The organism is Bordetella bronchialis (genome assembly GCF_001676705.1).
GTDB classification, from domain to species: domain Bacteria; phylum Pseudomonadota; class Gammaproteobacteria; order Burkholderiales; family Burkholderiaceae_B; genus Bordetella_C; species Bordetella_C bronchialis.
The window spans coordinates 113460-341675 of sequence record NZ_CP016170.1 but is presented as its reverse complement, the minus strand read 5'-3'; the positions used below and the strand labels follow the sequence as shown (position 1 = coordinate 341675).

Annotated in this window: 203 protein-coding genes, 1 tRNA gene and 1 pseudogene (2 of these 205 running past the window's edge); 107 read left to right on the top strand and 98 right to left on the bottom strand. The window is 67.9% G+C overall.

What is annotated here, in order from left to right:
• The 4 genes from BAU06_RS01510 to BAU06_RS01495 form a co-directional block, all read right to left on the bottom strand.
• A protein-coding gene (locus BAU06_RS01510) for an oxidoreductase (protein ID WP_066343492.1) crosses the window boundary here: on the bottom strand, positions 1–791 show its 5' portion. 61 nt of this gene lie to the left of the window's left edge; only the first 791 of its 852 coding nucleotides appear in the window; it begins with the start codon at positions 789–791; the stop codon falls past the left edge of the window.
• Between the two features lie 112 nt (positions 792–903).
• Positions 904–2616, bottom strand: a complete 1713-nt coding sequence (locus BAU06_RS01505; RefSeq protein WP_066343485.1) for a hydantoinase B/oxoprolinase family protein — start codon at positions 2614–2616, stop codon at positions 904–906.
• A complete protein-coding gene (locus tag BAU06_RS01500) occupies positions 2609–4666 on the bottom strand; it encodes a hydantoinase/oxoprolinase family protein (protein ID WP_066343483.1) in 2058 nt (685 codons plus the stop codon). The genes BAU06_RS01505 and BAU06_RS01500 overlap by 8 nt, the downstream gene beginning before the upstream one ends.
• 65 nt (positions 4667–4731) lie before the next feature.
• Positions 4732–5718 (bottom strand): Bug family tripartite tricarboxylate transporter substrate binding protein, encoded by a 987-nt coding sequence (locus tag BAU06_RS01495; protein WP_066343480.1) that lies wholly within the window; start codon positions 5716–5718, stop codon positions 4732–4734.
• 158 nt (positions 5719–5876) lie between these two features.
• Between BAU06_RS01495 and BAU06_RS01490 the strand changes: the two genes are divergently transcribed.
• Entirely contained in the window at positions 5877–6776 is a 900-nt protein-coding gene (locus BAU06_RS01490; protein WP_197509406.1) for a LysR family transcriptional regulator, read from the top strand.
• Positions 6777–7103: 327 nt separating this feature from the next.
• Positions 7104–9098 carry a hybrid sensor histidine kinase/response regulator gene (locus BAU06_RS01485; protein ID WP_066343476.1) on the top strand — a complete coding sequence of 665 codons (1995 nt, stop codon included), beginning with the start codon at positions 7104–7106 and terminating at the stop codon, positions 9096–9098.
• Between the two features lie 91 nt (positions 9099–9189).
• Here BAU06_RS01485 and BAU06_RS01480 read toward each other — a convergent pair whose 3' ends face one another.
• The 6 genes from BAU06_RS01480 to recC form a co-directional block, all read right to left on the bottom strand.
• Positions 9190–9975, bottom strand: coding sequence for a DeoR/GlpR family DNA-binding transcription regulator (locus BAU06_RS01480; RefSeq protein ID WP_066343468.1), 786 nt, complete (start codon positions 9973–9975; stop codon positions 9190–9192).
• A 74-nt stretch (positions 9976–10049) separates the two neighbouring features.
• Positions 10050–12260, bottom strand: coding sequence for a phosphocholine-specific phospholipase C (locus tag BAU06_RS01475; protein WP_066343465.1), 2211 nt, complete (start codon positions 12258–12260; stop codon positions 10050–10052).
• A 90-nt stretch (positions 12261–12350) separates the two neighbouring features.
• Positions 12351–12551, bottom strand: coding sequence for a hypothetical protein (locus tag BAU06_RS01470; RefSeq protein WP_066343460.1), 201 nt, complete (start codon positions 12549–12551; stop codon positions 12351–12353).
• Between the two features lie 213 nt (positions 12552–12764).
• A complete protein-coding gene (gene recD, locus BAU06_RS01465; RefSeq protein ID WP_066343458.1) occupies positions 12765–14945 on the bottom strand; it encodes an exodeoxyribonuclease V subunit alpha in 2181 nt (726 codons plus the stop codon).
• Positions 14945–18946 (bottom strand): exodeoxyribonuclease V subunit beta, encoded by a 4002-nt coding sequence (recB, locus tag BAU06_RS01460; protein WP_082993470.1) that lies wholly within the window; start codon positions 18944–18946, stop codon positions 14945–14947. Before recB ends, recD begins: the two co-directional genes overlap by 1 nt.
• Positions 18939–22745, bottom strand: a complete 3807-nt coding sequence (recC, locus tag BAU06_RS01455) for an exodeoxyribonuclease V subunit gamma (RefSeq protein ID WP_066343453.1) — start codon at positions 22743–22745, stop codon at positions 18939–18941. The genes recB and recC overlap by 8 nt, the downstream gene beginning before the upstream one ends.
• A 118-nt stretch (positions 22746–22863) precedes the next feature.
• Between recC and BAU06_RS01450 the strand changes: the two genes are divergently transcribed.
• Positions 22864–23781, top strand: a complete 918-nt coding sequence (locus BAU06_RS01450; protein WP_066343443.1) for a LysR family transcriptional regulator — start codon at positions 22864–22866, stop codon at positions 23779–23781.
• A gap of 61 nt (positions 23782–23842) precedes the next feature.
• On the opposite strand, the gene BAU06_RS01445 is transcribed toward BAU06_RS01450, so the two are convergent.
• Both BAU06_RS01445 and BAU06_RS01440 read right to left on the bottom strand, forming a co-directional pair.
• The gene (locus tag BAU06_RS01445) at positions 23843–24634 is read right to left on the bottom strand and encodes a GntR family transcriptional regulator (RefSeq protein ID WP_066343438.1); all 792 of its coding nucleotides are present in this window, start codon (positions 24632–24634) and stop codon (positions 23843–23845) included.
• A gap of 45 nt (positions 24635–24679) precedes the next feature.
• Positions 24680–25597: a polysaccharide deacetylase family protein gene (locus BAU06_RS01440; protein WP_066343435.1), complete on the bottom strand. Its 918-nt coding sequence runs from the start codon at positions 25595–25597 to the stop codon at positions 24680–24682.
• 358 nt (positions 25598–25955) lie between these two features.
• Between BAU06_RS01440 and BAU06_RS01435 the strand changes: the two genes are divergently transcribed.
• Genes BAU06_RS01435 through BAU06_RS01425 form a run of 3 tightly spaced genes read left to right on the top strand, consistent with a single transcriptional unit; the run spans position 25956 to position 30655 of the window.
• Positions 25956–27140 carry an ABC transporter substrate-binding protein gene (locus tag BAU06_RS01435; RefSeq protein ID WP_066343429.1) on the top strand — a complete coding sequence of 395 codons (1185 nt, stop codon included), beginning with the start codon at positions 25956–25958 and terminating at the stop codon, positions 27138–27140.
• 22 nt (positions 27141–27162) lie between these two features.
• Positions 27163–28041, top strand: coding sequence for a branched-chain amino acid ABC transporter permease (locus BAU06_RS01430; RefSeq protein ID WP_066343421.1), 879 nt, complete (start codon positions 27163–27165; stop codon positions 28039–28041).
• A 49-nt stretch (positions 28042–28090) separates the two neighbouring features.
• Positions 28091–30655 (top strand): branched-chain amino acid ABC transporter ATP-binding protein/permease, encoded by a 2565-nt coding sequence (locus BAU06_RS01425; protein WP_082993469.1) that lies wholly within the window; start codon positions 28091–28093, stop codon positions 30653–30655.
• Here BAU06_RS01425 and BAU06_RS27315 read toward each other — a convergent pair.
• A pseudogene (locus BAU06_RS27315) lies at positions 30596–30796 on the bottom strand (hypothetical protein); the annotation flags it as partial. The gene BAU06_RS01425 and the pseudogene BAU06_RS27315 sit on opposite strands and share 60 nt — an antisense overlap.
• Here BAU06_RS27315 and BAU06_RS01420 point away from each other — a divergent pair.
• The 6 genes from BAU06_RS01420 to BAU06_RS01395 all read left to right on the top strand — a co-directional run bounded on the left by BAU06_RS01420 (position 30710) and on the right by BAU06_RS01395 (position 38609).
• Positions 30710–31420, top strand: coding sequence for an SDR family oxidoreductase (locus BAU06_RS01420; protein WP_066343419.1), 711 nt, complete (start codon positions 30710–30712; stop codon positions 31418–31420). The pseudogene BAU06_RS27315 and the gene BAU06_RS01420 sit on opposite strands and share 87 nt — an antisense overlap.
• Before the next feature lie 34 nt (positions 31421–31454).
• Positions 31455–32453: an isopenicillin N synthase family dioxygenase gene (locus BAU06_RS01415; protein WP_066343409.1), complete on the top strand. Its 999-nt coding sequence runs from the start codon at positions 31455–31457 to the stop codon at positions 32451–32453.
• Between the two features lie 204 nt (positions 32454–32657).
• Positions 32658–33668: a Bug family tripartite tricarboxylate transporter substrate binding protein gene (locus BAU06_RS01410; protein WP_066343404.1), complete on the top strand. Its 1011-nt coding sequence runs from the start codon at positions 32658–32660 to the stop codon at positions 33666–33668.
• An 88-nt stretch (positions 33669–33756) separates the two neighbouring features.
• On the top strand, positions 33757–35364 hold the full coding sequence (locus BAU06_RS01405; protein WP_066343403.1) for a gamma-glutamyltransferase family protein: 1608 nt from the start codon (positions 33757–33759) through the stop codon (positions 35362–35364).
• Between the two features lie 131 nt (positions 35365–35495).
• The gene (locus BAU06_RS01400; protein ID WP_066343400.1) at positions 35496–36464 is read left to right on the top strand and encodes a TAXI family TRAP transporter solute-binding subunit; all 969 of its coding nucleotides are present in this window, start codon (positions 35496–35498) and stop codon (positions 36462–36464) included.
• Positions 36465–36542: 78 nt separating this feature from the next.
• Complete coding sequence (locus tag BAU06_RS01395; RefSeq protein ID WP_066343396.1) at positions 36543–38609, top strand: TRAP transporter permease; 2067 nt, start codon at positions 36543–36545, stop codon at positions 38607–38609.
• A 69-nt stretch (positions 38610–38678) separates the two neighbouring features.
• Here BAU06_RS01395 and BAU06_RS01390 read toward each other — a convergent pair whose 3' ends face one another.
• Entirely contained in the window at positions 38679–39881 is a 1203-nt protein-coding gene (locus BAU06_RS01390; protein ID WP_066343392.1) for a cytochrome P450, read from the bottom strand.
• 374 nt (positions 39882–40255) lie between these two features.
• Here BAU06_RS01390 and BAU06_RS01385 point away from each other — a divergent pair, with 374 nt between their 5' ends.
• The 4 genes from BAU06_RS01385 (at position 40256) to BAU06_RS01370 (ending at position 46496) form a co-directional block, all read left to right on the top strand.
• Positions 40256–42487: an NADP-dependent isocitrate dehydrogenase gene (locus BAU06_RS01385; RefSeq protein ID WP_066343390.1), complete on the top strand. Its 2232-nt coding sequence runs from the start codon at positions 40256–40258 to the stop codon at positions 42485–42487.
• Positions 42488–42724: 237 nt separating this feature from the next.
• Entirely contained in the window at positions 42725–45709 is a 2985-nt protein-coding gene (locus BAU06_RS01380) for an autotransporter outer membrane beta-barrel domain-containing protein (RefSeq protein ID WP_156770122.1), read from the top strand.
• A gap of 102 nt (positions 45710–45811) precedes the next feature.
• Positions 45812–46177: a type II toxin-antitoxin system RelE/ParE family toxin gene (locus BAU06_RS01375; RefSeq protein WP_066343386.1), complete on the top strand. Its 366-nt coding sequence runs from the start codon at positions 45812–45814 to the stop codon at positions 46175–46177.
• Positions 46170–46496: an XRE family transcriptional regulator gene (locus tag BAU06_RS01370; protein ID WP_066343383.1), complete on the top strand. Its 327-nt coding sequence runs from the start codon at positions 46170–46172 to the stop codon at positions 46494–46496. Before BAU06_RS01375 ends, BAU06_RS01370 begins: the two co-directional genes overlap by 8 nt.
• Before the next feature lie 54 nt (positions 46497–46550).
• Here BAU06_RS01370 and BAU06_RS01365 read toward each other — a convergent pair whose 3' ends face one another.
• Entirely contained in the window at positions 46551–47324 is a 774-nt protein-coding gene (locus tag BAU06_RS01365; RefSeq protein WP_066343377.1) for an IclR family transcriptional regulator domain-containing protein, read from the bottom strand.
• Between the two features lie 189 nt (positions 47325–47513).
• Here BAU06_RS01365 and BAU06_RS01360 point away from each other — a divergent pair, with 189 nt between their 5' ends.
• The 6 genes from BAU06_RS01360 to BAU06_RS01335 all read left to right on the top strand — a co-directional run bounded on the left by BAU06_RS01360 (position 47514) and on the right by BAU06_RS01335 (position 52400).
• The gene (locus BAU06_RS01360) at positions 47514–47987 is read left to right on the top strand and encodes a MaoC family dehydratase (RefSeq protein ID WP_066343360.1); all 474 of its coding nucleotides are present in this window, start codon (positions 47514–47516) and stop codon (positions 47985–47987) included.
• Positions 47988–47997: 10 nt separating this feature from the next.
• Positions 47998–48432, top strand: coding sequence for a MaoC family dehydratase (locus BAU06_RS01355; RefSeq protein WP_066343358.1), 435 nt, complete (start codon positions 47998–48000; stop codon positions 48430–48432).
• 101 nt (positions 48433–48533) lie between these two features.
• The gene (locus BAU06_RS01350; protein ID WP_066343348.1) at positions 48534–49520 is read left to right on the top strand and encodes a Bug family tripartite tricarboxylate transporter substrate binding protein; all 987 of its coding nucleotides are present in this window, start codon (positions 48534–48536) and stop codon (positions 49518–49520) included.
• 10 nt (positions 49521–49530) lie between these two features.
• Positions 49531–50820 carry a CaiB/BaiF CoA transferase family protein gene (locus BAU06_RS01345; protein ID WP_082987903.1) on the top strand — a complete coding sequence of 430 codons (1290 nt, stop codon included), beginning with the start codon at positions 49531–49533 and terminating at the stop codon, positions 50818–50820.
• Positions 50821–50838: 18 nt separating this feature from the next.
• Complete coding sequence (locus BAU06_RS01340; protein ID WP_066343346.1) at positions 50839–51246, top strand: Zn-ribbon domain-containing OB-fold protein; 408 nt, start codon at positions 50839–50841, stop codon at positions 51244–51246.
• The gene (locus tag BAU06_RS01335; RefSeq protein WP_066343344.1) at positions 51243–52400 is read left to right on the top strand and encodes an acetyl-CoA acetyltransferase; all 1158 of its coding nucleotides are present in this window, start codon (positions 51243–51245) and stop codon (positions 52398–52400) included. The genes BAU06_RS01340 and BAU06_RS01335 overlap by 4 nt, the downstream gene beginning before the upstream one ends.
• A gap of 67 nt (positions 52401–52467) precedes the next feature.
• Here BAU06_RS01335 and BAU06_RS01330 read toward each other — a convergent pair whose 3' ends face one another.
• The 14 genes from BAU06_RS01330 to BAU06_RS01260 all read right to left on the bottom strand — a co-directional run bounded on the left by BAU06_RS01330 (position 52468) and on the right by BAU06_RS01260 (position 69095).
• Positions 52468–53532, bottom strand: a complete 1065-nt coding sequence (locus tag BAU06_RS01330; protein WP_066343342.1) for an ABC transporter substrate-binding protein — start codon at positions 53530–53532, stop codon at positions 52468–52470.
• A gap of 184 nt (positions 53533–53716) precedes the next feature.
• Positions 53717–54799 carry a GTP-binding protein gene (locus BAU06_RS27350; RefSeq protein WP_066343339.1) on the bottom strand — a complete coding sequence of 361 codons (1083 nt, stop codon included), beginning with the start codon at positions 54797–54799 and terminating at the stop codon, positions 53717–53719.
• A complete protein-coding gene (locus BAU06_RS01320) occupies positions 54777–56390 on the bottom strand; it encodes an amidohydrolase family protein (protein WP_066343337.1) in 1614 nt (537 codons plus the stop codon). Before BAU06_RS01320 ends, BAU06_RS27350 begins: the two co-directional genes overlap by 23 nt.
• Before the next feature lie 2 nt (positions 56391–56392).
• The gene (locus BAU06_RS01315; protein WP_066343330.1) at positions 56393–57640 is read right to left on the bottom strand and encodes a metal-dependent hydrolase family protein; all 1248 of its coding nucleotides are present in this window, start codon (positions 57638–57640) and stop codon (positions 56393–56395) included.
• A 30-nt stretch (positions 57641–57670) separates the two neighbouring features.
• A complete protein-coding gene (locus BAU06_RS01310; protein WP_082993468.1) occupies positions 57671–58573 on the bottom strand; it encodes an ABC transporter permease in 903 nt (300 codons plus the stop codon).
• A gap of 4 nt (positions 58574–58577) precedes the next feature.
• Positions 58578–59657, bottom strand: coding sequence for an ABC transporter ATP-binding protein (locus BAU06_RS01305; protein WP_066343327.1), 1080 nt, complete (start codon positions 59655–59657; stop codon positions 58578–58580).
• Positions 59658–59661: 4 nt separating this feature from the next.
• Complete coding sequence (locus BAU06_RS01300) at positions 59662–60501, bottom strand: ABC transporter permease (protein ID WP_066343324.1); 840 nt, start codon at positions 60499–60501, stop codon at positions 59662–59664.
• Positions 60502–61995: 1494 nt separating this feature from the next.
• On the bottom strand, positions 61996–63342 hold the full coding sequence (locus BAU06_RS01290; protein ID WP_066343316.1) for an FAD-binding oxidoreductase: 1347 nt from the start codon (positions 63340–63342) through the stop codon (positions 61996–61998).
• Entirely contained in the window at positions 63332–64549 is a 1218-nt protein-coding gene (locus BAU06_RS01285; RefSeq protein ID WP_066343314.1) for an SAM-dependent methyltransferase, read from the bottom strand. The genes BAU06_RS01290 and BAU06_RS01285 overlap by 11 nt, the downstream gene beginning before the upstream one ends.
• 147 nt (positions 64550–64696) lie before the next feature.
• Entirely contained in the window at positions 64697–66022 is a 1326-nt protein-coding gene (locus BAU06_RS01280; RefSeq protein WP_066343306.1) for an NAD(P)/FAD-dependent oxidoreductase, read from the bottom strand.
• 9 nt (positions 66023–66031) lie between these two features.
• Complete coding sequence (locus BAU06_RS01275; protein WP_066343294.1) at positions 66032–66763, bottom strand: amino acid ABC transporter ATP-binding protein; 732 nt, start codon at positions 66761–66763, stop codon at positions 66032–66034.
• The gene (locus BAU06_RS01270) at positions 66760–67413 is read right to left on the bottom strand and encodes an amino acid ABC transporter permease (RefSeq protein ID WP_066343292.1); all 654 of its coding nucleotides are present in this window, start codon (positions 67411–67413) and stop codon (positions 66760–66762) included. Before BAU06_RS01270 ends, BAU06_RS01275 begins: the two co-directional genes overlap by 4 nt.
• A 94-nt stretch (positions 67414–67507) precedes the next feature.
• Positions 67508–68272 carry an ABC transporter substrate-binding protein gene (locus BAU06_RS01265; RefSeq protein ID WP_066343289.1) on the bottom strand — a complete coding sequence of 255 codons (765 nt, stop codon included), beginning with the start codon at positions 68270–68272 and terminating at the stop codon, positions 67508–67510.
• A 103-nt stretch (positions 68273–68375) separates the two neighbouring features.
• The gene (locus BAU06_RS01260; RefSeq protein WP_066343286.1) at positions 68376–69095 is read right to left on the bottom strand and encodes a helix-turn-helix domain-containing protein; all 720 of its coding nucleotides are present in this window, start codon (positions 69093–69095) and stop codon (positions 68376–68378) included.
• A gap of 128 nt (positions 69096–69223) precedes the next feature.
• On the opposite strand from BAU06_RS01260, the gene BAU06_RS01255 reads away from it, so the two are divergent.
• Both BAU06_RS01255 and BAU06_RS01250 read left to right on the top strand, forming a co-directional pair.
• Positions 69224–69649, top strand: coding sequence for a PsiF family protein (locus BAU06_RS01255; protein ID WP_415834903.1), 426 nt, complete (start codon positions 69224–69226; stop codon positions 69647–69649).
• 232 nt (positions 69650–69881) lie between these two features.
• Entirely contained in the window at positions 69882–70616 is a 735-nt protein-coding gene (locus tag BAU06_RS01250) for a ribonuclease activity regulator RraA (RefSeq protein WP_066343283.1), read from the top strand.
• Positions 70617–70637: 21 nt separating this feature from the next.
• Here the strand turns inward: BAU06_RS01250 and BAU06_RS01245 are convergent, their stop codons facing one another.
• Complete coding sequence (locus tag BAU06_RS01245) at positions 70638–71378, bottom strand: GntR family transcriptional regulator (protein WP_066343272.1); 741 nt, start codon at positions 71376–71378, stop codon at positions 70638–70640.
• A gap of 142 nt (positions 71379–71520) precedes the next feature.
• On the opposite strand from BAU06_RS01245, the gene BAU06_RS01240 reads away from it, so the two are divergent.
• The gene (locus BAU06_RS01240) at positions 71521–71952 is read left to right on the top strand and encodes a VOC family protein (RefSeq protein ID WP_066343266.1); all 432 of its coding nucleotides are present in this window, start codon (positions 71521–71523) and stop codon (positions 71950–71952) included.
• Positions 71953–71974: 22 nt separating this feature from the next.
• On the opposite strand, the gene BAU06_RS01235 is transcribed toward BAU06_RS01240, so the two are convergent.
• From BAU06_RS01235 to BAU06_RS01220, 4 genes are all read right to left on the bottom strand, one after another.
• On the bottom strand, positions 71975–73126 hold the full coding sequence (locus BAU06_RS01235; protein ID WP_066343262.1) for an HPP family protein: 1152 nt from the start codon (positions 73124–73126) through the stop codon (positions 71975–71977).
• A gap of 122 nt (positions 73127–73248) precedes the next feature.
• A complete protein-coding gene (locus BAU06_RS01230) occupies positions 73249–74349 on the bottom strand; it encodes a GlxA family transcriptional regulator (RefSeq protein WP_415834906.1) in 1101 nt (366 codons plus the stop codon).
• 273 nt (positions 74350–74622) lie between these two features.
• The gene (locus tag BAU06_RS01225) at positions 74623–75846 is read right to left on the bottom strand and encodes an MFS transporter (RefSeq protein WP_066343259.1); all 1224 of its coding nucleotides are present in this window, start codon (positions 75844–75846) and stop codon (positions 74623–74625) included.
• Between the two features lie 93 nt (positions 75847–75939).
• Positions 75940–76758: an SDR family NAD(P)-dependent oxidoreductase gene (locus tag BAU06_RS01220; protein ID WP_066343256.1), complete on the bottom strand. Its 819-nt coding sequence runs from the start codon at positions 76756–76758 to the stop codon at positions 75940–75942.
• Positions 76759–77009: 251 nt separating this feature from the next.
• Here BAU06_RS01220 and BAU06_RS01215 point away from each other — a divergent pair, with 251 nt between their 5' ends.
• The 6 genes from BAU06_RS01215 (at position 77010) to BAU06_RS01190 (ending at position 84247) form a co-directional block, all read left to right on the top strand.
• Complete coding sequence (locus BAU06_RS01215) at positions 77010–77954, top strand: GlxA family transcriptional regulator (protein WP_066343254.1); 945 nt, start codon at positions 77010–77012, stop codon at positions 77952–77954.
• Between the two features lie 1600 nt (positions 77955–79554).
• Positions 79555–80523 (top strand): tripartite tricarboxylate transporter substrate binding protein, encoded by a 969-nt coding sequence (locus BAU06_RS01210; RefSeq protein WP_082987901.1) that lies wholly within the window; start codon positions 79555–79557, stop codon positions 80521–80523.
• 49 nt (positions 80524–80572) lie between these two features.
• On the top strand, positions 80573–81346 hold the full coding sequence (locus BAU06_RS01205; protein WP_066343250.1) for a GntR family transcriptional regulator: 774 nt from the start codon (positions 80573–80575) through the stop codon (positions 81344–81346).
• A gap of 95 nt (positions 81347–81441) precedes the next feature.
• Positions 81442–82707 (top strand): 3-isopropylmalate dehydratase large subunit, encoded by a 1266-nt coding sequence (locus BAU06_RS01200; RefSeq protein WP_066343246.1) that lies wholly within the window; start codon positions 81442–81444, stop codon positions 82705–82707.
• 134 nt (positions 82708–82841) lie between these two features.
• A complete protein-coding gene (locus BAU06_RS01195; protein ID WP_066343238.1) occupies positions 82842–83387 on the top strand; it encodes a LeuD/DmdB family oxidoreductase small subunit in 546 nt (181 codons plus the stop codon).
• The gene (locus tag BAU06_RS01190; RefSeq protein WP_066343233.1) at positions 83384–84247 is read left to right on the top strand and encodes an isocitrate lyase/PEP mutase family protein; all 864 of its coding nucleotides are present in this window, start codon (positions 83384–83386) and stop codon (positions 84245–84247) included. The genes BAU06_RS01195 and BAU06_RS01190 overlap by 4 nt, the downstream gene beginning before the upstream one ends.
• An 83-nt stretch (positions 84248–84330) precedes the next feature.
• Here the strand turns inward: BAU06_RS01190 and BAU06_RS01185 are convergent, their stop codons facing one another.
• Both BAU06_RS01185 and BAU06_RS26430 read right to left on the bottom strand, forming a co-directional pair.
• On the bottom strand, positions 84331–84702 hold the full coding sequence (locus BAU06_RS01185) for a DUF427 domain-containing protein (RefSeq protein ID WP_066343230.1): 372 nt from the start codon (positions 84700–84702) through the stop codon (positions 84331–84333).
• On the bottom strand, positions 84699–84989 hold the full coding sequence (locus tag BAU06_RS26430) for a hypothetical protein (protein ID WP_156770121.1): 291 nt from the start codon (positions 84987–84989) through the stop codon (positions 84699–84701). Before BAU06_RS26430 ends, BAU06_RS01185 begins: the two co-directional genes overlap by 4 nt.
• Here BAU06_RS26430 and BAU06_RS01180 point away from each other — a divergent pair.
• On the top strand, positions 84976–86355 hold the full coding sequence (locus tag BAU06_RS01180; RefSeq protein WP_066343225.1) for an MFS transporter: 1380 nt from the start codon (positions 84976–84978) through the stop codon (positions 86353–86355). The genes BAU06_RS26430 and BAU06_RS01180 overlap by 14 nt on opposite strands.
• Before the next feature lie 52 nt (positions 86356–86407).
• Here the strand turns inward: BAU06_RS01180 and BAU06_RS01175 are convergent, their stop codons facing one another.
• The 4 genes from BAU06_RS01175 to BAU06_RS01160 all read right to left on the bottom strand — a co-directional run bounded on the left by BAU06_RS01175 (position 86408) and on the right by BAU06_RS01160 (position 90318).
• A complete protein-coding gene (locus BAU06_RS01175) occupies positions 86408–86803 on the bottom strand; it encodes a VOC family protein (protein WP_066343222.1) in 396 nt (131 codons plus the stop codon).
• A gap of 312 nt (positions 86804–87115) precedes the next feature.
• Entirely contained in the window at positions 87116–87961 is an 846-nt protein-coding gene (locus BAU06_RS01170; RefSeq protein WP_156770120.1) for a DUF2242 domain-containing protein, read from the bottom strand.
• 426 nt (positions 87962–88387) lie between these two features.
• A complete protein-coding gene (locus BAU06_RS01165; RefSeq protein WP_066343221.1) occupies positions 88388–88927 on the bottom strand; it encodes a DUF4142 domain-containing protein in 540 nt (179 codons plus the stop codon).
• 329 nt (positions 88928–89256) lie between these two features.
• Positions 89257–90318 carry an SDR family NAD(P)-dependent oxidoreductase gene (locus tag BAU06_RS01160; protein ID WP_082993466.1) on the bottom strand — a complete coding sequence of 354 codons (1062 nt, stop codon included), beginning with the start codon at positions 90316–90318 and terminating at the stop codon, positions 89257–89259.
• A gap of 115 nt (positions 90319–90433) precedes the next feature.
• Here BAU06_RS01160 and BAU06_RS01155 point away from each other — a divergent pair, with 115 nt between their 5' ends.
• From BAU06_RS01155 to BAU06_RS01145, 3 genes are read left to right on the top strand one after another with little or no spacing between them, the layout of a single operon-like run.
• The gene (locus BAU06_RS01155; RefSeq protein WP_066343218.1) at positions 90434–90718 is read left to right on the top strand and encodes a hypothetical protein; all 285 of its coding nucleotides are present in this window, start codon (positions 90434–90436) and stop codon (positions 90716–90718) included.
• Positions 90703–90903 (top strand): DUF3606 domain-containing protein, encoded by a 201-nt coding sequence (locus tag BAU06_RS01150; RefSeq protein WP_066343217.1) that lies wholly within the window; start codon positions 90703–90705, stop codon positions 90901–90903. Before BAU06_RS01155 ends, BAU06_RS01150 begins: the two co-directional genes overlap by 16 nt.
• Positions 90890–91096, top strand: coding sequence for a hypothetical protein (locus BAU06_RS01145; protein ID WP_066343208.1), 207 nt, complete (start codon positions 90890–90892; stop codon positions 91094–91096). Before BAU06_RS01150 ends, BAU06_RS01145 begins: the two co-directional genes overlap by 14 nt.
• Before the next feature lie 28 nt (positions 91097–91124).
• Here BAU06_RS01145 and BAU06_RS01140 read toward each other — a convergent pair whose 3' ends face one another.
• From BAU06_RS01140 to BAU06_RS01125, 4 genes are read right to left on the bottom strand one after another with little or no spacing between them, the layout of a single operon-like run.
• Entirely contained in the window at positions 91125–91517 is a 393-nt protein-coding gene (locus BAU06_RS01140) for a RidA family protein (RefSeq protein WP_066343205.1), read from the bottom strand.
• Positions 91507–92676, bottom strand: coding sequence for a DSD1 family PLP-dependent enzyme (locus BAU06_RS01135; protein ID WP_415834902.1), 1170 nt, complete (start codon positions 92674–92676; stop codon positions 91507–91509). The genes BAU06_RS01140 and BAU06_RS01135 overlap by 11 nt, the downstream gene beginning before the upstream one ends.
• Positions 92677–92702: 26 nt before the next feature.
• Positions 92703–93704: a tripartite tricarboxylate transporter substrate-binding protein gene (locus BAU06_RS01130; protein WP_066343201.1), complete on the bottom strand. Its 1002-nt coding sequence runs from the start codon at positions 93702–93704 to the stop codon at positions 92703–92705.
• Between the two features lie 14 nt (positions 93705–93718).
• A complete protein-coding gene (locus BAU06_RS01125) occupies positions 93719–94393 on the bottom strand; it encodes an HAD family hydrolase (RefSeq protein ID WP_066357634.1) in 675 nt (224 codons plus the stop codon).
• A gap of 71 nt (positions 94394–94464) precedes the next feature.
• On the opposite strand from BAU06_RS01125, the gene BAU06_RS01120 reads away from it, so the two are divergent.
• The gene (locus BAU06_RS01120) at positions 94465–95448 is read left to right on the top strand and encodes a LysR family transcriptional regulator (protein WP_082987899.1); all 984 of its coding nucleotides are present in this window, start codon (positions 94465–94467) and stop codon (positions 95446–95448) included.
• Between the two features lie 34 nt (positions 95449–95482).
• Here BAU06_RS01120 and BAU06_RS01115 read toward each other — a convergent pair whose 3' ends face one another.
• On the bottom strand, positions 95483–95929 hold the full coding sequence (locus BAU06_RS01115) for a carboxymuconolactone decarboxylase family protein (protein WP_066357631.1): 447 nt from the start codon (positions 95927–95929) through the stop codon (positions 95483–95485).
• 154 nt (positions 95930–96083) lie between these two features.
• Between BAU06_RS01115 and pdxR the strand changes: the two genes are divergently transcribed.
• Together pdxR and BAU06_RS01105 are read left to right on the top strand one after the other, a co-directional pair.
• A complete protein-coding gene (gene pdxR / locus BAU06_RS01110) occupies positions 96084–97502 on the top strand; it encodes a MocR-like pyridoxine biosynthesis transcription factor PdxR (RefSeq protein ID WP_066343197.1) in 1419 nt (472 codons plus the stop codon).
• A 209-nt stretch (positions 97503–97711) separates the two neighbouring features.
• On the top strand, positions 97712–98269 hold the full coding sequence (locus BAU06_RS01105) for a GNAT family N-acetyltransferase (RefSeq protein ID WP_066343195.1): 558 nt from the start codon (positions 97712–97714) through the stop codon (positions 98267–98269).
• Between the two features lie 24 nt (positions 98270–98293).
• Here BAU06_RS01105 and BAU06_RS01100 read toward each other — a convergent pair whose 3' ends face one another.
• Positions 98294–99184 (bottom strand): LysR family transcriptional regulator, encoded by an 891-nt coding sequence (locus BAU06_RS01100; RefSeq protein ID WP_066357629.1) that lies wholly within the window; start codon positions 99182–99184, stop codon positions 98294–98296.
• Positions 99185–99434: 250 nt separating this feature from the next.
• On the opposite strand from BAU06_RS01100, the gene BAU06_RS01095 reads away from it, so the two are divergent.
• Positions 99435–100088 (top strand): hydrolase, encoded by a 654-nt coding sequence (locus BAU06_RS01095; RefSeq protein WP_066343190.1) that lies wholly within the window; start codon positions 99435–99437, stop codon positions 100086–100088.
• 259 nt (positions 100089–100347) lie between these two features.
• On the opposite strand, the gene glmS is transcribed toward BAU06_RS01095, so the two are convergent.
• Positions 100348–102180 (bottom strand): glutamine--fructose-6-phosphate transaminase (isomerizing), encoded by a 1833-nt coding sequence (glmS, locus tag BAU06_RS01090; RefSeq protein WP_066343176.1) that lies wholly within the window; start codon positions 102178–102180, stop codon positions 100348–100350.
• A 175-nt stretch (positions 102181–102355) separates the two neighbouring features.
• On the opposite strand from glmS, the gene BAU06_RS01085 reads away from it, so the two are divergent.
• Positions 102356–102835, top strand: a complete 480-nt coding sequence (locus BAU06_RS01085) for an Lrp/AsnC family transcriptional regulator (RefSeq protein ID WP_066343172.1) — start codon at positions 102356–102358, stop codon at positions 102833–102835.
• Positions 102836–103124: 289 nt separating this feature from the next.
• On the opposite strand, the gene BAU06_RS01080 is transcribed toward BAU06_RS01085, so the two are convergent.
• From BAU06_RS01080 to BAU06_RS01055, 6 genes are all read right to left on the bottom strand, one after another.
• A complete protein-coding gene (locus BAU06_RS01080; protein WP_066343169.1) occupies positions 103125–104213 on the bottom strand; it encodes a glycosyltransferase family 4 protein in 1089 nt (362 codons plus the stop codon).
• The gene (locus BAU06_RS01075; protein WP_066343165.1) at positions 104210–105544 is read right to left on the bottom strand and encodes a UDP-glucose dehydrogenase family protein; all 1335 of its coding nucleotides are present in this window, start codon (positions 105542–105544) and stop codon (positions 104210–104212) included. Before BAU06_RS01075 ends, BAU06_RS01080 begins: the two co-directional genes overlap by 4 nt.
• 114 nt (positions 105545–105658) lie before the next feature.
• A complete protein-coding gene (locus tag BAU06_RS01070; protein WP_066357627.1) occupies positions 105659–107005 on the bottom strand; it encodes an MFS transporter in 1347 nt (448 codons plus the stop codon).
• 80 nt (positions 107006–107085) lie between these two features.
• A complete protein-coding gene (glmU, locus tag BAU06_RS01065; protein WP_066343164.1) occupies positions 107086–108456 on the bottom strand; it encodes a bifunctional UDP-N-acetylglucosamine diphosphorylase/glucosamine-1-phosphate N-acetyltransferase GlmU in 1371 nt (456 codons plus the stop codon).
• Between the two features lie 53 nt (positions 108457–108509).
• Positions 108510–109514 carry a PhaM family polyhydroxyalkanoate granule multifunctional regulatory protein gene (locus BAU06_RS01060; protein ID WP_066343162.1) on the bottom strand — a complete coding sequence of 335 codons (1005 nt, stop codon included), beginning with the start codon at positions 109512–109514 and terminating at the stop codon, positions 108510–108512.
• Positions 109515–109541: 27 nt separating this feature from the next.
• Positions 109542–110264, bottom strand: coding sequence for a glycine zipper 2TM domain-containing protein (locus BAU06_RS01055; protein ID WP_066343158.1), 723 nt, complete (start codon positions 110262–110264; stop codon positions 109542–109544).
• Positions 110265–110440: 176 nt separating this feature from the next.
• On the opposite strand from BAU06_RS01055, the gene BAU06_RS01050 reads away from it, so the two are divergent.
• Positions 110441–110683 carry a DUF3717 domain-containing protein gene (locus tag BAU06_RS01050; protein WP_066343156.1) on the top strand — a complete coding sequence of 81 codons (243 nt, stop codon included), beginning with the start codon at positions 110441–110443 and terminating at the stop codon, positions 110681–110683.
• 61 nt (positions 110684–110744) lie between these two features.
• On the opposite strand, the gene BAU06_RS01045 is transcribed toward BAU06_RS01050, so the two are convergent.
• From BAU06_RS01045 to BAU06_RS01025, 5 genes are all read right to left on the bottom strand, one after another.
• Positions 110745–111350, bottom strand: coding sequence for an SCO family protein (locus tag BAU06_RS01045; protein ID WP_066343154.1), 606 nt, complete (start codon positions 111348–111350; stop codon positions 110745–110747).
• A 17-nt stretch (positions 111351–111367) separates the two neighbouring features.
• A complete protein-coding gene (gene cyoE, locus BAU06_RS01040) occupies positions 111368–112261 on the bottom strand; it encodes a heme o synthase (protein ID WP_066343152.1) in 894 nt (297 codons plus the stop codon).
• A 114-nt stretch (positions 112262–112375) separates the two neighbouring features.
• Positions 112376–113419 carry a COX15/CtaA family protein gene (locus BAU06_RS01035; protein ID WP_066343145.1) on the bottom strand — a complete coding sequence of 348 codons (1044 nt, stop codon included), beginning with the start codon at positions 113417–113419 and terminating at the stop codon, positions 112376–112378.
• A gap of 4 nt (positions 113420–113423) precedes the next feature.
• Complete coding sequence (locus tag BAU06_RS01030; RefSeq protein ID WP_415834905.1) at positions 113424–113969, bottom strand: SCO family protein; 546 nt, start codon at positions 113967–113969, stop codon at positions 113424–113426.
• A gap of 177 nt (positions 113970–114146) precedes the next feature.
• Positions 114147–114926 carry an SURF1 family protein gene (locus BAU06_RS01025; protein WP_066343139.1) on the bottom strand — a complete coding sequence of 260 codons (780 nt, stop codon included), beginning with the start codon at positions 114924–114926 and terminating at the stop codon, positions 114147–114149.
• A 36-nt stretch (positions 114927–114962) separates the two neighbouring features.
• Between BAU06_RS01025 and BAU06_RS01020 the strand changes: the two genes are divergently transcribed.
• Positions 114963–115163 (top strand): twin transmembrane helix small protein, encoded by a 201-nt coding sequence (locus BAU06_RS01020; RefSeq protein ID WP_066343137.1) that lies wholly within the window; start codon positions 114963–114965, stop codon positions 115161–115163.
• Positions 115164–115247: 84 nt separating this feature from the next.
• Here BAU06_RS01020 and BAU06_RS01015 read toward each other — a convergent pair whose 3' ends face one another.
• From BAU06_RS01015 to coxB, 5 genes are all read right to left on the bottom strand, one after another.
• Entirely contained in the window at positions 115248–116123 is an 876-nt protein-coding gene (locus BAU06_RS01015; protein WP_066343129.1) for a cytochrome c oxidase subunit 3, read from the bottom strand.
• A 41-nt stretch (positions 116124–116164) separates the two neighbouring features.
• On the bottom strand, positions 116165–116377 hold the full coding sequence (locus BAU06_RS01010) for a DUF2970 domain-containing protein (protein ID WP_066343124.1): 213 nt from the start codon (positions 116375–116377) through the stop codon (positions 116165–116167).
• Positions 116378–116388: 11 nt separating this feature from the next.
• A complete protein-coding gene (locus tag BAU06_RS27195) occupies positions 116389–116511 on the bottom strand; it encodes a hypothetical protein (RefSeq protein ID WP_257737157.1) in 123 nt (40 codons plus the stop codon).
• Positions 116512–116544: 33 nt separating this feature from the next.
• Positions 116545–118158, bottom strand: coding sequence for a cytochrome c oxidase subunit I (ctaD, locus tag BAU06_RS01005; protein ID WP_066343121.1), 1614 nt, complete (start codon positions 118156–118158; stop codon positions 116545–116547).
• A gap of 107 nt (positions 118159–118265) precedes the next feature.
• Complete coding sequence (gene coxB, locus BAU06_RS01000; protein WP_066343118.1) at positions 118266–119426, bottom strand: cytochrome c oxidase subunit II; 1161 nt, start codon at positions 119424–119426, stop codon at positions 118266–118268.
• 379 nt (positions 119427–119805) lie between these two features.
• Here coxB and BAU06_RS00995 point away from each other — a divergent pair, with 379 nt between their 5' ends.
• On the top strand, positions 119806–120636 hold the full coding sequence (locus tag BAU06_RS00995; protein ID WP_156770118.1) for an NUDIX hydrolase: 831 nt from the start codon (positions 119806–119808) through the stop codon (positions 120634–120636).
• A gap of 105 nt (positions 120637–120741) precedes the next feature.
• On the opposite strand, the gene BAU06_RS00990 is transcribed toward BAU06_RS00995, so the two are convergent.
• The 4 genes from BAU06_RS00990 to BAU06_RS00975 all read right to left on the bottom strand — a co-directional run bounded on the left by BAU06_RS00990 (position 120742) and on the right by BAU06_RS00975 (position 125579).
• Positions 120742–122523 (bottom strand): IlvD/Edd family dehydratase, encoded by a 1782-nt coding sequence (locus tag BAU06_RS00990; RefSeq protein WP_066343113.1) that lies wholly within the window; start codon positions 122521–122523, stop codon positions 120742–120744.
• 105 nt (positions 122524–122628) lie between these two features.
• On the bottom strand, positions 122629–123648 hold the full coding sequence (locus BAU06_RS00985) for a TRAP transporter substrate-binding protein (RefSeq protein WP_066343109.1): 1020 nt from the start codon (positions 123646–123648) through the stop codon (positions 122629–122631).
• A 91-nt stretch (positions 123649–123739) separates the two neighbouring features.
• Positions 123740–125023 carry a TRAP transporter large permease gene (locus tag BAU06_RS00980; RefSeq protein ID WP_066343107.1) on the bottom strand — a complete coding sequence of 428 codons (1284 nt, stop codon included), beginning with the start codon at positions 125021–125023 and terminating at the stop codon, positions 123740–123742.
• Between the two features lie 13 nt (positions 125024–125036).
• On the bottom strand, positions 125037–125579 hold the full coding sequence (locus BAU06_RS00975; RefSeq protein ID WP_066343105.1) for a TRAP transporter small permease: 543 nt from the start codon (positions 125577–125579) through the stop codon (positions 125037–125039).
• Between the two features lie 137 nt (positions 125580–125716).
• On the opposite strand from BAU06_RS00975, the gene gntR reads away from it, so the two are divergent.
• The gene (gene gntR, locus BAU06_RS00970) at positions 125717–126742 is read left to right on the top strand and encodes an HTH-type transcriptional regulator GntR (RefSeq protein WP_066343103.1); all 1026 of its coding nucleotides are present in this window, start codon (positions 125717–125719) and stop codon (positions 126740–126742) included.
• 27 nt (positions 126743–126769) lie between these two features.
• Here the strand turns inward: gntR and BAU06_RS00965 are convergent, their stop codons facing one another.
• Positions 126770–129280: a cation:proton antiporter gene (locus BAU06_RS00965; protein WP_066343098.1), complete on the bottom strand. Its 2511-nt coding sequence runs from the start codon at positions 129278–129280 to the stop codon at positions 126770–126772.
• 345 nt (positions 129281–129625) lie between these two features.
• Between BAU06_RS00965 and BAU06_RS00960 the strand changes: the two genes are divergently transcribed.
• Complete coding sequence (locus BAU06_RS00960; protein WP_231934059.1) at positions 129626–130420, top strand: phosphodiesterase; 795 nt, start codon at positions 129626–129628, stop codon at positions 130418–130420.
• 203 nt (positions 130421–130623) lie between these two features.
• On the opposite strand, the gene rpoH is transcribed toward BAU06_RS00960, so the two are convergent.
• From rpoH to BAU06_RS00940, 4 genes are all read right to left on the bottom strand, one after another.
• Positions 130624–131511, bottom strand: a complete 888-nt coding sequence (rpoH, locus tag BAU06_RS00955) for an RNA polymerase sigma factor RpoH (protein ID WP_066343089.1) — start codon at positions 131509–131511, stop codon at positions 130624–130626.
• 220 nt (positions 131512–131731) lie between these two features.
• Positions 131732–132421, bottom strand: coding sequence for a hypothetical protein (locus tag BAU06_RS00950; protein WP_066343086.1), 690 nt, complete (start codon positions 132419–132421; stop codon positions 131732–131734).
• A gap of 47 nt (positions 132422–132468) precedes the next feature.
• A complete protein-coding gene (gene fghA / locus BAU06_RS00945) occupies positions 132469–133329 on the bottom strand; it encodes an S-formylglutathione hydrolase (protein WP_066343083.1) in 861 nt (286 codons plus the stop codon).
• Complete coding sequence (locus tag BAU06_RS00940) at positions 133329–134435, bottom strand: S-(hydroxymethyl)glutathione dehydrogenase/class III alcohol dehydrogenase (RefSeq protein ID WP_066343080.1); 1107 nt, start codon at positions 134433–134435, stop codon at positions 133329–133331. Before BAU06_RS00940 ends, fghA begins: the two co-directional genes overlap by 1 nt.
• A 156-nt stretch (positions 134436–134591) precedes the next feature.
• Here BAU06_RS00940 and BAU06_RS00935 point away from each other — a divergent pair, with 156 nt between their 5' ends.
• The 29 genes from BAU06_RS00935 (at position 134592) to BAU06_RS00795 (ending at position 162650) form a co-directional block, all read left to right on the top strand.
• The gene (locus tag BAU06_RS00935) at positions 134592–135317 is read left to right on the top strand and encodes a hypothetical protein (protein WP_066343077.1); all 726 of its coding nucleotides are present in this window, start codon (positions 134592–134594) and stop codon (positions 135315–135317) included.
• A 219-nt stretch (positions 135318–135536) separates the two neighbouring features.
• Positions 135537–140276 carry a glutamate synthase-related protein gene (locus BAU06_RS00930; RefSeq protein ID WP_066343076.1) on the top strand — a complete coding sequence of 1580 codons (4740 nt, stop codon included), beginning with the start codon at positions 135537–135539 and terminating at the stop codon, positions 140274–140276.
• A gap of 13 nt (positions 140277–140289) precedes the next feature.
• A complete protein-coding gene (locus tag BAU06_RS00925; protein WP_066343073.1) occupies positions 140290–141756 on the top strand; it encodes a glutamate synthase subunit beta in 1467 nt (488 codons plus the stop codon).
• Positions 141757–143267: 1511 nt separating this feature from the next.
• Positions 143268–143909, top strand: a complete 642-nt coding sequence (locus BAU06_RS00920) for an OmpW/AlkL family protein (protein ID WP_066343069.1) — start codon at positions 143268–143270, stop codon at positions 143907–143909.
• A gap of 134 nt (positions 143910–144043) precedes the next feature.
• Positions 144044–144640, top strand: coding sequence for a chromate transporter (locus BAU06_RS00915; RefSeq protein ID WP_066343067.1), 597 nt, complete (start codon positions 144044–144046; stop codon positions 144638–144640).
• Entirely contained in the window at positions 144637–145167 is a 531-nt protein-coding gene (locus BAU06_RS00910) for a chromate transporter (protein WP_066343065.1), read from the top strand. The genes BAU06_RS00915 and BAU06_RS00910 overlap by 4 nt, the downstream gene beginning before the upstream one ends.
• A 99-nt stretch (positions 145168–145266) precedes the next feature.
• Positions 145267–146103, top strand: a complete 837-nt coding sequence (locus BAU06_RS00905) for an ABC transporter ATP-binding protein (protein ID WP_066343062.1) — start codon at positions 145267–145269, stop codon at positions 146101–146103.
• Positions 146100–146900, top strand: a complete 801-nt coding sequence (gene mlaE / locus BAU06_RS00900; protein ID WP_066343060.1) for a lipid asymmetry maintenance ABC transporter permease subunit MlaE — start codon at positions 146100–146102, stop codon at positions 146898–146900. The genes BAU06_RS00905 and mlaE overlap by 4 nt, the downstream gene beginning before the upstream one ends.
• Before the next feature lie 12 nt (positions 146901–146912).
• Positions 146913–147413 carry an outer membrane lipid asymmetry maintenance protein MlaD gene (gene mlaD, locus BAU06_RS00895; protein WP_066343057.1) on the top strand — a complete coding sequence of 167 codons (501 nt, stop codon included), beginning with the start codon at positions 146913–146915 and terminating at the stop codon, positions 147411–147413.
• A gap of 115 nt (positions 147414–147528) precedes the next feature.
• The gene (locus BAU06_RS00890; RefSeq protein WP_082987897.1) at positions 147529–148431 is read left to right on the top strand and encodes an MlaA family lipoprotein; all 903 of its coding nucleotides are present in this window, start codon (positions 147529–147531) and stop codon (positions 148429–148431) included.
• A 93-nt stretch (positions 148432–148524) separates the two neighbouring features.
• Complete coding sequence (locus BAU06_RS00885) at positions 148525–149151, top strand: MlaC/ttg2D family ABC transporter substrate-binding protein (RefSeq protein ID WP_066343052.1); 627 nt, start codon at positions 148525–148527, stop codon at positions 149149–149151.
• A gap of 114 nt (positions 149152–149265) precedes the next feature.
• Positions 149266–150063 (top strand): ABC transporter ATP-binding protein, encoded by a 798-nt coding sequence (locus BAU06_RS00880; RefSeq protein ID WP_066343045.1) that lies wholly within the window; start codon positions 149266–149268, stop codon positions 150061–150063.
• Positions 150064–150092: 29 nt separating this feature from the next.
• Positions 150093–150872 carry an ABC transporter permease gene (locus tag BAU06_RS00875; protein ID WP_066357622.1) on the top strand — a complete coding sequence of 260 codons (780 nt, stop codon included), beginning with the start codon at positions 150093–150095 and terminating at the stop codon, positions 150870–150872.
• 5 nt (positions 150873–150877) lie between these two features.
• Positions 150878–151120, top strand: a complete 243-nt coding sequence (locus tag BAU06_RS00870; RefSeq protein WP_066343036.1) for a BolA family protein — start codon at positions 150878–150880, stop codon at positions 151118–151120.
• A complete protein-coding gene (gene murA / locus BAU06_RS00865) occupies positions 151120–152388 on the top strand; it encodes a UDP-N-acetylglucosamine 1-carboxyvinyltransferase (RefSeq protein WP_066343035.1) in 1269 nt (422 codons plus the stop codon). Before BAU06_RS00870 ends, murA begins: the two co-directional genes overlap by 1 nt.
• 10 nt (positions 152389–152398) lie before the next feature.
• On the top strand, positions 152399–153094 hold the full coding sequence (hisG, locus tag BAU06_RS00860; protein WP_066343034.1) for an ATP phosphoribosyltransferase: 696 nt from the start codon (positions 152399–152401) through the stop codon (positions 153092–153094).
• Positions 153095–153172: 78 nt separating this feature from the next.
• Positions 153173–154477: a histidinol dehydrogenase gene (hisD, locus tag BAU06_RS00855; protein WP_066357620.1), complete on the top strand. Its 1305-nt coding sequence runs from the start codon at positions 153173–153175 to the stop codon at positions 154475–154477.
• A 56-nt stretch (positions 154478–154533) separates the two neighbouring features.
• Positions 154534–155637 (top strand): histidinol-phosphate transaminase, encoded by a 1104-nt coding sequence (hisC, locus tag BAU06_RS00850; RefSeq protein ID WP_066357617.1) that lies wholly within the window; start codon positions 154534–154536, stop codon positions 155635–155637.
• Between the two features lie 84 nt (positions 155638–155721).
• Complete coding sequence (hisB, locus tag BAU06_RS00845) at positions 155722–156309, top strand: imidazoleglycerol-phosphate dehydratase HisB (protein ID WP_066343033.1); 588 nt, start codon at positions 155722–155724, stop codon at positions 156307–156309.
• A 158-nt stretch (positions 156310–156467) separates the two neighbouring features.
• Positions 156468–157142: an imidazole glycerol phosphate synthase subunit HisH gene (gene hisH, locus BAU06_RS00840; RefSeq protein WP_066343032.1), complete on the top strand. Its 675-nt coding sequence runs from the start codon at positions 156468–156470 to the stop codon at positions 157140–157142.
• A gap of 81 nt (positions 157143–157223) precedes the next feature.
• Positions 157224–157967, top strand: a complete 744-nt coding sequence (hisA, locus tag BAU06_RS00835) for a 1-(5-phosphoribosyl)-5-[(5-phosphoribosylamino)methylideneamino]imidazole-4-carboxamide isomerase (protein ID WP_066343029.1) — start codon at positions 157224–157226, stop codon at positions 157965–157967.
• Positions 157964–158776 (top strand): imidazole glycerol phosphate synthase subunit HisF, encoded by an 813-nt coding sequence (gene hisF / locus BAU06_RS00830; RefSeq protein ID WP_066343028.1) that lies wholly within the window; start codon positions 157964–157966, stop codon positions 158774–158776. Before hisA ends, hisF begins: the two co-directional genes overlap by 4 nt.
• Before the next feature lie 325 nt (positions 158777–159101).
• Complete coding sequence (hisI, locus tag BAU06_RS00825; protein WP_066343024.1) at positions 159102–159506, top strand: phosphoribosyl-AMP cyclohydrolase; 405 nt, start codon at positions 159102–159104, stop codon at positions 159504–159506.
• A complete protein-coding gene (locus tag BAU06_RS00820) occupies positions 159503–159853 on the top strand; it encodes a phosphoribosyl-ATP diphosphatase (RefSeq protein WP_066343021.1) in 351 nt (116 codons plus the stop codon). Before hisI ends, BAU06_RS00820 begins: the two co-directional genes overlap by 4 nt.
• A gap of 30 nt (positions 159854–159883) precedes the next feature.
• Positions 159884–160252 (top strand): histidine triad nucleotide-binding protein, encoded by a 369-nt coding sequence (locus BAU06_RS00815; protein ID WP_066343017.1) that lies wholly within the window; start codon positions 159884–159886, stop codon positions 160250–160252.
• Positions 160253–160267: 15 nt separating this feature from the next.
• Positions 160268–160492: a Sec-independent protein translocase subunit TatA gene (gene tatA, locus BAU06_RS00810; protein ID WP_066343014.1), complete on the top strand. Its 225-nt coding sequence runs from the start codon at positions 160268–160270 to the stop codon at positions 160490–160492.
• 171 nt (positions 160493–160663) lie between these two features.
• On the top strand, positions 160664–161299 hold the full coding sequence (gene tatB, locus BAU06_RS27295; RefSeq protein ID WP_082993465.1) for a Sec-independent protein translocase protein TatB: 636 nt from the start codon (positions 160664–160666) through the stop codon (positions 161297–161299).
• Positions 161296–162111 (top strand): twin-arginine translocase subunit TatC, encoded by an 816-nt coding sequence (tatC, locus tag BAU06_RS00800; protein ID WP_066343011.1) that lies wholly within the window; start codon positions 161296–161298, stop codon positions 162109–162111. Before tatB ends, tatC begins: the two co-directional genes overlap by 4 nt.
• Before the next feature lie 131 nt (positions 162112–162242).
• The gene (locus BAU06_RS00795; protein WP_335617490.1) at positions 162243–162650 is read left to right on the top strand and encodes a helix-turn-helix domain-containing protein; all 408 of its coding nucleotides are present in this window, start codon (positions 162243–162245) and stop codon (positions 162648–162650) included.
• Here the strand turns inward: BAU06_RS00795 and BAU06_RS00790 are convergent.
• Positions 162610–163776, bottom strand: a complete 1167-nt coding sequence (locus tag BAU06_RS00790) for a S1C family serine protease (protein ID WP_066343005.1) — start codon at positions 163774–163776, stop codon at positions 162610–162612. The genes BAU06_RS00795 and BAU06_RS00790 overlap by 41 nt on opposite strands.
• A 20-nt stretch (positions 163777–163796) precedes the next feature.
• Between BAU06_RS00790 and BAU06_RS00785 the strand changes: the two genes are divergently transcribed.
• On the top strand, positions 163797–164573 hold the full coding sequence (locus BAU06_RS00785; RefSeq protein ID WP_066343000.1) for a Nif3-like dinuclear metal center hexameric protein: 777 nt from the start codon (positions 163797–163799) through the stop codon (positions 164571–164573).
• Between the two features lie 26 nt (positions 164574–164599).
• On the opposite strand, the gene mscL is transcribed toward BAU06_RS00785, so the two are convergent.
• Positions 164600–165061, bottom strand: a complete 462-nt coding sequence (gene mscL, locus BAU06_RS00780; RefSeq protein ID WP_066342996.1) for a large conductance mechanosensitive channel protein MscL — start codon at positions 165059–165061, stop codon at positions 164600–164602.
• A 339-nt stretch (positions 165062–165400) separates the two neighbouring features.
• Here mscL and petA point away from each other — a divergent pair, with 339 nt between their 5' ends.
• The 6 genes from petA to BAU06_RS00750 all read left to right on the top strand — a co-directional run bounded on the left by petA (position 165401) and on the right by BAU06_RS00750 (position 169728).
• On the top strand, positions 165401–166021 hold the full coding sequence (gene petA, locus BAU06_RS00775) for a ubiquinol-cytochrome c reductase iron-sulfur subunit (RefSeq protein WP_066342988.1): 621 nt from the start codon (positions 165401–165403) through the stop codon (positions 166019–166021).
• A gap of 61 nt (positions 166022–166082) precedes the next feature.
• Complete coding sequence (locus tag BAU06_RS00770) at positions 166083–167471, top strand: cytochrome b (RefSeq protein WP_066342986.1); 1389 nt, start codon at positions 166083–166085, stop codon at positions 167469–167471.
• Positions 167472–167490: 19 nt separating this feature from the next.
• Positions 167491–168345, top strand: coding sequence for a cytochrome c1 (locus BAU06_RS00765; RefSeq protein ID WP_197509405.1), 855 nt, complete (start codon positions 167491–167493; stop codon positions 168343–168345).
• Between the two features lie 127 nt (positions 168346–168472).
• Positions 168473–169084 (top strand): glutathione S-transferase N-terminal domain-containing protein, encoded by a 612-nt coding sequence (locus BAU06_RS00760; protein WP_066342981.1) that lies wholly within the window; start codon positions 168473–168475, stop codon positions 169082–169084.
• A 10-nt stretch (positions 169085–169094) separates the two neighbouring features.
• The gene (locus tag BAU06_RS00755; RefSeq protein WP_066357614.1) at positions 169095–169556 is read left to right on the top strand and encodes a ClpXP protease specificity-enhancing factor; all 462 of its coding nucleotides are present in this window, start codon (positions 169095–169097) and stop codon (positions 169554–169556) included.
• Between the two features lie 96 nt (positions 169557–169652).
• A tRNA-Thr gene (locus BAU06_RS00750) sits at positions 169653–169728 on the top strand.
• Positions 169729–169757: 29 nt separating this feature from the next.
• Here the strand turns inward: BAU06_RS00750 and BAU06_RS00745 are convergent.
• Both BAU06_RS00745 and BAU06_RS00740 read right to left on the bottom strand, forming a co-directional pair.
• Complete coding sequence (locus BAU06_RS00745) at positions 169758–170987, bottom strand: hypothetical protein (RefSeq protein ID WP_066342976.1); 1230 nt, start codon at positions 170985–170987, stop codon at positions 169758–169760.
• Positions 170988–171241: 254 nt separating this feature from the next.
• Positions 171242–171556, bottom strand: coding sequence for a hypothetical protein (locus tag BAU06_RS00740; protein ID WP_156770116.1), 315 nt, complete (start codon positions 171554–171556; stop codon positions 171242–171244).
• Between the two features lie 798 nt (positions 171557–172354).
• Between BAU06_RS00740 and BAU06_RS00735 the strand changes: the two genes are divergently transcribed.
• From BAU06_RS00735 to BAU06_RS00705, 7 genes are all read left to right on the top strand, one after another.
• Positions 172355–172723 (top strand): YkvA family protein, encoded by a 369-nt coding sequence (locus BAU06_RS00735; RefSeq protein WP_066342964.1) that lies wholly within the window; start codon positions 172355–172357, stop codon positions 172721–172723.
• Positions 172641–174338 (top strand): DUF2868 domain-containing protein, encoded by a 1698-nt coding sequence (locus tag BAU06_RS00730; protein WP_197509403.1) that lies wholly within the window; start codon positions 172641–172643, stop codon positions 174336–174338. Before BAU06_RS00735 ends, BAU06_RS00730 begins: the two co-directional genes overlap by 83 nt.
• The gene (locus tag BAU06_RS00725; RefSeq protein ID WP_066342962.1) at positions 174331–175692 is read left to right on the top strand and encodes a GTPase/DUF3482 domain-containing protein; all 1362 of its coding nucleotides are present in this window, start codon (positions 174331–174333) and stop codon (positions 175690–175692) included. The genes BAU06_RS00730 and BAU06_RS00725 overlap by 8 nt, the downstream gene beginning before the upstream one ends.
• 156 nt (positions 175693–175848) lie before the next feature.
• A complete protein-coding gene (locus tag BAU06_RS00720) occupies positions 175849–177453 on the top strand; it encodes an ABC transporter substrate-binding protein (protein ID WP_066357608.1) in 1605 nt (534 codons plus the stop codon).
• Positions 177454–177474: 21 nt separating this feature from the next.
• The gene (locus BAU06_RS00715; RefSeq protein ID WP_066342960.1) at positions 177475–178446 is read left to right on the top strand and encodes an ABC transporter permease; all 972 of its coding nucleotides are present in this window, start codon (positions 177475–177477) and stop codon (positions 178444–178446) included.
• A gap of 58 nt (positions 178447–178504) precedes the next feature.
• Entirely contained in the window at positions 178505–179458 is a 954-nt protein-coding gene (locus BAU06_RS00710; protein ID WP_066342952.1) for an ABC transporter permease, read from the top strand.
• Between the two features lie 10 nt (positions 179459–179468).
• On the top strand, positions 179469–181217 hold the full coding sequence (locus BAU06_RS00705; protein ID WP_066342950.1) for an ABC transporter ATP-binding protein: 1749 nt from the start codon (positions 179469–179471) through the stop codon (positions 181215–181217).
• Between the two features lie 122 nt (positions 181218–181339).
• On the opposite strand, the gene BAU06_RS00700 is transcribed toward BAU06_RS00705, so the two are convergent.
• Positions 181340–182929 carry a YdgA family protein gene (locus tag BAU06_RS00700; protein WP_082993464.1) on the bottom strand — a complete coding sequence of 530 codons (1590 nt, stop codon included), beginning with the start codon at positions 182927–182929 and terminating at the stop codon, positions 181340–181342.
• Between the two features lie 346 nt (positions 182930–183275).
• Between BAU06_RS00700 and BAU06_RS00695 the strand changes: the two genes are divergently transcribed.
• The 4 genes from BAU06_RS00695 (at position 183276) to BAU06_RS00680 (ending at position 187865) form a co-directional block, all read left to right on the top strand.
• Positions 183276–184775 (top strand): DEAD/DEAH box helicase, encoded by a 1500-nt coding sequence (locus BAU06_RS00695; protein WP_156770345.1) that lies wholly within the window; start codon positions 183276–183278, stop codon positions 184773–184775.
• A gap of 93 nt (positions 184776–184868) precedes the next feature.
• Positions 184869–185498 carry a LysE family transporter gene (locus BAU06_RS00690; RefSeq protein ID WP_066342937.1) on the top strand — a complete coding sequence of 210 codons (630 nt, stop codon included), beginning with the start codon at positions 184869–184871 and terminating at the stop codon, positions 185496–185498.
• A gap of 52 nt (positions 185499–185550) precedes the next feature.
• Positions 185551–187164 carry a peptide chain release factor 3 gene (locus BAU06_RS00685; protein WP_066342932.1) on the top strand — a complete coding sequence of 538 codons (1614 nt, stop codon included), beginning with the start codon at positions 185551–185553 and terminating at the stop codon, positions 187162–187164.
• A gap of 11 nt (positions 187165–187175) precedes the next feature.
• Positions 187176–187865 (top strand): hypothetical protein, encoded by a 690-nt coding sequence (locus tag BAU06_RS00680; protein ID WP_066342929.1) that lies wholly within the window; start codon positions 187176–187178, stop codon positions 187863–187865.
• A 21-nt stretch (positions 187866–187886) separates the two neighbouring features.
• Here the strand turns inward: BAU06_RS00680 and bfr are convergent, their stop codons facing one another.
• Together bfr and BAU06_RS00670 are read right to left on the bottom strand one after the other, a co-directional pair.
• On the bottom strand, positions 187887–188363 hold the full coding sequence (gene bfr / locus BAU06_RS00675; RefSeq protein WP_066357607.1) for a bacterioferritin: 477 nt from the start codon (positions 188361–188363) through the stop codon (positions 187887–187889).
• Positions 188364–188576: 213 nt separating this feature from the next.
• Complete coding sequence (locus tag BAU06_RS00670) at positions 188577–189491, bottom strand: DMT family transporter (protein ID WP_066342927.1); 915 nt, start codon at positions 189489–189491, stop codon at positions 188577–188579.
• 124 nt (positions 189492–189615) lie between these two features.
• On the opposite strand from BAU06_RS00670, the gene BAU06_RS00665 reads away from it, so the two are divergent.
• Positions 189616–190530, top strand: coding sequence for a LysR family transcriptional regulator (locus tag BAU06_RS00665; RefSeq protein WP_066342922.1), 915 nt, complete (start codon positions 189616–189618; stop codon positions 190528–190530).
• On the opposite strand, the gene BAU06_RS25905 is transcribed toward BAU06_RS00665, so the two are convergent.
• From BAU06_RS25905 to rpoN, 3 genes are all read right to left on the bottom strand, one after another.
• Complete coding sequence (locus tag BAU06_RS25905) at positions 190476–190751, bottom strand: (2Fe-2S)-binding protein (protein ID WP_082987893.1); 276 nt, start codon at positions 190749–190751, stop codon at positions 190476–190478. The genes BAU06_RS00665 and BAU06_RS25905 overlap by 55 nt on opposite strands.
• Before the next feature lie 92 nt (positions 190752–190843).
• Positions 190844–191803, bottom strand: coding sequence for an RHS repeat-associated core domain-containing protein (locus BAU06_RS00660; protein WP_231933966.1), 960 nt, complete (start codon positions 191801–191803; stop codon positions 190844–190846).
• Between the two features lie 118 nt (positions 191804–191921).
• Positions 191922–193340, bottom strand: coding sequence for an RNA polymerase factor sigma-54 (rpoN, locus tag BAU06_RS00655; RefSeq protein WP_462935905.1), 1419 nt, complete (start codon positions 193338–193340; stop codon positions 191922–191924).
• Positions 193341–193356: 16 nt separating this feature from the next.
• Here rpoN and BAU06_RS00650 point away from each other — a divergent pair, with 16 nt between their 5' ends.
• From BAU06_RS00650 to leuA, 3 genes are all read left to right on the top strand, one after another.
• Positions 193357–194163 carry a hypothetical protein gene (locus tag BAU06_RS00650; RefSeq protein ID WP_082993463.1) on the top strand — a complete coding sequence of 269 codons (807 nt, stop codon included), beginning with the start codon at positions 193357–193359 and terminating at the stop codon, positions 194161–194163.
• 100 nt (positions 194164–194263) lie between these two features.
• Positions 194264–194488, top strand: coding sequence for a hypothetical protein (locus BAU06_RS00645; protein WP_156770115.1), 225 nt, complete (start codon positions 194264–194266; stop codon positions 194486–194488).
• 205 nt (positions 194489–194693) lie between these two features.
• Positions 194694–196409, top strand: a complete 1716-nt coding sequence (gene leuA, locus BAU06_RS00640; RefSeq protein ID WP_066342884.1) for a 2-isopropylmalate synthase — start codon at positions 194694–194696, stop codon at positions 196407–196409.
• Between the two features lie 77 nt (positions 196410–196486).
• On the opposite strand, the gene BAU06_RS00635 is transcribed toward leuA, so the two are convergent.
• From BAU06_RS00635 to BAU06_RS00585, 11 genes are all read right to left on the bottom strand, one after another.
• Positions 196487–197446 (bottom strand): RHS repeat-associated core domain-containing protein, encoded by a 960-nt coding sequence (locus BAU06_RS00635; protein WP_231933965.1) that lies wholly within the window; start codon positions 197444–197446, stop codon positions 196487–196489.
• 486 nt (positions 197447–197932) lie between these two features.
• On the bottom strand, positions 197933–198733 hold the full coding sequence (locus tag BAU06_RS00630) for a carbohydrate ABC transporter permease (protein ID WP_066342871.1): 801 nt from the start codon (positions 198731–198733) through the stop codon (positions 197933–197935).
• Positions 198734–198819: 86 nt separating this feature from the next.
• Positions 198820–199683: a carbohydrate ABC transporter permease gene (locus BAU06_RS00625; protein WP_066357606.1), complete on the bottom strand. Its 864-nt coding sequence runs from the start codon at positions 199681–199683 to the stop codon at positions 198820–198822.
• 132 nt (positions 199684–199815) lie between these two features.
• Complete coding sequence (locus BAU06_RS00620) at positions 199816–201108, bottom strand: ABC transporter substrate-binding protein (RefSeq protein ID WP_066342870.1); 1293 nt, start codon at positions 201106–201108, stop codon at positions 199816–199818.
• 59 nt (positions 201109–201167) lie between these two features.
• Positions 201168–202217 carry an ABC transporter ATP-binding protein gene (locus BAU06_RS00615; protein ID WP_066357604.1) on the bottom strand — a complete coding sequence of 350 codons (1050 nt, stop codon included), beginning with the start codon at positions 202215–202217 and terminating at the stop codon, positions 201168–201170.
• Between the two features lie 97 nt (positions 202218–202314).
• The gene (locus BAU06_RS00610) at positions 202315–203136 is read right to left on the bottom strand and encodes a phosphodiesterase (protein WP_066342868.1); all 822 of its coding nucleotides are present in this window, start codon (positions 203134–203136) and stop codon (positions 202315–202317) included.
• A gap of 37 nt (positions 203137–203173) precedes the next feature.
• A complete protein-coding gene (locus BAU06_RS00605; protein WP_066342852.1) occupies positions 203174–204163 on the bottom strand; it encodes an ABC transporter ATP-binding protein in 990 nt (329 codons plus the stop codon).
• Positions 204160–205008, bottom strand: coding sequence for an ABC transporter permease (locus tag BAU06_RS00600; protein ID WP_066342844.1), 849 nt, complete (start codon positions 205006–205008; stop codon positions 204160–204162). Before BAU06_RS00600 ends, BAU06_RS00605 begins: the two co-directional genes overlap by 4 nt.
• A gap of 84 nt (positions 205009–205092) precedes the next feature.
• A complete protein-coding gene (locus tag BAU06_RS00595; protein WP_066342838.1) occupies positions 205093–205908 on the bottom strand; it encodes an ABC transporter permease subunit in 816 nt (271 codons plus the stop codon).
• Entirely contained in the window at positions 205908–206933 is a 1026-nt protein-coding gene (locus BAU06_RS00590; protein WP_066342819.1) for an ABC transporter substrate-binding protein, read from the bottom strand. Before BAU06_RS00590 ends, BAU06_RS00595 begins: the two co-directional genes overlap by 1 nt.
• A complete protein-coding gene (locus BAU06_RS00585; RefSeq protein ID WP_066342818.1) occupies positions 206918–207970 on the bottom strand; it encodes a LacI family DNA-binding transcriptional regulator in 1053 nt (350 codons plus the stop codon). The genes BAU06_RS00590 and BAU06_RS00585 overlap by 16 nt, the downstream gene beginning before the upstream one ends.
• A 285-nt stretch (positions 207971–208255) precedes the next feature.
• Between BAU06_RS00585 and BAU06_RS00580 the strand changes: the two genes are divergently transcribed.
• Positions 208256–209545, top strand: a complete 1290-nt coding sequence (locus BAU06_RS00580) for an amidase (protein WP_066342815.1) — start codon at positions 208256–208258, stop codon at positions 209543–209545.
• 111 nt (positions 209546–209656) lie between these two features.
• Here BAU06_RS00580 and BAU06_RS00575 read toward each other — a convergent pair whose 3' ends face one another.
• A complete protein-coding gene (locus BAU06_RS00575; protein WP_066342814.1) occupies positions 209657–209974 on the bottom strand; it encodes a hypothetical protein in 318 nt (105 codons plus the stop codon).
• Between the two features lie 88 nt (positions 209975–210062).
• Entirely contained in the window at positions 210063–210407 is a 345-nt protein-coding gene (locus tag BAU06_RS00570) for a DUF1840 domain-containing protein (protein ID WP_066342805.1), read from the bottom strand.
• A 139-nt stretch (positions 210408–210546) separates the two neighbouring features.
• Between BAU06_RS00570 and BAU06_RS00565 the strand changes: the two genes are divergently transcribed.
• The 4 genes from BAU06_RS00565 to BAU06_RS00550 all read left to right on the top strand — a co-directional run bounded on the left by BAU06_RS00565 (position 210547) and on the right by BAU06_RS00550 (position 217816).
• On the top strand, positions 210547–214548 hold the full coding sequence (locus BAU06_RS00565; RefSeq protein ID WP_066342802.1) for a DUF6531 domain-containing protein: 4002 nt from the start codon (positions 210547–210549) through the stop codon (positions 214546–214548).
• Positions 214549–214598: 50 nt separating this feature from the next.
• Positions 214599–216284: an arginine--tRNA ligase gene (gene argS / locus BAU06_RS00560; protein ID WP_066342799.1), complete on the top strand. Its 1686-nt coding sequence runs from the start codon at positions 214599–214601 to the stop codon at positions 216282–216284.
• A 6-nt stretch (positions 216285–216290) separates the two neighbouring features.
• Complete coding sequence (locus BAU06_RS00555) at positions 216291–217034, top strand: SPOR domain-containing protein (RefSeq protein ID WP_066342796.1); 744 nt, start codon at positions 216291–216293, stop codon at positions 217032–217034.
• Between the two features lie 137 nt (positions 217035–217171).
• Positions 217172–217816 carry a thiol:disulfide interchange protein DsbA/DsbL gene (locus BAU06_RS00550; RefSeq protein WP_066357598.1) on the top strand — a complete coding sequence of 215 codons (645 nt, stop codon included), beginning with the start codon at positions 217172–217174 and terminating at the stop codon, positions 217814–217816.
• A gap of 162 nt (positions 217817–217978) precedes the next feature.
• Here BAU06_RS00550 and metC read toward each other — a convergent pair whose 3' ends face one another.
• A complete protein-coding gene (gene metC, locus BAU06_RS00545) occupies positions 217979–219175 on the bottom strand; it encodes a cystathionine beta-lyase (RefSeq protein WP_066342793.1) in 1197 nt (398 codons plus the stop codon).
• Positions 219176–219238: 63 nt separating this feature from the next.
• On the opposite strand from metC, the gene BAU06_RS00540 reads away from it, so the two are divergent.
• The gene (locus BAU06_RS00540; RefSeq protein WP_066342790.1) at positions 219239–219865 is read left to right on the top strand and encodes a LysE family translocator; all 627 of its coding nucleotides are present in this window, start codon (positions 219239–219241) and stop codon (positions 219863–219865) included.
• Positions 219866–219914: 49 nt separating this feature from the next.
• Here BAU06_RS00540 and BAU06_RS00535 read toward each other — a convergent pair whose 3' ends face one another.
• Positions 219915–220985 (bottom strand): MBL fold metallo-hydrolase, encoded by a 1071-nt coding sequence (locus BAU06_RS00535; protein WP_066357596.1) that lies wholly within the window; start codon positions 220983–220985, stop codon positions 219915–219917.
• Positions 220986–221055: 70 nt separating this feature from the next.
• Here BAU06_RS00535 and BAU06_RS00530 point away from each other — a divergent pair, with 70 nt between their 5' ends.
• From BAU06_RS00530 to BAU06_RS00510, 5 genes are all read left to right on the top strand, one after another.
• Positions 221056–221439: a MerR family transcriptional regulator gene (locus tag BAU06_RS00530; protein ID WP_066342788.1), complete on the top strand. Its 384-nt coding sequence runs from the start codon at positions 221056–221058 to the stop codon at positions 221437–221439.
• A 280-nt stretch (positions 221440–221719) separates the two neighbouring features.
• The gene (locus tag BAU06_RS00525) at positions 221720–222898 is read left to right on the top strand and encodes an isovaleryl-CoA dehydrogenase (RefSeq protein ID WP_066342782.1); all 1179 of its coding nucleotides are present in this window, start codon (positions 221720–221722) and stop codon (positions 222896–222898) included.
• 121 nt (positions 222899–223019) lie between these two features.
• The gene (locus BAU06_RS00520) at positions 223020–224201 is read left to right on the top strand and encodes an acetyl-CoA C-acyltransferase (RefSeq protein ID WP_066342779.1); all 1182 of its coding nucleotides are present in this window, start codon (positions 223020–223022) and stop codon (positions 224199–224201) included.
• 14 nt (positions 224202–224215) lie between these two features.
• Positions 224216–225823, top strand: a complete 1608-nt coding sequence (locus BAU06_RS00515) for a carboxyl transferase domain-containing protein (protein ID WP_066342776.1) — start codon at positions 224216–224218, stop codon at positions 225821–225823.
• 24 nt (positions 225824–225847) lie between these two features.
• A complete protein-coding gene (locus tag BAU06_RS00510) occupies positions 225848–227872 on the top strand; it encodes an acetyl-CoA carboxylase biotin carboxylase subunit (RefSeq protein ID WP_066342773.1) in 2025 nt (674 codons plus the stop codon).
• Between the two features lie 64 nt (positions 227873–227936).
• Here BAU06_RS00510 and BAU06_RS00505 read toward each other — a convergent pair whose 3' ends face one another.
• A protein-coding gene (locus BAU06_RS00505) for an acetylornithine transaminase (RefSeq protein ID WP_066342758.1) crosses the window boundary here: on the bottom strand, positions 227937–228216 show its end. It continues 911 nt past the right edge of the window; the window shows 280 of its 1191 coding nt (coding positions 912–1191); its start codon lies off the right edge, out of view; its stop codon occupies positions 227937–227939.

Below are 228216 nucleotides of genomic sequence, written 5' to 3'. Positions count from 1 at the left end.
TCCTTGAGCTTGTCCGTCACCGCCTTCATGCCGAAGGCGCCCAGGACCAGATGCCGCGGCGCCTGCTCGACCTCGGTGATATGGATCATGGCCTGTGCCGCCCGGTCGGGGTCGCCGATCTGCTTGCCGCTGTTCTCGCGCGTGGCCTGCATGCGCCGCGCGGCGCTTTCCGCATAATCGGCGATGCGGGTCGGCGTCTGCCGCAGCGAACGGCCGGCCCAGTCGGTGCGAAAGGGGCCCGGCTCCACGCAGGTCACCTGTATCCCGAGCGGCGCGGCTTCCGCCGCCAGCGCATCGGAAAAGCCTTCCACCGCATGCTTGGAGGCCGCGTAATACGCCGAGCCCTGGAAGCCCACCAGGCCCGCCACCGACGTGATGTTGATGATGTGCCCGCGCCGCCGTTCCCGCATGCCCGGCAGCACGGCGCGCGTCAGGGCGAACAGGCCGAAGACGTTGGCGTCGAACTGCGCGCGGATCTCGGCCTCCACGCCCTCTTCCACCGTGGCCTGGTAGCCGTAGCCGGCGTTGTTGACCAGCACATCGATGCGGCCGAAGCGCTGCTGGGCGGCCCCCACCGACGCCGCGATGGCCGACGGATCGGTCACATCCAGGGCCAGCGCCAGCACGCGATCGGGCGCCGCGGCCGCCAGGTCCTGGATACGGGCGGGCTCGCGCGCGGTCGCCACGACGCGCCAACCGCGCGCGATGACGGCCTGGGCCAGGGCGCGGCCGAAGCCCGTGGAGCAGCCGGTGATGAACCAGACGGGGGAAGAAGGCGGTGCGGACGACATGGCGGGATCTCCTGGCGGTGCCGCGCGCAGGCGGCGAACCGGTCAAGGCTAGCGCAGGCGCGCGGCCGGTCGCAACCGCGCGCCCCATCCGCCACGCCAGGCCAGCGGAACGTCAGCGAGTCTCCGCCAACTCGCCGTACGCGTCCCGCGCCGCGGCCTCGCTGATCTTGCCGTCCAGCAGGTCGCGCCGCAGGCGTTCCGGGGCGCGCAGCGCGGGCGCGCCGTATCCGCCGCCGCCGGGGGTTTCGATGCGCACGCTTTCGCCGGCGTCCAGCACGATGTTGGCGGTCTTGGAGAACAGCTCTTCCTGCCGCGCCGTGCCGTGGTTGCGCACCAGGCGGGCGCGGCGCCCGTCCAGGCCGCCGTCCACGCCGGTGGCCACGCCCACGGTGTGGCTGTCCGAGCGGGCCGAGAAGACGATGCCGGGCACCAGCGCGCGGATCTGCTTGGCGATCGCCAAGCCGCCGCGCGTGCGGCCGGCGCCGCCCGAATCCGGGATCATGGCGTATTCGTCCATCAGCAGGGGATATTCGTTTTCCAGGGCCTCCACGGGCAGGTTGGAGGTATTCGTCATGTGGACGTGGATGGCGTCCATGCCGTCGCTGTCGTAGCGCGCGCCGGCGCCGCCGCCCAGCGTTTCCAGGTACACGAACTGCCCCGGCCGCGTGGCCCATTTGCCGGAGAACACGATGGCCGGGCAGCAGTCGTTGCCGGACGCCATGATTTTCTCCGGCGGCAACAATCCCCGGAAAGCGCCGAAGATCGCGCCCGCGACCTTCTGTGCCGTGATGGAACGGGCGCCCACCGCCGCGGGGTGTTCGGGGTTGGTGATCGTGCCCAGCGGCGCATGCACTTCGATGGGTTCGAACAGGCCGGCGTTGGGCGCGATGTCCGGATCCAGCAGGGCCTTCACGGCGTAGTACACCGAGGCGCGCAAGGCGTTCACCGGCAGGTTCATCGCCCCGCGCGCCTGCCGTCCGGAGCCCGTGAAATCGAAATGCAGGCGGTCCGGGTGTACCGTCAGCGTCACCTGGATGCGCACCGGGTCGCCGCCCAGCCCATCGTCGTCCAGGTCGGAATGAAAGGTGTAGCTGCCCTGCTTCAGCTCGGCGATGCGGTTCAGCAGGCGGCGGCGAGTGTAGCGGATGACGTCGTCCACCGATTGCAGCACCGCCTCCAGGCCCATCTGGCGGATCAGGCCCTGCATGGCGGCGGCACCGCGGCGGTTGGTGGCCATCTGCACGCGCAGGTCCAGCAGGCGCTCCTCCGGATCGCGGGTGTTGGCGCAGATCAGGTTGAGCAGGTCGTCATCCATGACGCCGGCGCGCGCGATGCGCGTGACCGGGATGCGGATGCCCTCCGCGAAGATGGAATTCAGGCCGCCCGCGATGGAGCCCGGCACCGGCCCGCCGACGTCGGAGTGGTGCGCGATATTGGCCGCGAAAAAGCACAGGCGCCCTTCCCAGAAAACCGGCGTGACGATATTGATATCCGGCAGGTGGCTGCCATTGGCCAGGTAGGGATCGTTGCAGATGAAGATATCGCCCTCGGCGATGCCGTCCACCGGATGGCGTTCCAGGATGGCCTGCATGGCGCCGTCCAGCGAACCCAGGTGCAGGGGAATCTGCGTGCCCTGCGCGACCAGTCGGCCGCGGGCATCGAACAGCGCCACCGAGCAGTCCTTGCGCTCCTTGATGTTCGTGGAGAACGAGGCGCGCACCAGCGTGTTGTTCATGTCTTCCGTAATCGACAGCAGCCGGTTGCAGAAGACTTCCATGCCGATGGGATCGGCCAGGGTGTCGTCCGTGCGGGTGGGTTCAGCCATTTGCGTTGCCTTGCAGGGTGATGATGAGATTGCCGTAATCGTCCACCACGGCATGCTGGCCGACGCCGATCACGGTGGTGGAGCTCATTTCCTCGACCAGGGCCGGGCCCTGGAAGGACACGCCGGTGGGCAGGCGCCCGCGGTCGTAGACCGGCGATTCCAGCCAGCCATGGGCGGCGCCGAAGTAGGCGTCGCGGGCGCCGATGCGGGCTTCCGCCACGCTGCCGCGCACGGTGCGCGGCGACAGCGGCGCCTTGATGACCTGGCCGGTGGCCTGCACGCGGCAATTGATGATCTGGATGGCGCGGTCGTCCACGTCGTAGCCGTATTCGCGCATATGGGCCTGGGCGAAGCGCGACAGGAATTCCTGGAAGCCGCTGGCGCCGGTGTCGTCCAGCGGCACCTGCACCTCGAAGTTCTGGCCTTCATAGCGCGCGTCGATGGCGCAATGCGCGGCGCGCAGCGCGGGCGCCACCCCCTCGGCCGCCAGCCACTCGTCGGCCTGCTGGCGCAGCGCATCGAATATCGCCGCCACGCGGGTCCAGTTGTCCGGCGTGGCCAGCGCGATCTCGCTGCGCACGAAATCGAAGGAGATGTCGCTGAGCAGGATGCCGCGCGCGCACATGGTGCCCGGCTCCTGCGGCACGATGACGCGCGGGATGCCGCATTCCTGCGCCACTTCCACCGCGTGCAGGGGACCCGCGCCGCCGAAGGCGAACAGGGCGAAGCGCGAAAGGTCGTAGCCGCGTTCGGTGGAAACGGCGCGGATGGCGCGGCTCATGTTGGCGGTGGCGATGCGCAGGATGCCTTCGGCGGCGTCCTCGATGCCCAGGCCCAAGGGGCGGGCCACCTTGTCCTGGATGACCTGGCGCGCGGCCTCGGCATGCACCGGCATGCGGCCATTCAGCAGCGATACCGGATTCAGGCGCTGCAGCACGATCTCGGCATCGGTAATGGTAGGCTCCTGGCCGCCGCGGCCGTAGCCGACCGGGCCCGGCACCGCGCCGGCGCTGTGCGGGCCGACCTTCAGCGCGCCGGCATCGTCCATCCAGGCGATGCTGCCGCCGCCCGCGCCGATCACATGGATATCCACCATGGGCGTCTTGACCGGATAGCCGGCCACGTGGCGGTGCGAGGTGAACAGCGGCTTGCCCTCCACGATGAGCGATACGTCGGTGCTGGTGCCGCCCACGTCGAACGTGACGAGGTTGGGACTGCCTATCACACGGCCCACGGCGGCGGCGCCCACCACGCCGGCGGCGGGCCCGGACAGGCAGGTACGCACCGGGAACTGGCGCACGCTGGCGATAGACATCAGGCCGCCGTTGGAATGCACGGTATGCGGTTCGTGCGCGATGCCCAGTTCGCGCACGCGCAGCAGGAAGCGCTCCAGGTAGCCGGCCATGCGCGGACCCACGGCCGCGTTCAGCACGGTGGTGGACAGCCTTTCGTATTCGCGGAACTCGGGCAGCACTTCGCTGGAAAGGCTGATGTAGGCGTCCGGCATTTCCTGCGCGACGATCTCTCGCGCCCGTTGTTCGTGCACCGGATTGCGGTAGGAATGCAGGAAGCAGATGGTGACTGCGCCGATGCCGTGCTGCCTGAAGTAGCGGGCCGCCTCGCGCACCGCCTGTTCGTCCAGCGGCTCGCGGACTTCGCCGGTGGCCTGCACGCGCTCGGCGACTTCGATGCGGAACTGGCGCGGCACGGCCACGGGCGGCTTGCCGACGCCGTAGTCGTACAGATGCGGGCGCGTCTGGCGGCCGATTTCGAGCACGTCCCGAAAGCCGCGCGTGGTGATCAGGCCGACCTGCGCGCCCTTGCGCTCGATGATCAGGTTGGTGGCGACCGTGGTGCCATGCCCGACGTGGGACACCTGCGACGGCGCGACGCCGTGCATCTCCAGCAGCCCGGCGATCCCCGTGGCGATGGCGCGCGAGGGATCGTCCGGCGTGGAGGGCACCTTGTGGAAATGCACCACGCCCGCGCTTTCGTCGATCATGGTGAAGTCGGTAAACGTCCCGCCGACGTCTATGCCGATCCGGTACATATCGTTGTCTTCCTGAAAAGAGTCAAATCCGGCGCGGATGCCGCGCCGCCCATCCCGTACGCGGCCTAGTCGAGCTTGATCTTGGCCTGCTGGACGACCTTGCACCACTTGGCGTTGTCGTCCTTGATCATGGCGGCGAAGGCGTCGCCGCTTACCGAGGAAACCTGCGAGCCCGTGCTTTCCAGGTACTGCTTCATCTCCGGACCGTTCTGCACCGCCACGATGGCCTGGCTCAGGCGCGTGGCGATATCGGCGGGGAGGTGCGCGGGCGCGAACATGCCGAACCAGACGATGGCCTCGAAGCCCGGATAGCCGGATTCGGCCACGGTGGGCACGTCCGGCAGCATGGGGCTGCGCTGGGCCGACGTGACGGCCAGCGCGCGCAGCTTGCCTTCCTTGATGTAGGGGTAGGACGTCATGATGACGTCCATCATCATGTCCACCTGTCCACCCAGCAGGTCGATCAGCGCCGGCCCCGATCCGCGGTAGGGAACGTGGGTCATGGAGATGCCGGCCGCGCTGGTGAAGAAGGCGGACGCCAGGTGGTTGGAGGTCCCCGGCCCGTTGGACGCATAGGTGTAGCGGCCCGGATCCTTCTTGGCCAGGGCCACGAAGGACTGCAGGTCCTGCGCCGGCACCTTGCCGTTGTTGATCACGATGACGTTGGGGATGGTCGCCACCACCGCCAGGGGCGTGAAGTCCTTGGTCGCGTTGTACGGCAGGCTGGGATAGATGCAGGGCGCGCTGCCGTGCGTGCTGACCGAGCCCATCAGGATGGTGTAGCCGTCCGCCGGCTGGCGCGCGACGTAGTCCGTTCCCACCGTGCCGCCGGCGCCCGGCCGGTTCTCGACGATGACATTGGCGCCCAGCTTCTTGCTCAGGCCTTCCGCCAGCTTGCGGGCGATCAGGTCCGTCGACCCGCCCGCCGCGAAGGGCACCACCATGCGCACGATCTTGTCGTTGGGCCAGGCCGCCAGGGCCGACGCGCTGGACAGCGCCATCGCCGTCGCCGCCACGACCCCGCAGAACCTGCCTAGCATGCTCGCTTTCATGTCTTTATTCCCCTTGTCCATGAAGGCCCGGTAGCGGCTCGTGGTCCGCGATGATCCGGGCGGATGTGTGTTGCAGGGGAAATCCTAGGGCGGGCGCGGGTTCGACGGCAGGCGTTTCCATTTATAGTCCCATCAACCACATTGATACTGTCTGCGGCATGAAATACCCGGACCTGAACCTGCTCATCCATTTCGACGCCCTGATGACCCTGCGCAGCGTCTCGCGGGCGGCCGAGCAGGTGGGCGTGAGCCAGCCGGCCATGAGCGCGGCGCTGAGCCGGCTGCGCAAACTGTTCAACGACCCGCTGCTGGTGCGCGAGGGCACGCTGTGGCAGCCCACGCCGCAAGCCCTGGCGCTGCACATGGAATTCCAGCCGCTGCTGGCGCGCTGGCAACACGCCACCGGGCCGCGCGAAGCTTTCGATCCGGCGGCCACGGCGCGCACCTTCACGCTGTACGCCACCGACTACATGCAGTTCACCCTGATGCCCCGCGTGCTGCCGGCCCTGGCCCGGGACGCGCCCCACTTGCACCTGCGCGTCATGCCCGCCCGCCTGCAGCACGGGCTGAGCATGCTGGACACCAATCATGTCGAGCTGCTGGCGGGCTACTTTCCCAACCCCGCCCAGAACCTGCGCGCGCGCTTCCTGTACGAAGAGCCGGCGGTCTGCATCGTGCGCGAACAGCATCCCTGCCTGCGCCGCTGGAACCTGGACGCCTACCTGCGCTATCCCCACGTCGACCTGGCCGCGCATACCGGCCACTTCAGCAGCGCCATCGACCGCACGCTGCTGGCCCTGGGGCGGCGCCGCAGGGTGGCCGCCACCTTGTCCAGCTATCTGGTCGGGCCCCACGTGGTGGCCGGCTCGGACCTGATCTGCACCGTGCCCATGAGCGTCGCCAAGGCGGCCGCGCGGCCCTTGCGGCTGGCCTTGCTGGACGTGCCCCTGAAGCTGCCCACGCTATCGGTCTCGCTGTACTGGCACGAGCGCCACCAGGAAGACGCGGGCCACGGATGGCTGCGGCAATACATCGCCGAACATGCCGCGCTGCCATGACGGCGCGGCGATCGCCGGCCTGGCATGCGCCGGTCTCCACCGGGTGTATCGCCGGCCCGGACCACGGGCGTGGCGGCAGCGGCGGGAACCGCCTGCCCGGGTCGATCCCGCCCGGCGGACAGTCATGCTCATCCATGGTCAAGGCCCCGCCAGCCACCGGGCCGACCCTGGGACTGTAGGCTGCTCAACCGGGTGCCTGCGCTTTCCCGGCATTAAGGATAGACTTGCCCCTGTATCCCTCCCATGCCGGCCGGTCCGGTGCCGCGCAGGCAGGGATGCCCGACGCGGCGCGACCCAGGCCGCACCACGAAGGGCCCAGAGAGCGCCATGGATCCCCAGAATTCGCAGAAACCCCCGACCTCGTCCCTGCAAGCCCTTGCCGCCGACCGCCGTGCCGAACTGATGTTGCGCGCGATCCGCGACTACGCCATCTACCTGCTGGATCGCGACGGCTATATCGTCAGCTGGAATACCGGCGCGGAGCGGTTCAAGGGCTACACGGCCGAGGAAATCATCGGCCAGCATTTTTCCCGCTTCTACACCGAGGAAGACCGCCGCGACGGCCTGCCGGCGCGCGCGCTGCGCATGGCCGCCGAAAACGGCCTGTACGAGGCCGAAGGCTGGCGCGTGCGCAAGGACGGCACCCGCTTCTGGACCAGCGTGGTGATCGATCCCGTCTACGACGACCAGGGCGAACTGGTGGGGTATGCCAAGGTCACGCGCGACATCAGCGACAAAAAGCGCGCGCAGGAGGAACTGTTCGCCGCCGAACAGCGCTTCCGCCTGCTGGTCCAGGGCGTGCGCGACTACGCCATCTTCATGCTGGACGCGCAGGGCCGGATCACCAACTGGAACGCCGGCGCGCAGGCGATCAAGGGCTACACGGCCAACGAGATCATCGGCCAGCATTTCTCGGTCTTCTACACCCCGGAGGACCGCGAACGCGGCGAGCCGGCGCGGTCGCTGGATACCGCCCTGCGCGAGGGCCGCTTCCTGGGCGAAGGCTGGCGCATGCGCAAGGACGGCACGCGATTCTGGGCCAGCGTGGTGCTGGACCCCATCCGCGACGAGCGCGGCAACTTCATCGGTTTCGCCAAGATCACGCGCGACGTGACCGAGCGCCGCGAGGCCCAGCTGGCCCTGGACCGCAGCCGCGATGCCCTGAACCAGGCGCAGAAGATGGAAGCCATCGGCCGCATCACCGGCGGCGTGGCGCACGACTTCAACAATCTGCTGACCATCATCCGTTCTTCCGCCGAGCTGCTGCGCCGCCCGGGCTTGTCGGAGGAAAAGCGCGCCCGCTATATCGGCGCGATCTCCGACACCGCCACCAAGGCCGCGCAGCTGACCCGCCAGCTGCTGGCGTTCGCGCGCAAGCAGCCCCTGATGCCGGAGGTCTTCCACGTGGCCGCCCGGCTGCGCGGCATGGAAGAAATCATCCGCACGTCGCTGGGCTCGCCGGTCAAGCTGCATTTCGATCTGCCGGAAGGCCTGCGCCCCATCGAAGCCGATCCCAACCAGTTCGAAACCGCCATCCTGAACATGGTGATCAACGCCCGCGACGCGATGCCGCGCGGCGGCCACCTGACCATCCGCGCGCGCCAGGCCGACCATATCCCGCCCGTGCGCAGCCATGCCGGCGCCAGCGGCGACTTTGTCGCCGTCTCGGTCACCGACACCGGCACGGGCATCGAACCCGGCACGCTGACCCGCATCTTCGAGCCCTTTTTCACGACCAAGGCCGTCAACAAGGGCACCGGCCTGGGACTCAGCCAGGCCTACGGTTTCGCCAAGCAGTCGGGCGGCGAGATCTCGGTGGAAACGCGCATGGGCGAAGGCTCCACCTTCACGCTCTTCCTGCCCTGCGGCAAGGCCGAGGCCGTACCGGAACAACATCCCGGCGCGCCCATCGCGATCGAATCCAGCCGCCGGCCCATGTCCGTCCTGCTGGTCGAAGACAACGACACCGTCGGCCGCTTCGCGCTGGGGCTGCTGCATGAAATGGGACTGACCGCGCACTGGGCCACCGACGGGCAATCCGCGCTGTCCCTGCTCAATGCGCGCAACGGCCGTTTCGACCTGGTGTTTTCCGACGTCGTCATGCCGGGCATGAGCGGCATCGAGCTGGCCTCCGCGGTGCGCCGCCGCTGGCCGTCGCTGCGCGTGGTGCTGACCAGCGGCTATAGCCACGTGCTGGCGGAACAGGGCACCCACGGCTTCGAGTTCCTGGCCAAGCCGTATTCCGCCGAGGCCCTGGTGAAGATGCTGGGGCTGGACCATCCTTCGGGCACGGCGCCGGACAGGCCCGCTTCCCGGGCCTGAGGCGGGACCCTCCCACGGCGCGGCCTTGTCCGGCCGCATATGGGGGCCGGCCGCCGATGCGATGGCCGGCGCAGGCACAGGCACAGGCGCTTCAGGCCAGCACCAGCTCCACGCCGGCGCGGCGCCAGCGCCGCATTTCGTCCTCGAAACCCGGGTCCGCGTGGGCGTTGGTGACGATACGGTTGACGTCCTCCGGACTGGCATAGCGTACCCGGCTCACCACGCCCACCTTGCTGTAGTCGGCCAGCAGCACGCGCTCTCCGGCCTGGGCGGCCATCGCCTGCGCGACGGCGGCTTCGTCATGGGCATAGCTGGTGGCGCCGTGCGTGGCGCTGAGCCCCACGGGCGACAGCAGCGCCAGGTCCGCGTGGTAGCGGCGGATCTCGTTGATGGTGCCGCTGCCGTAGGTGGCCGGCACATCGCCATGCGGCGTGCCGCCCAGCAGGATGACTTCATGGCGCGGGGATTCCGCGGTGCCGGCGCGCCGCGCCAGCGTCATGGCGATACCCAGCGAATTCGTGATGACCGTCAGGCCGGCCAGGCCGCAAAGCGCTTCGGCCAGGTAGCCGGTGGTCGTGCCGGCATCCAGCATGATGACCTGCCCCGGCGCCAGCATCGGCAACACGGCGCGGGCGATGGCGCGCTTCTCGCGCGCCCGTATGTGCTGGCGTTGCGCGAAGGGCGGCTCGGCATGCGCGGCCGTCGCCACCACGCCGCCATGCACGCGCCGCAGCGCGCCCTGCGCTTCCAGTTCCAGGATGTCGCGACGCACGGTTTCGCGCGAGACGGACAACTCGCGCGCCAGGCGCTCGGTACTCATGCGCACGAAGGCGCCGAGCAAGGCCTGGATACGGGCGATGCGTTCTTCCTGCAGCATGTCGGCTCTGGTTGGTGGTGGATGGCGCGCGCCGGGATCGCGCCACGAGACAGCGTGGCGCGATCCCTGGAACGTCAGAGGTCTTCCATGCCCATCGCGGGATCGCTCAGGCCGTCCTTGCCCGTTTCGACGCGGCCCGCGAAGCGGCGCGACCAGCCGGGCTGTTCGGCGCAGGTGGCGACGAAATCGTACCACCGCGCACTGTCGGCCAGGTCCCAGTGCACGTCCTGGCTGGCGCCCGCCGCGACCGTCAGGTTCCAGGGCCCGTCGTTGCGGTAGGCCTTGGCGCGCACGGTCAGGTGCAGCGCCTTGCCGCCAGTATTGAAGGCGGTGAGATACACGTTGCCATTGGCGACGTCGTAGCAGACGCGGACTTCGGGCACGCCGGCGCCGCTGGCGGCCTGCGCCGACAGGTCGCCCGTAAAGCTCCGGTGGTAGCCGTTGGGTCCCAGCACCCAAAGGTCGTAGCGGCCGTCGTCCACGGACTTGGCATCCCAGCTGTCGTCCAGCTGCTTGCCGGCCTCGACCACATAGCGGCGCGGCACGCGGTCCAGGTGCAGCCGGTCGTACACATGGAAGACGGCGGCGGCGGAACCCGTATTGGCGAAGACCAGGCTTACGGTGCCGCCGGCCGCGTCGGTGCGCGCGCTGGTGTGCAGCTCGTAAGGCAGGGCGCGCGACGGGCGGGCCCCCGTATCCTGGCGCGGCAGGTTCTGCGGCGTGGGCAGCGCGACCTGTCCCAGCGCATCCTGCGACATGCGCAGCGTATCCGCATCGTTGCGCGTGCGCCGGCCGGCCAGCGTGGGCGGCATGTCGTCGTTGGGAGTGGCGAAGTTGAAGGCCGATGTCAGGTCGCCGAAGACGGCGCGGCGATACGGGCTGATCTGCGTTTCGGCCACGCCGAAGCGGGCCTCCAGGAAGCGCAGCACCGACGTGTGGTCGAACTGCTGCGAGTTCACCCAGCCGCCGCGGCTCCAGGGCGAGATCACGTACATGGGCACGCGCGGGCCGGGACCGTAGCAGTCGCCATCCGGCGTGGGCATGGAGGTGTTGGGCACCGCGTTGTGCGTGTAGTACTCATAGGACATGTCGGCGGTGCTCAGCGTCGACTTGCCGGCGATGGTGCCGGTGGCCAGGTCGAGCGACGGCGCGCAGGGCGGCGGCAGGTGGTCGAAGAAGCCGTCGTTTTCGTCGAAGTTGATCAGCAGCACGGTCTTGGACCAGACGTCCGGGTTGGCGGTCAGCGCGTCCAGCACTTCCTGCGTGTACCAGCCGCCCTGTACGGGACTGGAGGGACCGGGATGCTCGGAATACGTTTCCGGCGCGACGATCCACGAGACCTGCGCCAGCTTGCCGTCCAGGATGTCCTGCTTGAAAGTCGCCAGGAAACCGCCGTCCGGCATGGTGTTGGCGATGCCTTTGTACAGTGGGTTGCCCACGTCGTCCGTATTGGGATCGTAGGGCGGGTTCACCGCCACGTCGTGGTACACCGGCTTGCCGGAGCGCAGGTTGGCGTCGCGATATTGCTTGAAGCCGATGAGCGAGTTGTCGGTGAAGTTGTCGGGCATGTTCTGGTAGACCATCCACGACACGCCGGCTTGCGTCAGCCGCTCCGGGTAGGTCATCCAGTCGAACCCGGTGGTGGCCAGGTCGGTGGTGGTGTCCAGTCCGTCCCAGACGTTGTTCACGACCACGCGGCCGGCGGGCGTGGTGGCGCCATTGGTGCCGGTCCAGAAGAACAGGCGGTTGGTATTGGTGCCGCCGTGCAGCGAGCAGAAATACCCGTCGCACAACGTGAAGGCATTGGCCAGGGCGAACTGGAAAGGCGCTTCCTGCTCGGTGAAGTAGCCCATGGATTGCTGCCGCTTGTAGCGCGCCCACTGGTACATGCGGCCCTTGTCCCAGGCATCGCGCGCGTCCGTCCAGCTGTGCGGCGTGCCGCTGACGCGCTGCGCGTTGCCCAGCGTCTGGTCCAGGTGATAGGGCAGGATGGGCTTGCCGTTGGCATCCAGCTGCTGCCACACGTTCAGGGCATTGGGCACCGGGATGGTGAAGCGATCGCCGAAGCCGCGCACGCCGGCCAGCGTGCCGAAGTAGTTGTCGAAGGAGCGGTTCTCCTGCATCAGGATGACGACGTGCTCGACGTCCTTGATGGTGCCCGTGCGATTGTTGGCCGGGATGGCCAGCGCGCGGCGGATGCTGGGCGGGAACATGCCGAGTGCGGTCACGGACGCGGCGGCGCCCAGGCTGTTGCGCAGGAACTTGCGTTTGGCGTTGTTGATCATTGTCGGTTCGCGTATCGGTTGTGGCGCGATGGCCTGCATGGCGGGCGCGGTGCCGCCAGGCTCACTGCCTGTATGACGGGGGATGGCGCGCTACGGCGCGCAGTGCAGCACCGGCGTGGGCGCTTGCGGCGGCGCCGGCTGCGTGGGCGGTTCGGGGTTCTGGGGCGTGTCGTCGTCATCGTGGTCGCCGCCGCAGGCGGTCAACGTGCAAGCGATGGCGACGGTGGCCAGCAACAGGGGCCAGCGCGACGCGGACCGGCGGATAGAGCGTGGGATAGGGGTCGGTTTCATGCGGCTAGGGGGGCGGGTTGCGGAAACGGCCGTCGGGGCGATGGCCGTGCTCGGCGCGGCGGCGCGTCGAAACGCACTCAAACGCACAACTCCAAAAAAGTGCAAGCGCATGATGGGCCAGGGAGGTGACATGGCCGTGACAGGGATTCAGGGAAGCGGGAGGCGCGGGCAGGCCTCGGCGTGCGCCGGCGGCGTCGCCGCGCCGCGGCGCGTCTAGGCCAGCAAGCCGCTGGCGCGCCGCACCTGGCGCGCGATGCCCTGCTCCAGGATGTGTTCGCCGCCGGGACTCAGCAGGGTAAGGAAAGCGCGCGCGCGCGTGATGCCGGTGTAGAGCAGTTCGCGCGTGACGATGGGGCCGATCCGCTCGGGCAGCACCACGGCGGCGTGGTCGAACTCCGAGCCCTGCGACTTGTGCACCGTCAGCGCGAACACGGTTTCCACCGCCTGCAGGCGGCTGGGCAGCACCCATTTGATGCGGCCGCTGCCGTCGGTCATGGGGAAGGCGACGCGCAGCACCGGCGCGCCGTCGCCGGAAGCGGGCAAGGCCAGCGTGATGCCGATATCGCCGTTCATCAGGCCGAGCGCATAATCGTTGCGCGTGACGAGCACCGGACGGCCGGCGTACCAGCCATCGGTGGCGTCGATCAGCGCCTGCTCGCGCAACAGCCGCGCGACGCGCCGGTTCAGTCCTTCGACGCCCCAGGGGCCCTGTCGCAAGGTGGTCAACAGCTGGAAGGCCCCATGCGCGCGCAGGACACGCCGCGCCCAATCGTCCAGGTCCGCCTGCGCGGCGCCCGGCGCCGGACGGCTGGCGCGCATCAGGCGCAGATACCGCGCATAGCCGTGCGGACCGTTATCCCAGGCGTCGTCGCTGCCTGGCGCGCCGGCGGCGGCTTGCGCCGGTGCCAGGCCGGCGGTCATGGCCAGCTCCAGTTCGGTTTGGGGCTGGCCGTCCAGGACCAGCGCGGCGAAGTCGCGCTCGCAGTCGCGTCCCGTCATGCGCGTCACGCCCGCGTGCGACTGCCGCCAGAATCGGGCGACGGCCTGGCGGTTGCCCGCATTGATGGCGGAAGCCAGGCGCCCGATGCCGCTGTCGGCGGCGAAGCGGTGGCTGTGGCGCAGCATGACGATGGCCTGGTCCAGCGCCGTGCCGGCGGGGTCGACCAGGTCGCCGGCTATGCGCTCGCCGCTGACCGCTTCCAGCCAGTCGCGCGTCGCGGGCGTGTAGCGGCCCGCATGCGCCTCGCGGCACAGGTCCGCCAGCACGGCGCCGGCTTCGACGGAAGCCAGCTGGTCCTTGTCGCCCAGCAGGATCAGGCGCGCGCGCGGCGGCAGGGCCTGCAGCAGCGCCGCCATGGTCTCCAGGTCTATCATCGAGGCCTCGTCGACCACCAGCACGTCCAGCGCGAGCGGATTGCCGGCATCGTGGCGGAACTTGCGCGAGCCGGGCCGGCTGCCCAGCAGGCGGTGCAGCGTCGACACGCCGGTAGGAATGGCCTGCCGCACCGCCTCGCCTGCCGGCAGCCGGGCCACCGGCAGGCGCGACACCGCGCCGGCGATGGACTCGCTCAGCCGCGCGGCCGCCTTGCCCGTGGGCGCGGCCAGCCGGATGCGCAAGGGCCGCGGCAGGCCCGTCGCCGTGGCGCCGCCGGCGACGATGCCTTCCAGGGCCAGGGCCTGCAGCACGGCCAAGACCTTTACCACGGTGGTGGTCTTGCCGGTACCCGGACCGCCGGTGATGACGGTAAAGGCGCTGCGCGCGGCCGCGGCGCAGGCAATCTTCTGCCAGTCGGTATCCGCGCCGATGCGCCCGGCGCTTTCCCCCGCGGGGAACAGGACATCGAGCAGGCCGCGCAGGCGGTCGGGCGGCAAGGCCGATTGCAGGGCGGGCTGGCGCGCCAGCCGGGCGGCGATGCCCGCGTTGATGTCCTGCTCGTACTGCCAGCAGCGCCGCAAATACAAGCGGTGTTCGACGAGGACCAGCGGGGTGCCGCCGGGGCCGTCGCCCACCAGCGCCGGCACGTCCAGCGCCGCCAGCCAGCGCGGCAGCGACACCTTGGCCAGCAGTGCCGCAGGCGTACGCAGCGGCGCGCCGGCATCCGCGGGATCCGCGCCTTCCGGCGGCAGCGCCAGCGTCATTTCCGGGTCTTCCAGGGTCGCGCCCAGATCCAGGCAGGCATGCCCGTGCGCCAGCTGGTGGCTGGCCAGCAGCGCGCCCAGGATGGCCAGCGGCGGCGCGTCGGGTACTTCTTCCCACAGGAAGCGGGCGAACACCGCATCCAGCGGGCGTATCCAGGCATGCGCGACCCACAGGTCCATCAAGGCCAGGAGTTCGGCGCGGCCGGCCTGCGTCGCGGCGGCGGCCGTGCGGCGCTTGTCGCCGGAAAGGAACATCAGGCAGCCTCCTCGCGCGCCGGCGCCGCGGCGAACAGCCGGTCCAGCGCCTGCACCATCGCGGCGGGCGGACGGTCGACGAACACGCCGCCTTGCGGCGCCCGCGTGCCGCGCAGGAAAACATAGGCCGCGCCGCCGACGTGGCGGTCATAGTCGTAGTCGGGCAGGCGCGACCGCAGCAGGCGATGCAGGGCGAACAGATACAGCGCGTATTGAAGTTCGTAGCGATGGCCCAGCATGGCCTGGCGCATCGCCGCCTGCGTGTAGGCGCTATCGTCATCGCCCAGCCGGTTGGACTTGTAGTCCAGGACGTAGTAGCGGCCCTGGTGCTCGAACACCAGATCGATGAAGCCCTTGAGCATGCCGTGGATGCGCCCGGGCTCCAGCGCGGGGCGGGGCGCCTGTTCAAGGGTGTGCGCGCGCACGATGCGGTCCAGCCGCGTCACGTCGACGTTGTCGGCACCCAGCCAGAATTCCATTTCCGCGATATACCCGCCCACGCCCGCCAGCGCCACCGGCGGCACCGCCTGGCCGGGCATGCCGGGCAAGGCCATGGGACGCGCGACGGTGTCCAGCAGCCAGGCCGTCAAGGGCTCGGTCCAATCGGACCAGTTGCGCACCTCGCATAGGCGCGCCACGGCCAGGCGCGCCGCCTCCGGCTGGCCGGCGACGGTTGCGAAGCCTTGCGCCGCGGCCCATTCCAGCAGCTCGTGGAAGAAGGTGCCCGCCTGGGCGCCCGCCGGAAAGGCGTGCAGGGCACCCCGGGCGTCGCGCGCCGCGGATGGCACCGTGCCGGGCGGGGATCGCACCGCCATGCCGCGCGTGTCGACGGATCCATCGCCGGCGGCGCTGGCTGGGTTGTCGGATTCGGCCGCTTCCAGGAAGACGTCCTCTCGCGCCGTTTCGGGCTCGGCCTCCATGGCGCCGTCCCGCGCGGTGCGCAGCGACGAATAACTGGCGACCCACCAGGGATCGCGCACCGTACGGCGCATCGTCCGCGCGCCGCCCGCGGGCCCCGGGGCGGCGCGGCCCACCGCATCGGCCCGGTAGCGGATTTCGCCGGGCGCCGGCGCTTCGCGCAGCGCGATGTCGGCATGGCCGTCGCGCCACGCTTCCAGGACATCGGCAAGCGGTTCATCCTGGCCGGCCTGCCCCTTGCCGATGAGATAGCCGAGGGCGCTGGCCTGCAAATCGGCAAGCGGCGCCACGCCTACCCAGGTGGCATAGCGGGCGCGCGTGAGCGCCACGTACAGCTTGCGCAAGTCCTCGCCCAGGCGCTCGCGGTCGGCGCGGGCATGGCCGTGCGCGTCGGGCACCAGCGACACCTTGAGCTCGCCATCTTCGTCGTGCCAGGAAAGCGGCACCGCGTCCGGCCGGACGGGGCGGAACGCGGCGGCGTAGGGCAGGAACACCAGCGGGTACTCCAGGCCCTTGGACTTGTGCACGGTGATGACGCGCACCAGGTCGGCATCGCTTTCCAGGCGTATGGTCAGGGCGTCGTTCTCTTCGCCCTGCGCAGCGGCGTGGCGCATTTCCGCCAGGTGGCGCAGCAGCGCGTGCTCGCCGTCGATCTGCGTACTGGCCTGCTGCAACAGCTCGGCGATGTGCAGGATGTCGGTCATTACGCGTTCGCCATCGCCGGCGGCCTGGCCGGGATCCTCGCCGGCGGACAACTGGCGGGCCGGCACGCCGAAGTCGTCCAGCAGGCGCCGCAGCATGGGCAGCACGCCTTTTTCGCGCCAGCAGCGCGCGTAGCCGCGGAATTGCTGGACCCGCGCCTCCCATTCCAGTTCGTCCTGGCCGACACGGTCCAGCTCCTGCCATGGCACGCCCAGCGTCGGCGTGGCCAGGGCCGCGCGCAGGGCCCGGCCATCGTCGGGCTCCGCGCAGGCGCGCAGCCAGAATTCGATCTCGCCAGCCTGCGGGCTGGCAAAGACGGACTGCCGCTCGGACAGGTACACGCTGCGCACGCCGCGCCGCGACAGCGCGCGCCGCACGGCCCGCGCCTGGCGGCCCGTATCGACCAGCACGGCGATATCGGCGGGACGCAGGGGCGCCAGGATGGCCGTCGATAGCGGCGTTGCCGCGGGCCCGGGCGCTTGCCTGAGGGCCGCCGGCCCTTCGGGCGAGGCCGACGCCGGCACCGCGTCGCGCGGCGCGAATCCCGCGCTTCCTTGCTGGCTCAAGGTCAACAGACGCGCGATTTCACCCGCGCAGGCATCGGCCATGGTCTCGACATAGGCGCCCGCGCCCATGGGCTTGCCGTCTTCCGCCCGCGGCAGCCACCACATCGTCAGGGCCGGCGTGGCGGTGCCGGCGACCACCAGGCGATCGGGACGGTCGTTGGCCTGCACCGGAATGAAGGGGACCGGATTGGCGTCGCGGCGGCGGAACAGGAAGGCCCCTTCGCCCTCCGGCCGGCGCTCGGCCGCCAGGAAGCAATGATTGACGGCGCGCACCATCGGCACGCTGGAACGGAAGTTCCTGCCCAGGACGTACAGGCGGCCGGCCACCGCCGCGCGCGCGCGCAGATAGGTGAAGATGTCCGCGCCGCGGAAACCGTAGATCGCCTGCTTGGGATCGCCGATCAGGATCAGCGCGCTGCCCTTGTCGTTGTCCGCGACACGATAGACGGCGTCGAAGATGCGGTACTGGACGGGATCGGTATCCTGGAATTCGTCGATCAGGGCGACGGGAAATTGCCGGCGCAGCGTCTCGGCCAGCGCGGCGCCGCTGGGACCGGCCAGCGCGGCGTCCAGCTGGTCCAGCAAGGCATCGAAACTCATCTGCGCGCGCTGCGCCTGTTCACCCGCGAAGCGGCGGCTGACCCAGTCCGCCGCATGGCGCAGCACATCGTGGCGGGCCTCCGGCAACGCGCGCGTCTGCTCGCGCAGTTCGGCCAGCGCGGCGAAGGCGGGGTGATCGGGCGGGTCGCCCTTCCATGCCTCGTCCAGGCCGGGGCCCAGCCGCAGCCAGGCCGTTTCGGTCAACTGCGGGATACGGGCGTCGGGGTCCTCGCACCACGCGCGCAGGTTCTCCAGCCAGGACTCGTAATAGCGCGCCTGGATCTGCCGGCCGTTGACGCGCTTGGCCGACACGCCTTCGTCGAACAGGCGCCGCAGTTCCGGCAGCCAGGATAGCCAGGGCGCCTTGAGACGACCCAGTTGCGCCTGCCGCCGCTGCCGCGCGGTGCGCAACAGATCGCAAGGCGCGCGGCCGGCCCCGTCCGCCTCCGCGCCGGCCGCCGCGCCGGCATCGTCCAGCCCGTGGGCCAGGCCGGCCTGGCCGGGGGCCTTCAGCTCCGGAGCGAAGCGCAGCACCGGCAGCAACTGCGCCTGCAATTCTTCCGGACCGGGCCACCAGGCGCGCACTTCCGCCGCCGAGATCGCGTCCAGCGGGGCGATATGGGCGCGCCAGTAATCGCGCACCACCTCGGCCATCAAGGGCGCGGTGTTCTGCTCCAGGGTCTGCTGGAACAGGCTGTTGCTGTCGAAGGCATGCTCGCGCAGCATGCGGTTGCACCAGCCATGGATGGTGGAGACCGCGGCCTCGTCCATCCATTCCACCGCCAGTTGCAGCTTGCGCGCGCAGGCCGCCCAGCTCGCGGGGGGATAGTCGGCGCGCAGGTCGTGCAGGGGATCCTCGCCGGGCGGGCGTTCGACGACGCTGTCCGGATCCGCCAGGAAGCAGGCCGCGGCCTGCGCCAGCCGGGCGCGGATGCGGTCGCGCAGTTCCTGCGTCGCGGCCTCGGTAAAGGTCACGACCAGGATCTGCGGCGGCATCAGCGGGCGATCGTATCCCTGTTCGCCGCCGTGGCCCAGCACCAGCCGCACGTACAGCGTGGCGATGGTAAAGGTCTTGCCGGTGCCGGCGCTCGCTTCGATCAGCCGGCTGCCATGCAGCGGAAAACGCAGCACATCCAGGGGCGTGGCCTGGGGGTCGCGCGGTGCCGCGCCGGTATCGGCGGCAACCGCGACAGGGCGGTGGCGGGTCTCAGGCATGTTCGCCCTCCCGCGACGGGGACGCGGCCTTGCCCTTGGCACGGTCCGCGTAAAGCATGGCCCGCATGGTGCGCAGCCAGGCCTGCGCCAGGGTGAAGAATTCGCCGCCGCGCGCCAGCGCCGCGAAATCGGGATACACCGCCTGCAGATAAGGACTGCCGTCGACCTCGCCGCGCTGTTCGGCCGCGCCCTCGTAGACCTTGCGCGCGGCCTGCGCGGCGGGGGCGGCCAGCAGCGCGCCCAGGCCGCCCTCGTCGGCGCCATCCCAGGGCGCGGGGTCTTCTTCCGCTTCTTCGCCGTCCATGCGGGCATCGTTGGCCGCGCCGCCTTCCGCGGGCCCGGCCGCGATGGCGGCCTCGATCTCGGGCGGCGCGGGATGCCGCGTCAGCCACTCGAACGCCGCGCCCACGGCCAGCGGCAGCGGCCGCGACATGCCGGCTTGCCAGCCGCGCAGCCAGGCCCGCATGCAGCGCATGGCCTCGCGCCGCGACAGGGGCGGGAACACCACGTCGCCGGCCTTGCTGACGATCACCGTGGTAACCGGTTCGCCCGCCAGTTGCGCCGCCACGTGGGCGACCCAGTGCGGCACGACGCGGGCGGCGCGGTACTTGCCCTTGGGAATCAGGCTGCTGCTGTCCACCAGCAGGCGGCAGCGCCGGCCTTCGTCATCGCGGCGGAAAGCGCCCAGGCTGTCCTCCAGGCCGGGCGCGCCGGCGATGCCGCCGACGGCGATGGGAAATTCCTCCTGCATGGCATGCGGCCAGCGCTCCAGCGCCTTGCCGTAGCGCTCCGCCATATCGTCCAGCGGGGCGATCAGATCGCCGGCGGTCAGCGCGCCGAACGCGCCATCGGGCAGCAGGCCGGCGCGGCCGATGCGCGCGGCCTCGGCCTCGCGGCTGGCCAGGTAGTCCTGGCCCGCTTCCAGGGCGCGCGACTGCGCGCGTATCAGGGCGTCCTGCAGTTGCCACTGCTCCAGGGAATCCGGCACGAAGGGCTCGACGTCTTCGGTCGCGGCATCCTCCAGCACGAAGCTGACCTGCAGCCGCTGCTTGAAGAACGCGTCCACCGGCGCGCGCACGAAATCCGCCAGCTCGCGCAGCGTCAGCGGGTCTTCGCGCACGACCGGCGGCAGGGCCTGCATGGCGCCGCCGCCCCGCGCGCCGCCCCGCCATTCGCGCGCATAGGTGAACAGCTCCGGCGACTCGCCGGAGAAGTAGGCGGGGCTGAACGGCTGCAGGCGGTGCTCGGTGGTCAGGGCGGCAAGCAGCGCTTCGTCGGGCTGCGGCATCGCCGCGGTCGTGGCGTCGTGGGCCCTGGCGTCGTGGGCCCTGGCGTCGCCGGCCGCGGTCTGGCTGTCCGCCGCGGCGTCGGCGTCGGCGGCGTCGGCGGCGTCGGGGCCTTGCAGCCGCCAGCCCGCCGCCAGATGGTCGCGCAGCTGGCCCACCAGCACCGACGGCGGCCGCGGCGTGTTGTCGCGCACGCTGCGGCCGATCCAGGAAATTAGCAGGCGGTCGCGCGCCGACAGCAGGGCCTCCAGGAACAGATAGCGGTCGTCCTCGCGCCGCGAGCGGTCGCCGGGGCGGTAGTCGTAGGCCATCAGGTCGAAATCCATGGGCATGCGGATGCGCGGATACTCGCCGTCGTTCATGCCCAGCAGGCAGACGATGCGGAACGGAATCGCGCGCATCGGCATCAGCGTGGCAAAGGTGACCGCCCCGCCGAAAAAACGCTGCGACAGGCCGCCTTCGTCCAGGCGCGACAGCCAGTGCTCCGCCACCACGGACAGCGGCAGGGCTTCCGTCACGCGGCCCTCTTCGCAGACCTCCAGCCATTCGCGCAAGGCGGCGTTCAACTGCTGCACGGTATACGCGTCCGCGCTTTCGCCGGGCTGGAAGAAACGTTCCAGCAGGGCCGCCAGGCGCTCGCCCCACACCCGGGGCGGCGCCGGCTCGGCCAATGCCAGCCAGGTCTGTTCCAGATCGTCGATCACCGCGACCAGGGGACCCAGCAGCGCGGCATCCAGCCCGCCGATATCGTCATACGGCTCGATGCCCTGCCAGTTCGCGGCGCGCGCGCCCACCGCATAGCCCAGCAGCATGCGGCGCAATCCGAACAGCCAGCTGTTCTGCGCGGCCGGCGTACCGCTGGAGGGCAGGCCCAGCGCCTGCCGCTGCGCATCGTGCAGTCCCCAGCGGATGTTGGCGCCGCGTATCCAGGCGTGCAGCAAGGGCAGCTGGTCCTCGGCGACGCCATAGCGTTCGCGTACCGCCGGCACTTCCAGCAGGTCCATGAACTCGCTGACCGCGAAGCGCGCGCGCGGCAGCTGCAGCAGCTGTTCCACCGCGTGCAGCAGCGGATCGGCGTGCCGCTTGACGCGGTCGGCGATGGTGTAGGGAATGGCGCGCGGATCGTCGCGTTCGTGCAGGCCGAACACCGCCTGGATGTGCGGCGCATAGGCTTCGATGTCCGGGACCATCACGATGACGTCACGCGGCCGCAGCGTGGCGTCCTGGTCGAAGGCGGCCAGCAGCTGGTCGTGCAGGATCTCCACTTCGCGCTGGCGGCTGTGCGCCACGTGGAAGCGGATGGACGCATCGCGCGCGGGATCCACGGCGGGCCAGCGCGCGCGCGTTTCCCGCAAGGGGCGCAGGTCGCGGATATCGTCCTGCAGTTGCCGCAGCAGGGTATCGTCGCCGGCCGCCTCGAACAGGTCCAGGCGGCGTGCCTCGCCGCCCAGCGCGGCCGCCAGCCGCGCGCGGGCGCCGGGGTCGTCGTGCTCGTCGAGCAGGCCGATGAAATCGCGGCCCTGCTTGCCCCAGGCCGCCAGCAGGGGATGCGCGTGCAGGTGCAGTTCGTCGTCGCCGATGTGCGCGGGGCTGCCCTGGCGCCGCTGTTGCCGGGCGTGGGCGGCGCGCAGCAAATCCTTGCCTTCGATGATGTCGGCCCAATAGTGTTCGCAGGGGTTGTTCACGCACATCAGCACCTGCGTCCAGCGCGACAGCACGGCCAGGACTTCCAGCGATTGGCGCGGCAGCGTCGAGATCCCGAACACGATGAGCCGGCGCGGCAGGCCCGGCAGCACCGCGTCATCCGGCAGGTCCGCGGCGCGGCGCAGGAAGGCGGCGTGCACGGCGGCGCGGCCATCGGAGGACGGCGCCGCGCCGATGGGCGCGGCCATTTCCTTGACGTCGTCCAGGACCGCGCGCCACAGCGCCGCCTGCCAGCGCTGCGAGGGCGGCAGCGGCAGCTCCGCGCCGCCGTCGCGCGGCAGGGTATCGCGGCCCGCGGCCCAGGCCGCCAGCCAGTCGGCGCGGTACACCTGGTATTGGTCGAAGACGTCGGCCAGCCGCTCGGCCAGCTGATAGCGCTTGCGGCAGTCGGCGTCGTCGCGCAGGAAGCGGCGCAAGGGCGCGTAGACGGGCTGTTCCATGACTTCCGGCAGCAGGCGCAGCAGGCGCCACATCAGGCGCGGCTTATCGAAGGGCGAGACCTCCGGCACCGCCGCCGCGCCCAGCACCGCGCGATAGGCGCGCCACAGGAAGCGCGACGGCAGCAGGAATTCGAAGGCCGCGGCGATGCCGGCCCCGCCGCCCGCGGCGCCGGGCCGCGGGTCGGCCGCCAGCGCCAGCTTCAGCCATTGCGCGATGCCGCTGCTCTGTACCAGCACCACTTCGCGCTCCAGCGGCCCCAGCGGATGGCCGCGCATCCACCCCACCAGCACGTCGCGCAGCGACTCGGACAGGTTGCTGTGGATGACGATCAGGCCGGGCGGCAGGGATGGCGGGGACGAACGGGGCACTGGACGGCTTTCGTGTGGGAATCCAATGCGGAACGATAACCCGGATCGGCGCCGGACATCCCCTGCGGCGCAGGGCAAAACGGGGCACAATGCGCCATCGCCTGCCCCCTTGAAAAAAATGATACGCCTGGACGACCTGAACCTGTTCGTGCGCGCCGCCGCGCTGGGCAGTTTCTCGCACGCGGCGCGCGAGGTCGACCTGCTGCCCGGCCAGGTCAGCGCGGCGATCAAGCGCCTGGAAGCGGAACTGGGAATCCGGCTGTTCGCGCGCTCCACGCGCAGCCTGCGCCTGACGGCGGAAGGCGAGCAATACCTGCCCTTCGCCAAGGGCGCCCTGGACATGCTGCAGGAAGGCACCGAACGCGTCCGGGCGGAAGATGCCGCCCTGCAGGGCACGCTGCAGATCGCCGCGCCCTCGGACATCGGGCGCAATACCATCCTGCCCTGGCTGGGCGAATTCCGCGCCCATCACCCCGGGCTGACCTTGCGGCTCTATCTTTCGGATAACGTCACCGATGTATTCCGCGATCCGGTGGACGTGGCGCTGCGCTACGGCCGCATCGGCGACGCCAGCTTCATCGCCCTGCCCATCGTGCCGGAAAACCGCCGCGTCCTGGTGGCCTCGCCCGGCTACCTGCAACGCCGCGGCCGGCCGCGCTCGCTGGACGACCTGGCGCGCCACGACTGCCTGCTTTACACCATGCATGGCCGCCCCTACGACAAATGGCGCTTCGGCGATGGCGATGGCCGGCGCGTCATCGCGGTATCCGGGCCGCTGCTGACCGACGATGGGGAAGCCGTGCACCGCTGGGCGGCGGCCGGCCAGGGCATCGCCTACAAATCCTGGCTGGACGTGGCGGCCGACATCCGCGCGGGCCGCCTGGAGGTCCTGCTGCCGGAGATCCCCGGCGAGGCCGCGCCCTTCAACCTGATCTGTCCGCACCGCAAGCAGTTCTCGCCGGCCGTGCGCTTGCTGCACGCCGGCCTGCGGGACGTCTGCGGTCCGTTGGCGGTGGACCTGCCCGCCGCCGCCTGAGACCGCGGCGCGCCCGGAAAGCCCAGGGGCAAGCCGTCCAGGCCGCCTTTATCGTAGCCGCTCAGCCCAGGCCCAGCATGTCGGCCAGGCTGGCGGAGCCGGCTTCCTGCACGATGTTGATATGCGCTTCCAGGTCGCGCAGGTGCTGGTCCATCGCGCGCACCGCCGCGGCCGTCTCGCCACGCTCGATCAGGTCGACCACGTGGGCGTGCTCGCCGTGCTCGCAGGTGGCGTTGCCGGGCGGCTGGAAGATGGCCACCACCAGCGCGCAGCGCGAGACGGTTTCCAGCAAATAGCGCTGCAGCAGGGGATTGCGCGACAGCTCGCCCAATCTGGTGTGGAAGGCGCTGGCCAGCAATGCCCACTGGGCCTGTCCGCCATGCAGGGCCTGGTGTTCCTGGCGCAGGTGCCGCCGCAACATGGCGTAGTCGGCGCGCGTGGCGTGCCGCGCCACCAGCGGCACGATGGCCGCCTCCAGCGCGCGCCGGGCCTCGAACAGCTTGCCGACTTCCTCCGGCGTGGGCACCGCCACGATCGCGCCGCGGTTGGGCCGCAGTTCGACCACGTGATCGCGCGCCAGGCGTTGCAGCACCCGCTGCACCAGCGAGCGCCCCACGCCGAACAGCTCGCACAGCGCGGCCTCCGGCAGTTTGGTGCCCGGCTTCAGGCGCTGGCCCAGCACGCTTTGCAGGACGGCCTGGTAGACGCGCTCTTCGGCATCGCCGGCCGACGCCGCGCTGGCGGCGGCGACGCGGCGGGCCGCGCGCGTGCCGGAGACCAGGCGTTCCGGGCGCACCTTGGGGCGTCCGCGGGGACGCGGGGCGGATGGCGTTTTCTTGGCGGCAGGGGTCATGAAGCGCGGCTCATACGGCAAGACCGTAACTATATGCGCGCCCGTTCACCGGCCGGCCGTGTCAGGCGCCAGCGTATCCACATGGCGGCATATCGCGCCCGGCGTGGCGATCCAGATATCGCCGTCGTCGCGCGCCCGCGCGATGTGCTCGAGCGCGCGCCGCAGATGCAGCAGGCGATAAGGCTGCCCCACCAGGTAGGGATGCAGCGCGATCCCCATCACCAGGGGTTGGCGGCGCGCCTGGCGCCGCATCTCGTCGAAGTTGTCGACGATCATTTGCGCGAAATCCTTGGCGTCCATCTGGCGCGCGACGATCATGGGAATGTCGTTCAATTCCTGCGGATACGGGATGGACCAGAAGGGCTGGCCGCCGCGCGTGCGCATGCGCACGGGCTGGTCGTCGTGCGCCCAGTTCAGCGTGTAGCGATACCCCGTTTCCGCCAGCAGGTCCGTCGTCACGCGCGATTCGGCGATCCATGGCGACAGCCAGCCATCCGCCCGTCCCCCCAGCGCCGCGATGCGGTCGCGGCAATGTTCGAGCAGGGCGCGTTCCTGTTCCTCCGGCAGCTTGCTCTGGTGGTCGGAATTGGTGTGCCCATGGCCGATCAATTCATCGCCCCGCCGCACGCAGGCCTCGATCAAGGCCCCGCAATGGTCGAAGACGGAGGTATTGGCGATGATGCCCGCCGGGAAACCGAGCTCGTCGAACAACTCCAGGCAGCGCCAGGCGCCGACCCGGTTGCCGTACTCGCGCCATGAATAATTCAGCACGTCCGGTTCGGCCAGCGCGGCGCCCAGTTTCGCGCCCAAGCCCTCGCCGAAGGCAAAGTGCTCGATATTGAATCCCAGGTACACGGCCAGCCGGGCCTTGCCGGGCCAGTGGTAGTCCGGGCGCTGGTGGATGGGCGAATAGTCGAACCGGTCATGCGTGGCGAGCTTGTCGAAGCGGGAAACCGTCGTCATCGGAAAGACCTCTGGCTTGCGGGGATAGGCATCGCATGGCGCTGCCTTGTGTACGTGTACGGTTGCGCGGGCCGGGACCGTGGCGATGCCACATGGCGGTGCGGGGACGCACGCTTTGCGCCGTTTTCCGCACCGTATTGGCGCATGGTCCGCATGGACCGGAACGCGCGCGCCGCGCGGCGCGTCGACATTATCTCCAATCGGCTATTTTTTGCCGACAAAAATTAGCGCGAATCCGCGACAAAAATCCCGGCGTATCGCCGGCGCGACAGCGCCGCCGGGTTGGCATGGATGTTGCATTGATTCCCAGGCGCCGAGCACGGCGATACGCCCAACGCCACCTGCCACAGGGGACACCATGATCCATTCATCCCGCCGCACCTTCACCGCCTTCGCCGCCGCCATGCTGGGGCTGGGCTGGCTGTCCGCCGTGCACGCCGCCGAGCCCATCAAGATCGGCCTGGTCGCCGCCCTGTCGGGCCAGTCGGCGCTGTCCGGCGAGGCCATCACGCGCGGCCTGCAGACGGCCATCGACGAAATCAATGCGCAGGGCGGCCTGCTGGGCGGCCGCCAGCTGGTACTGGTGCGGCGCGACGACGAATCCAATCCCGCCAAGGGCGTGACCGCCGCGCGCGAACTGATCTACCGCGAGAAGGTCGCCGTGTTCTTCGGCGGCATCGACACGCCCGTCGCGCTGGCCATCGCGCCGCTGGCCAATCAGGCCAAGGTGCCCTTCATGAACCCCTGGGCCGCCGGCACGGCGATCACCCGCAACGGCGCCGATCCCAATTACGTCTTCCGCGTGTCCGCCGTCGACGAACTGGTCGACAAAGGCATGGTGGCCTATGCGCAGAAGACCTTCCACACGGCCCGCTTCGGCCTCTTGATGATCAACAATCCCTGGGGCGAATCGAACCAGAAAGGACTGGTCGCGGCCTTGAAGGAAAAGGGCATGGCGCCCGTGGGCAGCGAAAAGTTCGAGGCCACCGACGTCGACGTGGTGCCGCAGCTGACGCGGCTGAAGGCGGCCGGCGCCGATACCATCGTCCTGGTGGCCAACGTCGGCCCCGCGGCGCAGGTGGTGAAGTCCATGGACCGCATGGGGTGGAAGGTGCCGGTGGTCTCGCACTGGGGCGTGGCCGGCGGCCGCTTCACCGAGCTGGGCGGCCCCAACGCCAGCAATGTGCACTTCGTGCAGACCTACAGTTTCTACGGCAAGCTCTCGCCGGTGGGCGAACAGGTCGTCAAGGAACTGAAGGCCAAGTATCCGGACATCAAGCAGCCCGGCGACATCACGCCGGCGGTGGGCGTGGCCAACGCCTACGACGGCATGCGCCTGACCGCGCTGGCCATCGCCAAGGCCGGCTCCACCGACGGCGACGCCATACGCAAGGGCTATTACGCCATCGACACCTACCAGGGGCTGATCAAGAACTACGTCCACCCCTTCAGCCCCACGCAGCACGACGCCCTGACCGAAAACGACTACGTCTGGGCGCAGTTCATCGACAACCGCATCGTGCCCGTCGGCATGAAGCCCTGACCGATACGGCGGCGGACCGGCGATGCAACTGATATCGGCGCTCATCACCGGGCTCAGCCTGGGCAGCATGTACGGCGTGGTGGCGCTGGGCTTCACCATGACCTATGCGGTATCGGGCACGGTGAACTTCGCGCAGGGCAGCTCGGTCATGCTGGGCGCGGTGCTGTGCTTCGCCTTCTCGCAAACCCTGGGCACGCCCATGTGGCTGGCCGTGCCGCTGGCGCTGGCCGCGTGCGCGGCATACGGCATGGCGGTAGAGGCCCTGGCCGTGCGGCCCTTCGCCAGCCGCGGCTCCAATGCCTGGCTGATGTCCACGGTGGCCCTGGGCATCGTGCTGGACAACCTGGTCATGCACACCTTCGGCAAGGAGCCGCGCAGCCTGCCCTCGCCGCTGGTCGGCCAGCAGATCGCGCTGGGCGGCGTCGGGCTGGGCGTGTACGCGCTGCACCTGGTCATTCCCGCCATCGGGCTGGCGATGGCGGCGGCGCTGCACCTGGTGTCGCGCCGCACGCGCTGGGGCAAGGCCCTGCTGGCGGTGGCGCAGAACCGCGACGCCGCGCGCCTGATGGGTATCCCGATACGCCGCGCCATCGCCGCCTCCTTCGCGCTGTCCACCTGCTTCGCGGGCGTGGCCGGCATCCTGATCGCGCCCTTGTTCAACGTCAGCGCGGAAATGGGCACGCTGTTCGGCATCAAGGCCTTTGCCGTCGCCATCCTGGGCGGCATCGGCAGCGCCTGGGGCGTGATGATCGCCGGGCTGCTGTTCGGTATCGCAGAGGCCCTGATCGTCACGTATATCGGTTCGGGCTACACGCAGATCATCACCTTCGGACTGGTGATCGTGCTGCTCGCCATCCGGCCGGACGGACTGCTGGGGCAGGCGGGAGTACGCAAGGTATGAGCGTCGCCGTCCGCCCCGCCCGCGCCATTCACTGGGGGAGCCTGGTTCAATGAGACACGCGGGTATCCCGGGCGCCGTGCTGGTCGCCGTGCTCTGCATGGTGCTGGCCGCCACGCTGAACAGCTACTACGTGTTCGTGATCGCCAACGTGGCCTTGATCGCCATCGTCGGTATCGGGCTGAACGTGCTGCTCGGGCTGGCCGGCCAGGTCTCCTTCGGCCATGTCGGCTTCTACGCGCTGGGCGCCTACACCGTCGCGGTGCTGACCACCCAGGCGGGATGGAGCTTCTGGCCAGCCTGGGCCGCCGGCGCGCTGCTGTCGGCCGCCGCGGGCGCCGTGCTGGCCTTGCCGGCGCTGCGGGTGAAGGGGCCCTACCTGGCGATGATCACCATCGCCTTCAGTTTCATCGTGCAGCACGCCATTGTCGAAATGCCGGCCCTTACCGGCGGGCAGAACGGCATCATGGGCATTCCGCCGCTGGCGCTGTTCGGCTTCGCGCCGGAGCAGGCCGTGGCGATGGTCGCCATCGTCGCCGCGCTCCTGCTGCTGGGGGCCTATGCGGCGCTGGCCGGCGGCATGTGGGGCGGCGCCATGCGCGCCATCATGGACAGCGAAACCGCGGCGGAGTCCATCGGCCTGAACCCGCTGGTCATCAAGACCGTCGCCTTCGCGATCTCGGCGGCGCTCGCCGGCCTGGCGGGCGGACTGTTCGCCCCCTTGTCGGGCTTCGTCACCCCGGACACCTTCAGCTTCATGCAGTCCATCCTGTTCGTGCTGGTGGTCGTCATCGGCGGCGCCGGCACGGTGGCCGGTCCCATCGCCGGGGCCATCGTCGTGGGGGTGCTGCCGGAGCTGCTGGCTTCGCTGGAATCCTACCGGCTGCTGTTCTTCGGCGCCCTGCTGCTGGTGGTCCTGTGGCTGGCGCCCGAAGGCATCGCCGGCATGGCCGGCCGCTGGCTGCGCACCCGCACGCGCATGGCGCGCGCGCCGGCCGCGGGCGGACAAGAGGCCGTTCCGCTCATGGCGCAACGCGCGCGCCGCGCGCTGAGCGTGCGCGGCCTGGGGATGACCTTCGGCGGCGTGCGCGCCGTCAGCGACCTGGATGTCGACGTCGCGCCCGCGCGCGTCACCTCCCTGATCGGGCCCAACGGCGCCGGCAAGACCACCGCGCTGAATATGTTCAGCGGCTTCTACGCGCCGACCGCCGGGCGCATCGCGCTGGACGGCCAGCCGCTGCAAGGGCTGCCCGCCTTCCGCATCGCCCGCCGCGGCATCGCCCGCACCTACCAGACCTCGCAATTGTTCGGCGGGCTGACCGTGCTGGAGAACGTCACGCTGGCCATGGCGCGCGGCCGCCTGGGCGGCCTGCTTGCCGGCGGCACGCGCACCGCCGCCGCGGCGGCCGAACGCGCGCGCGGCCTGCTGGCCTTCTGCGGCTACCTGGGCGATCCCGACGCCCCGGCCGCCGGCCTGCCCCACGTGGACCGCCGCCTGGTGGAGATCGCGCGGGCCCTGGCCACCGATCCGGACGTGCTGCTGCTGGACGAGCCGGCCGCCGGCCTCAGCCGCGAGGACAAGGAAAAGCTGGCCCTGCTGTTGCGGCGCATCGCCGAAGCCGGTCCCAGCTTGGTCGTGGTCGAACACGACATGGCGCTGGTCATGGGGATTTCCGACCGCATCGTGGTGCTGGACGCCGGCCGCCGGCTGGCGGTGGGCACGCCCGCGCAGATCCAGGCCGACCCGGCGGTGCGCCAGGCCTACCTGGGCGAGCAAGGCCAAGGCCAAGGAAAGACGGCGGCGCAGGCGCCGCGCCAGGGCGGACACGAAGTACTGGGTGTGGGCGAACTCGTGGCCGGCTATGGGGCCGACCCCGTGCTGCACGGCATAGACCTGCAGGTGCGCGAGGGCGAAATGGTGGCGCTGCTGGGCGCCAACGGCGCCGGCAAGTCCACGCTGATGCGCACGCTGGCCGGCCTGCATCGCGCCAGCGCGGGCGGCCTGCATTTCGAAGGGCGACCGCTGAACACGCTGGATGCCGAGGCCATCGTCCGCCTGGGCGTGGTGCTGGTGCCGGAGGGACGGCAGGTCTTCCCGGACCTGTCCGTGCTGGACAACATCCGCCTGGGCGCCTTCCTGTATCCGCGCGACGGCGAAACCCGCGTGCAGGCCATGCTGGACCGCTTCCCGCGCCTGCGCGAACGGCTGCACCAGCGCGCCGGCCTGCTATCGGGCGGCGAACAGCAGATGCTGGCCCTGGCGCGCGGACTGATGGCGCAGCCGCGCCTGCTGCTGCTGGACGAGCCCTCACTGGGCCTGGCGCCCCGCATCATCGCCGAACTGTTCGAATCCCTGGACGCGCTGCGGCGCGAGCGCATGACATTGCTGCTGGTGGACCAGATGGCCGGCCTGGCGCTGGCGCTGGCCGATCGCGCCTATGTGATGGAAGCCGGACACATCGTCGCCCAGGGCACGGCGGCGGATATCGCCGGCAACGAGATGCTGGCTCGCGCATACCTGGGCGCCGTGCAAGCGGGCGCCGTGCAAACGGGCGCCGTGCAAGCGGGCGCCGTGCAAACGGGCGCCGTGCAAGCGGGCGCCCACGGCCCCGCATAACGGCGCGACCGGCCCGTATCCAGGACCCGCAAGGCTCACCAGGAGGAAAGCCGCATGATGGATCTTCAAGGCAAACGCGTCGCCATCCTGGGCGGCAGCAGCGGCATCGGCCTGGCCGCCGCCGCGCTGGCCGGCCCGCACGCGCACGTCCTGATCGCCGGCCGCTCGGCCGATAAACTGGCGGCGGCCCGCGCCGCCCATCCCGCCATCGCCGCGAGCGCCGCGCTGGACATGATGGACGACGAGGCGGTGCGCGGCTTCTTCGCCGGGCAGGACGAATGGGACCACGTCGTCGTGTGCGGATCGCGGACGCGCACGGGCCCGGTGCGCGGCCTGGACCTGCAAGACGCCTACGAGGCCATGCAAAGCAAGTTCTGGAGCGCCTACCACGTCGCCCGCTCCTGCCGCATCCGCGCCGGTGGGTCGCTCACCCTGGTGTCCGGCGTATTCAGCGTCCGCCCCGACCGCAACGCCGTCCTGCAAGGCGCCATCAATGCCGCCCTGGAGGGCCTGATGCGCGGCCTGGCGCTGGAGCTGGCGCCGGTGCGGGTCAACGCGATCTCGCCCAGCGTCACCGACACCCCGTTGTGGGACAAGCTGGACCCGGACCAGCGAAAGCGCAAATTCGAGTCCTATGCCGCCCGCGTTCCGGTCGGCCGCATCGCCGCGCCCGACGACGTCGCGCGCGCCATTTTCGCCGTCGCCACCAACCCCTGCATTACCGGCTCCACCCTGCTGGTGGACTGCGGCGACGCCGTCTCGTGAGAACCGCCACGCATCCCCTACGGAGCACCGCGCCATGAAGCTATTGCACGTTCCCGTCATCGACATCTCGCGCTTCGCGTCCGGCAGCGACGCGGACAAACAGGCGATCGCGCGTTCGGTGGACCAGGCCTGCCGCGATATCGGCTTCCTGATCATATCCGGCCACGGCATCGATCCCGCGCTCATGGCGCGCATGCGCGACGTCTCGCGCCGTTTCTTCGACCTGCCTCTGGCCGACAAGATGCGCGTGGCGCGGCCCGGCATCGACGTGGCGCGGGGCTATATCGGCATGGAGGACGAGTCGGTGGGCCGCTCGCGCGATGCCACCGCCATGGCCGGCGACCTGAACGAAAGCCTGATGATCGGGCCGGTGGACCAGCCTGACCCCGCCTACGCGCAGACGCCGGCGGCCGGCCGGCATTTCGCGCCGAACATCTGGCCCGAGGAGCCGGCCGACCTGCGCGCCACCTGGACCGACTATTACCGCGCCATGGGGGACCTGGCCCGCACGCTGATGCGCATCTTCGCCCTGGCGCTGGACCTGGACGAGCACTACTTCGACGACAAGGTGGACCGCCACATCAGCCGCCTGCGGCTGCGCAACTACCCCGCGCAGGACAAGCCGCCGCAACCCGGGCAGATCCGCGCCGGCGCGCATTCGGACTACGGCAGCCTGACCATCCTGGCCACGGAGGACCGCCCCGGCGGCCTGCAGGTGTTCAATGCCGAGGGCCAATGGGTGGACGTCCCCATCGTGCCCGATTGCTTCATCATCAATATCGGCGACCTGATGGCGCGCTGGACCAACGACCGCTGGGTATCCACGCTGCACCGCGTCGTCAACCCGCCGCTGGAGGCAAAGGCGGAAAGCCGGCGCCAGTCCATCGTGTTCTTCCACAATCCCAATTACGACGCGCGCATCGAGTGCCTGCCGAGTTGCCGGCGGAAGGACGTGCCGGCCAAGTACCCGCCCACCACCTCGGGCGAGCATTTGCGCGCCATGTTCGTGGCGACGCAGAATGCGACCATGTAGCCGGCGGGATCGCGCGGGGCCGCCAAGCCGTTCCCGCGCGGGAACGCTGTCCACCCACGGCCAAGGCGCTGACCCCATGGCCATGACCTGGACCACAGCAAAAAAATGGCACGGGTATTGCTTATATCCGGTGCCTGTCCGAATGCACGACTCCGTGCCCATGCGCCGCCCAGGCCGGCGCGTTTTCTACCTGGAAAGACCCGCATGCGATCCGACTCCTCATCCTTCCCGCCCCGCCGACTGACCCTGCGCCTGCTGGGCACGCTGGCGCTTACCCTCGGGCTGGCCACCGCCCATATCGGCGCCGCCCGGGCCGCTTATCCCGACCATGCCATCCAGGTGATCATCTCCTTCCCGCCCGCCGGCGCGACCGACGTGCTCGCCCGCGCCATCGGGCAGAAGCTTTCCGTGGAGCTCAAGCAATCCGTCGTCGTCGAAAACCGCCCCGGCGCGGGCGGCGCCATCGGCATCCAGGCGGCGGCCAAGGCACCGGCCGACGGCTACACGCTGTACTTCGCCGCCGTCACGAATGTGGCCGTCGCCGCCGCGCTGTATCCGAACTGGCCCGCGGACCTGAACAAGGACTTCACGCCCATCGCCGGCGTGGGCATCGTGCCGCACATCCTGGTGGTGCCGGAAACCCTGCCGGTCAAGAATGTCGGCGAACTGGTCTCCTACCTGAAGGCCAAGCCCGGCCAGTACAACTTTGCCTCGCAGGGCACGGGCACCCTTTCCCACCTGGAATCCGAGCTGTTCGCGCTGAAGACCGGCGTCAAGGCCACGCACATCCCCTACAAGGGCAGCGGCCAGGCCCTGCCCGAACTGGTCTCCGGCTCGTCCAGCTTCATGTTCGACAGCATCCCCGGCTCCATGCCGCTGATCCAGGCCAGGAAGCTGAAAGTCCTGGCCGTCGCTTCCGGCTCGCGCGTCGGCCTGCTGCCGGACGTGCCGACGATGCAGGAAGCCGGCATCGCCGGCGTGCAGGCGGACAACCTGTTCGGCTTCGTCGCGCCCAAGGGCACGCCGCAGGCCGCCATCGACACGATCTCGCAGGCGCTGCGGAAAGTACTGGCCATGCCCGAGCTGAAGGCCGCCATGGTGGCGCAGGGCGCGGAACTGGTCTACACGCCGGCCGCGCCTTTCGGCGAGGCGATCGCCAAGGAACACAAGACCTGGGCCGACGTGGTCAAGGAAGCGCATATTTCCATCCAATAGGCCCCGCGCGGCCGCGCGGCGGCCGGTTTGCCCCGGCGCCGATCGGCGCTATAAGACAAGCTCCCTACCCGCAGCCCGAGGCCGTCAGATGTTCCCCCTCAAGCCCGAATTCTGGTCCTTCCCCTACACCTCGCAACGCATGCCCGTGCTGGCCGACAACGTCGTCAGCACCTCGCAGCCCCTGGCCGCCAGCGCCGGGCTGTCCATGCTGATGCGCGGCGGCAATGCCATGGACGCCGCGCTGGCCACCGCCATCGCGCTGACGGTGGTGGAGCCCTGCATGAACGGCATCGGCGGCGACGCCTTCGCCATTGTCTGGGACGGCCGGTCGCTGCACGGCCTGAACGCCAGCGGCCGCGCGCCGGCGGCATGGACGCCCGAACGCTACGCGCACCTGGACAGCATGCCCTTCCGCGGCTGGGATGCGGTCACGGTACCGGGCGCGGTATCGGCCTGGCGCGCCGCCAGCGAGCGCTTCGGCTCCCTGCCGTTCGAGGACCTGTTCGAACCGGCCATCCGCCTGGCGCGCGACGGCTATCCGGTCTCGCCCACCGTGCAGCGACAATGGCAGGCCCAGGTGCCGGGGCTGATCGGGCAGCCCGGCTATGCGGAGGCCTTCGCCCCGCACGGCCGCGCGCCGCTGCCCGGCGAACGCTTCGTCTGCCCCGGCCAGGCCGACACCCTGGAAAAGATCGCCCGCAGCAAGGGCGAAAGCTTCTATCGAGGCGAACTGGCCGCCGCCATCGCCGCCCACGCGCGCAACACCGGCGGCAGCATCACCGAAGCGGACCTGGCCGCCCATCGGGCCGATTGGGTCGAACCCATCCGCATGAAATACCGCGACGTCGAGCTGGTGGAAATCGGCCCCAACGGGCAGGGCATCGGCGCGCTGATGGCGCTGGGCATGCTGGACACGCTGGAGCTGGGCGCGCTGCCGGTCGATTCCGCGGCCAGCCTGCACCTGCAGCTGGAGGCCATGAAGCTGGCCTTCGCCGACATGTATGCCTACGTCGGCGATCCGGCCGCCATGACCGACGTGACCGCCAGCCACCTGCTGGACCGCGACTACCTGGCGCGCCGCGCCCGCCTGATCGATCCGCGCCGCGCCGCCTATCCGGGGCCGGGCAATCCGCACGGCGGCGGCACGGTGTACCTGACGGCGGCCGACAGCAAGGGCATGATGGTGTCCTTCATCCAATCCAACTTCAAGGGCTTCGGCTCCGGCGTGGTGGTGCCCGGCACCGGTATCGCGCTGCACAACCGCGGCTGGGGCTTCAGCACGCGCGCCGGCCATCCCAACCAGGTGGGACCGGGCAAGCGGCCCTTCCACACCATCATTCCGGGCTTCGTCATGCGCGATGGGCAGCCGCTGATGACACTGGGGCTGATGGGCGGCTCCATGCAGGCGCAGGGCCATGCGCAGGTGCTTTGCCGCCTGGCCGACCATGGGCAGAATCCGCAGGCCGCCAGCGATGCGCCGCGCTGGCGCATCAAGGACGACAACCGCGGCGTCGCGATGGAGTGGAACATGCCCGCGGAAACCCTGCAGGGCCTGAAGGACCTGGGCCACGACGTCACGCAGTCGCCGCGCTTCGACACGGAATTCGGCTGCGCGCAGATGGCGCTGCGGCTGGAATCGGGCGGCTATCTGGCCGCGTCCGACCATCGCAAGGATGGCTACGCCGTGGGCTGCTGAGCCCCGCGCCCGGCGGAATACCCGATTGACGCCCGCCGGCCCGGCGGGTAAACCTGCGCCTGCGGCACCCCTCATTACTACAAATGGCAGCCCCGCCCCACGGGGATCCATGCCTGCCCAGGAGACAGACAATGAAAACCCCGTTCGTGCGGTTTGCCTTGCTGCTGTGCCTTGTCGTCGGTTCGCTCGCGCTCGCCCCAGTCCACGCCCAGAACATTTCCATCGCCACCGGCGGCACGGGCGGCGTGTATTACCCCATCGGCGGCGGCATCGCGGCGCTGCTGTCCAAGAAAGTGCCCGGCATGGAGGCCACCGCGGAGGTCACCGGCGGCTCGGTGGACAACCTCAAGCTGATCGACGGCGATGCCTCCTACATCGGGATGAGCATGTCCGACGCGGCGCTGGACGCCTACCGCGGCCAGGACAAGTTCAAGAGCGGCAAGGTGCCGCTGCGCACGCTGATGATCATGTATCCCAACCGCATGCACGTGGTCACGGTGCAGGGCAAGGGCATCGAGACCATGGCGGACCTGAAGGGCAAGCGGGTCTCCACGGGCGCGCCCGGCAGCGCCACGGAAGTCATGGCCTTTCGCCTGCTGGAGGCCGCCGGCCTGGACAAGGACAAGGACGTCAAGCGCGAACGGCTGAGCGTGGCCGAATCGGTCAACGCCATCAAGGACAACAAGATCGACGCCTTCTTCTGGGTGGGCGGCCTGCCCACCGCCGCCGTCACCGACCTGGCCAACACGCCGGGCACCACGCTGAAAATGATAGACAACGCGGACCTGGTCCCGGCGATGAACAAGAAGTACGGCAACCTGTATGTCGCCGACACCATCCCCAAGGCCACGTATCGCGGCATGGACAAGGACAACAAGCAGGCGACGGTCATGAACATCCTGGTCGCCAGCGAGAAACTGCCCGACCAGGTCGCCTACAACATCGTCAAGGTCATCTTCGAAAGCCGCGACGAGCTGATCGCCGTGCACAAGGACACGGCGGACTTCAAGCTGGAGAACCAGAAGTCCGCCGCCACGCCGGTTCCCTTCCATCCCGGCGCCGTGAAGTACTACAAGGAACGCGGCGTCAGCGTGGACTGACCGATACCGCCGCCAGCCCGGGGCGGCGGCCGTCGCGCGACGGCCGCCGCCTTCGTCCGTACCTGCCTGGGAGTCCGCATGACCGATGCAGCACGCCTGGATCCGCCCGCCGCCGTCGACGACGAGGCGCTGCGCAAGGCCGAGGAATATATCGAGCAGGAAGAGGGCGCCACGCATCGCCTGGGCGGCGCGCTGGGCGCCTTCCTGGCCGCGGTCGCGGTGGCGATGTCGCTCTTCCACCTGTACGCCGCCTACGCCATCGTGCCCACGCAGATCCTGCGCCCCGTGCATGTGGCCTTCGTACTGGTGCTGAGCTTCCTGATGTTTCCGGTGGCGCGGCGCTTCCGCCACCGCATCATGCCCTGGGACTGGGCACTGGCCCTGCTGGCCGTCGCCGTCGTGGTGTACCTGATCCTGGGCGGGGACGACTTCACCGACCGCAACACCCGCCCCTTGCCCTGGGACATCTTCTTCGGCGCGGCGCTGATCCTGCTGGTGATGGAAGCCATGCGCCGCACCATAGGCTGGATCCTGCCGGTCATCTGCATCTGCTTCCTGCTCTATGCCTTCCTGGGGCCCTATCTGCCGCACCCCTGGACGCACCGCGGCTACAGCATCGCTCGGCTGGTGGGCTTCATGTACATGACACTGGAGGGCATCTTCGGCGTGGCGGTGGACGTGTCGTCCTCGCTCATCATCCTGTTCACGATCTTCGGCGCCTTCCTGCAGCTATCGGGCGCGGGGCGCTTCTACATCGATTTTTCCTTCGCCGCCATGGGCGGCAAGCCTGCCGGGGCAGGACGCACGGTCGTGCTGGCGTCCTTCCTGCTGGGCGGGCCGTCCGGCTCGGGCGTGGCCACCACCGTCACGCTGGGGACCGTGGCCTGGCCCATGCTGGCCAAGGTCGGCTATGCGCGCGACGCGGCCGGCGGCCTGCTGGCGGCCGGCGGGCTGGGCGCCATCATTTCGCCGCCGGTCATGGGCGCGGCCGCCTTCATCATCGCCGAGTTCCTGAAGATCTCCTACCTGGACGTGGTGCTGATGGCGGTGATCCCCACGCTGCTGTTCTACCTGGCGCTGTTCCTGATGGTGGAGATCGACGTGCGCAAGTACGGCATGAGCCAGACCGTATTCGCCCGCGTGGACACGGTCTGGAACCTGACGCGCCGCTACGGCTTCCACTTCCTCTCGCTGGTGTCCATCGTCGTCTTCATGCTGCTGGGCTTTTCGCCGGTACTGTCGGTGTTCTGGGCCATCGTGGTGGCCTTCCTGGCCAGTTTCCTGCGCGCGGACACGGCCATGATCTCCTACGATCTGTTCCGCGGCCGCGGCTCGCCCCCGCGGCACCTGCTACGCTCGCCGCTGGTGGAGGCCCTGCGCCTGGGCTCGGTCGGCATGCTGGGCGTGGGCGCCACCTGCGCCGGCGCGGGCATTATCGTCGGCGTCGTCACCCTGACCGGCCTGGGGCTGAAGTTCAGCGGCATCGTGATCGACTACGCCGCCGGCTCGTTGTTGCTGACCGCCGTCTACACCGCCCTGGTGGTATGGGTGATCGGCCTGGCCGTGCCGGTGACGGCCTCGTACATCATCTGCGCGGTCATCGCCGCGCCCGCGCTGATCAAGCTGGGCGTGCCGGACTACGCGGCGCATATGTTCATCTTCTACTACGCCGTGCTGTCGGAGGTCTCGCCGCCGACCGCGCTGTCGCCCTTCGCGGCGGCCGCCATCACGGGCGCCGACCCCTACCGCACGACCATGCAATGCTGGAAGTACACCATCCCGGCCTTCCTGGTGCCCTTCATCTTCGTGCTGGCGCCCAGCGGGCAGAGCCTGCTGCTGATGGGATCGGCCAAGGCCCTGGCATCGGCCAGCGCCTGGGAAATCGCGGAGGTCGCCTTCACCGCCGCGGCGGGGATCTTCGCCCTGGCGGCGGGCTTCCAGGGCTGGCTGCTCGTCAAGGCGACGGCCCTGCAAAGGACGATGTTCATCGTGGCCGGCTTCGCGCTGGTCTATCCCGGCCCCGTGTCCAACGGCGTCGGATTCGCCCTGGTATTGATCGCGCTGGCCCTGCAATGGCGCGGACTGCGGCGGGACCGGCATGCCGGCGGCGCCGGCGCCAAGCGGGACGGGGCGCCGGCGGGGTGACCCTTTCCGCCACGCCGCCCCGTGCCGGCCGGACCGCCATGGCGCCCGGTATGTGGCGCCGGATGGGGCTCAGGCCGTCACGACCAGCGCCTCCACGCCCCGCACCGTATTGCGCTTGCGCCATTGCAAGGCGTCCAGGTCCACCAGCCGCATGCCGGGCAGGCGCGCGAGCAGGGTGCCCAGGCCCACTTGCAGCTCCATCGCCGCCAGCCGGGCGCCCAGGCAATAATGGATGCCGCCGCCGAAGGCGATCAGCCGATTGCCGCTTTCCGCCCGTTCGATCAGCAGACGGTCGGGATCGGCGAAGCGCCCCGGGTCGCGATTCGCCGCCCCCAGGAGCATGAAGACGATGGAGCCCTTGGGCAGCGCGATGCCGCCCGCCTCGGTATCTTCCAGCGCCATCCGCGTGATGAACTGCACCGAACTGTCATAGCGCATGCATTCGTTGATGGCCTTGGGCAGCAGCGCCGGCTGTTGTGCCAGCAGCCGCAACTGGTCCGGATGGCGATGCAGCGAGATCAGGGCATTGCCTATCATGTTGGCCGTCGTTTCGTGCCCGGCGACGAACAGCAGGATGACGTTCGACACGATCTCGTCTTCCGTCAGCCCCTGGCCGTCCTCTTCCACGGACAGCAGCACGGAAATGAGGTCCGCCCCGGGCCGCGCGCGCCGCGCGTCCACCACCCGGCGGAAGTAGTCCTCGACGTTGCGCATCGCCGCGTTGATTTTCTCCAGCGCCTCGGCGGCCAGCGGCGCGGCTTCCAGGGCCTGCACCAATTGGCTGACGTCGCGCTCCAGCATGTCCGCGTCTTCCACGGGGATATCCAGCAGCCGGCAAATGATGCGCACCGGCAGGGGCTGGCTGTACGCCGGCACCAGGTCGAAGGCCTGGCCCTGGGGAAAGGCATCGATCAATTCGTCGGCCACTTCCTGGCAGACCTGGCGCAGGCCGTCCACGCGGCGCGCATCGAAGGCCTTCATCAGCAGGGACCGCAGGCGGGTATGGGCCGGCGGATTCATCATCAGGAACATCCGCGCCAGGCCCTGGAAGATGGGCTGGGCGGTACCCTCCTGGCCGTAACGGGCGCGGATGCTTTCCATATAGCCCTTGCCCATGCGGCGGTCCACCAGGATGGCGTCGATCATGTCGTAATGACCGGTCATCAGGATGTTGGGCGCGACATTGAACAGCTTGCCGCGCGCGCGGATCTTTTCGTACAGCGGATAGGGATCCCGGTAGAACTCGGGGGTAGAGAGGTCCTGCAGATTCATGGAGACTCCAGCTTCGTGTCGCAAGCACCGGCGCCGCGGACGGCATGCCGGTGGCCGTAAGTCATAACACGGCCTGCCTTGCGCCTATTCCATCGTTTTCTCCATACGGAGAGCTGAAAGGAAATCGGCGGTAACCGGAAACGGGGCCGGGCCGGGGAGCGCGATGCGCCGGTGCTAAACTCTGTAACGACCCCCCGCCCGTACGCGACGCGGCCGCCCCGCGCGGGCCTGTATGCGACTACAGCGCCCACGCCATGGCCACGAAGCGCCGCGGCGTCCCCGTGTCCGCCCTTGCGGCCGGCCGGACATGTCGCAGGGACCGGAACATATCCAGACTTTCCGCTATTCCACCGTTCAGTGAGGTTCACGAGCAAATGTCTACCACGTCGAAGATCATCTACACGCTGACCGACGAAGCCCCGGCCCTGGCCACCTATTCGCTGCTGCCCATCGTGCAGGCCTACACCCGCTCGTCGGGCGTCGCCGTCGAAACCCGCGACATCTCGCTGTCCGGCCGCATCATCGCCGCCTTTCCCGAATTCCTGACCGACGCCCAGAAGATCTCCGACGACCTGGCGGAACTCGGCCAGCTGGCGACCACGCCGGAAGCCAACATCATCAAGCTGCCGAACATCAGCGCCTCCATCCCGCAGATGAAGGCCGCCATCAAGGAACTGCAGCAGCAGGGCTACAAGTTGCCCGACTATCCGGACGAGCCCGCCAACGACAAGGAAAAGGACGTCAAGGCCCGCTACGACAAGATCAAGGGCAGCGCCGTGAACCCCGTGCTGCGCGAAGGCAACTCCGACCGCCGCGCGCCGCTGTCGGTCAAGAACTATGCGCGCAAGCACCCGCACAAGATGGGCGCCTGGAGCGCCGACTCGAAGACGCACGTGTCCCATATGGACAGCGGCGACTTCTACGGCAGCGAAAAGTCCGCACTGATCGCCAACGCCGGCACGGTGCGCATCGAACTGGCCACCGCCGACGGCGCCACCAAGGTGCTGAAGGAAAAGACCAATGTGAAGGCCGGCGAGATCATCGACGCCGCCGTCCTCAGCAAGAACAAGCTGCGCGCCTTCCTGGAAGCGCAGGTGGAAGACGCCAAGAAGCAGGACGTGCTCTTCTCGATCCACGTCAAGGCAACGATGATGAAGGTCTCCGACCCGATCATCTTCGGCCACGTGGTGTCGGTCTTCTATAAGGACGTGCTCGCCAAGCACGCCGATACGCTGAAGCAGATCGGTTTCGATCCCAACAACGGTATCGGCGACCTGTACGCCAAGATGGCCGGCCTGCCCGCGGACAAGCGCGCGGAGATCGAAGCCGACCTGAAGGCCGAATACGAAAAGCGTCCGCGCCTGGCGATGGTCAACTCCGACAAGGGCATCACCAACCTGCATGTGCCCAGCGACGTGATCGTCGACGCGTCCATGCCGGCCATGATCCGCGAAGGCGGCAAAATGTGGGGTCCGGACGGCAAGGCCTACGACGCCAAGGCGGTGATCCCCGATCGCAGCTACGCCGACGTGTACCAGGTGGTGATCGAGGACTGCAAGAAGAACGGCCCCTACGATCCCGTCACCATGGGCACGGTGCCCAACGTCGGCTTGATGGCCCAGGCCGCCGAAGAATACGGTTCGCACGACAAGACCTTCCAGATCCCCGCCAACGGCACGGTGCGCGTGGTCGACGAGTCCGGCAAGGTGCTGCTGGAGCAGCCGGTGGAAGCCGGCGACATCTGGCGCATGTGCCAGACCAAGGACGCCCCCGTTCAGGACTGGGTGAAACTGGCCGTGAACCGCGCCCGCGCCACGAACACGCCCGCCGTGTTCTGGCTGGACAAGGACCGCGCGCATGACGCCCAGATCATCGCCAAGGTCGAGCGCTACCTGAAGGACCACGACACCAACGGCCTGGACCTGCGCATCATGAAGCCCACCGATGCATGCAAGTTCTCCGTGGAGCGCATCCGCCAGGGCAAGGACACCATCTCCGTGACCGGCAACGTGCTGCGCGACTACCTGACCGACCTGTTCCCCATCATGGAACTGGGCACCAGCGCCAAGATGCTGTCCATCGTGCCGCTGATGGCGGGCGGCGGCCTGTTCGAGACGGGCGCCGGCGGTTCGGCCCCCAAGCACGTGCAGCAGTTCGTGGAAGAAGGCTTCCTGCGCTGGGATTCGCTGGGTGAATTCCTGGCCCTGGCGGCGTCGCTGGAACACCTGGCCGATGTGCACAACAACACGGCGGCCCGTGTGCTGGCCAAGACGCTGGACGAAGCCACCGGCAAGTTCCTGGACAACGACAAGTCGCCCGCCCGCAAGGTCGGTGGCCTGGACAACCGCGGCAGCCACTTCTACCTGGCCCTGTACTGGGCCCAGGCACTGGCCGCGCAAACCGAGGACAAGGCCCTGCAGGCCAAGTTCACGGGCCTGGCCAAGGCGCTGACCGACAACGAAACCAAGATCGTGCAGGAACTGGCCGCCGCGCAAGGCAAGCCGCAGGACATCGGCGGCTACTACCGCCCGAACGCGGACAAGACCAGCCAGGCCATGCGGCCCAGCGCCACGCTGAACCAGGCATTGAAGCAGCTGGAAGCGTAAGGTCCTCGTGCCGCTCGCAATGAAGGCCGGCCTCGGGTAGCACCGAGGCCGGTTTTTTTTTGCGGGGCCACGAGCGGCCGCGGGTGCGGACAGTGTCCGGGAGCGGCGGCCCTGACGTGGCGGGGTCCTGGCGCCCGGGCTTGCGATTCAACAGGCATTCAGCTTTTCACCGCTCCGTCATAATCGTCACGTAGCGTTGCAGCCCTTTGATCCTACCCATGGAAAGGGGCTGTGAACATGCAGAAGTCGAAGCAAGCGCTGGCGCCCGCCACCCTGGCCGCGGCCATCGCGTCCGTCATGGCGTCCTTTTCCGCGCAGGCGGTGTCGCCGCCCGTGGTCATCGGCAGCGGCGTGACCGACACGACGCGCCGGACCATCCAGGGCACCGACAGCGTCATCGTGGAAAGCGGCGGCACCATCGATACCTCGGGCACGACGCTGACCGTCAATTCGGCCGTCCCGGCACCGGGCGTATCGATCACCAACTCGGGCACGATCAAATCCGGCAACCGCGGCATCGACACCAGCGGCAGCACCGCGGGGTCGCCCTTCAACTTCACGCTGACCAACAATGCCGGCGGCATCGTCACGACCAGTGACGACGGCATCCGCGTCAACAACGACGTCCCGGTCGGCCGCATCGTCGTCGAAAACGCCGGCACGATTACCTCGCAAAGCGGCCAGGCCATCGACTTCGACAAGATCAATACCGCCGGCAATGTCATCATCAACAACCGCGCGGGCGGCCTGATCCAGGCCAAGGACGCCGATGCGGTGCGTCCGGGCGAGGGCGGGCAGGTCAACAACTGGGGCGCGATCGTCTCGTCCGCGCCCGCCAATACCTCCGGCGATCCGGATGACGACCCGTCCAATGACGGCGTCGATATGCAGGGCCACGCCGCCGCCGTCCACAACTACGCCGGTGGCCTGATCTCCGGCGCGCGCCACGGCATTACCAGCGACGTCAATGTCGACGTCATCAACGAAGCCGGCGGCGCCATCGTCGGCCGCAATGGCTCCGGCGTCGGATCGGACGGCGACGGCACCGTCGTGAACCACGGCACCATCACCGGCGCCATCGACAGTACGTCGGTGAACGGCGATGGCGATGGCGTGGATATCGACGGCAAGGCCGATATCGCGAACACCGGCACCATCCAGGGCGTCGGCGCCAAGGGAGAAAAGGACGGATCGCCCAACAACAGCGAGGGCATCGCGGCCGGCGGCGGCAGCATACGCAACCTGACCGCGCGGTCCCTGATCAGCGGCCAGGCCAACGGCATCCTGATCGACGACAGCGCGGAAGGCGCCGCGCCGCATGCGACCACCCTGGTCAACGAAGGCACGATACGCGGCGTCACCGGTTTCGGTGTCAAGATCGTCGGCAACCAGGCCGACACGGTGACCAACGCCGGCCTGATCGAAGGCGGCAACGGCCTGGCCCTGGACCTGGGCGGCGGCAATGACACGCTGAACCTCCTGACCGGCTCGCGGATTGTCGGGCTGGTGGACGGCGGCGCCGGCAACGATACGGTCAACCTGATAGGCAGCGGCACCTTCGCCGGCGGCGTCAACTTCGAAAACCTGACCGTCAGCGGCGGCAGCTGGGTGCTGACCGGCAACCAGCAATACGCCAACGGCGTTACCGTGGGCCAGGGCGGCAGCCTGGATGTGCAAGGCACGCTGGCCGGCACGCTGACCATCGGGCAGGGCGCGCTGTTGAACGGCAATGGCACGCTGGGCAGCGTCAATGTGGCCGGCACCATCGCGCCGGGGCACTCCATCGGCACCCTGACCTTCACCGGCAACTACGCCCAGTCGGCCGGCTCGACCTACCAGGCCGAGATCGCCAGCGGCGGCGTATCCGACCTGATCAAGGTATCGGGCAGCGCATCGCTGGCGGGCAATGTGATCGTCACGCCGCTGCCCGGCACGCAGATTACGCCCGGCCTGCGCTACACCATCCTGTCCGCCGGCCAAGGCGTCAACGGCACCTACGGGTCGGTATCCAGCGCGACACAGATGCTATTCCTGCAACCGGCGCTGTCCTACGACCCCAACAATGTGTATCTGGCCTTCGACCGCAATGCCACGCGCTACGCCGACGTCGCGCGGACCGGCAACCAGCGCGCGGCGGCGCGCGGGGCCGACAGCCAGCCCTCTGGACAGCTGGTGCACGACACCATCGCACTGATGAACGACCCGCGTGACGTTCGCACCGCCTTCGACAGCCTGTCCGGCGAGATCCACGCCAGCCTGAAGACTTCCTTGCTGGAAGACAGCCACTTCGCCCGCGATGCGATCAACGATCGCCTGCGCGCGTCCTTCGCGGACAACGCGGCCGAGCCGCCCCGCGTGGCCGGCGCGGACGGCGCCGCCACGCCACTGCCCGCATCGGGCCGCCCGGCCATGTGGGCCCAGGTCCATGGCGCCTGGGGCGATATCGACGGCAACGGCAACGCCGCCAAACTGGAGCGCAGCATCGGCGGCTTCATGGTCGGCGCGGACTTCCCGCTGGCTTCCCGCTGGCGCGCCGGCGTGGCCGCCGGCTACGACCGCACCGACCTGAGCATCGATGGCCGCTCCAGCAGCGCCGACGTCGACAGCTATACGCTGGCGGCCTACGCCGGCACGCGATTCGGCGCGCTGGGTCTGCGCTTCGGCGCCGCCAATACCTGGCATCGCATCGACACGCAGCGCGACGTGGCTTTCGCCGGCTTCGCGGGCGCCACGAACGAGGCCTCCTACGACGGCAACACGGCGCAGATATTCGGCGAAGCCGGCTACACCTTGCAGTACGGCGCAGCCACCTTCGAACCCTACGCCGGCCTGGCCTACGCCCACCTGCACACGCAGGGCTTCGATGAAGGCGGCGACACCGGCTTGTCCGGCCGTCGCGACAATACCGGCGTCACCTACACCACGCTGGGCCTGCGCGCCACCAAGGCCGTGGAAGCCGGCGGCACCACCGCGCTCCTGCACGCCATGCTGGGCTGGCGCCACGCCTTCGGCGACACCACGCCCACCGCCACGCAATCCCTGCCGGGCGGATCGCCGTTCACCGTTTCCGGCGTCCCCATCGCCAAGGACGCCGCCATCCTGCAAGCCGGCCTCAACGTCCAGGTCGCCAAGAACGTTCGCGTGGACCTGTCGTACCAGGGGCAACTCGGCGACGGCGTCCGCCAGAACGGCGTAATGGCGAATGTCAAGGTGCGGTTCTGAACAGCAAAGCGGTCGGCAGCAGCCACGTCAGGCAAGGAACCATGCTTGGCGCATCGCCACCCATATTCCCTTGACAGAATATTCCACCAAGGGAATAATTTTATGAACTGGGATGTTGAGTACACCGATGAATTCGCGTCATGGTGGTCTTCCCTGGACGACAGTGAACGAGAATCACTGGATGCCAGTGTTGAACTGCTCATGGTCAACGGGCCCTCGTTGGGATTTCCACATAGCAGCGGCATAAGCAGCTCGAAACATCGCCACATGCGGGAGCTTCGGACCCAGCACGATGGCCGCCCGCTGCGGACGCTCTACGCATTCGATCCCAGGCGGTGTGCGATCTTGCTTATCGGCGGCGACAAGACCGGGGACAACCGGTGGTACACGACCCACGTCCCTGTCGCTGACCTTCTATACGATGATCACCTCATGCAGCTGGCTAAAGAAGGGCTTATCGATGGCTAAGAAATATTCCGAACTGCGCGCAACGTTGTCGCCCGAATCGCAGGCGCGCGCCAAAGCCAAGGCGCAGGCGATGATGGCCGAAATGCCCTTGCAAGAGCTCCGTCAGGCACGCGGCCTATCGCAGAAGATGCTTGCCGAACTACTTCACGTGCAGCAGCCGTCCATCGCAAAGCTGGAGAAGCGCGCCGATATGTACATCTCCACGCTGCGTAGCCATATCGAGGCCATGGGGGGCGAGCTGGATGTGATCGCGCGTTTTCCCGATGGCTCGGTGAAGATAAGCAATTTCTCGGAAATCGACGAGAACGCAGCAGCCTGAACCGGCAGCCGCCAGCGGGCATGGGCAGCACGCGGCGGCGCCCCTGCGCAACGGCTACCGCAATCCCACCATCGTCGACCGCAGCTGCGATGCGGTCTGGCGCAGCGGCTGCAGGAATTCCGCCACGGCGGTGTCTTCCTGGTAGGCGCCGGCCGGCAGGCTGACGTTGATGGCGGCGACGATGGTGCCGTCCTGGTCGCGCACGGGCACGGCCATGCCGGCGATGGAATCGTCCAGCTCGCCGTCCACCCAGGCGTAGCCGCGCTCGCGGGCCTGCAGGATGGCCTCGCGCAGGCGATCGCGGTCGACCACGGTGACCGTGGTCAGCTTCTTCAGCCTGGCGCTTTGCAGATAAGCCTCCAGCGCGTCGTCCTCCAGCCCGGATAGCAGCACCCGCCCCATCGACACGGCATGGGCGGGCAGCCGGCTGCCCAGCGAGGGGCTCATGGACAGGATGCGCTTGGTGTGCAGGCGCTGCACGTAGACGATGTCTTCCTCGTCCAGTACCGACACGGCGCAGGATTGCCCGATGCGCGCGCCCAGTTCTTCCAGCGCCAGCTGCGACTGCCGCCAGAACGGCAGCGTGTACAGATACGACAGGCCCAGCCGCAGCACCTTGGGCGTCAGCCAATAGTGCTTGCCGTCCGTCTTCACGAAGGACAGTTCGATCAGCGTCATCAGGAAACGCCGCACAGCCGTGCGCGGCAGCTCCACCGCCGCCGCGACGTCGGCCAGCGTCTGGCGCGCGTCTCCCTGCCCCATTGTTTCGATGATCCTGAGCCCGCGCGCGAAGGTGCGGACAAAGGATTCGCTTTCCGGCGTTGCCATGGATGCTCCAGCGTGCGAACGGGCACGCGTGTGCTTGACACCCGTGCCCCGACTGCCCACAATGACCGTATAGCGGATGGATATGTCCGCTTAGCGGTCATTATAAGCAGCTCGACCGCATCGCGCAAGTCCGTGCGGCGGCCGACGTCCGGACGTGCGGCCCCTCCCAACACCCGCCCTGGAAAGGCCATGACACAAACCACATTCGAGACAGATTTCTGGAAAGACGCCGCGGCGCGGAAGATCTGGGATGACATCGTCCCCGGCGAGCCCCGCAAAACCATCCCCTACACGCTGACGCTGGAAGCCATCCAGAAGTACTGCAGGGTCGTGGGCGACATGCACCCCCTGTACTTCGACGAAGACTACGCCAAGAAGTCGCCCTACAAAGGCCTGATCGCGCCGCCCGCCATCCACATCCTGCTGATGTTCGCCTGCACGCCCACCGACGACTGGATGCGCAGCCCCGGCACCGTCAACGCCGGCCAGTCCTGGAGCTACAACAAGCCGGCGCGGCCGGGCGACGTCATCCGGCTGGACGCCCGCGCCCTGGACAAGTTCATCCGCAAGGACCGCCTGTTCGTCGTGCACGACAACGTCTTCTTCAACCAGAACAACGAAGTGATCTGCTCCGGCCGTGGCTGGACGATCCGCCCCATGTAAGGAGACAACGATGACACAAGCATTCGACACGCTCGCGCCCGGCCACAAGATCGAGGGCCAGCCCTTCACGCCCACGCGCGAGTCCATCCGCGCCTTCTGCGAGGCCTCGCTGGACTACAACCCGCTGCATTGGGACGATAACTACATGCAGGGCAACTTCGGCAAGACCAATTTCGGCGGCATCATCATGCACGGCATGAACAACTTCGGCGTCATCACGCGCATGCTGACCGACTGGCTGTACGAACACGGCGGCGTGCAACGCCGGCTGGAAACGCGCTGGAAGGCGCCCGTCAAGCCCGGCGACACCATCACGCCGCACGGCGTGGTGACCGCCACCCGCAAGACCGAAAAAAGCCGCTGGGCGACGCTGGACGTGCAGGTGCTGAACCAGCGCGGCGAAACCGTGGCCGTGGGCGAAGCCATGGTGGAATTCCCCCACTGAACACAGCCCGCACCACTTGCACCGCTTGCATCGCGTGTGCGACGTGCCCACGAGCACGCCCTGCACGGCGTGCAAGCAGAGGACCAACGAGGAGACAAAAAATGAAGACATGGTTGCGCAACGCGGCCGCCCTGTTCCTGGGCGCCCTGTGCGTGGGGCCACTGCCGGCCGCCGCGCAGACTTTCCCCGATCGCGCGGTACGCATCGTCGTGCCCTTCCCGCCGGGCGGCACGACCGACATCCTGGCGCGCATGCTGGGCAACGCGCTGGGCGCGGAATGGAAACAGCCCGTGGTCATCGAAAACAAGCCCGGCGCCAGCGGCACCATCTTTTCCGAGCAGTTGGCCCGCACGCCGGCCGACGGCTACACCCTGATGGTCACCGCCACGCATCACGTCATCAACCCCGCGCTGTACAAGAACCTGCGCTACGACAGCAAGACCGACTTCACGCCCATCGCGCAGGTGGCGGCCGTCCCCAACGTGCTGGTCGTCAACACGGAATTCGCCGAACGCAACCGGATCGACACCGCGGCGGACCTGGTCGCCTACGCCAGGGCCAATCCGGGCAAAGTCAATTTCGGCTCGGCCGGCACGGGCGGCGCCAACCATCTGTCGGGCGAACTGTTCAAGTCCATGACGGGCGTCAGCATGGTCCATATCCCCTACAAGGGCGCGGCGCCGGCGCTGAACGACCTGCTGGGCGGGCAGATTCCCGTGATGTTCGACTCGGTTCCCGGCGTACTGCAGCACATCAAGGCCGGCAAGCTGCGCGCGCTGGGCGTCACGTCGCTGACGCGCTCCGCCGCGCTGCCCGACGTCCCGACGCTGGACGAGGCCGGCATCAAGGGCTTCGAAGCGACCGCATGGTTCGGCCTGTACGCACCCGGCAATATGGACCCGAAGCTGACCGCCAAGCTGTCGCATGACGTCCTGGCGGCCTTGAACACGCCGGCGGTCAAGGAACAGTTCGCGCAGCAGGGCGCGGTGCCTGGCACGATGACGCAGCCGGAATTCGCCCGCTTCGTCGGCGCCGAAATGGACAAGTGGGCCAAGGTCATCAACGACGCCCACATCACCATCCAGTAGGGACAGCGGTATGACGGCAACGAGCAACATCCCCGCGGGCGGCCAGGCCCCCGCGGGCCCGCAGGCCAGGAAGGCCCTGTCCCACATCCGCGTACTGGACCTGTCGCGCATCCTGGCCGGCCCCTGGTGCACGCAGAACCTGGCCGATCTGGGCGCGGACGTCATCAAGGTCGAGCGCCCCGGCACCGGCGACGATACGCGCGGCTGGGGACCGCCGTGGATCCGCGACGGCGCCGGCCAGGACACGCGCGACTCCACGTACTACGCGGCGGCCAACCGCGGCAAGAAATCGCTGACGCTGGATATCTCCACGCCGGAAGGCCAGCGCATCGCGCGCGACCTGGCGGCCCAGAGCGACGTGGTCATCGAGAACTACAAGATCGGCGACCTGAAGCGCTACGGCCTGGATTACGACAGCCTGCGCGCCATCAATCCGCGCCTGGTGTATTGCTCCATCACCGGCTACGGCCAGGACGGACCCAGCGCCAGCAAGCCGGGCTACGACTTCGTCTTCCAGGCCATCGGCGGCCTGATGAGCATTACCGGCGAACGCGACGACCTGCCCGGCGGCGGCCCGCAGAAAGCCGGCATCGCCATCGCCGACGTCATCACCGGCATGTACGCCACCATCGCCATCCTGGCCGCGCTCAACCATCGCGACGTATCGGGACTGGGCCAGTACATCGACATGGCCTTGCTGGACTGCATCGTCGCGCTGGGCGGCAACCAGGTCACCGGCTACTTCGCCACCGGCAAGGCGCCGCGCCGCTACGGCAACGCGCATGCCAGCCTGGTGCCCTACCAGGTGTTCGCCGTGGCCGACGGCGAGATCGTGGTGGCGGTGGGCAACGACGATCAATGGCAGCGCTATTGCGCGGCCATCGACCGGCCCGACCTGGCCGCCGACCCGCGCTGGCGCAAGGTCACCGGCCGCATCCAGGGCCGCGACACGCTGGTGCCCGCGCTGGCGCGCACCATGCTGGACCGGACCGCGAGCGAGTGGCTGCAACGCCTGGAAGCCCATGGCGTACCTTGCGGCCGCATCAATGACTACGAACAGGTATTCCAGGATCCGCAGGTGATACACCGCGGCCTGCGGGTCGACATCCCGCGTCCGCCGGCCGCCGACATCGACGGCGTGGTTTCGACCATCGCCAGCCCGCTGCGGCTGCGCGATACGCCGCCGCGCTATGACCTGCCGCCGCCACGGCTGGGCGACAACACCGAAGCGGTGCTGAGCACCTTGCTCGGCTATACCGCTCAGCAGATCGCCGAACTGCGCGAGCGGCGCATCGTTTGAAACGGAGCAGTGCGGACCATGCATGAATCACCATTGGCCATCTATCGCGGCCATCTGGCGGCGGGCCGGCTCGCCTACCAATATGACCCGGCCACGGCCCGCGCGGTGTTTCCGCCGCGCGTGCTGGGCCCCGGCTCCGGCACCGGCGCCGCGCAACTCGAATGGCGCATCAGCGCCGGCCTGGGCACCATCCACGCCGTGACCATCGTGCATCCGCGCGACCAGGACGCCTACAACGTGGTGCTGGTCGATATGGACGAAGGCTTTCGCCTGATGAGCCGGGTGGAAGGCGACGCCGCCCAAGCCACGCCGGCGCCGGCCATCGGCATGCGGGTGCGCGTGCGCGCCTTTTCTCCCCCGGACGGCGGCGAACCCTATCCCGTGTTCGACCTGCAAGACTCATTGGACTCGCCGGAGGCAGCATGAACCAGCCATTGCGACGCGGCAGCGTGGCCATCGTCGGCGCCGCCGAATCCGACCTGGGCAAGGTCGCGCCGGGCCTGGGTCCCATCGACCTCATGGCGCAGGCCACGGCGCGCGCGCTCGACGACTGCGGGCTGTCCCTGCGCGACGTGGACGCCGTATTCGCCACCACATCGCAAAGCCGCATGCCCACCCTGGCGCTATGCGAATACCTGGGCATCCAGCCGCGCTATCACGACGCCACCAATATGGGCGGCGCCTCGTTCATGACGATGGTCGGACGCGCGCAGGCCGCCATCGAAGCCGGCCTGTGCGAAGTCGCGCTGATCGCCTACGGCAGCACCCAGCGCAGCATGGGCCGCGCCAATGTCGCCGCGCCCGACCTCAATCCGCACGAAACGCCCTACCGCCCGCTGTACACGGCCAGCTCCTATGCGCTGGCGGCCTCCCGCCACATGCATGAATACGGCACCACGCGGCGGCAACTGGCGGAAATCGCCGTGGCGGCGCGGCAGTGGGCCTTGCGCAATCCCGCGGCGTGGGAGAAAAAGCCCTTGACGGTCGATGAGGTGCTGGCATCGCCCATGATCAGCGAGCCGCTGACGCTGCGCGACTGCTGCCTGGTCACGGACGGGGGCGGGGCGCTGATCGTGACAAGCGCCGCACGCGCCCGCGACCTGCGCCGCCCGCCGGCCTATATGCTCGGCGTGGGCGAGGCCATCAGCCACTACTCGATTTCCGCGATGCCCGACCTGACCGCCACCGCGGCCGCGCAATCCGGCGCCCTGGCCTACCGCATGGCGGGCCTGGCGCCCGGCGACATGGACGTGGCGCAGCTGTACGACGCCTTCACCATCACCACGCTGCTATTCCTGGAAGACCTGGGCTTCTGCCCCAAGGGCGAGGGCGGACGCTATGTGGAAAACGGCCGCATCGCGCCCGGTGGGGAAATGCCGGTGAATACCAGCGGCGGCGGCCTGTCCTACTGCCATCCCGGCATGTATGGCATCTTTGCCCTGATCGAGGCGGTGCGCCAGCTGCGCGGCGATTGCGGCGAGCGGCAGATCGCCGGCTGCCAGACCGCATTGGCGCATGGCAATGGCGGAACGCTGTCGAGCCAGAGCACGGTGATCCTGGGCAGCGCGGCGGTGCTTTGAATCGGTCCGGCCCCGCGCGAATGCGCGGGCCTTTCGCCGCCCGCCGCGCCGCCCATGGGCAAGGCGGCTACAGCGCGCCCTTGAACGACTTGGTCCAGTAGTCCAGGAACTCGGCCTTGGTGGCCACCAGCTTTTCCAGCTCGTACGGATAGATGCGCTTCAGCTCTGCGTCGGTAAAGCCGACGCGCTGCTGCAGGTCCGGGGGCAGCGGCGCGTTACGCACGGTGGGCGCATAGCCCATGGCTCGCGCGAAGTGGACCTGTCCCTCCGGCTCCAGCAGCGCGTTCATATACGTCCAGGCCGCGTCCGGATTGCGGGCGTTTTTGGGAACGGCGCCTTCGAAAGTTACCGGTATCGTGCCTTCCTTCGGAATGGTGAACGCCAGCGGCAGGCCGGCGTCGCGCCATTGCAGCGCGCGCGCCTTCCACATGCAGGCCATCCAGATCTCGCCGGACTTGAAGGCCGTCGCCACCGCTTCATTGGAGGGATAGACGCGCGGCTTGTTCTTGGCCAGTTGCTCCAGGAATTTCTTGCCGGGCTCGAAACTTTCGAAGCGGCCGCCGCTCTGGCCGGCGCCCAGGAACAGGCCGTTGTACAGATAGAGGATGTCGGAGAACCCGACGCGGCCCTTGTACTTGGGGTCCAGCATGATCTGCACCGAATCCGGCGGCGATGAGAACTGCTGCGTGTTGTAGACCAGCGTCATCGCGCTGAAGATATGCGGAATGGAGTACGGCGTCTTGAACTGGTCGTATACGTTCGCCAGATTGGGCAGGGCGGACTGGTGTTCCTGGATGGGCGACAGGGCGCCGGACCGCGAGCCGTCGTACATGTCGACCTCGCCCAGCAGCGCGACGTCCATGCTGCCGCGGCGGGAATTGCGTTCGGACCGCAGCTTGGTCAGGCGCGGCACCGCGTTGCCGGTGTCGAAGACCACGTTGATGTCCTGCTTGGCCACCAAAGGCGAGATGTATTGCTGCAGCAGGTTCTGGTAATCGCCGCCCCAGGTTCCGACGATCACTTCCTTGCCGGCCGCCCGGGCCATGCCAGGCAGCAGCGGCAGCGCGGGCGCCAGCGCCAGTCCGCCGGCGGTTCTCAAAAAGCGGCGACGCCGCGGGTTCTCGTGGTTCATGAACGACCCCCATCCAGAAAATGAATTGACGACAAGGACAGCGATAAATCAGCAGAAACAGGCGCGCGAGGCCGTTGCCGGTCTGGCCGGAAGTACAGCGCCCCGCATGAGCCGTGCGAACCGCGGCGGCGCGGCCCCGCAAGGCGTGCCGGCCCTGTTGCCGCCGGCGCGGCGGGATGCGCCATCATGCCAGCGCCTGCAACGAGACGGGCGCATCGGCAGGCAGGTCCCGCATGGCATGGCCATCCAGGTCACGCGTGATGACGATCAATACATCCTGGTCCGGCGACACGGTCGCCATGCGGCGCGGCATGCCGAAGGTCGTGCCCACGCTCTGTACCAGCACCGGCTCGGGGCAATCGCTTACCCGCAGCAAGGCTTTCAACCGCAACAGGCGGTCCCCGCACAGGCCCGCCAGGTCGTCGAGCCACGTTGAAAAAGCCGACCATGCGACGGGCTGGCGCACCGTGCCGCGCCATACGCGTATCCGCGGATGATCGATAAGGGCGTCCCGCCCCGCGATGGCGGCGGCGCCTGCCGCGTTCAACGCGGCCAACGCCATATCCGTGGCCGCGGCCGCCGCCAAGGGCGCGAACGCCCGCGCCACGGCCAGCGCGCGGTCGGTTTCGGCGACAATCTCCGCCAGCGGATTCAAGGCCCTGGCGCGCGCCGCATGCAGGCCCAGCACGCCGTCTTCGCCGGGCGACGCTACGCCGGGCGACGTTTCGCCGGGCGACGTTTCGCCGGGCGACGCTTCGCCGGGCGACGCCAGATCGGTCTTGGTCAGCACGATCCGCTGGGCGGCGGCGAACTGGGCCGCGGCTTCCTCGAACTGCTCGTCGCCCAGCGGGCCGCGCGCGCAGTCGTAGGTCGTCACCACGCACAGCCGCAAACCACGTCCCACAAGCTCGGGGTCCGCCAGGGACGCGATGATAGGCCCCGGGCGCGACAAGCCGCTGGTTTCCAGGATGATCCGGGCAAGCGGCCTGCCATCGGGGCGCGGCGCATTCAGCAGCGCGTGCACCGTATCGACCAGGCCGCTACGCAGGGAGCAGCAGACGCAACCGTTGGCCAGCAAGGTCATGGGCACGCCGCTGCCGCCATCGGCCACGATGGCGCCATCGACGCCGATTTCGCCGGCCTCATTGACGATTACAGCGGTATCGCCGGCGTCCTCCGCGCGCAGGAAATCGACCAGCAGGCTGGTCTTGCCACTGCCCAGGAAGCCGCACAGGACGATCAGTTCAACGGGCGTGGGGCGGTCCATCGGGGTCTCCTTCCCAGCTGCCCTTGACCAGCTCCCGCACGTCGGCAAGCAGCTGTTCGGTGTCGAACACCACGCCGCCCTTCACGGTGTAGCGCAACGAGCGTTTCCATTCCACCTTGCCGCTGTCGTCGTTCAGGCGCATGGCGCCGGTGCCGTATAGCAGCTTGAAGTCTTCCAGCGGGTTCTGGTCATGCACCAGCAGGTCCGCGCGCTTGCCCACGTCCACCGATCCCGTGTCCTCGCCCACGCCCAGCAGGTCCGCGCCCAGCGACGTGGCGGCGCGCAAGACTTCCAGCGGATGGAAGCCGGCCTCCTGCAGCAATTCCAGTTCGCGCACGAAACCGAAGCCGTAGATCTGGAAGATGAAACCCGAGTCGCTGCCCGCGCAGACCCGCCCGCCCAGGTTCTTGTACTCGTTGATGAACTGCATCCACAGGCGGTAGTTCTGCTTCCACTCGATCTCGTTGGTGGTGCTCCAGCGGTACCAATAGGCGCCATGCCCGCCACGCTGGGGCTGGAAGTACTTCCAGATGGCGTTCCAGGTGTAGTCGTCGTGCCAATCGGCGCGGCGTGCCCGCATCAGGTCGCGGTTGGCGTCGTAGATGTTGAAGGTGGGCACGAAGGTGTGGTCCAGCTCCAGGAAACGGTCCATCACCTCGCGCCACTTGGCGCTGCCGGGCTGCGCCGCCTGCATGAAGGTCTGCCCGGCCAGCGCGAAGCGGAAATATTCGTCGCCGTAGTTGTAGTCCGTGGGGAAATCCTGCACGACACGGTTCTCGAACAGGGCCTCGGGCAGGCCGTAATAGTGTTCGGAGCTTGTCAGCCCCCATTGCGCCGATTTCAGGGCGTTCACGCGCGTGACCGCCATCTGCGCGTGGTGGCAGCCGGACCGCAGGCCTACCTTGCGGGCCTCGTCCAGCGCCGCCTGCATGATGGCGGGCGGCGCGCCGAAAAACTTGATGCCGTCCGCGCCGCGCGCCTTGATCCTGCGCACCCATTCCCGTCCCTGTTCCGGCGTGTGGATGGTCTTGACGCGATCGTTCACCGCGGGAAAGACCACGTGCGCCAGGATGCGCGGCGCCGCGATCTCGTTGTGTTCGGACTTTTCTTTCTGGTCCAGGTTCCAGCCCAGGCCGTTCATCGAACCCATTTCGCGAACGGTGGTCACGCCATGCGCCAGCCACAGCTTGTAGATGTAGTCGGCCGGCGGCGCCACGCCGCTCATGGTGTGGTAAGGCGTACCGATGTGCGCGTGCGAGTCCACGAAACCGGGCGTCACGAACTTGCCGTGGCAGTCCAGCTCGCGGTCGCCCGCGGCCGGACGGCGGTCGGGGTGGATGGGCTTGTGCGGCGTGCCCACCAGGACCAGAGCGGCGATCCGGTCGTTCTCCACCACGATATCCACGGGTCCCCAGGGCGGCGCGCCGGTACCGTCGATCACGGTCGCGCCGCGCAGCACCAGGCGATTGAACGGCCCCTCGCCGCGGTCGCGATGCGTGGCCGCGGAGGGCGGGTGCCAGCCCTTGGCGGCGTTCAATGCGCGCGATTCCTCGCCGACGTCCACATTCGCATAGGGATTATCGATGGCCATGGTCAGGCCTCCAGTGCGTCGTGGAAGATCTTGCCGTCCTTCATTACCAGCGGGATATGGTCGCCCTGGCCCAGCAGGCAGGACACATCCTTGTAGGGGTTGCCGTCCACCACCAGGACGTCCGCGATCGCGCCGGGCACGATGCGGCCCAGACGGTCCCGCATGTTCAGGACCTCCGCCGCGATACTGGTGGCGCTCTGGATGACTTCGTGCGGGCTCAGCACCTGCGCGCGCAGGCGGAATTCATCGCTCTGCAGGCGCTGCGACGGTCCCAGCAGGTCCGAGCCATAGCCCATCTTTACGCCGGCGCGCTTGTAGATCTCCAGCGACTTCAGCCCCGCCGTGCGCACGGTGGCGATCTTGGCCACGCTGTCGGGCGGCAGGCCGTATTCCGCGCCTTCGTTGGCCAGGGCCTCGTAGGTCACCAGCGTGGGCACCACAAAGGCGCCGTGCGTGGCCATTACCGCGGCCGCGTCGTCGTCGATCAGGTTGCCGTGCTCGATGGTGCGCACGCCGCATTTGACGGCGCGGCTGATCGCTTCCGCGGTATAGGCGTGCGCCAGCACATAGGTTTGCCGGCCGCGGGCCTCCGCGACGATGGCGCGGATCTCGTCTTCCGAGTAACCGAAGGACGCGATCGGATCGGTCGGGGACGCCACCCCGCCGGACGCCATGATCTTGATCTGGTCCGCGCCCATCTGCAATTCCTGGCGCACCGCCTTGCGCACGTCGTCGACGCCATCGGCCACGCGGCCGATATCGCCGGCGCGGAAGCAGCAGCCGCAGAAACTCATGGGGCGCAGGTGATCCGAACGCGGACGCGAGTCGCCATGGCCGCCGGTCTGGCTGATGGCGCGGCCGGAGATGAACAGGCGCGGTCCGACCACCGTGCCTTCCTCCACGGCGCACTTCAAGCCCCAGCCGGCGCCGCCAGCGTCGCGCACCGTGGTGAACCCGCGCCGCAGCATGGCGGCCATGATGGGCACCGAACGCATCATGACCAGGGCGTCGGGCAGCATGCCCTGCGTGCTCAGGTTCAGCTGCGTCGCCATCACGTGCACGTGCAGGTCGATCAGGCCCGGCATCAGCGTGCGGCCTCGCACGTCGATCTGCCGCGCGGATTGCGCGACGATGGGACGGTCCGAGACCTCCTTGATCGCACCGTCTTCGACCAGCACGTGCATGCCTTCGCGCAGTTCGGGCGATTCCGGGTCCAGCAGGTTGGCGTTCTTGAACAGGATGGCGGTCATACAGGGGCTCCGTACGGCGGATAGGGTGGATCAGGACGCCATGGTCCTGACGTAGCGGCGATGGATCAGCCAGTTGGACAGCAGGGCCATGACGAGGGTGGCGCACACCAGGACCAGCGCCATGGCGGATCCGAAGGGCCAGTTGGACGCGCGCGTGATCTGGTCGTACAGCGCCGGCGCCATCATCGTCAGCCCGGTGCCGCCCAGCAGCACCGGCGTGGCATAGGCGTTCATGCACAGGATGAACACCAGCATGGTTCCGGCGGCAACCCCCGGCGCGGCAATCGGCAGGACGACGCGGCGGAAGGTGGTGAAGAAGCCTGCTCCCAGGTTGCGGGCCGCTTCCTCCACGGCGAAGTCCATGCCTTCCAGCACGCTCTGCAAGGTCAGGATCAGGTAGGGCATGACCACCGCGGTGGTGCCGACGATGACGGCCGTGGGCGTGTACATGAGCTGCAGGGAATGCTCGATCAGGCCCAGCCCCTTCAGGACGGCGTTGACGATGCCGGCATTGCCCAGTATCACCATCCAGCCCGCGGCCCGCACGACGCTGCCGACCATCAAGGGAAAGACCAGCAGGATGACGAAAAGGCTCTTGTAGCGGCTTTCCGTGCGCGCCAGGAAGTAGGCCACCGGAAAGCCCAGCCCCAGGGCAAGCACGGTGCACAGGGCGGCCACGCCTATCGTGGTCAGGAATACGTCGCGATAGTAGGGATCGGCAAAGAAGCGCACATAGTTTTCGGCCGTGAAGGCCTGCTGCATCATCTCGTTGGGATCGAAATGATTGAAGCTGTAGCGCACCAGCTGCAGCAGCGGAACCATGATGATCAGCAGTACCGCCAGCGAGGCCGGAAAGGCCAGGCCGGCGCCCAGGCGCACCGGCCTGCCATTGGGGCGCGTGGCGACAGCCGGGACGGACGATGTGGCGGCCATGGCGTCACTCCGCGAACATCACGCAGTCCACGGGCTCGAAGCAGGCCCACACGCGTGTCCCGGCCTGGGTCGGCGCGCCCCGCCTGTCGCTTGCCACGGCATCGTTGGCGCCATTGGCGCCGTTGGGCAGTTGGCTCAGGATCGTTTCGCCGCTTTCCAGCCTGACCCGCACTTCCAGCAGCGAACCCAGGTACACCGTGGATTCCACCACGCCGGGCAGCGCATTGCCGCCACCCGCTTCGGCGGACAGGCGCACGCGTTCGGGGCGCACGCCCACGTGGCGCGCGCCGGCCGGCCCGCCCTGGACGCGGATGCGCGTGCCTTTCTCGGTACCGAATACGCCGCCGTCCGCCAGCCCGCCGCGGAAGAAATTCATCTTGCCCAGGAAATCCGCCACGAACAGATTGGCGGGCTTTTCGTACAGGGCCTCCGGCGTGCCGACCTGCTGCACCTTGCCGTCGTGCATGATCGCCATGCGGTCGGCCATGGCCAGGGCTTCCTCCTGGTCATGCGTGACGAACACCGTGGTCAGGCCCAGCCGCTGCTGCAGCGCGCGGATTTCCTCGCGCACTTCGACACGCAGCTTGGCATCCAGGTTGGACAGCGGTTCGTCCAGCAGGAACACCTTGGGCTGGATGGCCAGCGCCCGGGCGATCGCCACCCGCTGCTGCTGCCCACCCGAGAGTTGCCGCGGATAGCGGTCGCGCAGCGCGGCCATGCGCACCATGTCCAGCACGTCGCGGATGCGCGCATCGCGCTCGGCGCCGGGGACTTTATGCATTTCGAGTCCGAAGGCGACGTTCTGCGCCACGGTCATGTGGGGAAACAAGGCATAGCGCTGGAAGACCATGCCGGTATCGCGCTTGTGCACGGGGAGGTCGGTGACGTCCTTGCCGCCGATGCGTATGCTGCCCGCCGAAGGCGCGAGGAAGCCCGCGATCATGCGCAGCGTGGTGGTCTTGCCGCAGCCGCTGGGCCCCAGGAAGGCGACCAGTTCGCCATCGGCGATTTCCAGCGAGAAGTCGGCGACCGCGACGGATGCGCCGAATTGCTTATGCAGGTTCTCCAGGGACACCTTGGCCATGTGCTTACACTACCTGGCTGAGTTTGACGAAGCGGTCGGTCGCCAGCATGATCAGGCCCAGCAGCAGGATCTGTACGGACGAGACGGCGGCGATGGTCGGGTCGAGGTTGAATTCCAGGTATTGCATGATCGCGATGGGCAGGGTGGTACGCCCGGGGCCCACCAGCGACAGCGATAACTCCAGGTTCTCGAACGAGACGATGAAGCTGAACAGGGCGGCCGCGACGATGGCCGGCCGCAGCATGGGCAGCGTGATCCGCATGAAGGCGACGCGCCCGCTGGCGCCCAGGTTGCGGGCGGCCTCTTCGATGGACGGATCCAGGCCGGCCATGCTGGCGCTGACCAGTCGCACGGTCCACGGTATCGTCAGGCAGACGTGCGCGATGACCAGGCCGCCATAGGTCCCGACGATGTCACGATCCAGGAAGTTTTCTGCGCGCAGGTAGAACAGGTAGATCGCGATGCCGGCGACGATGCCGGGCACGAGCAGGGGCGACAGCAGCATGGTGTTGACCCACGACGCGCCCGCGAAGCGGTAGCGCATCATCCCCAACGACGCCATCACGCCCAGGGCGACGCCACATACCGCGGCCAGGAGCGCGACCTGCAAACTGAAAACGAAGCCGTTGGCGAAGGCTTCGTTGGCCCAGGCCTTGACGTACCACTGCACGGTGTAGCCGGAGGGCGGGAAGTACAGGATGGCGTCTTTGAAAAAGCTGAGCCACACCACGACGATCAGCGGGCAAAGCATGAACAGGTACATCAACGCGACGAAGGCCCGGTGCAGGAACCTGGCCCAGGGAAAGCGGCCTCGGCGCCTGACCACGGTGTGCTCCGCGTCCATGGCGGAAGTTGCTGTCGTAGCCAAGAAGCGTGTCCTCGGTGCATGTCGCGCCGGTGGCGGGAAGGTGCCCGCTAAAAAACATCGGCGGCGGTGGTGGAACCCGCATCTTAGGAAGCCAGCCGGTTCACTGGAATAATGGTTAACCTGAATAGCGGTGGCGTAGTACCCGCGGTGCATCAGGGTGTTACCGTTGGGGATTATTTGGGGTTTTCCCGGTTGATGCGGGGTTGGATGGCGTCGCTGACTGGCGGCGGTTGCCGGGGGCACGCGGGCGATGGCGTCGGGGTGCGGGGGCGGTGAACGACGATCGACACGTGGCACTTGACCCGTGGCACGTGCCAGGTGCCGGATGCCAGGTGGCTGTGCTTGGGCCGTCCGCAGGGGGTGAAGCCTGTCGGGGCCGGCCCGCTCGGCCGGTCCGGGGCCCAGGCCCCGGACACCGCTACGCTAATCTCGTCCGGCGGGCGTTTGGCGCCGGGTTCTTTGCGCACGGCATCCGCGCCACGCCTCCCTTCGATTCCGCTCGCTCGGCCTCGGACGGGCCGTCCCCGACAGGCTTCACCCCCTGCGTACTTCGCTGTCTCTCAGTTACGGGCGCTGGGGCGGGTGGGTTTCTTGCGCTTCGTGGATATGTCCGGCGCCGATGAAAGGCGTTGCATGCCCGCCACTTCCTGGCCGCCCTGCGCGGCCAGGAAGTGGCTACGCGATTTCGCATGCATGGGATGCGGGATGATGGCGGGCTCCGCAGATATCGCGATACCGATCATGCGATCGAGCGCTAGGGCGTCTCATGGTGACGGTCGGCTTCCTTGCGCTTCGTGGATGCGCCTGCCACCGATGGAAGGCATTGCACGCCCGGGCTTCGTGACCGCCCAGCGCGGCCACGAAGTCCATACGCGATTCCGCATGCATGGGATGCCGCTTCAAGACGAACCGAGCCCATATCCGTTGCGTCGCGGGTGGAGTGGGGAGAGCGCAGAGCCATGCAGGCAAACGCCACCGCGTAAGTTTTTTCCGGCCCCGCAGGGGGGCCGGAAAAATCGGCACCGCAAGATGCTCCAACCCACCCCAGGTCGCGAGAAAAAGGCCAAGCACCCAGCCCGCCCCAGCGACCGCGAATGAGAGACATTGGAGTACGCAGGGGGTGAAGCCTGTCGGGGACGGCCCGTCCGAGGCCGAGCGAGCGGAATCGAAGGAAGGCGTGGCGCGGACGCCGTACGCAAAGAACCGAGCGCCTAACGCCCGCCGGACGAGATTAGCGTAGCGGTGTCCGGGGCCCGGGCCCCGGACCGGCCGAGCGGGCCGGCCACGACAGGCTTCACCCCCTGCGGACGGCCCAAGCACAGCATCGAATCGCAAGCATGCAAACGGCGCAAGCACAACACCGATCACAAGCACGCAAACGACCCAAGCACAACACCGATCACAAGTATGCAAGCGGCATAAGCACACCCACCCATCTCAGGCATACCGGACCCGCCCAAAGAACCCCACCTACCTCCGCCCCACGCACTTCTCATAAAGCCCCAACATCGCCCGCCCAGGATCGTACTTGTCCTTCAAGGCCTCATACGCCTCCATCCCGTACGCCTTATCGAACCCATCCCGACTGAGATAAACATCCGAATACAGCGACTTGATCCCCCCACACCGCAAAACCTCCTGCTCGATCAGCCGATTGAAATACCCCGGCTCGCGCGGCGTGCGGCTCCGCACCACATCCCAGAACCCGAAGTTCACATAAAGCTCCCCCGGCCGCACCGGATAAAGCGTGAACGCCGCACTGGAAGCCGGCACCCGGATCGGACAGATCCAGATCGGCAACACCCCGATCTCCCGCAGCAGGAACTCCAGAAACCCCGCCGCATGCGCGATCGGAATATCGACATCCTGGATCACCGACTCAGGATGCAGCCCCCGCCACCGCGCCAGCCGCCGCGTCAATCCCCAACGCGAATTGAAGCGCATCAACCGGGTATAAGTACGGGAATTCAATCGCGATCGCCCGTACAGGCGTCGAAGCAGCGGATGCTGCGCGCCCAGGTTCTTCGAGCACCAGAACCAATCCGTATCCCACCGCCAAAGATAGCCATAGGTACTCAGATAATCGACCGGCCGCTCCAGCAAGGACCGGTAGTAGATATGTTCGTAGGTATAGTCGCCGACCCATTCGGCGTCCGCCACGAAGCGCCCCGTGCTCAGCACCATGGTATGGCCGTCGAACACCACCCCGTCGACGAAATCCGCATCGCTATCGCAGGCCATCGCCAACGCATCGAAGAACTCCCGGGGCGACCCGCTACGGACGTGCGCCACTTTGACATAAGGCCGCACCGGCAACGTCCGCATCACCAGGCGCAAGGCGTAGCCCAGCGTGCCGTAGGAATTGGGAAAGCCATGGAACAGATCGCGATGCGCGTTGTCCGGCGTGCAGGTCACGATATCCCCACCCGGCAGCAGAACGTCCAGCGACAGCATCGTGTCGTGCGCCAGGCCATGGCGGAAAGAGGTCGCCTCGATCCCCACCCCCGCCACCGCGCCGCCCACGGTGATCGTCTTGAGCTGCGGCACTACCGCCGGCATGACGCCGTGCGGCAGCGTGGCGTCCACCAGGGCCTCGTAGGTCGCCAGGCCTTCGACCTCCACCGTGCCGGCGGCCGCGTCCACGGCATTGACGTGATGGAAGGCGCTCAGGTCCAGGCGCCGCTTGGCGCCTTCCTCGCGGTCGCGGAACAGGTTCGACGTACGCTTGGCCAGTCCCAGCGGCGCGCCATCGGCGGACTGGCGCCGCAAGGCGGCGCGCAGCGCGTCGACGCGTTGCGCATAGGCGTCAGCGGTCATAGAGGTGCGCGCGCGACATCGGATAGTTCGCGCGGGTAATGTTGCCCTTGCTGAATACGATCTGGAACAAATGTGTATAGCCGGTGGGCAGCCGGAACATCTCCGCGCAGCCGATCAGGTAGGTTCTCCATATCCGCCGGAAGCGTTCGTCGAAACGGCGGGGATCGATCGCATGGATGGTCTCCCAATGGCTCTCGAAGCGGCTGGCCCAGGCATCCAGCGTCGGCGCATAGTGGCGGCGCAGGTTCTCGATATCGACGACCTCCAGGCCCGCGCGCTCCATCTCCACGATGACCTCGGCCAGGCTCGGGATCCAGCCACCCGGAAAAACGTGCTTGCGGATGAAGAGCTCCGTCTCGAACCGGCCCACGTGGCCGATGAAGTGCAGCATCCCCAGCCCGCCCGGCTTCAGGAAATCCGCATGCGCGCGCACGACTTCGCCCAGCTGGTCGCGGCCGGCGTGTTCCAGTACGCCGATGGACACCACCTTGTCGTACTGGCCGTCCACGTCGCGGAAATCCGCCTCGCGCACCGCCAGCCGGTCCGCCAGGCCGCGCCGGCCGATCTCGTCGCGCAGCCAGTCCACCTGCTCCGTGGTGTTGTTCAGCCCCACGCCAGAGGCCTGGTGCCGTTCGGCGGCATGGAACATGAACCCGCCGAAGCCGCAGCCGATGTCGATGAAGCGGTCGCCCGGCGACAGCAGGATTTTGCGGCAGACGTGCTCCACCTTGTTGCGCTGGGCTTCTTCCAGCGTGCGGGTATGTTCGTCCCAATACCCGCAGGTGTACATCATCAGGGCCTCGTCCAGCCACGGCTTGTAGAACGAAGTCCCCAGGCCGTAATGGAAGCGGGCATTGGCCTTGGCGCGTGCGTGGTCGCGGTTGGAATGGCGCAGCTCGTGCAGGCCGTTCTCCGCCCGGTTGATCAGGTTGGTGCGTTTCTCGAAGCCGCCGGACATGGCCGCGGTCAAGGCGGCGCCCAGGTCGTCGACATCGACCTGCTGGTCGAAGTAGGCCTCCAGCAGTCCCATGTGTCCGCGTAGCGCGGTCGCGGCCAGCGCCCGGCGCGTGTGGAAAGTCAGGGTGAACGCGGGGTCTCCGCTGCCCATGGCGTGCCGGGCGCCGCCAGGCAGTTGCACCGCGAAGGGCATGCCCGAAAGCATGCTGAGGTTTTCCAATGCACCGTTGATAGCAAGAGACAGCGCCATCCGGAAATCCTTTACCGTAAGGGCCCCCTTGGGGCCGCAATGGGTTCTGTAAGGGTCACCGCTGACAACTCTAACTGCCCTGCGCACCGGGGGCCAACATCCGGGCCTTGCGCTTATGTACCGGCTCGATACAAAATACTACAGCGTTTATACACCCCCGTCCGTCAGGCGGTACCACGTGACGACGGCGTTCACATACACGCGCCGCAGCCCGTAAAGCGGGAAGGGCTTGATGGGCGAGGGGGGCACCGGCAGTGCGGCGCGGTCGCCGGTCGCGACGTATTCCGCCATCGCCTTGCCCATCGCCGTCTGCAGGCCGACACCGCGGCCCAGGCAGCCGATGTCTATCAGCAGGCCGGGCGCGGGCTCGTGCAGATGCGGCAGGTAGTCGCGCGTGATGGCGACGCGGCCGCACCAGCGGAATTCGAAGGGAATGCCGGCCACGCGCGGGAACATCTTCGCCATCACGCGCTCCAGGTGCCGCCAGTCCGCCGCGCCGCGCGGCTCGCGGAACGGTCCGCGCCCGCCCATCAGCAGGCGGCCCTGGTGATCGAGCCGGAAATACAGCAGCAGGTTGCGGGTGTCCGAACACACCTGCCCTTGCGGCAGGATGGCGGCGCGCACGTCCTCCGGCAAGGGGCGGGTGGCCACCTGGAAGGTGTTGGCGTCGATGATGGTGGGCTTGAGCCCGGGCCACAACTCGGCGCCGTAGGCATTGGTGCACATCACCACGCGGTCGGCGGCGACGCTGGAACCGGACGCCGTGGTGGCGACCCAGCGCGTGCCATCGCGCTTCAGCTCCGTGACGGGGCTGGCCGTATGGACGCGCGCACCGGCGTTCATGGCCGCGCGCGCCAGGCCGCGCACATAGCTCAATGGCTGTATGGTGCCGGCGCGGCCGTCGATCCAGCCGCCCAGGTATTTGTCGGTTCCCAGCAAGGCGCCGACTTGCGACCGGTCCAGCGGGCGTGCGTCGACCCCCCGGCTGGCCCATTGCGCCGCCCGGCGATGCGCCAGGTCCAGGGCCTGCGGGGTATGCGCGCCCTGTATCCATCCCGCCCGACGGCGCGGCACGTCCATGCCATGGCGTTCGATCAGGTCGAAGACGATGTCCGCCGTGCGGCCGGCGAAGTCGATGACCCGCTCGCCACGTTCGGCGCCATAGTGGGCCAGCAGTTCGTCGGGGTCGTATTTCAGGCCGGGAATCACCTGGCCGCCGTTGCGGCCCGATCCGCCGAAGCCGATCTCGCGGGCCTCCAGCACGACCACATCGATGCCGCGCTCGGCCAGGTGCAGGGCCGTGCTCAGCCCCGCGTATCCGCCGCCTATCACCAGCACATCGGCCTGCACCGGTCCCGCCAGCGCCTCGGTCGGCGGCGGCGGCGATGCCGTGGCGGCCCACAGGGAAGGCGAGAGCGGAAAGGGACCTTTGCCGCTATACAGCGCGGTATCGGGCGGAACATCGGGCGACATGGGCAATCCTTACATGGGATGCAGGACGCGCCGCAGGAAATCCTGCGTGCGGGGGTGGATGGGATGGTTCAACACTTCCCGCGCGGGGCCTTGCTCCACCACCACGCCGCCGTCGAAGAACAGCACGCGGTCGGCCACTTCGCGGGCGAAGCTCATTTCGTGGGTGACGACCACCATCGTCATGCCGTCGTCGGCCAGCTTGCGCATGACGCCCAGCACGTCACCCACCAGCTCCGGGTCCAGCGCCGATGTCGGTTCATCGAACAGGATGGCCTTGGGCTGCATGGCCAGGGCCCGCGCGATGGCCACGCGCTGCTGCTGGCCCCCGGACAATTGCGGGGGATGGGCGTTTTCCTTGTCGGCCAGGCCCACGCTGGCCAGCAGCTCGCGGCCGCGCTCCAGGGCCTGCCGGCGCGGCTCGCCCTTTACGTAGATCGGGCCTTCGACGACGTTTTCCAGCGCCGTGCGGTGCGGGAACAGATTGAAGCGCTGGAACACCATGGCGACCTGGGTACGGATCGACACGATGGACGCCGCGTCGCAGTCCACCCGCTGCCCGTCGACGGAGATCTCGCCCTCGTCGTAGCGCTCCAGTCCGTTGATACAGCGCAGGATGGTGGACTTGCCGGACCCCGAAGGCCCGATCACGCACACCACCTCGCCCTTGCTGATTTCGGCATCGATGCCCTTGAGCACCTCCAGCGCGCCGAAACGCTTGTGCACGCCTCGCATCAGGATCATTTGGCGGCATTCCTTTTTTCCAGATGCCGCACCAGCAGGATCAGCGGCACGCACATCACCAGGTACATCAGCGCCACCAGCGTGAAGACCGTCGCATTCTTGAAGGTGGACACCGCGATCAGCTTGCCTTGCAGCGCCAGCTCCGCCACCGTGATGGTGGATGCCTGCGAGGAGTCCTTCAGCATCATGATCATGATGTTGCCGTAGGGCGGCAGCACGATGCGCACCGCCTGGGGCAGCACAACGCGCCGCATCGTCAGGCTCCAGCTCATGCCCATGGCCATGGCCGCCTCGACCTGTCCGCGGTCGATCGCCTCGATGCCGGCGCGGAAGTTCTCGGCCTGGTAGGCCGAATAGGCGATGCCCAGCCCGATGATGGCCGCCTGCACCGCCGTCAGCGAAATCCCGGCGTCCGGCATGACGAAGTAGATGTAGAACAGCAGCACGATGATGGGAATGCCGCGCAGCACATTGATCAGCCCCGCGCTGAACTTGGCCAGCGGCTTGATGCCGGACACGCGCATCAGCGCCCAGACCAGCCCCAGCACCGTCGACAAGGCCAGCGATCCCACCGTGACCAGGATGGTCAGTTTGGCACCCTGCAACAGGATGGGCAGGTATTCCCGCGCATCCTGGAAAAACTCCATCATCGTTTTATCCCCCGCGTGGGCAATCGCGCGCGGCCGCGACGTACACGGGCCGCGGCGCCGTCATGCAGTCCATCGACTGTCGGCCTTGCCGGCATCAGCTCAGGCCCCACTTCTTCAGGATGCCGTCTATGGTGCCGTCGGCCTTCAGCTTCTTCAGCGAGGCATTGATCTTGTTAAGCAGCTCGGTGTCTTCCTTGCGCGTGGCGATCCCCACGCTGCCGGTCACCGCGGGCTTGTAGCTCTTGACCATGCGCAGGTTGCCGAAGGCGCCGCCGGGGTTCTGGTTGATGGTGTAGGCCGCGATCGGATAGTCCATGAAGCCGCCCTGGATGCGGCCCGCGTTGACGTCGCGCATCATGTCGGGGGGATTGTCGTACAGCTTCACTTCCTTGAACATGCCGCTGTCCTGGATGGGTTTGACGAAGGCGGTACCCACCTGCACGCCCACGGTCATGCCCTTCATATCGGCGAATCCGGTGTACTCCTTGGCATCGCTCTTGGGCACCATCAGGCCTTCGCCGTAGGTGTAGACGGGATCGGAGAACGCCACCACCTTCTGGCGTTCGGGCGTGATGAACATCGCGGCGGAGATCACGTCGATGCGCTTGGACTGCAGCGAGCCGATCAGCGCCGAGAACGCCATCGGTTCGATCTGCACCTGGAAGCCGGCATCCTTGCCCACCGCTTTCATGATGTCGACCATCACGCCCTCGATGGTGTTGGTCTTGGTGTCCAGGAAGGTGAAGGGACTGCCCGTCGGCGTGGAGCCGACCTTCACGACAGTCTGCGCGCCGGCGACGGCGGCGGCGGCCAGGGACAGCGCGGCGAACGCGGATACGGCGATGGATCTCAGCTTCATGGGTCGTCCTTTTGTAAGTGGAGTGGAATCGCGTGACGTCGATACCGCGGCAACGGCGGGCCAGGCCTGTCGACGCTGCCGGAAGCCCGGCCGCCGACAGGCCCTAGGCCCGCCGGCGTCGTCCTTCCCGCGGGCGGGGCGGCGGTGCCTCGGCGTCGCCGCCGGCATCAGCCGCGATATTGCTGATGGCCCAGATCACTTCCGTGCGGGTATCGCCCGGATTGCGCCAGCGCCGCGGCATGCGGCTGGCATAGCAAAAGCTGTCGCCGGCGCGCAGCAGCATGACGCGGTCCTCGATGCGCAGTTCCAGCAGGCCGCTCAAGACCACGCCTACCTGCTCGCCTTTGTCGGTCACGAACATGCCATCGCCCGTCGAGCCGCCGGGCGCGATGGAGATGCGGCACAGGTCCATCGTGCGCGCGGCCGGCGGCGTCACGACTTCCTTGGCGATGCCCTTTTCGTCCAGGCGCAGGATGCGGTGGGACCCGGCGCGCGCGACGTTCTCGCCGGCCGCGGTGTCGTCGCATTCCGCGTTGCGCAGCAACGCATCGGCCGACACCCGCAGTTCGCGCGCCAGCGCGCGCAAGGTCTTCACGGAAATCGAGCTCAGGCCCCGTTCGATCTGGCTTAACAGTCCCAGCGACATTCCGCACGCGCCCGCCACGTCGGCCAGCGACCGGCCCTGCTCCTTGCGCAGTTGCCGCAATTGCTCGCCCAGCCACAGATCCACCAGCGAATGCGCCTGGCGCACGGCGCGCGGCTTGGCCGCGGCACGCTTGTCCCGCGGGGAGGCTGGTTTGCGCGTGGCGATCGACAGGACCATGGAAATGAAAATTTCACGTTCTTGTAATTTTCAATGCTAGAGGGACGCCATTCCCCGCGGCAACCTAGGGACTTCCCGCGCCCGGCGCCCAGCCTTGCCGGCCCTTGCGGATGTGGCGGCTTTGGAACATGATCGCGGCACCGGCGGAGCGCGCCGGCGTGTGCAGGGGCGGCAAGGCGGTCGCGCGAGCATGCAAGACGGCACGCAGCCAGCCCTCTTATCGGGAGGACACCATGCTTTTTCGACATCGCACGTTGATCGCCGCCGCCGCGGCCCTGACCCTGGGCGCATCCGCCGCCCTGGCCCAGACCGGCGGCCAGTCCAAACCCCTCACCCCGCAGCAGGAACGGATGGCGAAATGCAGCGCCGCCAACAAGGGCAAGACGGGTGACGCCTACAAGTCGGGCATGAGCGCCTGCCTGAAAGGCGAAGAGGCCGCATCGACGGTCACGCCGCAGCAGCAGAAAATGAAGGACTGCAACGCCGAAGCCAACAAGAAAGCGTTGAAGGGCGATCAGCGCAAGACTTTCATGAGCACCTGCCTGAAGGGTTGATGCAGCCCCTGCGGGGTTGATGCCCCCTCGTGGCACGGCCCCGGGGCGGCGCACGCAGCCCACGGCGAACGCCGCCAGGACAGCGCACCGCGATATGGCGCGTTGCAGCACGCGATAGCCGGCGCGCCACGCACGACAAAAACGATGGCCGGGGCTTGCCTGCGGGGGCGAGCGCGGCCTATCGTGGGGACCCGCGCCGTGCCGGCGCCCGCTGACTTATCCGGGAACCCACATGACCACAGAAGCCCTTCCGCTGGATCCCCACATCGTCCAGGCCCTGTCGCAAGTCACCACCGCCACGCTGACCACGGTGCTGCTGAAGAAAGGCCTGCGCAACGTCTGGATCCGTGGCGCGGCGCCGCTGCGTACCGACAGCCCGCGCATCGTCGGCCGCGCCTTTACCCTGCGCTTCGTGCCGGCGCGGGAAGACCTGGCCACGCCGGCATCCTGGGCCTCGCCCATCTCGACCCGCGCCGCCATCGAGGCCATGCCGGCCGATTGCATCGCGGTGGTCGACGCACTGGGCGTCACCGACGCCGGCATCTTCGGCGATATCCTGTGCGCCCGCATGCGCAAGCGCGGCGTGGCCGCCCTGGTGACCGACGGCGTGGTGCGCGACGTCGCGGGCGTGCTGGGCACACAGCTGCCGGTGTGGTGCCGCGGCGCGGCCGCGCCGCCGTCGGTGGCCGGCCTGACCTTCGTCGGCTGGCAGGAGGCGATCAGTTGCGGCGGCGTGGCCGTCTTTCCCAATGACGTCATCGTCCTGGACGCGGATGGCGCGGTCCTGATTCCGCAGGCCCTGCTGGCGGAAGTCGTGGACGCCGCCGTGGAACAGGAACAGCAGGAAGCGTGGATCATGGAACAAGTGGAAAGCGGCGCCCAATTGCCCGGCCTGTATCCGCCCAACGCGGACAACCAGGCGCGCTACCAGGCGTGGCGGGCCCAGCGCCAAGGCGGCAAGCGCTGAGGCGACGCGACCGCGCCTGCCTCAATCCTGCAAGCCGCGCACGTTGCGGTATGCGCAATGGCGCGTGTCCACGTAGCGCCGGCGGAATTCCACGGGACGGTCCTGGAAGGTAAATGCCGTGCGCTCCACCTGCAGTACCGCGGCGCCCGGCTTCAGGCCCAGCGCCTGGGCCACGCCGGCATCTGCCTCGGCGGCCGTGACGTCCTCCGACACGCGCACCACCGACACGCCATAGCGTTCCTGGTAGAAGCCGTAGATGGAGCCGCGCCGGGCCGCGAAGTCCTGCGCCGACAGGTTGGCGAAAACGCTCATCGGAATCCACAGGCGGTCCAGCATCACCGGCCGCCCGTCCATCTTGCGCAGGTTTTCCACGCGCGCGACGGAGCCGCCCCGCTCCATGCCGAACAGGGCGGCGAAGCGGGCGGTCGCCCGCTCCTTGGCGAAGGACAGCAATTCCGCCGTGACCTTGACCGCCGTTCCGGCGGGATCGACATAGTTGAAATACAGATCGAAGGCGTGATCGTCGGTGAAGCGCGCCACCTCGGTCCCACGGCCGGCGCGCCGCGTCAGCAGCCGTTCGGCCACCAGCGATTCCACCGCGCGGCGGATGGTCCCTATGCCCACGCCGAACAGCCGGGCCAGCTCCGGTTCCGGCGGCAGGCGATCGCCCGCCGCCCAGACGCCCGTGCGCAGGCGTTCGACGATGCCGGCGCGGACGATTTCGTAAAGCGGTTGTTCGAAGGAAGACGCGCTGGCTGGCATCGGGGCGGATGGAATGGGGAGGCAAGGCATGCCATTGTATCAATTCGAATCATTCGAATGATTCGATTGACGACGCGCTGGGCTCGGGCCTACACTCGCCGCTGGCCATGCCGGCCGGCATGCGCCCCAAGGAGGACTGGAAATGCCAAATCCCATCAAACACATCGCCTTCCGGGTCGAGGATCTGGACAGGGAAAGCGCGTTCTACGAGAACGTCTTCGGCTACAAGCATGTGAATACGGTGCGCCGCAAGGGCAAGCGCGGCGACCATATCTCCCGCCACATGACCGACGGCTACATGGACCTGACGCTGATCCACTACGAATCCGCCGACGCGGACGAAGCGGATTTCGCCGGCCCGGCGCCCTGCATTCATCACATCGGCATGGAAGTGGACGATCTGGATGCCTTCATCAAGGCCATCAACGAGAACGGCGGCGAGATCCTGACCGAACCGGGGCACCTGCCGGTCAAGTTCCGGTCACCCGGCGGCCCCGTGGCGGAAGTCGTGCCGCGCAAGCGCTGGGAAAGCGAAACGCTCGCCGCCGGCGTGCACGGAGAAGTGCTGAGCTAGGAACGTTCGGGCGGCGCCGCTCTCAAGCGGCCACACCCAGCACGGGCCTGTCGGCCGGTTCGGCCGCCGCCAGCGTCAACTGGTACAGGGCATCGATAAGATGCGCCGGGTAGATGGCGCCCACCAGCACCCGCGCGTCGTCCACCACCGGAATGCAGGCGATGCCGGAGGCCATGGGCCGGGCCAGTTCGATGGCGGCCATGGCGGGCGTGGCAAAGGCGATTTCCGAGCGCATGCAGTCGCGCACCATCAGGGCAGGCGCGGCGACCCCGGGCTGCGGCGCGAGTTCCGGCCGCAGCTTGCGGGCCATGGCATCCCCGTGCGATAGCAGCCCCAGCAGGCGCCCCTGCGCGTCCACCACCGGCAACGCGGCCAGGCGAAGGCGGTCCAGCAGGCGTATCGCCTGGTCCAGGGGCTCGTCGTCGCGGACCGCCAGCGGGTCGTTCGCCATGACCTGCCCGCAGTCCAGGCCGCCAAAGCGCCGCAGGCTGGCGCGACGTTCCGCTTCCAGCACGATGTCGGCCAGGTCGTCCTTGCTGATGTCCAGCAATTGATCGTGACTGCGCAGCGCTTCGTCCAGGTCGGCGCTGGTGAAGCCCAGCCGCGCAGCACCCACGCCGTCGGCGACGCCCGGCGCCGCATCGACGTGGCGGCGTGGATAGTTGCGCTTGAACACGCCATTGAAGGCCACCGCGATGCCCAGCAAGACGGCGGAATTCAGGGCAACGGGATAGAGGGCATAGCCATAGCCAAGCTGCGCGATGGACGGGCCGCCCAGCACGGCGGTCAGGGCCACGGCGCCGCTGGGCGGATGCAGGCAGCGCAGCGAGAACATCACGGCGATCGCGGCGGCCGCGGCGCAGGCGGCGGCCAGGCCCGGCTCCGGGATCAGCTGGGCAAAGAAAACCCCTACCAGCGCGGCGCTGACGTTGCCGGCCATCAGGGGCCAGGGCTGGGCCAGGGGGCTGGCCGGCGCGGCAAAGGCCAGCACCGCCGATGCCCCCATGGGCGCGATGAACCAGGGATTGGCCTCGCCCAGGACATGGCGGGCGATCCACTCGGTGCATAGCAGACCCAGCAAGGCGCCCAGGGCGCCATGGAATCTGTCGCGTACGCTCGCCCCGACGGGTGCGGGCGCGAACGCGCTCAAGGCATGCTTCAGCCAGCTCGACACGCTGCTTCTCCAGGCCGGCGCCGAGGTGACAAAAGGGGGATGGGGCGCGGGCGGCCGGCAAATTTAGCACGATGCCTTATGCGTTCGAGGCATACCGTTATGCCCCGAGGCGCCGTGGCCTGTCATGCCGTCAGCCGCCGGTCCGGCAAGGGCGGATGCGCGCGCTCCGGAACCTGCCCGGCGCCGCGCCGCATTGCATGGGTGGGCGCGAAGCGTGCCCGGTATTGCTGTGGCGTGATACGGAGCCGCCGGAGAAACACGCGGCGCAGGTTCTGCTCCGTGCCATGGCCGGTGTCCACCGCGATGCGCTTGAGCGGCGCCTGGCTGGTTTCCAGGGCCCGGCAGGCGGCCTCGAAGCGCATGCACTCCACGGTCTTGGCGGGCGTGCGCCCCACCGCGGCCGCGTAGGCACGCGCGAACGTACGCGGCGCCATCCCGGCCCGTTCGGCCAGCCTTTCGACACGCAGTTCCTCGTGCAAATGCGCCGCCATCCAGGCGTGCAGCTCGGCGAACAGTCCCTGCCCATTGCCCTGCTGCGCCAGCAAGGGCACGCTGAACTGCGACTGCCCGCCGGGCCGCTTCACGAACATCACCATGTCCCGGGCGGCCGCCAGCGAGATGCGATGGCCCAGGTCATCCTCGACCAGGGCCAGCGCCAGATCGATGCCGGCCGTCACGCCGGCGGAGGTCCATATCCTGCCCTGCTGGATGAAGATCGGTTCCGCATCCACGCACACGCCCGGATACATGGCCTGCAGGCGCTGGGCCCAGCGCCAATGCGTGGTCACGCGCAGGCCCTCCAGCAGGCCGGCGCCCGCCAGCAGGAAGGTGCCGGTGCAGACCGAGCACACCCGCCGCGCACGCGCGGCATGCGCGGCGATCCATTGCGTCAGGCCCGGCTGGACCGTCAACTGGCCTTCCGGGCTGCCGCCAGGGGCGATCAGCGTATCGATGGCGAGGGCATCCAGCGTCGCCACGGGCACCGTCGCGATGGCCACCCCCGCGCCCGTGAGCACCGGACCGCCCGTTTCAGAGGCAACCAGAATCTCGTAGGGCGGCGTCGCGCAGTCGCCGGACGGTGCGGTCCGCTCCGGGGACCGTGTGGTTCGCGCGCCGGACGCCATGGCGCAGCCAGCGGCCGCCATGGCCTGGCGGTTGGCAGTCTCGAAGGCCTGCACCGGACCGCTGACGTCCAGCAGATTGACGCCGGGATAGCTCAGCATCACGACAAGGCGTCGGCCCTGCGGCCGTTCCGGCTGCCATGCCTCGCCTGCGTTTCGCCCATCGCCCATCGTCCGATCTCCGCTGTCCCAGGGGCCATCCCTTGTTTCAACATCTCCATCCGGCATCGACCCGCCGCCGCGGACCGTCGACGGCGCGCCGCGCACAGCCCCGGCAGGTCCCGGCAAGCGCCTCATCCGTTTACCACTTATCGCCAGCCCGAATTCATTGGCACACCCCCATCTGCGCACTGAAACCCCAAGTGTCCGCGCCGCTTACGCGACGGCAGCCGCCGGCGCCCGCCGGGCCGCCAGATGCCACCATAGCGTCATCGCGGCCGCGAGCGCGATGACGGGCAGCATAGCGGCATTCAGGGCGAACCACCCGAACCGCTCCAGCGCGGGGCCCGCCGCCAGCGTGGCGCAGGCCGTGGCGACATAGCGCAGCAACTCGGCGCAACCCTGCGTGGCGGCCCGTTCGCCGGGACGATAGGAGCGCGCCAGCAGCGTCGTGCCGCCGACGAACATGAAATTCCAGCCCACGCCCAGCGAGAAAAGAGAAACATGAAAACCCGCCAGGCTGGTCGACGCCATGGCCGCCAATGCGCTCACGACGTTGAGCGCCATGCCTGCATAGAGCACGTTCGCCAGGCCGAAGCGAGCGATCAGCGCGGCCGCGAAGAACGACGGCGCGTACATGCCGACCAGATGCCACTGGATAATGGTGGCGCCCTGGTCCATGGTGTGCGAACACGCCACGGCGGCCAGCGGCGCCGCGGTCATCACCGCCATCATGGATACCGAGCCCACCACATTGTTGGCCACCGCGGCAACGAACACCGGCTGGCGCGCGATGCGCCATAGCGGGCGAGCCGGCTCGGCGGAGACCGGAGCCTGGGCCGCAGCATGGCGGTCGGCCGGCCCCTCCCGGTATCCCACGAGCAGGATGGCGGCGGACGCCAGTCCCAGCAGCGCCACCATCAAATAGGCGCCCGCGAACATCACGGCCGGGAACAGGTCCTTGGCCCACGCGGCCAGCGCCGGACCCAGAATCGCCGCCACGACGCCGCCCGCCAGCACCAGCGAGATCGCTCGGCTCTTGTCGGCATCGCCCACGGCATCCGCCGCGGCCAGCCGGTAGTATTGCGCGAAGGCCTGGAACACGCCCACCGCCGCCGTGCCGCAGCAGAACACCCAGAAATCGGCATGGAACACGGCCCAGACGGACACCAGCCCGCCGGCCGCCCCGACCAGCGCGCCCAGCACGAAGGCAGCGCGCCTTCCCCAGCCCTGCAACAGGAATGACGCGAACCACGTCGTCAGCGCGCCGGCCACCGTGATCAGCGCGAAGGGCAGCGTCGCCAGCGCCTTGTCTGGCGCCAGCTGGTAGCCGGTCAGGCCGGTCAATGTCAGGTCGATGGAGATCGCGCAGGTATACAGGCCCTGGCAAAGCGCCAGGACGCGGGCATTGCGCCCGCGGTCGGGTGCCGTAAGGGACATCGTGCAGGTCGTTCCGTTAGCGCGGGCGCCGGCATGGCGCCCGTCACGAAACAGCCTATCGGACCCGGTCCGCGCGCGGACGACAACAAACCTTCAATTCCTGCCAGATGCCCCGCCCACCCCATATCGCGGCCCGGGCTTGCTCGCCGCCAGCTGCTGCGACAGCTCGCGCCGTTGGGCATCGAAACGCAGCCACGCCTCGCCATCCTGCAAGGGCGGGATGGTGACGACCTCGCCCTGGTCCAGGCCGGCCAGCGAGGCGTCCACCATATCTTCGGCGCTCATTACCCAGCCTTCGGGCAGCTGGGCATGGTCCATCCCCGCCACGCCCCAGAACTCGGTGGCCGTCGGGCCGGGCAGCACGGCCTGCACGCGCACGCCCTTGCCCGCCACTTCGTTGTGCAGCGCCTGGGTCAGCGCCAAGACATAGGCCTTGCTGCCGCTGTAGACGCCGTTCAAAACCTCCGTGCCGATGGCGACGATGGACGAGATATTGACCAGCGTCCCCTTGCCACGCGCCACAAAGGCCGCCACCGCGGCGTGCGCCAGGCGGGTCAGGGCAGTGACGTTAAGGTCGATCATGGCTTGCATGCGGTCGATGTCCACCTGCAGGAAAGGCGCGACCAGCCCGAAGCCGGCATTGTTCACCAGCACGTCGATCCCGGCGTCATCGCGCAGAATGGCCTCGACGCGCCGCAGTCCGCCCCCGTCGCCCAGGTCGGCAGCCACCACCCGGACCTTGCGTCCGTGTTCCTTCTCGATGCGCGCCGCCAGCTGGCGCAGCCGTTCCTCATTGCGGGCGACCAGGATCAGGTCGTGCCCGCGGCGCGCCAGGCGATCCGCATAGATGGCGCCGATGCCGGACGAGGCGCCGGTAATCAGGGCGGTGCCCCGTGAAGTCGATGTGGTCATGATCTCGGTCCCGATGCGAGTTTCGATGGGTGCATTGTGGGACGTCGAACCAAAGTCTCAAATGACATAAAACCAACTTTTTCGGACATCCGGTCTATCAACGCCGGACGCATGCCGGACGCCTCCGGCCACCTTCGTGGAAGTCATTCCCCACGCTGACGAAGTCGCCGGAATCCGGCGAAGACCCCGGACCGATATGCGGGGTGCGCGCGTAAAATCCGGATCTCGATTCCGCTTGGACGCAAGGCATCATGGCTGCGCGCATCGCCCTCGTCGTATTCCCCGGCTTTCAGATACTGGACCTGGCCGCCCTGACCGTATTCGAACTGGCCAACCTGGAGCTGACGCAAGGCAAGGCGCCCTGGTACGCGATGGACGTCGTGTCCGAGGAGGGCGGCCTGGTCGCCTCGTCTTCAGGCGTGGGCGTGCAGACGCGAGCCCTCGGACGGCGGCAATACGACACGCTGATGATCGGCGGCGCGGTCGAAATCCCCGCCAGCACGCCGGCGCTGGTCGCCGCGCTCCGGCGCACGGCACCCCGCGCGCGCCGGGTGGCCAGCATTTGCACCGGCGCCTTCCTGCTTGCGGAAACCGGCTTGCTGGATGGGCGGCGCGTGACCACGCATTGGGCCCTGGCGCACGAACTTCAACGCCGGCATCCCGCGATCCGCCTGGACGAAGACAAGATCTTCGTCAACGATGGCACATACTGGACTTCGGCCGGCATGACGGCCTGCATAGACTTGGCGCTGGGACTGCTGGCCGAGGACCACGGCCCCGAGCTTGCCCGCACCGTGTCCCGCAAGATGGTGATCCATTACCGCCGCACGGGCGGGCAGTCGCAGTTCTCCACGCTGGCCGAGCTGGAACCGGATTCCGACCGCATCCGCGCGGCACTGAACTACGCGCGCGAGAACCTGCGCGAGCCGCTCAGCGTCGAGCAACTGGCAGAACAGGTCCACTGGAGCCCGCGCCACTTCAGCCGGGCCTTCCAGGCACAGACCGGCATGTCACCGGCCAAGGCCGTGGAAAAGCTGCGCCTGGAAGCCGCGCGCGCCCTGATCGACGAAGGCGAAAGCTCCATCGCGCGCGTCGCCACCCTGACCGGCTTCGGCGACGAGGAACGCATGCGGCGGGCGTTTCTGCGCACGCTGGGGCGTCCGCCACGGGACCTCTTGCGTGACGCTCGCCGTTGATGTGCGCGGGCAGGGCGGATGCGTGCGACATCTTCCTATTGCCGGCCATTGATAAGCTGCTGCCGGTCGTCATCGTGCTTATGCCGGCGTTGATAAGCTGCTGCCGGGTGTCAGCTTGCTTATGCCGGTGGTTGTTGAGCTGCTGTCGGGCGTCATGTTGCTTATGCCGTCCGGCGGGGGAGATGCCTGTCGGGGCCGGCCCGCTCGGGCGGTCCAGGGCGTTCGCCCTGGACTTCCGCTTCGTCTTCCTCCTTCGGCGGCCGAACGGGCGTTGGGGTTCTTGCCGCTTTTTTGCCCGGCCGTCCTACGTACGGAAGCCCTCGCGCGCCCTCGGACGGGCCGGCCCCGACAGGCATCTCCCCCGCCGGACTCACGGATTGCCTTAGCGCCGGTCGCTGGGACGGGCGGCGTGCTTGGCCCTTCGTGGGGCGCTTGTCGCTTGATAAGAAGAATCTTGAGGTGCCCGCCGATTCGGAGCCGCCCTGCGCGGCTCCGAATCGGCTACGCGATAGTGGCGTGCGGCGGGTGCGGGCTTGCGACGGTCGTCGCCCGAAGTGAAAGCGTTGCCTGCGCAGATTGGGGGAGAAACAAGTCGGTGTGGCGGGCCGCCAACCGGCCCGCCACACCGTAGGCACCGCGGCATGCCACGGATGCTGGCGTAGGTGCCGCGCGCCGCTAGCGCGATCGGGCACACGGTTTCCTATCGAATCGCGGCGGCGCCGTCCCCAACGCCCGTCGCAAAGCACGGTGCTACGGTGTGGCGGGTGCCACGCGCCGCTAGCGCGATCGGGCACACGGCTTCCTATCGAATCGCGGCGGCGCCATCCTCAACGCCCGTCGCAAGGCACGGTGCTACGGTGTGGCGGGCCGGCGGGCGGCCCGCCACACCGCCTTGTTTCCCCCCACCCTGCGCGGCCAAGATTCCACTTTGATTCCCCGGCCTACGCATTTCCAGCAACCGTGGCATTACCTGCAGCCGTTGCATTACCAGCGACCGTGGCGCTACCGGCAACCACCGCATGCCCCGACCGCGTAGGCGTTTTTGGGCCGCGCAGGGCGGCCCAAAAACGACGGGCAACAGAACCTCTTTCTTAACCCGAACACGCAACCCACGAAGGGCCAAGAAAACCGACCGCCCCAGCGACCGGCGCTAAGGCACCCCGTGAGTCCGGCGGGGGAGATGCCTGTCGGGGCCGGCCCGTCCGAGGGCGCGCGAGGGCTTCCGTACGTAGGACGGCCGGGCAAAAAAGCCGCAAGAACTCCAACGCCCGTTCGGCCGCCGAAGGAGGAAGACGAAGCGGTAGTCCAGGGCGAAGGCCCTGGACCGCCCGAGCGGGCCGGACACGACAGGCATCTCCCCCGCCGGACGGCATGAGCAAAATGACACGCGACAGAAGCTCACCAACGACCGGCATAAGCACGATGACGATCGACAGCAGCTTATCAATGGACGACATAAGCATCCCCATCGAAGGCATCGCCCGACACACCGCCCGAGCATCCCTCGATCAACGCACTAACCCGGCAGTCTCGACAACCCCGGTCCGTCCGCTGTATCCTACTTGTATTGTTATCAATACAACCATACAGGAGACAAATCATGCCGACATCCCGCCGAGCCTTCGCCATCGCGCTCGCCGCCATCGCCGCCGCAGCGTCAGCCGCCCCCGTCCTGGCCCAGCAAAACCCGCCGATCAAACTGGTCGTCGGCGCGCCCCCCGGCGGCACCACCGACACGGTCGCACGCAGCATCGGCGCCACCATGGCCAAGGAAATGGGCCGTACTGTCATCGTGGAAAACCGCCCCGGCGCCGGCGGCAATATCGCCGCCGACTACGTCGCCAAGAGCGCGGCCGACGGCAACACCCTCCTGGTCAGCTTCAACAGCTTCTCCATCAACGCCAGCCTCTACAAGAACCTGCCCTTCGACCCCCGCAAGGACTTCACCCCGATCAGCATGCTGGCCAGCGTCCCCAGCGTACTCGTCACCCGCAAGGACTTTCCCGCCAACGACATGGCCGAGCTCATCAAGCTTGCCAAGACCAACCCTGGCAAGTACACCATGGCGCTCGGCGGCATCGGCTCCTCGCTGCACATGGCCGGCGAACGCATGAAGATGATGGCCGGCCTGGATATCGTCAACGTCCCCTACAAAGGCACCACGCCCGCCGTCACCGACCTGCTCGGCGGCCAGGTCGACATGATGTTCGGCAGCACCCTCAACGTCATTCCCCACGTCAAAAGCGGCGCGCTGAAAGCGATGGGTGTCAGCAGCGCCAAGCCGCTCGCCTCGCTGCCCGGCGTCCCGCCCATCGGCGACACCATCAAGGGCTTCGAATCCAATGCATGGTTTGCGCTCTTCGGACCGGCCAAGCTCCCCGCCAACACATTGGCCAGCCTGAACGACGCCGCTCGCAAGGCGGTCGCCGCCCCGGATTTCCGTCGCCTGCTCGAACAGGAATCGGCGTCGGCGGTCAGCAGCTCGCCGGAAGAACTGAAGAAATTCGTCAACGAGGACATCGACCGCTACGCCGAAGTCGTAAAGTTCACCGGCGCCACCGTCGAATAAGCCGCCGTCCGGCAAGCATGCGACGCCGGCGGCAACCCCGGAATCCGCGATGAACAGCCCGCTACCGCTCTATCACCAGGTCTACCTGCTGCTGCGCCAGCAACTGCTGGACGGCACCTACGCACCCGACGCGCCCTTACCCGGCGAAAACGCGCTCGCGCAGGATTATGGCGTCTCCCGCCTGACCGTCCGCCGCGCGCTGGACGCCCTGGCCGCCGAAGGACTGGTATCCCGGCGCCAGGGCCGCGGCACCTTCGCCCAGCCGCCCTCGCAACTCTCGGCCCCCCAGCAGGGCGCCACCGTGGACGCCTTGATGGCGCATCTTGCCCGCATGGGCATGAGCACCCAGGTCCGGCTGCTGGAACTGGCGGTCGAACCCGCAACGCCCGCCGTCGCCGCACGGCTGGAAGTGGAGCCCGGCTCGCCCGTGCACCGCTCCCTGCGCGTGCGCAGCCACCACGGCGAAGCGTTTTCTTATCTGCAAACCCATGTTCCCGACGCCATCGGCCGGCGCATATCGCGCAAGGCGCTGGGCAGCAAACCCCTGCTGCAGATTTTCGGCGAACTGGGCATCCGCGTCTCGGGCGCCGAGCAGGCCGTCACTGCCGTCCTGGCCGACGCCGCGGCAGCGGAAGCGCTGGGCGTGCCCGTCGCTTCCGCGCTGTTGAACATCCGCCGGCTGGTGCGCGATGTGGACGGACGGCCCATCGAATACCTGGACGCGCGCTATCGCCCGGACCGCTTCGAGTATCGGCTGGACATGGCCGCCCACGAAACCGCGGGCGCCCCCGTCTGGCTGCCGGCCGGGCCGGGCGCCGCATGAACCACGGGAGCGCACCGCTGCCGCATCGCCATCGCCATCGCGCGACGCCCTCGGTCGCCCTCTTCATACTCCACTGACATCGCAAAAGGCCGCCCATGCCCGCCCAAACCCTGGCCCAGAAGCTGCTTGCCGCCGCCAGCGGACGCGACGCCGTCGCGCCCGGCGATATCGTCACGTGCCGTGTCGACCTGGCCATGTTCCACGACTCCAGCGGGCCGCGTCGCCTCAAACCCATGCTGGAGGCCCTGGGCACCGGCATCTGGGACCGTGACAAGGTCGTGCTGGTCATGGACCACTACGTTCCGGAGGCCGACGACGAATCCCGCAAGATCGTGCGCATCGCCCGCGACTGGGCCGCCGAACAGGCGCTGCCCCACGTCTACGACTCGCAGGGCATCTGCCACGTGGTCGTACCGGAACACGGCCATATCCGACCCGGCATGCTGTGCGTCGGCGGCGACTCGCACTCGCCGACGGGCGGCGCCTTCGGCGCGTATATGTTTGGCGTCGGCAGCACCGAAATGCTGGGCGTGGTGGCCAGCGGCGAGATCTGGATCCAGGTGCCGCGCACGCTGATGATGGAGTGGGACGGCCGCCTGCCGCCCGGCGTCACCGCCAAGGACATGATGCTGCACATGATCGGCCGCTTCGGCATGAACGGCGGGCGCTACCAGGCCGTCGAGTTCCGCGGCGAGGCGGTGCGCGCCCTGTCCATGCAGGAACGCATGACGCTGTCGAACATGTCGGCGGAGATCGGTTCGCAGGTCGGCCTGGTGGCGCCGGATGACAAGACCGCCGCCTACCTGCGCGACGCCGGCGTCACGCAGGCGCTGGACCTCGAACGCTGGCAGTCCGATCCCGGTGCGGATGCCGAGCGCTACCGTTTCGATGCCTCCACGCTGGCCCCGCACATCGCCGCGCCGCACAGTCCGGCCAATTCGCGGCCCATCGGCGAGTACGGCGCCACGCCCATGCATGTCGCCTATATCGGAGCCTGTACGGGCGCCAAGCTGGAAGACCTGCGCGCCGCCGCCAGCGTGCTGCGGCATCGCCACGTCGCGCCCGGCGTCGCCCTGATGGTCGCGCCGGCCAGCGCGCGCGACCAGCGGCAGGCGGAAAGCGAAGGCGTCATGGCGACGCTGGTAGAGGCCGGCGCGACCGTGCTGCCCAATTCCTGCGGCGCCTGCTCCGGCTACGGCGGCTCCATTCCGGAAGGCGCCAACGTCATCGCCACCACCGCGCGCAACTTCCAGGGACGCATGGGCGCGCGCACGGCGCAGGTCTATCTGGCCTCGCCGTACACCGTGGCCGCGTCTGCCGTGGCCGGACACATCGCCGATCCCCGGGAGATGCTGCAATGACCTCGTCCAGAATCGCCGATACCCTCTCCACCCGGGCCGGCGCCGATGCGCGAACGGGTGCGGCCGGCTCAGGCGCGGCCGGCGCAGGGGCGGCCGGCTCAGGCCGGGCCGACCCGCGGGCCGGTCAGGGTGGAATGCCGTCCGCCGCTTCGCCCACGCCCAGGACGCGGGAGACCCACCGTGTCTGGCGGCTGGGCGCCGACATCGACACCGACCAGCTGGCCCCCGGTGCCTATATGAAGTTCTCCCTGGACGAGATCGCGCGGCATTGCCTCGAACGTGTGCGTCCGGAATTCGCCGCCTCGGTCCAGCCCGGCGACGTCATCGTGGCCGGACCGAATTTCGGCATCGGTTCTTCCCGCGAGCAGGCGGCATCGGCCCTGGTCGCGCTGGGCCTGCGCGCCGTCATCGCGCCCAGCTTCAGCGGCCTGTACTTTCGCAACGCCTTCAACGTCGGCCTGCTGCTGCTGACGTGCCGCGACGCCGAAGCCATCCAGGAAGGCGAGGCCATCGCCATCGATCTGGATGCCTGCCGCATCGTACGGGCCGACGGCAGCGTCCTGTCCTGCGAGCCGATTCCCGGTTTCCTGCGCGACATGGTGCAAGCGGGCGGGCTGCTCAACCTGTTGAAACGCCGCCTGGCCGACGGCACGCTCAAACACTATCCCATGAGGGCATGATGCCGCATACGCTGAAACAGAAACTCGCCGACGGCCACGCCATCCTGGCGCCCGGCATCTACGACGCCCTATCGGCGCTGATCGCCGAGCAGGCCGGCTTCGACGCCCTGTACCTGTCGGGCGCGTCGATCGCCTACACGCGGCTGGGGCGCTCCGACGTGGGCCTGACCACCTATACCGAGGTCGAGCAGACCCTGGCCCGCATCACCGAACGCGTCGCCTGCCCGGTCATCGTCGATGGCGACACCGGCTTCGGCAATGCGCTGAACGTGCAGCGCACGGTGCGCGGCTTCGAGCGCGCGGGGGCCGCGATGATACAGCTGGAGGACCAGGGTTTCCCCAAGCGCTGCGGGCACCTGAACGGCAAAAGCGTCGTCCCGGCCGCCGAGATGCGCGGCAAGCTGCGCGCGGCGCTGGATGCGCGCCACAGCGACCGGACGCTGATCCTGGCGCGCACCGACGCGCTGGCCATCGAAGGACTGGAGGCCGCCCTGGATCGCGCCGAGCAATACCTGGAATGCGGCGTGGACGCGATCTTCGTCGAGGCCCTGCGCACGGATGAACAGATGGACGCCGCCTGCCGGCGTTTCGCCAGGCGCATTCCACTGCTGGCCAATATGGTCGAAGGCGGCATGACGCCGGTAAAGAGCGCGGCCGAACTGGCGGCCAAGGGCTTTTCCATCGTCATCTTCCCGGGCGGCACGGCACGCGCCGTGTCGCACATGCTGCAGCGCTATTACGGCAGCCTGCGCGAGCACGGCACCACCGCGCCCTGGCGCGAAGCCATGCTGGACTTCGACCAGTTGAATGCGCTGATCGGCACGCCCGAACTCCTTGCGCTAGGCAAGAAGTACGAATGAACACGGCGCCGCGCGCCATGCGCGGCACCGAAAGCGCCGGGGGCGGTCCCAGGATCGGCAGCCGCGCCGCGCATCGGCAAACCTTACTCTTGCTCGTCGATGGCATCGACCCGATCGGGGTAAAAGGCCAGGTGTCCGGCGATGCTGGCCACCGCGGGATGCGGATTCTCGTAGGTCCACACCGCATTTGCCGATCGCGCACCGCCGTGCGAGATGCTGAAGTACGAGCAATCGCCCTTGTAGGGGCAATACGTGGCGTGGTCCGTCCGCTGCAGCATCGCCATGTCGGCGTCCTTGCGTGGGATGTAGTGCACGGGCGGATAGTCGGCCTCGCGCAGCGTCAGCGCGTCGCGCGTGTCCGCCACGACGCGGCCGCCCAGCGATACGACGACGCGCCTGGGGTTGTGCTCGATGATGATGGGATGATCGGGTCCAGGCGTCTTGATGGGCTTCATAACGGTCTTTCCCTTTGCGCGTTGCGCTGGAAGCGTAAAAATTCTTGTGGGCGAGCGGCGCGCGCATGCGGCCTGCGCCCCTCGGCACGGCGATTGCGTTGCGACGATGGCTCGAAACATGCGCTTTCATTTTTGCCGCCACGCGCTTGTTCCGCCTCTTCCACCTCTATACCCTGTTGGTCGCGAGCAGGGCGGCGGGCTTGCCAGTCCCTTCCATCGTAAGGCCTGACCAGGCCATCCTGCGGCAATTCCACGATAACAACAGGAGAATCGATGGCGATATCCATGGCCTCACAACATCCCCCCAAACGCTTATTGAATCGCGCGATCGCCGCGTCCGCCATCGGCAACGCCACGGAATGGTTCGATTACGGGATCTATGCCTATGGCGTGTCGTACATCTCGGCGGCCTTCTTCCCGGGCAACACACAAGAGGCCACGCTGTTCGCGCTGGCCACCTTCGCGATCTCCTTCCTGGTGCGCCCCTTCGGCGGCCTGTTCTGGGGCCCGCTGGGCGACCGGCTGGGCCGCAAGGCCGTGCTCGCACTGACCATCCTGATGATGTCCGGCGCCACGGTCTGCATCGGGCTGATTCCTTCCCATCAGACCATTGGTCTGTGGGCGCCGACTTTGCTGATCCTGCTGCGCATGGTCCAGGGTTTCTCCACCGGCGGCGAATACGGCGGCGCGGCCACCTTCATGGCGGAATACGCGCCGGACAAGCGGCGCGGCTTCTGCGGCAGCTTCCTGGAATTGGGCACGCTGGGCGGTTTCTCGCTGGGCGCCCTGCTGATGCTGGGCTTCTCCGTCCTGCTGGACGATGCCGCCATGCACGCATGGGGCTGGCGCATTCCCTTCTTCCTGGCCCTGCCCATGGGCATGATAGGCATGTACCTGCGCTCGCGCATGAAGGAAACGCCGGTGTTCCGCGAGGCCGAGGAAGTGCTGAACGAGAACCAGGAACAGGAACTGAAAGGCAGCGTGAAGGAAGTCTGCACCGACTACAAGGGCCAGGTGCTGGCCTTGGGCGGGCTGGTGGTCGCGCTGAACGTGGTCAACTACACGCTGCTCAGCTTCGCGCCTACATACTTCGCCAACCAGTTGGGCCTGAGCACGCAGGAATCGCTGATCGTCCCCATCATCGGCATGCTGTTCATGATGCTATTCCTGCCCTTCATCGGCTGGCTGTCCGACCGGGTGGGCCGCAAGCCCATGTGGTGGGCCTCGCTGATCGGCCTGTTCGCGCTGGCGATCCCCATGTTCCACCTGATGGCCACCGGGCTGACGGGTGCGATCGTCGGCTACGCGATACTGGGACTGCTGTACACGCCGCAGCTGGCGACCATATCGGCCACCTTCCCGGCCATGTTCCCCACGCACGTACGCTTCGCCGGCTTCGCCATCGCGTACAACGTATCGACCTCGCTGTTCGGCGGCACGGCGCCGGCCATCAACGATTGGCTGATCGGCAAGACGGGCAGCAACATGGTGCCGGCCTACTACATGATGGGCGCCTGCGTGGTCGGCGCCTGGGCCCTGATGCACGTGGTGGAAACCGCCGGCCATTCGCTGCGCGGCTCCCATATCCCCGGCACGCGCGCCTCGGTCCAGGAAGTGCGCAAGCTCGATACGCAGGGCGTGGGCGGCGGCTAGCGCGGCATCCAGACCTGGGCGCCGCCCGCCTGGATCGATGGGGCCGGACCCGCTAAGGCAGGTTCAATTGCCACGACACGCCGAAGCGGTCGTTGGTCCAGGCAAAGCGGCGGCTGAAACCGTAGTTATCCGGCTCCATCAGCATCATGCCGTCTTGCGACAGCGCCGCCAGCAGGCGCTCGAATTCCTCTTGGGATCCGCATTCGACGAACAGCGAGAAGGCCGGCGTGAAGGTGAATGCATGCCGCACGGGGCTGTCCAGGCACATCAGCGTCTGGCCCAGGATGCGGATGGTGGCGCGCATCACCGAACCCTGGGCGGACGGCTGGCCGGCTTCGTAGCGTTCCAGCTTCAGGACTTCGCTGTCGGGGAACAGGCCGGTATAGAAATCGACCGCCGCTTGCGCATTGCCCTGGAACATCAGAAACGGTGTAACCGTGGTAGCCATGAAGCCTCCTTGCGAGTGGTCCGCCAGTGAGTGATGGGGCGGATTCAGCGATACCACCGCGATGCCAGCTTCCCCGCGACAGCAAGCGTGGAATCCTCGGTGTAAGCGCGCCGGTTTCCTCGGCCCGGAATCCGTCCGGATAAGTGTATGTGCGATCCGCTGCCCACGGAAGGCCGCCCTATGGCCTCGGTCCCGAGCACGTCGGCGGTAATGCCGCCGCGTGTCAACGCGGCAGGGGCGTACGGACGCCACGCCTTGTGGCGTCCGCCATCCCGGCGGCTTACCGCGGTCCGCCCGCGATGAGCGACATGGCTATGGCGTGGCGGGCGATGCGCCCTCGACATCGGCGGGGGCGGATGTTGCGGGTTTCCCGGCATCCACCGGCGGGCTAGATCCCGCAGTGCCGGCTCCTGCCTCGGGCGCGGTCGCCTTCGCGGCGTCGGGCGCCGCCGAGGAAGCCGCGGGTACGGGCGCCGCTCCGCTTGCCGGGCCTGCGGACGCCGGAGACCCGGCGGGGCCGGAAGACTTGTCGTCCCCGGCCGCCTTGGGCGCGACCTGTCCTTGCGACTGGCCGGCCGACTGGCCGGCCGACTGGGATTGGGACCGCGGCTGGGGTTGGGGCTGGGCCTGCGCCTGCGGCAGATAGCGCCGCAGCAGATCGAAGAAGCCCTCGTAGAACCCCGGCGAAGAGATCGTCTCGCTACTGACCTTCGCGAGCGAATCGTCATTGGACGAGAAAGGCATGGACACCGATCCCAGCACGCTCAGGCCGACGCCCGCGGAACTGCTGGTCTTCTTGATGATGTAGCGGTCCTGCACGGCGTTGACGAACACGGTCGTCTGCGGCGATGCCCCGTGGTCCGAGGTACACACCACATGGAAAGAGATCACCTGGTGCTGCTGGTCCTCATCGCGCACCTGGAAGTTCTTGTGCCCCTCGACCCCGTCCGCCTGCGCCTTGCCTATCGTATAGCCCTGGCTCAGCAGCGCGCGCCGCGCCGCCTCGCAGGTGGCGGCATCCGAGGCGGGAAAAGCGCGCGAGTAGGTGTTGGTGTCCTTGAAGGTCTCTGGATAGACCTGCTTGGGCGCGCTGGAACAACCTGCCAGCACCAGGCCGATCGCCGTGACGGCGCACGCGACCATGGCGCGGGAAGCCATTGCGCCAGGCATCTCCAGGCCTGGGTCGCGCAGGACGCGACCGGCCGTGCGCGGTGGGACGGCTGCCCCGCCAGCGTCGCGCGGCGCGGTCGGGAACAGGGCGGTTTCGGGAAGCTGCTTGCGTGCCATCGGCGTTTACCTTCCAGGAGCAGGGTCCCTTCCGCGCATGCGGCCGGATGTCGGCGTGGGGCGGCGGCGGGGACGATGCCCAAGGGTAGCGTCGGCCCGGCGCGGACCGGCGCTCTGGACGGTTTCACATGTTTCGCGCCGTAAGGCAGGGCAATCGCGGCAAAACGCCTCCGCGCAATTGCTTACATGTTCGGCGCCCGGCCGGGACCGGCGCATCCGCCGCCCATACCGCATTGAGCGCGAGCGTCGCGCCCAATCGATAGCGAAGGGCAGGAAAGGTGGCCGCGCCCCCCGCCGCTACTGGGACTTTTGCTGCTGGTTCAGCAGCTGCGCCATTTCCAGGTGGTGCCGCAGCGAGGGCAGCATGCCCTGCGCGAAGCGCCGGATATCGGCATCGTCGGCGCTTTGGGCGGCCGTCTCGTACTGCTTGATGGTGGCCTCATGCGCGGCCACGCCGATGCGGTCGACGTAGGCCTTGTCGAAGGCATTGCCCGAGAACAGGTTCAGGCCCTTGAGCTCCGTCGCCTGCATCATCGAGGGCGCGGTGGGAATGTTGTACCCCTTGCGGCTGGCAAGCGCGGACAGCTTCTCGTTGGCGGCGGTGTGGTCCTTGATCATCGCCTGGGCGAAGCTGCGTACTTCCTGGCTGTTGCTCTTCTCCAGCGCCATCCGGCTACCCTGGATCTCGGCCTGGTTGCCTTGCGCCGCGTTCTCCAGGAAGGTCTGGTCGCTGCTGGAGAGCATGGAGCGGCTGCCGTCGTCGTGACGGCTGGCGCAGCCGGCAAGGCCGATGAAGGCACTGAAGGAGCACAGCAAAACGGCACGTTGGATGTTCATGGTTCGTCCTTGCGTTGGTGTCGGGCAGGCGGTCGCACAGGCCCGATGGGCCCCGCGCACGGGACCGGGGGAGTGCCCCCGTCGCGGCCCTGCCATGGCGATACGGCCAGGCTCGCGCGGGGACGGCAAGCAGGGTCAGCACAGTCCATGCCCAACCTCGAGCGATCATCCGGCGGCCGCGATGCGCCGCGGGCGTCGTGCCCGTGCAGTGCTGGGCATCGCCCCGGCGACCACGCGCGAGCACCGCCGTCACGGTACCGGCGATCCTGCTGGCATGCGCCGCCGCGCCGGCGCCGCGCATCGATGCCGGGCAGGCCGGGCAGGCTTGCTCAGGAGCCGCCGCCCGTTTGCGCGTCCTCCATGCGCTGGCGCGCGCGATTGCCGCCGTCCACTCCCGTGCCCGCCGGCAGGGGTCGATACAGGGCGCCGCCGGTGGCGGGCGCGGGCGGCGCCTTCTCCATCTGCTCCCTGTGCGCCATATCGGCCGCGATGCTTTCGGTGGTGCCCGGCAACAGGTGGTGCATCACATAGACCCCGCGTGCCTTCCACCCGACGGGCAGCGTGTCCTGCGGATGGATAGACACCCACACGATGGCGTCCACCACGGTTTGCGGATCGTCCATGGATATCAGCCGGGGCGTGCGCCCGCTGTAGTTGGCGGCATGCTCGGACACCGGCGTATCGGCCGCCCAGGGCAGCACCGTCGCCACATGGATATCGCGCTCGCCGCCAAGCCGTATCTCCTGGTCCAGTGCCCGGCCCAGGCCCAGCACCGCCGCCTTGCTGGCCGAATACGAGGCGTGATACGCCAGCGGCACGACGCTCTCGGCGGAGCCCACGTTCACCAGCACACCGCGCCCTTGCGCGCGGAACAGGCGCATGGCGGCGTGGCTGCCGTAGATGACGCCCATCACGTTGGTCTGCACCAGCCGCGCATGGTCCTCCACGGGGATGTCCTCGAAGCGGCCGATGGCCAGCACCCCGGCGTTATTGATCCATACATCGATGGCGCCGAAGCGCGAGACGGCGGCATCCGCCAGGCGGCGCACGTCCTCCTGCCGACCCACATCGGTCGCCACCACCAGCGGCACGCCGCCACGGGTGCGGACTTCCTCGGCCACCTCTTCCAGCACTGTCACGCGGCGCGCGGCCAGCACCACGTTGGCCCCCTGGCTCGCCAGCTCCAGCGCCACGCCACGGCCGAATCCGCTGGACGCGCCGGTCACCACGAAGGTCTTGCCGGCGATGTGTTGGCGATCGTCAGCGCCGATGCGCGGCGATATGGCGCAGGCGCCCAGCATCAGCAGGACGATCAGGGCGCCCAGGGCTCTTAGCGGGCCGAGGGCTCCGCCAGGCGAGACAGGTCGAGGAAAGCAGGCAGGATGGCGCATGGGATTTCCCGCTGGGCTGGGATGCCGCGGAACGCGCATCCGCTGTGCCAGTGTATCGGGGCATAGCGATTGCTGCCCGCAGCGCTCCTGCAGATTCCGATGTTGGGAGCCCGACATGGCCAGCGATCCCCGCAATACGCCCGCGCACGACGAGACGGACCCGGAGCCGGTGCAGCAGCCACCGGGCCGCGCCAACCTGCCCGAAGACCCCGACGACGTGCCCGACCCCAGCGACGGTCCGCCCGCGCGCAAGCCCGTGGACGAACCGCGTAGTTTCGATCTGGCCGGCGGCCGGCGCGAGGGCCGTCCGTCGCGGCGTTCCGCCCGGGCGGTGCGTTTGTCCCGCGCGCACCGGCGCACCGAAAAACCCGATGGAGACCGAACATGCCCGAGCAAGTGACATTGCGCGAACCTGCGGACCGCACGCGCATCGACCTGGAGAAACCCCGCGAATTCAGCTACTGGTGCGCGGCGCTGAACGTCGTGCCGGATCAACTGCGCGCCGCCGTCGCGGCCGTGGGTGCGAATGCCGACGACGTACGCCGATACCTGGGCCTGGAGGAGTTGAACGATGGGCACGACTGACCCGGACAAGACCCGCATTCCCGGCGCGCCGGACATCCCCGCGCCGTCGCCGTCCTCCACGCCTTCGCACGGCACCCCGCCGGCGGCGCCGCATACCGTCACGCCGGCCGATCCCTATCCGCCCGGCTCGCCACGCCCCGATGAAAGCCAGGACGCGCCCGCGCCACGGCCCGCGGTGCCGGACGACAGTTGAGGACTGTGCCAATGACGGCCGAAACCCATCAAATCACGGCGACCGCCTCGACCTCTACCTTCAAGCCGAAGTGCAGCGGCCCGGTCGGAACGACGGCCCGCGCCGGCCTGGCGTCGCCCGCCCAGTCCGCGTAGATCGTATTGAAGGCCGGCCAGTTCTCCATCGCGTCGATATACACGCGCACCTGTGCCAGGCTGCGCACAGCTGCGCCGCACGCTTCCAGCGCCGCCCGTACATTCGCCAGCACCTGGATGGCCTGTTCTTCGAACGGCGCATCGACCAGCCGCACGCCCTGCGCCGTGATGGGCAGTTGCCCGGACACGAACACCAGCCCATTGGCGATGACGGCATGGCTGTAGTGGCCGCCGGGCGCGGCCAACCCATCGACGCGGACGGGTAGCACGGTCTTCTCACCAGCCATGGAAGCGGCTCCATTCCCGCAGGGAGCCGTCGGCCGACAGCGCCTGGTATTTCTCGAACTGCGCTCCGGTGGCGCAAGCATGGTTGGGCAGGATACGAAGACGCGTTCCGATGGGAAAGCGGGCCACGATATCCGTGTCCGCGTCACCTTCGCGCACCACGATGCCGTGCTCCTGATTGGCGCCGCCCAGCAGATAGCCGGCCATGGGCGCCCCGTCCACCCCGCAGACCTGCCCGTACTTGTAGTCGCGCTGCTGCTTCGCGGTCCCGGCATCCCGGCTCATCGCCATCCAGCCGGCGTCCACGATGGCCCAGCCTTTCTCGCGCTGGTGCCCGATCACCGTGGTCAGGACGCCCAGGGCGATGTCGTGCATGGCGCACACCCCCACGTTATGCATGACCAGGTCGAAGAACACATATACGCCCGCGCGCACCTCGGTAACGCCCCGCAGCTCCCGCGCGCTGAGGGCCGTCGGCGTCGAGCCCACGCTGACAACGGGACAGGGAAGCCCGGCGGCGCGCAGGCGCTCCGCCGCCGCCACGCATCCCGCGCGCTCCTGTTCCGCCAGGGCGCTCAAGGCCTCCGGCGTATTCAGTTCATAGCTGGAACCCGCATGGGTCATCACGCCCTTGAGCTCCATGCCGCCTTCGTGCAGCACCGAAGCCACCTTGAGCAGTTCGTCGCCGTAAGGATCCAAGCCGGAACGATGGCCGTCGGTATCGACTTCGACCAGTACCGGCAAACGCTCGCCGTGACTGCGCCCGAACCCGGCGATTTCCATCGCCGACCCCACGCTATCGGTGATGATCGTCAGCGCACAGCCGCGGCGGCGCAGCGCCAGCGCCTGCGGCAGCCGATGCGGGGCCATCCCCACCGCGTACAGGATGTCGGTAATCCCGCTCGCGAAAAAGCGCTCCGCCTCTTTCAAAGTGGAAACAGTGATGCCTTGCGCGCCCGCGTCGAGCTGCGCCCGCACGACCTGTTCGCACTTGCTCGTTTTGACGTGGGGCCGAAAGGCGACGCCCAGCGCGTTCATGCGGTCTTGCATGCGCGCAATGTTCTTCATCGCGCGCGGCAGGTCTATCACGGCGGCGGGCGTATCGATGGTGTACAGGGTCGATGTCATGTCGTATTGGTCCAGCGTATAGGGTGTTGCCATGCGGCCGCCGTGGCGAGGCAGGCACGTCAATCCAGCATATCGACCTTGGCCTTCAGCGCCGGCACATCGTCGCGCAAGCCACGGGTGATCAGGTCGGTGACGACCTGCGGCGCGGCACCGCTGCCAGTGGGCAGGGTCACGCCCACGGCGTCCATCTGCTTGCGGAACCCGGGATCGGCTGCCGCCTCGGCCAGGGCGGCCGTCAGCTTCGCCATCACGGGCGCCGGCGTGCCGCGCGGCGCGAACACCGCGTTCCAGGCCTGCATGTTCAGCGGATAACCGGCCTCCGCCACCGTGCCTACATCCGGCAGCTGCGGCAAGCGCGTGGCCGACAACACCGCCAGCGCCTTGATCCTGCCGCCCGCGATCTGCGGCAGCGCCGTCGTGGTCTGATCGCACATGAAATCCGTCTGCCCGCCCATCAGGTCGTTCATCGCCGGCGCGACGCCCTTGTACGGCACATGGGTCACGTTGGACTTCAGCGCCGCGAGCAAAAGCACGCAACCGTAGTGCGAAATCGAGCCGACGCCGGCACTGCCGTAGGAAGCCTGATCCTTGTTCGCCGCGAGCCAGCCCAGGAACTCCCGAAGATTATTGGCGGGCAGGTTCGCACGCCCCAACAGCAGCATAGGCGCAGAACCGGCCAGGCCCACCGGCTGGAAATCCGCCAAGGGGTCGTAGGGCAGCTTCCTGTACAACGCCACATTCGCCACATGCGTGCCTATCGTGCCGAAGCCCAGCGTGTAGCCATCCGGGGCCGACCGGACCACCTTGGTCAAGCCTATCGTGCCGCCCGCGCCCGCCAGGTTCTCCACCACGACGGCCTGGCCGAGTCGCTTGCCCATCTGCTGCGCGAAGCCGCGCGCCAGCGCATCGCTGGGGCCACCCGCGGGAAATGGCACGATCAGCGTCACCGCGCGCCGGGGATAGGCTTCGTCCTGCGCATGGACCGGCATGGGCGCCGTCGCCAGCGTGACGATGGCCAGGAAGGCGGCGGACAAGACGGGGAAGAATCGGCGAGCACGCATAGTCAGCACTCCGGTTATCGTGACGCCGCGGCGCCCGCGTTGAAGGATTGCAGCCAGGGCAGGGCCGGTTCCAGCGTCGCCGCCTGTGCTTCCGGCGCGGTGGCGCCTTGGGGCAGCGCCAGGCCGACGCGGTTGTGCCAGAAGGTGCGCAGCCCCACCGCGGCCGTCCCGAACATGTCGTAGCCCGACCCCGCGACGAACGCCGCGTCGCGCGCCTGGACCCCCAGGCGTTCGAGGGCCATGCGGTAAGGCCGAGGGTCGGGCTTGTAGAAGCCCGCTTCCTCCGAGGTCACGACGACATCCCAGTCGATACCCATGAGTGCGGCCGCGCGCGTCCCCAGGCGGCGGGAGCAGTTCGTCACCACGGCCAGCTTGCAATGCGGGCGCAAGGCGCCCAGCAGCTCGCGCGCGCCGTCCCAAGGGGGCAGCCGGTTCCAGTTGTCTTCCAGCGCTACCGGCGCGGAGGCGGGCAGGCCGGTATCCCGGGCAGCCCGCCGCACCAGCTCTTCATAAGGCTCGTAAGCGCCGCAGCCATACGTCAATTGAAGGTAGCGGGCACGCCAGGCGCGGCCCTGCTCTTCCGAGCCGGCAGCGGCGTTCCAGACAGTCCAGGAGTCCAGCAACGCGGTCAACAGGTCGAACAAGACCGCGCGCGGATAGGCGGGGGCAGAGGTAGATGTCGGTTCCATGGCCTGCACTCTACCGGCCCGATACCGCGCTGTGTTTTAATGACTCGACAACAATCGTTAAACAAAATTTAATGGTCCAGATCGACGATCTTCAGCTGGCCGCGACTTTGCTGCGCGAGGAATCGCTCAGCGCCGCGGCGCGTGCGCTGGATGTGACGCCCTCCGCGCTGTCCATCCGGCTGCGGAAACTGGAGACCCGCCTGGGCGTGACGCTGGCCACCCGCACCGCGCGGCGGCTCAGCCTGACAGCGGAGGGCGAGCGCTTCGCGCGCGATGCGACAGCACTGCTGGGCCAGCTGGACAGCCTGTGCGAATCCCTGCAAAGCGACGCACGCCAGCTCACCGGCTTGCTGCGCGTCTCGGCGCCGTTCGGCTATGGCCGGCGCCATGTCTCGCCGCTGATCGCCGAGTTCGCGCGCGCCCATCCCGGCCTGCGCGTGCAGCTGGATCTGTACGAAACGCCGTGGCCGGACAGGCACGATGCGGATGCCATCATCCATATCGGGGCCGTGCGGGATTCTTCCTGGATCGCGCGTACGCTTGCCTCCAACGAGCGCTGGCTATGCGCCAGCCCGATGTATCTGCATGCGCATGGCGTCCCGCGTACGCCCCGCGATGTAGCGAAGCACAGCTGCATCTGCATACGCGAGAACAACGAGGATGTGACGCTGTGGCGCGTTCGTCCGCGCGGCCGGTCACCCGGCAAGGCGGTGGGTCAGCCGGAGACCATCCGCATCTCGCCCGCGTATTCCACGAACGACGGCGCGGTTGCGCGGCAATGGGCAGAGGAAGGACTGGGGCTGGTGCTGCGGTCGGAGTGGGATGCGGCGGAAGCGGTCGCGCAAGGCAAGCTGGTACGCATCATGGCGGATTGGCAGTTCGACAACGCGCCGATCACGCTGCTGGTGCCCACGCGCAACGGCCGTACCGCGCGGGTCCAGGCGCTGATCGAGTTCTTTGAGCGGCGCGTGGGCCGGCATGCGGCACCGCCGCGCGAGCAGGACGCACCCGCACGGGCGAAGCGTACGGCCGCCAAGCGTAATAGTGATCGCTAAGTACATCACTTTCTATGTGCGTGTTGCAAGCCGATCACGGCTTGGCGGCAACAGGGACCCGGAACGGCGCGCCCAGTCGATTGAACGCATTCATTGCGGCGATCGTGATGGTGAGGTCAACAAGGTCTTTGGGCGTGAACGCTGCCGCGGCTGCGGCATACGCTTCATCCGAGGCATGCGTTTCGCTCACACGGGTCACCTCTTCCGCCCAGGCCAGCGCTGCGCGTTCCTGGTCGGAAAACAGGTGATGCACCTCTTCCCAAACCGGTACCAACGTGATTTTGTCGATCGACATGGTTTTCCTGAGGTCGCGGCTGTGCATGTCGATGCAGTGGGCGCAGCCGTTGATCTGCGAAACGCGAAGGAACACCAGATGGACGAGTTCCTCGGGCAGGTTCGTCTTCTTCATGACGTAGTGGTAGATAACAGAAAGTGCCTTCGCGCCGTCAGGTGCGATATCTTGCCAGTTCAAGCGGGTCATCTCAGTCCTTACCTGTGGTTGATGGTGAATAGAGCCGCGATCGGCGCAGCCGGGCCGCCTATCGACTTCGACCGCGATCCATGTCATAACGCCACGGTACTCCGCCGGTTGCTGGAGAAACAGGCCCAAAAACTGCCCAAACGATTGGTCCAAAATGACTGACCCGATCACGCCTGCCGCGCTTTCCATCCGCCTGGACCGTGCCACGGCCGTGCCTATCGGTGACCAGATCCATGCAAGCCTGCGACAGGCAATCCTCGACGGCCGGCTGGCACCCGGGCAGCGCTTACCTTCCGGCCGGGACCTTGCCGCGCAGCTCGGCGTCGCGCGCGGCACGATCCGCGTGGCCTACGATCGGCTGACGGCCGAGAATCTGGTTTTCGGTGCCGGGCCGGCGGGCACACGCATATGCGCGCGGCTGCCTGCCAGCCCGGCGGACGATCAGGCGCCACTCGACAGGCCTTTGGCGGGTTTCACCCGTCCATATTCGAGTGCCCCGCTGCCGTTCCAAATGGGCGTGCCCGCTCACGACGCGTTTCCCGCGAAGCTCTGGGCCCGCATGCGGACGCGTTCCGTACGCGCTGACGCTATCACTTACACGACCTACGCCGACCCGCGCGGGGAACCCGCGTTGCGGGCGCTGATCGCGAGCCACTTGGCCGTCAGCCGTCGAATGCAATGTCATCCCGATCAAGTCATCGTCACCAGCGGATACCGGCATGGCCTGATGCTTGCGCTGACGGCACTGCGCGCGCACGGGCGCAAGGCGTGGATCGAGGAGCCAGGTTATCCGCTGGGAAGACGCGCGCTGGAACTGACTGGAGCCGAGATCGAGCCCGTGCCCGTCGATGCCCAGGGGCTGCGCGTGGAAGTCGGCATCGCCAGAGCGCCGGACGCCCTGCTGGCGCTGGTGACCCCGGGCCAGCACGCCCCGCTGGGCGTGTCCCTGTCGCCGGCACGAAGACACGCGCTGCTCGGGTGGGCTGAGGAAAGAAACGCCTGGATCATCGAAGACGACTATCTCGGAGAACTACAGCTCGACGGCCGGGCCGCACCGGCCCTTGCCGCGGGCGATGGCGCCGAGCGCGTGATCCACATCGGCGCCTTCAGCAAGACGATCAGCCCGGCGCTGGGCCTCGGCTTTGTCGTCGCCCCACGCTCGTTGGCGGAACGTCTGGTCGAGGTCGCCGCCGTATTGGCCCCGGCTCCGAACCGGACCACCCAATTGGCGGTCACGGAATTTCTGGCGGATGGGCACTTCCTGCGGCACCTGCGCCAGATGAAGATCCTTTATGCCGAGCGCCGCGGCATGGCGCTCGCGCGTGTCAGCGCCTTCCTGCCGGGCACGCTGCCGGCTGGCCTGGGCGTGATCGCACCGCTCCCACGGAACGCCGACGACAGCGCCGTTGTCGCCATTGCCCGCACCCGTGGTCTCGCGCCCGCTGCCCTCTCCGCCTGGTACCTTCGCCGCACTCAAACGCAACGTGGCTTGCTACTCAGCGCGACGAACCTGCGCCCGGACAATATCGATGCCGCCTGCGAGACGCTTGCGAGAATCGTTGCATCTCATTGAGTCTTGGCCCGCATGCACCCACAGGTTGCCAACGCTGTGTCGATACGTCCGCTTCTCGGAAATACTAATGACCGCGAAGCGTCGAAAGCGGTCGGGTCGATTCCCGCGGTCGGTCATTACCAGTCCGCTGGCACCCACCAGCCAAGATAGGGCCGATTCCCCACTGGCAAAGTTTTGCTATCGTTACGCGGACTCATTGGCGCCATCAAATGCAACGATCTCCCAGAACTCCGTGCGTCCTGGAGACGCAGCGGCTCCGCTTACGTCTATGGAACGATGAAGATCTCAGTCCGTACGTCCTGCTGAATGCAGACTCGCGGGTCACCGAGTTCCTGCCGGGGCCAGTCACGCCGGAAATGGCGAGGCATTTTTTCAAGACCCAGAATGAGCAATATGCCCGCGACGGGTGCTGTTACTTCGCCGCGGAACTGGAATCCACGGGCGAACTCGCAGGCTTCATTGGACTGAAGTACCAGGATTTTGCCGCGCCTTTTGCCCCCTGCTTCGAAATAGGGTGGCGACTCGGGAGCCGGTTCTGGGGGCAAGGTCTGGCAACCGAAGGTGCGCTCTCCGTCATCTCCTATGGGTTCAATGAACTGGGACTGCGAGAAATCGTTTCGTTCACGGTACCCGCAAACCGCAGGTCGCGTCGCGTGATGGAGCGCATCGGTATGACGCACGACAGCAGCGCTGACTTCGCACATCCAGGGCTGCCCAGGGACCATGCGCTTTCCCTGCATGTGTTGTATCGCATATCGAAGCCCTGAATGGCGGCAACGGGCCGGAACCGCTCATCCCCGCCCCGCAAAATGCGGCGACTGCCCGAAGTGCTCGATCAACAGCTCCGTCAGCACCCGTATCTTCCGTGCCGGATGCTGGCCAGGGGGGCGGACGACATAGGCGCCGGCGGGCGGGGGCGGATAGCGGGTCATGATGGGCACCAGGGCGCCGGCAAGGACATGCTCGTGGGTAAGGCAATCGGGCAGATACGCGACCCCTAGTCCGGCCGTTGCGGCAGCGATCAAGGCCGCGCCGTTGTCGGCCTTGAAGCGCCCTTGCGGACGCACCGCGGTGATTTTGTCGCCGTCCATGAACTGCCAGGTTTCGGTTCCCTGCATCAAGGCTTCATGTGCGACGAGCTGCTCTGGCGATTCGGGCGCCCCATGTGCCTTGATGTAGTCCGGGCTGGCGAGCAGCTTCCCATAGATGGGCCCAACGCATCTGGCGATCAGGTTGGAGTCCTGAAGGTAGCCCACCCGTATCGCGCAGTCGTAGCCCTCCGCGATGAGGTCGACGAAGCGATCGCTATAGCAGGTCTGCACATGCAGCCGTGGATGGCGCCGCGCCAATTCCGCGACCACGGGCGCGAAATGGGTCAGGCCAAACGACACGGGCACGGACACTCGCAAGCGGCCACGCATTTCGCCGGAGGGCATGATCGTCTCCCGGGCCGTGTCGATCTCCGCGCAGGCTCTGGCCGCGTGGTCCCGGAAAATTGCCCCGGCTTCGGTAAGCGCCGCCCCGCGTGTGGTACGCGCAAGCAACTGGACGCCAAGCTCCGATTCCAACCGCAGCAACCGACGGCTGACGATGGACTTGGACACGCCCAGCCGAACCGCGGCGGGCGACACGCCGCCTGCATCGGCGACTTCGATGAATGTCTGAAGTTCTTCTATATCCACTTGCATGGCCCCCGTTTCGCGATGCGGTTCGCCGCAGGATAGCACTGCCGAATAATGCCTATGCGCCCGCCGGCGGCGTTGCCGATAGTGCGACACAGCTCGCCTTGGAACGGAACTACCGCGTCGATGCCGACGAAAACATAATGCTGGATCCGGGTGGCGCCGCCACAAGCACGCGCTGTCCAGGAAAACGATTTGCGCCGCAACGTGCGACGCGGATATCGCACACCACAGCAAACCAGGGATCACTATGACTTTTCGAAATGGCCTCGATTCGCTTCTACGTCCTGAGGATTCGCTACTCGTCCTGATCGACCACCAGCCCTATCAATTGACCAACCTGAATAGCCACGACCCGCATGCCGTCGTCAATAATTCGACGGCGCTGGCGAAGGCGGCAAAGGTCTTCGGCGTCCCCACGATATTGACGAGTGTGATTGCGGACCGTGGCGGCCGGATCTTCCCCCAGATCACCGATGTATTCCCCGGCCAGGAAGTCATAGACCGCACGTTCATCAACACCTGGGAAGACAAAAAAGTGGTCGACGCGGCCAAGTCGACGGGCCGCAAGCAGTTGGTCATTGCCGGGCTGTGGACCGAAGTCTGCGTCGCCATGCCGGCGATCCAGGCCGCGGGCGAAGGCTGGGATGTGACGGTCATCACCGACGCGTCGGGTGGTGTGTCAGTCGAATCGCACGAAGTCGCCCTGCAGCGCATGGCGGCGGCGGGCGTGAACCTCATGACTTGGATGGCGCTGGCTGCCGAATGGCAACGCGACTGGGCTCGCGCGGACACCGCAGCCGGGTTGACCGACATCCTCGTTCAACACGCCGCGGGTAGCGGCGTCGCCTACCTGTGGGAACAGCAATTGTTGAATACGCCGGCGCCCGCGGCGGCAGCCTGATCTGGCGGCGTAAGCGCCCCGGCCGAATAGACAGCGGCCGCTAGCGACTCGGAGCGTGGGCTGGCGGCCCTCCAAGATCGTCAAGATGGATCCTTGTCCGGGCAATGCGCGATCCGTCAATTACAAGGGCCGCCAAGGCGGCCCTTATCTGCTGCATAACGGATCTCCACGACGCTGAGCTGCAGGGTCGCCAGAGGACAAGCGGGAACCGGAGCGCTGCCGGTTTTCCCCGTTTTCACCCCGTATCGTCGCCCGCCCGCTACTCCACCGTCACACTCTTCGCCAGATTGCGCGGCTTATCCACGTCCGTGCCACGCGCGCACGCGGTGTGATATGCCAGCAACTGCAAGGGAATCGTATGCAGGATCGGCGAGAGCTTCCCGTAATGCTCCGGCATCCGGATCACATGCGTCCCGTTCCCGCTGGTGATATGGCTGTCGGCATCGGCGAACACATACAACTCTCCACCCCGGGCCCGCACCTCCTGCATATTGGACTTCAACTTCTCCAACAGCGTGTCATTCGGCGCGATGGTCACCACGGGCATCTGCTCCGTTACCAGCGCCAGCGGCCCATGCTTGAGTTCCCCCGCCGGATAGGCCTCGGCATGGATATAGCTGATCTCTTTGAGCTTCAGCGCCCCTTCCAGCGCGATGGGATAGTGCAGCCCACGCCCCAGGAACAGCGCATTCTCCTTGCTGGCGAAGCGTTCCGCCCAGCTGATGATCTGCGGCTCCAGCGCCAATACCGACGTGATCGCCACGGGCAAATGCCGCAGCGCCTTGATGTGATCGGCTTCCTGCTCGTCCGTCAGCCTTCCATGGGTCTGCGCCAGCGCCAGCGTCAGCATGAACAGCGCCGTCAGCTGCGTCGTGAACGCCTTGGTGGAGGCCACGCCGATCTCTACCCCGGCCCGCGTGATGAAAGCCAGCTTGCATTCCCGCACCATCGCGCTGGTGGCGACGTTGCAGATGGTCAGCGTGTTCTCCATGCCCAGGCTGCGCGCATGCTTCAGCGCGGCCAGCGTGTCGGCCGTCTCGCCGGATTGCGAGATGGTTACCACCAGCGTGCGGGGATTCGGCACGCTATCCCGGTAACGGTACTCGCTGGCGATCTCCACCGCGACAGGAATCTTGGCCAGCGATTCGATCCAGTACTTCGACGTCAGCCCCGCGTAGTAGCTCGTGCCGCAAGCCAGTATCAATACCGATTCAACGTCCTTGAAGATGCGATACGCGCCATCGCCGAACAGCTCCGGCGTGATGCTTTCGATGTCCTGCAAAGTGTCGCCCACCGCGCGCGGCTGTTCGAAGATTTCCTTCTGCATGAAGTGGCGATACGGGCCCAGCTCGGCCTCGCCGGTATGCACCTGCACGGTGTGCGCCTTGCGCTCGACGGCGCGGCCCTGCTCGTCGACGATCCACACGCGCGTCAGTTGCAGGTCCACGACATCGCCATCTTCCAGGTAGATGATGCGGTCCGTGGTGCCGGCCAGCGCCAGCGCGTCGGAGGCCAGGAAATTCTCGTTATTGCCCAGGCCGACGACCAGCGGCGAACCCTGGCGCGCGCCCACGACACGATGCGGCTCGTCCCGGCAGAACACGGCGATGGCATAGGCGCCATGCAAGCGGCGCACGGCCTGTTGCACGGCATCGAACAGGTCGCCGGCATACAGGTGATTCACCAGGTGCGCGATGACCTCGGTGTCGGTCTGGCTCTCGAAGACATAGCCCGCGGCCTGCAGTTCGGCGCGCAGCTCGTCGTGGTTCTCGATGATGCCGTTGTGCACCAGCGCGATACGGGGCGCGTCCTTGCCGAAGCTGGAGAAATGCGGGTGCGCGTTGTGGGTGGCGGGGGCACCGTGCGTGGCCCAGCGCGTATGCGAGATCCCGGTGAAACCGGACACGTGGTCGCGGCGGATCTGCTCGCATAGCTCCGCGACGCGCTCGGTGCTGCGCGTGCGGCGCAGCTCACCGTCCGCATACACGGCCACGCCGCAGGAGTCGTAGCCGCGATATTCCAGGCGACGCAGACCTTCGACCAGGACAGGGGTGATGTCGCGCTGGGCGACGGCGCCGACGATTCCGCACATGGCTAGCTCCAGGAAAGTTCAACTCGAAGCGGATTGTGCGGCGCGCGATAAGAAATCGGATTTCTTAATTCGGCCAATAATGAAATAAACGGGCCACTAACATTTTGTACGAATTATTATTTCATCTCGGATTGTATATTGACATCTGCATTTCACTTTTCCGTGCGGGAGCCACATGTCTACCCCCGAAACCCTAGCCGATCTGGACGACCTGGACCGCCGAATCCTGGACCAGCTGCAGACGGATGCCTCCCTGACCAACCAGGACCTGGCGGCGCGCGTGCATGCCTCCGCACCGACCTGCCTGCGCCGGGTACGCCGGCTCACGGAAATCGGCGTGATCCAGAAGCAGGTCGCCATCCTCGACGCCACCAAGCTGGGCAGCACGCTGACCGCGCTGGTCGAAGTGACGCTCGACATCCAGGCCGCCGAACGCATGGACGAATTCGAAGCCCGCATGCGCGAAGAGCCCGCCGTACTCCAGTGCTATCGCGTATCGCCCGGCCCGGACTTCCTGCTGATCGCCCAAGTGAAGGACATGCCGGCCTATCACGCACTGGTACACCGCGCCTTCACGGCGCAGGCCAATGTGCGCAACGTCCGCACCTTCTTCTCCGTCCACCGCGCCAAGTTCGAAACGCGGATAACGATATAGCGCGCGGACCCAAGGCGCGCACCAAGGCCGCAAGGCGCAACGCAAACGCCACCCCAAACCGTCCCGGCACCCGTGAATAAGAGCCACCGTAATCCGTCGGGGGCGATGCCTGTCGGGGCCGGCACGTTGGAGGCGGCGCGAGGGCTTCCGAACGAAGGACGGCCCGGCGAAAAAGCCGCACGGACGGCACCAGCAAGACGCTATCCAACGGCAACCGGCAACGCCCTACGCCACCGTACAAGCTCGACCGGACCGGCTCCACGACCCGCACCGGCCACCCGCGCCATCCTCAGGAAGCCTCGACCCGCCGCGCTTCGCCACGCTCACGCAGCACCCGTTCAAACTGCGCCAGATACCGATCCCCCATCCCGCGCACATCATGCTCGGCACGCACATAGTCATACGCGCGCTGCACGATCGCCTGCCGCAACGGCGTATCGTCCAGCAACTGCCCCATCCCCTGCGCCAGCGCCTGGTAGTCTTCCACGGGACACAGGATCCCCCGCCCATCCGCCAGGCTTTCCTTCAACCCGCCCGCGTCCGTCGACACCACCGGCACGCGATGCAGGAAAGCGTCGAACACGCTGCTGCCCAGCGCCTCTTCCCGCGAGCTCATGGCGAACACATCCATCGCCGCGTAGAAATCCTCCACGCCTTTGCGGAAACCGGCGAACAGATAGGTCGATTGCAAGCCCAGCTCCGCCACCAGCGCGCGCGCCTGTTCTTCATTGTTCCCGCCCGCGCCGAAATGCACGAACACGAAGTCCAGCCGGGTCTTGGCCAGTTCGCCCACGGCACGGATCATCGTCAGCGGATCCTTGTCGTGGATCAGCGCGGCCGAGGTCGCGATAATTTTTTTGCCGGGCAGCTTGAACTCCGCCGACAGCCGGCCCAGGTTCTCCGTATCGACACGCGCCGGCAGCACCGCGCTGCGGATGATCACCGGCTCTATCCCCAGGCGGCGCGGCTCCACGGCCGCCATATCGCTGATCGCCACGAAGAGATCCACGCGGCGCCATTTGCCGCCGGTCTTCCATTCCTCTCCCGGCTTGACCACGAAGGACGTGCGCCGCGAAAAAGCCACCGGCCGGCCGTGCAGCGACTTGGTCAGGACGGCCCAGGTCACCGTATTGGCCGTCTGCGCGTGGATGATGTCATAGCGCCGCCCGCGGGTGGCCAGGAAGGCGATCTGCGCCGGTACGTGCTTGACGGCATGGACGGCAAACCCCTGCTCGGCGGCGCGCTGCGCCAGCGGCGCGCCCGCCCGGGCCAGCAGTTCGACCTCGTGCCCAGCGTCGCGAAAAGCCATCATGCAGTACAGGGTTTGCCGTTCCCCGCCGCGCCAGCCCTTCTCGAAATTGAGCTGCAGGATCTTCATGCGCGGCCGATGCCCTCGTAGTCGAAGCCCATGGCCCGCAGTTCGGCGGCGTTGTACTGATTGCGGCCGTCCAGGATCAGGGGCGACTTCAGCAGCCCCAGGATGCGTTCGAAGTCCGGCGCGCGGAAGGCTTTCCATTCCGTCACCAGCAGCAGGCCGTCGGCGCCGTCCAGCGCCTGGTACATATCGGCGACGAATTCGACCTTGTCCCGCAGGTCGCCGCTGGCGGCGATCACGCGGCGGGCCTCGTCCATCGCCACCGGATCGTAGGCGCGCACGCGCGCGCCGCGCCGGGTCAATTCCTGGATGACGGTAAGGCTGGGCGCCTCGCGCATATCGTCGGTGTTCGGCTTGAACGACAGGCCCCACAGCGCGAACACCCGGCCGGACAGGTCTTCGCCGAAGCGGCGAACGATCTTTTGCGACAGGCGGAATTTCTGCCCGTCGTTGGCCTCTTCCACGGCCTGGATCACGCGCATGGGCAGGCCATGCTGTTGCGCGGTACGTACCAGCGCCTGCACATCCTTGGGAAAGCAGGAACCGCCGTAGCCCGGACCGGGGTACAGGAACTGATAGCCGATGCGCGGGTCCGCGCCGATGCCGCGCCGCACCTGTTCGATATCGGCGTTCAGGACCTCGGCCAGATTCGCCATTTCGTTCATGAACGAGATACGTGTGGCCAGCATGGCATTGGCGGCGTATTTGGTCAGCTCCGCCGATCGCACGTCCATCACCATGAGCCGGTCGTGCGTGCGCTGGAAGGGCTCGTAGATGCGGCGCATGACGCCGATGGTGTAGTCGTCGTCGGCGCCCACGATGACGCGGTCCGGGCTCATGAAGTCCTGGATCGCCGCGCCTTCCTTCAGGAACTCCGGATTGGAGGCCACGCTGAACGGGAAATCCACGCCCCGTTCCGCCAGCACGGCGGCCACGGCCTGGCGCACCTTGTCGGCCGTGCCGACCGGCACGGTGGACTTGTCCACGATGATCTTGCGGCCGGTCATGTGGCGCGCAATGTTGCGGGCGGCCGCCAGCACGTATTGCAGGTCGGCGGAGCCGTCCTCTCCGGGCGGGGTGCCCACGGCGATGAACTGCACGTCGCCATGGCGCACGCTTTCCGCGATATCGGTAGTGAAATGCAGCCGGCCGCCCTTGGCATTGCGCCGCACCAGCTCTTCCAGGCCCGGCTCGTAGATGGGGATGTCGTTCTGCCGCAGCCGCTCTACCTTGGTGGCGTCGACATCCAGGCACATGACGTCATTGCCCATTTCCGCCAGGCAAGCGCCGGACACCAGGCCGACATAGCCCGTACCCACCACGGTAATCTTCATTGATGATCGCCCTTCATTGATTCATCCGCCGCGCAACGCGCGACCATGCCGCATTATAGGAGCGGCCCATGAAAAACCCGTGCCACAAGGCGTGGAGGCAGCCCGGCCGGCGCGCTAGCCCTTGCGCGGCGCGCCGCCCGGTACTTTTGAAAACCGCACGGTATTGACCAGTACGGCCATGCCCGCGCACACCGCGCCCAGGATAAGGGCCACCAGCGGTCCGCGCGTCGGCGCCAGGCCGAAAGCCGTGGCCACCAGGGCGGTGCCGAAGCTCTGGCCGAAGACGCGCGTGGTGGCCTGGACGCCGCCGATGGCGCCGCTGCGGTTGCGCGGGGCCGAAGAGATCATCGAGCGGTTGTTCGGCGTCTGGAAAATCCCGAAGCCCACGCCGCAGATGAACATGCCGGCGATGATCCACGGGTTGGACGCGCTGTGCGGCAGCACGGCCAGCCAGACCAGGCCGAAGGTCATGCAGGCCGCGCCCACGCCGCTGAGCGAGGCCGCGGAATAGCGGTCGGACAAGCGGCCCGCCAGCGGCGCGACCAGGGCGGTGCCCACCGGCCACGCGGCCAGCAGCATGCCTACCTGCAGATGCGGGCGGCCGAGCACGGACTGGAAATAGAAAGGCAGCGACACGTAGGCGCTCATCTGCGCGGCGAAGGTGCACCCCGAGGCCGCCACGGCGTAGGCGATAGGCTGGATGCGCAGCAGGTCCACCGGGACCAGCGGCGCGGTCTGGCGGCTGGCCCGCCGCACCAGCAGGATGCCCGCCAGGATGGAAATCGCCACCATGCCCAGCCCGCGGATCGGGTCCTGGTGCATGTTATCGACGCCGGTGATGAACACGCCCAGCACCACCATGCACAGCACGGCGCTGACCACGTCGAAGGGCGTGGTATTGCGCGGCGGGTCGGGCAGGAAACGCACCAGGAACAGCGCGAAAATCCCGATCGGCACGTTGACCGCGAATATCCACGGCCAGTCCGCGATGGACAGGATGACCGAGCCCAGCGTGGGCCCCAGCACGGACATCACCGCCACCAGCGTGGCGTTCAGGCTGATGCCCCGGCCCAGCTTGGCCAGGGGGTAGATATTGCGCACCAGGCCGCCGAACATGCACATCAGCGACGCGGCGCCCACGCCCTGGAACATGCGCGCCAGGATCAGCGTCGTAAGCGAACTGGCCATCGCGCAACCCAGCGAGGCCAGCGTAAACAAGCCCAGGCCCAGGCCGAACATGCGGCGGAAACCCACCCGTTCGGCCAGCGCGGACAAAGGCAGCAGCATGACCACCACGGACACGCTGTACGCGTTGACGATCCATACCGCGCTGGCGGGATCGATATTCAGGTCCAGCGAAATAGTGGGCAGGGCGACGTTGGCGATGGTGGCGTCCAGCACGGCCAGCGTCATGCCCAGCATGACCACGCCGGCGGCCCAATAGCGGCGCGGCGTGGGCAGCCCCTCGAAAACGGGCTTGGGCGCCTCCGGGCCCTGCGAGGGGCCGGATTGTTCGTTCGCGGGGCGGCTGCTTTGATCCTTCACGATTTCTTGACCGGGCGTTGCCAGTTCTCCACAGTGGTTTGCCGCGCGCGCGACACCGTCAACTTGCCGGCCGGCGCATCGCGCGTCAGCGTCGTACCTGCGCCCAGCGTGGCGCCCCGGCCCACGCGCACCGGCGCCACCAGCTGGGTATCCGAGCCGATGAAAGCGTCGTCCTCGATCGTGGTGCGGTGCTTGTTGACGCCGTCGTAGTTGCAGGTGATGGTGCCGGCGCCCACGTTGACGCGCGCGCCGACGTCGGCATCGCCGATGTAGGCAAGGTGGTTGGCCTTGCTGCCCGGCCCGACATTGCTGTTCTTGACCTCGACGAAGTTGCCGATATGGGCGCCGTCCGCCAGCGCCGTGCCCGGACGCAGCCGGGCGTAGGGACCGATGCGCGCGTCCGCGCCTATCGTCGCGCCATGCAAATGGCTGAAGGCCTCTACGACGACACCGGCGCCGACACGCACGTCGCGCAGCACGCAATGCGGGCCGACACGCGCGCCGTCGGCCAGTTCGACCTGGCCCTCGAAGACGCAGCCCACGTCGATGAAGACGTCGCGCCCGACGCGCAGCGTGCCGCGCAGGTCGAAGCGGGCCGGGTCCGCGATGGTGGCGCCCGCCTCCAGCAGGCGGCGCGCCTGTTCGCGCTGCCAGGTGCGTTCGAGTTCCGCCTGCTGCACGCGGCTATTGACGCCCAGGGTTTCCCAGGCGGCCGCCGGCTGCGCGCTGCCGACGGGGACGTCGTCCTTGACGGCCAGCCCGACGACGTCGGTCAGGTAGTACTCGCCCTGCGCGTTGCGGTTATCGATGTGGGACAGCCAGTCCTTCAGGCGCGCGGTGGGCGCGGCCAGGATGCCGGTGTTCACTTCGGCGATGGCGCGCTCGGCCTCGCTTGCGTCCTTGTGCTCGACGATGCGGCGGATGGCGCCTTGCCCGTCACGGACGATGCGGCCATAGCCCGTGGGATCGGCCAGGGTTTCCGTCAGCACCGCCATGCCCTTGCCGCGCGCCTCCAGCAGGCGCCGCAGCGTATCGGGCTGCACCAGCGGCACGTCGCCGTACAGGACCAGCGTGACATCGTCGTTTCCGCCTTCGCGCAACAGGGGGACGGCTTGCGCCACGGCGTGCCCGGTTCCCTGCTGCGGCTGCTGCAGCGCGAAGGACACATCGGACCGGTGCTCGAAGGCGGCCCGGACGCGGTCGGCGCCATGGCCCACCACCACCACGATGCGGTCGGGCTCCAGTGCCCGCGCGCTGTCCAGCACGTGTTCCAGCATGGGCCGGCCGGCAAGCGTGTGCAGTACCTTGGGCAAATCGGATTGCATGCGCTTGCCGAGACCGGCAGCGAGAATGACGACGTTGAGCATGGAATCTCTACAAGAATGCGCCGCCTCGTGGGCGGCGCATGGCTAGAAGGGAATCAGGACTGGTCAGGGTCCGATTGTATTTTGTTTTTCCTGGCGGCCGCCTTGCGGGGCTTGGCGGTGCCGGTCGCGCTGGTCTTGCGCGCGGCGCCGCGCCTGGCCCCCGCGGGGGCGCCGGCCGCGGATGCCGCGGGCGTCGATTTGCCGGAAGGCGCGGTCCCCGCCGCGGTGCCGCCTTGGCCCGGCGCGGCCGCGCCCGGCTTGGGCGCCGATCCCCGATCCGGCGCGCCGCCCGTCATGCCGGGCATGGTGGCGGCGGTTGCCGCGGCCAATTGGTTGAACTGCTGCTGCAGCATGCCCCACCAGGCTTCGGAGGCCGACTGCGCCGCCTGGCTGATGGCCTGCGCCGAGCCGGCGGAGGAAGCCGCGGCGCCCGACGACGTGTCCGCGTCCGGACGCGGCGTGCCGCCCGACGAAGCGGATGAAGCGCTGGCGGTGCCGGCCGCACGCCCGCCACCCGCCACGCCCGGCGCTGCCGCGCCCGGGCTACCGGTATCCGCTTGCGAACCGGCCTGGGCGCCGCCGCGCGCACCGGCATCCGGCGCACGCGCTTCCGTATCGGTCCGGCCCTCGCGTCCCGCCGGCGGCTTCGCGGCGGACTGTCCTGGCGCCGGCTTCAGGCCCAGCACGATCTCCAGCGGCGAGGCCCCGCCCCAGTTGCCGGCATCCTGCGCCTGCGCCCCCATGTTGTCCACGAAGGACCGCAGGGTGGCGATGGTGGAGCGCTGGACCTCCAGGCCCTGGATGGTGCTGCTCAGCATGGACAGGTTCAGGCGCAGCCAGCTTTCCACCGCGCGCAATTCGGCGATGCGCTGTTCCAGGTCCTGCAGGTTCATGGGGGGCGTCATGGGCATGACCTGCGCCAGGCCGCCGGGGCCGGTCAGGCCCGCCCAGGCCTGGCGCATCATCTCCATGCTGGCCAGCAGCGGATTGCCCGCCGTATCGGCGGAGCCCTGGCCCATGCCGGGCAGAACGAAAGGGTTGGTGTTTTGGTTCGTCATTTCGTCCTCTTGCCCCCGCTGCGCGGCTCAACCCGGCAGCAGCTGATTGTTTTCGACACGGATGGCCTGTCCGGGCGCGTATTGGAAAGGCGTCGCGCTGTGGAAGGTATGCGTGCGGCCGTCGTTGGTGCGCGCCACCAGTTGATAGCGTGTCACGGTCTGTTGCTGCTTGATATTACGCTCGATTTCACGGCCTGCCAAAGCGCCGCCGACCGCGCCCAGCACGGTCAGCGCGGTCTTGCCGTGCCCCCCGCCGAACTGGTTGCCGACCACGCCGCCCACCACCCCGCCGGCGACGGTGCCGACGATGGGTTCGCTCTGGTTCTGCACCGGCACTTGCACGGTATTGACCGACACCACCACGCCGCATTGCGGACACGCCGCGGCGGCGGACTGCTGGGGCGCGGGCGCCGGGTTCTGCGGGCGGGGCGCGGTCGTCTGGGCCGGCGCCTGCGCGACGCGCGGCGGCGTGCCGGCCGCGGATGGCGCGGCGGCGGCCTGGGGCGTGGCGGCGGCGCCGGCCTGGGGCTGCGTGGCGGGCAGCGGCGCCAGGTTGGCGTCCTCCGGGCCGGCCGCGCTGGCGGCCTGGGCGTGCGCGCCTTCCTGTTGCGCGTTCGGCGTGGGCAGCCAGCCCATGATGGCGGCGATGGCAACGGCGCACAACGCGATCACGCAGACGGACGCGGCGGCGACCAGGGGATGCAGGCCGCGGCGCCCGACGGGGCCGTGCAAGGGCGCTGGAGCATTCATGAGGGTCTCCTTTGGAAAAAGACGGCCCGATGTATAGCACCCGGTCCTATTTTCAGCGTATTGCCAAAGTGACCGTTTGAAAGTTTTGCAAGCCGCGCGCGGCTTTCCCCGCTACCGTTGAAGGCCTCCTCCGCATTGCCGCGCGCCACCAGGCGCGGTTCTGGGACAATGGCCCGATGGACACCGTCATTCCGATCACCCGGCTCGAAGACGCGATCAATTTCTGGCGCAACCGCTTTCCCGCCATAGGCGAGGAAGCCCGCCTGTGCGCGCAGGCCTCGGCGCTGGCCACGCCCTATGCCTTGATGATCCTGAGCGGTCGCCGGGATGTCGCCGTGGCCGAACTCGATGAACCGGCGCGGGAAGCCCTGGCCGAATGGCAAGCCGCCATGAATGCGGGGAAGTCCACGGGCGGCTGAACACGGACGGGCGCGGGAAGCCTCACAAGAGCCCCGCACCCAGGCACGAATCGACGGGAAATCAGGCCAGCAGGGCCTTGATATCGTGCGTCAGCGAAGCCACGTCCGAGCCGTTGCCCGCCAGCACCCGCGCTTCGCCCTTGGTGTCCAGCAGGTAGAAGGCGGCGCTGTGATCCATGCTGTAGTCCTTGCCGTTCTTGGCCGGCACCTTGGCGTAATACACCTTGAAGGACGTGGCCGCCTGCTTGACCTGTTCGGGCGTGCCGGTCAGCCCGGCGAAGGCGGGATTGAAGGTCTGCACGTATTGCTTCAGCACTTCCGGCGTGTCGCGCTCCGGGTCCACGGTGATCATGACCACTTGCACGCGCGCGGCGTCGCTGCCCAGGGCTTCCATGACCTGCGCCAGTTCCGCCAGGGATGTCGGGCACACGTCGGGGCACTGCGTATAGCCGAAGAACACCACCAGCACCTTGCCGGCATAGTCGGCCAGCGTGCGCGGCCGGCCGTCCTGGTCGACCATGGACAGGTCCTTGCCCAGATGGGTGCCGGTAATGTCGCTGCCCTTGAAGGACGGCGTATCCTGGCCGCAGGCCGCCAGCAGGGCGGCGATGGGCGCGGCGGCGAAGGCGCGCAACAGGGCGCGGCGCGGGACAACGGTAACGGGCATGGAAGGTCTCGCGGCGGTCAGGCCAGCAGCTGGGCCCAGTGGTCGATCAGCAAGGCGCCGAACAGCAGCGCCAGGTACACGATGGAATAGCGGAACAGCTTGCGCGCCAGGGCATCGGAATAGGCTCGGTACAGCCGCCAGGCATAGCCGACGAACACCGCCCCCAACACCAGCGCGCAAGCCAGGTAGATGACCCCGCTCATGCGGATGGCGTAGGGGAGCAGGGTCGTCGCCAGCAGCGCGACGCTGTAAAGCAGGATATGCAGGCGCGTGAACTTCTGGCCGTGCGTGACGGGCAGCATGGGCAGGCCGGCCTTGACGTAGTCGTTCGTGCGATAGAGCGCCAGCGCCCAGAAATGCGGCGGCGTCCAGATGAAGATGATGAGCACCAGCACCCAGGCCTGCGCCGGGGTGGCGTTGGCGATGGCGGCCCAGCCCAGCGCGGGCGGCATGGCGCCCGACAGGCCGCCGATGACGATGTTCTGCGGCGTGCGCGGCTTGAGGATCACCGTGTAGATGACGGCGTAGCCCACGAAGGTGGCGAAGGTCAGCCACATCGTCAGCGGATTCACCAGGTTGTACAGCACCAGCATGCCGGCGCCGCCCAGCAGGCCGGACAGGGCGATCACCTGCTGCGGCATGATGGTGCCGCGCGCCGTGGGGCGCCGCGCGGTGCGCAGCATGCGGGCGTCCACTTCCTGTTCGATCAGGCAATTGATGGCGAAAGCGGCCGCCGCCAGCAGCCAGATGCCCAGCGTGGCGAACGCCACGCGCTTGAGGTCCGGCATGCCGGGCGCGGCCAGGAACATTCCGATGACGGCGCAGAAGACGGCAAGCTGCGTGACACGCGGCTTGGTCAGCACCAGATACTGGCGTAGTAGTCCGGAATCCGAGGCGGCGAAACTGGTCATGATAGGCGCTATTCTAAACCGGCTCGCGGGCCGGGCCCGCCGGCCGGGGAGATCCGGGGCCATGGCGGGGACCGGACGGCCAGTCCCTGCCCGGCGCACGCCGGGGCGGCGGCCTCATGCGGGGCTGCCCTCGGGCCGGACGGCGCCCAGCGTGCGCAGCGCCGGGCGTCCGGCGGTGGACAGCCGCACCAGCAGCGTCACCGTCGCCAGGACCAGCCCGGCGGCGCCGCCGTTGTGCAGGACGGCGATCAGCAGGGGCCATTCGAAGAAAATCGTGGTCAGGCCGGTCAGCAGCTGGGCCAGCAGCAACCCGAGCATCAGGTTGGCCGGCCCCCGCAGCCCGGGCTCGGTGCGCAAGCGAAAGCCCAAGATGCCCAGGTAGACGAACACCAGGAAGGCGAAATTGCGGTGCACCCAGTGGATCGCCGTCAGCGCGTACTGGGAAATCATCTCGCCGGAGGGCAGTTCGCCCAGCGCCCGGATGATGGAATAGCCGCCGGCGAAGTCCATGGGCGGCACCCATTGCCCCTGGCAGGTGGGGAAATCCATGCAGGCCAGGGCCGCATAGTTGGTGCTGACCCAGCCACCCAGCGCGATCTGCACCACCAGCAGGGCCGTCCCCCCCACCATCCAGCCGCGCCAGCGCGCGGCCTGCGGGCCCAGCGCCTGGTAGGGCCGCTCGCGGGCCGCCAGCCACGTCATGACGGCCAGGGTCAGCATGCCGAACAGCAAGTGCGCCGTCACGACCACCGGCATCAGCTGGTGGGTGACGGTCCAGGCGCCGAAGGCGCCCTGCACGCAGACGATTACCAAAGCCGCCGTCGCCAGGGCCGGCGACCGCCCCAGCCGGCCGCGATAGCGCCATGCCATGTAGACGATGGCGATGATCAGCATGCCCAGGATGGAGCCGGCATAGCGGTGGATCATTTCGATCCAGGCCTTGGACAGCGACACGGGCCCGAAGGGCATGGCGCTGTTGGCCGCGTGGATGTCATGCAACGAACCCAGCGGCGTCACGCTGCCGTAGCAGCCCGGCCAGTCCGGGCAGCCCAGCCCGGAATCGGTCAGGCGCACGAAGGCGCCGAACATGATCAGGTCCAGCGTCAGGAACCAGGTGAAGAAAACCAGTTTGCGATAGCGAAGGATGATGCGGTCCATGGCCTTAGCCGATGCGGGAGTTGTAGACGAGCTTGCTGACATCCTTGCGCACCTTCACCGGATCGGCGTCGGCGGGGAACTGCAGCATCAGGTGGCCCAGCGGATCGACCATCCACATCGGCCCGGCCAGCGCGTCGGCGGCGTTTGCCGCGCCCTGCCCGGCGGCGGGAGCCGGCGCGCCCAGCAGGAAGGGCGCCAGCTGCTCCGGCCGCGCCCGCACCATGACCGTACCACGATAGGCATCCAGCACCTTCTGCGGCACCGGCGCGTCGTCGGTGATGAACCACACGCGGGCCAGCCGGTCGACGTTCTTGCCCTGGCTGGCGTGGGTATTGCGGATGATGAACAGCTTGCGGGCGCAGGATTCCGGGCAGGCGCCGCCGTCGGCGGCCATCAGCAGCCACTTTCCCTTGAGGCCGGCCAGGTCGAAGGGTTGCCCGTCCAGCGTGGCCAGCGGCAAGGCGGCGGGGCCGGGAAGGTCGCGCTGCGGCTGCACGAGCGTGCCGTAGTTGCTGCCTTCCTCGGGCCACCATTGGGGGTTCATGTACATGATCACCGCGCCCAATATCGGCGCGAGCGTGATCAGGAAGATCGCGATGATGATGTGCCTGGCGCGGCGCCGTGCGGCAGGCGGGGCGCTGCGCGCGGTGGTCGGGGCGGGTATGGCCAAGGTAAGGATTCCTGCGTGGGTGATACGGAAAGGGGCGATGCGCGACGCGGCGCCGGGCTAGGGCCCACGCCCGCGCCGCGTGGCGCGGGCCCCACGCAGCGCGCGCACGGCCACCACGACGAACGCAATGGCGGCGATGCTGGCGAAGCTGAACCATTGCATCGCATAGCCCAGGTTCTGGTTGTAGTCGACGGAGGGCTGCGGCCACTCGCGCACCAGGCCGTCGCCGGACGGCCCCAGCTGCTCCACCACCGTGGGAAGCAGGTGCAGCCCGGTCGCCCTGGCATACACGTCCAGATCCAGATTCTGCACCGTCGGCGGCCCGCCCGGCGATGGCCAGGCGGCGGGCAAGGCATCGCTGGACGGGCCGCCCGGATTCCATAGCTCGAACAGCCGCGGCACGCGCTGGACGAGCTCTCCGCTGATGGTGCGCATGCCGTCCGCCAGGGCGGGCACGGGCGCCGCGGGCTGGCCGGGCAGCGTGCGAGGCAGCCATCCCCGCAGCACGAGCACGGCGGTACGCGAACCTTCTTCCAGGACCAGCGGCGTGGCGATCCAGTAACCGGGACGGCCGTCCTGGTTGCGGTTGTCCAGCCGTACGGTCAGGTCCTCCCGCCACTTGCCCTGCACCGACACCGGGCGCCAGGGACGCAGATCGTCGCTGGAGGTCGCCGCCGTCAGCAGCAGGGGCGGTTGCCGGCGGCCTGCCTCGATGGCCGCCAGGATGGCGCGCCGCTCGTCGGCGCGGCGCAGCTGCCAGCGCCCCAAGGATCCCAGCAGCACCGCCATGATGCCCAGCAGCACCAACGCGATCAGAGTGCGATGCGCACGAGCCATGTCTGCAATAATTCTGATTTACACCCGGAGGCCGCCATGCGCTTCTTCGTTGTCCTGGCCTTTGTCGGCATCCTGGCCAGCCTGGGCTCGGCCCTGGTCTACCTGATGAAGGACAAAGGCACCACCAACAGGACGGTCAACGCCTTGACCGTGCGCATCGGGCTGTCCGTCGCCCTGTTCCTGTTCGTGCTGCTCGCGCACCATTTCGGCTGGATCGAGAGCACCGGGCTTAGATAGCCGCGCGGGGCCGGGGTTCCCCTGTGCCGCGCGGCGCGGGTGCCGGTCCGCGCCCGCGGTGGGCGGCGGATCCGGCGATGGGCGTCAGAACCAGTAGACGAACAGATACAGGCCCAGCCAGACGACGTCCACGAAGTGCCAGTACCAGGCCGCGCCTTCGAAGCCGAAATGATGGCTGGGCGTGAAGTGCCCGCGGATCAGGCGGAACAGGATCACGGTCAGCATGGTCGCCCCCATGATGACGTGGAAGCCGTGGAAGCCCGTCAGCATGAAGAACAGCGAACCATAGGCGCCGGAGCTGAATTTCAGGTTCAGCTCGGTGTACGCATGGTGGTACTCGAAAGCCTGGCAAGCCACGAATATGGCGCCCAGCACCACGGTCAGCGCCAGCCAGAAGATGGCCTTGCCGCGATGGTCGGCGCGCAGGGCGTGGTGCGAGATCGTCAGCGTGACGCCCGAACTCAACAGCAGCGCGGTGTTGATGGTGGGCAGCCAGAACGGACCGACGGTGGAAAAGTGCTCCACCACGCCGGCCGGCCCGAAATTCGGCCACACGGCGTTGAAGTCCGGCCACAGCAGCAGCCGGTGGTCCAGGTCGCCCAGCCAGGGCGTGGTGATCGTGCGCACGTACCACAGCGCCCCGAAGAAGCCGCCGAAGAACATGACCTCGGAAAAAATGAACCAGCTCATGCCCCAGCGGTACGAGACATCGACCCGCTTGCTGTTCATGCCCCGCTCCGATTCGCCGATGGCATCGGCGAACCAGCGGAACAGCACGGCCACCAGGCAGAGCACGCCCAGCAGCACCAGCCATTTGCCTACCGGCACGCTGTTGACCCAGCAGGCCGCGCCAGCCGCGATGATCAACAAGGAAACCGCGCTGCGCACGGGATGGCCCGAGTCGGCGGGCACGTAGTAGTAGGGCGCCTCTTTCGCTTGAACCGAGTGTCCTGCACTCATGGTCTTCTCCCTGGTACTTATTCGTCGAATAGTGTTTTAGTTCACTTCGCCACGACCCAGCGCACGATGCTGACCAGGACCACGACGAAGATCACGCCGGCCAGCACGCCGGCCACGATAAGGTGCACCGGATTCAGCCGTGCATCTTCCTGGTAGCCCGAGCGCTTGCGGATGCCCAGCATGCCCCAGCCCACGGCCTTCAGCGTCTGCAGGAAGCTGGATTTGGGCGGCTGGGAGTCCGGGGTCTGCGCCATGTGCGGTGTCCTCAGGCCACGCCGCCGGTAAACAGGCCGCCACCCTTGAACATCGCCCAGGCGAAAACGGCCAGGACGAAGATCACCAGCACCACGGCGGCGATACGGTTGCGACGGCGTTGTTCGGGGGTCATGGCCGGTTGTGCCTGCATCGTTTGCCCTGGGGCCTACTTGACCTCGGGCGGCGTTTCGAAGGTATGGAAGGGCGCCGGCGAAGGCACGGTCCATTCCAGGCCCTCTGCGCCATCCCACGGCTTGGCCGGCGCCGGTTCTCCCTTGCCCATGTAGCAACGCACCATGGCATACAGGAAGATCAGCTGGGACAGGCCGAACCAGAACGCGCCGATGGTGGCGATCTGGTGGAAGGTCGTGAACTGGGCGGCGTAGTCCGCATAGCGGCGCGGCATGCCAGCCAGGCCCAGGAAGTGCATCGGGAAGAAGGTCAGGTTGAACGACAGCATGGACGACCAGAAGTGCAGCTTGCCCAGCTTTTCGCTGTACATGCGGCCGCTCCACTTCGGCACCCAGTAGTAGGCGCCCGCGAACAGGCCGAACAGCGAGCCGGCCACCAGCACGTAGTGGAAGTGCGCCACCACGTAGTAGGTGTCGTGCACCTGGATATCGATGGGGGCCACCGACAGGATCAGCCCGGTGAAGCCGCCGATGGTGAACACGAAGATGAAGCCGATGGCGAACAGCATGGGCGTTTCGAAGGTCATCGAACCGCGCCACATCGTGGCCACCCAGTTGAACACCTTCACGCCCGTGGGGATGGAGATCAGCATGGTCGCGTACATGAAGTACAGCTGCCCCGTCACCGGCATGCCGGTCGTGAACATGTGGTGCGCCCACACGATGAAGGACAGCACCGCGATGGCGGCCGTGGCGTACACCATGGAGGCGTAGCCGAACAGCGGCTTGCGGGCGAAGGCGGGCACGACGGCGGACACGATGCCGAAGGCCGGCAGGATCATGATGTAGACCTCCGGGTGCCCGAAGAACCAGAACACGTGCTGGTAGAGCACCGGGTCGCCGCCCGCGGCCGCGTTGAAGAAATCCGTGCCGAAATGGCGGTCGGTCAGCACCATGGTGATGGCGGCGGCCAGCACGGGCATCACGGCGATGAGCAGGAAGGCGGTGATCAGCCAGGTCCAGCAGAACAGCGGCATCTTCATCAGCGTCATGCCGGGCGCGCGCATGTTCAGGATGGTCACGATCACGTTGATCGCGCCCATGATGGACGACGCGCCCATGATATGCATGGCGAAGATGGCCAGGTCCATGCCTGGGCCCATCTGCAGGGACAGCGGGGCGTACAGCGTCCAGCCGGCCGCGGTGGCGCCGCCCGGCACGAAGAAGGACGCCGTCAGCAGGATCGCCGCCATGGGCAGGATCCAGAAGCTGAAGTTGTTCATCCGCGCGAAGGCCATGTCCGAGGCGCCGATCTGCATCGGGATCATCCAGTTCGCGAAGCCCACGAAGGCCGGCATGATGGCGCCGAACACCATCACCAGGCCGTGCATGGTGGTGAACTGGTTGAACAGCTCCGGACGGAAGAACTGCAGGCCCGGCTCGAACAATTCCGTACGCAACAGCAGGGCCAGCGTGCCGCCTTCCAGCAACATCAGGAACGAGAAGATGAGATACATCGTCCCGATATCCTTGTGGTTGGTGGCGAACAGCCAGCGCCGCCAGCCGGTCGGCGTGGCGTGGTGGTGGTCATCGTGACCGTGGCCGTGCCCATGGCCCGGCTCGACGTGGTCTACAGTGACGCTGCTCATAGTCTCAACTCCTTCCTGCATGTTGCCCGGCCGATCCACGGCCGGGCTGAGGTATTCGGTATCTGACGAAAGCGTTCAGGTCCGGGCGGCTGCCCGGACCGCGTGCGCTAGTGCGGCGCCGCCTTGACGGTAGAGGGCTGGACCGTGGGATCCTGGCCCTTGCCCGCATTGCTCCAGGCGTGGCGGGTGTAGGTGATGACCGCCGCGATTTCCACGTCGTTGAGCTGGTTCTTGAAGGCCGGCATGGCCGTGCCGGGATGTCCATGCAGGACGGTCTTGATCTGCTCGGCCTGGGGGCCCAGCACGATCTTGTCGCCGTCCAGCGCGGGGAAGGAGCCCGGAACGCCCTTGCCGTTGGCCTGGTGGCAGACCACGCAATTGGCGCCGTAGACTTTTTCGCCGCGCGCGACGAGCTCGGCCTCGGTCCATTGCTTGTTGGGATCGTCGGCGGCGGCGGCCAGTTTTTTCTTCTGGTCGTCGGCCCACTTGGCGAAGTCTTCCTTGGATTTGACTTCCACCACGATGGGCATGAAGGCGTGATCCTTGCCGCACAGTTCCGCGCATTGGCCGCGATAGGTGCCGACCTTCTCGGCGCGGAACCAGGTGTCGCGCAGGAAGCCGGGGATGGCGTCCTGCTTGATGCCGAAGTCCGGCACCATCCAGGAGTGGATCACGTCGCCGGCCGTCAGCACCACGCGCACCTTCTGGTCCACCGGCACCACCAGCGGGTTGTCGACTTCCATCAGGTAGAACTCGCCCTTGGGCTCGCGGCCCTCGATCTGGGCGCGCGGGGTGGCCAGCGTGGACAGGAACTTGACGCCGGTGGCCGGGCCGTCGACGTATTCGTAGCCCCACTTCCACTGGTAGCCGGTGACCTTGACGGTCAGGTCCGGGCTGGAGGTGTCCTTCATGGCGACCACCGCCTTGGTGGCGGGCAGGGCCATCGCGATAACGATGAAGAAGGGAATGACCGTCCACGCGACTTCCACGCCGACATGCTCGTGGAACGTGGCCGGCTGGTGCCCGCGCGACTTGCGGTGGGCCCAGATCGAATAAAACATCACGCCGAAGACGCCGATGAAGATCACCAGACAGATGCTGAGCATCATCCAGTGCAGCCACATCACGTCACGCGCGATCTGGGTAACGCCTTCGTGCAGGTTTAGCTGGTCGACCCTGGGGCCGCCGGGCATATCCTTCACCTGGGCACAGGCAATGCCGCTTGCCAGCAATGCGCACGCGCCCAGTATCCCTCTCCACTTCTTCATGCTGACCCTCTATCATGACGCGTTCAGGGCCGTGCCGATGTGGCAGGGTGCTGCCGGTACCTACACGGAGAGACGCGCGATTATTGGACGGCAGATTACGAGACGGGCATAAAACCACTGCCAACCCGCATCGGTTCTGCTCGAATCACAAAGAAACCGCCGGATTATAGCGGAGCCCGCCTGCCCCCGTGGGAAAGCGCCAGGCGGACGGCCCGTCCGGCGCGTCCGCGCAACGGCCGCTGCCGTGGCGCAAGGCCGATATCGCATGCGCAAACGCGGATCGCGACGCACGCCGCCCCACGCAAGCGCCCTGCCCGCCGGCCGCGCGGCGCGTCCGGCCCATCGACCCCAGCCCATGAATAAGCCCTAAAATCCGCGCATGGAGCAAACGTCGCTTATCCCGCCCTTGCCGCTCGCGTCCGACGACTTGTATGCCGCCTTGCGCGCGCGCGCCCAGGAGCCCGATCCCCCCTTGTCCCGCGCGCTCTATATCGCCGGCCACCGCTGCGGCCAGGCCACCCTGGCGGCCTGCGACGCGCTGCGCGGACGGCCCGGCGTCGACATCCAGGCCGATGCGCTGCGGCTGGGCGACGGCATGCGTCCGGGCCCGGCCCTGGACGCCCTGCTGGCCGGCGTCGCCCGCACCTTGCGGGAAGCTGACTGCCTGCGGGGATGGCGCGACGAACTGCTGGACGTCCATGACGCCACCGGCCTGCGCCTGGGGGCCATGGAGCGCGCCGCCGTGCGGCCGCTGGGCATCCTGACCCGGGCCGTGCACCTGAACGCCTGGACGCCGGACGGCCGGCTGTGGGTGGCGCGGCGCGCGCTGAACAAGGCCACCGATCCCGGTATGTGGGACACCCTGGTGGGCGGCCTGGTCGCCAGCGGCGAATCGCCGGACCTGGCGCTGATCCGGGAATGCGAGGAAGAAGCCGGCCTGTCGGCGGAACATGTGCGCGGGCGCGAGCCCCTGCGTACCGTGCTGCGCATGCATCGCCGCCTGCCGGAGGGCTATCAGGTGGAAGACCTGCTGGTCAGCCGCTGCGTGCTGGACGCCGGCGTGCAGCCCGCCAACCGCGACGGCGAAGTCATGGAGTTCGCCACCGTGACGCCGGGGCACGCACGCGCCATGGCCGCCAACGGCGAATTCACGCTGGAAGCCGCGATCGTGGTGATCAGCGATATCGCCACGCACGGCGCCGGCGGCTGAACGGCACTGCAAGCACTCACGGCGCCGGAGGCAACCGGGGACCCCTGCGCGCCATGCCGGGCCGCCACGGGCCGGGCCCATGGCGGCGCCTGTACCGGCCGCGTCTCAGTGCGAATGCCGCGGGTCGCCGCGCTGCTCCACCACCTTCAGATACAGCGTGGCGGGTTCCAGGCACATGCCGGTCGACAATTGCCCGACCATGCCGCGGAAAATCTCCTGCCACGGCGTCTGCGGCGGCGGAATCTCGAACGCCGGCTCGCCGCGGCGGGCTTCCAGTTCCGCCGGATCGACCGCCAGCGTGACCGTGCGGGCGTTCAAGTCCACGCGTATGCGGTCGCCGGTGCGCAGCAGGGCCAGGCCCCCGCCGGCGGCGGCTTCCGGCGACATGTTCAGGATGGACGGACTGGCGGAAGTCCCGCTCTGCCGGCCGTCGCCCATGCAGGGCAGGGAATCGATGCCCTGCTGGATCAGGCGCGCGGGCGGCGCCATGTTGACCACTTCCGCCCCGCCCGGATAGGCAATGGGGCCGGCGCCGCGTATGACCAGTATGCAATGCTCGTCGATGCCCAGGTCGGGATCGTCGATGCGGGCGTGATAGTCCTCGGGCCCGTCGAAGACAATGGCGCGCGCCTCGAAGGCGTTCTCGTCTCCCGGCTTGGACAGATAGGCTTTGCGGAAGTCATCGCCCACGACCGACATCTTCATGATGGCGCTGTCGAAGAAATTGCCCGACAGGACGATAAAGCCGGCGCGCTGCTTGAGCGGCGCGTCGCAGCTGCGGATGACGTCGCGGTCGGTGGTGGCCGCGTTGCCCGCGATGTCGGCCACGGTCCTGCCGGACACGGTCAGGCAATCGCCATGCAGGCGACCTGCCGCCAACAGCTCGTGCTGCACCGCAGGGACGCCGCCGGCGCGGTGGAAATTCTCGCCCAGGTATTCGCCCGCCGGCACGCAATTGACTAGTAGCGGCACGTCCTCGCCGAAGCGCTGCCAGTCATCCAGGGTGAGTTCGATGCCCATATGCCGCGCGATGGCGATCAGGTGCGGCGGGCAATTGCTGGAAGCGCCCAGGGCCGACGCCACGACAATGGCGTTCTCGAAGGCCCGGCGCGTCAGGATGCGGGAGGGCCGCAGGTCTTCGCGCACCATCTCGACGATGCGCAGGCCGGTGGCGTAGGCCATCTGCCCGCGTTCGCGATAGGGCGCCGGAATGCTGGCGCATCCGGGCAGCGACATGCCCAGGGCCTCGGCCAGGGAATTCATCGACAGGGCCGTGCCCATGGTGTTGCAGTGGCCCACCGACGGCGACGAAGCGGTCGCCAGCGTCATGAAGCCTTCGTAATCGATCTTGCCCGCCGCCATCAGGTTGCGGGCATGCCAGATCACCGTGCCGGAGCCGACGCGCTTGCCTTCGTGCCAGCCGTCCAGCATGGGGCCGCCGGACAGCACGATGGCGGGGATGTCGACCGTGGCGGCGGCCATCAGGCAGGCAGGCGTGGTCTTGTCGCAGCCGGTGGTCAGCACCACGCCGTCCAGCGGGTAGCCGTGCAGGATTTCCACCAGGCCCAGGTAGGCCAGGTTGCGGTCCAGCGCCGCCGTGGGGCGGCGGCCCTGTTCGGCCAGCGGATGGACGGGGAACTCCATCGGGATGCCGCCGGCGTCGCGGATCGCCGCCTTGGTGCGCTGGGACAATTCCAGATGGTGCCGGTTGCACGGCGCCAGGTCGCTGCCCGTCTGCGCGATGCCGATGATGGGCCGTCCGGACTGCAATTCGGCGCGCGTCAGGCCGTAGTTCAGATAACGCTCGACATAGATGGCCGTCATGTCGGCGTGGGAAGGATCGTCAAACCATTTCTGGCTGCGCAGGCGGCGTGGAGCGTCGGACATGGTGCTTCTCGTATCGGTGTTTCCGGGCCGGCAGCGCGGGGCGGCCCGCCCATGCCGCCGGACGGAAGGATGCGTCCGGCGGCAAGGTGTGGAGCGCGCCGGGTGTCAGCCCTTGCGCACCTTGTTGATCTCGTCCTGCAATTGCTTGACCAGATCGGGTCCCAGGTCCTGGGTGTACTTGTCCACCACCGGCTGGGCTTTCTGGCGCAGGCGCTGCAGTTCCTCCGGCGAGACGGTGTTGATCTTCATGCCGGCATCCTTCAGGACGTTCATCGCCTTGGTGGAGTCGGCGCGGCTGTCCTTGCGCTCGAAGTCGCGCGACGACGCGGCCGCCTGGCGGATCAGTTTCTGCTCGTCCGGCGACAGCGTGTCCCACCACTTCTTGGAGGCCAGCAGCACCCACGGGGTATAGACGTGGCGCGTCAGGCTCAGATAGGGCTGCACTTCGTAGAACTTGCTGCTCTGGATGGTCGTGACGGGATTTTCCTGGCCGTCGACGGTGCGCGTTTCCAGGGCCGTGAACAGTTCCGAGAACGGCATGGGCACGGCATTGGCGCCGAGCGCGCCGAATACGCCCAGGGCGATCTGGTTCTGCATGACGCGCAGCTTGATGCCTTGCATGTCCTCCGCCTTGGCGATGGGATGCTTGGAGTTGGTCACGTTGCGGAAGCCGTTTTCCCAATACACCAGGCCGACCAGGCCCTTGGCCTCCAGCATCTTCAGCAGCTTCTCGCCGAAGGGACCGTCCAGCACGGCATCGGCCTCTTTCTCGTCATTGAACAGGAAAGGCAGGTCGAACACGCCGAACTCCTTGACCATGGTGGCCAGGGGCGCGGTGGATCCCACCATCATTTCCTGCGAGCCGCCGACCAGGGCGGCCTGCATCTGCTCGTCCGAGCCGAGGTTGGCCGAGCCGTAGGTGCGCATCTTCAGCTTGCCGCCGCTGATCTTGCCCAGTTCCTCGGCCAGGTAGCGCGCGGCGCGGCCCTGCACGCTTTCGTCGTTCAGACCGTAGCCGAAGCGGATGATACGGGTCTTGACTTCCTGCGCGTGGGCCGCGCCCGCCACGGCGCAGGCCGAAACGGCGGCCAGCGCGATGGCCAGTTTCTTCATGGTGGTAAGCATGTGCAGTCTCCTCGGGTTTATGGCTTCTTGGGTTCCGGATGCCGGCGCTGCGCGCGCAGCGCCGCGGGCCGGTTGCCGGTATCGGTGCGACTCAATGGATCCACTTCGCCGGCACGGTGATCAGTTCGGGGAAAATCACCATCACCACGAGCAGCACGGTGTAGGCGACGACGTAGCGCCAGGCGCCGCGGATGATGGTTTCCATGCGGATGCGGGCGACACCGGCCACGACGTTCAGCACGGTGCCCACGGGCGGCGTCAGCAGACCGACGCAGCCGACCATGACGAACATCACGCCGAAGTACACCGGGTCGATGCCGGCCTTGGTGACGACGGGCATCAGCACCGGCGCCAGGATCAGGATGGTGGGCGTCAGGTCCATGGCCGTGCCGACCAGCGTCAGCACCACCAGCAGGGCGAACATCAGCCACTTGGGATGATCGAGCAGCGGCTCCAGCAGGGCCACCAGGTCCTGCGGCATGTCGGCCAGCGTGATCATGTAGGACGACACCATGGCCGCCGCGACCAGGAACATGACGATGGCGGTGGTGCTTGCGGCGCGCACGAAAAGCGGCCCCAGGTCCTTGAAGCGGATCTCGCGATAGACGAACAGGCTGATCAGCAGGGCGTAGACCGCGGCCACCACGGCGGCCTCGGTGGGCGTGAAGATGCCGCCGCGCAGGCCGCCGATGATGATCACCGGCAGGAACAGCGCCCACAGCGACTCGCGCAGGGCACGCAGGCGCGCGCTCCAGGGCTGGCGCGGCGTGGGCGCCACGCGGGCGCCGCTGCGGCGCGCCGTCCAGGTCCACACCGCCACCAGCGTCAAGGCCATCAGCAGCCCCGGCGCGATCCCGGCGAAGAACAGCTTGGTGATCGACACATTGGTGGCGACGCCGTAGATGATGAACGATATCGAAGGCGGAATGATGGGCGCGATGATGCCGCCGGAGGCGATCAGGCCCGCCGAGTCGCCGGCGTCGTAGCCTTTTTCGCGCAGCATGGGAATCAGCAGCGAGCCCAGCGCGGCGGCGTCGGCCACGGCCGAGCCGGACAAGGCCGCCAGCAGCACGCTGGCGAAAATCGCCACGTAGCCCAGGCCGCCGCGGATATGCCCGACGAACATCGTGGCCAGATTGACGATGCGGCGCGAGATCCCGCCCTCGTTCATCAGCTCGCCCGCCAGCATGAACAGCGGCACGGCCATCAGCGTGAAGCTGTTGGCGCCGCCCAGCATGTTCTGGTCGATGATCTGCGGATCGACGAAGTCCAGCTGGAACATCATCGGCACGGCGCTGATCATCAGCGCGAAGGCGATCGGCATGCCCAGCGCGAGCAGGCCCAGCAACACAATAAGAAAGACGGAAAGAATCATGGCGCGGCGGATATCAGCTCAAGGGATCGACGGCGCTGGCATCCAGCGGCGGCTCGGCGCCGCCCAGCGTCAGGACGATGTCGGCCAGCGTCAGCAGGGCCATGACGATCGCCGCGTACAGACAGGCAAGGTTGAAAACGCCGGAAGGAAGGCCGGTGACAGGCAGCCTGGTGCCCATGCCGATCGCCGTCTGGTCCCAGCTGCCCTTGATCCACATGCATAGCACCGCCAGGATCAGCACCTGGCAGAACAGGTGGGTGGCCCGCCGCGCGCCGGGGCCGAAGCGCTCCACCAGCATGGTGACGCCCATGTGGGTGTGATTGCGCACCGCCAGCACGGAACCGATGAAGATCAGCCAGACGAAGGCCAGGCGCGACAGTTCGTCGGAGGCATTGATGCCCGAGTTGAACAGATAGCGCAGGGCCACATTGCCGAACAGCAGTACGACCATGACGACCAGGCAGGCCACCATGAGCCAGCGCTGGATGCGAAACACCAGGTCCAGCGCGCGGCTCATGGCGCCGCGGCCGGTTCCCGGCGTGGAAACCGTTTGCATCGTTGTCTCCTGATTCTTGGTTGCGATCGATGCGAAACGCGATGTTAGCGCTATCATGTCTAGCTTGCCAACCCCTGCCCGGGTTTGTCCCAAGGCGTCGATTGGGTCAGACTACGGACTTTTTCCCACGCCCAGCCATGACGGTCCGCAAGTCCCGCAGCTCGAGTCACAACGGCGTCACCATGGCCGACGTCGCGCGTCTCGCGGGCGTCAGCGCCATTACGGTCTCGCGCGCCTTGCGCACGCCGGAGAAAGTCCAGGCGGCGCTGCGGACCCGCATCCAGGACGCCTGCGACCGACTGGGCTACGTACCGAACCATGCCGCCAGCGCGCTGGCCTCGGCGCGATCGCGCACGGTGGTGGTGCTGATTCCCTCGCTGAGCAATATCGTTTTCGTCGATATCCTGGCGGGCATCAAGGAAGTCCTGGACGCGCACGCCCACCACATGCACATCGGGCTGACGGGCTACTCCGCCGAAGCGGAAGAAACGCTGCTGCGCACCTATCTGCAGCATTCGCCGGACGGGCTGATCCTGACCGGTATCGACCACAGCCCGGGGGTATGGAAGCTGCTGGACGCGCGCAAGATTCCCACGGTCCACACCATCGAAACGCTGGACGAGCCGGGCGGCCTGAGCGTGGGTTTCTCGCAATTCGATTCCGGCTATGCGGCCGGCCGCCACTTGGTGGAGCGCGGCTACCGCCACATCGGCATCATTGGCGCCCAGCTAGACCCGCGTTCGCTACGCCGCTGCGAAGGCTGCCGGCAAGCCCTGCGGGACGCCGGTCTCCATGACCCCGCCCTGGAAATCATGACGCCCGCGAAGTCTTCGTTGAGCCTGGGCGCGGAGTTGTTGGAAACCATGCTGCGCGACCATCCGGAATGCGACGCGCTGTTCTTCTGCAACGACGACCTGGCGCAGGGCGCGGTGTTCCAGTGCGGACGCCTGGGTATCCCCGTGCCCCAGCGCATGGGCCTGGTGGGCTTCCACGACCTGAACGGCACGGCATGGACCACCCCGCCGCTTTCCACCATCGCCACGCCGCGCTATGAAATCGGCCGTTCCGCGGCCACGCTGCTGATGAACGCCCTGGAAGGCCGGCCTAATCCGCAGCGACATCTGGACCTGGGGTTTCGGCTGGTAAGGCGGGAGACGACCTAGCGGCGGGACGACGCGCCAACGAGTGCATCACGAGGCGGCTGTCGGCGGCGTCGCCGAAAACTGCTTCCAGACCTCGATCGCCCGCAATCGCTGCCGCGCCACTTTTTCGATCCGTTCGCGCAGGTCGGCGTCGTGGGCCAGCAGGGCGCGGAAGTCCCGCGCCGACATCATCAGCAGTTTGCTGTAGCCCAGCGAAGTCACGTCCGGCACCAGCGCCTGTTCGCCCAGCAAGGCGAGCTCGCCGAAGAATTCGCCACTGCCCAGTTCGACGGTCGTGTTGTCCGGCAGGTGCACCGCCACCGCGCCGGAGGCGACGAAGCACATCTCTTCGCCGGCCCGGTCCTTCAGGACATGCTGGTCCGGCAGCGCCAGGCGCGGCTTGAGCAGCCTGGAAATGGCGCGCAAGGAATCGGCGCTCAGGTTTTCGAACAGGGGCACGCGCTTGATCAGCTCGGCCGCGCCCAGCTCGATATCCAAGGGCGGGTGCCGGTCGATATGGGCCCAGCGCCGCTCCAGCTGGTGGGTCAGGTCGGCGTAGACCTCGCCGCTGATCAGGAACTGGTCCAGCATATCGCGGTAGCGCATGCGCTCCAGCTGCCGCGCCACCCGCCCCAGATAGCTTTCCTGCAGCCATAGCGCGTAGCTGGGGTATTGCAGGTTCAGCGCCTGCAGCGCGTTCTCGATGGCATCCAGGCGCCGCTGGTGGGCGGCGACGATGCGCTGCGTGGCTTCCTCCCCCAGCATGACTTTCAACTGCTGGCCGGCGAACAGGATCACCCGCTGGGCCACCGAGCGTTTGCACATCAAGGCCGCGAAACGCTGCGCCAGTTCGCGCGCCAGCCAGCGCTGGAAGCCGAAAAGATAGTGCAGGCGCAGCGCCAGTTTGAAGGAACGGGAATACCGCACGTCGGCGGCGATGGCGTTCTCGAAGCCGGTCACGCCCCCGGCGCGCACGGCGTCCTCCAGGCGTTCGGCCCGCGCCAGCAGGGATTCGGCCATGCGCCAATCGACGATCTGCGCCTTCAGGATGTCGAAGAACATTTCTTCCTCGCGCCGCGCCAGCGTCGCCAGGCCGATGTCCACCCGTTCCGGCACGCTCATGTGGCGCACCTCCGCGTCGCGCAGCTGGCTCAGCGTGCGATCGAACACCGCATGGATGCGTTCGCGCACTTCCGGCCCGATGTGCTCGGTCGCGGCCACTTCGTCGGTCTTTTCCTGCAGGTCGCCCAGGGCCACGGCCAGCGCCTGGTCGCGCAGCGTGGCCTCGTGCCGCGACAGCTCGTTCAGCCGCAGCATGCGGATCAGCGGGCGCAGGCTGATGCCGTTGATGAAGAGCGTCATCAGGACGAAGCCGGTGGTTGCCACGGCGACGAACTGGCGCGCTTCGTAGGGCACGTCGTCGCGCTCGGTGACCGCCAAGGCGAGGGCCAGCGATACGGCGCCACGCAGGCCGCCCCACAGCATGACGGTCTTGTAGGCGCGATTGACCCGCGTGCCCAGCCGCGTCAGGCCCAGCAGGGGCAGCAGGCCGAACACCGCCACCGCGCGCGCCGCCAGCGCGGCCACGAACAAAACCAGGATGAGCGCCACGTCGCCCAGCGTAGCATCGGCCATCAGCCGCGGAATCAGCATGGCCGCGAACAGGAAGATGAGCGAGTTCGCCCAGAAGCCGAACTGCTCCCACGCGCTGGTCAGGTGCTCGAACGTGGTCGGCGCCATGCGGGTACGGCCGGTGGAGCCCACCACCAGGCCGGCGATCACGGTAGCCACCACCCCGGACACATGCAGGTAGTGGTCGCACACGAAGAAGGTCAGGTAGGCCACGGTCAGCGTCAGCGTGATCTCCGCGGTGGGAAAGCCGCGCAGCACCGCGAACAGCATGCACGCCAGCCGCCCCATGGCATACCCGGCCAGGCCGCCGCCCAGGAAACTGACCACGAAATCCACCAGGACGTTGCCGGCGGACATTTCGGCATGGCCCGCCAGCACGCCCACCAGCACGGAATACAAGGCAATGGATGCGGCGTCGTTGAACAGGCTTTCGCCCTCTACCAGGGTGGTCAGCCGCTTGGGCGCGCCGACTTCGCGGAAGATGCCCACGACGGCGGCAGGATCGGTGGTGGCGACGATGGCGCCTAGCAGCAGGCAGACCACCAGCCCGTACGAGGACAGGCCGTTCAGGGTGACGCCCACCACCACGGTGGACAGGAACACCGCCACGATGGCCATCATCAGGATGGGCCCGATGTCGTCCATCAGGCGCCGCACGTTCATGGACAGGGCGGTTTCAAAAAGCAGGACCGGAAGGAAAACGGTAAGGAAAGTTTCCGAGGAGATCTCGAACTTCTCCAGCGAATCCAGCATGCCGGCCAGCACCGGCGGCGCCCACCCATGGACGTGGATGACGATGCCCAGCAAACAGCCCACGATCGCCAGCAGCACCGAGTAGGGCAGCTTCAGGCGCCCGGCCAGCGGCGGCATGAAACACACCAGCGTCAGCAAGGTCGCCAAGCCGAAAACGATCAGACCCACGTCCATCTATTTCTTATCCCCGTCGATGCTCCATTTAGCGGAGAGGATAGCTGGTTTTACGCGACGCACGTTTCGTTACGGCCCGCACGATTTGGTGGATCCCTGCCGCGGCGGATTTTCGCTAACGTTCCGAGGGTTCGCATCGCCGTCGCGTCCCCCACCGATCCCGCGGGCCCACCTCGGCGGCGTCGGATGCGCACTTACCCGGAGCCGCCGTTGCATACCATCCCCAAGCTTTCCATTCCATCGCCGGCCGGCGCCGGAAGCGGCGCGCGCGCGGAAGACGCCGACGACCGTCCCATCCTGGCCGTACAGCTTACCGATCCCCATCTATTCGCGACACCCGCCGTCATGCTGGGCGTGGACACGGATGCGAGCCTGCGCGCCGTGGTCGCCGCCATACGCCGCGGCCACGGCCATGCCGACCTGCTGCTGGCCACGGGCGACCTGTCCCATGACGGCACCGAGACCTCCTACCATCGCTTCGCCGACGCCGTCGCGCCGCTCGGCATGCCGGTGCGTTGCGTGCCGGGCAATCACGACGCGCCGGCCGCGCTCAAGGGCACCCTGGGAGACTGGACGCAGCCGATCACCGATATCGATCCCTGGCGCATCATCCTGCTGGATTCGCGTGCCGATGGGTCCAATGCCGGACACCTGGAACGCGACCAGTTCGAGTTGCTGGACCACGGATTGGCGACGGCGCAAGGGCGCCCCGCGCTGGTCGCCATGCATCACAACGCGGTACAGGTCAGCGCGGACTGGCGCGATCCCATGATGCTGGACAACGCGGCCGAGCTGTTTCGCCACCTGGCGCGCTGGGGCAATGCCCGCATCCTGCTGTGGGGCCACGTGCACCAGGATTTCGACCGGCGCCGCGGCAATGTCCGCATGCTGGCCACGCCGTCCACGTGCTTCCAGTTCACGATACGCGATGGACGGCACCGGCTGGATCCGCAAGCGCCCGGCTACCGCTGGCTGAAGCTTTACCCGGACGGCTCGGTGGCCACTGGGGTGCGCCGGCTCGATACGGCGCTGTGGCGGGCCCTGGTCCAGGAATGGAACGAACCCGAAGAGGCGCCGCTGGCCGCCGCAATAAAAAACGGGGCACCGCTTGGGGTGCCCCGCCAAACACCTGTCTCATAGGGGAGGGGAAAGAGGAGAAGCCGAGACAGGTGAGAAGACGGCGGGCCTGGAGGGCTCCAGGCGCACGGTCTACGTAGGGTTAGGCTGGGGGGCCGCCAGAAAGTTTCGGCCGTTCCACGGATTTATCCTGGCGAGATGTATCAAAATTTAACTCTCGCCGGATCCCGGCAGCGGACCGGGACGACCCGGCCCGGCGGTTCCCGTCAGGCGGGCTGCAGCGTGCCGCGCATCTTCTTCAGGGCGGCGGCCTCGATCTGGCGGACGCGCTCGGCGGATATGCCGTATTCCTGCGCCAGCTCGTGCAGCGTGGCGCCGCCGTCGTCCTGCAGCCAACGGGCCTGGACGATATGGCGCGAGCGCGGGTCCAGGGCCTCGAGCGCGTCGTGCAGGCCGGTGCTCTGCAGCTCGTCGTGGGCCTTGCGCTCCAGCACGCGGGTCGGCTCCTGGCGCCCTTCGTCGGACAGGTAGGCGATGGGCGCGTAGCCCTCGTCGTCATCGTCCTGCGACTCCAGCGCCATGTCGCGCCCGGAAAGGCGCACTTCCATTTCGCTGACGTCCTCGGGGCGGACATTCAGTTCGCGGGCGATCTCGTCGACCTGCTCGGAATCCAGGGTCTTGCCGTCCGGCCGCATGCTGCGCAGGTTGAAGAACAGTTTGCGCTGCGCCTTGGTCGTGGCGACCTTGACCAGCCGCCAGTTGCGGACGATGTATTCGTGTATCTCGGCCTTGATCCAGTGGACCGCGAAGGACACCAGGCGCACGCCACGCTCCGGATCGAAACGCTTGACGGCCTTCATCAGGCCGACGTTGCCTTCCTGGATCAGGTCGGCATGCGGCAGGCCGTAGCCCAGGTATTGGCGTGCGATGGACACCACCAGGCGCAGATGCGACAGCACCAGTTCGCGCGCGGCATCCAGGTCGCCGGTGTCGCGCAGGCGGCGACCCAGGGCGGTTTCCTGATCCGCGGTCAGAACCGGCAGCCGGTTCACGGCCGAGATATATGCGTCGATCGTCCCCAGCGCGCCAGGATTGGCGATGGCCAGCGTAAGGGCGTTGCCGGGTACGGCCAACGGGGATCTCGTTTGTTTCATGGTGTTTTGCTCCAGGAAACGGCTAGTGGTAGAACGCATTCGGTGATGTTAGCACTCTAAAAGAGGGAGTGCTAATTCGACTCCCGAAGGCGTGCGAAGTTCAGTTTTACGGGCGGAAAAGCGGTCGCCGACGTCACCGGGGCACAAGCCGAAAAAAAGGGGCCGCATTACCAGGCACGGCCCGCCCGGGCCGGCGTGTACTGTGCCATTGCAAGGCCTGCTACCACCCGCGCTGCTTCAGCGCATCGGCCGTGGCGGCGTTATCGGGGCGGATGAACAACGCCCCGCGCGGATCCACGAAGACCCGATAGCGGGCGCCGTCGAACATCGGCATATACGCCGCGCTGCCATATACGACATCCACGAAGGGCAGCCAGTTCGGGAACCGCTGCTTCAGCTTTACCAGATCGGGCAGCCCCGATGGAGCGAGCGCATAAACCGTGCGCGGCTCGGACTGATCCGCCGCCGCGTCGGTGTAGCGGCCCGACAGGCGCTCCAGCCGATATAGCGGCGGCACGCCCGCCAGCAGCGCGGGCAGCCGCCAACGCACCATGCGCGCGTCGATCTGCCATTCGTCGCCACGCAGCGTGAAATCCTCGGCAGCCTTGCCCGGCAGCTCCGCCGCCGCCACGAATTGCCTCGGCCCCTGCTCGCGCAGCTCGACCACGGCGACGGGCTCGTCGGAAGTCAGCCGGAAGAACTGGTAAAGCGTCGCCGCGAATAGGCCCGTGACACAGGCCAGCGCCAGCAGAAGCAGGCCGAACAGCCGCCGGACCGGCCGCAGGCGGAAGCGCCGGCGGCCCCGCGCATCGCGCGGGCCGCCCTTGCCCAGGACCAGGCCGAATCCGATCAGCAGGACGGCCAACGTCACCAACGCGATCCATATGGACGGAGCGATGCCTTCGATCAATACGTTCCCCGCGGGTAGCCGGACACCTTTTCAGTATATAGAGGCCGTCAATCCCCGGCCGGGCCCAGCCGGTCCGCATGGAAGCGGATATGGTCTTCCATGAAGGTGGAGATGAAGTAATAGCCGTGGTCGTAGTCGGCGTGCCGGCGCAGCTGCAGGGCTTGCCCGACCTGGGCGCAAGCCGCCTCGAACGCGTCCGGATACAGTTGCTGCGCCAGGAAGCGGTCGCCCAGCCCCTGGTCCACCAGGATGCCGGCCGGATAGGGCGCCTTCGACGACGCCATGAGGGCGCTGGCGTCGTAGGCCGCCCAGGCCTGCTGGTCGGCGCCCAGGTAATGGGCGAAGGCCTTCTGCCCCCAAGGGCAGCGGCTGGGCGCGGCAATGGGGGCGAAGGCCGACACCGAGCGGAACAGGCCGGGATGACGCAGGGCCAGCACCAGCGCGCCATGGCCCCCCATGGAGTGGCCGAAGATGCCGATGCGGCCGGACGCCGCCCCCAATTGGGCCGTGGCCAGGCCGTGCAGCTCCTGGGTAATGTAGCTTTCCATGCGGTAATGGCGGCGCCAGGGTTCCTGGGTGGCATCGACATAGAAGCCGGCGCCCGTGCCCAGGTCCCAATCCTGGTCCTCGCCCGGCACGCCCGCGCCGCGCGGGCTGGTGTCCGGCGCGACCAGCATCACCCCATGCCGGGCCGCCCAGCGCTGGGCACCGGCCTTGATCATGAAGGTTTCCTCGTTGCACTCCAACCCGGCCAGGTAAAACAGGGCCGGCACGGGACCGTGCTGGGCCTGCGGCGGCGTATAGACGGAAAAGCGCATGGGCAGGCCGATCGCCGCGGAGTCGTGGCGGTAGATGCGCTGCCAACCGTCGAAGCAGCGGTGCTGGGCCAGGATTTCCAGGTCCGCCATCAGTAGAGCACCACGGAACGGATGGACTCGCCGCGCTTCATCAGGTCGAAGCCCTCGTTGATCTGGTCCAGCGGCAGGGTATGGGTGATGAGATCGTCGATATTGAGCTTGCCTTCCATATACCAGTCGACGATCCTGGGCACGTCGGTACGGCCGCGCGCGCCGCCAAAGGCCGAGCCCTTCCATTCCCGGCCGGTGACCAGCTGGAAGGGGCGGGTGGCGATTTCCTCTCCAGCGGCGGCCACGCCGATGATGATGGATTTGCCCCAGCCCTTGTGGCAGCACTCCAGCGCCTGGCGCATCAGCTTGGTGTTGCCGACGCATTCGAAGGAGTAATCGGCGCCGCCGTCGGTCAGCTGGATCAGGTGATCCACGACATTTTCGACCTCGGAGGGATTGACGAAGTGCGTCATCCCGAACTTGCGGGCCAGGGCCTCCCGGCGCGGGTTGATGTCCACGCCGATGATCTTGTCCGCGCCGACCATTTTGGCGCCCTGGATGACGTTCAGCCCGATGCCGCCCAGGCCGAAGACGACCACGTTGGCGCCGGCTTCCACCTTGGCGGTGTACACGACCGCCCCCACCCCGGTGGTCACGCCGCAGCCGATATAGCAGACCTTGTCGAAAGGCGCGTCATCGCGGATCCTGGCCAGCGCGATTTCCGGCACCACGATATGGTTGGCGAAAGTCGACGTACCCATATAGTGATGGATGGCCTTGCCGCCCAGCGAAAACCGCGACGTGCCATCCGGCATCAGCCCCTTGCCCTGGGTGGCGCGGATCGCCTGGCACAGGTTGGTCTTGCGGGACAGGCAGAACTTGCACTGCCGGCACTCCGGGGTATACAGCGGGATGACGTGATCGCCGGGCTTCAGGCTGGTCACGCCCGCGCCGGTTTCCAGGACGACGCCGGCGCCCTCATGGCCCAGGATGGCGGGAAACAGGCCTTCCGGATCGGCGCCGGACAAGGTGTAGTAATCGGTGTGGCAGATGCCTGTCGCCTTGACTTCGACCAGGACCTCGCCGGCCCGGGGGCCTTCCAGATCGACTTCCTCGATGGTCAGGGGGGCCCCGGCTTTCCAGGCAATGGCGGCTTTGGTTTTCATGCGTGCTCCAGGCTTGCGTATCGGTCGGGGAATATTAACGCGCGGGGGGGTAACGTTACCGGGGTAACCTCACTGTTGCGCCGGGCCGTTTACGCGGTACCATTTATTTTCCTGCGCGAACGTCCCGTTCCCTGCATGTCTCGGTCCTGACACCCTATGGCTCGCCTGCCCCGACTGTACGCTCCCGGACTGCCGCAACTCGTGCAGGCCAACTTCATCAATCCGCTGGCGGCGCCATCGCAGCCGGCACCCGCCGATACACTGAACCAGGTCGCGGCATGGCTGGGCGAAACCGCCACCCGCAATCGCGTGGCCCTGCACGGCTGGGTGCTGGCCACGGACCGTATCCTGCTGCTGGCCACGCCGGTGGACGGCGAGGGCCTGCCCCGCCTGATGCAAACCCTGGGACGCAACCTGGCGGCGCGGCTGCGCGGCGGGCGGGTGTTCGCGGGGCGCTACCGTTCGGCGCTGGTGGAACCGGGCGCCTGGGTGTTGCCGGCGCTGGTCTGGCTGGAGACCTATCCCGTGCGTAGCGGGGCCACCCACGATGCCGAGCTCTGGCCCTGGTCCTCTGCGTCCGGCCATACCGGCTCGGGGCAGCCGCAGGCGGCCTGGATGTCCGACCACGCCGACTACTGGTCTTGCGGCAATACGCCCTTCGACCGCCAGGCCAATTACCGCAAGCGCCTGCAGGAAGGGCTGACCCGCGAGCAGATCCAGCGCATAGACCAGGCCGTACAGGGGCAATGGGCGCTGGGCGGTGCGGATTTCATCGCCATGCTGGCGCACACCGCCAGCCGCCGCGTCACCCCGGGCCAGCGGGGCCGGCCCCGCAAAAAGCCGGCGCCGCCGCCGGCGGAAGCGGAATCCACGGGCTCCTGACTTACTGATCGGCCGCGGCCGCCCCACGCTGGCACAACCGCGCTCCGCATTGATATGTCACTAATTAATTAGCTCCCATCAGGACGCCGGAATTTATGGGGGACGCACCCCTTTTGTTTTTCTTGCGACCCGGACCTCTCCCCTGTATCGTCGCGGTTTGCGCCGCAACAAATTGTGGCAGTCCCTAGTTTCCCAGCCGCCCCGGCCCTGGAGCGCCCCATGACCGTACCGACCCATTCCGACGCCTGTCGCCCCGCGCCGGCGCGTCCCATCGACGCCACGCGCATCGGCCTGCCCGCCGCCCAAGGTCTTTACGACCCCCGCAACGAGCATGACGCCTGCGGCGTGGGCTTCGTGGCCCACATCAAGGGGCGTAAAAGCCACGCCATCATCCAGCAAGGCCTGAAGATCCTGGAAAACCTGGATCACCGGGGCGCGGTGGGCGCGGACAAGCTGATGGGCGACGGCGCCGGCATCCTGATCCAGATTCCCGATGCCCTGTACCGCGAGGAAATGGCGCAAAGCGGCGTGACCCTGCCGCCGCCCGGCGAATACGGCGTGGCCATGGTCTTCCTGCCCAAGGAAACGGCGTCCCGCCTGGCCTGTGAGCAGGAACTGGAACGCGCGGTGCGCGCCGAAGGCCAGGTCGTCCTGGGCTGGCGCGACGTGCCGGTGGACGTGGAAATGCCCATGTCGCCCGCCGTGCGCGACCTGGAACCGGTGATCCGCCAGCTGTTCATCGGCCGCGGCGCCGACGTCATGGTGCCCGACGCGCTCGAACGCAAGCTGTACGTCATCCGCAAGACGGCCAGCCACGCCATCCAGAACATGCGCCTGGCCCACGGCAAGGAATACTTCGTGCCGTCGGCCTCGGTGCGGACCGTGGTGTACAAGGGCCTGCTGCTGGCCGACCAGGTCGGCCGCTACTACCGCGACCTGGCGGACACCCGCACCATCTCGGCCCTGGCCCTGGTGCACCAGCGCTTCTCCACCAACACTTTCCCCGCCTGGCCCCTGGCCCACCCCTACCGCATGATCGCGCACAACGGCGAGATCAATACGGTCAAGGGCAACTTCAACTGGCTGCGCGCGCGCGAAGGCATGATGCAGTCCGCCGTGCTGGGCGAGGACCTGCCCAAGCTGTATCCCATCGTGTACGAAGGCCAGTCGGACACGGCCACCTTCGACAACTGCCTGGAACTGCTGGTGAATTCCGGCTATTCCCTGGCCCACGCCATGATGATGATGATCCCGGAGGCGTGGGAACAGCATACGCAGATGGACGAAAGCCGCCGCGCCTTCTACGAATACCACGCCGCCATGATGGAGCCGTGGGACGGCCCGGCCGCCGTCGCATTCACCGATGGCCGCCAGATCGGCGCCACCCTGGACCGCAACGGCCTGCGCCCCGCCCGCTACCTGGTCACGGATGACGACATGGTCATCATGGCGTCGGAAGCCGGCACGCTGCCCATCCCGGAAAACCGCATCGTCAAGAAATGGCGCCTGCAGCCGGGCAAGATGTTCCTGATCGACCTGGAACAGGGCCGCATCATCGACGACGTGGAAATCAAGTCGCAGCTGGCCAACTCGCGTCCCTACCGCCAGTGGATCGAGCGCCTGCGCGTCAAGCTGGAATCCTTGCCGGCGCCCAAGCAGCCCGCCGACGCGACGGCGCCGGCCGCCTCGCTGCTGGACCGCCAGCAGGCCTTCGGCTGGACGCAGGAAGACTACAAGTTCATCCTGGAACCCATGGCCACTTCCGGCGAAGAGGCCGTGGGCTCCATGGGCAACGACGCGCCGCTGGCGGTGCTGTCCAACCGCCCCAAGCCCTTCTACAACTATTTCCGCCAGCTGTTCGCCCAGGTCACGAACCCGCCGATCGACCCGATCCGCGAACAGCTGGTGATGTCGCTGGTGTCCTTCATCGGGCCCAAGCCCAACCTGCTGGACATCAATAACGTCAACCCGCCGCTGCGGCTGGAAGTCTCGCAGCCGGTGCTGGACTTCGCCGCCATGGCGCAGATCCGCGACATCGAGCAGGTAACGGGGCACAAGTTCCGCAGCCTGGAACTGGACATCACCTATCCCGCCGCCTGGGGCCGCGAAGGCATCGAGGCCCGCGTGGCGGCGCTGTGCGCGCGCGCCGTGGACGCGGTGCGCAGCGGCTACAACATCCTGATCGTGTCGGACCGCCGCGTCGACGCCGAGCGCGTGGCCATCCCCGCGCTGCTGGCCACCTCGGCCATCCACCAGCACCTGATCCGCGCCGGCCTGCGCACCAGCACGGGCCTGGTGGTGGAAACCGGTTCCGCGCGCGAAGTGCACCACTTCGCCCTGCTGGGCGGCTACGGCGCCGAGGCCATCCACCCCTATCTGGCGCTGGAATCGCTGGAAAAGATGGCGGACCCGGAAAAGGCCGTCAAGAACTACATCAAGGCCATCGGCAAGGGCCTGAACAAGGTCATGTCCAAGATGGGCATCTCGACCTACATGTCCTATACCGGCGCGCAGATTTTCGAAGCCGTCGGCCTGCAGAGCGCGCTGGTGGAGAAATACTTCACCGGCACGGCGAGCACGGTGGAAGGTATCGGCATCTTCGAAGTCGCCGAGGAAGCCCTGCGCCTGCATCGCGCGGCCTTCAGCCAGGATCCGGTGCTGGCCAACGACCTGGACGCGGGCGGTGAATACGCCTACCGCGTGCGCGGCGAAGAGCACATGTGGACGCCCGACTCCATCGCCAAGCTGCAGCATGCGACGCGCGCCAACAACTACCGCACCTATAAGGAATACGCGCAGATCATCAACGACCAGAGCCGCCGCCACATGACGCTGCGCGGCCTGTTCGAGTTCCGCTTCGACCCGACCCGCGCGATTCCGCTGGAAGAAGTCGAACCCGCCAAGGAAATCGTCAAGCGCTTCGCCACCGGGGCGATGTCGCTGGGATCCATCTCCACCGAAGCGCACTCGGTGCTGGCGGTGGCGATGAACCGCATCGGCGGCAAGTCCAACACGGGCGAGGGCGGCGAAGACGAACTGCGCTACCGCGCGGAACTGCGCGACGGCAAGAGCGGCATCAAGGATGGCGATACCCTGGCGTCCGTGCTGGGCAGCGACCGCGTCGAAGCCGACGTGGCGCTGAAGGCCGGCGATTCCCTGCGCTCCAAGATCAAGCAGGTGGCTTCCGGCCGCTTTGGCGTCAGCGCCGAGTACCTGAGCAGCGCCGACCAGATCCAGATCAAGATGGCGCAGGGCGCCAAGCCGGGCGAAGGCGGCCAGTTGCCGGGACACAAGGTGTCCGAGTACATCGCCAAGCTGCGCTATTCGGTGCCCGGCGTGGGCCTGATTTCGCCGCCGCCGCACCACGATATCTATTCCATCGAAGACCTGGCCCAGCTGATCCACGACCTGAAGAACGTCAATTCGCGCTCGTCGATCTCGGTCAAGCTGGTGTCGGAAGTCGGCGTGGGCACGGTGGCGGCCGGCGTGGCCAAGGCCAAGGCCGACCACGTGGTGATCGCCGGCCATGACGGCGGCACGGGCGCCTCGCCGGTGTCCTCGATCAAGCAGGTGGGCACGCCATGGGAATTGGGCCTGGCGGAAACGCAGCAGACCCTGGTGCTGAACCGCCTGCGCAGCCGCATCCGCGTGCAGGCCGACGGCCAGATGAAGACCGGCCGCGACGTTGTCATCGGCGCGCTGCTGGGCGCCGATGAATTCGGCTTCGCCACGGCGCCGCTGGTGGTGGAAGGCTGCATCATGATGCGCAAGTGCCACCTGAACACCTGCCCGGTGGGTGTCGCCACGCAGGATCCCGTGCTGCGCAAGAAGTTCCAGGGCAAACCCGAACACGTCGTGAACTATTTCTTCTTCGTCGCCGAGGAAGTGCGCGAGATCATGGCCCAGCTGGGCATCCGCAAGTTCGACGAACTGATCGGCCGCAGCGACCTGCTCGATACGCGTGTCGGCATCGAGCACTGGAAGGCGCGCGGCCTGGACTTCACCCGCGTGTTCTACCAGGCGCCGTCCGACGGCCCGGTGCGCCAGACGGAAACCCAGGACCACGGCCTGTCCGGCGCGCTGGACCACCAGTTGATCGAACGCTGCAAGCCGGCGCTGGAGCGGGGCGAGAAAGTCTCCTTCATCGTGCCGGTGCGCAACCGCAACCGCACCATCGGCGCCATGCTGTCCGGCGCCGTGGCGTCGCGCTACGGCCATGAAGGCCTGCCCGACGACACCATCCACATCCAGTGCAACGGCACGGCCGGCCAGAGCTTCGGCGCCTTCCTGGCGCACGGCATTACGCTGGACCTGGTGGGCGAGGCCAACGACTACGTCGGCAAGGGCCTGTCCGGCGGCCGCATCGTGGTGCGCTCGCCCAACGACTTCCGCGGCTTCGGTCCGGACCACATCATCGCCGGCAATACGGTGATGTACGGGGCGCTGGCCGGCGAAGCCTACTTCAACGGCGTGGCGGGCGAACGCTTCGCGGTGCGCAATTCCGGCGCCGCGGCGGTCGTGGAAGGCACGGGCGACCATGGCTGCGAATACATGACGGGCGGCACGGTTGTGGTGCTGGGCGCGACCGGACGCAACTTCGCCGCCGGCATGTCGGGCGGGGTGGCCTACGTCTGGGACCCGGACAACAGCTTCCGCGGCCGCTGCAACCTGGCCATGGTGGAACTGGAATCCGTGCTGCCGCATGCCGAGCAGCAAAGCCTGAACAACATCGAAACCTGGCACAGCGCGCAGCGCGGCGGCGAACGGGAGACCGACGAAGCCATCCTGCGCCGCCTGATCGAAGACCACTTCCGCTATACCGGCAGCTTCCAGGCGCGCGACATCCTGGGCAACTGGGAAACCGCGCGCGGCAAGTTCGTCAAGGTCATGCCGACCGATTACCGCCGCGCTCTGGGCGAAATGTGGCGTGCGGCCAACCCGCAGAAAATGGCCGCTTAAGGATAGACCGACCATGGGAAAAATCACCGGATTCCTCGAATACCAGCGCCTGCAGGAGGCCCACGAGGCCCCGTCCGCGCGCCTGAAGACGTGGCGCGAGTTCGTGCTGCGCCTGGACGACCAGGCCGCCAAGGTGCAGGCCGCGCGCTGCATGGACTGCGGCATTCCGTTCTGCAATAACGGCTGCCCGGTCAACAACATCATCCCCGACTGGAACGACCTGGTGTACCGGCAGGATTGGCGCAAGGCGCTGGACGTGCTGCACTCCACCAACAACTTCCCGGAGTTCACGGGCCGCATCTGCCCCGCGCCCTGCGAGGCCGCCTGTACCCTCAACATCAACAACGATGCGGTGGGTATCAAGTCGATCGAGCACGCCATCATCGACAAGGGCTGGGAAGAGGGCTGGGTGCTGCCGCAACCGCCTTCGCGCAAGACGGGCAAGAAGGTCGCCGTGGTGGGCTCGGGTCCCGCCGGCCTGGCCTGCGCCCAGCAGCTGGCACGCGCCGGCCACGCCGTGACGGTGTTCGAGAAGAGCGACCGCATCGGCGGGCTGCTGCGCTACGGCATCCCCGACTTCAAACTGGAAAAATCGCAGATCGACCGCCGCATCGCGCAGATGGAGGCGGAAGGCGTGGAGTTCTGCCCGTCCACCTATATCGGCAACCCCGCCGACCCGGCCGCCGACGGGCTGAGCGCCCGCACGCCGGAGTCGCTGCGCGATGAATTCGACGCGGTTGTGATGGCCGGCGGCGCGGAAACGCCGCGCGACCTGCCGGTGCCCGGACGCGAACTGAAGGGCGTGTACTTCGCGATGGACTTCCTGCGCCAGCAGAACAAGGCCGTGGCGGGCGATCGCCTGACCGACCAGACGCTGGCCAAGGGCAAGCATGTGGTGGTGATCGGCGGCGGCGATACCGGCTCCGATTGCGTGGGCACCAGCAACCGCCACGGCGCGGCGTCGGTGACGCAGTTCGAACTGATGCCCCAGCCGCCGGAGTCGGAAAACAAGCCCCTGACCTGGCCGTACTGGCCGGCCAAGCTGCGCACCTCGTCCTCGCACGAAGAAGGCTGCGACCGCGACTGGGCGGTAACCACCAAGTCGCTGGTCGGCGAAAAAGGCGTGGTCCGCAAACTGATCGCCGCGCGCGTCGAATGGGTCAAGGACGAGGCCACCGGCCAAATGAAAATGCGCGAGGTGGAAGGCTCCGAATTCGAAGTGAAGGCCGACCTGGTACTCCTGGCCATGGGGTTCGTATCCCCGCGCCAGCAGGTCCTGGACGCGTTCGGGGTGGACCGCGATACGCGGGGCAACGTACGCGCCAACACCGACGACTACCGGACCAGCATGGAGAAGGTCTTCGCCGCGGGCGATATGCGGCGCGGACAGTCGCTGGTGGTATGGGCGATCCGGGAAGGGCGGCAGTGCGCGCGCGCAGTGGATGCTTTCCTGATGGGGGAAAGCGACCTGCCTCGTTAAGCCCGGCCAGTAGTGCCATAAAGCCCGCGCGAGGGATCGTGCGGGCTTTGTGTTTCTGCGCGGGGTGGGCCGATGAGGGTCGTCTTGCTATTGGCGTCGTTGGATGATGGCTGCGACGGGCGTTTCGATCATGCCGGTCTTTCGGTGGTGCCTGCGTCGGGCGTTTCGATCATGCCGTCCGTCGGGGGAGATGCCTGTCGTGTCCGGCCCGCTCGGGCGGTCCAGGGCCTTCGCCCTGGACTTCCGCTTCGTCTTCCTCGTCCGGCGGCCGAAGGGGCGGTGGGGTTTTTGCGACTTTTTTGCCCGGCCGACCTCCCTACGGAAGCCCTCGCGCGCCCTCGGACGGGCCGGCCCCGACAGGCATCTCCCCCGCCGGACTCACGGATTGCCTTAGAGCCGGTCGCTGGGGCGGTCTTTGTTCTTGGCCCTTCGTAGGTCGCGTGTTCGGGGTAAGAAAGAGCTTCTGTTGCCCGTCGTTTTCGGGCCGCCCTGCGCGGCCCTAAAACGCCTACGCGGTCAGGGCGTGCGGTGGTTGCCGGTAACGCCACGGTCGCAGGTAATGCGACGGTTGTCGGTAATGGACGGTTGCTGGTGATGCCACGGTTGTTGGTAATGCCACGGTTGCTGGTAATGCGTAGGTCGGGGAATCAAAGTGGAATCTCGGCCCGCGCAGGGGTGGGGGAGACAAAGCGGTGTGGCGGGCCGCCCGCCGGCCCGCCACACCGTAGCACCGTGCCTTGCCACGGGCATTGGGGATGGCCCGGCCGCGATTCGATAGGAAACGGTGCGTGCAATCGCGCTAGCGGCGCGTGGCACCTACGCCAGCATCCGTGGCATGCCACGGTGCCTACGGTGTGGCGGGCCGGCTGGCGGCCCGCCACACCGACTTGTTTCTCCCCCAATCTGCGCAGGTAACGCTTCCACTCCGGACGCAGAACCCTCGCAGGGGTGCACCCGCCGCACGCCACCACCGCGTAGCCGGTTCGGAGCCGCGCAGGGCGGCTCCGAATCGGCGGGCACCCCAAGATTCTTCTTATCGAGCGACAAGCGCCCCACGAAGGGCCAAGCACACGGACCGCCCCAGCGACCGGCTCTAAAGCAGATCGTGAGTCCGGCGGGGGAGATGCCTGTCGGGGCCGGCCCGTCCGAGGGCGCGCGAGGGCTTCCGTACGTAGGACGGCCGGGCAAAAAAGCCGCAAGAAAAACACCGCCACTTCGGCCGCCGAAGGAGGAAGACGAAGCGGCAGTCCAGGGCGAAGGCCCTGGACCGCCCGAGCGGGCCGGCCCCGACAGGCATCTCCTCCGACGGACGGCACGAGCAAGACGCCAAGAAACGCCAGCATCACCCACCGACCGCACCAGCAAAGACACCCAAAAACAGCAGCCCCGGCTTGTGGCGTCCATCCCACGCCCCCGGGGCCTGCTCATCCAGCAATTGACCCATATCAATTCGGCAGACCGGCCCATCGGAGACCCTCTGGATTCCCCTACTGATGACATGGAGAATCAGAATGTCAGCCCTCATCGCGCGCCCGCGCGCCGTCCTCCTTGCCGCCGTGCTCGCCGCCGGCGCCGCCGCGATTCCGGCCCAGGCGCACGAAGCTGGCGACGTGTTGTTCAAGGTGGGCGCGACGCAGGTGCGTCCCAAGTCCGACAACGGCAGCGTGCTCGATGGCAGCGTGGACCTGGACGTCAGCAGCAGCGTCCGTCCCAGCTTCGCGCTGACATATATGGCCACCCGCAACGTCGGCATCGAACTCCTGGGCGCATGGCCTTTCCAGCACGATATCCGCGGCAGCGGCGGCCTGGGCAAGATCGGCAGTACCAGGCAGCTGCCGCCCACCCTTAGCCTGCAATGGCACTTCCTGCCCGACAGCACCGTCCAGCCGTACGTCGGCGTCGGGGTGAATTACACCCATTTCTTCGACACCCGGAGCGAGGGCGCCATCAGCGGCTCGGACCTCAAGCTGCAGGATTCCTGGGGCGTCGCCGCGCAACTGGGCGTGGACGTCAAGATCAGCGAACGCTGGTTCATGACCGCCGACATCCGCTACATCGACATCTCGTCCAAGGTGAAGTTGGACGGCGAACGCATCGGCACCGCGCGCATCGATCCCTGGGTCGCCACGGTCGGGGTGGGCTACCGCTTCTAGCCGGCCGCGGGGCGCGCGCAAGCGCATCCACCATGGCTGGGCGCTGACCGCGTTGCTTCCGGCGTTTCCCGCCGTTAAGTCGGAAGACAACTCGTCGCGGGTAAGATTGCGGCTATTCTTCCATCGAATGCGTCATCGTGCGCCCCTCCGCAACGTCCCCCGACTCGCCTCCGCTCGTCCCGGCGCCGACACTCGGCCAGATCTTCGCGGCCTTCGCCAAGATCGGCCTGACCAGCTTCGGAGGCGGCCTCAGCGGCTGGATGCTGCGGGAATTCGTACAGGCACGCCGCTGGTTGTCCGAGGCGGAGTTCCTTAGCGGCCTGGCGCTGGCGCAAGCCTTTCCCGGCGTCAATGTGGTCAACCTGTCCATCTGGATCGGCTTTCGCCTGCGCGGCGGCCCGGGGGCATTCTTCGCGGCATTGGGCATGATCGTGCCGCCGATGACGGCGGCCATCGTCCTGGCCGCCCTGTTCGCCGAGCTGTCCCATTCTCCCACCGTGCACATCGTGCTGGCCGGCATCGCGGCCGCCGCCGTGGGGCTTTCCTTGCAAATGGGGCTGCGCGCCGCCTACCGCGCCGCCACCGGCACCGTGCCCATCGTCATCATGGTGGCCACCTTCGGCGCGATCTTCATCGCCGGCCTGCCCCTGCTGTGGGTCGTGGGCGCCATGGCGCCGCTCTCCATCCTGCTGGCCTATCTGCGCCTGCGCCGGGGCGGGGACCAGCCATGAGCAGCGGTTCCAGCCTGCTGGACCTGTTTACCGTCTTCGCGCCCTTGTCCTTCCTGACCGTGGGCGGCGGCCAGAGCGTGGTCGCCGACATCCACCGCCAGGCCGTCGATGCCTATGGCTGGATGAACGACGCCCAGTTCCTGGACCTGTTCGCCCTGTCGCGAATCACCCCCGGCCCGGGGTCCCTGCTGGTCACCCTGGTCGGCTGGCAGGTGCGGGGCATCCTGGGCGCGCTCGTGGCCTCCTTTGCCATCTTCGTTCCCAGCACCGTCCTGATCTACGCGCTGGCTCGCGTCTGGCAGCGCTACAACGGCCGCCTGTGGATCCGCGCCATCGAAGCCGGCCTGGCGCCGGTCGCCGCCGGCATGATCCTGGCCGCCTCGTGCACCATCCTGCGGGCCGCCGAGGGCGGGGCGTGGGCCTGGGCCGTGGCCATCGCCTCCACCGTGCTGCTGTTGCGCACCCGCATCAGCCCCTTCCTGCTGCTGGGCGGCGGCGCGCTCGCCTTTTTCCTGGCCTTGCGTTGATCGTTCCCCCGGCTGTTACGGTTCAGGGAAAACGCGATTACCGTCGAGCTACAATGCGGGGCCGCGGGGACGGACCGTCCCCGCCCGACCCCCGACCGTATGCCGACTGACTCAGACGCCCGTACCGTTCCCGCCCTGCAGTTCACCGACGTTTCCCTGGGATACGGGGACTTCACGGTGTTGCGCGGCATTTCCATGACGGTGGCCCCCGGCCAGGTCGTCGCGGTCATGGGTGGATCGGGGTCCGGCAAGACCACCATGCTGCGCGCGGCCACCGGCCAGCTGCGCGCCCGCGCGGGCACTGTGCGGGTATTCGGCCAGGACATGGGCCAGGTATCGCCGGCCGGGCTCGAAGCGCTGCGCAAGCGCATGGGCGTACTCTTCCAGCAAGGCGCCCTGTTCACCGACCTGGACGTCTTCGAGAACGTCGCCTTCCCGCTGCGCGAGCACACCCGCTACACAGAGCCCGAGATCCTCGACCGCGTGCTGGACAAGCTGCACGCCGTGGGGCTGCGGGCCGCCGCGCACCTGAAGGTATCCGAGATCTCCGGCGGCATGGCGCGGCGGGTGGCGCTGGCGCGGGCGGTGGTCCTGGAGCCGGAACTGATCCTGTACGACGAGCCCTTCGCCGGGCTGGATCCTATCTCCATGGGCATCACGGCGCGGCTCATCCGCGACCTGTCCGACCGCCTGAAGTGCGCCTCCGTGCTCATCACGCACGACGTGCAGGAATCGTTCGCCATCGCCGACCAGGTCTACCTGGTGGGGCAGGGCCGGCTGGTGGCGTCGGGCAGCCCCGACACGCTGTCGGCCTCGGCGGACCCTTATGTGCGCCAGTTCCTGGGCGGCGAACCGGACGGTCCGGTGGCCTTCCATTATCCCGATACGCCGGCTTTCGACCGCTGGCTCGCCCAACAACAAGGACGCAGGCCATGAGCGATTCCAGCTCCAGTTCCGTGGGCCCGATCGGCCGCCTGGGCGGCTGGGTCATCGATACCATCGGCGGCATCGGCTATTTCACGCGCTTTTTCTTCGCCCTGCTGGCCAAAAGCGGCACGGCGCTGCGCCGCCCGCGGCTGGTGTCCCAGCAGGTGCACTTCATCGGCAACTATTCGCTGATTATCATCGCCGTATCGGGCATGTTCGTCGGCTTTGTCCTGGGGTTGCAGGGCTACTACACCCTGCGCCGCTATGGCTCCGAGGAATCGCTGGGCCTGCTGGTGGCCCTATCGCTGGTGCGGGAGCTCGGGCCCGTCGTCACGGCGTTGCTGTTCGCCGGCCGCGCCGGCACGTCCCTGACGGCCGAGATCGGCCTGATGAAGGCGGGCGAGCAACTGGCGGCCATGGAAGTCATGGCCGTCGACCCCATGCGGCGCGTGCTGGTGCCGCGCTTGTGGGGGGGCATCATCGCCATGCCCATTCTGGCCGCGGTCTTCTCCATGGTGGGAATCATGGGCGGCTGGCTGGTGGGCGTGGTCCTTATCGGCGTGGATTCCGGCGCGTTCTGGTCGCAGATGCAAAGCGGCGTGGACGTCTGGGACGACGTCGCCAACGGCGTTTTGAAAAGCCTCGTCTTCGGCATCGGCGTCACCCTCGTCGCGCTGTACGAGGGCTGGCAGGCCCGCCCCACGCCCGAAGGCGTGGCCCGCGCCACCACCCGCACCGTCGTCGTCGGCTCCCTGGCGGTGCTGGCGCTGGATTTCCTGCTGACCGCTCTGATGTTTGGCAACTGATACGGATTCTTCATGTCACGTCAAAAAACCGATTTCTGGGTAGGCCTGTTCGTGCTGCTCGGCGCCGCGGCCCTGGTATTCCTGGCCTTGCGCGCCGGCAATCTCAGCGCCTTTTCCTTCGCCCCCACCTATGACCTGACCGCGCAGTTCGACAACATCGGCGGCCTGAAGGAACGCGCCGCGGTCAAGAGCGCGGGCGTCGTCGTCGGCCGCGTCAGCCGCATCCGCTTCGACGACAAGAGCTTCCAGGCCGTCGTCACCCTCAGCATGGACGCCGACTTCCAGTTTCCCAAGGATTCGTCGGCGGCCATCCTGACGGCCGGCCTGCTGGGCGAGCAATACATCGGCCTGACGGCCGGCGGCGACGAAGACAACTTTGCGAACGGCGACAAAATCCGGTATACCCAAAGCGCCGTCGTCCTGGAGAACCTGATCAGCCAGTTCCTTTACGGCACGGCGGAAAAGCAGGGATCGGCTCCGGCCGGCGCCGCGCCGGCGCCGCAAACGCACTGAGGGCATTATCCTTATACCGACGAGATCGCCCGGCACGCGCCCAGGGGAAGAGGGCAGGCGCGGCTTGCAGCGAGCCCGATCGGCCGACAGGCTGTCACCCAAGAAACACGACCCAATGAAAAAGAACACCCTGACTCGAATTTTCGCCATCGCGGCCGCGGGCGCCGGGCTGGCCGGCTGCGCCACCGTGCAGAACCCGGATCCGCGCGATCCCTGGGAAGGTTTCAATCGCGGCGTCTACACGTTCAACGACAAGGTCGACCGCGCCGTGCTGCGGCCGATCGCCGTCGGCTACACGAAGGTCACGCCGCAGCCGGTGCAAAGCTGCATCCACAACATTTTCAATAACGTCGCCGACATCTGGGCGGCGGCGAACAGCATGCTGCAAGGCCGTGGCGTCGATGCCATCAATACCTTCGGCCGCTTCCTGTTCAATACCACCATGGGCGTGGGCGGCTGCTTCGACGTGGCCACCGCCAATGGCGCGAACCGCATCCCCAACGACTTCGGCACCACGCTGGGCGTCTGGGGCGTCGGCCAGGGCCCCTACCTGGTGCTGCCTTTCTGGGGCTCCAGCACCATACGCGACACCGCCGGCCTGGCGGGCGACTTCGTCGGCAACCAGTGGACCAGCGTCGGCGCCATCGAAAACGTGCCCGTGCGCAACTCGCTGTACGGCCTGTGGGTGGTGGACCGCCGCGCCAGCCTGCTGGACGCCACCGACACGGTGGACCGCGTGGCCCTGGATCCGTACAGCTTCGTGCGCGACGCGTATCTGCAGCGGCGCGCCGCGATGGTCCTGGGGCGCAAGGCGGGCGACGCCAGCAACCTGCCGGACTACGACGACGACAGCGATGAAAACGGCAACGGTGCCGCCAGCGGCAAGCCGGCCGGCGCCGGTGGCGCCACCGGCGCTACTGGTGCGGGTGCCAGCCCGGCGGCCCCTGCGGGCCCGGGCATAGGCGGTGCGGGCGCTGGCAGCGCGCCCGCCGGATCGAAAGCGCCGGCGCGCCAGTAACCCAGCCCGCCGCGGAAGGGGGCGGGATTTCCCGCCCGGCAGGCCCCGGGGCCTGCCCCGGCCTTCCTTACCAGGAATTCAGAAGGAGCAAGCATGCGGTTCTACCCCCTTTCCCTGTTGCAACGTCTTGGCATGAGCGCGCTGTTGGGCCTGGCCCTGGCGTGGTCGGCCCATGCCGCGCCCAATCCCAAGGACTCGCCGGACAAGCTCGTCCAGCAAACCGCCGACCAGGCCCTGCAAGTGCTCAAGACCGACGGCGGCGTCAGGAATGGCGACTTGCGCCGGGTCAACGAAGTCGTCAACCAATACATCCTGCCCTATGTGGACTTCGAAAAGACCACCCGCCTGGCCGCCGGCCGGTATTGGCGGCAGGCCACGCCCGAACAGCGCACGGCCCTGGCCGACGCCTTCAAGGGCACGCTGGTGCGCACCTACAGCGGCGCGCTGACCCGCGTGGACAACGGCACCAATATCAAAGTGACGGGATCCAACGTGGACGGCAACGATGCCGTGGTCCGCAGCACGATCAACCAGTCCAACGGCCAGTCGGTGGGCGTGGACTACCGACTGGAGCAGACCGCCGCCGGCTGGAAGATCTACGACCTGAATGTCGAAGGTATCTGGCTGATCCAGAACTACCGCAACCAGTTCGCGCAAGAGATCAATCAAAACGGCATCGACGGCCTGATCAAGGCGCTGAACCAGCGCAACGCCCAGTAAAAGGGCACGCCGGCCGCGCGGGGCAACCCTGCGCGGCCCAAGGCCATGCCCGGGAAAACCCGGGCGTCGTCTTATAATGGCGTATTGGCTCTTTCCGGGCTGTGTCCCCGCATCATGTCCGCCGTCCGTCTCGAGAACGTCTCCAAAACCTATGCCCCGCGCCAGCCCGCCTGGAAGAAGTGGCTAGGCCGCCCCTCCGCGCCGGGGTTCCAGGCGCTCAAGAACGTCAGCCTGGACATCCAGCCTGGCGAATTCTTCGGACTGCTGGGGCCCAACGGCGCGGGCAAGACCACCCTGATCTCCGTCCTGGCCGGGCTGGTCAAGCCCAATGCGGGCAGCGCCAGCGTCTGTGGACACGACGTGCAGGGGGACTACCGCCTGGCGCGCCGCGCACTGGGCGTGGTGCCGCAGGAACTGGTCTACGACCCTTTTTTCACGGTCCGCGAGACGCTGCGCATCCAGTCGGGCTATTTCGGCCTGCGCAACAACGATGACTGGATAGACGAAATCCTGTCCAACCTGGGCCTGTCCGACAAGGCCGACGCCAATATGCGCGCGCTGTCGGGCGGCATGAAGCGGCGCGTGCTGGTCGCGCAGGCGCTGGTCCATCGCCCGCCGGTCATCGTGCTGGACGAGCCCACGGCGGGCGTGGACGTGGACCTGCGCCGCACCTTGTGGGAATTCATCTCGCGCCTGAACAAGGCCGGCCACACCATCATGCTGACCACCCATTACCTGGAAGAAGCCGAAGCCCTGTGCGGCCGCATCGCCATGCTCAAGGGCGGGCGCATCGTGGCGCTGGACACCACGCAGGCGCTGCTGGCGCGCGTGGGCGGCGTGGACCTGGAAGACGCTTTCGTGCGCATCATGCACCGCGAGGACGATACGCAGCTGACGGAGGTCGTCTCGTGAACGCACCGCTCGACGCCGCCCGCACACCCATGCTGGACGCGGTCCAGCCCGCCGGCTCGGGTTTTCCCACGCTGCTGCGCAAGGAGCTCATGCGCTTCTGGAAGGTCAGCTTCCAGACCATCGCCGCGCCGGTCATCACCGCCCTGCTTTACCTGCTGGTCTTCGCACAGGTACTGCAGGACCGCGTGCAGGTCTACGGCACCGTGCCCTACACATCCTTCCTGATTCCCGGGCTGATGATGATGAGCATGCTGCAGAACGGCTTCGCGAATCCCTCGTCGTCGCTCATCCAGAGCCGCATCACGGGCAACCTGGTGTTCATCCTGCTGCCGCCGCTGTCGCATCGGGATATCTATTTCGCGTACGTCATCGCGGCCATCGCGCGCGGCATCGCCGTGGGGCTGTGCGTGTGGATCGTGGCGCTGTTCTTCATACCGCTGACGCCGGCCCATCCGCTGTGGGTGCTGATCTTCGGCATACTGGCCTGCGGCATCATGGGCAGCCTGGGCATCGTCGCCGGCCTGTTCTCCGAGAAATTCGACCAGCTGGCCGCTTTCCAGAACTTCCTGATCATGCCCGCGACCTTCCTGTCCGGCGTGTTCTATTCCATCCACACCCTGCCGGCCTTCTGGCAGGGCGTGTCGCATTGGAATCCCATCTTCTATACCATCGACGGCTTCCGCTACGGCTTCTTCTCGGTTTCCGATGTCTCGCCCTGGCGCAGCCTGGCGGTGGTCAGCTGTGTTTTCCTGGCGCTGGCCGCCTATGCCTTGAGACTGCTGGCCAGCGGCTACAAATTGAGGAACTGACGAACATGTTGCCGACGCCCGAGCAGGTCCGCCAATACATCGCCGACGGACTGCCCTGTGAACATATCGATGTGCAGGGCGACGGGTCCCATTTCGACGCCGTCATCGTCAGCAGCGCCTTCGAGGGCAAGCGCCCCATCGCCCGGCACCAGCTGGTCTACGCCGCGCTGGGCGACCGCATGAAGGCCGAGATCCACGCCCTGTCCATGCGCACCCTGACGCCGGACGAATACAAGGCGGGTCGGTAATGGACAAGCTGCGCATCACCGGCGGCTTGCCGCTGCATGGCGAAGTCGTCGTCTCCGGCGCGAAGAACGCCGCGCTGCCCATCCTGTGCGCGGGCCTGCTGACGGCCGATACGCTGGCGCTGCGGAACGTTCCCGACCTGAACGATATCTCCACCATGCTGCGCCTGCTGGGCCGCGTCGGCGCGCGCGCCGAACGCCAGCCCGACGGCCAGGTCGACATCCGGGCCGACCAGGTCGACAACCTGGAAGCGCCCTATGAACTGGTCAAGACCATGCGCGCCTCCATCCTGGTGCTGGGACCGCTGCTGGCGCGATTCGGCGAGGCGCGCGTCAGCCTCCCGGGCGGCTGCTCCATCGGCCAGCGTCCGGTGGACCAGCACATCAAGGGACTGGCGGCGCTGGGCGCCGACATCAAGCTCGAGCACGGCTTCGTCATCGCGCGGGCCAGGCGGCTGAAGGGCGCGTCCATCCGCACCGACATGGTCACGGTGACCGGCACGGAAAACCTGTTGATGGCCGCCACGCTGGCCGAGGGCCGCACCGTGCTGGAAAACGCCGCCCGCGAACCGGAAGTCGTCGACCTGGCCGAACTGCTCATCAAGATGGGCGCGCGCATCCAGGGCCATGGCACCGACCGCATCGTCATCGACGGCGTGGAGCGCCTGCACGGGGCCTCGCACCGCGTCATTCCGGACCGCATCGAGGCCGGCACCTTCCTGTGCGCGGTCGCCGCGGCGGGCGGCGATATCACGCTGCGCGCCACGCAGGCGGCCCACATGGGCGCCACCCTGGACAAACTGGCCGAAGCCGGCCTGGCGCTGGAAACCGGGGATGACTGGATCCGCGCGCGCATGGCCGGACGGCCCCGCGCGGTCGGCGTGCGCACGCACGAATATCCGGGCTTTCCCACCGATATGCAGGCGCAGTTCATGGCGCTGGACGCCGTGGCCGAAGGCACCGGCGTCATCGTCGAGAACATCTTCGAAAACCGCTACATGCACGTGCAGGAACTCATACGCATGGGCGCCGACATCGATATCGACGGCCACACCGCCGTGGTCCGCGGCGTGCCGCGCCTGTCCGGCGCCGCCGTCATGGCCACCGACCTGCGGGCCTCGGCCAGCCTGGTCATCGGCGGGCTGGTCGCGGACGGCGAAACCCTGGTCGACCGCATCTACCACCTGGACCGCGGCTACCAGCAGATGGAGCGCAAGCTGCGCGCGCTGGGGGCGCGCATCGAACGCGTATCCGAACGCGCCCCGGCATAAGGACGCCGCCATGAATCAAGCAGATACCCGATCGCCCGCCGACCCCGCGCCGCTCACGCTGGCGCTGTCCAAGGGCCGCATCTTCGAGGAAACCCTGCCCCTGCTGGCGGAAGCCGGCATCGAGGTCGCGGAAAATCCCGAACACTCGCGCAAGCTGATCATCCCCACCAGCGATCCGGGCCTGCGCCTGATCATCGTGCGGGCTTCCGACGTCCCCACCTATGTGCAGTACGGCGCGGCCGACCTGGGCATCGCCGGCAAGGACGTGCTGCTGGAACATGCCGCCGCGCATCCTGGCGGGCTGTACCAGCCCATCGACCTGAACATCGCCAAGTGCCGGCTGTGCGTCGCCGTGCCGGCCGGTTTCGACTACCAGACCGCCGTGCGCCAGGGCGCGCGCCTGCGCGTGGCCACCAAATACGTGCAGGCGGCCCGCGAGCATTTCGCCGCCAAGGGCGTGTACGTGGACCTGATCAAGCTGTACGGCTCCATGGAGCTGGCCCCGCTGGTCGGCCTGGCCGACGCCATCGTGGACCTGGTCTCCTCCGGCGGCACGCTGCGCGCCAACAACCTGGTGGCCGTGGAAGACATCATGCCGATCTCCTCGCGGCTGATCGTCAACCAGGCAGCGCTGAAGACGCGCGGCGCGCGCCTGCAGCCGCTGCTGGACGCCTTCGACCGGGCCAGCGCCGCCCGTGTGGCATGATAGGCGCTTGAAATCCGCACACAGCCGCGCGCCCGTTCCGCCGGGATGCGCGGCCATTACGCCCCGAAGGGGTACGCCATGACCACCATCAATCGCCTCGACTCCCGCGATCCCGGCTTCGCTTCCGCCCTGTCTTCCCTGCTGGCCTTCGAGGCCGCGCAGGATGAATCCATCGACCGCGCCGCGGCCGATATCCTGGCGGACGTGCGACATCGGGGCGATGCCGCGCTGCTGGAATACACCCGCCGCTTCGACCGCGTGCAGGCCGATACCGTGCAAGCGCTGGAAATCCCGCGCGACAGCTGGGACGCCGCGCTGGCGTCCTTGCCGGCCGCGCAGCGCCAGGGGCTGGAGGCCGCCGCGCGCCGCGTGCGCGCCTACCACGAAAAACAGCGCGGACAGACCTGGACGTATACCGAGCCCGACGGCACGATGCTGGGCCAGAAAATCACGCCGCTGGATCGCGTGGGCCTGTATGTGCCGGGCGGCAAGGCCGCCTACCCGTCATCGGTGCTGATGAACGCGATACCCGCCAAGGTGGCGGACGTGCCGGAGCTCATCATGGTCACGCCCACCCCGGACGGCGTGCGCAATCCCATGGTGCTGGCCGCGGCGGCCATCGCGGGCGTGGATCGCGCCTTCGCCGTCGGCGGGGCGCAGGCCGTCGGCGCGCTGGCCTACGGCACGGCGACCATCCCGGCCGTGGACAAAATCGTCGGCCCGGGCAACGCCTATGTCGCCGCCGCCAAGCGTCGCGTCTTCGGCACGGTGGGCATCGACATGATCGCCGGTCCCAGCGAGATCCTTATCATCTGCGACGGCCGCACGCCCGCCGACTGGATCGCCATGGACCTGTTTTCCCAGGCGGAACACGACGAACTGGCGCAGGCCATCCTGCTGTGCCCGGATGCCGCCTACGTGGACGAAGTCGCGGCCTCCATCGACCGCCAGCTGCCGGGCATGCCGCGCGCCGATATCCTGCGCGAAAGCCTGGGCAAGCGCGGCGCGCTCATCCTGGTGCGCGACCTGGAAGAAGCCTGCGACATCGCCAACGACATCGCCCCCGAACACCTGGAAATCTCCACGGAGTCGCCCGAACGCTGGGTGGAGCGCATCCGCCACGCGGGCGCCATCTTCATGGGGCCCTATGCGTCCGAATCGCTGGGCGACTACTGCGCCGGCCCCAACCACGTGCTGCCCACCTCGCGCACCGCGCGCTTCTCGTCGCCGCTGGGGGTCTACGATTTCCAGAAGCGCTCCAGCCTGATCCAGGTTTCGCGACAGGGCGCCCAGGCGCTGGGCCGCATCGCCGCCGATCTGGCCTATGGCGAAGGGCTGCAGGCCCACGCCGCCAGCGCCGAATACCGGCTCGACAAGGCATGAATGCCGCCGAGCCCGCCGGCGGGCGGGCGGACCCGCGCCCCGATGCCGCGCGCCCCATGGATGCCGCGGCCGCCGCGTCCGTGGCCCGGCGCGTCGCCGCCACCGTCCGGCCCGATATCCGGGCGCTGTCCGCCTACGCCGTGGGCCATGCGGACGACGGCATCAAGCTGGATGCGATGGAAAATCCCTACGGCCTGCCGGACCAGGTGCGCGAAGCCATCGCGGCGGCGGCTCGCGCCACGCCGCTGAATCGCTATCCGGCTGCCCGCCACGACGCCCTGGAGACCGCGGTGCGGGCCGCTTTCGGCGTGCCGGATGCCGCGGCGCTACTGTTCGGCAACGGTTCGGACGAACTGATCAGCCTGGTCATCCAGGCCTGCTGCGCCCCGGGCGACGTCGTGCTTTCGCCGGTGCCGTCCTTCGTCATGTTCGACCTGTCGGCGCGCTTCCACCATGCCCGCTTCATCGGCGTTCCGCTGACGCCCGACTTCGGGTTCGACCTGCCGGCCATGCTGGCCGCGATCCGCACGCATCGTCCCAAGGTCGTCTTCCTGGCGGTGCCCAACAACCCCACGGGCGGGCGCTGGCCCGACGAGGCCATCGAAGCCGTCCTGGCCGCCGCGCCCGGGCTGGTCGTGATCGACGAGGCCTACCAGCCCTTCGCCGACGGCACCTGGATGCCGCGCGCGGCCACGCTGGAAAACGCCGTGGTCCTGCGCACGCTCTCCAAGATCGGCCTGGCCGGCCTGCGCTTCGGCTACCTGGCGGGCGCGCCTGCCTGGATCGCCGAGATCGACAAACTGCGGCCGCCCTACAATGTGGACGTGCTGACCGAAGCCGTCATGCTGGCCGTGCTGCGGCACAAGGACGTATTGGATGAGCAGGCCCGCCGCCTGCGGGCCTCGCGGGACGATCTGGCCCGCGACCTGGCGGCCTTGCCCGGCGTGACCGTGTATCCTTCGTCCGCCAACTTCCTTCTTGCCCGCTTTTCCGGCAAGATGGGCGGCAACGCCGTGCATCAGGCCCTGAAAACGCGCAAAATACGGGTGCGCAATTTCCCCGGCGGCGAAGCGGCACTGGCCGATTGCCTGCGCATATCGCTGGGCACCCCCGATGAACATGCCGCGTTGATCGCGGCCCTGCGCGACATCCTTGCCTGACGCCGTCCCTTTCGAAAGCATCCATACCAACCGCGCCGGACCTTACCGCCCTACCGGAAACCGCCGACGCAACAGACCACCACCATGCGTACCGCAGACATTACCCGCAACACGAACGAAACCCGCATCCGCGTGGCGGTCAACCTGGATGGCACCGGGCGCCAGACCATCGACACCGGCGTTCCGTTTCTGGACCATATGCTGGACCAGATCGCCCGCCACGGCCTGATCGACCTGGACATCAAGGCCGAGGGCGATCTGCATATCGATGCGCACCACACCGTGGAAGACGTCGGCATCACGCTGGGACAGGCCATTGCCGCGGCGATCGGCGACAAGAAAGGCATCATGCGCTACGGCCACGCCTATGTCCCGCTGGACGAAGCGCTCTCGCGCGTCGTGGTCGACTTCTCCGGCCGTCCGGGCCTGGAATTCAATGTGCCCTTCACGCGCGCGCGCATCGGCGACTTCGACGTCGACCTGACACGCGAATTCTTCCAGGGCCTGGTCAACCATGCGCTGATCACCCTGCACATCGACAATCTGTGCGGCAGGAACGCCCACCACCAGTGCGAAACCGTGTTCAAGGCCTGTGGCCGCGCGCTGCGCATGGCGATGGAGCGCGATCCGCGCAACCAGGGCGTGGTGCCCTCCACCAAGGGCGTGCTGTGACCGGCCTGCACGCCTCCCGCGCGGCTGGCCGCGGCGCGGCCGAATACGGTCAGGGGCGGCCCGGCCTGACGCGGCGCGATCCAGGGCGGCCTCGCCGGCTCGCCGTCCGATAGCCCGGCGCGGCCCATCCTTCTTACGAACACGCAGGCAGAAATCTCGTGACTTCCATCGCTATCGTCGACTACGGCATGGGCAACTTCCACTCCGTGGCACGTGCCCTGGCCGCCGCCGCCCCGGACGCCGATATCCGCATTTCCAACACCGTGGCGGATATCGACGCCGCGGACCGGGTCGTGTTTCCGGGACAGGGCGCCATGGCCGATTGCATGCGCACGCTCAACGAATCCGGCCTGCGCGAAGCCGTCGTACGCGCGGCGCGCAGTAAACCGCTGCTGGGCGTATGCGTGGGCGAACAAATGCTGTTCGACACCAGCGAAGAAGGCCCGACCATCTGCCTGGGCATTTTCCCCGGCGTCGTGCACCGGTTCAGCGGCCCGCAGTACGCCTCGCCCATCGGCGCCTACGAAGACCCGGCCACCGCGGCACCGCCCGGCGAGCGCCTGAAGGTCCCGCACATGGGCTGGAACAAAGTGCGGCAAACGCGCTCTCATCCTATCTGGGCCGGCATTCCGGACGGCACCCATTTCTACTTCGTGCATAGTTATTACGCCGTGCCGGCGGACCCCGCCCTGACCGTTGGGGAAACCGATTACGGCGGTTCCTTTACCTGCGCGGTGGCGGCGGCTAACATTTTCGCGGTGCAGTTCCACCCAGAGAAAAGCGCCGAGCATGGCCTGCGCCTGTACAGGAACTTTGTAGACTGGCGCCCCTGATATCCGCCGACGCGACGGCTCCATCGCGCCGGCCCCCCATCCGTTTCCAGTAAACCGACTTTCCAACGCGCCTTATTCACTATGCTTCTGATCCCCGCCATCGACCTCAAAGACGGGCGTTGCGTCCGCCTGCGCCAGGGTGACCTGGACGATGCAACGGTGTTCTCCGAAGACCCAGTCGCCATGGCCACGCACTGGCTCGAACAAGGCGCGCGGCGTCTGCACCTGGTCGACCTGAACGGCGCCGTCGCCGGCAAGCCGCGCAACGAGGCCAGCATCCGCGCCATCGTGGACGCCGTCGGCGACGAAATCCCGGTCCAGATCGGCGGCGGTATCCGCGACCTGGACACCATCGAGCGCTATCTCGACAACGGCATCTCCTACGTGATCATCGGCACCGCCGCGGTCAAGAACCCGGGCTTTCTTCACGACGCCTGCGGCGCCTTCCCGGGCAGCATCATCGTCGGCCTGGACGCCCGCGACGGCAAGGTCGCCACCGACGGATGGAGCAAGCTCACCCGCCACGACGTGCTCGACCTTGCCAGCAAGTTCGAGGACTACGGCTGCGAGGCCATCATCTACACGGACATCGGCCGCGACGGCATGCTGTCCGGCGTCAACGTCGACGCGACGGTGCGCCTGGCCAAGCATGTGCGCATCCCGATCTTCGCTTCCGGCGGCATCGCGGGCATCCAGGACATCGAGGCCCTGTGCGCGGTGGAAGAAGAAGGCGTCGAAGGCGCCATCCTGGGCCGCAGCATCTACGAAGGCGCCTTGAATTTCCAGGCCGCCCAGACCCGCGCGGACGAATTGGCCAAGTCATGAACAGTATTGCCTCGCCCGGCGCCAGCGCCGGGCCCAACGCCCTGACGCGGCGCATCATTCCCTGCCTGGACGTCACCGCCGGCCGTGTGGTCAAGGGCGTGAACTTCGTCAACCTGATCGACGCGGGCGACCCCGTCGAGATCGCGCGCCGCTACAACGAACAGGGCGCCGACGAGCTCACCTTCCTGGACATCACGGCCACCAGCGACGGCCGCGACCTGATCCTGCCCATCATCGAACAAGTCGCCTCGCAGGTCTTCATCCCCCTGACGGTCGGCGGCGGCGTACGGCAGGTGTCGGACATCCAGCGCCTGCTGAACGCCGGCGCGGACAAGATCAGCATCAACAGCGCGGCGGTCGCCAACCCTGAACTGGTACGGGCGGCTGCGGACTACCATGGTTCCCAATGCATCGTGGTGGCCATCGACGCACGCCGCGCCACGGCCGCCGATGGCGGCGAACACTGGGAAGTCTTCACCCACGGTGGCCGCAAGCCCACGGGCCTGGACGCCGTCGAATGGGCCCGCCGCATGGCGGAATACGGCGCCGGCGAGATCCTCCTGACCAGCATGGACAAGGACGGCACCAAGTCCGGCTTCGACCTGGCGCTGACGCGCGCGGTGTCCGACGCCGTGCCGGTGCCCGTCATCGCCTCCGGTGGGGTGGGCAGCCTGCAGCACCTGGCCGACGGCGTCACCATCGGCCGCGCCAGCGCGGTGCTGGCCGCCAGCATCTTCCACTACGGCGAACACACCGTGGAGGAATGCAAGCACTACATGGCCGAACGGGGCATTGAAGTAAGATTGTAGGCCCACCCCCCGAAGCGCTGCGCGCTTCCCCCCTCAAGGGGGGCGACGCCGACGGACCGGCGGAGCCGGATCCGTGGCGTCCCCGATCGGGCCGCACCTGTTTCTTTTGGGTATTGTGGACGGGATGGGACGTGGTTCAGTGGCGAACCGGCGGAGCCGGATCCGTGGCGTCCCCGATCGGGCCGCACCTGTTTCTTTTGGGTATTGTGGACGGGATGGGACGTGGTTCAGTGGCGAACCGGCAGAGCCGGATCCGTGGCGTCGGTTGTGGGGCTGGAGTGTTTTTGTGCGGCTTGGGTGACGCGAAGGGCGATGGATGACTGAGATGGACAACGATGCCGCCTGGCTGGGCGAGGTGGTTTTCGACGCGCAGGGCCTGATCCCCGCTATCGCGCAGGATGCGCACACGGGCCAGATTCTCATGGTGGCGTGGATGAACCGCGAGGCGTTGGCCGAAACCGCCGCCACCGGCCGCGCGGTGTACTGGTCGCGCTCGCGCCAGCGCCTGTGGCGCAAGGGCGAGGAATCCGGCCACGCCCAGCAGGTCAAGGAATTGCGCCTGGACTGCGACGGCGATGTGGTGCTGCTCAAGGTGGACCAGCAGGGCGGCATCGCCTGCCACACCGGACGCGCCAGCTGCTTCTTCCGGCGCCTGGACGGGCAGGGCGGCGAACGCCGCTGGGAAACCACCGACCCGGTCCTGAAGGATCCGGAACTGATCTACAAATGAGCGACATCGATCCCCGCAGCGCCGCCGTCCTGGGACGCGTGGCCGACACCCTGGCCACGCGCCGCCCCGATCGCGGCGGCGACCCGGGCACCTCCTACGCCGCCAAACTGCTGGCCAAGGGCCCCGACGCCTTCCTGAAAAAGATCGGCGAGGAAGCAACCGAACTGGTCATGGCCGCCAAGGACGGCGTGCCCGACCGCATCGTCAGCGAAACGGCCGACCTCTGGTTTCATTGCCTTGTCGCGCTGACTCATTACAATCTGCGGCCGGAGGATGTCCTGGCGGAACTCGCGCGACGCGAAGGCCTGTCGGGACTGGCCGAAAAGGCGGCCCGGCCCGCCGACTGACGGCGACGCAAGGCCCACGGAGCGAGATACATGAGCGATAACTGCATCTTCTGCAAAATCAGCCGCGGCGAGATCCCGTCGAAAAAGGTCTACGAGGACGAGGAATTCCTGGCCTTCCACGACATCAATCCCGCCGCGCCGGTCCACCTGCTGCTCATCCCGCGCCGGCATATCGACTCCATGCAGGACGTGACCGCGGGCGACGCCGGCTGGTTGGGTAGAATGATGGCGTTGGCCCCTCGTTTGGCGGCGGAAAACGGCTGCAACCCGGGGCCCCAAGGCGGGTTCCGCGTTCTGGTCAATTCCGGCGCGGAAGGCGGGCAGGAAGTCCCGCACCTGCATTTCCACATTATTGGCGGTTCGCGTCCCTGGAAAGGCCGCGTAGCCCCGAACGCATGAACACGGAGAACCGTCATGGGCAGTTTTAGCATTTGGCATTGGCTGATCGTTCTGGTCATCGTCGCTCTGATCTTCGGCACCAAGAAGCTGCGCAACTTCGGCAGCGACCTGGGTGGCGCCGTGAAGGGCTTCAAGGAAGGCATGCGGGACGCCAATGGCGACCCGGTCGAGCCCTCGCAGCAGCAACGTGTTTCCGGCGAAACCATCGACGTCCAGGCGAAGGAAAAAACGCATTCCTGAACCCGGCCCGCGGCGTAACGGCGGTTATCGGCCCGCGCGGCCGCACCGCCCGGCGCCCGACGCGCACCTTTCCCCGCGCGGGCACTGCCCCGGACATCCCGTCCGGGACATCCCGTCCGGGACGACCTATCCGGGACGAAAGGGGCATCCTCTCTTTTTCATGGCCGTCGTATGTTTGATGTCAGTTTCTCAGAACTGATGGTGATCGGCGTCATCGCCTTGATCGTCATCGGACCGGAACGCCTTCCCAAGGTCGCTCGCACGGTAGGACATCTGCTGGGCCGCGCGCAGCGCTACGTCAACGACGTGAAAAGCGACATCCGGCGCGAAATCGAGCTGGACGAACTGCGCAAGTTCAAGACCGACATGGAAACCGCCGCGCAGTCCGTGCAGACCTCGCTGCGCGACGCGGAGTCCTCGCTGCGCGAGCCCGCCCAGGCCCTGCGCCAGGAGCTGGACGAAGCCGCCAAGGCTGCAACCAGCGCGGTTTCCATGCAGGCTGCGGCGACCCCCGCGCTGTCCGAACCGCCCACGGACGGCCAGCCCCTCCAGGCTGGCCCGGTGGCAGACGGCACACCGCCGGCAGCGCCCGCCGCGGCATCTCCTACGGCAGCAGCACCTGCGGCGGCGCCGCCGCTTGCGCCGGCCACCGCGCCCGCTACCCATCCCGGATCCGATGCCTCAACGGCCGCCGCGCCATCGGCGGCGCCCGCATCGCCGCCCGCGACATCCCAAGCGCCCGCGGCCGGCGCCGTGGACGGCGCGACGCCCAAACCCCAGACAACGCCCACCGGTAGCACAACGTGAGCCAGGAAACGCCACAAGAAGAAGAGCTCCAGGAAGACAGCTTCATGTCCCACCTGGTGGAGCTGCGCACGCGCCTGCTGCGGGCCGTCGCGGTAATCGGTGTCATTTTCGTCGTGCTGTTCTTTTTCCCCGGCGCGGCCAAGATCTACGATCTGCTCGCCCGGCCCATGCTGGCCGCGCTGCCCGAAGGCACCCGCATGATCGCCACCGGCGTCATCACGCCATTCATGGTGCCCGTCAAGGTCACGCTGATGGCCGCCTTCGTCCTGTCACTGCCCGTGGTGCTGTGGCAGGCCTGGGCCTTCGTCGCCCCGGGCCTGTACCGCCACGAAAAACGCCTGGCGCTGCCGCTGATCATTTCCAGCACCTTCCTGTTCCTGGCCGGCATGGCCTTCTGCTATTTCGTCGTCTTCCGCACCGTCTTCCATTTCATCGCCACCTTCGCGCCGCAGTCCATCACCCCGGCGCCCGACATCGAAGCCTATCTGAGCTTCGTCATGACGATGTTCCTGGCCTTCGGGATCACTTTCGAAGTCCCCGTCGCCGTGGTCCTGCTGGTAAAGGCCGGCATCGTGGATGTCAAGAAATTGAGCAGCGCGCGCGGCTATGTCGTGGTGGGGGCTTTCATCATTGCGGCGGTCGTCACGCCGCCCGATGTGGTCAGCCAATTCATGCTGGCCGTGCCCTTGTGCCTGCTGTTCGAGCTAGGCCTGATCTGCGCCCGCTTCGTCAGCAAGAGCAGCGTCGCGGACCCGGAAAGCGAGAACGCCCTGGCAGAGCGCCCTGGCAGCGAGACCGCGCCCCGGCAGTAGGTCTGGCGTGCGCCCTGTGGGCTTGCGATCCCATGCCTGGGGCCGCCCAGGCTTCGCCATAAACGAGACTGTTTTACCTTGAGCCATCAGAACTGCAATCGTACATTGCAGGGATGACCATGGCGGACCGCTTGCGAACCCTCATGCGCTGGCGGGGCATCCGTAGCCAGCGGCAACTGGCGCGTTTGTCCGGGGTGCCCCAGACTTCCATCCACCGCATCCTGACGCGCGACCTCGGCTATATGCCCGCGCTCAGCACCCTGGCACGCCTGGCCCGGGCCCTGGACACCACGACGGCCTGGCTCTGCGATGGCGACGAAAGCCTGCAGCCGGCCGCGCGTGGCGGCACGGTGCAGCAAGTCCGCGAGCCGGGCGCCGCCCATCATTACCACCCCGAATGCGGCGGCGATGCCGCCGAACTGCACATGCTGATGGCCAGGCTTTCCGAAGCCGAGCGGCGCCACATCGTGGCGCTGGTGCGCATGCTGGCCGACCGGCCTACCTGGGCCGCTGGGGACGCACGCCGATCTTCACCTTGAGATCCATCTGCCGGCCGCCGCGCAGCACGGCCAGCGTCACCTCCTGCCCCGGCGGCAGCAGCGCGATCATCGCCAGCATGGAAGACGTATTGCGCACGTCATTGCCGTCGATGCTCAACACGATATCGCCCACCCGCAGCCCGCCGCGTCCCGCGGGGCCGTCGCGCATCACGCCGGCGATGATCACCCCGCGCTGGCTACCCAGCTTGAACGCACGCGCCAGATCGGGCGTCAGGTCCTGCGGCTCCACGCCCAGCCAGCCGCGCCGCACGTAGCCCGTGCGTATGATGTCTTCCATCACCGAGCGGGCGGTATCGATGGGCACGGCGAAGCCTATCCCCAGGGACCCGCCCGACTGGGAATAGATGGCCGTATTGATGCCGACGACGCGGCCCTGCTGGTCGATCAGCGCCCCACCGGAATTCCCGGGATTGATGGCGGCGTCGGTCTGGATGAAGTTTTCATAGGTATTCAGGCCCAGGCTGCTGCGGCCCAGCGCGGATACGATGCCCTGGGTGGTCGTCTGGCCGACGCCGAAGGGATTCCCTATGGCCAGCACCACATCGCCGACCTTCAGCGTGCCGTCGCTTCCGAGCGCGGCGACCGGTACGGCGCCGATGTCCTCCGGCATTTTCAGCACGGCCAGGTCGGTCTCGGGATCCGCGCCCACGACCTGGGCCCGCGTCTCGCGGCCATCCGCCAGCGCCACTTCGATGGCGTCGGCCGCCTCGACCACGTGATAGTTGGTCAGTACGTAGCGATCCTGCACGATCACGCCGGACCCCAGGCTGGTGGATTCATGGCGCCGGCTGACGCCCGGCACCTGTCCCAGCAATTCGCGGATGATGGGATCGTCCGGCAGCGGGATCAGGGGCACGTCGACGTGCTTGGCGGTGTAGACGTTCACCACGGCGGGAGCCGCCCGCGCCACCGCCGGCGCGAAGGTCAGGTCGGCCACGGATGCCGGGGCCGGCGCCACCGCGGTCCCCGGGGACGCCGGCCGGGAGGTCGGCGGCGTGCCCGGACCCGACAGGCGCAGCCAGTCGGGTCGCAGGGTGCTGACCACGAATAGAATGGCAAGACTGACCGTGACGGCCTGGGCGAATATCAGCCAGAGTCGACGCATGATCCTTATCAGGTAAAGCAATGAAGAGTATCGATACCCGCGAACTGGCCGACTGGCTGGACCAGACCCTGCAACCGGGCCGGTTCCGCGACTACAGTCCCAATGGGCTGCAAGTGGAAGGCAAGGCGTCGATCGCCCATATTATCGCCGGGGTGACGGCCTCCGAGGCCTTGTTGCGCGCGGCCATCGAGCGCGGCGCGGATACCGTGCTGGTGCATCACGGCTGGTTCTGGAAGAACGAGGACCCGCGCGTACGCGGCCCGCGCCGCCAGCGCCTGGCGCTGGCCCTGGGCCATGACCTGAACCTGTTCGCCTACCACCTGCCGCTGGACGCCCATCCACGACTGGGCAACAACGCGCAGCTGGCCCGGGTCCTGGGACTTTCGCCGGAGCTGGACGCCGCCGGCCTGCCCCGCACCTGCGGGCCGGACAACCTCGTCTGGGTAGGCAGCGCGCCCGGCATCGGGAACTTCGGCCAGTTGGCGGCGCGCGCCGCGGAGCGGCTGGGACGCGCGCCGCAAGCCATCGGCGATCCACAGCGTCCGGTCCGCCGGGTCGCGTGGTGCACGGGCGGCGCCCAGGGCATGCTGGCGGACGCCGTGGACGCCGGCGCCGACGCCTACATCACCGGGGAGATCTCCGAGCCGACCGTGCATTTGTCGCGCGAGACCGGCGTCGCCTTCCTGGCCGCCGGCCACCACGCCACGGAACGCTACGGCGTGCAGGCCCTGGGACAGGCGATCGCCGACCAGTTCGGCATCCGCGTGGACTTCGTCGACATCGACAACCCCGTCTGAGCCGCGCGCCGGGCGGCGGCCGGCCTTCAGGCGACGGGGCCGCGCTGCTGCTTCAGCAGGTCGCGGATTTCCTGCAACAGCTGCACGTCGGCGGGCGGGGCGGCCGGCGTGCCGGGCTCGTCGTGCTTGGTTTCCATCGTGGCACGCGCCCGCGCCACGGCCTTCACCATCCAGAAGATGATGAAAGCCAGCAGGATGAAGTTGATCACGATGGTGACGAAATTGCCCCAGGCGAATACGTTGGCGCCCGCCTTGGTCAAGTCCGCGTAGGTCATGGGCCCGTTGTAATTGGCCGGCATCGAAAGGACGATGAATTTATTGGAAAAGTCCACCGCCCCGCCCAGGATGAAATTGATGACCGGCATGACGACGTCTTTCACCAGGGAATCGACGATTCTTCCGAAGGCCGCCCCGATGATGACACCGACGGCCAGATCCACGGCATTGCCCTTGACGGCGAAAGCACGGAATTCTTTCAGAAAACTCATACAGGCTCCTCTGCGATGTGCCCGTTATTGGGCTAAGGCTATAATACGCGGTTGCGAAGACGTTACGTCTCATCAAGTAGTAGTAAAGACGACAAGCGGTCAAGGCGTCCAGGCATGGGCGGTACGGAAACGACAAGCCGTACGGCCCACCGGGCGCCGCCGTATTCAGGCGCGGCGGCCTGCTTTTTGCGGCCGATGCGTCGGTTTGTTTACCGTTTCCGGCTCGCCGGGGCGGCAAGAAAGGCCAGGTACAGGGCCAACTGCTATTCCACATCCCCTGGAGGGGAACGCTACACGGCCCAGGCATGATCCGCAGTAGCCGCATAACAAGGATGGAAGATGAGTCAGACTACGATGTATCCCGATGATGAAGGCGCAGCACCTGTCAACCTGCCTCCTGATCCATCGCGGCGCTTCTGGGTAACGACGGCCTGTGCCCTCGGTGGCGTGGCCGGTGTAGCAACCGCCGTACCGTTTGTCGGCACATTCGCCCCTTCCGCCAAGGCCCGCGCCGCCGGCGCGCCCGTGGAAGTGGACATCAGCCAGCTGCAGCCCGGCCAGATGATGACCGTGGAATGGCGCGGCAAGCCCGTCTGGATCCTGCGCCGCACCCAGGAACAGCTGGCGGAACTCAAAAAAGACACCTCCCTGCTTGCGGACCCGGATTCGAAGCGCCCCGGCTACACCCCGTCATTCGCGGAAAACCCCTATCGGTCCCGCAAGGAAGACCTGTTCGTCTGCGTCGGCATCTGCACCCACCTGGGGTGCTCGCCGAATCGCCAGAATGACGTCGCGCCCGGCGTCGATGGCTTTCTCTGCCCCTGCCACGGCTCGGTCTTCGACCTGGCCGGCCGCGTGTTCAAGAACGTTCCCGCGCCGGACAACCTGGAAGTGCCGCCTTACCAATACCAGTCGGACACCCGCATCATCGTCGGTGTCGACGAAAACAACAAGGCCTGACAGGGCGCCGCTATACGCGCGCATTAGACAGATACGCCACGACTAGCAAAGGAGCTGCTTCATGGATGGCGACAAGACCGTCGAATCGACAGGTTTCATGGGATGGCTGGATCGGCGCTTTCCGGCTACCTCGACATGGAAAGCCCATGTCTCGGAATACTACGCGCCCAAGAATTTCAACTTCTGGTACTTCTTCGGATCGCTGGCCCTGCTGGTGCTGGTCCTGCAGATCGTCACCGGCATATTCCTGGTCATGCACTACAAGCCCGACGCGGAGCGCGCCTTCCAGTCGGTCGAATACATCATGCGCGAAGTGCCGGGCGGATGGCTGATCCGCTACATGCACTCCACCGGCGCGTCGATGTTCTTCGTGGTGGTCTACCTGCACATGCTGCGCGGGCTGCTGTACGGCTCGTACCGCAAGCCGCGCGAACTGGTGTGGATCTTCGGCGTTGCCATCTTCCTCTGTCTGATGGGCGAAGCCTTCTTCGGCTACCTGCTGCCCTGGGGCCAGATGTCCTACTGGGGCGCGCAGGTCATCGTGAACCTGTTCTCCGCCATTCCCTTCATCGGGCCGGACCTGGCCATCTGGATCCGCGGCGACTACGTCGTGTCCGACGCCACGCTGAACCGCTTCTTCGCCTTCCATGTGATCGCCATCCCGCTGGTCCTAATCGGCCTGGTGGCGGCGCACCTGGTGGCGCTGCATGAAGTCGGGTCCAACAACCCGGACGGCGTGGAGATCAAGCAAGGTCCGAAGGACCGCTACGGCCGTCCGCTGGATGGCGTGCCTTTCCACCCGTACTACACGGTGCACGACATCGTCGGCGTTGCCGGTTTCCTGATCGTTTTCGCGGCCATCGTCTTCTTCGGCCCGGAAATGGGCGGGTTCTTCCTGGAATACAACAACTTCATCCCGGCCGACTCCCTGAAGACCCCGCCGCATATCGCGCCGGTCTGGTACTTCACGCCCTTCTATTCCATGCTGCGCGCCACCACGGACGACTTCACCTGGGTGCTGTCCGGCGCCTCGGTGCTGGGTGCCCTGGCGCTGCTGCTCAAGGGCAAGGGGCGCGGTATCGCCCGCATCGTGCTGCCGGTCCTGCTGATTGTCGTGGCGGTGCTGCTGCGCGTGCTGGATGCCAAGTTCTGGGGCGTCGTCACCATGGGCGGTACGGTGGTGATCCTGTTCTTCCTGCCCTGGCTGGACCAGTCCCCCGTCAAATCCATCCGTTACCGGCCTGACTGGCACAAGGTGGTCTATGGCATCTTCATGGTCAACTTCCTGGTGCTGGGGTATATCGGCACGCAGCCGCCCAATCCGGCGCTGAACCTGACGTCACAGATCGGCACGCTGTACTACCTGGCGTTCTTCTTCCTGATGCCCGTCTGGAGCCGCCTGGGCACCTTCAAGCCCGTGCCCGAACGTGTCGTCTATCACGCCCACTGAGCCCTGCACACATAACGGAATGACCATGATCAAGAAGCTGATGGGTGCCGTGGCGTTGATGCTCACGTGCGCCACCGCCTTGGCCGCCGAAGGTGGATACCCCCTGGAAACCGCGCCGAACCGGGTCGCCGACGTGGCGTCGTTGCAGAATGGCGCCAAGCTGTTCGTCAACTATTGCCTGAACTGCCACGCCGCCGGGTCCATGCGCTACAACAAGCTGACGGAAATCGGCCTGACCGATGAGCAGATCAAGAAGAACCTGCTGTTCACGGGCCAGAAGGTCGGCGACCTGATGACGGTGGCGATGACGCCCAAGGACGCCAAGAAATGGTTCGGCGTGGCCCCGCCCGACCTGTCCGTGATCGCCCGCGCCAAGTCCCAGACTGCAGGCGCGCCCGGAATCGACTACATTTACACCTACCTGCGTTCGTTCTACCGCGACACCAGCCGGCCCACGGGCTGGAACAACCTGGTATTTCCCAATGTCGGCATGCCCCATGTCCTTTGGGAACGCCAGGGGCCGCGCGAGCTGACCACCGTCGCCATGCACCGCGCCGAAGGCAAGGGCGAAGAAGGCGGGTGGGAACGCGTAACCACCGTGTACGACCCCCAGGGCTACGCGACGGTCAAGAAAGATGCGGTCGCCAGCTATCACGGCAGCGAAAGCGTCACGGCCACCTTCAAGGCTGCGAATGCGGCGCAATCCGCCCAATTCGACAATGACGTCGCCGACCTGACCGCCTTCCTGGGGTGGATGTCGGAGCCGGTGGCCCAGTTCCGCAAGGAGCTCGGCGTCTGGGTGCTGCTCTTCCTGGGCCTGTTCCTGGTCGTCGCCCTGCGGCTGAACGCTTCCTACTGGAAACACGTGAGGTAATCGGCCCAACCAAACAGGGGCCGGGGTCGTGCATGCCCCCGGCATAACGCCCCCCCTGGCAATTGGGGCCAGCGCCTGCTAGATTGGCGGCGCTGGCCTTTCGCTTTTCATACAAGGACTTACCGCCATGATGGTGCTTTATTCCGGAACCACGTGCCCGTTTTCGCAACGCTGCCGCTTTGTATTGTTCGAAAAGGGCATGGATTTTGAAATCCGGGACATCGACCTGTACAACAAGCCGGAAGACATTTCGGTCATGAATCCGTACGGCCAAGTGCCCATACTCGTCGAACGCGACCTGGTGTTGTACGAGTCGAACATCATCAACGAATACATCGACGAACGCTTCCCGCATCCGCAGCTGATGCCGGCCGACCCCGTCATGCGCGCGCGCACGCGCCTGTTCCTGTACAACTTCGAAAAGGAACTGTTCGTGCACGTGTCGGTGCTGGAAGACCGCAACGCCAAGCCCGACGAAAAGCGCCTGGACCGCGCGCGGCAGAACATCCGCGACCGCCTGGCCCAACTGGCGCCCATGCTGTTGAAGAACAAGTACATGCTGGGCGACGAGTTCTCCATGCTGGACGTCGCGGTGGCCCCGCTGCTGTGGCGCCTGGACCATTACGGCATCGAACTGCCGAAAAACGCCGCGCCGCTGCAGAAGTATGCGGAACGCATCTTCTCGCGTCCGGCCTATATCGAAGCGCTCACGCCTTCCGAAAAGGTGATGCGTCGCTAGGATGGCATCCATGGGTGAATCATCGACCAAACCGTACCTGATCCGCGCGCTGCACGAGTGGTGCACGGATAACGGCTACACCCCTTACGTGGTGGTGCAGGTGAACGACCGCACCATGGTGCCGCCCGCGCATGTGCGCGACGGACAGATCACGCTCAATATCGGCAACCTGGCGACGAACAAGCTCCTCCTGGGCAACGAGTACATCGAATTCCAGGCCCGCTTCAACGGCGTGATCGAGATGGTGTCCGTTCCCGTGGGGGCGGTCAGTGCCATCTACGCCCGCGAAACGGGCGCCGGCATGGGGTTCGAGGTACAGGACGAAGACGACGACACGGCCTCGCGTCCCGCGCGCGAAGGCGCCGCGGCGGCGGGCGATGGCGTCTCCGCCCAGGGCGCGCAGGGTGACAAGGCCGACGGCGGCAAGGATGACGACCCGCCGCCACGCCCGCGCCTGACCATCGTGAAATAAGGCCGCCCGGCCGCGGCGAACAGCCATGCCGCCGCGTATACAATGCACGTCTTTCGCGGTTTCGCCGCGCCGCCCGGCGCCTTGGCATACCGCCTGGCCGGCTTAGCTCAGTTGGTAGAGCAGCGCACTTGTAATGCGAAGGTCGGGGGTTCGATTCCTCTAGCCGGCACCACTCCCCATCGACCAGACGCATCCGCGCCGTTACGGGCTTTGCCGTTCCGTCGGCCCGCGCTCGTCGCGCGTCGGATGGTGGTGGGAACCCGGCGTACCAGGCGGGATGCCGGTCCGCGCTTCGACGATATCCAGCAGTTCGTCCAGGAAAGCCTGGTGCACGCCGCCGCATTGCTGCCGGGACAGTACCGTGTGCAGACGTCCCAGCGTCCGGTAAGGCAAGCGCCCCACCGTGGTGTCCAGCCACTGCTGGCGCTGGACTGCGCCCGCCGCGGCCTCTCGCGCGGAGACGGTGTCCAGGATTCCGTTGATGGTTTCGCACAGGCCATCGTGGTCGACGTCCAGCGCGGCCAGGCAGCGCAATGCATCGCCATAGAGCGCGATGCCGATGACCATGCGCGATTCCAGCGCCAGCAGAATGCCATCCGCACGACGGAAATCGCCCAAGCTCAACGCGCCATGCAGCAGTTCTTCGCGGGGAAAAGACAGGATCTTGTCCTTGACCTGGTGGCGTGCGCAGGCCGTGCGATCGGCGGCCTCGCGCAGCACCTGCGCGCTGTCGGTGCTGATGCCGGCCTGCATGCCCACGCGCTTGTCCAGGCGCCGGACCTGCCTTTGCAGTTCGGCAAAGTGCCTGGCTAGCGGCTCATCGGCCAGTATGGCGTTCAGGAATACATAAGTGGAGCCGATCACCTTGTCGCGCGAATAGGTCATGCGCAGCGCCTTGCGGTGTTCTCCCGGCGCGGTCCAATAGCGGATCCGGTGCTTCATGGAAGACAGCAGGCGATGCGGCCAGGACGACGCCCGCGCGCCGGGCCTGGGATCGTGCCGGGGCGCCGCGCCCTCCGTCGCGCCTTGCATGGCGGGCGCATCGGGCGCCCACGCGGGTGCGCAGCCGCCGCCAGCAACCAGGGGCACGAAGCGCAGGGGTACCGGCTCTTTACAGGTCACGCCGGTGTCGCTGGCCGACCTTGCCATGGAAAGGCTTTCCACCGTGCCGCCCGCGTGGCGTACGGCGCTGCGGGCGATGCGCTGGCCGCGCAAGCGCCAGCGGAAACCGAACAGATTCCAGCTGTCGCGGCGGGCCAGCGTGGCGCGCGCACGGGGCTGCGCCGCGCCGCCACAGCCGTCAGGCGGCACGGCCGACTGGGTCGTGAAGGTGTGCCCGCGCTGGGTGATGCCGACGTTGGCGTCCGGCGCCGGCGCCGGCTGAGCCACGTACTGGGAGGAATGTGCGTCCGGTTTGCCGGCGATGTTCACGTCTGTCTCCTGATCTTGATGGGCGCAGCGTCACGACGCGATGGCAAACCCGTATGGCGCCGCGGCGAACCGGGCGACCCGGGACGCGGGGGCAGACTGCGCCACGCACGCAAGTCCCTTCGGTCTCGGGCACCCGGGGCCGGTTCCGGCGCTAAAGGAGAAACGGACGAACTAACCGAACATAGCCGACGTGGTCGGCGCAGGCCGCGCGGCCGGCGAAAGCCGTGGCGTATCGACGGCTGGCCAGAGCGCTATCAGCGCGCCGATACGCGTACGGAGGAGACCTGCGGCGCGACATGGGGCCGGCCGCGCACCGGCTCGATGCCGTGCACATGTTCGTGGCGGAAGCGGAACCGCAGCTTGAGCGTACGGCCGTTTTCCGCGGGGCGAGTCACCAGATCGGTAGTGTAGGTCGTGGCGCCATTGAGGGGCGCGTTGTAGATGACGCGGGCCTTGATGACGGGACCGTCGGCGGGGCGCAGATGCACGATGTCGCCGACATGGATGGGCGTGCCGTCCAGCGCGTGATCGGCGCGGGGCACGAGGACAGGTTGATGCGTATTCGTCATTGTCATTATTTTCCAAAGCTAATAAGGCACGCCGCCAAGGACGGAGCAGGAGCTTGCGGCCCTGTACGGACATGCTGGCACACAGCGGGGACCCGGCCATGGCACGCGATAACGACATCGTGGCCGAATGTGATGACCGAATCATTGCTGCATTTGGTTCAGGCGTCCTCCGTCATAAGGACGAGGGCGCCAGGGCCGTGGCCGATAGCAAGAAGCGGACCGCGCGAAAGCGGAAAGGCCACGGTTCGTGTACGCCATGGCCAAGGCCGAAGCGGTGCACGCGGTAGGAGAGTGTCAAGCCCGCCCTGGACTACGTCTTGGACTATTTCTGTCCAAAGGCGGGAACGTATCGGGCCGGCCCGGCGAAAACGCCGTTTGAAGGCAGAACCCGTGGATGGAACGCGTAAACATCGTGGCCCGACTCGCCGACCTGCCCTTGCAGCGCCCAGGCTGGGCCGAGGGCAGATGTGGGATGCGGGGCCGAAAATTCAGGGCGCGCGGGATAACAAGGAGACGGGATACAGCAGAATTTCGGTTCCGTTCTTGGGTTCCCGCTGTTCGGGTTCCGTTGTTGGATGCCCACTCACCATACCCGGCCCGCCATTTATTTGTAACGGATAGGTCTACGCGAACAACAAATGATTATGCGCCATCTTCCGCCAAAAAGCAATATCTTCGGCAACTCATCCTGGAGACGCCGTCCCGGTCGATAGCGGCGGGGAGCCGCCGGCTACAATGACGGGTCCGCACGCGCTGCCTCGTGGCAACGCGGCGCCTTGCCAAGGACATCAGGTGGACATGCATCCCGCTTACGAAGCCGCGTACAGCCCGTCCGGATTCTGGCGCAAGCTCGCGCGCCACGCGAAGGGCGCCGGCCGCCAGGCCGTGGAAAAAGCCTTGTGGCTGTTCTATGCGCTGCAAGCGCCCGACACGCCGAAATGGGCCAGGCGCGTGATCTACGGGGCCCTCGGCTATTTCGTCCTTCCCCTGGACGCCATTCCCGACCTGGCCCCGCTGGCCGGCTATACGGACGACCTGACCGTCATGGCCGCGGCGCTCGCCACCGTGGCGGTGTACATCACCGATGACGTCAAGCGACAGGCCCGGGACAAGCTGCAAGCGTGGTTCGGCCTCGAGGACCCGGCGACCGGTGCGATCCAGGAGTGACGTCGCGGCATCGGCCCGCGTGACCTTCCACGATCTGTGGCTGGCCGAAACCGTCCGCCTTCGTGAAGAACATTGGGGCCCCCTGGAAGACCAGGATGCCGTGCGCCAGGCGCGCCGCGCCGATGGCCCCGTCGAAGACCGCATCCTGCTGCGCGCGCGCCTGATCGCGCGCCGTGAAGGCCTGGACGAACGGCTCGCACAATGGCGCCAGGGGGCCGGCATCGCGGCAGCCGTGCTGGTGATCCTGGCGCTGCTGGCCGGCGCCGGCACGGCGTGGAGCGCGCTGGGCGATGGCACGCGCGTGGTCAACATTGCCTGGGCCGCCGTGGCCTTGCTGGGCCTGCATGCGCTCACTTTCCTTTTCTGGCTGGCCAGCTTTGCCGTGCGGGCCGGCGGTCGCCCCACGGGGGGCGGCCTGGGCGGCGCCTGGCTGTGGCTGGCGCGCAAGCTTGCCCGCGGACCGGACGCTGCCCTGCCGCCGCAAGCCCTGATGACGCTGTTGGCGCGCGCGGGCGCCGCCCGCTGGCTGTTCGGCGCCATCAGCCACCTGCTATGGCTGGCGGCCTTGGGCGCGGCCGTGGCGACCGCGCTGGCCGTGCTGTCGACCGCCCGCTATCGCTTCGCCTGGGCCACCACGCTGTTGCCGCCCGATGCCTTCGTCGGTTTGACGCACGTGCTGGGATGGCTGCCCGCGCTGCTGGGTTTCGCCGCGCCGGACGCGGACATCGTGCGCCTGAGCGACGGTACGCACACGCTGCCGCCCGCGGCGCAGGCGCAATGGGCCTGGTGGCTGATCGGGCTGCTGATCGTCTATGGCGTCCTGCCCAGGCTATTGGCCTGGGTGCTCAGCGTCGCCCGGCTGCGGGCGGCGCGGCGGCGGCTGCGCGTGGACATGGCGCTGCCGGGCTTCGCCGCCTTGCGTACGCGGCTGCAGCCGCCCGCCGAAACACTGGACCAGGAAGGCGCCTCGCCCGTGCTTCATGCGCCGCGCATCGCGGCCGCCCCCATGCCCGCGACCGGCGGGCAGTCCGTGCTGGCCGGCGTGGAACTCGCGGACGACATGCCGTGGCCGCCCCCCGGCCTGCCCGCGCACATCCGCGTTGCCGGCAACCTGGATAGCCGGGAACAGCGGCATGCCTTGCAGGATGCCTTGTCGCAGGCGCCGGCACGGCGGCTCCTGCTGGCCTGCGACGCGCGGCAAACGCCGGATCGCGGCACGCTGGCGCTGATCGCGGAACTGGCCGGCAAGGCGGACGAAACGCGCGTCTGGCTGATGACCGGCCAGGATACGGCTGGCGTGGATACGTGCGGCGTGCATACGTGCGGCGTGCATACGTCCGGTGGCGACATGCCGCGAGCGGATGCGCCCCCCGCGGCGGCGTCCGATGTGGTGCAGGTCCGCGCCGATATGCCCGGCGCCGATATGCCCGGCGCGGGTATGCCCCCCGCGAAGGCCCCCGGTGTGGACGCGCCCCGTGGCGATGCATCCGCTGGCGCCCTGGCCAACCGTGCGGCCGCCTGGCGCGGCCGCTTGCTGGAAGCGGGCATGTCGCCCGCGGCCATCATGCGGGCCGCGGACCAGCCGCTGCGCTGGCTGGGGGAAGATCATGGCTGAGATGCTGCAAATCGCCGTGGTCGGCCACACCAACACCGGCAAGACCTCTTTGCTGCGCACGCTGACACGCGACCCGGCATTCGGCGAGGTGGCCGACAGCCCCGGCACCACACGCCAGGTCCAGGGCGCGCGCCTGCGACTGGAAGGGCAGGCCGTGCTGGCCTGGTTCGATACGCCCGGCATGGAAGACAGCATCGCGCTGCTGGAGTACATCGAATACTTGTGCGGCGATCGCCGCCTGGACGGCCCGGACCGCATCCGCCTGTTCCTGGAATCGCCGGAGGCACGCCGCCGCTTCGAACAGGAAGCCCGCGTGCTGGAGAAGATGCTGGAATGCGACGCGGCCCTGTACGTCATCGATGCGCGCGATCCGGTGCTGGGCAAGCATCGCGACGAATTGGCGCTGCTCGCGGCCTGCGGCAAGCCGCTGCTTCCCGTCCTGAATTTCGTCCATGCGCCTTCGCACCGCGCGATGCAATGGCGTGACGCGATGGCACGGCTGGGACTGCATGCCCTGCTGGAATTCGATACCGTGGCGCCGCCGCTGGATGGCGAGAAGCAACTGTATGAGCGCCTGGCCATACTGCTGGACCGCCATGCCGGCCTGCTGACGCGCCTGTCCGATGCCTTGTCGCGCGAACGCCGCGAACGGCACGAGGCCGCGCTGCGGCTCATCGCGGAACTGCTGGTGGATGTCGCCGCCTTGCGTCTTTCATCCGCGCCCGACGATGAGGCCTTGCGCGGGGCCACGCAGCAGTTGCGCGATCGCGCGCGGCGCCGCGAGCAGGCCTGCGTCGATGCGCTGCTCGCGCTCTATCACTTCCGCCAGGACGACTATGCCGGCGCGCCCTTGCCGCTGGAAGGCGAACGTTGGGGCATGGATCTTTTCCATCCCCGCGCCCTCAAGGACGCGGGCGTGGAAGTGGGCATCGGCATGGCGACCGGCGCGATGGCGGGCGCCGCGGTGGACCTGGTGCTGGCCGGCCTGAGCCTGGGTACGGCGGCCCTGATCGGCGCGGCGGCGGGCGGGATGTGGCAAGGCATCGAGCGCTTCGGCAAGCGCCTGGGCGGCAAGCTGAGCGGCCGGCGTGAACTGAGCGTGGACGATCCCGTGCTGCGCCTGCTGGCCGTGCGCCAGCGCGCCTTGTTGCGGGCGCTGGAGGGACGCGGCCATGCCGCGCGCGAACCCGTGCGACTGGAGGGCGCGGACAAGGATCCGTGGCGCGACGCGCCCCTGCCCGACGAATTGAAAGAAGCGCGCAGCCGTCCGGAATGGTGCGGCATCGCCGACGGTTACCAGGACAGTGCACGGCGCACGGCCGCGGTGCACTCGCTCGCCCAACGCCTTGCGTGAAGCGGCCCCATGGCGCAAGCCATCCCATCATGCAAGCGCGTGAATACCCCAAGGTAAAACGCAACGGGTTACGGTAGGATCGCCCCTGCTGTATCGATGCTGTCTCTCTCAACGATGTCCGCCGCGCTCGATCAGCGCCCGCAGGAGCAAGAGAACATGGGACTTGTCACGTACACCAGACAAACCGTCTTGGCTGCATTGCTCGCGTTCGCCGCGGGCACATCCGTCGCGCAGGCGCGCACTTTGCATTGGGCCTATCAGGGCGATGCGCAATCGCTCGACCCCATGGCGCTGAACGAAACGTTCACGCTGGGCTTCCAGGCCAATTTCTATGAACCCCTGGTGGGGTATGACGGCAACCTGAAGCTCGTGCCCATGCTGGCCGAAAGCTGGCAGAACCCTGAGCCGACGAAGTGGGTGTTCAAGCTGCGCAAGGGCGTCAAGTTCCATAACGGCGAGGAATTCACCGCCGAGGACGTGATCTTCTCCTGGAAGCGCAGCCTGACGCCGGGCTCCGACATGAAGGGCTACGGCGCCAAGGCCAGCGACATCCGCAAGATCGACGACTACACCGTTGAAGTGACCACGCCCACGCCCAATCCCATCCTGCCGCGGGAATGGACGCAGCTGTACATGATGAGCAAGTCCTGGGCGGAGCAGAACAAGACCACCGAAGCCACCAACGTCAAGGGCGACAACCAGGGCAACTATGCCAACATGCACGAGAACGGCACGGGCCCGTTCATGGTGGTGACACGCCAGCCCGACGTCCGCACGCAGCTCAAACGCTACGCCGGCTATTGGAACAAGCAGATTCCCACCAATATCGACGAGGTCGAGTTCCGTCCCATCACGCAGGAGTCCACGCGTGTCGCCGCGCTGATCTCCGGGGAAATGGACATCGTGCAGCCGGTGCCCGTGCAGGACTGGCAGCGCCTGGACGATTCCAAGGGCGTCAAGCCGCTGACGGGCGCGGAGGCGCGCGCCATCTTCATCGGCATGGACCAGTCGCGCGACGAGCTGCTGTTTTCCGACGTCAAGGGCAAGAACCCGTTCAAGGATGCCCGCGTGCGCGAAGCCGTGGTGCTGGCCGTGGACACCGACGCGATCAACCAGAAGATCATGCGCGGCGCGGCAAAGCCGCTGGGTTCCCTGATCGCCACCGCGATCAACGGCTACGACGACAGCTTCGGCGCACCCATCAAGCCCGATCCCGCGCGCGCGAAAAAGCTGCTCGCCGAGGCGGGCTATCCCAACGGCTTCCGCACCACGCTGGACTGCCCCAACGACCGCTATGTCAACGACGAGAAAGTGTGCCAGGCCGTGGCCGGCATGCTGGCGCGCGTGGGCATCAAGATCGACCTGCTGGCGCAGACCAAGTCCAAGTACTTCGGCAAGATCCTGCTGCAGGCGGGCAACCAGACCAGCATGTACATGCTGGGGTGGACGCCCACTTCCATCGATGCGCACAACGCGCTGCTGAACCTGGTGGGGTGCCGGGACGCCAAGACGGCGTCGGGCCAGTTCAACCTGGGCGGCTATTGCAACAAGGAGGTGGACGCCCTGATCGCGAAGATCGGCTCGGAAACCGACCAGGCCCAGCGCAATGCCATGATCAAGCAGGCATTCGAGATCGTGCGCAAGGAGTGGGGCTATCTGCCGCTGCACCAGCAACCCATGTCCTGGGGCGTGAAGGAAGACATCAAGGTGGTGCAGCGCGCCGATGACGTGCTGGACCTGCGCAACGTAGTCATGCCCTGACGGCCGGGCCGCGTCGACGCCATGCCGGCCTTTATCGCGCGCCGCCTGCTGCAATCGCTGTTCGTCATGCTGGCGGTGGCGCTGATCGCATTCTCCATGTTCCGCTATGTGGGCGATCCGATCGCCAACCTGGTCGGACAGGACACGACGCCGGCGCAGCGCGCGGCCCTGCGCGCCAGCCTGGGGCTGGACGACCCCTTCGTCGTACAGTACGCGCGTTTCGTGGCCCATGCGGCGCGCGGGGACTTCGGCGTGTCCTACCGCCAGCGGCGGCCGGTGAGCGAACTGCTGGAAGAACGGCTGCCCGCAACGCTGGAACTGTCCTTCGTCTCGGCGCTGATGGCGCTGGCCTTCGGCATACCCATGGGTATCTATACCGCCCTGCGCCGCCATGGCCTGCTGTCGCGCGCGTTCATGGCCATCTCGCTGGCCGGCATCTCGCTGCCCACCTTCCTGATCGGCATGCTGCTGATCCTGTTCTTTGGCGTGCAATTGCGCTGGCTGCCGAGCTTCGGCCGCGGCGACGTGGTGGCCATCGGCGGATGGACCACGGGGCTGCTGACGCGCAGCGGCCTGGCGGCGCTGGTCATGCCCGCCATTACGCTGGCGCTATTCCAGATGACGCTGATCATGCGGCTCGTGCGCGCCGAGATGCTGGAAGTGCTGCAAGCCGACTTCATCAAGTTCGCCCGGGCGCGCGGGCTGCCCGACCGGCTGATCCATTTCCGCCATGCCTTGAAGAACACCCTGGTTCCGGTCATCACCATCACCGGACTGCAGCTGGGCTCCATCATCGCGTTCTCCATCATCACCGAGACGGTTTTCCAATGGCCCGGCATGGGACTGCTGTTCATCCAGGCCGTCGGCATGGTGGACATTCCGGTGATGGCGGCCTACCTGGTGCTGATCGCGCTGGTATTCGTACTGATCAACCTGGTCGTGGACCTGCTGTATTTCGCGGTCGACCCGCGGCTGCGCGTGCAGCGCGCCTGACCGCGCTTTGCATGGGCCATGCCGCGAAATGCAGGACTATCCTGGAAGGACGCACAGCATGAACGGACAGACCGGAACGGCGCACGGCAGGTCGCGCATCGCGTCGCTGTGGACGCGCGCCCTGGACAGCGACCTCTGGTACAGCTTCCGGCATTCGCCCGCGGCCATGGTGTCCGCCGCCGTGACGCTGGCCATCGTCGGCGCGGCGCTGCTGGCGCCGCTGATCGCGCCGCACGATCCCTTCGACCTGGCCGCGCTGGACATCATGGACGCCAACACACCGCCGATGTGGCAGGACGGCGGCAGCGCGGCCTTCGTGCTGGGCACCGACGACCAGGGCCGCGACATCCTGTCGGCCATCTTCTATGGCGCGCGCGTGTCGCTGCTGGTCGGCTTCGCGTCGGTGCTGTTCTCGATGGTGCTGGGCGTGTCGCTGGGCCTGGTCAGCGGCTACGCGGGCGGCCGCGTGGACAGCGCGATCATGCGCATCGCCGATATCCAGTTGTCCTTTCCCGCCATCCTGATCGCGCTGCTGGTCGACGGCGTGGCGCGCGGCCTGCTGCCGCGCGATATGCACGACGAGCTGGCGCTGTACGTGCTGGTATTCTCGATCGGCATCTCGGGATGGGTGCAGTATGCGCGCACCGTGCGCGGCGCGACGCTGGTGGAACGCAACAAGGAATATGTGCAGGCGGCGCGCCTGATCGGCATCGGCGCCGTGACCATCCTGCGCCGCCATATCCTGCCCAATGTGCTCGGGCCGGTCCTGGTCATCGCCACCATACACCTGGCCGTGGCCATCATTACCGAAGCGACCTTGTCTTTCCTGGGTGTCGGCATTCCGCCGACCGCGCCCTCGCTGGGCACGCTGATACGCATCGGCAACAGCTACCTGTTTTCCGGCATGTGGTGGATCTCGATCTTCCCGGGCATCGCGCTGGTCGCGCTGGTGCTGTCCGTGAACCTGCTGGGCGATTGGCTGCGCGACGCGCTCAACCCCAGGCTGCGCTAAGGAAGCCGCCATGGCCTTGCTGGAGATCGAAGACCTGCGCATCGAGTTCGCGGGACGCAAACAGACCCGGGTGGCGGTGCAGGACGTCACGCTGCGGCTGGAAAAGGGCGAGATCCTGGGCGTGGTCGGCGAATCGGGCGCCGGGAAATCCACCATAGGCAATGCCGTCATCGGGCTGCTGGAGCCGCCCGGACGCATGGCGGGCGGCCGGATCCTGCTACGGGGCGAACGCATCGACCATCTTCCGGAGGCGGCGCGCCGCAAGCTGCGCGGGCGGCGCATCGGCATGATATTCCAGGACCCCCTGACGTCCCTGGACCCCTTGCAGACCATCGAAACGCAGCTGGTCGAAACCATGCAGGTGCACCTGGGCCTTGGCGCCGCCGCCGCGCGCGAGCGCGCCGTGGACCTGCTGCGCCAGGTCGGCATCCCCCAGCCCGAGATGCGGCTGCGCCAGTATCCGCACCAGTTCTCCGGCGGCATGCGGCAACGCGTGGTCATCGCGCTGGCCTTGTGCTGCGAGCCGGAAGTCATCGTGGCCGACGAACCGACGACCGCGCTGGACGTGTCGATCCAGGCCCAGATACTCGATCTGCTGCGCCGCCTGTGCGCCGAGAAGCAGGTGGGCATGATCCTGATCACGCACGACATGGGCGTCATCGCCGATGTCACGGACCGCGTCGCCGTGCTGTATCGCGGCAGGCTGGTCGAACAGGGACCCACGGGCAAGGTGCTGGGCGATCCCGACCACCCCTATACCCGCAGCCTGGTCGCGGCCGTACCCCGGCCCGACATCAAGCTGCGCCGTTTCCCGCAGGTCAGCTATCGCGACGGCGCGCCCGCGGCGGCCCCGTCGCTGGACATCGATACCCATTGGCTGGGCCAGCAGCGCGATTTCGGCGAGCGCGGCATGCACCCGCTGGTGGAAACCCGCGCGCTGGGCATGCGTTTCGTGCTGAAGCCGGCCTTCCTGGCCCGCCATCGCCGCACGCTGGATGCCGTGCGGGACGTTTCGCTGTCGATACGCGAAGGCGAAGTGTTCGGCCTGGTCGGGGAATCGGGCTCCGGCAAATCGACGGTGGCGCGCCTGATCGCGGGCCTGTACACGCCCACCTCGGGCGGCGTGCGCTTCGCGGGCGTCGAACTGGGCAGCCTGCGCGGCGAGAAAGCCCTGAACCCTTTCCGCCGCCAGATCCAGATGGTGTTCCAGGATCCGTATTCCTCGCTGAATCCGCGCATGCGCGTCCTGGACGCCGTCGCCGAGCCGATCCGCTTCCACCGGCTGGCGGCCGACGAGACGCAGGTCCGCCGCATCGTGCTGGACCTGCTCGACGTGGTGGGCTTGGGCGCGGACGCGGCGGGCCGCTTCCCGCATGAGTTCTCCGGCGGGCAGCGCCAGCGCATCTGTATCGCCCGCGCCCTGGCCACGCGGCCCCGCTTCCTGATCTGCGATGAACCCACATCGGCGCTGGATGTTTCCATCCAGGCCCAGATACTGAACCTGCTGAAGGACCTGCAGGAAAAACTCGGGTTGACGATGCTGTTCATCAGCCATGACCTTCCGGTCATCCGGCAGATGTGCGACCGGGTCGGCGTGATGCGGCACGGCGAACTGCTGGAAGTCGCCGAAACCGGCAGCCTGTTCGATGCGCCGCGGCACCCGTATACCCGTCAGTTGCTGGAACTGATGCCACACCTGCGCGGGCTGGAGGAGCCGGTAAACGCCTGGCGATCCCCCGTGGCGGCTGCCCGCGGCTAGGGCATGGCCGGATGGGCGCTGCCCGCGCGACGCGGCGCTGTGGCGTCCATCGCGCAAGGATGGCGCGGGGCAGGCGCGAAGATCGCATGCCGCCCCGATATGGCGGCATGCGACGCCCCCACCTAGCGGCGTCCGGCCGCCGGAGCCTGGTCCTGCTGCTGGCTGTCCGGGTCGGCGTCCTCGGGCTGGTCCTCGTCCGGTTCGTCCTCGTCCGGTTCATCCATGTCGGGCTGCGCCATCATTCCCATGACGCCCTGGAGCACCATCCCGGCGAACTGGTCCAGCGGCATCTTGTTGCCATTCAGGTCGACCACGCGGTCGGCGTAGTGCAGCGTGGACACGATGTCGGTGCCCTGTACCGTGGCGTAGCCCGACGATGCGGCGGCCTTGCCCATGACGGCGGCCAGCGCCTGGGCCTGGGCCGACGCGGCGGCCGCGTCCATGCCGTCGCGCTGCATGTTGCCGGCCAGCAGATCGGCCAGCAGCGGCTGGGCGAGGGACGCGCGGGCGTCCAGCTTGCGCAGGGTTTGCGCGATGCGCTCGTCCAGGGGCAGGTCGGCCTTCTCCGGCTTGGCCAGATCCAGGTTGAGCGTGAACCGCGCTTCGCCGTGGGCGGTCTTCAGCAGGATGGGGTCGATGTACAGATTGGGGTTGGCCGCCAGCAGCGCATCGCGCGCCGACAGGGCCAGGGCTTGCTCTTCCGGCGTCAGCGCCGGCTCGGCGGGCACACCGTCCTTGGCCTGCGTCTGGTCCATGGCGCGCGACCACAGGCGCCCATACAGGCTGGCCAGCGACTTGATGGCTTCCGGCGCCAGGTTCTTCGCGCCCAAGGCGAGCTGCGCCGTACCGATATCCCTGCCGCCGATGTTGACCATGGCGACGTCGTAGGCCGCGTGCACGCCCAGCAGTCCTTTGTCCTCGCCGACCTCGGTGCGCTGCCGGTAGTCGGACAGCGTGACCGGCGCGCCGCCGGCCAGCGACAAGGCGACACGCTTGGCGCCGAGCGCCGTGGTGCCGATCTGCAGATCGGCCGGCCCCGGCCGCATGTCCGAGGCCAGCGTCACGCCGGTGATTTCGACCTGGCCGGGCGCCTCGCCCTTCAGCGTCTTGAACACCACGCTATCGATCGCGCCATCCGCGCGGGCATGCTTGTCGGCGTCCTGCGAGTAGTCCATCGACAGCCCGGAGAAATCCAGCGCCGCGTCGTCGCGCGCGACCTTGACCGGTTCGATGCGCAGGTGGCCGGCCACCGCCTGCGTGTAGGACACCACGGCGGTACCGGAAACCGGGGGCACGCCCTGGGTCAAGGCGAACCACGGGCGCACGGTGTCGTTTTCCTGCAACTGGAAGGTCCCGGCCGCCATCATCGGCGCCAGTTGCCCCTTGCGCAACCGCTGCAGGGGGAAGGGGCCATGTCCGACGTGGGACGCGATGTCGATGACGTCCTCGTCGCCAGCCGGCGGTTTCGCCCCCGGGCCACCGTGAATCCGTATGCGAGTGACGATATCGGTGGAAAAGACGTGGCGTTCCAGCGTATCCAGCGCCAGGGTGACCTCGCCGCCGGGGAACAGCTTCTGCAGCCTGGCGTTGCCGTCGGCAACCTGTTGCCGCACGATGTCTTCCAGGCGTTTGCCGGTATACCAGGCGCCCGCCGTCCAGGCCGCGCCCACCACCACGACAACGCCCACGACCACGCCAATTGCTTTTTTCATGATGCCGGTGCTTCCCGCTGGACAAAGGCGGGATTATAGGTAGCGGCCCTCGCTTTGCCCCCGCGCGCCGCGCTGTCCCGGGGTGGAAAAAGCGTTACAGGACTATACCGACCCTGTTTTCCGGGTAGGCTACAATGCGTTCCGTGTGCAGTGCCAATCCGCACACCGCGCCATGCGGCATTCGCCGTCATGCTCCGCCCCTGGGATCGTCCCGCGGGCCGCTCCTTTCCCTCCCTATCGTCCGCCTTGATTGGAGTCACTCAACAACTTGAGCGACAGGCTGCCGCTGGAGTTGTACTTGACTGTCAAACCCACCTTCGCCGACCTCGGGTTGGCCGATTCCCTGTTGCGCGCCATCGCCGAAACCGGCTACAGCGCCCCGACGCCCATCCAGGCCCAGGCCATTCCCCTGGTCCTGCAAGGCGGCGACCTGCTGGCCGCCGCCCAGACCGGCACCGGCAAGACCGCCGGCTTTACCTTGCCCATCCTGCATCGACTGATGCACACCAAGCCCGCGCTGCGCAAGCCCGGCCGGCCGCGCTGCCTGATCCTGACCCCCACGCGCGAACTTACCGCGCAGGTCGAGGAATCGGTGCAGACCTACGGCAAGCACACGCCGCTGACCTCCATGGTCATGTTCGGCGGCGTGAACATCAATCCGCAGATCGGCGCGCTGAAGAAGCCCATCGACATCCTGGTCGCGACGCCGGGCCGCCTGCTCGACCACGCGGGCCAGAAGACCGTCGACCTGTCCGGCGTGGAGATCCTGGTCCTGGACGAAGCGGACCGGATGCTGGACATGGGCTTCATCCGCGACATCCGCAAAGTGCTCGCGTTGTTGCCGGCCCAGCGGCAGAACCTGCTGTTCTCCGCGACGTTCTCCGACGAGATCCGCACGCTGGCGCGCGGCGTCCTGAACAATCCCGGCGAAGTGTCCGTGACGCCCCGCAATACGGCCACCGAACTGGTCGCGCAGACCGTGCATATGGTCGAGCAACACCACAAGCGCGACCTGATCAGCCATATCATCCGCGAAAGCGGCTGGCACCAGGTACTGGTCTTCACGCGCACCAAGCATGGCGCCAACCGCCTGGCGGAAAAGCTGGTCAAGGACGGCCTGAGCGCGGCCGCCATCCATGGCAACAAGAGCCAGGCGGCACGCACGCGCGCGCTGGCCGGCTTCAAGGCCGGCACCGTCAGCGTCCTGGTCGCCACCGACATCGCGGCGCGCGGGCTGGATATCGACCAGTTGCCGCAGGTCGTCAATTTCGAACTGCCCAACGTGCCGGAGGACTACGTCCACCGCATCGGCCGCACGGGCCGCGCGGGCGCCACCGGTGCCGCGATCTCGCTGGTGGACCCCAGCGAGGTCAAGCTGCTGAAGGCCATCGAGAAACTGATCCGCAAGCCCATCGACCGCATCGAGGTTCAGGGCTGGACGCCCTCGCCCAACGCCGTGCGAGAGCGCGATGACGAGGACGACGAACGCGACTTCCGCGGCCCCCGCGGCGGCGGCCGGGGCCAAGGATCGGCGCGCGCGGGCAATGGCGGCCGCGGTGCCGGCGCCAATGGTGGCGCGCGCCGCGCGCCGGCGGCCCAGGGCCATGCGGGCGGGACCGGACGCGACGGCTCGCGCGGCGGGGGTGACCGCGCCAACGGCAGCCGTCCCGCCGGCGCCGGCAACGGTGCCTCGCAGACGTCCCGCGGCAATGGCAGCGCCGCGACGGGGGACCGCCCCGCCGCAGGCAATGGCCATCGGGGCACGCACGCGGGACGGCCCGGCGCGGCACCTCGCGCCGCGGCCAGCCAGGGCGCCGCGCGCCGTCCGGCGCTGCTGTCCAAGTAAACCCGCAACGGGGGCCGCGCCGCGCTGTGCCGCGGCCGGCCGCCCCCGCCGCGTGCGCGGGCGCGCGGCGCCATTTTCGACAAGGAAAACCCCGTGCTGCTTTCCACCTGGCTGACCTTCATGCTGGCGTCGTGGGCGATTTCGTTCTCGCCGGGCGCCGGCGCGCTTTCGGCGATGACCTCCGGGCTGCGCCATGGCTTCGCGCGGGGCTACTGGAACACCGCCGGACTCATCCTGGGCATCATGTTCCAGCTGGCCGTGGTCGGCATCGGACTGGGCACACTGCTGGCCGCATCGGAAACGGCATTCGCGGCGGTGAAGTACGCGGGCGTGGCGTACCTGGTCTACCTGGGCTGGCGCCAATTCCGCGCGGAAGCGGCACCGGTCTCGCTGGAAGGCGGCGCGCCCGCTCGCGAATCGCGACGCGCCCTGGTGTTGCGCGGCTTCCTGATCAACGCCAGCAATCCCAAGGGCACGGTTTTCCTGCTTGCGGTCGTCCCCCAATTCATCGATGCCACGCGGCCGCTGGCCGCGCAGTACCTGGCCATCGCCGGCACCATGGCGCTGACCGACACGGTGGCGATGGCCTTCTACACCTTGCTCGCGGCCAAGGTGCTCAGGCTGATGCGCAGCCCCGTCCATATCCGCTGGATGAACCGCGCGTTCGGCATGCTGTTCATGGCGGCGGGCGTGTTGCTTGCTTGTTTTCGCCGCGGGCACTAGTCCCGCCCCGGCACCGGAACCAGACAGGGCCCGCCTGTAAAATCCCACCCCTATGAATATCGCTCAAGAAGTCGCGCGTCGACGCACGTTCGCCATCATTTCGCACCCCGACGCGGGCAAGACCACGCTGACCGAAAAACTGCTGCTGTTCGCGGGCGCCATCCAGATCGCCGGCAGCGTGAAGGCGCGCAAGGCCAGCCGGCACGCGTCCTCGGACTGGATGGAGATCGAAAAGCAGCGCGGCATCTCGGTGGCCTCGTCCGTGATGCAGATGGAGTACCGCGACAGCGTCATCAACCTGCTGGACACCCCGGGCCACCAGGATTTCTCCGAAGACACCTACCGGGTGCTGACGGCCGTCGACGCCGCGCTGATGGTGATCGATGCGGCCAACGGCGTGGAACCGCAGACCAAGCGCCTGCTGCAGGTGTGCCGTGCCCGCAACACGCCCATCATCACCTTCATCAACAAGATGGACCGCGAGGTCCGCGAGCCGCTGGACCTGCTGGCCGAGATCGAGTCCCACCTTGGCATGGACGCGGTGCCTTTCTCCTGGCCGGTCGGCATGGGCAAGACCTTCGGCGGCGTGTTCGACATCCGCCAGGACCGCATGCGCATCTTCCGCGCCGGCCAGGAACGGCGTGGCGACGACGACGAATTCATCCAGGGCCTGGACAATCCGGCCATCGCCACGCGCTTCGGCAGCGCGTTCGAGAAAGCGCACGAGGAAATCGGCCTGATCACAGAGGCCGCGCCATCTTTCGATGCGCAGGCATTCCTGGACGGCCGCCAGACGCCGGTGTTCTTCGGATCGGCCATCAATAACTTCGGCGTGCAGGAAGTGCTGGACGCCCTGGTCGAACTCGCGCCCCGCCCCGGGCCGCGCCCGGCGCTGCAGCGCGTCGTGCGGCCGGACGAGCCGCGCTTTACCGGCGTGGTGTTCAAGGTACAGGCCAATATGGATCCGGCGCATCGCGACCGCGTGGCCTTCGTGCGCGTCAGCTCGGGCCGCTTCGAGCGCGGCATGCGCCTGAAGGTCTGCCGTACCAACAAGGAGATGCGGCCCAACAACGTGGTGTCCTTTCTGTCGCAGCGGCGCGAGCTCCTGGACGAAGCCTATGCGGGCGATGTGATCGGCATTCCCAACCACGGCGTGCTGCAGTTGGGCGATGTGTTGACCGAAGGCGAAATCCTGCAATTCACCGGTTTGCCTTTCTTCGCGCCCGAACTCTTCCAGGCGGTCGAAGTCAAGGATCCGCTGCGCACCAAGCAGCTGCGTACCGGCCTGGCCCAGCTGGGCGAAGAAGGCGCGATCCAGGTGTTCCGCCCGGTGGCGGCAGGCGGCGCCATGCTGCTCGGCGCGGTCGGCCAGCTGCAGTTCGAAGTGGTGCAGCATCGCCTGAAAACGGAGTATGGCGTGGACGCGCGGCTGATGCCTTCGCGTTACACCATGGCACGATGGATTACGTCGGACGATCCACGCGCCTTGCGCAAGTTCATGGATGCCAACGCTGCCCATATCGCCTATGATGTGGTGGACGCGGCCGCGTTTTTGATCGGCTCGCCAGCGCAGTTGCGCGTCGCCGAAGAACTGTATCCAGATGTGAAGTTCCACGCGATGCGCGAACACGGCGGCCGAGTGTTCAGCGACAAGGCCCAGGCTTAAGAGGTTCAGGAATGTCTTGGCGAGTACTGTTCGCAACACTGCTGGTGGCGCTGGCCGCCTCGGCGTGGGGCGGCATCCAGTTTGGCGATTGGCTGGTGGCGCACGCGCCCACCGCCACCCGCGCGCCCAATGAAACCGATACCAACCAGGAACCGATACTGGATGCGGACGGCCGCCCCTACACGGCCCAGCCGCCGCAGCCGCGCATCGATGGAACCCTGGGCGTGCCCGACCGGCCCGCGGGCACGAACTGGACGGTCGCGACCGTGTCGCTGTTCGACACGGTAAAAGACCCTTCCGTCATGATCTCGCGCGACAGCATTTCCATGGACCAGGCGCGGCAGATCGCGGCGGCCACGCAGTCCGCCCTGCCTTCCGGTCCCAGCGATGTCTCCACGCTGGACCTCGCGACCCAGCAGGCGCAGACGGCCCAGTCCGCGCAGCAGTACGCGCAGATCCAGGCCTCGCGCAACGTCAGCCAGCAACCGATCATTCAATCCGTGGATATGCCGCCGCCGCAACAGCAGGCGTCGGCCAGCGCCGGCCAGAAAGGCTGGCAGGATGCGCTGCGGCGCGAGCTCGCGCAATGCGCGGATGCCGGGTTCTTCCAGCGGCCTACGTGCGCATGGAATGCGCGCAACAAGTACTGCGAACCCAATCGGGCATGGGGCACCATCGCCGAGTGCCCGCATCGCCCTTGACGGCTTGGTCGCCTTGACGGCTTAGTCGGAGACTTCCATCTGGCTTTGCAGATAGTTCTGCAAGCCTACCTGGTCCACCAGGCCGATCTGCGTTTCCAGATAGTCGATGTGTTCCTCGGTATCGTCCAGGATGTCCTGGAACAGATCGCGGGACACATAATCGCGTACCGATTCGCAGTGGGCGATGGCGTCCTTCAAGGTGGCCTGCGCGGCTTGTTCCAGCTTCAGGTCACAGGACAGGATTTCCGGTACGTCCTCGCCGATCAACAGCTTGTGCAGGTCCTGCAGGTTAGGCAGACCATCCAGCATGAATATGCGTTCGATAAGGCGATCGGCATGCTTCATCTCGCCGATGGACTCTTCGTATTCATGTTTGCCCAGTTTGTTCAGCCCCCAATGGCGCAGCATGCGCGCGTGAAGGAAGTACTGGTTGATGGCCGTCAACTCATTCGTCAATTGCGCGTTCAGAAACTGGATGACGGTTTTATCGCCTTGCATGATGGACTCCTTGCTGAATCCCGGCAGACTACCATCCATGACCTCGCCATGCATACCCCTGGCGCGCATGTGGTAAATCGCTTTGCAAGCCTTATCTGAAAGCGTAAGCAGCAAGGCAATGAGAATGAGTCGGCATACAAGGCCGCTTATTCCGGGCCTGGCGAAGGGCATCGTCGCGCGGGCGACGGGTGGCTAGCGCCCGCGCGGGCTTCGTCAGGCTGTCCGCGCGGGGCGCGTCGCCATCCAGATTCCCACGGCAATCGGCACTATGCCGACCAGGTCCATGACGGCCACCGGCTCGGCCAGGACGATCCAACCGAACAGCAGGCCCAGCGGCGGCATCAGGAAATGCAGGGCGCTGGCCGCGGTGGCGCTGGAGCGCGCCAGGATCAGGAACCACAGGCCGAAGCCGCCGATGGAGACCGCGATGACCATGTACGCCATGCTCCAGAACAGGGAGGCGGTGTAGCTGACGGGCAGATGGGCTTCGTAGAACCATGCGAACGGCAGCAAGGCCAGGCCGCCCGCCAGCGACTGTATGCCGGTGGCCAACCAGATATTGCTGTCCGGGGTGTGCCGCTTGTAGAGCAGGGTGCCGGCGACCAGCGCCCCAAGCGATGCCACGACCAGCAAAGTGCCTTGCAAGTCTTCGTGGCCGCCCGCCAGGCGGGAGCGCAGCACGACCGCGACACCGACGACGCCCAGGCACAGGCCGGCCACTTTGCGCCAACCGACGCGTTCGCCCAGCAGCGGACCCGCCAAGGCGCCGATCAGCAAGGGATTGGTGCTGACGATCACGGCCGCGAAGGCCGAGGACACCGTCATCATGCCGGTCCAGCTCAGGCCGAGGTACACGGCGTTGTTCAACACCCCCAGCGCCGCCAGCATGCCCCATTGCCGCCAGCCCAGGCGCCGCAGCCCACCGAACAGCCAGGCCAGGCCGACCATGAGCACGGCGGCGATGAAGAAACGCACCGTCAGCAAGGTGAGCGGCGGACAGTCGCGCAAGGCAATCTTGGCGGCGGCGAAGGCGGAACTCCACAGCAGGCAGAACAGGGCGATCGGACCCCAGGCCACCGGCGGGGCCGAGGATGTGGACATCGGGGGAACAGCGTGCAGGGTTTTCATTGGAACAGGGGGAAATCGGACACTGGTCTTCGGAACGTCGGGAACGATTCTGTTGCCACCCCAATCCATTGACAAATTCTTTATTCACATCGAAAGTATTCGAAAAATCGATGGGAGACTTCCGATGCCGGACCTCGACCTGCTGCACAGCTTCGTATCGGTGGTGGAGGCGGGCGGATTTACCCGCGCCGGCGAGCGTGTACACCGCACGCAATCCACGGTCAGCCAGCAGATCCGCAAGCTCGAAGAACGACTGGGATGTGTCCTGTTCCGGCGTGAAGGGCGCAAGGCCCTGTTGACGGAAGACGGCGAACGGCTGCTGGGCTACGCCCGTCGCATCCTGGCGCTGTCCAGCGAATTGCATGACACGGTGGGCAAGGCCGCCCGCACGGAAGTCGTGCGCCTGGGGCTGCCGGATGATTTCGCCGTGCCGGCATTGACCGGCATCGTCGGCAGCTTCGCGCGGTCACACCCGGAAGTCAGGCTGTCGGTCTGCTGCGACCTTAGCTGCCGGCTGAGCCTGGCCCTGGCGCAGGGCGAGCTGGACGTGGCGCTCTTCAAGCGGGAACCCGGTAGCGGGTCCTGCATCGCCGCCTGGCCCGAACGGCTGCATTGGACGGGGACCCTGGACGCCGTGCCCCATGACGGGGAAGCCGTGCGCCTGGTCATGCGGCCGCCGGGCTGCCTGTACCGCGAGCGCGCCATCCATGCCCTGGAACGCGCCGGACGCCGCTGGCGGATCGTGTACGAAAGCCCGAACCTGCCCGGCATCCAGGCCGCGTTGCGCGGCGGACTCGGGGTATCGCTATTGGACGAACAGGGATTGGAAACGGATTCCGTCCTGCTGGACGAGGCATTTCCAGCGGTGAGCCCGACGGAATTGGCCTTGATGGCACGGCCGGGCGCGCCGGAAAGCGCGCAGGAACTGGCGAGCATGCTGCGCCGCTTCTGCGACGCGCACCGCTCGCGCGCGGATGCGCCGCCTCAGGCAGCGGCGACGACCGGGATGGGGAAGCCGTTGGCGGCGGAGCCGCTCTGATCGCTGATGGGCACCGCCGCGGGTTGCGCCGTAATCGTACGCACCTCGCAAACGCTGGAGCAGCGTCCGCCCGGCAGGTATTCAACGGCGGTGGCCGCGCAGGTGCCGCAGCAGGTTGCCACACCCAGCTCGAACTGCAGATCGTCGAGCGTGGCGGCGCCTCCGTCGACGGCGGCGCGGACCTGGCGTTCAGTGATGGCGTTGCAGACACAAACGTACATGCGAATTATTATCGATACTTGTTCGCATTCACGCAACTGGAAAAAGCGGGGACGGCAAGCTCGCGGGCGCCCTCCGCGGTCGGGGGGCATGCTCATGTGGCCCCGGACCCCCAGCCCGCAAAAGGAAGCGGCGGGTATACCGCTACGCTACGCTGGTACGGGGGCCACTGCTCGCCCCGCGGTTTCAGCGTGCTGATATCGACTGACAAATCGACAGGGCGCCCGCTGTACCTGCCCACTGGACTCCACCGTGCCGGGCCCCGGGTTTCTATCCAGGTCCGCTTTGCCCGCTCGGTTTCGTGTATGGCCTTGATGTACGGCACCCGGGCCGCAAGCGCGAACTCGTTCCGGTCGACCTCGTAGGTCAGATCCGGATCCACCAGGTCTATGACGAGTCGGACCCTCAGCAGTTCTTTCCTGACGTCGCCCTGGAACACGTCGAACAGCAGATCGGGATAGCTCGCTATCTGAAGCGTGCCTGCGTCCTTAATGGTCCCCGTGACATATACGGGTGGCAGGGTGATCGCGGCTCCTTCCACCAGGGTGTTGCCGCCCCGTCCCAAACGAGCCATCTCCGCGATGTCGAAGGGAACTTCGCCGTGGCCGCCGATGGGCGAATAGCCCCGCACCACCAGCGAGGTTGCGTCGTCCAGGGCGTTTTTCTCCAGGCGTATGGAAAGGGACACGGGGAATACGTCCCCAGCGCCGATCCGGTTGGCCCAGTCTTCCCTGGCGGCGTCCATGCGGAATGCCGCCTCTTCCATGGCGTGCGCGGCGGGCCCTGCGATCCTGGCCATGGTTTGCCTGGTCTTGCCCAACAAGTCGGCAAACAGGCGCTCGCCGATGTGGCCGGACAGGTCCGTGACGTTTACCGGATCCGCCGCGCAGTAAGTGTAGGGATGGATACCCGCGGCGCCGAACGGGCTTGCGTCGTCGGGTTTATTGAAGCGCATCAGGGCCGGGAGATACCAGCGGTAGGCATTACCCAGCGGATAGCCCCGCATGACAGGATCCCGATATGCGCCGGTATATCGAAGGGCAATATCCCGCACGGCAAAGACTCCTCGAACCAGTTCCGCCAAATTACCGGAACTGTGCCCTTACCGCGGGTCCCGTCCGCAAGATATTACGGGGCAGCCGCGCCTATTACGGGGCAGGCGCGCCCGTTCCTTAACGCAGCGCCGCCTGCGCCTTGCGCACCGAGGCCGGGGCGATGCGCATCGATTCCCGGTATTTGGCCACGGTGCGGCGGGCGATCACGATGCCCTGCTCGGCCAGCTTTTGCATAAGCTGGTTGTCCGACAGCGGCTTGGCGCGGTTTTCTTCCGCCACCAGGCGCTTGATGTGGGCCTGCACGGCCGTCGCGGACGCGGCGTCGCCGCTATCGGTGGCCACACCGGCGCCGAAGAAGTCCTTCAGCTCCATCGTGCCGAACGGAGTAAGCATGTACTTCTGGGTCGTGGCCCGGGATATCGTGGACTCGTGCAGCCCCAGCTCTCCGGCGATATCCTTGAGAATCAAGGGACGCATGGCGGAGGGGCCCTGGCTGAAGAAGGCCGACTGGTGGTCGACGATGGCCTGCGCCACGCGCAGGATGGTGTCGAAGCGCTGCTCCACGTTTCGGATCATCCAGCGCGCCTGCTGCAGTTGCGCGTGCAGGGCGGAATGGCTGCCCTCGCGCTGGTTGCCCAGCATCTGCGCGTAGACCCCGTTGATGCGCAGGCGCGGCATGGCGGCGCTGTTCAGCACCACGCGCCACCCCTTGCGGCCCTTGCGCACGATGACGTCCGGAATGGCATAGTCCGCCACGGGAACCGTCCAGCGGCGGCCGGGCCGCGGATCGAGCTTGAGGATCAGGGCGCGCGCCCGGCGCACCATGGCGTCATCGCACTGCAAGGCCTCGCGCAAGCGCGCCGGGTTGCTGACGGCAAGCAGCGGCAGGTGCTCGGCGCAGACGCGGCGCGCGCACGCCAGCACCGCGGGATCGGCGGCTTCCGGGAGTGTGGCGGGGTCGGGATTGCGCAATTGCAGGGCCAGGCACTCCGCCATGTCGCGCGCGCCGATGCCCGGCGGGTCGAAGGATTGCAGCAGGCGCAGGGCGGCCCGCAGCTCGTCGATGTCGGCCTCTACTTCGGGCGGCAACCATCCCAGGATTTCTTCCAGCGGCGAGCCCAGGTAGCCGTTGTCGTCCAGTTCGTCGATAAGCAGCGCGACCAGCGCCGCGTCGCGGCGGCTGGCGCGGGTAAGCGCCAGCTGCGCCAGCAGGTGTTCGCGCAGGGTTTCGCCGCGCGCGGCCTCGGGCATGTCGTGATCGTCATCCCCATGGACGCCCTTGGCGCCGGGCATTTCGTCCACGGCGGCTTCGCGTTCCGGGGCCGGATCGTCGTGCGCCGTATCCTCGCGGTCGGGATCGATGTCGTCCGGGGCGTGGTCCTCGTCGCGCTCCAGCAGGGGATTCTCGTCCAGCGCCTGGGAGATCTCGGCCTCCAGGGCGAGCGTCGACAGCTGCAGCATCCGGATGGACTGCTGCAGCTGCGGGGTCAGGGCCAGATGTTGCCCGGGCCGGAGTTCAAGGGCGTGACGAGTCATAGGTACAATATTTTGCATGATGAACCCGACTTCGCCCGAACGCGTACGCCAGGATAGCCGTCTGATCCGCCAGACACTGCTGAAACTGTCGTCTCCCCGCCTTGTCGCCCGGGCGATCGTCATCGCCATCGCGCTGGTGATCTGGCTGCTGGTGGCGCAACGTATCCTGGCTTTCGGCGCCACGCTGGACTATCAATTCCTGCATCCGCTGGGCGCTTCCACCATCGAACTCCTGAACCGCATCAATCCCTACCTCTGGTGGGCGGTGGCCGCCATCTGGTCCCTGATCGTGTTCTTCAGCGTAAGGGCGTGGCTGCGCGGAAACATGGAAGCCGCCCGCCTGCGCCCTGTCCCCGCCGATACCTTCGCCGACCTGGCCGGGGAACTCAGCGACGAAGTCATCGCCGTCATGCGATGGAGCTGGGGCAGCCGCGACGAGCCCTTTACTGTTGGCGATCTGCAACGGACCCTTTGGGAGATCCGCCACGGTCGCATCGCCAAGATCGGCATGGTACGCGAACAAGAGGCCCTGCTAGGCATACCCGCCTCGGTTCCCGGCCGGATGGACCGCGGCGAGCGCACCGAGCGCCTGGATCGCCGCCCGGGCGAGCCGCTGGCCGGCGGGCGGGACTTGCCGGGCGAACGCCGCCGCGCCGTGCGGGCGGGCATCCCAGCGGATGAACCAGGCCTGTACCGGCCCGGCGCGGCCCAGCCCGGCGCGGCCCAGCCTGGCGCGGCCCGGCCTGGCGCGGCCCGGCCTGGAACAGGCGATCCAGAGGACCCGCCGCGGCATATCGAGCCGCGGATCGGGCCCATCAAGTAGGCCGCGATCCCTGCCGCGGCATGGGCTTGCCGTTGAACGCGCGCCCCGCGCCAGCCCTCGACCATTTGCATCATCCACTGAAATGTGGTTGACTTATGGCTTGCCCATCATCACACCCATGGCCGCACACCGCACCTTCCTCGCGATGACCACCGGACGCCTCGACGCGCCGATGGGCGGCTTGCGTCTCGCGCAACGCGGGCATGCAGCGGTGTCCGCTCACGCCGACGTGGCGCTCGCCATGCCGGCCGCACTGTCCCCCGCTGGCTCCGCCGCCGGCGCGCTGGCGCTATCGCTACAACTACCGATCGGTTGCCGGGCCTAGCGTCCCGTGGCAGTTCGGCAGCCGTTGCGCCACAACGACTTCTCCTTTTAAAACACGAATCCCCGGCGGGTCCGGCCAGCAAGCGCTGAACAGGCCGCCAACGCGAAGGTCCGCGGCAGCGCGCCGTGGGCCCCGGCCCGACGGCGACATTGCCCCGCGCGCCGCCGCATACCGGGATTCATGCTCCATGCCCGAGGTAACCCTGATGATGCTCGCCAACCCCGCACAGAAATACCGCCCCTTCGTCCCGTTCAAGCAGGACTATGCCGAACGCACCTGGCCCAGCCGGCGCATCACCCAGCCGCCGATCTGGATGAGCACGGACCTGCGCGACGGCAACCAGTCCCTGATCGAGCCGATGAGCGTAGAGCGCAAGCTGCGGTTCTTCGAGCAACTGGTGAAGATCGGCTTCAAGGAGATCGAAGTCGGCTTTCCTTCCGCATCGCAGACGGACTTCGACTTCGTGCGCAAGCTCATCGAGGAAAAGCGCATCCCGCAGGACGTCGTCATCATCGTGCTGACGCAATCGCGCGAAGACCTGATCCTGCGCACGGTGGAAGCGGCGGCGGGCGCGCACCGGGCCATCGTGCACCTGTACAACGCGGTGGCGCCGGCTTTCCGCAAGATCGTCTTCAACATGAGCAAGGACGAGATCAAGAAGATCGCCACCACCGGCACCGAAATGGTCAAGGCCGCCGTGGCGCGTCATCCGGAAACCCGATGGGGCTACCAATACTCGCCCGAGGTCTTCAGCACGACGGAGCCGGAATTCGCGCTGGACGTCGTCAATGCGGTAACGGCGGTATGGCAGCCCACGCCGGACGCCAAGATGATCGTGAACCTGCCGGCCACCATCGAAGCGACCTCGCCCAACCTGTATGCCGACCAGATCGAATGGATGCATCGCAACCTGGCGCGCCGCGACAGCATCGTGCTGAGCGTGCATCCGCACAATGACCGCGGCACCGCCGTGGCGGCCGCGGAATTCGCGGTGATGGCGGGCGCCGACCGCATCGAAGGCTGCCTGTTCGGCAGCGGCGAACGCACGGGCAACGTCGATCTGGTCACGCTGGCCCTGAACCTGTACACCCAGGGCGTGCACCCGGGCCTGGATTTCTCGGACATCGATGAAGTCCGGCGCTGCGCGGAATACTGCAACCAGCTGCCGGTGCATCCGCGCCACCCCTATGCGGGCGACCTGGTCTTTACCGCGTTTTCCGGCTCGCACCAGGATGCCATCAAGAAAGGCTTCGCGCAGCAGCAGGCCGATGCGCCCTGGGAAGTGCCCTACCTGCCCATCGACCCGGCCGACCTGGGCCGCAGCTACGACGCCGTCATCCGCGTCAACAGCCAGTCTGGCAAGGGCGGCGTGTCCTATCTGCTGGAACAGGAGCACGGCCTGGTCCTGCCGCGCCGCCTGCAGATCGAATTCAGCCGCGCCATCCAGCGCGTCACCGACGAAACCGGCCGCGAAGTCAGCGCCACGGACGTCTACGACATCTTCAAGAAGGAATACCTGGACCAGAAGGCGCCCTGGAAGCTGATCGGGCATCGCATCGTGGGCGATCCTTCCGCGGCCGAGTCCAAGCATTTCCGCGTGGAGGCCGATGTCGAGGTCGACGGCCAGCGGCGCACCATCAGCGGCGAAGGCAACGGCGCGATTTCGGCCTTCGTGGCCGCGCTGGGCATGCCGGCACGCGTGATGGACTATCACGAGCATGCGATCGGCGCGGGCTCGGACACGCGGGCGGCCAGCTATATCGAAGTGCGCGTCGGCGACTCCGCCACCGGCTTCGGCGTGGGCGTGGATCGCGACATCGTCACGGCATCGTTCCAGGCCGTTCTGTGCGCGGTGAACCGCCACCTGAAGGCCGCCGAGGCCGCGCAGGAAGCGCCGGCGGCCGAGGCCGTCGCGGTATAAGCCCGTGCCGGTCGGGCAGGCAGCTCGGCCTGCCCGGCCGGTGTGGCCATCCTGCGCCGGCGCCCTGCCGCCGGCGCCTATTGAAAGAACTCCAGGTATTGCCGGTATCGGTCCGGAGAGAACAACACCCCGCCGCCGGGCGCGCGCATTTCGGGCCAGTAGGCGCGGACGCGTACCCGCGTGTATCGGCCGGGCGAGGCGCCCATCGCCCTGGCGAAGTCATCCAGCGCCATGTATTGCGATACATGGAAAGTCCGGCCGCTGCGCGCGACCTCGGCGCGGGCCTCCAGGTAGAAGGCAAACTCGTTCACGACGAAATCCTTCTGGGGCGCCCATCCCACTACCGGCTGCACGAACGCCGACACGTTGTAGCCGAACAACTCCGCGACCGCCAGGTCCGGACTCAACATTCGCAAGGTGGATTCCAGCTCAGCCCGCCGGGTCCGCGCCGTGTTCAAGGCGCGATCCAGCAACGCTCGGAAATCGAGAGGCGGGGGGACGGGCCCCACGCTGGGCGGGGCCGGCATCGGCGCCAAGGTGGCAAGCGCGCGGGGAGACGGACCCAGGCGCGGCCGCTTGGGAGACGGCGCATCGGGATGATCGCGTCCCGGGACGAAGTTACGCTGTGCATCCAGGGCTTGCTGCAGAAGATCCTGCTTGCGCTGCGCGATATCGCGTTGCAGCGTACCCGAGGAAGTGCCCGGGGCATCCATGTCGCCGGATGCGGCCCGCGCCGCGTCGGAGGCCACATCGACGCCTATGGGTGCGTCCGCGGGCCGGATGCTGTGGAAATCGAGACCTGCCTCCCGCACGGCCGTTTCCCAGGAATGTCCGGACGGGTCGAAGCGGTTGATCGGGTCGCCGTCGCAATAGCTGTAGCAATGCAGGCCGCCGTGGCCGAACGGACTGCCATCGTCCGGCGCGTTGAAGCGCATCAGCGCGGGCATGAACCAACGATACCCATGTCCTAGGGGGTAGGCGCCGGTGGCTGCATCGGTGGGGCTACCGGCGTAACGCAGGCATGACCTCAAGCTCATCGCGATTCTCCGCGCGGACGATATTGCCAGCATGCCCCGCGCGGAGCCGGAGGACCACTGCGCGAGGTCCGTATTGTTTTGAATCGCCGACCGGACGGTGGGTAGGCGCGCGAAACGGCCGCCTTGCCTGGCCCGGCCGGGCCGCCGCCGCCCGGCTCGCGGGCACGGCCCGCGCACGTCCCCGCGGCTAGGCCGGCCGCCGATCCTGGAGCCGCGCCAGGCCCGCCCAGGCGCTTCGGAAGCAGAAGCGCGACGCTGCGTGCCGCCATGGGTTCCTGACTCTCGATGTTGTTATGACGTAGCCTCAGGGCGCGCCCCGCGCGCGCAGCAAAATCATACAACGGCGCATCCGCGGCTTCGCGCGCCGGGATGGCGATGGCGGCGGCAGCCAGGTCGCCGTTTCCGGTATGCCTGGATGACGAAACCGATGCCGTTCCCGCCCCCGGTTGCGGATCCCGGATGCCGCGCCGCCCGGTGGCGGCCGGCCTAGCGGATCCCGGCGCGCAGGAAGGATTGCACGAACTGCCGCTGGAAGAGCAGGAAGGCGATCAACAGGGGAGCGGCCGACAACAGGGTTGCCGCGGTGATGACGGACCAGTCTATGCCCTGGTCGGTGGAGGAAAACACCTGAAGGCCCACCGTCAGCGGCCGTGTATTGACCGAATTGGTGATGATCAGCGGCCACAGGAAGTTATTCCAGTGATAACTGACCGACACCAGGCCGTAGGCGATATAGGTGGGACGGGCCAGCGGCACATACACCTTCATCAGGATCTGCCAGCCGTTGGCGCCTTCCACGCGCGCGGCCTCTTCCAGTTCGCGCGGGATGGTCTTGAAGGTCTGGCGCAGCAGGAAGATGCCGAAGGCGGAGGCGAAATACGGCAGGCCGATGGCGAAGACGGTGTCGCGGATGCCCAGCCACGTCATGGTGCGGTAGTTTTCCACGATCAGCACGTCCGGCATCACCATCAGCTGCAACAGCACCAGCAGGAACAGGGTATCGCGGCCGCGGAACTCGAAGCGCGCGAAGGCATAGCCCGCCAGCGTGGACAGCACCAGTTGCGCGGCCAGCACCATGGTGACCAGGAAGAAAGTATTCAGGAAATAGCGCGGGAAAGGCGCCGCGTCCCAGGCGCGCGCGAAGTTCTCCAGCGTGAGCGGCGCGAACAGGTCGAAGCGGGTGGCGTAGGCGGGCGGATGGATGGCGGCCCAGACGGCATAGAGCAGCGGCAGGATCCACAGGATGCCCAGCAGCCATGCGCCGGCGGTATCCAGCGTGGTGCCCACGCCGGGGAATGCGAAGCCGGCGCGGGCCGGTGTCGCCGGGCTGGAGGCCGCCGCGCGGGCTGCATGGAGAAGAGCCGGGGCGCGCTTCATTGGTAATGCGTCCTTTTGTCCAGCCAGCGGAACTTCAGCAGTGCCGCCAGGCCCAGGACCGCCAGCAGCACCACCGTCAGCGTGGCCGCATAGGCGGTATCCCAGAAACTGAAGCCGACTTGGTAGATGTAGAAAAGCAGCAGGTTGCTGGCGTTGTCCGGACCGCCGCGCGTCATCACCACCACATGGTCGACCAGGCGGAAGGCATTGATCAACGCGTTGATGACGACGAACAGCGTAGTGGGCATGAGCAAGGGCCACAGCACGCGCCAGAAGTACTGCCAGCGCGAAGCGCCCTCCAGCATGGCGGCCTCGCGCAGGGAAGGCGACACGCCTTGCAGTGCCGCCAGATAGAACACCATGAAGAAGCCGGCTTCCTTCCACACGGACACCAGCATCAGCGCCGGCAAGGCGGTTTCGCGCGAACCCAGCCAGTTCACGCCGGGCAAGCCGAAGACCTGCATGACCTGCGCGATCAGGCCGTATTGCGGCGTATAGAAGAACAACCAGATGTTGGCCACGGCCACCATGGGCAGCACCGTGGGCGTGAAATACGACAGGCGCAGGAAGCCCCGCCCCGCCAGCTTGCGGTTGACCCACAAGGCCATGACCAGGGCCAGGGCGACGGACGCCGGCACCGTGCCGAGCGCGAACCACAGGTTGTTCCACAAGGCCTGCCAGAACACCGGGTCGTCGCGCATGGCCTGGTAGTTGTCCAGGCCGACGAATACCGCGGGCCGGCGGCCCTTGGGCGTGGAAAAGAAGCTGTGCCAAAGGGTGGCGACGGCCGGATAGTGCGTGAAAGCCGCCAGCAGCGTCACCGCCGGCAGCAACAGCAGCCAGGCATGCACCGCTTTCATCGTCCGCGCGGACGTGGCGGACGCACGTCGGACCTTGCCGGGGTTGCCGGCCGCGACTGCCTTCATGCCGTCCGCCTTCATGGCATCTCCTTCATGCGCCTGGTCTTCGGTTACCGCCGACCGGCTTGGGGTTTAGCGGTAAGGACGCAGGATACGGTCCGCCTCGCGCTGCGCATCCGTCAAGGCCTGCTGCGCGGGCTTCGCGCCGGTCAGGATGGCCTGCAGCGCATCGTTCAGCACCTTGGTGACGCGCTGGTTCTCGTGCGTGGAGAACTCCGCCACGCTGACCGCCAGCTGGTCGCGCGCCACCGTGGCGGCCGGCACCTCCTGCGCGTACTGCTTCATCTTGGGCGTCTCCCACGCGGCGGGGGTGACGGCCACATAGCCGGTGGCGATGCTCCAGTCGGCGGCACGCTCGGGCGAGGTGGCCCATTGCGCGAATTTCAGCGCGGCCTGCTGCTGCGCCGGCGTGCCGCTCTTGAAGATATAGAAGTTGCCGCCGCCGGTGGGGCTGCCGCCGCGTACCTTCTTGGGCATCATCGCCACGCCGAAGGGGAAGGAGGCGTTGGCGCGGATGTTGGTCAGATTGCCGGTGGTGGTCCAGACGATGGCGGCCTTCTTCTCCAGGAAATCCTTGGGCGTGGTGCCCCAGTCTATGGTGCCGGTGGGCATCACGCCGTGCTTGGCCGCAAGGTCGCGCCAGAACTGCGCGGCCTCGACGACCGCGGGCTTGTCCAGCATGACCTGGTTGCCGGCCTCGTTCATCAGGATGGCGCCATTGGGCGTGGTCAGCGCCTGGAACAGCCAATATGCGAAAGCGCCGCCGGAGGGGATTTCCAGGCCCCACTGCGTCACGTTGCCGGAGGTGTCTTTCCGGGTCAGCCTGGTGGCGGCGTCGACCAGTTCCTGCCACGTGGCGGGCGGGCGCTCGGGATCCAGGCCCGCGGCCTTGAACAGATCCTTGTTGTAGTACATGACGATGGTGGAGCGCTGGAAGGGCACGCCCCATACGTGGCCGCCCGTGCGGCTGTTCTGCATGAAGGCGTCATAGAAACCGCCCAGCCACTGCTTGCCGGCCGCATCGCCGGCCAGACCGTCGATGGGCACGATGGCGTCCTCGTCGATCAGCGTGTACATGTCGGTGGACAGCAGCACGGCCAGTTGCGGCGGCTGGCCGCCCTTCATGGCCGTCAAGACCTTGGCGATGGAGTCCTGGTAGGTACCGGCATAGACGGGCTTGATGTTGATGTCGGGGTTTTCCTTGTGGAAGTCCGCCACCATCGTGTCGATGATCTTGGTGATGGGGCCGCCCACCGCCACGGGGTAATAGAACTCCACGTCCACGGCCGGTGCGGCGTGAACGGGCAGGGAAAACAGCGCGCCGGCCATGACGGCGGCAAGGCTCTTCAATACGGTGCGTCGCATAGTGGCTTCCTGGATGGGGAAAGAGAACGGCGTGGAGCAAGCAGCATGGTGCCGCGGGATCATGACGGCGGCAGGGCACCGCCCTGGGCGTCGAAGAAATGCTGGCGTTCCGGGGCCCAGTCCAGGCACACCCGGTCGCCCGCGGCGACCGTGGCATGGCCCGTCAGGCGCACGGCGATGCCCGCGCTGGCCCCCACCGCGCAGGTGACGATGGAGTCGGCGCCGAAGTACTCGACGCCTTGCACGATCGCGGGACGCCCTTGCGGCGCCAGGCGGATGTGCTCCGGCCGCACGCCCAGCCGCGCCGCGCCCGCCGGCGCGCCCGCCACCGGCGGCTCGCCCGTGCCGGCCAGCACGCGGACGCCGCCCACGGTATCCAGCAGCAGCAGGTTCATGGGCGGCGTGCCGATGAAGCGCGCGGCGAATTCCGTCGCGGGCCGGGCGTACAGCCCATCCGGCGTATCGCGCTGCTCCACCGCGCCGTTGCGCAGCAGCACGATCTGGTCCGCCATGCTCATGGCCTCGGTCTGGTCATGCGTGACGTACACCATGGTCATGCCCAGCTGGCGCTGCAGCGCCCGGATCTCGCGGCGCATGTCGTGCCGCAGCTGTGCGTCCAGATTGGACAGCGGTTCGTCCATCAGGCAGACCGGCGCCTCGGAGATCACGGCGCGGCCCAGCGCGACCCGCTGCTGCTGGCCGCCGGACAGCTGCGCCGGCTTGCGATCCAGCAGTTTTTGCAAGCCCAGCAATTCGGCCACCCGCGCCAGCCGCTGCTCGTAGGCGGCGCGGGGTTCCTTGCGTACCTTCAGGCCGAACAGGATGTTCTCGCGCACGTTCAGGTGCGGGAACAGCGCATACGACTGGAACACCATGGCGATGCGGCGCTGCGCCGGCGGCAGGTGCGTGACGTCGCGGTCGCCGATCAGGATGCGTCCGGACGTCGGCGTATCCAGGCCGGCGATCATGCGCAAGGTGGTCGACTTGCCGCACCCGGACGGTCCCAGCAGGACGGTAAAGCTGCCCGCGGGCACGACCACGCTGACCTCGCGGATCGCGGCGGTGTCGGCATACTGCTTGGTCAATTGTTCGAGAACGATGGCTGCCATGTCCCCTCGGTCCTTGTATGCGGCCGGGCTATTGTGACTGCAAATGAAATCCTTTTCATTGTGCAGTGCGAACATGACGGGACGATGGCATCGGCGCTCATTCGTCGATCAGCGCGCCGCCCTCGTGGAAAGGGTAGGGCCCGGGATAGGCATCGACGTAGGCCAGATGGCTCACCAAGCCGCCGTCGCGCCATTCGTGCAGCATGTAGGCGGGCGGCTCCATCACAAAGGCAGAGGGCGCGTCCTGGCGCAGGTCCAGCGCGACCTGGTGCGCCGGGCTGGGGCAAGTGGAAGCGATGGTGCCCGCGAAGCGGCGGTAGATGCTGCGATGCAGGTGTCCGCAAAGGATGCGTTCGATGTTGCCGTGCCGGCCGACGATGCGGGCCAGTTCCTCCGCCCCCTGCAGCAGGCCGATGGCATCCATATGCCCGATGCCGGTCCGGAAAGGCGGATGGTGCATGACCAGCACCGTGGGCCTGGCCGGCTGCTCGGCCAGCCGGCCGGCCAGCCAGGACAGGCGGCGCTCGCACAGCGCGCCGTGGCTCCGGCCGGGCACCACCGTATCCAGCACCACGATGCGCACCGCGTAGTCGTCGACGACGTATTGCGCATAGCCGTCGCAACCCTGCAGCGAGGGGTGGTCGACGAAGACATCCGCCAGCACGTCGCGGTCGTCATGATTGCCCGGCAGCAGCAGGTAGGGCGCTTCCAGGGCGTCCAGCATGCGCTTGAGGTGGGCGTATTCGGCGGGCCGGCCGAAGTCGACCAGGTCGCCGGAGATCACCACGACGTCCGGCCGGGGACGCCGGGCATTGATCGCCGCGATGGCGGGCGGCAGGAAGGCATCGGTGGCCACGACCCGATAGGCCTTCTGGCCCGGCAGGCGGATGTGAAGATCGCTGAGCTGCGCAATAAGCATGTGCGGATACCGGAGGATTGAACGGATATGGGTGGCGTCAGGCGAAGGGACGCGCCAGGCGCACCGCCACGCGGTCGCCCACGGCGTAGCGGCTGTCGGCGGGCGCCATCACCGGGAAGCCTTGCCCGTCGTCCAGGCGGACTTCGAAGCGGATCGCCGCGCCCAGGAAAAAACGCGCGACGATGCGGGCGCCCATGGCCGTGTCCCGCGCCGGCAGCAATTCGGCCTCGTGCGGGCGGAAGGCAAGCGCCGCACTGCCCGGCACCAGCACGCCGCCATCCAGGCGCCCGTGGATGCGGCACAGCGTGCCCAGGAAGCCGCCGACGAACTCGGTGGCGGGCGCGCGGTACAGCGATTCGGCGGTGCCTGTCTGCTCCAGTCGCCCGGCCGACATCACGGCGATGCGGTCGCCGAGCATCATGGCTTCTTCCTGGTCGTGGGTGACGATCACGGTGGTGATCGCCAGTTCGCGCAGCAATTGGGCCAGTTCCACGCGCAATTGCTCGCGCAGCTTCGCGTCCAGCGCCGTCAGCGGCTCGTCCAGCAGCAGCACGCGCGGCTGGACGGCCAGCGCACGGGCCAGGGCCACGCGCTGGCGCTGGCCGCCGGACAGCTGCCCGATGCGGCGCCCGGCATGGTCGCCCAGCCGCACCAGGTCCAGCATCTGGCGCACGCGGGCATCGCGCGCCGCCGCCGGCATACCGCGCACTCGCAGGCCATAGGCCACATTGCCGGCCACCGTCATGTTGGGAAACAGCGCATAGCTCTGGAATACCACGCCCACGCCACGCGCCTGCGGCGGCTGCGCGGTCACGTCTTCGTCGTCGAAGAAAATGCGGCCGCCCGCATCGGGTGTCTCCAGCCCGCACAACATGCGCAGCAGGGTCGTCTTGCCGCAGCCCGAAGGGCCCAGCAAGGCCAGCGTGGAGCCGCCCGGCACGTTCAAGTCGACGGGATGCAGCGCGCGCGTGCCGTCCGGCCACGTCTTCGCGCATTGCCGCAGGGCGATGGCGACGGCGGGAGTCATGGCGTCTCCCTCGTCGGTAGCCGGGACATGGCGCGCGGGGAAGAAGCGGCGGCGGCGCCCGGCACGGTGGCGCGGCCGGCGAGCCATTGCAGGCCGAGCAGCAGGGGCATGATCATGAGCAGGAATACCAGCGTATAGGCCGAGCCGATTTCCAGCCGCATCGAGGCATAGCTGTCGGCAAGGCCGACCGGCAATGTCTTGGTCAGCGGCGTATGCAGCAGCCAGGTCAGGTTGAATTCGCCCACCGACAGCGTCAGCACCGTCAGGGAACCGGTCAGGATGCCGGGCATGGCGTTGGGCACGACGATATGGAAGAAGCGCTGCGCGCGCGACGCGCCCAGCGTGGCCGCTGCCTGGTCCAGCGCCGCCAGGCCCGCCAGGGCCATGCTGGCCTGGGCGGCGCGCACCATGAAGGGCAGCGTGAACAGCACGTGCCCGATGACGATGAAGGCGACGCTGCCGCGCAGCGCGCCGAACGTGCCCCAGGAAACGATCAACGCCAGCGCGGTGGCAAGCCCCGGCACCGCCACCGGCAGGGTAAGCAGGGCCTCGAACGCGCCGGCCAGGCGGCCCCGGTGCACGGTCAGGGCCCAGGCCGCCGGCACGCCCGCCAGCAGGCAGGCGCACAGCGTGGCGACCGCCACGGCCAGCGAACGCCACACCGTGTCGGCGTACAGATCCCACACCTGCGCCACCCAGCGCAGGGTCAGGCCGCTGGACAGCCCCACGAAAGCGTTGCGTGTCAGGCCCGCCAGCACGGACATGATCACCGGCCCGATGAGGAAAGCCGCGACCGCCAGCGTCGCCAGCAGGCCCAGGCGGGATTCAAGCGTAGAGGGTCGCATACGGGTCTTGCGTCGGAAGGGTGGGCGTCTCGCGGCGGGATGCGGGCGGGCGCATGCGGGCTTCGTTCATGGTGGCCGTGCGCGCTATGCCGCCGCGCCGGCGCGCTCGCCGGACAGGCTGTGCGCCAGATAAAGAATGGCCCACGTCACGCCGCCCAGCACGATGGACAAGGCGGCCGCCACGGGAATGTTGGCGTAATTGGTGAACTCGTTGTAGATGGTCACGGGCAGGACGTCGATCTGGGTGCCAAGGGTGAATACGGTGCCGAACGCGCCCATGCTGGTGGCGAAGCACATGGCGCCGGCCGCCGCCAGCGCGGGCCGCAGGGCCGGCAATTCCACATCGGCGAAACGCCGCCAGGCGCCGGCGCCCAGCGTGCCCGCGGCCTCCAGCATGGCGGTATCGATCTGCGAGGCCGCCGCGGCCACCATGCCTATGGTGCGTGGCAGCGAAAAATACAGATAGCCCAGGAACAGGCCGGCCATGCCGTAGGCGAAAACCAGCGGCTCGCCGGTCAGCCAGCGCGACACGGTGCTGGCCAGGCCCTGGCGTCCCGCCAGCAGGATGATCAGGAAACCCACCACCACGCCCGGAAAGGCCAGCGGGAAAGTCAACATGCCCATCAGCAGCCCGCGGCCCGGGAAACGCGGATGCGCGGCCAGGAACCGGCCCACCGGCAGCGCCACCGCCAGGGTCGCCAGCGACGCCGCCAGGGACAACGCGGCCGTATTGAACAGGCTGCGCCAGTATTGCGCGTGGCCGATCACCGTCCAATAGGCGCTGGCGCCGTCGCGCACGGTGAAGCCCGTCAGGGCAAGCCGCGCCATCGGCAGCAGCCAGAAGGCCAGGAACAGCGCCGCGGCCGGCGCGGCAAAGGGCATCCAGCCGCGGCGCGCCATCAGTTCACTTCCTTGGAATAACGTTCCGAGAAAGCGCGCTGCACCGCCGCCATCTTGGCGTAGTCGACGGTGCCGGCACGCGCGTATTCCGACGCCGACAGGAACTTCTTCTGTGCTTCGGGCGAGACCGCGCTGGCGCGTACCGGACGCAGGTAGGCATTGGCCCAGATCGCCTGTCCCTGGTCGGACAGCGTGAAGTCCAGCACCTTGCGGCCATTGTCGGCGTGCGGCGCGTTGGCCACCAGGCTCATGACGTAGGGCACGGCGATCGTGCCTTCCTTCGGGATGACGAATTGCACATTGGCGCCGTCCTTGTACTTGGCGCGGTAGGCATTGAAGTCGTAGTCGATCAGGATGGGGATCTCGCCGGACAGCACGCGCGCATAGGCGGTCTGCTTGGGCACGATGGGCGCGTTGGCGCGCATCTTCCTGAACCAGTCGATGGCGGGGCCGAAGTCGTCCAGGCTGCCGCCCAGGGCCTGGTTGATGGCCACCGCGCCCACATAGCCGACGAAGGCCGAGGCCGGGTCCAGGTAACCCACCATGCCGCGGTATTCGGGCTTGAGCAGGTCCTGCCACGATTGCGGGACCGGTTTGCCCTGCAGGGCGTCGACGTTGACCATCAGCCCCAGCGTGCCGGAATGGATGGCGAACCACTTGCCGTCCGGATCCTTCATGCCGGCGGGGATGTCGTCCCAATGCGCGGGCTTGTAGGCCTGCACCAGCCCATCCTGCACGGCCTGGATGCCGAAGGTCACGCCCAGGTAGACCACATCGGCCACGGGGTTGGCGCGCTCCGCGGCCATCGACGCCAGCGCCTGGCCGGAATTCTTGTTGTCGCCGGGCACCTGGATGCCGGTCTTTTCCTTGATGGCCTTGAGTTGCGTGCCCCAGTCGGCCCACTCGGGCGGGCAGTTGTAGCAGACGGCGGTCTGCGCCTGCGCGACGGCAAGCGGTCCCGCGGCGCCCAGCAGGCCCAGGGCCAGGACGGCACCGCGCAGGGCCTTGTTCAGCAATTGCGGCATTTCGGCATTCCTTGTTCGGAGGGACGGGAAGAGGCGGCCGCGACGGTGCGGCCGGTGATCAAGCGATGCGGCAGGCGCGGCGATCCGGCGGCGTCGCCGCGCAGGCGTGCCAGGAGCTGGGCACAGGCCTGCGCGCCGATATCGCGGCTGGGCTGTTCGACCGTGGTCAGCGGCGGCACCATCAGCGCCGCGAAGTGCATGCCGTCGAAGCCGCATACCGAAACGTCCTCGGGCACGCGCATACCCAGGCCGCGCAGCGCCGAAATGACGGACGCCGCGAGCAGGTCGTTGGAACAGAACAGGGCGGTAGGGGCCGGACGTCGCCGCAGGGCCTGGCGCAGCACGTCGGCATTCGCCGCCGTATGCAAGGGCATCGGCAGATGCAGGGGCTCGGGCAGGCCCAGCTCGCGCGCGCAGGCCCGCGCGCCCTGCAGGCGGCGGCGCGCGCGGTCGGAAGCCGACAGGGGCCCGGTCACCAGCGCGATGCGTGCATGGCCCTGCCCGGCCAGCCAGCGCACCATATCGCCGGCGGCGGCCATGTTGTCCACGGATACGGACGGATGGGATGGCGATTCGTTATAGACCAGCACATAAGGCAGGCCCTCGCGCGCCAGGTCGCGCAAGGTGGCGCTGCGCGCCGCGTTGCCCACCGTCAGCAGCAGGCCTTCCACCTGATGGTCCAGCAGACTGCGCACGGCGGCCGCTTCGCGTTCCACGTCGTAGCCGGTGGTGGTCACCATGATGCTGTAGCCATTGGCATGGGCCCACGCTTCGGCGCCTTCGAAGCACTCGGCGAACACGGGATTGCACAGCGTGGGCAGGGCCATGCCCAGGGTGCGGGTGTTGCCCGACCGCAGGCTGCTGCCGACCCGGTTGGGGCGGAAGCCATGCTCGCGCGCGACCGTCTCGATGCGCTGCAAGGTATCGGCACGCAAGAGCTCCGGGCGATTGAAGGCACGCGACACGGTCGCGGGTGACACACCGGCGTCACGCGCGATATCCAGAATCGAGGGCCGGTGCAGGGGTTTGCTGGCCACGGGCGGCGGGTCTCTGCTTGTTGAAATCGTTTTCACTTTACGCACCGCGCATGACAGCCATATTGCAGTGCAGCGTCGCGCACAAGGGGCGCCACCGTTCAGCTTCCTGGAAGCATCGGCGCCCTTTGCGGCGCTTTTTGGGGGAATACACGTATGGCCTCGGGCGCGAGGGCTGGCACAATGGGTGCTGAAGAGAAGACGGCGCCACGCGCCACGGGGGCGCGGGACCGACGGCGATGCCATGCCCCTCTGGACACGGATGGCATACGCTGGGGAAGTGATTGAATGGCTATCGTTTTGAATCGTTTGACGGTGCTCGATGCCGTCCGGATGTTGCAGCGGCGTGAATTGTCCGCGGTACAACTGATGCGCGCCTGCTTCGCGCGCATCGAACAGCGCGAAGACAGCGTGCATGCGTGGGCCGCGCTGGACAAGGATGCGGCCCTGGCCCATGCGCAGGCCCTGGATAACGGGCCGATCACCGGGCCTTTGCATGGCCTGCCCTTCGGCGTCAAGGATGTCTTCGATACGCAGGATCTGCCCACGACCTACGGATCGCCGATCTATCGCGACCACCGTCCCGACACGGACGCTGCCGCCGTGACGCGCTGCCGCCAGGCCGGCGCGCTGGTGGCGGGCAAGACGGTCAGCACGGAATTCGCCACGTTCAAGGCGCCGCCCACCCGCAATCCCCACAACACCGCCTATACGCCCGGCGGCTCGTCCAGCGGCTCGGCCGCCGCCGTGGCCGACTGCATGGTGCCCTTTGCCCTGGGCACCCAGACCGCGGCATCCATCATCCGCCCGGCGGCGTATTGCGGCGTGGTCGGGTTCAAGCCGACGTTCGGCGCCATCCCCCGCGAGGGCGTCAAGGTCCTGGCGCCTTCGCTGGACACGGTGGGCTGTTTCACCCGTACGGTGGACGATGCCGCGCTGGTCGCGTCCGTACTGATGGACAAGGCCGAGCTGCGCCGGCTGGACTATGACGGTCCGCCGCGCATCGGTATCTATCGCACGCCCCAGTGGCGCCACACGCTGCCGGAAACGCGCGACGCGATGGCCCACGCCATCGAAACGCTGGCGCGCGCCAAGGCCGTGGTGCAGGAAGTCGACCTGCTACCGGAATGCTGCTCGCTGGTGCAACTGCAATCGGACATCATGGCCTACGAGGCCGCCCGCTCGCTTGCCGCGGAACGCGAAAGCCACGCCAGCCAGATCAGCGCGGGATTGCAGGCCTTGCTGCAGGGCGGCGATACCATCGACGAGGCCAGGCACCAGGCCAACCTGCGGCGAGCGCAGGATCTGTACGGCCGGCTCGGCGCCTGGTTCGACCGCTTCGACGTCCTGCTGACGCCCAGCGCCCCGGGCGAGGCGCCCTTCGCCGATCAGGGCACGGGCGACCCGCTGTTCGGCCGGGTCTGGACCATGTTCGGATTGCCCAGCGTGCACCTGCCCTTCATGAACGGGCCGCATGGCTTGCCGGTGGGCTTGCAGGCCGTGGGCCCGCGAGGCCATGACCACCGGCTGCTCTGCATCGCCAAATGGATGCACGACAAGCTGCGGCCGCAGGCCTGAAGCGGCGATGCTGGCGGCCTTGGCAGCCGCGCTCCGCGCAGGCTGGCGTGCCGTACCCGCACAGGATCCGCGTATCGTTCGCGCCGTTGCGGCGCGTGGCGGCGGTTTTGCTCAATAGCCGACCGTCAAGGCCGGCAGGTCCACGGTGATGCGCGAACGTCCCAGCGCCAGCGCGGCGTAGTGCGCGAATTCCTGCGCCTTGCCGGCATCCGCCGCCAGCAGGTCATAACCCAGGGCGTCGGCCACGCCCAGGATCTTGTCCAGCAGCAGGACCTTGCCGCTGGGGCGCAGCGGCTCGCAGCCGAACGACTCCCAATTCCGGTCGAACCAATCGCGCGCGCGGGCCGCGGCGTCCGGCGTCGGGTCCACCTGCGTGACCAGGTGCACGGCCCGGCGGGCGTCGTACAGGATGGAGACGTCTGCGCGCATGGGGTTTCCTCGTGCCGCGTGCGCGGCGATAGGCTGCATCGGTTGCGGCGCGGCGTGGCCGCCGGATACGTCGCGGCGGCCTGGCGCATCACCAGGCGGAAGCCGCTTCCCAGGTGACGTTGACGCCCTTGGCGCGGGCCTTCTTCATCAGGTCCAGCAGCGGAAATGCGCGCTGCTGCAGGCCGACGGTTCTTGCCATCGGGTGCACCGGCGGCGCATCCGGATCCTGGTCCTGCTCGCGCGGCTGTTCAGGCGCCAGGGCCACCGCCTTTTCGATACCGGCGATGGCCTGGTCCAGTTGCTCGGGCGTAAAGACGCCCCTTTCCGGGAACGCGTCGGGCAGGGACTTTCCCGCGGCGCGCAGCAAGGGCGCGGCGTGATCCGAAAGCATGAGGACTTCCGAGCCGGCTTTGGAGCGGAACGTGATCAGCATGATGTGATTCCAGGGTCTTCCACTAGAGACGAATTCATACACTACCCCAACGCGGCAAGACTGCCAATCGCATGCTGGACGCAGTTCGTCGGCGGGCGGCGCATGGTGCGCCGCCGCTTGCGTCCACGGAGGACAAGGCATGCGGTGCGTGAAGCAGCAGGCCGCCGCGCGCGGCACGCTTCGATGGGTACTATGCGCGCTCGCCGCGGCGTGGCTGGCCTGCGCCGCCGCGATGGCGCACGGCGCCCAGGAAGGCCACTGCGCAGCCTCGCGCCTGGGCCACCCCTGCCCATCCGGCGACACGGCCGGCCAAGGGCCGGCCACGCCCGTGCTGAACCTGGGCGCGGGCAATCCCATCCATCTGGCCACGGGCAACAAGTACCAGCGCGAAGTCGATCTGCCGGGTCCGGGCACGCACGTCGGCCTGGAGATCGTGCGGCACTACAACGCAATGGAGCCGCGCGCGGGACCGCTGGGACGCGGCTGGACGCTGTCCTACGACACGCGCCTGCACGCGGGACGGGCGGATGGCCTGGTGCAGATCGCGCAAGCGGACGGCAGCCGCGCGGACTTCCGCTGCGGCGCGGCCTGCCTGCCGGCCGGCGATGCGCGGGGACGCCTGGAACGCGTGCGGCACGCCGCGGGCGCGGACGCGGAAACGCCTTCCGAGGCGCTTCGGTCCGCCAAGGCGGCGGCAGGCGGCGCCCCGGCGCGGACCGCGGTCGCCGTCCATTGGCGTTGGCATTGGCCCGATGGCCGCACGCTGGAATTCGATGCGCGGGGATGGCTGGCGCATATCGCCGACGCCGCCGGACATCATGTGCGTATCCTGCGCGACACCGCCGCGCATGGGGCCGGCGCCATCGTCGAGGTCGTGGACGAACGCGGCGATGCGCTGCGTTTCACGCACGAGACCGGCGCCGCCGGCGCGCGGCTGGCGCGCATCGACACGCCCTATGGCAGCTATGTGTACAGCCACGATGTCCCCTCGGCGCCGGACACCGGCGGCGCATCCCCCGCCCGCCATCCCGGCGTCGCCGCCCAGCCGGGCGGCCGCGCGTACCGCCTCCTCGCCGTCGCGCATCCCGCGGGATGGCGACGCGAATACCTTTATGAAGCCCCGTTGCAGGCCGGCCATCCCTATCTGCTCACGGGCATGGCGTGGCGCGCGGCGCCGCACGCAGCCCCGCTGCGCACGCACAGCTGGGCCTACGACGCGCGCGGCCGGGCGGTGCTGTCCACGCACGGGGACCCCGCGTCGCCGCGGGATCGCGTGGAGATCGCCTATCTGTCCACGCCCTCGCCCGGCGGGGGCCTGACGCGCGTGCGCAGCCGCGCCGGCTCGACGGACTTCCATATCGTCGTGCGGGGCGGACGGCCCGTGTTGCTGCGCGTGGAGGGCGACGGCTGCCCCGGCTGCGCGGCGGCGGGCCTGCGGGCGGACTACGACGCGCGCGGGCGCCTGATACGGCTCGATGGCCTGCATCTGGCGCGCGATGCCAACGGCGGCCTGCTGGGCCTGCGCGACGCGGGTTCGGGATGGCCGGGCCTGTCGCTGTCTTTCGACGCCTTGCGTCCGCGCGGCCCGCTGCTTGCCTGGTCGTCCGACGCCACGGGACGCGAGACGCGGCGCCGCGACGCGGCCGGACGCGTCATGGAACGGCGCTATGCCAACGGCGATGTCTGGCGCCATGCCTACGACGATGCGGGGCGGCCGGTGGAAATCATCATGCGTTCGGCGGACGCCGCCTTGCGCAGCGCGATCGCCTGGAAGGGCGACAGGCCCGTGCGCATCGATCATCCGCACGAACGCGAAAGCCGCCGCCACGATGCGCGCGGACGCCTGCTCTCGCGCACGGTGCATCGCCCCGCGCTGGAACGAGGCGACAGGCCCTACGCCTATCGCGAAAGCCATGCCTGGGACGACCAGGGCCGCCTGGTCCGGCACGATCTGCCGGAAGGCGGCCGGCTGACGTACGACTACGATGCCGATGGCCGCATCGCGCGCATCGCCTGGCAGCACGGACAGCTGCGCCAGGAGTTGCTGCGCGCCGCGCCGGGCGGCGGCTATCTGCATGCCAATGGCCTGCGCACCCGCGGCCTGCTGCGTGGCGGCCATCTCGATACGCTGGCGGTGGACGACCCCGCCGCGCCGGGCCGCGCCCCCATTCTGCTGCAGCGCCTGCGCCACGACGCGGCGGGCCGCATCGCCGGCGAAATCCTGCGCATCGGCGAATGGCAAGGCGCGTACGCCTACGGCCATGACGATCACGGGCGGCTCGCCGCGGCCACCGCCACGCTGCGCCGCCACGAGGCCCGGCGCGCGATGGAGCAGGCATGGCGATATGCCTGGACCGCGGCCGGCGATTCCGCCGCCCTCCAGGCGGATGACGCGACGCTGGTCCATCGACCGGGGCGGGACGCCAGCGGACTGCCCGTCGAGTACGACGGACTGCGGCTGCGCTACGGTCCCGATAGAAGGCTTTGGACCGTCATGCGCGGCGGCAGGGAACTCGCGCGCTATACGCACAACGCCTACGGCGAACGCATCCGCCGCCGCGCCGGCGGCCGCGCCCAGGACTATCTGTACGCCTTCAACCGGCTCGCGGCCATCGCCGACGCGCTGCCCGCGGGGGGCATGGGCGTCACCCACCGCTTCGTCCATGCGGGCTGGGTGCCGGTGGCGATGATCAGCTACCCCAGGCCACGACCACTGCAAAATGGCCGCGGCCCGTCGCCGATGCCGGTGTTCCACGCCATCCATGCCGACGCCATCGGCATGCCGCACGCCGTCACGGACCAGGCCGGGCAGCTGCGCTGGCGCGCCCTGTGGTCGCCGACCGGCGCGGCCATCGAGATCGGCGGGGATCTGTCCATGCCATTGCGCCAGCCGGGCCACATCCACGATCCCGCCACCGGCCTGCACGACAACTATCTGCGCACCTACGACCCGCGGGCGGGGCACTACCTGGAACCCGACCCCGCCGGCCCCATGCCGCACACCCAGGCGTACGGTTATGCCGATCAGCAGCCGCGCCGCCATATCGATCCGCACGGCCTGTTGCTGTTCGCGTTCGACGGCACCAATCGCGACCGCGAGGCCCGCACCAACGTCGCGCTGATGAGCGACTGGTATGCGGACGGCACGGCCTTCTATCACCGCGGCCCGGGCTTCGCGTCGCCCCGCATGGTGGATGCCGCCACCGGCGGTTCCTCTCCCGCCATCCTGGAAACGCAATGGCGCGCGCTGCTGCGCGAAATCGCGGCCCGCGGCACCGCCGGCACGGTTGCCATCGACCTGCTGGGCTACTCGCGCGGGGCGGCGCTTGCCATGCATTTCGGCAACATGATCGCCGACCGCCATCGGGCCGGCCGCTTCTGGACCCGCGATCCCGCCATGGGCACGGTCACCGCCTGCGCGGACCTGCGCTTCATGGGGCTGTTCGACACGGTCGCGCAATTCGGCGTGCTGGGGTCGCGCAACGCCGACTACAACCTGGCCGCATCGGCCGAATGGCGCTGGATCGCGCACGCCGTCGCGCTGCACGAACGCCGCGGGCTATTCCCCCTGACCGTGCCGCCCGAAACGGGCCGCAACGTGATCACGGCGCCGTTCATCGGCGCGCACGGCGACATCGGCGGCGGCTATCTGCCGCATCCCGCCGACCCGGAGCGCGCGCGGCCGGGCGGCGATCTTTCGGATGTCGCGCTGGCGTGGATGCTCAAGCAGGCGGAGCACGCCGGCGCCGCGTTCCTTCCGCCGCCCGCGGCGTTCCAGCGCGTCGACAATCCGGTGCTGCATGACGAACGCGGCCCGCGCGCCCGCCGCGCGGACGGCGACCGCGCGGTGCTGGAAGGCGGCGGCGATACCTTGCTGGCGGCGCAGGGAGACCACGCGCGCTACGGCGATGCGGCGCGCGCCGATGTGGAAGCCTTCATCCAGCGCGTACAGGACTGGACCGAGCGGGACGATGCCGCGATAGGCACCGTGGACATGGACGGCTATCGCGGCTGGCTGCGCCGTACGCTGGGCCTGGACGCCTTGCCCCCTGGCGCACAGGCCGCCCCGGTGCCGCGCGCGGCGGACGGCGGACCCGGCGCGACGGGCGGCCGCGCGCTAAATCACGGTATCATCCCGTAATTCGCGGGACCGCGTCCCGTCGCCTGTTTTCCCGTCTTTTCCGAGTCCCCATGCTCCCCGAGCAACAGCACCTTCTTGTCTCCCTGCTGCAAGACGCCGTCGGCACCCTGCTGCCGGAGGCGCGGCCCACCATCCTGCTCGAACGCCCCAAGGTCGCCGCCCATGGCGACGTGGCTACCAATGTCGCCATGCAGGTCGCCAAGGCGGCCAGGCGCAATCCGCGCGAGCTGGCGCAGGGCATCGTCGATGCGCTGGCCGCCGACGCCCGCGCGCGGCCGATCGTGGAAGCGGCGGAAGTCGCCGGGCCCGGATTCATCAACATCCGCATCACCGCGAACGCGCGCCAGGCCGTCCTGGCCGCCATCGCCCAGCAGGGCCAGGCCTACGGCCGTGCGGCCCGCAACGGCCAGAAGGTACTGGTCGAATTCGTCTCCGCCAATCCCACCGGCCCGCTGCACGTGGGCCATGCGCGCCAGGCCGCGCTGGGCGATGCCATCTGCCGGCTCTACGATGCCGCCGGCCATGACGTCACGCGCGAGTTCTACTACAACGACGCGGGCAACCAGATCCACAACCTGGCCATCAGCGTCCAGGCTCGCGCCAAGGGCGTAGGGCCGGATGCGGCCGAGTGGCCGGAAGACGGCTACAAGGGCGAATACATCGTCGACATCGCCAAGGACTTCATGGCCGGCGCCTCCGTGCGCGCCGCCGATGGCGAAGAAACCGTCGCCACGGGCAACGTCGACAATCTCGAGGACATCCGCCGCTTCGCCGTGGCCTACCTGCGCCGCGAGCAGGACCGCGACCTGCAGGCCTTCGACCTGACGTTCGACAACTTCTTCCTGGAAAGCTCGCTGTACACCAGCGGCCGGGTCGAACAGACCGTGGACAAGCTCGTCGCCAGCGGCCACACCTACGAGCAGGACGGCGCGCTGTGGCTGCGCACCACGGAACTCGGCACCGGCGACGACAAGGACCGCGTCATGCGCAAGCGCGAAGGGGGCTATACCTACTTCGTGCCGGACGTGGCCTACCACGTCAACAAATGGGAACGGGGCTTCCACCGCGCCGTCAATATCCAGGGCAGCGACCACCACGGTACCGTGGCGCGCGTGCGCGCCGGCCTGCAGGCGCTGGACCTGGGCATTCCCAAGGACTATCCGGCCTACGTGCTGCACAAGATGGTCAAGGTGATGCGCGGCGGCGAAGAGGTCAAGATATCCAAGCGCGCCGGCAGCTACGTCACCATGCGCGACCTCATCGACTGGGTGGGGCGCGACGCGGTGCGCTACTTCCTGATCCAGCGGCGCGCGGACACGGAATTCGTGTTCGACGTCGACCTGGCGCTGTCGCAAAGCGACGAAAACCCCGTCTATTACATCCAGTATGCGCATGCGCGCATCTGCTCCATGGTCGGACAGTCGGGCGAGACCGCGCAGGACATCGCCGCCGCGGACATCGCCCGCCTGACCGCGCCGACGGAATTCGCGCTGATGCAGCGGCTGGCCGAGTTTCCCAACGTCATCCAGCTGGCCGCCCAGGAACTGGCGCCGCACCACGTGGCGTTCTGGCTGCGCGACTGCGCCGCCGACTTCCACGCCTGGTACAACGCCGAACGCGTGCTGGTGGACGATGTCGCCCTGAAACGCGCCCGTCTGCGCCTGGCCGCGGCTACCCGGCAAGTGGTGGCCAATGGGCTGGCGCTGCTGGGCGTTACCGCGCCCGAGCGCATGTAGGTTGCCATGGCCAAACGCAAACCCGCGCGGCCCGCAAGGGCAAAACGATCGTCCGAACGGGGCAGCACGCTCTACGGCATGCTGACCGGCCTGCTCATCGGCCTGGTCGTGGCCGCCGCGGTGGCCTTCTACGTCACGCGCGCCCCGGTGCCCTTCGTCGACCGGGCCTCGCGCCAGGCGGACCAGAACCCCTTGCCCGACGTGCGCAATGCGCCCGACCCCAACGTGGGCCTGTACGGCCGCGACGGCGCGGCGGGCACCGCGCCTACCGGCCCCACGGCCACCCAGCCGGCGCCCGCGCCCGGCGCCCAGCCGGGCCCGTCGACCCCGGCGTCGGGTCCCCAGGGGCCCGACGACCTGGGCGCGCTGATCGCCACCCTGCCGGCGGCATCCGAGCCCGCCCCGCGCGCCGCCGACAAGCCGGCGGACAAGCCCGCGGAAAAAGCCGCCCCCAAGCCGGCCACCCCGGCGGCCGCGGCGGGGCCCGCGCCAACGCCGCGCGACACCGCCAAGGAGGCCGGCGGCAAGTACTTCCTGCAGGCGGGCGCCTACCGCGCCGCCGACGACGCCGAGGCCCTGAAAGCCCGCATCCTGCTGCTGGGGCTTCCGGTGGCGGTACAGCGCGCCGAAGTCAACGGCAAACCCATCAACCGCGTGCGGGTCGGCCCCTTCGCCCGGCTGGACGACATGAACCGCGCCCGCACCCGCCTGGGAGAAAACAAAATCGAAGTGGCCGTGGTACGCCAGTAGCGGGCGGCGCGGAACTCGCCCCGCCCCCGCCTGTCTCTATGGTCCTGGCGTCCCGGCTCGCGCCGCGCCACCGCGCGGTCCGCCCGGGCGTAATCGCCGGCAGCACATTCCATCACCTCAACTGGATCCAGACCGACATGTCCAAACTGTTCAGCCGCCTGCTGGCGGTATCCGCCCTCGCCGCCACGGCCTTGTTCGCGCCCGCCAGCCATGCCCAGGCCCAGCAAGGCGGCTCCCAGGCCTACCAGGTCGTCAATCCGCCCATCCCCAGCGACAACCAGGGCAAGATCGAGGTCATGGAGTTCTTCGCCTACACCTGCCCGCACTGCGCCGCGATGCAGCCCATGGTGGAAAGCTGGTCCAAGACCGCTCCGGCCGACGTCGTGCTGGTCCAGGTCCCGGTCGCCTTCAACGCCGCCATGAAGCCCCTGCAACAGCTCTACTACACCTTGCAGACGCTGGGCCGCGGCGACCTGAACGACAAGGTTTTCGCCGCCATCCATAGCGAGCACAAGCAGCTGTTCACCAAGGCCGCCATGGCCGAGTGGGCCGCGTCGCAGGGCGTGGACCGCAAGAAGTTCGAAGAAATCTTCGATTCGTTCTCCGTGGCCACCCAGGTGGAACGCGCGACTCAGCTGACCAAGCAGGCCAATATCGACGGCACGCCGTCCTACCTGGTGGGGGGCAAGTACCTGACCTCGCCCGTCATGGCCGGCAACAGCTACCAGGGCGCGCTCGACGAAGTGAACAAACTGATCCCGATGGCGCGCAACGCCAAGTAAATCGGCCTCACGCGGCACCTTGTCCGCGATAGCCGGCACAGGCACAACGGCCTACGCGCGAGCGCGTGGGCCGTTTGCTTTCAGGCGTGGCTGCCGCGCCAATGTGTGCGGAGCGGCCTTGCGGCAGTTGCCCGGATCGCCGCGTGACGCCGGCCGCCGCGGCTAGGCGGCGCCGGCGCGGTCCAGCGCCTGCCGCAGGTCGTCGATCAGATCCTGCGGCGATTCCAGCCCGATATGCAGCCGCACCACGGCCGGGCTGTCGCCCTGCCAATAGCGATGGCCCGCCAGCGTTTGCAGCGAAACCAGCTGCACCAGGCTTTCGAAGCCGCCCCAGGAATAGCCGATGCTGAACAGCCGCAGGCTATCGACGAATACGCGCGCCTGCGCCGCGGGCAGCCGCAGTGCCACGGCCATCATGCCATTGGAGCCGCTGCAATCCCGCCGCCAGAGCGCATGGCCGGGGTCGGAAGGCAGGGCCGGGTGATAGAGCCGCGCCACTTCCGGCCGCGTGGCCAGGAACTCGCATACCTGCAAGGCATTGCGGGCATGCTGGGCCATGCGCAGCGGCAGGGTGCGCACGCCGCGCAGCGCCAGCCAGGCGTCGTCCGCGCTGACCGAATATCCCATGGCGTACTGGGTCTTGTTGATGCGCCGTGCCAGCGCCTCGTCGTTGGTGACCACCGCGCCCAGCATCAGGTCCGAATGGCCGCCCACGTACTTGGTGCCGGCCACCACCGAGACCTGCGCGCCCAGCGCCAGCGGCTGGTAGATATAGCCGGAACCCCAGGTGTTGTCGCTGGCCAGCACCAGCCCATGTTGCCTGGCCTTGGCGGCCAACGCCGGGATATCGAGCATCTCGAACAACAGCGAACCCGGCGACTCGACGTACAGCAGCCGCGTGTTGGGCCGCACCAGCGCATCGATGTCGTCATGGTTGGGCGCGAAGTAGGTGATTTCGATGCCCAGCCGGCCCAGCACCGCCTGGTCCAGCGCATGGACCGGTCCGTAGACGTTGTCCGCGACCAGCGCGTGCTCGCCCGCCGACAGCAGCGACATGAAGGCCAGCGTAATGGCCGACAGGCCGGATGGCGCCAGGTAGCAATGCGTGCCGCGCTCCAGATGCTTGAACACGTCCTCGAGCGCGACATGGGTGTCCAGGCCCATGCGCCCGTAGGCCACCACGCGCTCGCCCGCGGCCTTGCGCCGCTCGGCCTCGTCCAGCGCGGCCAGGTCCTGGAACCGCACGGTGCTGGTGCGCACCGGCGGCAGCCCCACCGGCGCGGCGCCGGTGGCGGGGTCGAATTCGGCGATGCCGGTATGCTGCAACAGCGTGTCGAGATGCTTGGAATCGGAGGCCATGGAAGGGGGAATGGCGGGTTGCGAATTCGCCTATGATGCCACTTTCGATGGCGGCCTTCTTCCATGCCCGATATCCATACCCTGAGCACTTTCTTCGGTATCGCGATACTGCTGGCGCTGTCGCCCGGGCCGGACAACCTGTTCGTTCTGATGCAATCCGCGCTGTGGGGGCGTGCCGCCGGCCTGGTGGTCGTGCTGGGACTGTGCACGGGCCTGCTGGGACATACCGCCGCCGTGGCCGTGGGATTGGCCGCGGTCTTCGCGGCATCGCCACTGGCTTTCGCGCTGCTGAAGTGGGCCGGCGCGGCTTATCTGGCCTGGCTGGCATGGCAGGCTTTCCGCGCACCCGGACGCGGCGATGCGGGCAGCGCGCCGCCGCGGCTGAGGGCTTCGGCGCTTTATCTGCGCGGCATCGTCATGAACCTGACCAACCCCAAGGTGCTGCTGTTTTTCCTGGCCTTCCTGCCGCAGTTCGCCACGCCTTCGGCCGGCCCCGTCGGGTCGCAGATCGTCATCCTGGGTGGCGTGTTCATGCTCGCGACGCTGCTGGTGTTCGGCGCCATCGCGTTTTTCTCCGGCGCGGCCGGCGCGCTGCTGCAACGCTCGGCGCGCGCGCGCCGTATCCTGAATGCCTGCGCCGGGATCGTCTTCGCCGGGCTGGCGCTGCGCCTGGCCACGTCGGTGCGCTAGGGGGCCGCGGCGGCGGCATCGGCCGGCGCGGCGGCGCGGACCGCGCGGCTCAGGCCGCGGTGAAGCGCACGATGCCGTCCTCGCCGGTCCGGCGTGTCAGTACGCCGTCGTAATACAGCGCGTGCAGGTGCGCCAGCGCCTCGCCCATCGCGAACGTCATCTGGTGCAGATCCAGCTTGCGCTTGAAGAGTACCGGCACGATATCGAACGCGCTGCAAGGCTGCGCGCAGGCGGCCACGACTTCCGCCAGGCGATCGGCATGGTGGGCATGCTGCTGGGCGATGCGCTCGTGCAGGCCCTTGAAGGGACGGCCATGCGAGGGCAGCACCAGGGTATCCGCGGGCAGGCCGTCGTAGCCGTCCAGCGACCGCAGATACAGCGGCAAGGGATTGGACTCGGGTTCGTAGTTGAAAACGCTGACGTTGGTCGAGATGCGGGGCAGCACCATGTCGCCCGAGATCAGCACATTCAAGGCGGCGCAGTACAGCGACGCGTGCTCCGGCGCATGTCCATGGCCGACGATGATGCGCCATTCGTGCGCGCCGATGCGGATACGATCGCCGTCCATGATGCGCGTGAACCGGACCGGCATCGCCGGCACCAGGTTGGGGTAATAGCCGGCCCGCTCGCGTATCTGCTGCTGCGCCTGCGGATCGACCAGGCCATGGCGGGCGAAATGCGCCACCGCGTCGTCGCCGCCCGCGCCGGCGCCCCCGCTGGAGGTCGAGCCCCCGCGCGAAAACAGGCAGGCCACGGCGTAGTCGGTCATCGTCATCCACAGCGGCGCGTCCCACCGGCGGCAGATCCACTCCGCCAGGCCGACGTGGTCGGGGTGCATGTGGGTGACCAGCACGCGCAGCACCGGCAGGCCGTCGAGCTGCTGCGTGAAAATGCGCTCCCATAGGGTGCGCACCTCGTCCCGGCTGATGCCGGTATCGACCACGGTCCAGCCTTGGCGGCCGTCGATTTCGTCGCGCAGCAGCCATAGGTTGATGTGGTCCAGCGCGAAAGGCAGCGGCATGCGCAGCCACCGTACGCCGGGAGCCACCTCGCGGGCGACGCCCGGTTCGGGCTGGCTGTCGCCCCAGGGGTACTCCAGCTTGTGCTCATTCGGGTTCATAACGGCATCTCCCAGCTTGACGGTGGCGTTCAGGCCATCATAATTGACGTTTACGTAAGCTGCCAACGCCATGCCGCCCGCCTCCTGGACCATCTCCGAACTCGCCCGCGAGTTCGACATCACGCCGCGCACGATCCGGTTCTACGAGGACCAGGGCATCGTCAGCCCCGCGCGCGAAGGCCGCAACCGGGTCTACAGCGCGCGCGACCGCACCCGCTTGAAACTGGCGCTGCGCGGCAAGCGCCTGGGCCTGCAGTTGTCCGAGATCCGCGCGCTGATCGACATGTACGACGGGCCCGGCGATGCGGCGGCGCAGCAACTACGCGAGTACCTGGCCGTGCTGAACCGCCACCGGGAAACCCTGGAGCGGCAGCGCCAGGACATCGAGGACACCCTGGAAGAGATCGCGGCCCAGGAAGCCGAATGCCGCCGGCTGCTGGCCAACGGCGCCTGAGCCCCGCCCAAGCGGGCCGGCGGCGCGCCGTCCCGCCTCGGACAACAGGCGAGCGGCCTCTCCAACGCGCCAGGCAGGCGCACTGCCGACACTTCGGGAACAGCTCGTCCGCCCGGCCGAGTGCTCCTTTCCGAGTCCGGACAGGCGTATTGATCTAACGTTTACGTAAACGTAATATAGGCGCCGCAGCATTGCATCCGGCAAGGCCGAAAGTGCAAGATGAGCGCGGCAGGCGAAAAAGCGGCGCGCGGTGCTGGCGGCCCCTCTCATGGAGACACGCATGGACATTCCGGGCTTGAGTTTCAATCTGGGCGAAGACCTGGACATGCTGCGCGACAGCGTGCGCCGCTTCGCCCAGGCCGAGATCGCGCCGCGCGCGGCGGAAATCGACCGCAGCGACCAATTCCCCATGGACCTCTGGAAAAAGCTGGGCGACCTGGGCGTGCTGGGCATGACGGCCAGCGAAGCCTATGGCGGCGCGCAGCTGGGCTACCTGGCGCATATGGTGGCCATGGAGGAAATCTCGCGGGCGAGCGCCTCGGTCGGACTTTCCTACGGCGCGCATTCCAATCTGTGCGTCAACCAGATCCATCGCAACGGTACGGAAGCCCAGAAGCGCCGCTACCTGCCCAAGCTGATCTCCGGCGAACACGTGGGCGCGCTCGCAATGAGCGAACCGGGCGCCGGTTCGGATGTCGTCAGCATGACGCTGCGCGCCGACAAGAAAGGCGACCGCTACGTCCTGAACGGCAGCAAGATGTGGATCACCAACGGCCCCGACGCCGACACCCTGGTCGTCTATGCCAAGACCGATCCGCAAGCCAGGCAGCGCGGCATCACCGCTTTCCTGGTGGAAAAGGGCTATGCCGGCTTTTCCGTGGCGCAGAAGCTGGACAAACTGGGCATGCGCGGCAGCCATACCGGCGAACTGGTCTTCCAGGACTGCGAGGTGCCGGAGGAAAACGTGCTGGGCGAAGTCGACGGCGGCGTCAAAGTGCTGATGAGCGGCCTGGACTACGAACGCGCCGTGCTGGCCGGCGGCCCGCTGGGCATCATGCAGGCCGTCATGGACGTGGTGGTGCCCTATGTGCACGAGCGCAAGCAGTTCGGCCAGCCCATCGGCGAATTCCAGCTGATCCAGGGCAAGCTGGCCGATATGTACGCCAGCCTGCAGGCCTGCCGCGCCTTCTGCTACACCGTGGGCCGCAACCTGGATGAACTGGGCGCCGGCCATGTGCGCCGGGTGCGCAAGGATTGCGCGGCCCTGATCCTGTACACCGCCGAAAAAGCCACCTGGATGGCGGGCGAAGGCGTGCAGATCCTGGGCGGCAACGGCTATATCAACGAATTCCCCACCGGCCGACTGTGGCGCGACGCCAAGCTGTACGAAATCGGCGCCGGCACCAGCGAAATCCGCCGTATGCTGATCGGCCGGGAACTCTTCAACGAAACCGCATGAACACGCGCCGGCAGACCCGCCCGCGCAGGGGCCGGCAGGCCCCGGCAACCCGCGCCATGGCCAGCGGCCAGGCGCATCCGTCACGGCGGCCCGGCCGCCCCCGCTGAATCAGGAGTCCATCATGTCCGATCCCATCGTCATCGTTTCCGTCGCCCGCACCCCCATGGGCGGCATGCTGGGCAGCCTGTCCGGCCTGGCCGCGCACGAACTGGGTTCCGTCGTCATCAAGGCCGCCGTCGAGCGCGCCGGGCTGAAGCCGGAACAGGTCGACGAAGTCCTGATGGGCAACGTGCTGCAGGCCGGCCAGGGCCAGGCCCCGGCGCGGCAGGCCGCGCTGGGCGCCGGGCTGCCGCTGGGCGTGTCCTGCACCACCGTGCACAAGGTCTGCGGATCCGGCCTGAAGGCCGCCATGCTGGGGCACGACCTGCTGGCCGCCGGTTCGGCGCAGGTGGTGGTGGCCGGCGGCCAGGAAAGCATGAGCAACGCGCCCTATCTGCTGATGAAGGGCCGCCAGGGCTATCGCTACGGCCATTCCACGGTGTACGACCACATGGCGCTGGACGGCCTGGAAGACGCCTACCAGCGCGGTACCGCCATGGGCGTGTTCGCGGAAGACTGCGCCTCGCGCTACGAGTTCACGCGCGACCAGCAGGACGCGTTCTCCACCGAATCGCTGCGCCGCGCCCGCGCCGCCACCGAGGACGGCAGCTTCAAGTGGGAGATCGCGCCGGTCACCGTGGCCGGCCGCAAGGGCGATACGGTCATCGATACCGATGAAGCCCCGACCAAGGCGATGCCGGAGAAAATCCCCACCCTGAAGCCGGCCTTCAAGAAGGACGGCACGGTCACCGCCGCGACCTCGGCATCCATCTCCGACGGCGCCGCCGCCATGGTGCTGATGCGGCAGTCCACCGCGGAAAAGCTCGGCCTGCGCCCGCTGGCGCGCATCGTCGGCCATGCGCAGCACTCGCAGGAACCGCAGTGGTTCACCACCGCGCCCATCGGCGCGCTGAAGAACCTGTTCAAGAAGACCGGCTGGCGCGCCGAGGACGTCGACCTGTACGAAATCAACGAAGCCTTCGCCGTCGTAACGATGGGCGTGATGAAGGACTTCGGCATCCCGCACAGCAAGGTCAACGTGCATGGCGGCGCCACGGCGCTGGGCCACCCGATCGGCGCCTCCGGCGCGCGCCTGGTGGCGACGCTGATCGGCGCGCTGCGCAAGAACGAGCGCAAGCGCGGCGTGGCCACCTTGTGCATCGGCGGGGGCGAAGCCGTGGCCATGGCCATCGAGATGCTGTAAGGCGCGCGCCGGCCATGGCCATCATCGAATCGCGCATCAATCCGCGCGCGCAGGATTTCCAGGACAACGCGCGCGCCATGCAGGCCCAGCTGGACGACCTGCGGGCGCGGATGGCGACGGCGGCGCAAGGCGGCGGCGAAGCCGCGCGGGCGCGGCACGTGGCGCGCGGCAAGCTGCTGCCGCGCGACCGGGTCGAGCGCCTGCTCGATCCGGGCACGCCCTTCCTGGAATTGTCGCCCCTGGCCGCGCACGGCATGTACGACGACGAAGCGCCTTCGGCGGGCCTGATCACCGGCATCGGCCGCGTGTCCGGCACGGAGTGCGTCATCGTCTGCAATGACGCCACGGTCAAGGGCGGCACCTACTACCCCATGACCGTCAAGAAGCATCTGCGCGCGCAGGAGATCGCCGCGCAGAACCGCCTGCCCTGCATCTACCTGGTGGATTCCGGCGGCGCCAACCTGCCGCGCCAGGAAGAGGTCTTTCCCGACCGCGACCACTTCGGCCGCATCTTCTACAACCAGGCCGTGATGTCGGCCGACGGCATCGCGCAGATCGCCGTGGTGATGGGATCCTGCACCGCGGGCGGCGCCTACGTGCCCGCCATGAGCGACGAATCCATCATCGTGCGCAACCAGGGCACGATCTTCCTGGGGGGCCCGCCCCTGGTCAAGGCGGCCACCGGCGAAGAGGTCAGCGCGGAAGACCTGGGCGGCGGCGACGTACACACCCGGCTATCGGGCGTGGCCGACCACCTGGCGGTGGACGACCATCATGCCCTGCGCCTGGCGCGCGACGCGGTCGCCCGCCTGAACCGCGTCAAGCCCCGTCCGCTGGCCCTGCGGCCCGTACGGCCGCCGCGCCACGACCCGCAGGAATTGAACGGCATCATCCCGGCCGACACGCGCAAGCCTTATGACGTGCGGGAAGTCATTGCCCGCATCGTGGACGACTCCGACCTGGACGAATTCAAGGCCCGCTACGGGCCGACGCTGGTCACCGGCTTCGCGCACGTCCACGGCATGCCGGTCGGCATCGTCGCCAACAACGGCATTCTGTTCTCCGAATCGGCGCAGAAGGGCGCCCACTTCATCGAACTGTGCGCGCAGCGCCGCATCCCCTTGGTATTCCTGCAGAACATCACGGGTTTCATGGTGGGCCGCAAGTACGAGAACGAAGGCATCGCGCGCCACGGCGCCAAGATGGTCACCGCGGTGGCCACCGCGGCCGTGCCCAAGTTCACCGTCCTGATCGGCGGTTCTTTCGGCGCCGGCAATTACGGCATGTGCGGGCGCGCCTATTCGCCGCGCCTGCTGTTCATGTGGCCCAACGCGCGCATTTCCGTCATGGGCGGCGAGCAGGCGGCCAGCGTACTGGCCACGGTACGGCGCGATGGCATCCAGGCCAAGGGCGGCAGCTGGGCACCCGAAGAGGAAGAAGCCTTCAAGGCGCCGATCCGCGCGCAATACGAGCGCGAGGGCCATCCCTACCACGCCACGGCGCGGCTATGGGACGACGGCATCATTGCGCCCGCCGACACGCGCCGCGTGCTGGCCCTGGGCCTGTCCGCCGCCTTGAACGCGCCCATCCCCGAAACGCGCTTCGGCGTGTTCCGCATGTAGTCCGCCCCGTTTCCAGGAGCCTGCGTGTTCTCGACCCTGCTTATCGCCAATCGCGGTGAAATCGCCTGCCGGGTGGCCGCGACCGCCCGCCGCCTGGGCATCCGCACCGTAGCCGTCTATTCGGATGCCGATGCGCAATCCGCGCACGTCGCCGCGTGCGACGCCGCCGTGCGCCTGGGGCCGGCGGAGCCGCGCGCCAGCTACCTGCGCGGCGACCTCATCCTGGCTGCCGCGCGGGCCACGGGTGCGCAGGCCATCCATCCCGGCTATGGCTTCCTGTCGGAAAACCCCGGTTTCGCGGAAAGCGTGACGGACGCCGGGCTGGTTTTCGTCGGTCCGCCGGCCAGCGCCATCGCCGCCATGGGCAGCAAATCCGCCGCCAAGCAGCTGATGGAAAAGGCCGGCGTGCCCCTGGTGCCGGGCTACCACGGCGACAACCAGGATGCCGATTTCCTGCGCCGCCAGGCCGACGAAATCGGCTATCCGGTCCTGATCAAGGCCAGCGCCGGCGGCGGCGGCAAGGGTATGCGCATCGTCCACGGCAGCGCCGATTTCGCCGACGCGCTGGCTTCGTGCCGGCGCGAGGCCGCGTCGAGCTTCGGCGACGACCGCGTGCTGATCGAGCGCTACCTGCAAAAGCCCCGCCACATCGAAATCCAGGTGTTCGCCGATAGCCAGGGCCATTGCATCTATCTGTTCGAGCGCGACTGCTCGGTGCAGCGCCGCCACCAGAAGGTCATCGAGGAAGCACCCGCGCCGGGCATGACGGAAGGCCGGCGCCAGGCCATGGGCGAGGCCGCCGTGGCGGCCGCGCGCGCCGTGGGCTACGTCGGCGCGGGCACGGTGGAGTTCATCGCCGAACCGGATGGCCGCTTCTACTTCATGGAAATGAACACGCGCCTGCAGGTCGAGCACCCGGTGACGGAGATGATCACCGGCCTGGACCTGGTCGAATGGCAGCTGCGGGTGGCGGCCGGCGAGCCCCTGCCGGCGCGGCAGCAGGACCTGCGGCTGCGCGGCCACGCCATCGAGGCACGCATCTACGCCGAAAACCCCGACACCGGGTTCCTGCCGTCCATCGGCACTGTCCGGTACCTGGAACTGCCGCCGCATATCGCCTTCGCCAATGGCGCGGTGCGCGTGGACGGCGGCGTGCGAGCGGGCGACGCCATCACGCCGCACTACGACCCCATGATCGCCAAGCTGATCGTACGGGGCGACGATCGCGACGCGGCGCGCGCGCGCATGGCGCAGGCCCTGGCGCAGGTCCGCGTGGCGGGCCTGCACACCAACACCGCCTTCCTGGGCCGCCTGATGCGCGACGAGTCCTTCGCCGCCGCGGACCTGGACACCGGCCTGATCGAACGCCGGCGCGACACCCTGCTGCCCCCGGCGGCGGGCGCGTCACCGGCCATGCTGGCGCTGGCCACGGCCGCCTTGCTGGCGCGCGAAGGCCTGCCCGGCACGCGGCACCTGGATCCACCGCCGGCGGACCCCTGGGACGCGCGCGATGGCTGGCGCCTGGATGGCCGCTACCAGCGCGTCATCCCCTGGCTGGACGGCGACACGCGCCGCACGGTGGCACTGGCGCGCGAGGCCGACGGCTATCGCCTGGCCGTGGACCAAGACGCGGCCGTGCCGCTGCGGTGGGACGCAAGTCCCGCCGGCCAGGGCGGTACGCAAGCCTGGGAAACGCGGATCGTCATGGGCGACCGCGAGATCCGCGGCACGGTGGCGTGGTCCGGCGATGCGGCCGATGTCTTTCACGACGGCGCCGCCTGCCAGCTGTTGCTGGACGACCCGCTGGCGCACGCCGGCGAGGCCCATGGCGAACACGGCGGCGACATGACGGCGCCGATGCCCGGCAAGATCATTTCCATCGATGTGCGCGCCGGCGACACGGTAAGCAAGGGGCAGCCCCTGCTCGTCATGGAGGCCATGAAGATGGAGCACACCATCGCCGCGGCGGCGGATGGCGAAGTGGTGGAGGTGTTCTACGCGGTGGGCGACCAGGTGCCCGAAGGTGCGGCCTTGATCGCGCTGAAATAAGCGCGCGCCATGAATGGCGAACGGGCGCCGCGGGGCGCCCGTTCGCCGTCTGGACCAACGCGTATCAGCCGCGCATCGCGGCGATGACGCCGTCCAGCGTTTCCAGCATCAGGTCGATTTCCTGTTCGGTCACGTTCAGGGCCGGCATGAAACGCAGCAGGTTGGCGCGCGGCGCGTTCAGCAGCATGCCTTGCGGCTCCAGCTTGCGCGCGGCGTCGACGATGGCGGGGCCGTCGTCGCGATCCATCACGAGTGCGCGCAGCAGGCCGGCGCCGCGCTCGCCGCGCATGCCCCATTTGGCCGAGAGCTTCAGCAGGCCCTCGGACAGCTGGCGGCCGCGCGCC

Excerpts from the sequence above, each read along its gene's own strand:
- BAU06_RS00610 (WP_066342868.1), bottom strand. The coding sequence starts at position 203,136 with ATGCTTATTGCGCAGCTCAGCGATCTTCACATCCGCCTGCCGGGCCAG.
- BAU06_RS01025 (WP_066343139.1), bottom strand. The coding sequence starts at position 114,926 with ATGGCTCGTGCGCATCGCACTCTGATCGCGTTGGTGCTGCTGGGCATC.
- BAU06_RS01300 (WP_066343324.1), bottom strand. The coding sequence starts at position 60,501 with ATGGACGCGGAGCACACCGTGGTCAGGCGCCGAGGCCGCTTTCCCTGG.
- BAU06_RS01505 (WP_066343485.1), bottom strand. The coding sequence starts at position 2,616 with ATGGCTGAACCCACCCGCACGGACGACACCCTGGCCGATCCCATCGGC.
- BAU06_RS01045 (WP_066343154.1), bottom strand. The coding sequence starts at position 111,350 with ATGCCCGTTACCGTTGTCCCGCGCCGCGCCCTGTTGCGCGCCTTCGCC.
- BAU06_RS01365 (WP_066343377.1), bottom strand. The coding sequence starts at position 47,324 with ATGGCAACGCCGGAAAGCGAATCCTTTGTCCGCACCTTCGCGCGCGGG.
- BAU06_RS00555 (WP_066342796.1), top strand. The coding sequence starts at position 216,291 with ATGGCCAAACGCAAACCCGCGCGGCCCGCAAGGGCAAAACGATCGTCC.
- BAU06_RS00565 (WP_066342802.1), top strand. The coding sequence starts at position 210,547 with ATGCGGTGCGTGAAGCAGCAGGCCGCCGCGCGCGGCACGCTTCGATGG.
- BAU06_RS01165 (WP_066343221.1), bottom strand. The coding sequence starts at position 88,927 with ATGAACATCCAACGTGCCGTTTTGCTGTGCTCCTTCAGTGCCTTCATC.
- BAU06_RS01400 (WP_066343400.1), top strand. The coding sequence starts at position 35,496 with ATGAAAACCCCGTTCGTGCGGTTTGCCTTGCTGCTGTGCCTTGTCGTC.
- BAU06_RS01340 (WP_066343346.1), top strand. The coding sequence starts at position 50,839 with ATGCATGAATCACCATTGGCCATCTATCGCGGCCATCTGGCGGCGGGC.
- BAU06_RS27350 (WP_066343339.1), bottom strand. The coding sequence starts at position 54,799 with ATGGACCGCCCCACGCCCGTTGAACTGATCGTCCTGTGCGGCTTCCTG.
- BAU06_RS00820 (WP_066343021.1), top strand. The coding sequence starts at position 159,503 with ATGAGCGACATCGATCCCCGCAGCGCCGCCGTCCTGGGACGCGTGGCC.
- BAU06_RS00870 (WP_066343036.1), top strand. The coding sequence starts at position 150,878 with ATGTTGCCGACGCCCGAGCAGGTCCGCCAATACATCGCCGACGGACTG.
- BAU06_RS01250 (WP_066343283.1), top strand. The coding sequence starts at position 69,882 with ATGACCACAGAAGCCCTTCCGCTGGATCCCCACATCGTCCAGGCCCTG.
- BAU06_RS01335 (WP_066343344.1), top strand. The coding sequence starts at position 51,243 with ATGAACCAGCCATTGCGACGCGGCAGCGTGGCCATCGTCGGCGCCGCC.
- hisI (WP_066343024.1), top strand. The coding sequence starts at position 159,102 with ATGGACAACGATGCCGCCTGGCTGGGCGAGGTGGTTTTCGACGCGCAG.
- BAU06_RS01265 (WP_066343289.1), bottom strand. The coding sequence starts at position 68,272 with ATGAAGCTGAGATCCATCGCCGTATCCGCGTTCGCCGCGCTGTCCCTG.
- BAU06_RS01270 (WP_066343292.1), bottom strand. The coding sequence starts at position 67,413 with ATGATGGAGTTTTTCCAGGATGCGCGGGAATACCTGCCCATCCTGTTG.
- BAU06_RS01175 (WP_066343222.1), bottom strand. The coding sequence starts at position 86,803 with ATGGCTACCACGGTTACACCGTTTCTGATGTTCCAGGGCAATGCGCAA.
- hisC (WP_066357617.1), top strand. The coding sequence starts at position 154,534 with ATGGATGCCGCGGCCGCCGCGTCCGTGGCCCGGCGCGTCGCCGCCACC.
- BAU06_RS01350 (WP_066343348.1), top strand. The coding sequence starts at position 48,534 with ATGAAGACATGGTTGCGCAACGCGGCCGCCCTGTTCCTGGGCGCCCTG.
- BAU06_RS00930 (WP_066343076.1), top strand. The coding sequence starts at position 135,537 with ATGACCGTACCGACCCATTCCGACGCCTGTCGCCCCGCGCCGGCGCGT.
- metC (WP_066342793.1), bottom strand. The coding sequence starts at position 219,175 with ATGGCCTCCGATTCCAAGCATCTCGACACGCTGTTGCAGCATACCGGC.
- mlaD (WP_066343057.1), top strand. The coding sequence starts at position 146,913 with ATGTCACGTCAAAAAACCGATTTCTGGGTAGGCCTGTTCGTGCTGCTC.
- BAU06_RS00600 (WP_066342844.1), bottom strand. The coding sequence starts at position 205,008 with ATGCGACCCTCTACGCTTGAATCCCGCCTGGGCCTGCTGGCGACGCTG.
- BAU06_RS00615 (WP_066357604.1), bottom strand. The coding sequence starts at position 202,217 with ATGGCAGCCATCGTTCTCGAACAATTGACCAAGCAGTATGCCGACACC.
- BAU06_RS01125 (WP_066357634.1), bottom strand. The coding sequence starts at position 94,393 with ATGGAACCGACATCTACCTCTGCCCCCGCCTATCCGCGCGCGGTCTTG.
- BAU06_RS00765 (WP_197509405.1), top strand. The coding sequence starts at position 167,491 with ATGACCATGATCAAGAAGCTGATGGGTGCCGTGGCGTTGATGCTCACG.
- BAU06_RS00705 (WP_066342950.1), top strand. The coding sequence starts at position 179,469 with ATGGCCTTGCTGGAGATCGAAGACCTGCGCATCGAGTTCGCGGGACGC.
- BAU06_RS01305 (WP_066343327.1), bottom strand. The coding sequence starts at position 59,657 with ATGGCCAAGGTGTCCCTGGAGAACCTGCATAAGCAATTCGGCGCATCC.
- cyoE (WP_066343152.1), bottom strand. The coding sequence starts at position 112,261 with ATGACCAGTTTCGCCGCCTCGGATTCCGGACTACTACGCCAGTATCTG.
- BAU06_RS01480 (WP_066343468.1), bottom strand. The coding sequence starts at position 9,975 with ATGCTGCAGGAAGAACGCATCGCCCGTATCCAGGCCTTGCTCGGCGCC.
- BAU06_RS01285 (WP_066343314.1), bottom strand. The coding sequence starts at position 64,549 with ATGGCGCTGTCTCTTGCTATCAACGGTGCATTGGAAAACCTCAGCATG.
- BAU06_RS00650 (WP_082993463.1), top strand. The coding sequence starts at position 193,357 with ATGATGAACCCGACTTCGCCCGAACGCGTACGCCAGGATAGCCGTCTG.
- BAU06_RS00595 (WP_066342838.1), bottom strand. The coding sequence starts at position 205,908 with ATGGCGCGCCGCGGCTGGATGCCCTTTGCCGCGCCGGCCGCGGCGCTG.
- BAU06_RS01255 (WP_415834903.1), top strand. The coding sequence starts at position 69,224 with ATGATCGCGGCACCGGCGGAGCGCGCCGGCGTGTGCAGGGGCGGCAAG.
- BAU06_RS00700 (WP_082993464.1), bottom strand. The coding sequence starts at position 182,929 with ATGAAAAAAGCAATTGGCGTGGTCGTGGGCGTTGTCGTGGTGGTGGGC.
- BAU06_RS01225 (WP_066343259.1), bottom strand. The coding sequence starts at position 75,846 with ATGTCCCTTACGGCACCCGACCGCGGGCGCAATGCCCGCGTCCTGGCG.
- bfr (WP_066357607.1), bottom strand. The coding sequence starts at position 188,363 with ATGCAAGGCGATAAAACCGTCATCCAGTTTCTGAACGCGCAATTGACG.
- BAU06_RS00995 (WP_156770118.1), top strand. The coding sequence starts at position 119,806 with ATGGAGCAAACGTCGCTTATCCCGCCCTTGCCGCTCGCGTCCGACGAC.
- BAU06_RS00755 (WP_066357614.1), top strand. The coding sequence starts at position 169,095 with ATGGGTGAATCATCGACCAAACCGTACCTGATCCGCGCGCTGCACGAG.
- BAU06_RS00885 (WP_066343052.1), top strand. The coding sequence starts at position 148,525 with ATGCGGTTCTACCCCCTTTCCCTGTTGCAACGTCTTGGCATGAGCGCG.
- BAU06_RS00725 (WP_066342962.1), top strand. The coding sequence starts at position 174,331 with ATGGCTGAGATGCTGCAAATCGCCGTGGTCGGCCACACCAACACCGGC.
- BAU06_RS00680 (WP_066342929.1), top strand. The coding sequence starts at position 187,176 with ATGTCTTGGCGAGTACTGTTCGCAACACTGCTGGTGGCGCTGGCCGCC.
- fghA (WP_066343083.1), bottom strand. The coding sequence starts at position 133,329 with ATGGCGGACCTGGAAATCCTGGCCCAGCACCGCTGCTTCGACGGTTGG.
- BAU06_RS01440 (WP_066343435.1), bottom strand. The coding sequence starts at position 25,597 with ATGACGACGGTTTCCCGCTTCGACAAGCTCGCCACGCATGACCGGTTC.
- BAU06_RS01075 (WP_066343165.1), bottom strand. The coding sequence starts at position 105,544 with ATGAAGATTACCGTGGTGGGTACGGGCTATGTCGGCCTGGTGTCCGGC.
- BAU06_RS01315 (WP_066343330.1), bottom strand. The coding sequence starts at position 57,640 with ATGACCGCCATCCTGTTCAAGAACGCCAACCTGCTGGACCCGGAATCG.
- BAU06_RS26430 (WP_156770121.1), bottom strand. The coding sequence starts at position 84,989 with ATGGATATCGCCATCGATTCTCCTGTTGTTATCGTGGAATTGCCGCAG.
- BAU06_RS01170 (WP_156770120.1), bottom strand. The coding sequence starts at position 87,961 with ATGGCTTCCCGCGCCATGGTCGCGTGCGCCGTCACGGCGATCGGCCTG.
- BAU06_RS01050 (WP_066343156.1), top strand. The coding sequence starts at position 110,441 with ATGGACACCGTCATTCCGATCACCCGGCTCGAAGACGCGATCAATTTC.
- BAU06_RS00880 (WP_066343045.1), top strand. The coding sequence starts at position 149,266 with ATGTCCGCCGTCCGTCTCGAGAACGTCTCCAAAACCTATGCCCCGCGC.
- gntR (WP_066343103.1), top strand. The coding sequence starts at position 125,717 with ATGACGGTCCGCAAGTCCCGCAGCTCGAGTCACAACGGCGTCACCATG.
- BAU06_RS01435 (WP_066343429.1), top strand. The coding sequence starts at position 25,956 with ATGATCCATTCATCCCGCCGCACCTTCACCGCCTTCGCCGCCGCCATG.
- hisG (WP_066343034.1), top strand. The coding sequence starts at position 152,399 with ATGAATCAAGCAGATACCCGATCGCCCGCCGACCCCGCGCCGCTCACG.
- BAU06_RS01330 (WP_066343342.1), bottom strand. The coding sequence starts at position 53,532 with ATGAACCACGAGAACCCGCGGCGTCGCCGCTTTTTGAGAACCGCCGGC.
- BAU06_RS00990 (WP_066343113.1), bottom strand. The coding sequence starts at position 122,523 with ATGTCCGACGCTCCACGCCGCCTGCGCAGCCAGAAATGGTTTGACGAT.
- BAU06_RS01425 (WP_082993469.1), top strand. The coding sequence starts at position 28,091 with ATGAGACACGCGGGTATCCCGGGCGCCGTGCTGGTCGCCGTGCTCTGC.
- BAU06_RS00735 (WP_066342964.1), top strand. The coding sequence starts at position 172,355 with ATGCATCCCGCTTACGAAGCCGCGTACAGCCCGTCCGGATTCTGGCGC.
- BAU06_RS00740 (WP_156770116.1), bottom strand. The coding sequence starts at position 171,556 with ATGACGAATACGCATCAACCTGTCCTCGTGCCCCGCGCCGATCACGCG.
- petA (WP_066342988.1), top strand. The coding sequence starts at position 165,401 with ATGAGTCAGACTACGATGTATCCCGATGATGAAGGCGCAGCACCTGTC.
- BAU06_RS00905 (WP_066343062.1), top strand. The coding sequence starts at position 145,267 with ATGCCGACTGACTCAGACGCCCGTACCGTTCCCGCCCTGCAGTTCACC.
- BAU06_RS01420 (WP_066343419.1), top strand. The coding sequence starts at position 30,710 with ATGATGGATCTTCAAGGCAAACGCGTCGCCATCCTGGGCGGCAGCAGC.
- BAU06_RS00770 (WP_066342986.1), top strand. The coding sequence starts at position 166,083 with ATGGATGGCGACAAGACCGTCGAATCGACAGGTTTCATGGGATGGCTG.
- BAU06_RS01240 (WP_066343266.1), top strand. The coding sequence starts at position 71,521 with ATGCCAAATCCCATCAAACACATCGCCTTCCGGGTCGAGGATCTGGAC.
- BAU06_RS00550 (WP_066357598.1), top strand. The coding sequence starts at position 217,172 with ATGTCCAAACTGTTCAGCCGCCTGCTGGCGGTATCCGCCCTCGCCGCC.
- BAU06_RS01115 (WP_066357631.1), bottom strand. The coding sequence starts at position 95,929 with ATGACCCGCTTGAACTGGCAAGATATCGCACCTGACGGCGCGAAGGCA.
- BAU06_RS00730 (WP_197509403.1), top strand. The coding sequence starts at position 172,641 with ATGACGTCAAGCGACAGGCCCGGGACAAGCTGCAAGCGTGGTTCGGCC.
- BAU06_RS00910 (WP_066343065.1), top strand. The coding sequence starts at position 144,637 with ATGAGCAGCGGTTCCAGCCTGCTGGACCTGTTTACCGTCTTCGCGCCC.
- BAU06_RS01210 (WP_082987901.1), top strand. The coding sequence starts at position 79,555 with ATGCCGACATCCCGCCGAGCCTTCGCCATCGCGCTCGCCGCCATCGCC.
- murA (WP_066343035.1), top strand. The coding sequence starts at position 151,120 with ATGGACAAGCTGCGCATCACCGGCGGCTTGCCGCTGCATGGCGAAGTC.
- BAU06_RS01355 (WP_066343358.1), top strand. The coding sequence starts at position 47,998 with ATGACACAAGCATTCGACACGCTCGCGCCCGGCCACAAGATCGAGGGC.
- hisD (WP_066357620.1), top strand. The coding sequence starts at position 153,173 with ATGACCACCATCAATCGCCTCGACTCCCGCGATCCCGGCTTCGCTTCC.
- BAU06_RS01150 (WP_066343217.1), top strand. The coding sequence starts at position 90,703 with ATGCCCGAGCAAGTGACATTGCGCGAACCTGCGGACCGCACGCGCATC.
- BAU06_RS00935 (WP_066343077.1), top strand. The coding sequence starts at position 134,592 with ATGGCTCGCCTGCCCCGACTGTACGCTCCCGGACTGCCGCAACTCGTG.
- tatA (WP_066343014.1), top strand. The coding sequence starts at position 160,268 with ATGGGCAGTTTTAGCATTTGGCATTGGCTGATCGTTCTGGTCATCGTC.
- BAU06_RS00760 (WP_066342981.1), top strand. The coding sequence starts at position 168,473 with ATGATGGTGCTTTATTCCGGAACCACGTGCCCGTTTTCGCAACGCTGC.
- BAU06_RS00580 (WP_066342815.1), top strand. The coding sequence starts at position 208,256 with ATGGCTATCGTTTTGAATCGTTTGACGGTGCTCGATGCCGTCCGGATG.
- hisB (WP_066343033.1), top strand. The coding sequence starts at position 155,722 with ATGCGTACCGCAGACATTACCCGCAACACGAACGAAACCCGCATCCGC.
- BAU06_RS01490 (WP_197509406.1), top strand. The coding sequence starts at position 5,877 with ATGAAATACCCGGACCTGAACCTGCTCATCCATTTCGACGCCCTGATG.
- BAU06_RS01135 (WP_415834902.1), bottom strand. The coding sequence starts at position 92,676 with ATGGCAACACCCTATACGCTGGACCAATACGACATGACATCGACCCTG.
- BAU06_RS01060 (WP_066343162.1), bottom strand. The coding sequence starts at position 109,514 with ATGACGAACCAAAACACCAACCCTTTCGTTCTGCCCGGCATGGGCCAG.
- BAU06_RS01020 (WP_066343137.1), top strand. The coding sequence starts at position 114,963 with ATGCGCTTCTTCGTTGTCCTGGCCTTTGTCGGCATCCTGGCCAGCCTG.
- BAU06_RS01030 (WP_415834905.1), bottom strand. The coding sequence starts at position 113,969 with ATGTACATGAACCCCCAATGGTGGCCCGAGGAAGGCAGCAACTACGGC.
- pdxR (WP_066343197.1), top strand. The coding sequence starts at position 96,084 with ATGACTGACCCGATCACGCCTGCCGCGCTTTCCATCCGCCTGGACCGT.
- BAU06_RS00625 (WP_066357606.1), bottom strand. The coding sequence starts at position 199,683 with ATGAAAGCGGTGCATGCCTGGCTGCTGTTGCTGCCGGCGGTGACGCTG.
- BAU06_RS01500 (WP_066343483.1), bottom strand. The coding sequence starts at position 4,666 with ATGTACCGGATCGGCATAGACGTCGGCGGGACGTTTACCGACTTCACC.
- BAU06_RS01220 (WP_066343256.1), bottom strand. The coding sequence starts at position 76,758 with ATGACCACATCGACTTCACGGGGCACCGCCCTGATTACCGGCGCCTCG.
- BAU06_RS01485 (WP_066343476.1), top strand. The coding sequence starts at position 7,104 with ATGGATCCCCAGAATTCGCAGAAACCCCCGACCTCGTCCCTGCAAGCC.
- BAU06_RS01415 (WP_066343409.1), top strand. The coding sequence starts at position 31,455 with ATGAAGCTATTGCACGTTCCCGTCATCGACATCTCGCGCTTCGCGTCC.
- BAU06_RS01445 (WP_066343438.1), bottom strand. The coding sequence starts at position 24,634 with ATGACCCCTGCCGCCAAGAAAACGCCATCCGCCCCGCGTCCCCGCGGA.
- BAU06_RS00540 (WP_066342790.1), top strand. The coding sequence starts at position 219,239 with ATGCCCGATATCCATACCCTGAGCACTTTCTTCGGTATCGCGATACTG.
- BAU06_RS01280 (WP_066343306.1), bottom strand. The coding sequence starts at position 66,022 with ATGTCGCCCGATGTTCCGCCCGATACCGCGCTGTATAGCGGCAAAGGT.
- BAU06_RS01320 (WP_066343337.1), bottom strand. The coding sequence starts at position 56,390 with ATGGCCATCGATAATCCCTATGCGAATGTGGACGTCGGCGAGGAATCG.
- leuA (WP_066342884.1), top strand. The coding sequence starts at position 194,694 with ATGATGCTCGCCAACCCCGCACAGAAATACCGCCCCTTCGTCCCGTTC.
- recB (WP_082993470.1), bottom strand. The coding sequence starts at position 18,946 with ATGCCTGAGACCCGCCACCGCCCTGTCGCGGTTGCCGCCGATACCGGC.
- BAU06_RS00790 (WP_066343005.1), bottom strand. The coding sequence starts at position 163,776 with ATGCGTCGACTCTGGCTGATATTCGCCCAGGCCGTCACGGTCAGTCTT.
- BAU06_RS01085 (WP_066343172.1), top strand. The coding sequence starts at position 102,356 with ATGTCTACCCCCGAAACCCTAGCCGATCTGGACGACCTGGACCGCCGA.
- BAU06_RS01015 (WP_066343129.1), bottom strand. The coding sequence starts at position 116,123 with ATGAGTGCAGGACACTCGGTTCAAGCGAAAGAGGCGCCCTACTACTAC.
- BAU06_RS01390 (WP_066343392.1), bottom strand. The coding sequence starts at position 39,881 with ATGAATCTGCAGGACCTCTCTACCCCCGAGTTCTACCGGGATCCCTAT.
- glmS (WP_066343176.1), bottom strand. The coding sequence starts at position 102,180 with ATGTGCGGAATCGTCGGCGCCGTCGCCCAGCGCGACATCACCCCTGTC.
- BAU06_RS01195 (WP_066343238.1), top strand. The coding sequence starts at position 82,842 with ATGCCGTCCGCCGCTTCGCCCACGCCCAGGACGCGGGAGACCCACCGT.
- BAU06_RS25905 (WP_082987893.1), bottom strand. The coding sequence starts at position 190,751 with ATGTACGTTTGTGTCTGCAACGCCATCACTGAACGCCAGGTCCGCGCC.
- BAU06_RS01055 (WP_066343158.1), bottom strand. The coding sequence starts at position 110,264 with ATGAATGCTCCAGCGCCCTTGCACGGCCCCGTCGGGCGCCGCGGCCTG.
- BAU06_RS01185 (WP_066343230.1), bottom strand. The coding sequence starts at position 84,702 with ATGAAGCCCATCAAGACGCCTGGACCCGATCATCCCATCATCATCGAG.
- argS (WP_066342799.1), top strand. The coding sequence starts at position 214,599 with ATGCTCCCCGAGCAACAGCACCTTCTTGTCTCCCTGCTGCAAGACGCC.
- BAU06_RS01410 (WP_066343404.1), top strand. The coding sequence starts at position 32,658 with ATGCGATCCGACTCCTCATCCTTCCCGCCCCGCCGACTGACCCTGCGC.
- BAU06_RS01140 (WP_066343205.1), bottom strand. The coding sequence starts at position 91,517 with ATGGCTGGTGAGAAGACCGTGCTACCCGTCCGCGTCGATGGGTTGGCC.
- BAU06_RS01310 (WP_082993468.1), bottom strand. The coding sequence starts at position 58,573 with ATGGCCGCCACATCGTCCGTCCCGGCTGTCGCCACGCGCCCCAATGGC.
- BAU06_RS01035 (WP_066343145.1), bottom strand. The coding sequence starts at position 113,419 with ATGGACCGCATCATCCTTCGCTATCGCAAACTGGTTTTCTTCACCTGG.
- recD (WP_066343458.1), bottom strand. The coding sequence starts at position 14,945 with ATGTTCCTTTCCGGCGACAAGCGCCGCACGGCCGCCGCCGCGACGCAG.
- BAU06_RS00975 (WP_066343105.1), bottom strand. The coding sequence starts at position 125,579 with ATGCAAACGGTTTCCACGCCGGGAACCGGCCGCGGCGCCATGAGCCGC.
- BAU06_RS00635 (WP_231933965.1), bottom strand. The coding sequence starts at position 197,446 with ATGAGCTTGAGGTCATGCCTGCGTTACGCCGGTAGCCCCACCGATGCA.
- BAU06_RS00785 (WP_066343000.1), top strand. The coding sequence starts at position 163,797 with ATGAAGAGTATCGATACCCGCGAACTGGCCGACTGGCTGGACCAGACC.
- BAU06_RS00985 (WP_066343109.1), bottom strand. The coding sequence starts at position 123,648 with ATGCTTACCACCATGAAGAAACTGGCCATCGCGCTGGCCGCCGTTTCG.
- glmU (WP_066343164.1), bottom strand. The coding sequence starts at position 108,456 with ATGCTCAACGTCGTCATTCTCGCTGCCGGTCTCGGCAAGCGCATGCAA.
- coxB (WP_066343118.1), bottom strand. The coding sequence starts at position 119,426 with ATGAAGAAGTGGAGAGGGATACTGGGCGCGTGCGCATTGCTGGCAAGC.
- BAU06_RS01145 (WP_066343208.1), top strand. The coding sequence starts at position 90,890 with ATGGGCACGACTGACCCGGACAAGACCCGCATTCCCGGCGCGCCGGAC.
- mscL (WP_066342996.1), bottom strand. The coding sequence starts at position 165,061 with ATGAGTTTTCTGAAAGAATTCCGTGCTTTCGCCGTCAAGGGCAATGCC.
- ctaD (WP_066343121.1), bottom strand. The coding sequence starts at position 118,158 with ATGAGCAGCGTCACTGTAGACCACGTCGAGCCGGGCCATGGGCACGGC.
- BAU06_RS00620 (WP_066342870.1), bottom strand. The coding sequence starts at position 201,108 with ATGCGACGCACCGTATTGAAGAGCCTTGCCGCCGTCATGGCCGGCGCG.
- BAU06_RS27195 (WP_257737157.1), bottom strand. The coding sequence starts at position 116,511 with ATGACCCCCGAACAACGCCGTCGCAACCGTATCGCCGCCGTGGTGCTG.
- BAU06_RS01380 (WP_156770122.1), top strand. The coding sequence starts at position 42,725 with ATGCAGAAGTCGAAGCAAGCGCTGGCGCCCGCCACCCTGGCCGCGGCC.
- BAU06_RS00520 (WP_066342779.1), top strand. The coding sequence starts at position 223,020 with ATGTCCGATCCCATCGTCATCGTTTCCGTCGCCCGCACCCCCATGGGC.
- BAU06_RS00515 (WP_066342776.1), top strand. The coding sequence starts at position 224,216 with ATGGCCATCATCGAATCGCGCATCAATCCGCGCGCGCAGGATTTCCAG.
- BAU06_RS00890 (WP_082987897.1), top strand. The coding sequence starts at position 147,529 with ATGAAAAAGAACACCCTGACTCGAATTTTCGCCATCGCGGCCGCGGGC.
- BAU06_RS01495 (WP_066343480.1), bottom strand. The coding sequence starts at position 5,718 with ATGAAAGCGAGCATGCTAGGCAGGTTCTGCGGGGTCGTGGCGGCGACG.
- tatB (WP_082993465.1), top strand. The coding sequence starts at position 160,664 with ATGTTTGATGTCAGTTTCTCAGAACTGATGGTGATCGGCGTCATCGCC.
- BAU06_RS00590 (WP_066342819.1), bottom strand. The coding sequence starts at position 206,933 with ATGCCGCAATTGCTGAACAAGGCCCTGCGCGGTGCCGTCCTGGCCCTG.
- BAU06_RS01130 (WP_066343201.1), bottom strand. The coding sequence starts at position 93,704 with ATGCGTGCTCGCCGATTCTTCCCCGTCTTGTCCGCCGCCTTCCTGGCC.
- BAU06_RS01230 (WP_415834906.1), bottom strand. The coding sequence starts at position 74,349 with ATGCTGAGCTATCCCGGCGTCAATCTGCTGGACGTCAGCGGTCCGGTG.
- BAU06_RS00570 (WP_066342805.1), bottom strand. The coding sequence starts at position 210,407 with ATGCTGATCACGTTCCGCTCCAAAGCCGGCTCGGAAGTCCTCATGCTT.
- BAU06_RS00575 (WP_066342814.1), bottom strand. The coding sequence starts at position 209,974 with ATGCGCGCAGACGTCTCCATCCTGTACGACGCCCGCCGGGCCGTGCAC.
- BAU06_RS00525 (WP_066342782.1), top strand. The coding sequence starts at position 221,720 with ATGGACATTCCGGGCTTGAGTTTCAATCTGGGCGAAGACCTGGACATG.
- BAU06_RS01120 (WP_082987899.1), top strand. The coding sequence starts at position 94,465 with ATGGTCCAGATCGACGATCTTCAGCTGGCCGCGACTTTGCTGCGCGAG.
- BAU06_RS00605 (WP_066342852.1), bottom strand. The coding sequence starts at position 204,163 with ATGACTCCCGCCGTCGCCATCGCCCTGCGGCAATGCGCGAAGACGTGG.
- BAU06_RS00965 (WP_066343098.1), bottom strand. The coding sequence starts at position 129,280 with ATGGACGTGGGTCTGATCGTTTTCGGCTTGGCGACCTTGCTGACGCTG.
- BAU06_RS00710 (WP_066342952.1), top strand. The coding sequence starts at position 178,505 with ATGAACGGACAGACCGGAACGGCGCACGGCAGGTCGCGCATCGCGTCG.
- BAU06_RS01370 (WP_066343383.1), top strand. The coding sequence starts at position 46,170 with ATGGCTAAGAAATATTCCGAACTGCGCGCAACGTTGTCGCCCGAATCG.
- BAU06_RS01260 (WP_066343286.1), bottom strand. The coding sequence starts at position 69,095 with ATGGTCCTGTCGATCGCCACGCGCAAACCAGCCTCCCCGCGGGACAAG.
- BAU06_RS01450 (WP_066343443.1), top strand. The coding sequence starts at position 22,864 with ATGATACGCCTGGACGACCTGAACCTGTTCGTGCGCGCCGCCGCGCTG.
- BAU06_RS01200 (WP_066343246.1), top strand. The coding sequence starts at position 81,442 with ATGCCCGCCCAAACCCTGGCCCAGAAGCTGCTTGCCGCCGCCAGCGGA.
- BAU06_RS00665 (WP_066342922.1), top strand. The coding sequence starts at position 189,616 with ATGCCGGACCTCGACCTGCTGCACAGCTTCGTATCGGTGGTGGAGGCG.
- BAU06_RS01470 (WP_066343460.1), bottom strand. The coding sequence starts at position 12,551 with ATGAAACCGACCCCTATCCCACGCTCTATCCGCCGGTCCGCGTCGCGC.
- BAU06_RS00685 (WP_066342932.1), top strand. The coding sequence starts at position 185,551 with ATGAATATCGCTCAAGAAGTCGCGCGTCGACGCACGTTCGCCATCATT.
- BAU06_RS00535 (WP_066357596.1), bottom strand. The coding sequence starts at position 220,985 with ATGAACCCGAATGAGCACAAGCTGGAGTACCCCTGGGGCGACAGCCAG.
- BAU06_RS01395 (WP_066343396.1), top strand. The coding sequence starts at position 36,543 with ATGACCGATGCAGCACGCCTGGATCCGCCCGCCGCCGTCGACGACGAG.
- hisA (WP_066343029.1), top strand. The coding sequence starts at position 157,224 with ATGCTTCTGATCCCCGCCATCGACCTCAAAGACGGGCGTTGCGTCCGC.
- BAU06_RS01080 (WP_066343169.1), bottom strand. The coding sequence starts at position 104,213 with ATGAAGATCCTGCAGCTCAATTTCGAGAAGGGCTGGCGCGGCGGGGAA.
- rpoH (WP_066343089.1), bottom strand. The coding sequence starts at position 131,511 with ATGAAACAAACGAGATCCCCGTTGGCCGTACCCGGCAACGCCCTTACG.
- BAU06_RS01095 (WP_066343190.1), top strand. The coding sequence starts at position 99,435 with ATGACTTTTCGAAATGGCCTCGATTCGCTTCTACGTCCTGAGGATTCG.
- BAU06_RS01360 (WP_066343360.1), top strand. The coding sequence starts at position 47,514 with ATGACACAAACCACATTCGAGACAGATTTCTGGAAAGACGCCGCGGCG.
- hisF (WP_066343028.1), top strand. The coding sequence starts at position 157,964 with ATGAACAGTATTGCCTCGCCCGGCGCCAGCGCCGGGCCCAACGCCCTG.
- BAU06_RS00920 (WP_066343069.1), top strand. The coding sequence starts at position 143,268 with ATGTCAGCCCTCATCGCGCGCCCGCGCGCCGTCCTCCTTGCCGCCGTG.
- BAU06_RS01190 (WP_066343233.1), top strand. The coding sequence starts at position 83,384 with ATGATGCCGCATACGCTGAAACAGAAACTCGCCGACGGCCACGCCATC.
- BAU06_RS01105 (WP_066343195.1), top strand. The coding sequence starts at position 97,712 with ATGCAACGATCTCCCAGAACTCCGTGCGTCCTGGAGACGCAGCGGCTC.
- BAU06_RS01375 (WP_066343386.1), top strand. The coding sequence starts at position 45,812 with ATGAACTGGGATGTTGAGTACACCGATGAATTCGCGTCATGGTGGTCT.
- BAU06_RS00670 (WP_066342927.1), bottom strand. The coding sequence starts at position 189,491 with ATGAAAACCCTGCACGCTGTTCCCCCGATGTCCACATCCTCGGCCCCG.
- BAU06_RS00960 (WP_231934059.1), top strand. The coding sequence starts at position 129,626 with ATGCTGGGCGTGGACACGGATGCGAGCCTGCGCGCCGTGGTCGCCGCC.
- BAU06_RS01215 (WP_066343254.1), top strand. The coding sequence starts at position 77,010 with ATGGCTGCGCGCATCGCCCTCGTCGTATTCCCCGGCTTTCAGATACTG.
- BAU06_RS00815 (WP_066343017.1), top strand. The coding sequence starts at position 159,884 with ATGAGCGATAACTGCATCTTCTGCAAAATCAGCCGCGGCGAGATCCCG.
- BAU06_RS01385 (WP_066343390.1), top strand. The coding sequence starts at position 40,256 with ATGTCTACCACGTCGAAGATCATCTACACGCTGACCGACGAAGCCCCG.
- BAU06_RS01155 (WP_066343218.1), top strand. The coding sequence starts at position 90,434 with ATGGCCAGCGATCCCCGCAATACGCCCGCGCACGACGAGACGGACCCG.
- BAU06_RS00940 (WP_066343080.1), bottom strand. The coding sequence starts at position 134,435 with ATGAAAACCAAAGCCGCCATTGCCTGGAAAGCCGGGGCCCCCCTGACC.
- BAU06_RS00925 (WP_066343073.1), top strand. The coding sequence starts at position 140,290 with ATGGGAAAAATCACCGGATTCCTCGAATACCAGCGCCTGCAGGAGGCC.
- BAU06_RS00720 (WP_066357608.1), top strand. The coding sequence starts at position 175,849 with ATGGGACTTGTCACGTACACCAGACAAACCGTCTTGGCTGCATTGCTC.
- BAU06_RS01405 (WP_066343403.1), top strand. The coding sequence starts at position 33,757 with ATGTTCCCCCTCAAGCCCGAATTCTGGTCCTTCCCCTACACCTCGCAA.
- BAU06_RS01160 (WP_082993466.1), bottom strand. The coding sequence starts at position 90,318 with ATGCGCCATCCTGCCTGCTTTCCTCGACCTGTCTCGCCTGGCGGAGCC.
- BAU06_RS01205 (WP_066343250.1), top strand. The coding sequence starts at position 80,573 with ATGAACAGCCCGCTACCGCTCTATCACCAGGTCTACCTGCTGCTGCGC.
- BAU06_RS01290 (WP_066343316.1), bottom strand. The coding sequence starts at position 63,342 with ATGACCGCTGACGCCTATGCGCAACGCGTCGACGCGCTGCGCGCCGCC.
- rpoN (WP_462935905.1), bottom strand. The coding sequence starts at position 193,340 with ATGACTCGTCACGCCCTTGAACTCCGGCCCGGGCAACATCTGGCCCTG.
- BAU06_RS00875 (WP_066357622.1), top strand. The coding sequence starts at position 150,093 with ATGCTGGACGCGGTCCAGCCCGCCGGCTCGGGTTTTCCCACGCTGCTG.
- BAU06_RS01180 (WP_066343225.1), top strand. The coding sequence starts at position 84,976 with ATGGCGATATCCATGGCCTCACAACATCCCCCCAAACGCTTATTGAAT.
- BAU06_RS01475 (WP_066343465.1), bottom strand. The coding sequence starts at position 12,260 with ATGATCAACAACGCCAAACGCAAGTTCCTGCGCAACAGCCTGGGCGCC.
- BAU06_RS00715 (WP_066342960.1), top strand. The coding sequence starts at position 177,475 with ATGCCGGCCTTTATCGCGCGCCGCCTGCTGCAATCGCTGTTCGTCATG.
- BAU06_RS01010 (WP_066343124.1), bottom strand. The coding sequence starts at position 116,377 with ATGGCGCAGACCCCGGACTCCCAGCCGCCCAAATCCAGCTTCCTGCAG.
- BAU06_RS01430 (WP_066343421.1), top strand. The coding sequence starts at position 27,163 with ATGCAACTGATATCGGCGCTCATCACCGGGCTCAGCCTGGGCAGCATG.
- BAU06_RS01275 (WP_066343294.1), bottom strand. The coding sequence starts at position 66,763 with ATGATCCTGATGCGAGGCGTGCACAAGCGTTTCGGCGCGCTGGAGGTG.
- BAU06_RS00980 (WP_066343107.1), bottom strand. The coding sequence starts at position 125,023 with ATGATTCTTTCCGTCTTTCTTATTGTGTTGCTGGGCCTGCTCGCGCTG.
- BAU06_RS01345 (WP_082987903.1), top strand. The coding sequence starts at position 49,531 with ATGACGGCAACGAGCAACATCCCCGCGGGCGGCCAGGCCCCCGCGGGC.
- mlaE (WP_066343060.1), top strand. The coding sequence starts at position 146,100 with ATGAGCGATTCCAGCTCCAGTTCCGTGGGCCCGATCGGCCGCCTGGGC.
- BAU06_RS00530 (WP_066342788.1), top strand. The coding sequence starts at position 221,056 with ATGCCGCCCGCCTCCTGGACCATCTCCGAACTCGCCCGCGAGTTCGAC.
- BAU06_RS01245 (WP_066343272.1), bottom strand. The coding sequence starts at position 71,378 with ATGCCAGCCAGCGCGTCTTCCTTCGAACAACCGCTTTACGAAATCGTC.